This window comes from Portibacter marinus (genome assembly GCF_021533195.1).
Taxonomy (GTDB): Bacteria; Bacteroidota; Bacteroidia; order Chitinophagales; family Saprospiraceae; genus Portibacter; species Portibacter marinus.
In genome coordinates this window covers 288,358-519,043 of the sequence record NZ_JAJNKB010000001.1, presented here as the reverse complement: position 1 = coordinate 519,043, position 230,686 = coordinate 288,358, and the positions used below count along the sequence as shown (strand labels likewise).

The window sequence follows — 230,686 nt, the reverse complement described above, 5'->3', positions numbered from 1 at the left end:
CTTGGCTACTTTATTCATTGAAATGTGTTTTTGTCTGCTTGATTTGTGTGGTCCTTCTTTGAAGTCTCGCTTATTCTGATGTTTTGTACTCCTGCCTTGAACACGCTTACGCCACATTCGGAAACTTGAGGGTTTCATTTCACGTCGCATGATAGTGATAACTTCTGATTCAGATAATCCAAATTGGATCTCTATGGCACCAAAGGGCGTTCGATCCTCCCATGCCATCTCAATGATTCTGTTCAGCGCTCTATCATCCAGTCCTTCGTAAAGTTCTTCTCTGTTCATAGAGTTTAAATGATCGAAGGTGGTATTGTGTTCAAATTGAGCACAAATTTTACATGGGCAATTGTTTTAACCTTTCAAATCTTCCAATTCTGTGGGTAATTCGCTAAAACCCATGTTGTAAAGTGTGAAACCAAAGATATCGGCGTATTGCTCAATGGTTTTACTTACTGGTGTTCCTGCACCATGACCTGCATCGGTTTCAATCCGGATCAAAGTCGGGTTTTTACCGGCTTGTTTCGATTGCAATTCTGCCGCAAATTTGAAACTGTGGGCTGGCACGACTCGATCATCATGATCACCGGTTGTAATTAAGGTGGCAGGATACTCGACACCTTCTTTTACATTATGAACGGGAGAATAAGCCCTCAGATATTCAAACATTTCCTTGCTATCTTCGGCTGTGCCATAATCATATGCCCATCCTGCACCTGCTGTGAAAGTGTGATATCTAAGCATGTCCAGTACACCCACTGCAGGAAGGGCCACTTTCATTAAATCAGGCCTTTGAGTCATGGTCGCTCCTACGAGTAGACCACCATTGGAACCACCCCGAATAGCCAGATAATCTGAGGAAGTATAGTTTTCGGATATAAGGTATTCGGCCGCAGCTATAAAATCATCGAAAACATTTTGCTTTTTCATTTGGGTGCCGGCATCATGCCATTTCTTTCCGTATTCTCCTCCACCACGTATATTAGGTACAGCGTAAACACCTCCTTGCTCCATCCACACAGCATTGACTATACTAAAAGAAGGTGTCAGGCTAATGTTAAAGCCTCCATACCCGTAGAGAATTGTTGGATTCTTGCCATCCAGCTCTATTCCTTTTTTATGGGTGATGATCATAGGGATCTTCGTACCATCTTTAGAGGTATAAAAAACTTGTTTGCTTTCGTAATCATCTGGATTAAAGGCTACATCAGGCTTCTTATATACAGTAGATTCACCACTTTTGGGGTTATAGGCATAGATCGTCCCGGGCGTTTTATAGTTAGAGAAAGAAAAGTAGATGATTTCATTCTCTTTCTTACCTCCGAATCCTCCAGCACTTCCCACACCTGGCAGCTCTACCTCTCGTACCAATTTTCCCTCATAATCGTATTGCTTCACTTGTGAAACCGCGTCTACCATGTATTCTGTGAAAAAATAACCACCGCCAGTTGATGGACTTAAAACATGATCTGTCTCAGGTATGAAATCGACCCAATTTTCTCTTTGGGGTTCAGCGGCATCTACTGTTACAATTTTTTGGTTTGGAGCTTCATGATTCGTGACTATAAAAAGTTGGGAACCTTCATTTTCGATCACATAGCTATCAGCATCGGTGTCACCTTGGAGCGTAACAATTTCAGCATTGGGAGCAGTCAGGTCTTTCATGAAAAGCTTATTACCTGAGGTGGAAATAGAGGCCGTTATAAACAAATATCTACCGTCATCTGTAACGCTTCCACCTACGTATCTGTGTTTTTCTTCAGGAGTTCCTCCGAAAACCAGTTCATCTGATGACTGAGGAGTGCCAAGTTTGTGATAATATAATTTATGTTGATCTGTTTTAGCTGACAGTTCACTACCTTTGGGTTTATCGTAGCTGGAATAGTAAAAACCATCATTTAGCTTCCAGGACAAACCGCTGAATTTAATATCCATTAAAGTATCTTCCAATATTTCTTTAGTAATGGCATCCATGACGATTACCTTCCTCCAGTCACTGCCTCCTTCAGAAATGGAATAAGCTGCCAGTTCACCATTTTTAGAAAAACTGAGGCCGCTAAGTGAGGTAGTGCCATCTTCACTAAATGTATTGGGGTCAAGAAAAACTTCCTCCTCGCCATCTTCCCCTTTTTTTCTCCAAACCACATATTGGTTTTGAAGACCGTCATTCTTGTAAAAATAAGTATAGTCTCCCTCCTTAAAAGGTGCAGATATCTTTTCGTAGTTCCATAGTTTTTCTAGTCTGTTCTTTAATTCATCTCGATAGGGAATCTTATCGAGAAAATCATAGGTTACTTCATTTTGAGCTTTGACCCATTCAGCTGTTTCTTCGCTCATATCATCTTCTAACCACCGATAAGCGTCTGTAATCTGCGTGCCAAAGTAATCGTCAATGGTATCTACTTTTGTTGTCTCAGGATAAGTCAATTGCTCAATATTTACCTCTTGCTCCTTTTCGGCACAAGAAATGATTAAGAAAAATAAGATTATAAATGTGAGTAGTGATTTCATTATTCCAGCTTTTAATTTCAAATGTATGAAAAGGTAAATGGTTATTTAATTCGTTTGTTGAAAATCCTTACTTTTGCGTGAAATAACGACAAAATTAATGGGAAGAGCATTTGAATATAGAAGAGCAGCAAAGGAGAAGAGATGGGCAAAAATGTCGAAGATTTTTCCAAAGTTGGGCAGAGCTATTACAGTTGCTGCAAAAGAAGGTGGTCCGGATCCGGATATGAATTCAGCACTGCGTTTGGCAATACAGAACGCAAAGGCTGCTAATATGCCAAAGGATAATATTGATGCTGCCATCAAAAGAGCTTCGGGTAAAGATGCAGAAAGTTATGAAGAGGTCAATTATGAAGGGAAAGGACCTCACGGGGTATTGGTTTTCGTAGAGTGTGCCACAGATAATACGACCAGAACTGTTGCCAATGTTAAATCTTATTTTAATAAGTCAGGTGGAAGTTTGGTGCCCAATGGAAGTCTGGAATTTCTATTTGACAGGAAGGCCGTCGTAGAGTTCGAAAAGACCGGGGACATGGATATGGAAGAGTTAGAATTAGAATTGATAGACTACGGATTAGAACGATTCGAATTGGATGGAAGTACAGTTTACGCTTATGCAGATTATACCAATTTTGGCAACCTTAATGAGGGATTTGAAAAATTAGGTATAGAAATTGCAGCTGCTAACTTACAAAGGATTCCGAATGCACCGACAGATTTTACGGACGAGCAGATGGAGGACATTGAAAAGCTAATTGACAAAATAGAAGAAGATGATGATGTTCAGGCCGTTTATACGAACCTTGCCTGACATTTTTAAAGATTAATGCAATTATCCTTGGAAGTTTGGGGTAATTTTGATTTAATTTACGGCATAAAATTAAAAGTAGGGGCCATCTCAGAAATCGATTTTGAGCTATATTAAAATGAGGTGTGCCCTTTTTTCTTTCTCCAATCTCGTTTTTACAATACTTTTTGATTAGATCTTTCTGCTTTACACACATCAGTGGAGTTCATTCAATATTAGCGGCACTTCAGTTTTACAAAAAAATCAATTTCATTCTGCCCTTGATTTCCAGTCTTTATTTCAATATATTTAAGTTGATATTTTTAAAGCTAGCGTAAGAATTATTTTATTCTTGATCAATAGCCAAAAAGTCTGACCCCAATATTATTCGATTTGCCCAGCAGATCGGCAATGGTGATATAATTGAAAAATCAAGAAAACACTAAAGAAACCACGCCTCTCAAAGCAAGTGCCCACATGCTAGAAGAGGAGAATGTCGTCTTTGCTACTGAATATAAGCAGCCACCTCCATTGGTATTTGTTGCCGATCCGGAGCATGTCAAAGAAAAGAAAGAAGAAAAGGAAAAAGTGGAAGAGCCCACCTTTGAGCCACAAAAAGATGTGGATCAGGATTTCAATGTGACTGAGGATTCAATCTCACAAAGTAGTCCTGAATTGCCAGTAACCATTGTACAACCTAAAAAGGAGGAGCCAGAAAAAGAAGAAGAGTTAAAGGAGTCAGAATCAAGTCAACTTTTATTTGCAGCTGCTGGTGCTGATCCTCCAGATGAATACAACGGTGAAAATATTGGAGGTGGGAATGATGGAGATGATGACCCAGACTCTGTATCCACTCCATCTCAAATGAAACCTGGTGTTCCCTTAAATGATGGCGAAGAGGCATCCGCTCATCATGACATACCGGATCAAGTAAAGGCGAAGATGGAAAGTACCATTGGTCATAATTTTTCCAACGTTAATATACATACCAATTCAAACAAAGCATCAGAAGTCGGTGCACTAGCTTATACTCAGGGAAAGGACATCCATTTTGCACCAGGACAATATAATCCGAACTCATCTACTGGGCAGGAGTTACTTGCACACGAATTGACCCATGTAAAGCAACAAGCTGAAGGCCGGGTACAACCTACCACTCAAGCCACTAACGGTATGTCAGTTAACGATGATCCGGCCCTGGAAGCAGAAGCAGATCAACTTGGTGCAAAAGCTGCACACTCAGCTCTACCGGCTCAAAGGAAGAAAGAATCAACCGAAATATTTGAGGGAAGTAATGGGTCAACAGTTAATCAGTTGAAGACCATACAATTACAAAATGCGCCTGCTCAAGCTCCGGCGCCTGTGCCCGATTCAGCAGTGATAAAGTCAGGTTCTACAACCATTGTGCATGAAGAGGAGTTTTACGAACTTTCGGGTAAATATAGAGAAGTTGTCAATGAGCTGGTAAAGGAGGGTGAAGACGGAAGTATTTCTACCAGTTTTGACGATATAGCGACCTCCAGTAAAGATGGAAAAAAAGCCCAGGTGGATTTGACAGTGAAGATTGTCAAAAAAATGCCTAATTGGACTGATTTACCGAAGGTGAAGGAACTTGCCAATGATGAAAATGAAGTAAACAGGCAATATTACCAAAATATCGTCAATGCCTGGAATAATTTCTACAGTGCGTTGGATGCACATGAAGAGGGCCATAAGGCCATTGATATAGCACATTTTACCAATTGTCACAGAAGACTGATTGCCAAGACGATAGGACAAATGGATGCGGAATTGACATCCATAGAGGATGATGCTGAAAAATTACATGAAGAATTTCACGAAGACCATGGAACACAAGAAGTAATCAGAGATGTGCAAAGACCTTACGAAGTCACTGTCGATGAAAGTGATGACGACGAAGATTCAGTACAATATAAATTGGAATCTGGAAAAACACTTGTTGACAATCCTATTCAGGCCAAGTTTGTTGACGAAACTTCTAATCTTTCCGTAGAGAACAGTATTTCAGCCCAATCCATTAATCAACAGGTAATACAGCGTGACGGGGATGGTTCAGAAGACAGCGGGGAATTAAAACTGGTGTTTCCTTTTGATATTGCTGATGCAACCACTAATGGCAGAGCAGCATTGAGCTTTCTTCAGCTTCAAAGTTTGATTGACTCACTTAAAAGAGAAATAGATGAAAATGATGATTATAATGTTAACACAGATAGATTAACAGATGCCTCTTCAGATATAACAGGAGCCATACGGACATTGACCAGAAGAGAAACCGGGGATGATTTGCAGAGAGGTGAAATCTTAATTCTACAGCCCTTCATCAATCAATATAGAGAAGATTATGACGACGCTTTCAGGTCTCTAAGATCGCAAATCATTTCCAAGACAAACTCTGCAAGGAATTGCCGTGAGATGGAACCTATGACTGCTGAGATGGCTGAAGCTAAAAGACAAGCCTATGAAAATGGAGACGATGATCTATTAGAGCGTATTAAAAGTCTGTCAGATTCTATAAAGGATTACAATGAGAAAGTTTCTAACTATGTCGGCTATGCCAGTCGTGTTAATTCGAGGATTAGAAACTCTAGTACTTTACAAAGGATAAGGTCAGCAACCGGCAGTATCGCTGATTTCGCAGACAAGGCCAGTCAAATTACGAATGCTATGCAAATTGTTGCTGATTTTGCAACAGACAGTTCCAATAGTGAGTTACATACTTCTATAAATAGAGTGCAGAGAGGACTTGATGCAATTAATTTGGGAATGTCTTTCGTAAAAGCAGTACCTGTTTTGGGTGCCCTCTGGGAGCACTATTATTATCCAGCAGCTACCGCATGTCTAACTGCGATAGGAAGGATTGCTTCCAGAAGAAATAGAGACCGAAGACTATTAACATGGATCAGCAGTAATTGGCGCTCGCCTGTACCACCACGAATTGACTCTAGCATGTCGGTTGCATTTCCTGGAGGCCAAGCAGTTTTTTCATTTCTATGGCACCTTTTCTTCGGAAACTATCATTACAGTTCGGCAGCTGAGGAGTATTTTATGGAAAATGAAACAGATACTAATGCCGGGGTAAATGAAAATATGGTTGTGACTGGCAAGTGGAATCCTTTTGTTGATAATCATATCTCGGGATTTCAAAATTGGGCATCTACTAATAAGATGGATTTATGGTTGATGTTCTATGGTGCTGATCTTCCTTTTCCCGGTACTGGTTCCATTGACGAATCTCTCGATGATTATAACGATGATGTGGCTCAACGAGCGGTTAATTTACCTTCACAAGACCATAGTCAGGTAGAGGGTAGTGATATTATCCAACGAATGGAAACAGCCTTCGGCACTTCGTTTTCTAATGTAAAGATTCATGAAAATTCCAGTTCCGCTTCGGAGAATCATGCACTTGCTTATACCCAGGGCAATGATATACATTTTGCACCTGGTCAATTTAAGCCTGATACAAAATCTGGTCAGGAGCTAATCGGCCACGAGTTGACGCATGTTGTTCAACAAAGACAAGGAAAAGTTAAGCCGACCACCCAGCTCAAAACAGGTATGCAAGTTAATGACGACCCTACACTGGAACGGGAGGCCGATGAAATGGGTGCTAAGGTTACCCAACACCTATCTGTCGCTACAAGTAAACTTACAAGCAGTTCGACTACGATGCCATCTACCTCTAGTGACATGGGTCATGATGTAACCCAGAAAAAGGACGATTCCATTCAACGAGATGAAGAAGATAGTGAAGGAGATGAAGAATTGAGGACCATTCCTGACTCCGCTATTGTTAGGACTGGAAGGACAAATATTACAGAATCTACTAATACTTACGACATAACAGGGAGCTATCGGGAAATTGGAAGTCAATTGCGGCAAGAGCAAACGGTAGATGGTGAACAGGGTGATGCGAGTATTACTAGCACTCCCTCCTACTACTATGATCCTATAAACGAAAATTCTGCTAGGGTTTTCATTGATATTGAAATGAACAAGCGGATGCCTAACTGGACTAATTTGTCACATTACAGACAACAGGCCGAAAGTCACTCTGATGAAGAACATCGAAGATATTATCGTCAAGCGGTTGCAGCATGGGAACGATTTTATACTGAGTTGGAAGAACATGAAGATGCTCACAATGCAATAGATAGAGAGCATTTTGCGAACATGCATGAGCAGCTTATCGGAAAAAATCTGACTCAAAGCGACGAGCAGATCATGAGTATTATTCAGGCAGCAGATGCGGCCAACCATGCATATCATACAACACATGGAGCTACTGAAACGATGGATTACGTGCAGGAACCGAATGAGGGTAGGGTACAGAATAATGATTCGACTTCCCAGCAGAAGTCTTCTTTAAAGGAACCACTGCAGTTACAAGAGAATTTGTCATCCCAACATCATGCAAATGCACCTATTCAAATGGTAGGAATGTATGATTCATTTACTCCTCCGAATACTACGCCAGCTGATCATGCCCGGGTCAATAGAAGAATCGCTGAAAGAGATGCCGAAAATATTAGTGAAGCAGCAAGAACCGGAAGCGTTTGGACAATCACTTCCATTACAAATTTTGGTGGAGCGACAGAATCTCAAAGACTGACATTTATTGATAAAATTTTGGAGCAAACCTGGGTGGGTCCTCTCGACGAAGGAACTCTAGAAAGAATTTGGAATTCATTTGGTGATGGTATTTCGGAAGTTGCAGGCAATAATATGACCAGATGGAACAATTGTCTTAATCGAGGAATGGATCCATCAAATATCAGGGCACTAAATACCTTAAGACGTAACTTTGAGCAGGATGTAAGAAACATTGCCAGGAATTACATCAGAGAAAATATTCGATTTGCCAGAGAAGAGCTTGAAAAGCTGGGACTTATTGATACCAGAAGTGAAGAAAACCCTTCGCAGGAATCATTAGAAGCAATAAGAAGAGAAGAATTGCAAGAATTAATGCAACAAGCTTCTGCTTTAATGGATGCAAAAGCAAGACTTCGAATGATACACGTTGGTTATGAAGAAGTGTATGAACCTCGAATGGGAGGTGAATTCGAAACACACCATATTTATTCCAGGCATTTTGATCCTTCTGGGCCACCTCCGTTGAGAACCCATCCGGATTCCCAAGCAGAACCTTCGAAAAGTTGGGAAGAAGTAAAAGAAAAATGGGACAGTACTGTAGCTGCACTTAATGCAGTAACCTCACAAAGCCCCTTGATCTATGCTGCAGTGACTGAGGGCAGCGCAACCATCAATGGTATGTCAGAGACAAATCAGGAAAGTTTTGAGGAGACTGCACGGAGGCTGCTGAACGAGCTTATTGTCAACGGAGAAGAAACGTTACCTAAGATTGATAACAATGATTTAGATTGGAAGGATTTGGTGCCCATCCATAATCAATTATATAATGGTGCGCAAACGGGATCAAGCGGAACAGACTGGAGTGACAATTTTAATAAATCTATTGCTCAGGATGTCATTGGCGATCATGAAACCACTGAATTTTGGATTTCTCTCGGTTTGGGTACGGCAGCAGCTGCTGCTTTCATTGTTTCTGAATTAGCCACTGGAGGGTTGGCCACAGGTTTCTGGATGGGTGTGGGTATCGGGCTTGGCGGTGTGCAGGCTGTTCGCTCATGGGAGCAATATGATGATTTATCTACTGCTCAAGATTCTGCTGGTAGTAATGAAAGAAGATTAGTGGAAGATGGCCAGGTAAACTCGGCATTGATATCGGCTATTATAGATACTGTTTTTGTATTTTTAGACATTGCTGTGCCTGCAGTAAAAGGAATTAGAGCGGCCAGACAAGCTGCTGCACTTGAAAGCGCACTTGTTAGTAGAAGTGCTTCAGCTTTACTTGAAAACTTCAGTGAACTTTCTGGAAGGGAAGCTGCAGAAGCAGTAAGAAGAGGAATATCCGAATTAGGAGTAGAAGAAACAGTCAGACGATCGGGAAAAACAGTTGAGGAGCTGACAACCCTTATCACATCAAATTTAGATGAAGCCGCACAAGCTCCACTTCTAAGTAGATTACGAACCTTTGAGGAAGCAGTAGTAGAAGCAGGAACCGAAACAAGTATCAGGGTCGTAGGAAATACTGCCGAGGAAGCTTGGAAGTCTGGTAAGTCGCTCCCACAAGCCTTAGCCGATATGCTTGGGGCAGTCGACGCAGGAACCATTTCAAGAGAATTTGCTGATAGACTAGCAGCTGAAGCAGTCGAGCGATTAGGGCCCGCGCAGGTATTAAGACAGTGCGGATGGGATAACCTGGTCAAAGCATTACCGGAATCCAGTATTGCAGGACAACGACTGATGCAATTTCGAGATGCAGTATATGCAGATTTAGAAGCATTTATCAGAGAAGAAGTTGGAGGTACGGTGCAGAGAACAGGCACCACCGGTAACTTTTCAAATGACATTGACATTTCATTTACTGGAGCAAAAGCAGCCGAGTCCAGGACCAGAGCGATGGAATATTTAGCAAGACGGCTGGGAGTAGAAAATAGTCCTCAAGCATTTGAACGAACACTACTCATGGGTCTATTCACAGATCCAAGAAGGATTCATGCTTATGACTTATTGCCTGCCGGAGTCAGAGAAAGATTAGCAGCCCTTCAGGCTACAAAACAGGAGCAAATCATATGGAATAGACGGGTTTGGGAGGCTTTAGAAGCGGGAGATCAAGAGTTGGTAGACCAAACCCGAACAATGATGAGAGAATTAGGAATTCCTGAATTTGCATATAGACCTCTTTCAGGAGGGGAAGTGACCAGACTTGCTCAAAGAGTAGATTCGTTGTGGGGACAGCTAGATGAGGCAGTAAGGTTGGGTGACGAGGCCGCCCAAACCAGACTAGTAGAGCAGATTGGTGATGCTCAGGCGTTGATTAATGCAGCTGAAGAGGGTGGATACTTTTCTGCTGGCGGCGTTCGTAGGTATGTTTCAGAACGTCCGGGTGAGGCAGGGTTTGGAAGACTGGGAGATGTAGCTGGAACAACGGTGCCTTCTGCCGAAAGATTAACAGCTATTATAGATCAACTTCCCAAGATGGATCACGCACTACTTCAGTTGTCGGGAGAAACCAGAGAAGTAATAGCTGGGGTCAGAGGTATTGGCAAGTATGGTTCTAGAATTGCTGAGGTGGTTGAAGAGGCAGGATTACATAATTCCGGATCATGGCAGGATCTATTAGCAAGATGTCAGGAATTGAAACGTGCAGCTGACAATGGTGGAATCGCAGCAAGGATTGACGCAGCTGGTGCAGAAGCTGTTGTGAGAGACGCCAGAAGTATGTTTAATGAAGTCATTTCAAATTCACAAAGTGTGATTAGTCAATTAAGAGCGGGCTCCACGGTGGAAGGTGTTGCAGATATTGGGAGACACATTCAAACCGTAACTCGAGGTCATGTATTTTTATTAAGAAGCGTAGATTGGACAGTGCAGAATTTGAACATTTGTGCTAGGGCAATTCGAACTGGCGTTGCATTAGGTGATATTGCTACTTATAATCCTACAGATGCCTATGAAGTTTATCAAGATAATTTTGACGATGAAGAAGTTGCGCAGCAGAAACAGGAATCTTCTACAGTCACTGGAAACATACTTTCTACCCCGGCACAATTTTCTTTAGATCAATTCCACATCCAAAAAAACTCATCTAAAGCTACTGAAATGGGAGCGCTTGCTTTTACTCAAGGCAGCAATATTCACTTTGCACCCGGACAATTCCAACCCAACACAAGGTCAGGCCAGGAGTTGATAGGTCATGAAGTTGCACATGTATACCAACAAAAAGAAGGGCGCGTTACTACAAACACAGAAGTAAATGGGACTCCTCTTAACAATGATAAGAAGCTGGAAAAAGAAGCTGATGATTTTGGAGTAACCTATGCTAATTCACTACAAGATAAGCAGGACACCCCGTCAATTGGTCTTAGGGAAGGATTCGAGCTTAATCATTCCACTACTCAAATGAAGTCTACTATTTCATCTGATAAAAATCAAGCGCCATTCTCAATAGAAAGCGAACACGAGATGAAAAACACGCATGAAACGAAATTAGACCCTTCGAGTATTCTTCCTTTTACAACTCATATTGTTCAGGCTAAAAACCCGGAAGGTAAAGAGGACCAGCCAGACCCCAATCAAATTGAAACGAGTACCGGTCATGAAGAAAGATCTCCAAATGACAATCCCTCAAGCTCGGATAACCAACCTGCTTCTTTGGAGTAATAAGTGGAACAGCAAGTAACGCTATTCTATAATCAAACGTTTGATTTCGGTCCGCCCACTTTCCTCTATTATTTTCAATAAGTAGATTCCCCCTACATCTGGAACATCTATACGTCCTAATCCACCTTGAATAGATTGACTAGATATCATTCGTCCGGATAAAGAAAACCATTGCAAAAAGACCTTACCATCATAACTGTCTTGCTGAATATACACATTAGAAGTGGCTGGATTCGGATACACTCGCCATAATTTTTGCGCGGAAAACTCATTGTCCGTCTTGACAAAACCATCGAGAGACACCTTAAATTGATCTACGGCTGCTTCAACAAGATGCCTCTGCTCTGCATCATCACTAGCTTCGAAAACAATCTGTATTCGATCATTCAATGCTATAAAGTCTGATAAATTGAGTCGAACCGCCTCTGCCCAACCATTGGTGCCCTCTGATATAGAATGCATTAAAACGGTGTCGATACCATCCGTGATCAGAATTTTAAAAGTGTCATTAGGATCAGCTCCGGAGCCGCCACCATTGAAAAACCAGGGATGGAAGCTTAGAGCAGCATCTGGAAAAGTACTCAAATCCATCGGTGGTGAGACCAACTGCGATGTTCCATCATCTACATCAAGATCACTGACTGCCCCTGATCCATTACCTGTCACGTAACAATATTCTCCAATATCCCCTTCCACATCTTCGGAAGGATTGGCAGCAACATCACCAAAATAGGTCCCGATAGGCATAGCTCGTACCCATTGACTGCGTTCATTTGGGAAAGACTTATTGTTCCAACCATAGTCAAAAATAAAGTCATCTTCATAACCTCTCTCCAGTTCCAATACATAGCTTCCATCTTCTTCAAAAGCTGTATTCAAAACCTCGTATTGATAACCCCATTGACCTGCGACAATGGTATAATCGCCAGCAGGAAATTCGCCGGCAATCGAACCCAATTGATTCGTAGTCATCTGAACATCACGACCTTTCTTGCGCAATAAGATTTCTGCTCCTGTGATTAAATCACCAGTGGTTTTGTCGACGGTTCTGATGATTTGTCGGTAAGTGGGTTGTTTTTTTAAGGTAATATTTACCTGATTGGTTTCACCATTAACCAGTGTAATGACTGTTGTATCCGTCATATAGTCTGGATGACTTGTTATCATTTCAAACTCCCCAGTAAGCAGATCTCCTATGAGGTATTCACCCTTGGGATCGGTGTGATCCAAAAGTGTTTGATCTGTTAAAACTTCAATCTCTGCGTCAAAGATTGCATCTCCCGAATCCGCATCTGAAACCACACCGGTAAGGTAGGAAGCCCTGACATAATTGGGTTGAAGAACAAATAAACCATTGGCAATATCCGAAGCCAAGATCAATCCCGAAGGTAAGAATGGATATGCACCCCAACAGTCCGGATTTTCACCCGTATTATAATGTCCCACTTCGATTATTTTTTCCGGATTCGATACATCCGATATGACAATCCCATAGTCGTACCAAGAAGTAATTAAAAAATCGTTGTGCCAGTGTGTATTGTGAGGTATGACCTCCTTATTCTGAATAGCTGATGGAACAAATACATCCACTTTTACCGGATTCTCAGGGTCACTGATATCAAATGCATCTACTGTACCATTGGGTCGTTCATCAGTTGTATAAACATATTGATTGTCCTCGCTAGACCATGCATTATGTGTAAAAAAAGTAGTGGTCTGGGCACTGCCGAGCTTGAAAGGTTCCATAATGTTCTCAATATCATAGATGGCAAATTCACCAGCAAAGATCTCAGAGGCAAATACTTTGTTATCTCTTACAAATACGTCATGGGCGTACGTTTCACTGACAATATTAATCAGTTGAGGATTCAATGGATCCGATGTGATGTCGAAGGCCAGAACTCCGCGATTGGTATTGCAACCTGCCAAAAACATGATTTGGCTGTTGGTGTCAATGTATAAGTTGTGACACTTTTGAATAGGTGTATCGTTCACAAGTGGTTGGACCATTATAGAAGTAATATTATCCGGTGCTTCTGTCATATTGATAATGGTGATCCCATCATCTCCATCATCCGCAGTAACATAAATGTATTTTCCCAAGGTTTTAATATCACGCCATATGGAAGAAGCGCCAACAGTGCTAAAAACGAGTTGTGGATCCGAAGGGTCAGCAAGACTGTATATCTCTGTGGAAGTTCTGGTCCCTATAATGGCATACTCTGTTCCATCTTCTGCAACATAACCCCAAACATCACTTAATGCTTGTTCGTTAGGCACTTGTGCCACTAATTCTAAATTAAAATCTACTTGTCCTCTTAAAACGGAAATGAATAAAATCAGGATTATACTCCAAAAAATTCTCATCAATTTTATCTTTTACTTATGATCATAGTTGTTAATCTGGAAACGCATATCAGCTCTTGCTGTTCATTTCTAATGTCAATATTCCAAACGTGCATTTTTCCTCCTAGTCTTACCGGCGAGACCTTACCAATGACCGTTCCTTTACTAACGCTCTTCAAGTGATTGGCGTTGACCTCAATACCCACGGGAAATTGCTCACTGTCCGGAGGCAAACAAAATTCGGACGCCATTGATCCCAGAGTTTCAGCTAAAACCACCGACGCACCACCATGTAAGATGCCGTACGGCTGCATGGTTCGCTCGTCCACTGGCATTTCTCCCAAAAGAAAGTCATCGCCGAATGAAATGAACATAATCCCTAAATGATTGATCATGCTTTTGTTCAGCTCGCTATTGAGGCGGTCGAGGTCAATTGCTCTTTTCCAAATACTCATGTGATCTGATTTATATTTTAATCTGCTCTTTGGGATGCTGCCAAACGGCACCTTCCAGTTTTCGAAACCATGTCAATTGCCTTTTGGCGTACCGCCTGGAATTTCTTTTGATCAGTCTCACTGCTTCCTCTAACGAAATCAAACCGTCAAAGTGCTGAAACAATTCCTGATAGCCCACAGTCTGTAATGATTTCAAATGCTTATGTGGGTATAATTCTCTGGCCTCCTGTAATAAGCCATGCTCTAGCATAAGGTCAACACGTTCATTAATTCTTTGATACAGAATTTCGCGCGGCCTGTTCAATACAATATACTTTATACTAAACGGGCGCTGTTCTAAGTTTTGTTGAACAAAAGAGGTAAATGATCGACCTGAGACCTTGATGATGCTCAAAGCTCTTACCAAGCGTCGATCGTTTTGGGTATCCACCCTGGAATAATAATCGGGATCTTTAACTACCAACATTTCCTGAAGCTCTTTCAGTGATTTACGTTCCAGTTCCTGTATAATGGATTTTGGTACTTCCGGAAATTTATTAAATCCCTGACAGATGGCAGTTATATACAAACCCGATCCTCCGGTCAATATCACTTGATCGTTTCTACGAAAACATTGACCTAAAACCCTCAAACCATCCTTTTCAAAGTCACCAGCAGAATAAGAATCATGAATGGATAGGGCGTTCACAAAATGATGTGGTACTCTTACCAGTTCAGTAGGACTTGGCTTGGCTGTTCCAATATTCATTTCTCTGTAGAACTGTCTGCTATCACAAGAAATGACTTCTAGTTTTTTTTCCTCGGCCAATTGTAAAACGACTTCTGTTTTTCCAACCGCAGTAGGCCCGGTAATCACAATAAGTTCCTTATTTTTCTGCTCCAATATTGAAATCTTTTACGTCTGTAATAGCATTGCCATGCACATAAAGATCATTTTATTATCATTGTGCAATAATAAGTTAAATGCTGTATTATATACTAAGACCACTGACACGAATTGCTTTAAAGGCGTACTTTAGAAGTATTACCATCAATGGCCTTGAGCATATGCCGAAAGATGATCCTGTGATCATTTGCAGCAACCACCCTACAGGATTCATTGAACCTTGTCTATTGGCTTGTTTTCTTCCCCGGACTTTGCATTTTCTAGTTCGTGGAGATCTTTTTGAAAGACCTTTGCTGAAAAAAATTCTGATAGCCACCAATCAAATCCCTATTTATCGGTTTCGAGATGGTTATGAGAAGTTGCGAGATAATAAAAGTGTAATGTCCATGACTTATGAAAAATTGTCGAAGGGTGGGGCAGTACTGATTTTTCCGGAAGCAAGTACCAAACAAGTAAAGTACCTCAGACCACTTAAAAAAGGTGCAGCGAGGATGTCTTTGGAGACCATGGAACTATACCCTGAATTGAATTTAAAAATTATACCGATCGGTATCAATTACTCTGCTCCGAATCGCTGGCGATCTTATGTCAACATCAATATAGGTGAGCCGATTACTCCGGTTCTGCCTTCTGACGATTATGATGTTAGAAAAGCAGTTACAGATCTCACCAGGAAGATCCAGCAAGAATTGTCCAGTTTGCTTTTGGTACTGAACAAAGGCGTAGAAGAGAAAACTTTGGACAAGGCATTGGCTTTAGGTCAATGGGAGAAGAAGGTTGGTTCCAGCATTAGAGTCACGCAAGATTCACCTGAAAAGTTTGCTCAGGAAAGACTGATCAGCAAAAGCCTCAACGTGGATAATCAACAGATCATTGAGGAAGCCCCGGTCATTGATAAGCCCATTCGAAAGCGGCTTAATGTCCTTGATTTCCTCATGGCAACTGTGATTTTTTTTCCTGTGATGCTCTTGCTAAGTATGAATGCTATTCCGGTTTTATTCGGCATTTATATGCGAAAAAAATATGTGAGAGAGCCGGAATTTCTAGCCTCCGTTTCCATTGCAGCTTCACTAGGATTATATATGATTTTATTTCCCGTTGTACTTGTGATCCTGATTTATTACTACCATTGGTATGGATTATTAGTTTTCTTTTTACCGATGTTGGGTTTGTTGGCACTCCTTGGTCGTGATTATTTGGTAAGCATCTGGGAAACGTTTAAATTGCATAGAGAAATGGGTGAACAAAAAGTTACGCTCCTTATCAAGCAGGGGGTTGATGCTATAGGTAAGATTCGCAATTCAAAATGATTCAAAAGCAAGTAAATATGAATAAGATATTGATTTTTTTTCTAGCAATGTTATGTTTTTTTTCATGCAATACTGAAGAACAGACTGCTGTAGCGTCCTCCAAAGCAGAAAGGCCTGAATATGCAATGGTCATTCACGGTGGTGCAGGTACCATTTTACGGAAAAACATGACTGAGGAAAAAGACAAAGAGTACAGAGATGCATTGACACAAGCATTGGAGATAGGTCAAAAGGTACTTGCAGAGGGTGGATCAAGTATAGACGCCGTACAAAAGACCATCAACTTTATGGAGGATTCGCCGCTTTTTAATGCAGGTAAAGGGGCAGTCTTTACCAACGCTGGTCTGAATGAATTGGATGCCAGTATCATGTATGGAAAGGATCAGAATGCAGGAGCCATTGGAGGTGTAACGAACGTCAGAAATCCGATCAATGCTGCTCGAGCAGTCATGGAAAAATCAGAGCATGTAATGCTGACAGGAAAAGGAGCTGAGGAATTTTCTAAGAAGCAAGGGCTTGAAATCGTTGATCCTTCCTATTTTAAGACGGAACGAAGATGGAAGTCACTGCAAAAGGCAAAAGAAAATGAGGAGGACATGGGCTATGAAATACAGGTTCTGAATGAAGATTATAAATATGGAACCGTGGGAGCAGTGGCATTGGATAAAGAAGGCAATATCTGTGCAGGGACATCCACCGGAGGAATGACCAATAAGAGGTACAACCGTATAGGAGATGCTCCTATAATTGGTGCTGGAACTTTTGCTGACAATACGAGTTGTGGTGTATCTGCGACGGGCCACGGTGAGTATTTTATCCGCTATACGGTAGCCAGAGACATAGCAGCGATGATGGAATACAAAGGTTCCACTTTAGAAGAAGCAGGAGAATATATTATCAATCAAAAATTAGTTGAAAAAGGCGGCAGTGGTGGCGTTGTGGCCCTTGATAAAGATGGCAATATAGCGATGCCTTTCAACTCTGAAGGAATGTACCGAGGATACGTTACTCCTACACAAAAAGTAGTCAAGATTTACAAAGATGAATAATGAAGTTGACGGCTTCATATCCCATTACAGCTCAATTGGCACTAACAGAAATTCGCGATTCTGACAAGGCTTCGATAGTCAAACATATTAATGACAAGGCCATTTATGAGAACACGCTGCAGGTACCCTATCCTTATTTTGACAAAGATGCAGATCAATTTCTGGAGTTGTGCCGGGGATTTGAAGATCGCTTCGGACATGTAGGCCAATATGCAATCAGATATAAAGGGGAGATGATAGGGGGTATTGGGTTTCTCTATGTCTATGGCGAAACTTCGCATATTGCTGAAATTGGATATTGGTTAGGCGCCACTCATCGAAGAAAAGGTATTTCAACTGCCGCGATTGAGAAGATTGCTGAAATTGGATTTGCTGAAAAGAATCTCTTCAGAATTGAGGCCAATGTTTTCGTTGACAATATCTATTCAATGAAAGCGCTGGAGAAAGCAGGTTTTGAGCGTGAGGGTCTCAGAAAAGCAAGATTTATTAAGCATGACGCCTTACTGGATGCCTACCTTTATGCAAAGATTCAGGAGGTTTAGTATAAATTGATAAATAAAGCGATGATAATGACTTTGTGTCAAGGCAAGTAGTGGAAAGAAAGCGAACAATGGCAGTATATTCTCTGTAGGAAAATAAAAAAATATATGCCATTTATTACAAACAAGAGAAACGCTAAAGAACCTGTAGATATTCATTATAAAGATTACGGAAGTGGAAAACCTGTTATTTTAATCCACGGTTGGCCTTTAAGCCACCGAGCATGGGAAGGGCAGGTGTCAGCGATCGTAGAGGCAGGATTCAGATGCATTGCTTATGACAGACGGGGATTTGGAATATCTTCCGCACCATGGGGTGGTTATGACTATTCAAGTTTAACTTCTGATTTAAGAGAGCTTATAACACAATTGGATCTGAATGATGTGACCATTGTTGGATTTTCAATGGGCGGAGGTGAAGTGGTGAGATACTTCACGGATTATGGTGATGACCGTATTTCCAAAGCAGCTTTAATCAGTTCGATCATTCCTATAGTGGCTAAGAAAAGCGACAATCCTGAGGGAGTTCCGGAGGAGGCATTGAACGATATCATGTCGGCATTGAAAAATGATAGAGTTGGGTTCCTTGAAGGATTTCATAAGAATTTCTATAACTATGAAGACAATAATGAAAAAGTAAGCAAACAAGCCTTACACTACGATTGGTCTATTGCATCATATGCCTCTCCCAGAGCGACCATTAAAAGTGCGGAAGCATGGGCAACTACTGACTTCAGAGATGAAATGACTAATGTCAATGTGCCTACTTTAATCGTTCACGGAGATACTGACCAGATTGTACCCATTGATACGGCCGGAAAGCAGGCTTCAGAAGGTATTCCTGATAATGAATACCATGTTTTTGATGATGGTCCACACGGCTTGAATTTGACACATAGAGATAAATTAAATGAAATATTGATCTCTTTTCTGAAGAAATAAGAAACATTAATTTTTCATATATTTAGAGTTAGTGTTAGCAATCTGTTGCTACGATACACTAACTCTAAATTTTTTGTACATGCTTCGAAAACCAGATCAGACCATTTCACGTACTGAGTTTTTGCAAGAGGCCAGCCTTATTGAAGATCACATTAAAAATAGGGTAGAAGAACCTTTGAAAAGTTATGTATTTGATGATCCCCACATTACGCGACCTAATCACTCTTTTTTCGACGTTCACGCCCATTCCTTTTCCATAGATCATATTCCCAAAGACTTTATTAAACTTTTAAATTGGGTTAGCAATCAAGATAAAGTCAATCTTACAGCATTGTTGAACCCCAATTTGGGAAGATTCTTAGGATTAAGAGATCCTGAAAAGGTGATCGAGAATCTAATTTCAGTCTATGATCGCTATTTTGATCAAAAGTCGATTGCACCCAAGCTGTTCATTGTCAATCTGGCTATGGATATGGAACGAGGCATTTCAGGGGCCCCGGTCTTCAATTACAAAACACAATTAGAACAATTTCTTCGAATACTGCCTTTACAGACTTCATTACTCAATACAGGTAAACGGTACCAATACCGTCAAACCATTCTTCCGTTCATTGCCATTGACCCAAACAATCCAAAAGCATACGAATATTTTATTTCAGCATTCAGAAAGGACTATAACCAGACCGGCATTCAAGAATTGAATGATCGTGCTCCGTTTATCGGCGTCAAATTATATCCCAGCCTGGGTTATTCACCTCTTGATCCGATCTTACTGGACATTTATGAAATCTGCGAAAAAAAATCCATTCCTGTTACTACGCATTGCGGTGGACTTCGGACACGTACGAACAGCAGAAAAGTTGAGATTGGTCAGCGCAAATTTCCCAATAACGTGTTGACAGATTCTAAAAAGGTAGTTAATGTACCTTCCAAAGAGGCCATGAAATCTATTTTTCTCGATCCATTGCACTGGGAGAAGATAGCCAGGCAGTTTCCTAAACTTAAGTTGAATTTGGCTCACTTTGGGGATAATGAAGAATGGGAAAAATTCAATAAAAACAGGAGGGATCCAACAAATTTTGTAGTAAAGACGCTCAAAATGATTAAGAATTTTGATCATGTTTATGCAGATATTTCCTATGCTTATTTTGATGAAAAGAACAGGGAGAAGATTCGGGGTATGATGAAACAAGAGGAGTATAAGAATAAGATTTTATTCGGCTCTGACTTTTACCTTACAGAAGTAGAGAAAGTGCGTACAAGAGAATTGATCAAAAAACTGGAGGAAAGTTTTGCCCATTATCCTGAGGGATACCATTTGCTGACCTCTGTAAATCCTTATCAATTTATATTTGGCTTATGAAAAACTTACCTGAAAATCCATTTGAATCTATTGCACTCTGTATGTCTGGAGGTGGATATCGAGCGGCCTCATTTCATTTGGGTGCTATGGCTTACCTGCATCGGGTAGGTCTCCTTGAAAATGTGAAAGCCATTTCTACTGTATCTGGCGGAACCATTACCGGTGTCATGTATGCTTATCAAAAAGAAGAGGGGAGGAATTTCGAATCCATTTACGACGGGCTGATCCATCTCTTGAAGACCAGGGACTTAATTAAGGAAGGCCTGTCCAAATTAAAAAGAGAGGGACAGTGGGATAATCCGTTCAAAAGAAGAAATCTGATCAATGCCTTTGCGGAGATATATGACAAGCATTTCACTGAAGGAAACACTTTTGACTTACTGGACGCAGATCACATGAATTCTCATCTAGAATTGGTCGTTTTCAATGCTACAGAGTTCAATCACGGCATCAATTTTCGCTTCCAGAATGACGGTGTAATGGGAAATAATTATGTAAAGGTTCCCAAAGTGGCCCATGAGGAAGTAAAGCTAAGTGATGTCATAGCTGCGTCCTCTTGTTTTCCAGGGGGCTTTGAGCCGATCGGATTTCCTGGAGATTTTATGCATGAGCGATCGAACGCCCTAGCTGAGTTGAAAGATGATAAATATCCTCAGGATGTAGGCATTATGGATGGTGGAATTTATGATAATCAGGGGATCGACGCTATCTTACTGAGTGAGAAAAGAAGGCGGAAGGTCTACGACCTGATCATTATTTCAGATGTATCATCAGCGGATATGTCGCCATTTTCATTTGAAACCCTTAAACCTTCCAGAGGCTTTCGCAATAAAAATCTGAGGATTTATCTGAAAAGCATACGCAGTATTACATTAGGTGCTATTTTACTGATCGTGGCAGTAGCTTGTCTGGCCGTCATTATTGCCTGGATTTCTGGTTTCGAAAACAATATTGGCACCGGAATCGGTATTGGTCTGGTCAGTGCGGCAACAGTCATTCTGACCATTTTTCTATGGATTCGCTATCAAATTAAAAAGAGACTAAACGATCTGGGAAGTCTGATCAAAGATAAAATTCCTTCGTTTTACTTTAATCATCTTACCAGACTCAATCTCACAGACTATAAGATAGGGGAGTATGAACCATTGGTCCTGGACCGGATCCAATCTCTTCTTAAACTTCTACAGGATGTTTTTCTTAAACAAATCAGAAGATTGAATTATGCCAAGATTTATGAGTCTGAAGTTTACGAATACAGGAGAATCTCTAACTTATCCAAAGAGTTGACAGATGAATATCTAAAGAAAAGTATTGCCAAACTCCAGGCTTTGCCTAATTGCCCGACCGATTTCAAAGCTTCCTACGATCAATTGCTAGGTGATTCCTTAGCTGAAATCATCAATGATGCGGCGTCATTTGGTACCAATCTTTGGTTTACTCAGGATGATGTACTTAATCAGATGTTAGATAAGTTGTTGGTTTCTGGCCAATTTAATATGTGCTTTAACCTTCTAGTGTATACCTTAGAACTAGAAAGCAGTTCTGATTTTTATCAGTATGAAGAAGAGAAAAGAACAAAAATAGCTGATTTGAGAGATCAACTGATTTCAGACTGGAATCAGTTTGTTAGCCAACCTTATTTTTTAATAGAATCCTCTGCCTTAAGGTCTCAATAAATTCGTTAGCAAATTTAAGTGATTTATACAATTGTGGCATAGTCCTTGCATCTACATAAACAGCAATTAGTTGTTATTTGATTATAACAAGTTAGGCACAAAAAGTTGTGGTCTATTTTAAGGTTTAAGCGTATGGCTTCCAGAGATGGAGGCCTTTTTTTATTGATAGTGGCTATGTTCCACCAAATTCTCTTTAGCCCAAAGCAATAGGCTATTGGTTTTTCCTGAAAGCATCAGTTTTTTACTGATGTTACTTCGGTGTTTCTCTACAGTCTTTGTAGAGATAAATAATTGATTGGCAATCTGAGGCGTTGTCCTATTCATACTAATAAGCAATATGATTTTAAGTTCAGAAGGGGTCAGACTCTCCGCACTATCGGGATTTTTGAAATCCAACTTGAAACTTTTGTGCAATTCATTGCTGACATAAATTTCACCTTCTTCAATTGCATGAAGACAAATCTGAAATTCTTTTCGACTATTGGCATCGTATATAAAACCCTTTACGCCCCATGTCATTCTATCTCTATAATAGGAGTGTACATTATAAGAAGAGATCAATACAATGGGTATTTGAGCATCCTCGACCTTGTTAAGTTTGACTATTTCGGAAAGCGCTGTATTAAAGTTTTGGTGGTCAAAAACAAGATAGTCAGGTAAATGCTAGCTTACGTTCTGGAGTAATCTTGAGTTATTTCTCAATTCTACGATCTCAAACTGATCTTCTAATCTTGACAATGAGGAAGTTAAATCTGAGTTTTGTACAGATAGTAAAATTTTGGACCTAAGGCTCATATCATTTGCACTGCAATAGCTTCTGAAGATCAATAAAAATCCTCAGGAGTATTTTTTACAAAGAAATTTTTATTCAGAAACCTTGGGTGTTGAGAAATGCACTGAATATTTATACTAATCAATAGCAAAAATACTATTCTTTTCATCTAATAGTAGTTTTTGGGTCACAATGTATGTAAGGGTAAGCACCTATTTTGGGGTTGATGTCCAATAATCCTCCATCACATCAATTATTGCTTATATATCGGTGGATACCCTTATATAGTGCTTGATGTTTATGAAGTATTTTTAGTATATATATCAAATACAAAGAGTTATAAAATTAGTATTACACTTTTTTCAGTCAAACCTGGTTGTACCGTTTATCGTGGAAGCGAACGAATTGCTGACCATTCGGTAAGGGTGGCAGACCAGCCATCAAGAAAAAGGTGTTTTAGGGTGTCGAAAGACCCCACAATGAGCGGGGGATTCTGAAGTGTTTTCTCCCGCTCTTTTATTTCATCAAGCTTATCAATTCCATTATCTTTTATTTTCTTTGCATTTCAATAACTTAGACATATGAAAATAATAGACGGCAAGCAGCTTGCGCAGACCATTAAGAATGAAATTAAAGAGGAGGTGGACCAAATTAGGGCTGAAGGTGGTAATATCCCTCACCTTGCAGCTGTTCTGGTAGGAGACAATCCTGCTAGTCGCTCTTATGTAAGAAACAAGGTAAGATCATGCGAGTTTGTAGGATTCGAATCGACACTGATTCAAAAGGATGCAGGAATCAGTGAGGAAGAACTCTTAGAAATTATTGATGAATTGAACGAAAATGAAGACATTGATGGATTCATTGTGCAGCTACCTTTACCAGACCATATCGACGAAACGAAGGTGACGCTTGCCATAGATCCGAAAAAAGATGTAGATGGCTTTCACCCTGTAAATTTCGGACGGATGGCACAGGGCCTCGATTGTTTTTTACCTGCTACGCCCTATGGTATTTTGCAAATGCTGGAAAGATATAAGATTGATACATCCGGTAAACATTGTGTCGTGATCGGCAGAAGTAATATAGTCGGAACTCCTATGAGCATTCTGCTTTCTCGTAAAGCGAATCCGGGAAATTGTACGGTGACCCTGACCCACAGTCGGACCAAGGATCTCGGAGCCGAAATTTTAAGAGCTGATATCATTGTAGCGGCTATTGGAATTCCGAATTTCGTAGGATCAGATATGGTTAAAGAAGGAGCAGTGGTGATCGATGTAGGAATTAATAGGGTTGAGGATGAAACGCGAAAGTCGGGTTATCGCCTGGTAGGTGATGTGGATTTTGATGCTGTTGCCGATAAAGCGTCCTACATTACACCTGTACCAGGAGGTGTAGGACCTATGACGGTTACTTCTCTGTTGATGAATACATTAAAAGCTTCAAGGTTGAAGCAATGATTGATTACGTTTCTGTAAAATTTGAGATTGCTGACCCTATTCAGCGAGAAGTTCTCAACTACAGGCTCAGCGAAGCGCAAGTAGAGAGCATAGAAGAACTTGACGATCATCTGCTTGCTTATTTCACTAAGGAGACGTGGCAAAGCGTATCAAAGCTTTCAGTTTTTCAGGCTTTAGACCCTCAGGTTTCTGATGTCAAGCATGAGAATTGGAATGCGAAGTGGGAAGCGGGGTTTAAGCCTGTATCGATAGATGATTTCTGCTATGTCAGAGCACCCTTTCATAGTAAGGGTCGTGAAGAGTTGATCGATATCATTTTAGAACCCAAAATGGCTTTTGGGACAGCACATCATGAAACCACCTACATGATGATGTCTGAAATGAAAGGGTTCATCGAAAAAGGACAAAATGTTTTGGACTATGGATGCGGAACGGCCATTCTGTCCATCCTTGCAGAAAAGCTCCACGCCAGGTCTATCTATGCCATTGACATAGAAGAGAATGCCATCGAGAATTCGAATTATAATGCTGCTATCAATGGATGTACTAAAATTACCTGTGAGCTAAAGGTTCTGGCCGAAATAGCTCCCAGAAAATTTGATCGAATACTGGCAAATATTAATCGCAATGTATTATTGGAATCAGCAGAAGCTTTAATAGAGCATACAGAAAAGGGTGGACAATTGTTGTTGAGTGGAATCCTTATCAATGACGAAAAACTGGTCAGCGATAAATTTGAAAGCGTGGGTTTTACATTATTAAGTTCCAGGTCAAAGGGAGAATGGAAATGTCTAAAATTCAGTCGTCCCAATTCTTGATGATCTGATAGACTCGATGAATAGGTAATCCCATGATGTTAAAATAACTACCCGAGATTTTGTCCACTGCGACCATACCAAGACCATCCTGAATGCCATATGAACCGGCCTTATCGTAAGGAGCTGAGGTACTGATGTAATTTTCAATTTCCTGATTGGTGAGTTCGTGAAAAAACACTTCCGAAACATCACTGAAATTCACTTGCTTTTTACGATCTTTTAGACATACACCGGTAATAACTACATGCTTCTCACCCGAAAGTTTGGATAACATCCTTCTTGCATCACTTTTATCAATAGGCTTTCCCAAGATTTCCTTTTTACAAATGACGATGGTATCAGAAGTAAGTAAGATACCATCATCCGGTATCTCTGTGACAGCTTCTGCCTTTTTCAATGCCAGGTACTCTGCAACTTCTTCACGATCAAGGCTTTCTGGAAACGTCTCTTCGACATCGACCTCAACTAATTCGTAGGGAAACCCAGCATTTTCAATTATTTCTCGCCTGCGAGGGGACTTAGAAGCCAGGTAAATCTTATGCATAAGTATACCTTAAGTGGATCAAAATATAAATTAATCCTAAAACCATAATACCCTTTATGAATCTACTGGCCATTGTATATTTTCTCTTATTTCTCTCCTTGGTGATCAAGTAGTAGGCTAGAATAACAAGCGGTAGCCAGATCAATAGAGGAAAGGTGATTTGTTCAATGGGATTGTGTCCTAATCGATTGACCCTGAAATAAATATAAGAAAGAATGAGTAAAATAATGTTCAATGCAATGCTAAAGTAATCTGCCTTTTTGAATCCCAAAACTGTGGCAATCGTGATCGTACCTGTTCGAAGATCTCCTTCAAAATCTTCACAATCCTTCACGATCTCTCTGATCAGATTGGCCATAAAGGCAAAGATGGCAAAACCAAATGTATCTATATATAGGGCTTGATGCACAGATGGTGCGCTCTGCTGTAATTGAGTCAAAGAATGCTGTTCTATAAAGATAAAGATAAATGGTACACCACCTATGAGAAGGGAGACGATCACATTACCCATCAGGACCGTAGATTTCAGTACTCTGGAATACAGCCACAAAACCAAAATACAACCTGCACAAATCGCCAGGACATTAAAGTTCCAGGTTCTGTAAAAGATATAAGTGGCACTGATGAATGCCAGTAGATTTAATACCAGATAGAGGTTTCTGGCCGTTTTCACAGAGATTTTCCTGCCTAACGATTTGGCTGGCCGATTCACAGCGTCAGCACGCATGTCAAATATATCATTGATGGCATAACCTGCGCCGGCAATCATCATGACCATGATCATTAGTAAGGTAAACAGGAAGGTATTTAGGGACGGATCAACCCCATTTTCGATTAATGCTGGTGATACCATAAAGAACCAAAAGATCATCATGGTGATACCGATGATCAATAAGTTCGCCGGTCTCAAAATGCTCACCATTTATTCTGGCTTCTCATCACTCTTTCAATAACGTCTCTGACACAGCCACGACCTCCCTCATAAGGAGACACATACTCACAAGTGTCGATAATTTCAGGAACAGCATCCTTAGGACAACAAGACAGATAGACCGCTTTGAGTACTTTACAGTCTGGTAAGTCATCACCCATATACAATGTGGTTTCCGGGTCTAATTTACCCGATTCTACCATTTCGCTAAACAACTGCATTTTGTCTCTGATACTGATATGAACTTCTTTCATGCCCAATTTGGTCAGTCGATCTTCCACTCCTTTTGAATGTCCCCCGGAAATAATGATCATATTGTAGCCCGCTAGAACAGCGCGCCTTCCCGCATAACCATCTTTAGAATTCATGGTTCTTAGGAGCTCTCCACTCTCCGTTACTTGTAGAGAACCGTCAGTCCAGACACCATCAACATCGAAGATGAGCGTTTCTATTTTGGAAAATTTATCAAAAACTATTGATTGTCGCGCCATTCATAAACCCATTTAGCTTGAATTTGCTCCAGATGCCCTTCACTGCAATCTTCGCGCTTTCCTTCAAACCCGGGCAAGGCAAGGACCCACTCAATCAATTCTGTAAATCTGATTCGGTAGATCTTACTTTCTGTAAAATCATCTCCAAATTGATCATAAAGCTTCATGGCTATATCCTCGTGGTCCGACCAGGAATAAGGCATGTCATCTAAATCTTCAAATCCCATATTGTTCTAATGTTCGTGTCCTATGATTTGTTTTTGATCTGGTATTTCAACTTCAATTTCAGCATTGTCATCAAGAATGATACATTGGCATGCCAAGCGAGACTCCAATCTGGGATTGATAGCTCGATCTATAAAATCCTCCTCTTTATCAGAAATCTCTTCTAAATCCTCCTCACCTTTTTCAACATAAATATGACATGTACTGCATGCGCAAACTCCCCCACAGTTATGATTGAGGTGTATATCATTATCTTCTGTGATTTCAAGAATTGAATATCCTTCTTCTGCATTCTCTACCACCTTAGTAGGAATGTCTTTATCTTCAAATGTAAATGTAATTCTAGCCATAATTCTTAAGCTGCAAAGCTATCATAAATTTTCGTTCTATACCTAGCAATGACTAAGTTAATAGAATTGTTTATTAACGTCAGTAGAACCGATATATGACAAAAAAATAGATACTTCCAACAGAAGAGGGATGATTTTTGTTATAATTAATTAAATTAACGTCTTATAGACCGATAATCAGAATAATATGTCAGAGACGAACGAGATAAAAGGAGCACCGAAATTTAAGTTCAGAGAGCTTATGGTCTATTCTTCGACAGAATGGCTGGCTGACAATAAAAAGAAATATAGACAGGTTTTCGATCGCTACGAGACTTCTTACATTTATGCTGAACTTTCCTTTCACAATAAAGAGTTTGATCGAGCAGTATGGGAAGTTAATATTGATTTAAAATGTTACGACTCACTTAATGCGAATAAGGAAGTCTGCGCTTTAAGTTTTAAGCGCAAGGTCAGCAAATACGATAATGTTGTATTCATCAGAGAAGGTTGGGGCAATAAGAAAGAAGGGGTATTCTGGAAGAAAGGTACCTATTACTGGGAAGCCTGGATCGATGGAGAAAAAGTTGCAACCAAGTACTTTTATGTCGAGGATGTTGGAGTCAAGAAGAATCCGCAGGAAAATCTGTATTTTGATCTGGAGTCATTAAAATTGTATGAAGGTAAATATGATGATGTAAATGAGCCTGATAGGACCTATTTAGTTGAATTTTCAGGAGAAGAAACGAGATATATTTACAATGAGATCATCCTCAAAAATAAGAACAGGAAGGAGGAGTGGCATTGTGAGATTTTTGCAAAGTTTTATAACGAAGCCAGAGAGTTAAAGGGACAGGTTACCAGATTGCAGACCGTAAAGCAGGATGAGGAGCAGATCAAAATTAGTGCAGGTTGGGGTTCCAATGTCAAAGGTTCATGGAGAGATGGCAGATATACAGTAGAACTGGTTTTTATGAATAAGCTAATTGCTGTGGTCCCTTTTATGGTAGGAGAAGTTTTTGAGGAAGGTATTCCAATGGTTCAACTCCCCAACAGTAAAGTTCCCGTCGTTCTGACTCCGGGTGAAGATGAAAATCAGACATTCGAGGAGTTGATGATGAGGCTAGACGGATTGATAGGATTATCTCACATTAAAAAACAAGTCAGGGAACACGCGCAATACATTAAATTTCTGCAGTTGCGTAAAGACAAAGGCTTTGAGGAAAAAGATGATATCAATGTGCATTCCGTATTTAAAGGTAATCCCGGAACAGGAAAGACTACGGTTGCCAGGCTCATGGGCCTGATTTATCGAAAAATGGGACTTCTTTCTAAAGGTCATGTACATGAGGTCGATCGAGTTGATCTTGTGGGAGAGTATATTGGACAGACCGCACCTAAGGTGAAAGAAGCCATCGAGAAGGCCAGGGGCGGAGTTTTATTTATTGATGAGGCCTATGCACTGGCAAGGGCCAATGATGATTCGAAGGATTTCGGACGGGAAGTGATCGAAATTTTAGTGAAAGAAATGTCTAATGGCCCTGGTGATATGGCGGTTATTGTAGCTGGTTATCCGAAGGAGATGGAACATTTTGTGGCATCTAATCCCGGGCTTAAATCGCGTTTCAAGCTTTTCTACGAATTTAAAGACTATCTACCCCAGGAATTATCTCTAATTGCGGAGTATGCTTGCGTTGAAAAGGAAGTGGTTCTTACGGAAAGCGCCAAAGCCGTTATTGATGAGTTGATCGTAGCTGAATACCGGGAAAGAGACAAAACTTTTGGCAATGCAAGATTCGTGTTTGATCTCATTGAGAAGGCCAAGGTAAATTTAGGATTAAGGGTGATGAAGGGCAAGCCTGCAGAGATGGATGCCAGAGCGCTTTCTGAAATTAACGTTTCTGATGTGGTAGCGATTAAGAATGAGGAGAGAATGGAAAGGCCTAATATTCCGGTTGATTATAAGTTGCTTGATCTAGCTCTTTCGGAACTGAATAGTCTCATTGGCATCGAAAATGTGAAGAAGCAGATACGCGAGTTGGTAGAAATCGTAAAATATCACAAGGAGAGCAGGAGAGATGTATTGAATAATTTTTATCTGCATACTGTATTTGTTGGTAACCCGGGGACCGGAAAAACTACTGTCGCCAGAATTTTGACCAAAATATATAAGGCATTAGGTATCTTGGAACGGGGCCATATGATCGAAACGGACCGCCAGGGTTTGGTAGCAGGCTTCGTAGGCCAGACAGCCACCAAGACAGCTGAAAAAATTGAGGAAGCGATGGGCGGCGTATTGTTTATTGATGAGGCTTACGCTTTGTCAAATTATAACGGTCTCCAGGGAGATTACGGTAATGAAGCCATTCAGACCATATTAAAGAGGATGGAAGACCATAGGGGTGAATTCTTCATCTTCGCAGCTGGATATCCGGACAACATGGAAGTTTTCTTAAAAGCTAATCCTGGTCTAAGCTCGCGCTTTGATAAGATTTTAAAATTTGACGACTACACACCCACTGAATTATCGATGATCGCCATGAAAATGATTAGCGATGAGAAATATCACATTACTCCTAAAGCTGTGAAGTTACTGTCTGAAAAGTTGCAATTCGCGCATAGGTTTAGGGATAAGTTTTTTGGTAACGCCAGGGACGTTCGCAATATCGTTTTGGAGATTATTAAAAACCAAAATTTGAGACTCTCTTCCCTAAAGCTTGAGGACAGACCTAAGAATGGTGGTGCCCAGATCGTTTATGATGATGTCTATGTGCTCAATTTAGAAGAAGATATGAAAGTCTTTAATAAGCCAAGCATTGGTTTTAACAAGTAAATTAGAACTTCACATTTATACCTGCTTTTGCGTTCAATCCAAAATTCGAATAATCATACCATTGCTGATATTCACTTGCAAGTAGATTATTGACTTCACCGAATACTGAAAATTGATTGGCTACCTGATAGCTAGCCCTGATATTCGCATCTAACATATAAGGCAATTCCACCACTTCCCGATCGTCACTAATGACTGTAATGCCATCTCGTATGAAGATAGCAGGACTGATCGTTAATTTGTTATTAAGTAAATGATAGCGAGCGCTCAGATCAAAATGATAGGAAGGCAATTGCCATACGATCTCATCGTAGTAGATGTATTGGAAATGGGTTAAAACTTCCAATTGATCAGAAAGTTTATACTCTAATCCCACGTTCACATCCAATATGTTAAAACTATCTTGTTCTATTAGAAATTGACGAAGGCCCTGATCATCTAAATGATTTCGAAACATAACCAGGTCATCTGTCGAGCCATAGGCCACATTGACATCATAATGAAATCCCTTTAACTTACCTCTTGCTCCTATACCGTAGCGGGTCACTATACTATTGCGTAAATTAGAAATAATTTCAGTGGATAGGAATGGATTATATGCGATCAATGGCACCAGGTTGTTCTTTTGCAATTCAGCTTTCAAAAATAAATAGGGTATTAAACCGTAATCTAAAGGTGAAAAACTCAATTCAACATCTGGAAGGAAGTAATTTCTTCCTTCAGGACCAAAAGCAAAATCCAATCCCGCGAAGATGCCGAAAGCTTCGGTATGATAAGCCATACCAGGCTTAATGTGGTAGTTGTTATAGGCAATTGTCGCTGTATCCAAAATACTGCTGATATCCGCAATACCATCCAATTTCAGATCAAATCTATTGCCTATGCTTTTATTGACACCTAACTTGATTAAGAAGTTATTTTCTACCGCGTTTTCATTTCTCAATGACAAATTTTTATAGTCTAATCCCAATTGATAGTCCACGCCATATTCGTTCTCCGAAGCATTGAAAAATTTGAAGCCAAAGCCATAATCAGTGATCGCTCTTGAGTAAATACTGGTATCCGCAATCGTGGATTCGTCAAAGGGAGATCCATAAAAGTTGACATTTCTCTGATGGTAACCACCTTGAACCTGGAAAGAAACCAGTTCGTTAAAGTGATGTCTGATCAATAAGTCTGTGTTCAGGTGACTGTATTTCTGAAACCTCTCTAGTTTATTCTCCTGGGTTAAATAATCAGCCTGCAAATCAAATTCGGTTTCATTTTCAGTCATGTAATGATAACCCAATGCTGCGTTTAGAGTATTCAAATTACCCGCAGAGGCGGTGATAAAGCCATTGTATTTTTTAGGAAGTTCTTCTTTAGGCATGCCTAATGGCCTGATGGATGGTTCAGGGTATTCCAGTTCCAAAGGTTTGATGCTCACTGCGTAGTTAAATTGCTCCAATACCCGCTGGGCAGGTGGCTCGGGTATGGTATTGATTTTACGAGCATCTTCCAGTCTGGCTTCAAACTGCTTAATGACCTCTACTTGCTCCGCTGGTAAGTCTTTGATGGTGTCTCTTACTTGGGAGTATATGGGTTGACACAAACAAACAAACGCTATGATTAAAATCTTATTCATTTTCTTTAATTGTATCCAGGTTAATCGTTTTATTGTCTTCTATTCTTGTCTCATCTGCTTCTCGCGCAAGAATCATTTCTAATTTTGAAGCGGCTTCAGATTGAAGTTCTTCCGATTCCGGAAAGTTTTCTATAACGGCCTCTACGGCTGCTTTGGCATTGAATAAATCTCCTAAACCAATTGTTATATCAGCGAGAAGCAATAAATTTTTAGCTACCCAAAAAGGATAAGCAGTGGAATTGCTGATAGATTCCATAGTGATGTCTTCAGCAGCTTCCAGATCTCCTTTTTTGAAAACAATCTCATTACGTAAATATTTGGCTTCAGCAGAATTTTCATTGTCAACCAACAACACGACCTGCTCGAAATTTTGACTTGCGGCGTCCAGGTTTTCCTTCAGATAGTGCATCTTCCCTGCATAAAAATGGGCAAGAGCTTTATCTTCTTTACTAACCAGCGGATTAAGTATCACTTTGCTGGTATAAGCAAGTGACGCTTCGGGATCACCAAATCGATAGGCAGATCTCATTGCTCCTAACTGTGCCTCGTATTTTTTCAGTTGATCGCTTGTGACTTCACTCAAAAGGCTATAGTAGTTGAATGATTCTTCAAAACGCTTCAAATCATTGTAGGTAATCAGTGCAGCCTTAAGAATCGCATCTTCGTAATATTCAGATGGGCCGGCTTTGATTACCACATCATAATCAGGAAGTGCTTCGGCATACTGCTTTAAGATCGTTTTACTTTCAGCTCTATTGTAGATTGCGTTCAACCTATTAATACCTGTTGGGAAATTGTCAATATATTTTGTATAACTTTCAATGGCTTCTATATACTCACCGTTTTCAAACTTACCCTGGGCTGCAATGTAAGTGAGGGAATCTCGCTCCAAACTAGACATTTTGTAACCTGTAGCTTTTTCTACAAGTTCTGCAAAATCATCTGCTCTGCCTAAATCTTGAATATAGATTTCTTGAAGAGCAATGAGCGCTTCCTGAGCTTCTGTTTTAGAAGGATTGTTATCAAATAGATTGGTATAGTAATCGATGGCCTTTTGGGTTTCTCCTTTGTTGTAGGCAATTAATCCAAGTTTTAAAAGTGCTCTGGTAATCAAAGGAGATTTCCGATCTAATTGAATGATCTTGCTATAAGCTATTTCTGCTGCTCTCGGTTGGTTTAGTGCCAATTGTGTTTCACCAATTTGAAAATAGGCGTCGTCTTTAAAAGAGGAATTCGGAGTTTTTTCCAGCAATTCTTCCATTAAAACTATTTTCTCATAAGGTTGACCTTGCAGGCCTTTAATCATCCCTAATTGAAAAAAGGCGTAGTCCTGTCCTGGAAAGTTAATCTGTGATGCCAATTTATAGTGTTCAGATGCCTTCGCATAATCATTAACCGTAAAATAAGCGTCTGCAATTCTATTTAGAGCGTCTGCATATATTCTTCTCAAACGAATCTCGGGACTGGCCCGAAAATTTTGCTGGTTCATCAGCATCTTACTCTTGGTGAATTGGTCCAGAGCATTGGTGTAATCTTTGGTTTTAAGATGATTATAGCCTTGCAGGTAATGAGCTAAAACAGGACTAGCGCTAGCAGGCAATGACCCAGTCATTTCTGCCAGTGTAAAATACTGATTCAGGTACTTGATGCTTTCGTCATAATTTAACTGTTGGTGGAGCAAGTCACCTAAATGAAAGAGTATAATAGCAGTGTAGTAATTATCAACAGGAGTTTGAGCGGCCTTTTTAAGTGTCTGAAGTGCCAATGAAATATTTCCATCATTGATCAACTGAATGCCTCTTTCCAAAATCACTTTTTGATAAGCCTTCAAGACTTCAGGTGCTTTTTGTTGCATATTTTCAATGGTCGCAATAACCATTGAATAGTCCTTAGATGATTCAAAAAGATTTCCCAGAACTTTCTGAGCTTCCGTATAGTGCTTGGCTGTGGGAGGAATATCAATGAGCGTGTTAATAGCTGCACGATCGTACCCTAATTCAGCAGAGAGTTTCCCGTAATTGAAAGTGGCTTCTTGTTTAAGATCAGGGAAATAAGAGAAATTCATTACATTTTTAAAGGAGATTCTAGCATCTTCCTTATTCCCTAGTTTGAGATAAGCATCAGCCAGATAGTTATTGCTGATCTGTCCCATTTCTGAATCCAGGTTGCTTAACTCAAGAAAGTTAACAGCAGCTTTTTCAAATTGACCCACCTGATATTGAGAAAAAGCCAGTTGATAGAAGTCTTCCTTCCTCATTTTTCTGGATTGAGACTCATAAAACTCTAAGTGAGGAAGTGCATTCGCATAATCACCCCTCAAAAATAGAGTCTGCCCGAGTATATGCCTTAATTCTTTTCTGTTTTCTACATCGGGATTGTCGAGTTGCTGGGGGATATAATTTAATAAATCATCATAGTTTTTTTGTTCAAAATAGATTTGAGCAATATAGTAGGGAATCCGGCTCTTGTATTCAGGATAGTTTTCAAGAAGGAAAAAATATTCGATTGCTTGATCATAATTCCCATAGAAGAATTGGATCATTGCCATGTAGTAATAAGCCTGAAAATAATATTTAGTATCCTTGCCTAGTATGGATTCGAAGTTACTTTCTGCCTCTTCAAACTCTTTTAGTATAAAATGACTGTATCCTTTCTTGAATAAAACTTCATTCTTGATTTCTTCTGGCAATTTGTCCAATTCAATCAAATCATAATACTCTACCACTTCGGAATGTCGCTTTTGGTCGTATTTTAAGTCTCCAATAATTCTTGCAGCCTCATAAGCGAGTGGTGCCGGTCGGTGCTCGAAAAAATAATCCATGATCTCTTTTTCCCCTTCAGGAAATCCTCCGTAAACAGATGCTTTAGCTGCCATCAACTTAGCCTCAGCTGCCAGTAACGCACTTTTTTCATCATACAATTCTAATGAGATTACTGCAGCTTGTTGAAATTCTTCTTTTGCCAAGCCATATAATTGATTGTCAAAGTGAGCCTTTCCTTTTTTGAAATGAATGTTGGCATCCGTATAGGAAGCAGTAATCTGACCTGAACTGAATGACCACAAAAAAAGAAGAAATACGATAGCAATACTTCGGTACATAAATAAATAGGTTTAGAAAAGCTGGTTAAAAACAGCTTCAATATATTACAACTTATTTTAATGTGTAAAGATTGCTATAAACGATTAATTTTTCGTCATCAAATATTACAAAAACGGAAGAAGACAGAATATTAAGGAGGGATAGTACAAACGGTCCTTACGGTGGTAATATTGTTTGTCAGAATACAACCTTTAGCCGAAAATGCAATGATGGTTGTCTTTAGCGAACGTTATTATCATCAAAATTTATAAGTCAGGCCATTACGTACTTGATAATTTAAACCAGGTACATTTTCAGGTGGTTCAGCATCATAAAGAAAGCTTACGCTAGTGGTGAATCTTAAGTTAGAGGTAATGGCAAAATCAAGATTGCTGTCATTGAACACCCTAAAGTCATTGAAGTCTTTGATTAAAGGTTGGATATAAGTGGTGTTTGAAAGACTAATGCCCTTTTCGGGAAGTAGGGTAAAAGTAAAGTAGGAACTGATTCTATGATCTCTATTTACGATTTCAGGATTGGTCAAATGTTCTATTTCATACATATAAGCAATCCCATAATAAAACTTTGCTTTTTCATACTGAGAAAGCTTTATACGTGGGCCTACACCATTTAGTATTCTACTTTCTATTTTAGTCAATGTATTGTTCTGGATTTGAAAAAAATATTCCATGCGAACCCACTCATTGAATTCCCGATTATACCTGAAATGAGCTTGAGCTCTGTTATCGAAATTTTCACCATCAGCATTGATGATGTTATAATTGGCTACAAAAAGGAAGAGATCTTTCAGGGTTTTATATTGAACATGTGAACCAGCATTTACTGAAAATACGGATTTTGTAAATTTGGAAGCGGAAATGCTTAGACTTAGATTGCCAGCCCATCCAATGGTATCTGTGACTAATCTGCGCTGCTCCACATTGTAGACTTGACCTACAGCCCATTGACCTAAAAAAAGAAAAAACAAAACGACTAAAAATCTACTCAAACTCGGACAAAGTTTTTTCTATGATATCACAGCATTCCATCAATTGATCTTCAGTCATGACGAGTGGTGGAGCAAATCTGATGATGTTTCCGTGCGTAGGCTTTGCCAACAAACCGTTTTTTGCCAGGGCAACACATATGTTCCAGGCCGTATCGCTATCTTCATCATCATTGATAACAATGGCATTCAGCAATCCTTTTCCCCTCACTAAATTTACCAAGTCGTGGCTTTCCACCAGTTTTTGCATTCTTTCTCGGAACTTAACTCCCAGTCGGTATGCGTTTACTTGTAGCTCTTCATCCTTGACCACCTCGAGTGCCGCCATAGCTACAGCACATGCTAGCGGATTGCCACCAAAAGTGGAGCCGTGTTCACCGGGTTTGATGCAATCCATGATCTCATCATCCGCCAGAACTGCAGAGACGGGAAAAACACCACCTGACAGCGCTTTACCTAGAATAAGGATATCAGGACGAACTTCAGGCCTGTTTTCACAATGTCCAGTGCAAGTACAATTACCACAGGTTGCCAATAATCTACCGGTTCGAGCAATTCCTGTTTGAACCTCATCGGCAATAAATAAGGCGTTGTGTTCTTTGCAAAGCCGGGCTGCACCTGCTAAATAATCATCATCTGGAACATAAACTCCTGCTTCACCCTGGATGGGTTCTACTAAAAATCCTGCAACATCCGGTTTTTGAAGTGCTAATTCAAGTGCATCAAGATCATTATAGGGAATGACTTCAATTCCAGGCAAATAAGGTCCGAAATTTTTTGTTGCGGTAGGGTCTGTGGAGGCAGAAATTACTCCCAGAGTGCGACCATGAAAATTGCCTTTTGCAAAGATGATCGTAGCTGTGTTGGATTCTAAGCCTTTCTTTTCATATGCCCACTTTCTGCAAACTTTGATTGCAGTTTCAACCGCTTCCACTCCCGTATTGATAGGTAAGACTTTATCATAAGCAAAATATTCTGTGATGTACTTTTCGTACTTACCCAGCATATCATTGTAGAAAGCTCTGGAAGTTAGCGTTAGTTCACTTGCCTGTGCTGTTAGGGCCTGAATTATTCTGGGGTGACAGTGCCCCTGATTGACGGCTGAGTAGGCAGACAAAAAGTCATAGTATTTTTTACCTTCTACATCCCACACGTATACACCTTCACCTTTACTTAGTACGACGGGGAGAGGGTGATAATTATGTGCACCATGCTGGTCTTCTAATGCGATCAGTTCTTTTGAATTCAGTTCAGTCTCTATCATTTGACGCTCTTTTTTGCAAAAATAGGGATTTATTTCACGAGCGCTTGATGAATTGATGAAATCTGTACAAAAAGATTTTCTGAAGCATCATTGAAAATAACATGGTCACTGACTTTCATTTTGCTTTCATCACTAGATTGATTTTGCATTCTTTCTACGACTTCTTCCTGATTCACGCCATCCCTTTTCATTACTCTTTCGATACGAACTTCTTCAGGAGCAACGACCGTTATCAAGTGGTCAAAATCTTTATGAGATCCGTTTTCTACAAATAGCGCAGCTTCATTAATTACGTATTGATGCTTTTTGTGCTTTTTTACAAAATTTTGAAAATCCTCCCGGACTGCGGGGTGGACCAGATTGTTGATTTTTTCCAGTTTTGATTTGTTCTTAAAAATCTTTTCAGCAATCAACTCCCTGTTCAGTTGGCCATCACTATGATAGGCCTTTTTTCCTAGCAATTTGATAATTCCATTTTTAAGTTGTTTGTTTTCAGACATTAATAGTTTAGCATTTATGTCACTATTATAAACCTGGATACCCAATATTTTGAAGATTTCGGCAATGAAAGATTTTCCTGAGCCGATACCACCAGTTAGTCCTATTGTTTTCGGTGCCATTCTTGATGAATTATTATAAATTTGTGATCAATAATACATAGGTGCCTATTGGCACGTTTTGTTTCATAGATATAACCTGAGCTCTTAAGTTATCGAATTAAAGCTTATACATACAAGTTTGTTTGTCGTAATTTTAAGTGTACTGCAAGTGAGTGCACAAATTACAGTTGATTTTTCGGTTGATAAATTCGAAGGATGTAACACAGTTCAATCCAAATTTCAAGATGAATCTTCGAGCACTGCAGGTGATATTGTCTCTTGGGAATGGCAGCTTGGTTCAGTGACCAGTACCCTTAAAGCCCCCGGCAGGGTATTTACAGATGTAGGTGAATACACCATATGCCTCAAGGTGACTGATGCAATGGGAAATGAGGATGAATTATGTAAAGAGGATTTTATAAAAGTGTATGGTAGCCCAATTGCTGATTTTGCCAATGATTTTTCCGTCGGGTGCGCACCGCTTGAAGTAGAATTTAATTCATTGTCCAGCAGCCCAAATGGATCAATAGTACAATGGAGCTGGGGCTTGGGAGGTGATGCAGGAACCATAAGCACGCAAGACCCCAATTTGCAAGCGTCAACAACCTACCTACAGGACGGTACCTACACGGTTACGCTACAAATTACTGATTCGAAAGGTTGTCAGAATACCGTTACGAAGTTGGATCTCATTGAAGTGAGTGAAAGTCCGGAAATTATTGTCACGACTAAGGAAGCGGTGGGTTGCCAGTTTCCCATGACCGTAGATTTTGACAATCTAGGATCATCAGTCGGGATTGAATATGAGTGGGATTTTGGAAATGGTCAGAGTCATATTGGATATGACCCTGGCCCGTTTGTCTATCAAAATGCTGGAAATTATGATGTCACCATTAAGGCTCGCTTTATATCTTCTGGGTGTGAGCATATAGTTGTATTAGAAGACCATATTTCAGAGGGAGGTTTGATTGATTTTGATTTCTCTCCCAAAGTTGGTTGTATCGGTGTAGAAGTACAATTTGAGGATCTATCAAGTATTACAGCGGAGTCGTGGGAATGGGATTTCGGTGATGGTAACACTTCGTCAGAGAGGGATCCAGTACACAGGTTTACGACACCTGGAACCTACGATATAATGCTTTTTAGAAATACTGGAGAGTGCTCTGGAACCAAGATATCTAGTCATCAGATTATCATTAGTGACAATCCGGAAATAAATGGTAGTTATGATAATCCGGCTGGATGTAAATTACCTGCATCTATTACTTTGAATGCCTCGGGCAACGATCAAAATCAATATTCTTGGTTTGTGGGAGAGCCCGGTAATTATGTTGCTACCGGATCAGGGAAAACTGCCGACATCTCAGTTGCCGAGTACGGCACATATAGACTTTCCTTGATTGCCAATAATGAGTTTGGTTGTAAATCTAGCAAACTGTTGGATTCAATTGTCGTTGAGCCACTGATGGTGGAAGTAATAGGCAATTTAGATGGTTGCGTTCCATTCATCGCAGAGCTTGATCTGACCTCCAACGTACCCAGTAATTTAAGTCCCGAAGTTGTGCGATTTACCGGCCCTATCAACGCTACTTTGTCTTCTACTTTTTATGATGTGGAGGTTTTAGAAGAAGGTTCTGCTGACTTTTATGGTATTTTTGAAAATGACCTAGGATGTAGAGATACTTTGGATATTCCTTCTTTAATCAGAGGTGGTCCGGCTCCTTCTGCTGATTTTGAGCTTAGTGATACGGAGGTATGCCCTCAGGACTTGGTTACATTTACTGATTTGTCTTCCGGTGTGGTAGACGAATGGTCATGGAAGATTGGCGACACACTTGTTTTTGACCAACAGAATTTTCAAGCAGATTTTGATTTGCCAGGAGTTTATGATGTAGAACTTACGATAGGAGCAAATGGTTGTTTTGTAAGCAAGATATTAGAGGATCATTTGACTGTTAGTCCGCCTGCTAATAAATTTGATCTGTTATATCATTGCGATGAACCTACAAAAGTCACTGCTATAAATTTAAGTACCCAGGCGGATAGCTGGGATTGGACGTACTCCATAGGTGGACAGACCATTTTGATTAGCAATGAAGATACTGTAGAAATTAACTTTGCAGCTCTAGGAACATATGCCATTTCACTTGAGGCGACTGATATTAGTTCAGGGTGTAGTAATTTGTTAAATCAAATCATAGATCTTAAGGACCCTAAAGCTGACTTTGATATCGACGTAAATAGCGGATGTGCGCCTCTGACGGTGAATTTTATGGATCAATCTACCGACGTAGTTAAATGGGAGTACTTTCCTTCTGGTGCCAACTTTTCTAATCCAAATGGGCCCAATACAGAATTGTTGCTGAGAGTTGCTCATGAATATGATAATATTGGAGTGGTAGTTTCAGATATACACGGATGTACAGACACCATGTATTCAGAAACAATTACCGTAAATGCAGCAAAGGCGCGATTTGCAGCTCCAGACCCGGTTTGTTTTAGTGATGTCTTGTCAGTTACGCCCTTCTCTACCAGTGCTTTTGGTAATATTATAGATTACAAATGGATTCTTGGTGATAACTTGTTAATTAGTAATGAAAAGACTGCAGAATTTACTGCTCCGTCCATTGGAAAATTTGATTTGAAGCTCGTGGTCGAAGATGACTGGGGATGCAAAGATTCCACCACACTTGGGTTAGGTGCTTTTTTTAGAGCGCCCAATTTTAATCTCTTAGCAGATTCATTGGCTTGTACAACTCAACCCTTAACATTTAGGAATGGATTACATTCACCAGGATATCAGTACATATGGGACTTTGGTGATGGCAATACCAGTACAGATGTAGCGCCCATGCATTTGTTTGTTGAAGAGGGAGCTTATCAAGTAAGCGTTACGATCGAGGATGAAGAAAAATGTATTAACTCTATGAATGTAGGAAAGTTAATTGAAGTCGCTGATCCTCACGCTGAATTTCAGGTAGATACCACATTTGCTCCTTGTCCACCATTGATCGTTAATTTTTCGAATTTGTCGCAAAATGCCGTAGAGTATGAGTGGAATTATGGGGATGATAATGGCTCAGGCACTGAATTCGAACCATCACATTTATATTCATATGGTGGTAATTTTGATGTAGAGCTTATCGCCATCAGATCTCAAGTTTGTAAAGACACATTTTCCATAAGTGAGCTCATTAAACTTGATGGTCCCAAAGGAAATATCTCGTTTGAAGTGGATTCTAGTTGTGTGCCATTGAGTGTAAAATTTTTAGCAGACCTTGAAGAAGAGTATAAAATTGTATGGGATTTTGGTGATGGTAATCTTTTAGATATTGAAGAGCCAAAGAGCATTGATAGTGTCATACATACCTACCAAGATCCAGGTAGCTTCGTTCCCAAGATCATATTGACAAATAACAAAGAATGCACCATCATTCGTGAAGGTGAGTCGATATTAACCAATGATTTGGAAGCCAATTTTATCTTATCTGATTCGTCATTTTGTGATTTTATCCCCAACTCTGTGCTGCTCACTGCTATATCCGAATCAACTTCACCGATACAATCTACAAATTGGAATATTTCCGGTGCTCAGCAAGAATCACTGGAAGGAAATCAGGATAGCTTTCAGCCAGCAGTTACAGGGTTCTATAATGTCGAGTTAATCGTAAGGAGCGAATATTGCAATGACACGATTGTCATGGACTCTATTCTTAAAGTAGGAGAGTCTCCAGAAATTACAGTCATTAGAGATACTGTTGTTTGTAAAGGACAGACTGTGGATATAAACTATGTAACAGATGCTTTATCCGAAGATGCACAATGGTTTGCCTGGGATTTACCCATAGATGTTAGTAGTTTCATTCCTTTAGACACTACAGCATATATTATACAAATTGCTAATGAATTTGATTGTCTCACAAGAGATACTGTAGAAGTAAACGTACTGGATGATCATACCAAGTTTGCTGGTGAAGACAGGACCATATGCCTGGGCGAGAGTACTGTAGTCAATATTGATTACGGAGATCAAATTAACTGGCCTACACTTGAAGATTGTCGGGATTGCTCCTCAGTTCAATTATCTCCTTTGATTCCCACCATTTATCCTGTTGAAGTCATCAATGATTACGGATGTGCTGTCAGAGATTCACTATTTATTAATGTTTTGACACAAGACGATATTGATGCCGGTATTGATCAAAAGATTTGCAATGGTCAGCAGGCATTATTAACCGGAAGCGCAATCGGGCAAATTGCCTGGACGCCTTCTACATCTATTCAAAGTGCAGGAGATTTGATAACTTCTGCAGATATCGACGAAACTACCATGTTTACACTAACTTCTATATCAGGTGAATGTATATTACGAGATTCAGTATTGATCGAAGTGGTAAACAAAGCGGAATTACTTGCCATAGGAGATACAATTTGCTATGGTGAAGAAGCGAATTTATTTGCTGGTGGACTGGTTGATGGCATTGAATGGGAAGAAGATGAAACCTTAATGAGTAGTGATGAATATTTTGCGAAAAGCAATACTACTGTAACCCGTGATTACAGAGTTATTGGAATTCTCGAAGGATGTGTTTCTGATACAGCCCAGGTCAATGTATTTGTACATCCTGAAATCAAAGCGGATCTACCTGATGAAAAAATTTATTTCAAGGGTGCCTCCGAAGTGCCCTTAGAAATTCGGAACCTGGGTGATGATGCATACAACTTACAATGGATGCCGGCTGAGATCATTGATTGTCCAAGCTGTGAAAAAGTGAAAGTACGTGTGGATGGTAGCACACTTAATGTATTGGCTAAGATTGAGAACGCTATAACTGGGTGTTTCATAGAAAAGTCAGTGGTGTTGCGAGAAATAGATCAATGTCAGGAAGCTATAAATACCATTGGTGTTCCTAATATATTTTCTCCTAATGAGGATGGCGTTAACGATTACTTAAATATCGACCCGACGATCTTTGTAGACATTCAATCGATCGACATATACGATCGATGGGGTCATAAAATGTTTCATAGCCAAAGTGTGTTAGATGCCTGGGATGGCAACTACAAAGGTAGTCCGGCTACTCCTGGAGTGTATACTTACAAACTGACGGCACAGTGTCCAAACAACGGAGGAAAGCTCATTAAGAGTGGTGACGTAACGCTTATTCGATAATTTCAAACTGTACGCCGGGCACTACTGTATCCTCATCAATGTCTTGCGGAGGCCGTTCTAATAGTTGAGCTTTCAACAGCTTGATCTTCGCTTCAACTTGAGACTTTCTCGTTTCACAGGTAAGTCTGGCTCTATCGGCAAATTTTGAATCAATTAATCTGATTCCTTCGGTGCTGGTAAAATGCATCAGTGGGCCGAAATATTCCATTTCTGCTGTAATCACAAATTGACCGGCAATGATCCTTTCGATAATTTGACCACTCTCTAGTGCCAATGCGGCAGCTTCTTTGTAAGCACTGATTAAGCCGGATACCCCCAATTTTGTTCCTCCAAAATATCTGACAACCACTACGGCGCAATTGGTTAAATTGCGCTTATCCAACTGACCTAAAATAGGTTTTCCAGCTGTTCCGGAAGGTTCTCCATCATCATTGGCCCTGTATTGTTGTCGATCAACACCAATATAATAGGCATAGCAAAAATGTCCTGCTTTGGGATGTTGTTTTTTTAATGCATCAATAAATGTCTCTAAATCCTCTGTTCCAAAAACCGGTACGGCATATGCAAAAAACTTACTGGACTTTTCTTTGAAAAGCGCTTCACTTCTATCCTTTATAGTTAAATAAGAATCCAGCATTTACATCGAAATTAATAAAATAGAGATGATGGATAATATGAGTCCGATCCATTTAAAAAGATTGAGTCTTTCTTGAAAAAAGAGGAAAGCTAGAAGTGCTGCTACCGATATGATTCCTACATTGTTAATCGGAAAAAGTACCGATGCCTCCCATCCTTCTACAAGTAAATAGAGTAAGAGATAGATCGAGTAAAAATTAGGAATTCCAAGACAGATTCCTGCCAGTACGTTTTTGAATTTAAATTCAGATTTACCTCTTGATATATTAAAAATCATGATGATAAACCCTGTCAACCCAGCAATTCCGAAAATAGCGCTTACTACAGAAATATCTGAACCTGTAGAGATGCCATTGACATTCATATAAAAAAGCAATACTTCAATGATGGCAGCAATACAGTAGACGCCAAGTATCAACCACGTATATTGCTTAAAAACCGAAGCCGTTACAGGCTTGTTCCTCGCTGGTAACTGAATGAGTATGATGGCTAAGATGGCGCCAATGATTCCTGCCACTTTCAGAGTAGTTACGGATTCATTGTAGAACAAAATGGCAATACTCGCAGGGACTATCAGAGATAATTTTTGAACCAAGGCCGTATACGAAATTCCTATTTTCTGAGTGGCAGTGGCATTAAAATTAAATCCAGCTATGAACAGTAAACCAAGGAAGCACACATAAGGGAACCATGGCATAGACATAAAGTCTTGGGGTATGGGAAATTTGCCGAGCTGAAAGGTCCCTACCAGGAGACAGGTCAAGTAATTAAAAACAATGGCTTGAAAGTTATTGATTCCAAACCTGGGGAAAAGCTTGAATATGATGGCAATCATCACATTCACTGTGATGCAAAGCAAGAGTATCGACATAGCGCGAATATCGTATTAAATATTTATTATGGACTCATTAACATCTGTATACATAATTTTTTAAGATATTTGCCTCGTTTTTAAGTAAGTAAATGAAAACCAGGTGGAAGAAACTTTAGCATCATATGATGATGTGTTAGGAAAATGTAAGGAGTTGTTTCTGAATAAAGCTAAAGATTACGGTGCTTCCTGGAGGATCTTAAGAACAAGTTCTGTGACGGATCAACTCTATATCAAGGCTTCAAGAATTAGAAGTCTGGAAGAAAATACAGTCCGTAAAGTAGAGGAAGGAGTAGAGTCCGAATATATCGGTCTGGTGAATTACAGCATTATGGCATTGATCCAATTGGAATTAGGGTCATCTGAAAAACCAGATCTAGATCAGGCAGCACTCGAACAACTTTACGATAAGTATGTGAGCAGCACTCGGGATCTAATGATTGCTAAGAATCACGATTACGGTGAGGCATGGAGGCAAATGAGGTTGAGTAGCATAACAGACTTGATTTTAGTAAAACTATTGAGAATCAGGCAAATAGAGGATAACGATGGAAAAACGATCGTATCTGAAGGCTTAGATGCAAATTATCAGGATATCATTAATTATGCATTGTTTGCTTTGATTAAATTAAAAGAAAGATGACATTAACGACAATATTGATTTATGTAGGAATTGCTGCGGTTTTTCTTACGATAGGTGTAGGTTTTTTAGTAAAGGAAAAGAAGGATTGGCTTTTGACTTTTCTTCAAAACTACTGTGGTGCCTTGTTTATTTTCTCAGGATGGGTTAAAGCAGTTGATCCGCTGGGAACGGCTTATAAGATGGAACAATACTTCGCGGAGTTTAATGCCGTTTTTGAGCCAACCTGGTTCTCTTTTCTGAGTCCGCTTTTTCCTTTTCTTGCTGAATATTCAGTAGGCTTTTCGGTGTTTATGATTATCCTGGAAATAGCATTGGGTATCATGTTAATTCTTGGAATTAGACGCGGATTTACATCCTGGGTATTTCTTGGGCTTGTTATGTTCTTCACCATCCTTACAGGCTTTACTTTTTTGACTGGCTTTGTGCCACAAGGTGTCAATTTTTTCGAGTTTGGAAGTTGGGCGGCCTATAACGAAACCAATATGAAAGTCACGGATTGTGGATGTTTTGGCGACTTTGTCAAGTTGAAGCCAAGAATTTCATTCTTTAAAGATCTGGCACTTCTGGTTCCAGCTTTCATTTTCGTTGCGAGGTATAATAAAATGCATCAACTGTTTACTAAAGAAATCAGAACAGGAGTTTTAGGTATAGCGATTATCAGCTTATTTATATACTGTCTCAGTAATTATAAGTGGGATATTCCACACTCCGATTTCCGTCCTTTTAAAGTAGGAAATGATATACAGGGAATCAAGGAAAAGGAGATGGAGGCTGCCGCTAATGTACAGGTAGTAGCATACAAGTTACAGAGCAATGAAGATCCATCAAAAATTGTAGAGTTGCCTTACGAAGTATATTTAAAGGAATACAGTAAGTATCCAAAGTCTGAATGGACGGTACTGGATCAAGTAAAGACAAAGCCTGCCATTGAACCTACCAAGATTAGTGATTTTGAGGTAACTTCCCTGGATGGTTATGATTCTGCTGATGAATTGCTGGCTTTAGAAGGATATAGTCTTTGGATCGTGTGCCACAAATTGAAAGGTGAGTCGCAATTGACCGAAATTAGCTATCAGGACACTACTTTTGTAACAGATACCTCCGGAGTAAAAACGGTTTCCGAAATACAAGAGAAAACCAGGGAGGGATATGAAATGGAATGGGATGCTGATTATGTAGAAAAGTTTCAGGAAACAGTCAATCCATTTGTTGCAGCTGCAAAAGAAAGTGGTATTCCAGCTCATGTATTTATAGGAAAGTTTGGAAAGGATGAGGTCATGGAATTTGCAGATAAAGTGGGACCAGATGCTACCTATTATACGGCTGATGATATCTTGTTAAAAACCATTATTAGATCTAATCCAGGCATTGTAATGGTAAAAGATGGCGTGATCGTAGATAAGTGGCATGTGAAAAAATTACCAAGTTTCGGCAATGTTAAGGCTAAATTGGGTATTTAAGTCTTGAAGAAAATACAAATGCTGTAAATTTTTGTTGAATACAACTAGTTTTCAAAAAAAATGACCTTTATTTGTATTAGGAATTTATATAATATAAGAGCCCTTTGAAATAATATGCTAAGTAGAAGATGTGTAAGGATAAAGGTGATGCAGTTGCTATATGCATTGTCTAGAGATGAAAATCTTAAACTTGATCAAGCAACCAAGAAGTATTTTGGGTCTATAGAGAATACATTTAACCTCTATCTTCTTAATCTATATACCATACATAGAATTTGCAGTATCGCTCTAGAAGATGAGGAGAAGAGAAAGGGTAAGCACCTGCCATCTGATTATGATAAGGCATTTACTCCAAAGATTTTTAAAAATCCGATCATTCAGTCCATTGATGAAAATGCTTTATTAAGAAAGAAATTTGATAAACTGCACTTTGAAAATAAGGCGGATAAAGACTTTTGCCGAAAAGTGTACAAGGAGTTTTCTAAGAAAGAAGAGTATAAGAAGTATATTATCAAAGACAGCGGTAAGAAAGAGCATCTGGATATACTTTTGGAGTTGTACAGACACTGTCGTAAGAGTGAATACTTTAATGAGGTAATGGAAGACAGTTACTCCGAATGGGTTGATGATAAATCTTTGATCATTGGTGCCATTAAAAAAAGTATCAAGAGACTTCCAGCTGAAGAACACTTTTTTCAGACCTTCTTTCCCGAAGACGAGACCATCAAGGAATTTGGACAGGAATTATTGGAAAAGTGCTTTGAATTGGACGAAGAATTACTCGAATTGATCAAGCCAACCCTTAAAAATTGGGACCATGAACGCCTGGCAGTTCTGGATATGATCTTACTGAAAATGGCGATCGTAGAGCTGATGCACTTTAAAACCATTCCAACTAAAGTGACACTAAATGAATATGTCGAGGTAGCCAAACTTTACAGCACTCCTAAAAGTAAAGATTTTATCAATGGCATCCTTGACAAGATTATGACCGACCTTAACGAAAAAGGCATGATCGTCAAAGAGGGTAGGGGGCTCATAGATTAAAAAGTGTCATAATTTCACATTTGTACAGACAATTTGGTTAGCTTCGTACGTTTAGAGTTGTTATCAAAGCAAAAAAATCGCAAATTGTATTCATAAACCAATGCATTTAATCCTATGTATATGAAAACGAAAGTTTCATCTGTGATTATTCTGGCTTTCATTTTTTTGAATGTGAGCGCGCAAGAATCTACAAAAGTCATTGAAGACGTTATATTGTATCAGAGTGAAGCACATCTGGTCAGAATGACTCAGAAAGGCAAAATTCTCGCATTTATAAAAGAAGTACCGAATAGTTATACAGCCCTTAACAATGTGACCCCACAAGCGATTGTTATGAGTGCTGTAGAAGTAGCACAACTACCAGATATGAGTATTTCCGAAAAATCACGAGTTAACTTTGACCTGGACAGCAAACCTCAAATGGCAGAAGATGATGGATCTAAGATGGATAAATCTAAAGAGGAAGAGATGGAAACAGATGAACAGGCGACTGGTGAATTAACCGCTGAAGAAGAGATGGATGAAATGATAGCAGAAGCAACGGTCCAATCAGAGGAAGAGATGCTGCCTAAAGGAGAAGACACCAGACCTACTAACTATGATTACGAATTTGCATTCGATCATAGAGATGCAACTTTATCTCCTTCTGTTGTTAACCAATTGAATCAAGTTGCAATTATCCTGAAAGAAAATGAGGAGTTAAGAGCTGAAATCAAAAGTTTCTATTCTGAGACGGTAGACATCAGTAAGGTTCTTTCGAAAAATAGAGCTAAGGGAATTCAGGATCAACTGGTGGCTTATGGTATAGATCGTTCGAAGATTACTATTTCTGAATCAAATAATGAAGATTGGGCGAATAATAGAGTCCAGTTACTCATATATTAAATTCTTTCATATACTTTCCTATCTTTGCTGCCATATTGAAATTTTTATATGACAGCTAAAATTATCATCCTGGACTTCGGTTCTCAATACACACAATTGATAGCTCGAAGACTCAGAGAGCTTAATGTTTATTGTGAAATTCAGCCCTTCTCCAATACCATTAAATTAGACCCGTCGATAAAAGGTATCATTCTATCTGGAAGCCCTTTTTCAGTAAAAGATGAGAATGCTTTGCAAATCGATTTGGACCAGTTTATTGGAAAAGTGCCTGTACTCGGAGTATGCTATGGAGCTCAGTACATTGCTCAAAATCTGGGAGGTGATGTCCTGAAATCTGACCACAGAGAATACGGCAAGGCTATGATGTCTATTGATCAGACAAATGACCCGCTGTTGAATGGTTTAAAGAGGGAAACACAAGTGTGGATGTCACACGGAGATACGATTAAAGCACTTCCGGAAAGCTTTGAAATTATTGCACACACTGCATCTATTCCTGTAGCTGCCTATAGATCCATCGAAGGTGTTTACGAACATCCGGTGTATTGTATACAATTTCATCCGGAAGTGACACACTCGCTTGAAGGAAAAGAACTTTTATTTAATTTTGTAAGAAACATATGCCAATGTCAAGGTGACTGGACTCCAGCATCTTACGTAGACCAAAGCATCAGTGAATTACGTGATAAGATTGGCGATGACGGCGTAGTATTGGGACTTTCAGGAGGGGTCGATTCATCCGTCGCAGCGATGTTGCTGCACAAAGCAATCGGTGATCAACTCAAGTGCATATTCATTGACAATGGATTGCTGAGGAAAAACGAGTTTGAGCAAGTGTTGTCATCATATGAGGGATTGGGCTTAAATGTTAAAGGTGTTAGAGCAAATGATGCTTTTTTAGATCAATTGGCAGGAGTCTCAGATCCTGAAACAAAGCGTAAGATAATAGGTAGAGTATTTATAGAAGTCTTTGAAAAGGAAGCTAAAGCATTAGATAATATTAAATGGTTAGGTCAGGGAACGATTTATCCTGATGTGATCGAATCAGTCAGTGTACATGGTCCTTCTGTCACCATAAAATCTCACCATAATGTAGGTGGTCTTCCTGAAAAATTGGATTTGAAGATTGTAGAGCCCCTGCGGATGCTGTTTAAGGACGAAGTACGTAGAGTCGGAGCAGAATTGTCTCTGCCTCAGTATATCCTTTCGAGACACCCATTTCCAGGACCGGGTTTAGCCATCAGAGTTCTTGGAGAAATCAGCAAGGAAAAAGTCAGATTATGCCAGGAGTCCGACGACATTTATATATCTATACTCAGAGAAACAGGATGGTATGATAAAGTTTGGCAAGCTGGAGCAATATTACTTCCGGTTCAATCCGTTGGTGTTATGGGGGATGAACGAACCTATGAATATACCATTGCGTTAAGATCTGTGAATTCCGTAGACGGCATGACTGCAGAATGGAGTAGATTGCCGCATGAAATATTGGCTAGAATTTCAAGTGAAATTATTAATAAAGTAAAAGGTATCAACAGAGTAGTTTATGATATTAGCACAAAGCCGCCTGCGACGATCGAATGGGAGTAAAATAGTAGTCTTATTTTTAATCACCTTACTCAGTTCAGGCTGTGGATTATTCAATAAGACCAGAGATAATAGCAATAAAGATAAGGTCGTGAAGGATCGCACGGATCAAACCATTGATACCTTGGACATTTCAAAGGTTCCCGAAACAGAGATTCCACCGATTAGAAAAGATGCTGAAGTTGAAGAGCCCGATGTAGATTATTCTAGTTATAAAAAGGAGACCTATAAAATTGGTCTTTTTCTACCATTTAATGCTCAGGATGCCACATTCGATGCAAATGACCTGAGCGATGAAAAATTTGTTAATTATTACGCCGGAGTCAGACTTGCATTGGAAGAATTTGATGATGAAGGATACAAGTTTATAGTCAATGTTGTTGACAGTGAAAGATCGGAAGAAACAGTAGCTGAGAAATTGCAAAGCAGTGCTTTTGAAGGCACAGATGTCATAGTAGGACCCTATGATCGGGATGCGTTGTCATTAGCAGCGGAATATGGTAAGAACAATATGATTGCTGTGGTTTCACCCTGGTTATCAAGTACAAGAATAACAGATGACAACCCTTTTTATATTCAGCTGAGAGCTTCATTGTCTTCCCATTACTTTAAATTGATCGAACACGCTCATCAAAACTTCAAATCAGATGAAATTGTCCTGATTGGCCGAAACAACGATGCCGCTAAAAATAGATTTAAGTATTTTCAGAAAACGTACGCTGCCTTGAATAATTTTAGCAGTTCAGATCCTTTGCAAGAATGTTTCTATGATGAGGGCCCGTTAGGTGAGGGTATGCGAGCTTTTGGTGATCTATTTGAAAATGGTGGCAAAAAGGCGATTATTTTGCCCAATTGGAATTATGATGATGAGTCCTTTATATACTCGGTTTTAAGAACTTTGAATATTGAAAAACGCAATACGGATGTCTACGTATATGGTATGCCTATTCTTTTTGATTCCGATAAAATAGAATTTGACTTTTATCAGAACTTGAATATGAGAATTTGCCTTTCAGAATTTGTGGATTGGGAAGATATGAGGGTCAAATCCTTTATGAGGAAGTTTTACGACAATTATGGTGCACTTCCGACCTCAGACGCTTTCGAAGGATACGACATGATGACTTTTATTGGTCGCAATTTGATTAAATATGGCATTAATTTTCAATTAAACCTGGAATTAGATCGAGACAGGTACCTGCAAACCGCCTACGATATACAGAAAGTTTTTGACGAGGGAGACGAGAAGTTTGAAAATGTAAAATATCTCGAAAATAAGCATTTGGACCTGGTCCAGTATATAGGTGATAAGTTTGTAAAAATTGACTGATTTTCAAATTCATCTAACGGAACAAAGAGCAAATAAAATTAAGGATCTCGCTTCCAGAAGGCAGCTTGACTTAGCAGTAGTTCTTGAAAATGTACATGATCCTCACAATATAGGAGCTGTTATGCGAACCTGTGATGCGGTGGGAATTCCCAGAATGTACATGATCGTAACAGACGCTAGAGTGTGGGAAAAAATAGAATTGGGAATCAATGCTTCTTCTGGTGCAAGGAAATGGGTAGATGTATTCGTTTATGATGATTGCCGGAGATGTTTTAATGACATACGTCAACACTGCAATAAAATTATTGGTACTCACCTTTCAACGTCCAGCACCTCTTTATACGATGTGGATTTTCTGGAGTCCACTGCCATAGTATTTGGTAATGAACACTCTGGCTTAAGTGAAGAGGTAATCAAGCAGCTTGATGGAAATTTTGTTATACCACAATTTGGTATGGTGCAAAGCTTAAATATATCTGTGGCATGTGCAGTCTCATGTTACGAGGCACTCCGCCAAAGGGTTGAGGCAGGTATTTACGAAAATCATGAAATGTCAGTAGAACAGAAGGCTTTGCATCAGGATTATAGATCTAGAAACTTGAACCAACATAAGGGACAATTTGCCAGGATTATCAGCAATAAAAAGTAATTCGCAGCAAGATTCTACTTTAATTTAGCAAGCGCCTCCTTTATTCTTCTCAGACATTCTTTCAATTCACTTTCAGATGCGGCATAGGAAATTCTAATACAATCATCTGCTCCAAAAGCACTGCCTCCCACTACCCCGACCAAAGCTTCCTGAAGTATATACTCAGCAAAATCTTCGGAATTTTCGATGGTATAATTACCATAACTTGTTCCAAAGTAAGCACTTACATCTGGGAAAAGATAGAATGCACCTTGTGGATCATTGATTTTGACGCCTGGAATATCCTGTAAAAGACTACGAACGAGTTGTTTTCTTTGCTCAAAGGCTTGTTTCATATCCTCTGTGGGCTTTTGATCTCCCTCAAGGGCATCGATAGCAGCCTTCTGGCCAAAAGAATTGGCACCTGATGTCACTTGTCCCTGAATTTTAGCGCATGCGGAAGTAATCCATTCAGGTCCACCCATGTATCCAAGCCTCCATCCAGTCATGGAGTAACCCTTTGAGAAACCATTAATGGTAACCGTTTGATCCTTCACAACCTCGAAAGAACCTATACTTGCATGAGGTCCACCAAAATTGATATGCTCATAAATTTCATCAGAAAAAATCAATACTTCTTTTCGTTCTCCAATTACTTCTGCAATGGCCTCCAATTCCTCAGCTGTGTATACCGTGCCTGTTGGATTACAAGGGGAAGAAAATAAAACGGCCTTAGTCTTTGCGCTCAATGCGTCTTTTACTTCTTGAGGACTGACTTTAAAATCATTTTCTATGGAGCTGTTAATAAATACCGGAACCCCTCCCGCTAACTTCACAATATCTGCATAGGATACCCAGTAAGGAGTAAAGATGATGACTTCATCACCTGGATCCAGTAAAGCCATGCAAAGATTATAGATACACTGCTTCGCGCCATTTGACACAACAATCTGGCCGGGCTTAAAATCCAGACCATTTTCTCTTTTGAATTTTTTAGCAATGGCTTCTCTTAATTCCATCAATCCAGGAACAGGCGTATATTTTGTGTAGCCATGATCCAGCGCAATTTTCGCAGCTTCTTTAATATGCGTCGGGGTATCAAAATCAGGCTCACCCAGACTTAAGCTGATGACATCTTTTCCTTTAGCTTTTAAGTCTCTCGCCAACTGAGCCATTTTGATAGTCGCCGACTCTGACATTTCTCTTACTCTTTCTGAAAGTTGCTTTTCCATATCTGTTTTAGCGCTTGCGTATTTTGTAACAATATGGAAGCAAATGTATCAATTTCTAAATTTCCTACGTCTTATTTTGCAATGATTAATTTTTCAAGCTTGATTCCTCGCTCATTTTCTATTCTTACGATATACAATCCTGCTTTTAGATGGCTTGACTCCAATTTACTTTCTTTTGCAAAAACCTTTTCAGTATATACCATTTCTCCTCTGGAATCATAGATTTGATAGCGATTAGCTTCGACAGGTGAAATCAAAGTTATTTCTTCATTCACAGGATTTTGAAGGAGGTATCGATGTTGCTCTTCTCGCTTTTCTTCACTTACCTTGGAGACTTCACTACCATCGGTTTGTAAACATTGTGGTGTATTAAATAAATGCGCCTGACAACAGAGTGTGCCCTGATCACATAGAAACAATAGATTGAAACCTATTCCGGCATTAGGGAACCCTTCAATTTTCACCGGCAAATCAGCATACTTAAATTTGCCTACTGAACCCAATAAGGAGTATACTTCAAAATATTCACTGGTTGTACCTGCATGATTGAAATCCAGAATCAAATTAAGACCATTATCACTACAGGATACTTCTTTGACTTCCACACTGTTAATGGTACATGAGGTAGGAGGAGGTAGACATTCTTTGACCTCTAATTCGTACTCTACACAACAGTCAGAATCGCAAATGGTCAAGATGACTGGCTCGTTAGGTTGCAATGCTATTTCCGTTGAAAATTCAAAAAAGATGTTGTTTTCCTCTATTACACCTAAACTGTCGCCGTTGACGAAGACTTCATATCTTTTTAATGGATCTGTATCTTCTTCAAGAAAGAATGCCACTTCAGTGAGTATTCCATCTTCGCATTTGGTTCTTCGATCACGAGCCCTAAAGGAACATTGATCATTACAACAATAATTACCGAATTCGACAACTGCTCGACATGGCTTTTCATTGTCTGTTACTACAAACTCATAAAATACATCACAGTCATCTTCCACTTCTAATAAGACCGGTAAATCTTCATACTTAAATGTTCCATAGTTCCGGCCATTCCCTTTAACTGTAAAGCCTTCGCTTCCCACATTCGCATACTCAAAGTCTAAAGCGAAAGCAGGTATTCCAGTATCAACACAAGCATATGGATCGATAAGCAGGTTACCAATACGACATTCATTATTGCTGCCACATTCACCTATATCGAAAGCAACGGCATAACAACATGCGCCGGATGCGTTGGTGAAAACACACAATTCTAGTTCATACTCTTTTTGATCACTTGTTATGGGGTACTCGATATAGACATAGGGGTATTCCAAAACATAAAACACACTGTCAGCACCATTCAGAGTCACTTTCAAGCCATTTCCTGGCAATGGATGAATCAATTCTAACTTCATTCTAAGCTCGGCATTACTACAGTCCAGATTTACAATTTCAAAAATAGGCTCGAGGCATCCCTGACCGCAACAAATATTCAGGTCTTCCAAAACAGAGAAACAGGCCTCCTGCTTGCTATCTCTTACTTCCAATTCATAAATGACGTCACAGGCAGCTTGAAAGGGTCCAACTTTTACAGGTAAATCTTTGTAGGCAAATGTTCCATAATGATTTCCATTACCATTTACATCGAAGGAATCACTTACATTACTATTATGTCTGAAATCAAGACCTATATAAGTCTCATCACCTTCTTCACAATCGTCTATCCAATATTCGATGCCACCAATCTGACATTGATCTGTTGATCCGCATCCATCCATTTCGAAAGTTTCGCTGTAACAGCAGACATCGGCAAAACCCATATTACAAACTGTGATGGTATTGGTTGAGGTAATGAAAGGGTAAAATGTTTCAAGATATAAGTAAGGGCCATCCAGCTTCCAGTCATTGACATAAGTATCATTGATTTGTACCGTCATATTGGTTCCAAAGCTTCCTTCTCGCATCCTCAGCTTCATAAATAATAGACTGTCTGTGCATTCCTGAGAGATAATTTCAAATTTTGGCTCTAGACATTGATCTGGACAACAAAGAACAACCTCTTCGATAAAGCTTTTGCAATTTTCGAATTGCTGATCTGCCACTACGAACTCATAAGGTTTATCACATTGAGCTTCTAGGGGACCAATTACAATAGGTAGGTTGTCATATCTAAACTCACCGTAGGTCTCGCCGTTTCCTCTCACTACAAAAGCCTCTGAGGTGTTTTGGTACTCAAAGTTTAATTCGATTAACGCTAAGCCTGATGAATCGCATTCAGAAACGGAATAGAAAATCTCACCGATCTTGCACTCGTCAGTTTGAGCACAGACGGGACCTACATTTGCCGATACACTGCAAAAGTCCAGTTCCTTGTGCTGCACTTTCAAACTGTAATTCGTTACACAGTCTGCTTTGAAAGGTGCAAATTCTACCCGGTCACTTTCATATTTTTCATCATTAATAATAACAGTGTAATTGTCTACCAGGACGTCAGGAGTAGGTTCGTGCAATATAAAATAGAATTCATCTCCATTGTGATGGATATTATAAGCGAAATTTTGCAGACCACATTGATCTTGGCTAAAAAGAGCATTGGACAATACTAGGAGAAACGAAAGGATGAATATCTGTTTCATAGAAATGTATTTTTTCTTTGTGTTTGGATTTGAAGTAAAGACACACGAAGGTTTAGTTACGCTGCTTTTATGATTTTAATTTTATATAAACCTCCGCAAAGGTCATTTAGAAGACGACGATATAGCACTACTCACAACCATCCAGTAACATATTAAAATTTTTCGGCATATGTTTTGCATTAAAGAAATCAATAATATGTTTAAAGTTGATTTATAGAACTTATCATCAATCGTGTATTTTACTGTCCATGCTATTGTTATCAGTAGTTTCGGCTGCTCAAGTCATGAATACTTGTAGCTCTACCTTCTATGATACCGGTGGTCCTGATGGTAATTATAGCAATAATGAAGACTATCTGGTCACTTACTGCGCCGATAATGGGGGTAAGATGAGGGCACTTTTTAAAGAGTTTTCGCTCAGTAGTCAATCTATTCCCGATACACTCTACGTTTATGACGGACCCTCCACTTTTTCAAATCTTATCGGAAAATACAGCGGGTCGTTGAATAATCCCGGTGAAGAATTTACCATTAATTCATTGATCAGAGGCAACGGAGCCTGCTTAACCTTTGAATTTAAATCTGGATCTGTAGGCACCAGCTCAGGATGGATGGCAGATATATACTGTCTTGCTCCTCCTCAGGGAGGTTTTGAACGGTGTAACGACGAAATTGATAATGACGCCGATGGATTGGTCGATCAGGCAGATCCAGATTGTCTCATTGAGCCGTCTGTGGAGAATTGTTTTGTTGGACATTATTATTATATCCCTCCCATTTGGCAGTTAAGTACAGTGAACAACAGTGACCTCAATGGTCCTGCAAGCCTTAAATTTTCGACTCGGTTTCCTCAAGCGACCATATCCGTTCGTACACAGGATAATTCTTATAATCAATCCTTTACCATAACCAATGGTAACCCTTTGATTCAAGACATACCATTAACCTATTTGCAAACATCTGCACCCAATCTCACTCAAAGAGATAAGGGATTTATTGTCAGTTCAGATGTACCCATAGAGATCAATTACTTTACAGATGGCAGATTAAATAAGAATCATATTTCTATTCGAGGTCGTGAAGGACTGGGAAGAGGATTTAGAGTTGGTTCTCAAACCAATACCAGAATTGCGACCACTCAAACGGTTTCGCAGAAAGAAGCACACTTTATTTCCGTCATGGCATCTGAAGATGATACTGACGTTACGTTTGAATTTGATATCCCCATGACAGGAATTTCAAGTCCACATACCGTCAGGTTGGACAGAGGAGAAAGTTACTTGATCAAGGACGATGATAATAATGTTTCAGTATCCGGAGCACTGGTGAGCGCCACTAAAAATATCGCAGTGATCAGTGGTTCACAGCATACTTCAGCATATGGATCTCTGGAAAAAGACGGAGGAATGGATCAAATTATACCCGCCTCTAATGCAGGTACTAATTATGTATTGACCAGATCAGGCAATGACGCAGATCAGGACTATGCCATAGTGGTACCGATAGAAAACGGAACCAATCTATTTATCGATGGCGCTTTCATTCAGACTTCTACCATCGATGCAGGCGATTACTATCAAATTCCCCTGGACGGAAATATTGGAGAACCACTCTATTTAAGAACTTCTCGTCCTGCAATGGTTTATCATATATCCGGACAGAATGGTGGAAACGTGGGAATGGCTGTAGTGCCACCTTTGGGAAGTTGTAGGGGTGACAACATTCTGGAATTTTCTAAATTGGGAAGCGCAAACGAACATTTGTTGACCATTGTCATACCGAATGGTGGAATCAATAGCCTGAGGCTAAATGGCTCTGCAGTATCCGGAATCCAGCGGCCTGTCCCGGGATTCCCCGGGTTTTCAACCATTCTACTACAAGAAACTGACTTACAAAATGATAATATTTTAACGGCGTCTACTAATTTTACAGCTGGATTTATTGCCGCTTCTGATGATGCAGCCGTCTATTCCTATCTAACCTCCTACAGAGCAAGTATTGATTTTCTGGATGTCGCCACCGGATTGCCAATAGAATACATTGAATTAGACACCATTTGCAATGGAAGCTCATTTGAGTATACCTTTCAAGTAGAAAGCTGTGGTGCCGGGCATCAGTTGATAAGCATTGAAGAAAGTGGAATGATGGGTGTCGCTGAGATTATAGATACTGCCGGACTGACTATCCGCTTCCAGTCAGAAGGTATCAATACAGGAAGAAATTTTATTTCAGTAGTTGTCGAAAATAATCTGGGCAACAGATCTTCTATTTGTCTTGGTTTTGTAGTAGACGACTTGCGGGTTGATTTGGGAGCAGATCTCAGTACCTGCTTTCCGGAAGATTTCACATTGACAGCAAATGCTAGTGGAGGCGAACCTCCTTATTCTTATGCCTGGAGTAATGGTGCTATCAGCCCTTCGATAGACGTAAGACCGGCTTCTACCACCAGATATTTTGTGACCATTACTGATCAGGACAACTGTGAATTTGTAGATGATGTCAATATTTCAGTTGGCGCTGGCCCACAAGTCGTATGCTTTGATCAGATAAATATTTCACTGAATGAGCTTTGCGAGTCTGAAATTACGCCAGACTTATTATTACAAAATGATCATGGGATTGAAGATTTATTTACAGTAGAATTGACAGATCAATGGGGCTTCATTATTCCTGATGCCGTTGTCAACGAATTTTACATTGGCAAAACCATCACCTATACGGTTCGAACAGCTTGTAATAATACATGTTGGGGTCAGCTTCTAATAGAAGACAAATACATACCGCTTATTGAATGTGATAATTACACCATTTCGTGCGCAGAAGATGCAAGTCCCGATAGCGTTGGTTATCCGGTACCTTTTGAGGATCCGATCATTGTGGACGATAGAACTTTTATTTTATCAGGTGTAGATGCCTGTTCGGACGTAACTTTGTCTTATACCGACAACATTGTAGAGCAGGACTGTAATACGGGATTGGAACGGATCATTTACAGATATTGGAAGGTAGTCGACGAGTCAGGCAATCAAAATGCTTGTACTGATACCATCAATGTATTGCGTGAGGATATTGATGACCTTATTTTTCCTCTGAACAGAGATGATATTGAATTACCATCGCTGGCCTGCGATAGCAATTATCCGTCGTTGCCTAATGGACATCCATCTACAGATCCATCTGCTGGAGGCGGACTAGGCTTGGAAGGTTGCGACAAAATTCAGGTGAGTTTTGAAGATACTTATGTAGAAGGATGTGGGACAACATTTAAGATTTTGCGGCATTGGAGAATATTCGATTGGTGTACCAGTGAAACCAGGGAGGATTTTCAAGTCATAAAGATTACCGATAAACAGCCTCCGACCTTCGTATGTCCGGCTCCTTTGACGGTCTATACGTCGCCGTATGAGTGTAACACGGGTCTGATTATCTTACCACCTCCAACGATGCAGGATAATTGTAACGAAACCGATTTTTCAGCTAAAATTATCACAGACGATCATGATCCCTGGGGTCACCCTGTTGATGAGAACAATGTAACCAATGGTTTGCCGCTGGGCGAAAGTACAGTAGAGTACTATATTTTTGACGCTTGTGGCAACAGAGATACATGTTATACCACGATCACTGTGGAAGATGATAAAGCTCCATTCGCCATCGCAGATTTACACACGGTAGCCAGTATTGGTTCGGACGGAACCACTAGAATCTATGCTGAAAACTTTGACGATGGCAGTTTCGACAATTGTGGTATTAAATTGATGAAGGTACGCAAGAAGACCGATTCATGTGGAAGTGAACCGGGAGACTACCTTTACAACGACTTGTTGTTTAACGATTATGTGGACTTTTGTTGTGCTGAAGTGGGAGATACCATGAATGTGCAATTCTTGGTGGAAGATGTACATGGTAATGTAAATGTCGTCTGGGTCGAAGTAACCTTGAATGATAAATTGTTCCCTGTAGTTGCTGCACCACCAGACTTAACGATCAGTTGTAATCATGGCTTTTATTACGATGATCTATCTATCTTTGGTGAAGTGGTGATCAATGATGAACCGCGTAAGCCCATTATTATCAATGATGCTTTTAACAGCGGTACCGTAGGACTTGATGGCTACGCGGTAGATAATTGCTACATTGAAGTGAGTGAGGAAGTCGAATTGGATTTAGATTGTGGTAAAGGTACCATTACAAGAATATTTACGGCTATTGATAACAATGGTATGACTGATCAGGATGTACAAATCATAACAGTGGCCGATGCGAAACCTTTTACGGAAGAGCAGATTATATGGCCAGAAAAAATCACTATAGAAGGTTGTGTAAATGTAGATATTGACACCTCTGTAACTGGCAGACCCATGTACATAGATAAGAATTGTGCCAAGCTTGCTGCAGAATATGAAGATAAAATCTTTGAGTATGGCGATGGTGCGTGTCTGGCCATTCATAGACAGTGGGAGGTTTTGGATTGGTGTCAATATGACCCGTCTACAGGAATTGGATTATGGCACTATGTTCAGGTCATTTATGTAGAGAATAATGTTAAACCTGTTTTTGAACAAGATTATCAGGACACCACAGTCTGTATTTACAATAGTTGTGAAGGGCCGGTGGAAATAGAAGTGAATGCGACTGATGACTGTACCGAAGAATTGTTTTACAAATGGAGAGTAGATCTAGATCTGGATGGCATTTATGACATTCAGGGGCTGGGAAATAAAATTAATGTGATTTGGGAACCAGGCACTTATCAGGTTTACTGGACAGTGGAAGATTATTGTGGTAACGTTGCTATTGAAAAATACCTGGTGACTGTAGAAGATTGTAAACCACCTACTCCTTATTGCTATTCAGGAATTGCGACCGCTATCATGCCACAAGGCGGAGAAATTGCTTTATGGGCTGTGGATTATGACAACGGCAGTTTCGACAATTGTACACCGCAGGAAAATTTAGTTTTTTCCTTTTCTAAAGACACGACCGATACTAGTTTTACGGTGAGCTGTGATCAAATGGGCAATGGCATACAGCAACTGATCCCGCTCAAAGTATGGGTAACAGACGAAGCTGGTAATCAGGACTTTTGTGCAGTGGAGGTGAAGGTCAATGACAACTTTGACATATGCCCTGATACTGAGATTGGATACACAGACGTACGTGGAGAAATCGTCAGTTTTCAGAATGACATCAAAATGGAGAATGTGGAAATGAGGATGGAGTCGGATTCCGATTTCCAGGGATTAGAATTTACAGATGAAAATGGTTCTTATGCATTTAATAATATACCAGAAGGGCTAAACTTTAAGATACGACCAGTTCATGATGACGCTTATAGACCTGGGGTATCAACTCTGGATATTATTTTGATTCAAAAACACATCCTGGGTTTGCAGCGTATTACTGATCCATATAAGCTGATAGCGGCTGATGTCAGTAACTCTCAAACTGTTTCGGGGCTAGATCTGATACAGATTCGAAAATTGATTCTGGGTCTGAATAAGACTTTTCCTAAGAACACCAGCTGGCGTTTTGTTGATAAAGCGTATGATTTTCCTAATCCTTTGGAGCCCTGGGGATTTCCAGAATATATCGAAATGAAGGATCACTATGGATTTGTCTATGACGCAGATTTAATAGGTATAAAAATAGGGGATGTCAATGATTCTTATCAAGGTTCGTCGAATACCGGGACTGTCAGTCGATCGGCACCAATAACCATGTTTACCTCAGATAAAATGGTATCGGCAGGGGAGCGATTCGAGCTGAATTTTAGCCTGGATCACGAGGCAGTTTTAGAAGGCTTTCAGTTGGCCTTAACTTATGATCCTTCGATGATAAAGTTTCGCGGCATTACTAACGGTCTTGCTCTTCTCAGAGATGAACACTTGAGGGTAGATGAACAGGCAGGACGGATCTATATTAGTTTTGATGATATCGAAGGTTTTGAGTTGGATGCGGGTCAATGGATTTATGGCTTTAAAATGGAAGCTCTAGATGATGGCCTGATTAGTGAATTCATAGGTATAGACAACTCAGAGCTTATACCAGAGGTATACATGCGTTCGGGTGAAGTACGCAGTATTGACTTGCAATTTAGAACAGAAGGTATAGAATCAAATCAATTACCGGGCTTGGTAGTATACCAAAATAAACCTAATCCATTCAGAACTCTCACCAGACTAGATTTCTCGCTCGGTGTTGAGGAAATGATTAATATTCAGATTTTTGATATTTCGGGAAGGATTATTTTGATTCATCAAGAGAGCTATTCATCAGGAAGACAACAATTCGTGATTCGTAATTCAGACTTACCCCAACCAGGAGTTTATTACTATAAGATTATTGGAAATGGAGCCGAGGAAACGGGTAAGATGATTTATGTGAAATAAATATTAATTAATCTTTTACTGCGAAGTAATCACCCGATTCATCTTACTTACAGCCATTTACACATTACATTTGATGATAAAGTAACTTCACATTAATGAAATGTTTAATATGAATACGAAGTTGGAACAGTCCTTGACTTATAAGATGATATAACACGAATTTACACAGCTTAATAACATCACTAAATGGATGTTAGTTTTGAGCATACTCGATTTACAATTTATAACCAAAACTGTTAGAAATCTGGTCAGTGTCCTCACTGATCAGATTTCATATCTAATTGCACCATGAGGAAATTTCACACTTAGACTAAGAATAACTGGAGCAATTGATGATTTTGGATGATGATTTACATCTTTAAACCATACGCTTTATATTCCAACCAAGCTCATTCAAGAAAATTTTTGCTCCAGTTTCTTTTATTTTCCCCATTCTGTATGAAAACTCCCTTCTTTGTCTTTTCTTTCATAAGTATGAGAACCAAAATAGTCCCTCTGTGCCTGGATCAGGTTCAAAGGCAATTCACTTGCTGTAAATGCATCGAAATAAGTAAGAGAATTGGCTAACCCCGGAACCGGAATCGCACATTCCATCGCATAGAGCACCAATTTTCTTGCTGATCCCACCGTGCCATTGACCTTATTGATAAAGTCCGGTGCCATCAGAAGGTTAACGATTTGTTCATTTTCATTAAATGCTTTCATGATGTCTTCCAACAATTCTGCTCGAATGATACAGCCCGCTCTCCAGATCTTTGCAATCAATGCTAAATCCAAATGGTACTCATACTCTTTCGATGCCTCGGCTAACTGATGAAGCCCCTGGCAATAAGCGCAAATGAACCCGAAATAAAGCGACTGCTCAGCCCAATCTACCAATTCATCTTTATCCATTTTTCGAACATCAGGTCGATCATAAAGCTCATCTGCTTTAACCCTTTCCTCTCTCAGCGCACTGATTGCCCGCATGGTTACCGCGATATCAATAGTAGGAACAGGAATGCCAATGTCCATCGCATTTTGAGAAGTCCACTTGCCAGTACCCTTTTGCTTGGCTTTGTCGAGAATCTTGTCAATCAACCTGCCATCCCCCTCCTCGTCTTTCTGGCTGAATATTTCGGAAGTAATTTCTACAAGAAACGATTTCAATCTTCCTTCATTCCATTCACTAAAAATCTTGTGCAATTCATCATTGCTCAATCCGCCTGCTTTTCGCAATACATCGTAGATTTCTCCTGTTAGCTGCATCATGCCGTATTCGATGCCATTGTGCACCATCTTTACGTAGTTGCCTGCACTCTTGGGTCCCAGGTAAGCCACACAAGGTTCTCCGTCCCAGGCATCAGCTGCAACAGCTTCAAAAATAGGTTTGATATACTGGTAAGCGGATGCAGATCCTCCTGGCATGATGCTGGGACCTTTTCTGGCACCTTCCGCACCACCTGAAACACCTACGCCCAGAAAGTGAATGCCCCTTTTGCTTAACGCTTCCTCCCGTCGGTCTGTATCTTTGTAGAAAGAGTTGCCACCATCTATCAGCAAGTCACCCTTATCGAGGTGGGGTAGCAGGCTATTGATCACTGAGTCGACAGCTTTACCTGCGGGGACCAACATCATGATTTTTCGTGGAGAGCTCAGAGACGCCACAAACTCCTCTGTTTTCGTAGTTGCATTTACCTTGTTCGTGTCGCCACCCTCACTAATCAATGCTTCCACTGATTCTTTATTCAGGTCCATGCCCATGGATGTGAATCCACTTTCGGCTACATTAAGAATAAAATTTCTGCCCATGACACCGAGGCCCACCATTCCAAAATCGTACTTCATTTTTTTGTTTTATTGTTAGTCAGTTGTTCTATATCTTTCAAAAATAGTAATTCTCTATTCTTATCCTTCTACTTTTCTATTTTCGTAAACAAAAGAAAATCCAACACGTTCAAAGCTTATGAATAAGATAGACGATCAGATACTTGTCATTTTCGGTGCTTCTGGAGATCTCACTGCGAGAAAGTTGATCCCAGCATTGTACAATTTATGCAAGGGCAACTATTTACCAAAGAACTTCATAGTCTTAGGTGCCAGTAGAACCGACATGACTGACGAAGATTTTAGAGACAAAGTTCTGAATGAAAGCGAGTTTTTTGCTAAGGAGCGCGGAGCGAAGAATGCTTGTATCAAGGATTTCAGTAAGCAACTTTACTATCAGGATCTTGGTGGTGATTACAGTTCCAGTTATCAACCATTAAAGGAAAGAATTGAGCAATTGGCACAGGAAAATGACATTCCTCCTAATTATATATTTTATCTATCTACCCCTCCCAGCATCTATATTAAAATAGCTGAGAATCTCAGTGAAGCGGGCCTGACCGACGAAAAAGAGGGCTGGAAGCGACTCGTAGTAGAGAAGCCATTTGGTTATGATTTAAAATCAGCTCACAAATTGAATGAAGGACTACTAAAATGTTTTTCAGAGCGTCAAATTTACAGAATAGACCACTATCTCGGAAAGGAGACGGTTCAAAACCTTTTGGTTACCAGATTTTCAAACAGCATTTTTGAGCCATTGTGGAACAGAAATTACATTTCAAGGGTTGAAATCACCAATGCTGAGAGTGATGGGGTAGGGAGCCGAGGTGGTTATTACGATGGATCGGGGGCTTTTAGAGATATGTTTCAAAATCATTTGATGCAAATTGTTTCATTGGTAGCTATGGAACCTCCACATGCCATAGAAGCAGATGCGATCAGAGAAGAAAAGTTGAAAGTTTTAAAATGCCTGAGGGGTTGGACTCCGTCCAGGATAAGACGGAACACCGTGCGTGGGCAATATGCTGCCTCAGGAACCATGAAAGGTTATAAAGCGGAGGAGGGTGTACCCAAGGATTCCAAAACAGAGACTTTTGCTGCGATAAAGTTCTATTTTGACAATTGGCGGTGGGAGAAAGTACCTTTTTTCGTGAGAACCGGAAAGAGAATGCCTACCAAAGTGACAGAGGTAGTCATTCACTTTAAACCATCTCCTAAAAATCTATTTGATGGTAAGCAAGAGAACAATCGTCTGGTCATCAGAATTCAGCCCAATGAAGGCATCGTTTTGAATTTTGGGATGAAACTTCCCGGGCAGGGTTTTCAGGTTGAAAACGTGGACATGGATTTTAACTATTCCGATCTTTCAGAGGCTGAGGTGCCGGAAGCATACGAACGTCTATTGCTGGATGTAATGCAAGGTGACCCCACACTATATGCCTTAGGCGCTGAAGTAGAGGAGGCCTGGGCGTTTGTCGATCCAATATTAGATGCCTGGGAAAATGAAAATGACATTGAATTACATGAATACCCGGCTGGATCATGGGGCCCAGAGGCAGCTGACAAGCTGTTAGGGAAGTATGAATGGACCAGTCCACAAAAATATGATGATGACACCAACCATTAAAATTTATGAGGATAAACACGAGCTTGCGAAAGCATTTTCAGCTGAACTTAAGAAAATCATTAATGTCGAGCATAAGGTGTACATAGCGCTTTCTGGGGGCAGTACACCTAAAGCTATTTTCGACTACATCGCTGAAAACCATCGCGAGGATATCGACTGGGAAAATGTCCACTTTTATTGGGGGGACGAACGTTGTGTGGGACCTCAGGATAGTGAGTCTAACTATAAAATGACTGTGGATCATTTATTTTCAAATATTAATATTCCCCCGGAGAACATACACCGTATCAAAGGTGAAAATGACCCTGCTGAAGAGGCAGAGCGGTATAGCAAAGAAATGTATCAACATATGATCACTAAGGATGGGGTACCCATTTTTGATTTGCTAATCCTGGGTATGGGTGATGACGGACATACAGCTTCCATTTTTCCTCATGAAATCAACTTATGGACTTCTGCGAATACCACGGAAGTGGCTACTCATCCTGAAAGTGGCCAGAAAAGGATAACGCTAACTGGAAAAGTCATCAACGCGGCCCGAAAGGTTGCATTTTTGGTAACGGGTTCGAGCAAGGCAGAAAAAGTTGATGAGATATTAAACAAGAAAAATGGCTATAAAGCCTATCCCGCTGCACATGTAAATCCTGTTTCTGGTACATTAACGTGGTGCCTAGATGAAGATTCTGGACATTTGTCTTGATTTTGTGGACAAATATCCCTATTTTGTATAAAATTATTGATCATGGCACCTAGTACGAAGTTTCTGAAGAAGTATAAAAGCAGTATCGAGGATGACTATAGTATTGTTAATGAAGCGAATCACGGTGTAGATTCTGACATTTTTTTTGAAATCGCTGAATTGTCCGGTATCAGCAAGAACTATCTTGCTGAAGAGATTTTTGACATGTCATTGAAGACCATGTTGAGGTACAGGAAGGAGAATAAAAAACTGAACGCCAGGGACAGTGAGGTAGCGCTAAAGATTGTCAGTGTGATGGAGAAAGGACTTGAGGTATTTGGCTCCATGGCTTCATTTAGAGTTTGGATGGAAAAGCCCGCTTTTGGTTTGGGGAATAAGAGACCACTCGCCTTTATGAATACCATCACAGGCATGGATCTCATAGAAGAAGAATTATTGAGAATTGAATATGGCGCACTAGCTTAGTATTCATAGATGGAAGTTTTCAGAATCGTTTTAAAGAAGTGGTCGGACGTAATGACTGGTTCTGGATATCCCGGAAGATGGAATTCCAAAGGAAAGTTTGTGGTATACACATCCTCATCCAGAGCATTAGCAAGCCTTGAAAATATAGTACATCGTTCAGGAGAGGGCTTAAATCAGAACTTTAGAACAATGGTCATTCATGTGCCGGACAGTCTGCAGGTATTAAATTTAGATACGTCTAAACTGAGGGCCAATTGGCATGAATTTCAACATTTTCGGCATTGCCAGGCGATGGGTGATCAATGGTTAGAAGAATGTGAAACGGCAGTCCTTAGGGTACCTTCATCCATTGTTAAGCACGAATACAACTATCTTCTGAATCCTCAACATTCTGATTTTAAAAAAATATGCATTATTGATGTTGAACCTTTCGATTTCGACCCCAGAATTAAAAAGTAGCACAATCCACTGTACCTTTGGGTGTCAAGACTTTTTCTCTCAAAATTAATTATATTTAGAACCGTGAAGTAGGCATGGTTGAAAAGTGAATGCTGATCAGAAATTTTGTAGCCAAGATATTTGTACTTAGCGGCTGGAGTCAGGTTATTCACGTTTGAAAAGAGAGTTCACACTCAGAGGTATTGATTTAGCAACTTCATCAAATCTAAGACCTATGGAAGAATCTGAAATAAACAGGCAATTAATCATTCAATTCTATGAAGCTTTTAGCAATCACGATGCAGAGGCGATGGTGAATTGCTATCACGAGGACATTGTTTTCGAAGATCCTGCATTTGGAAAGCTGGTAGGCGAAGAAGCTAAATCAATGTGGAAAATGTTGATCAAAAGGGCCAAAGGGAATTTGCAGATTAATCATAAAAATGTAAAAGCAGACCATGAGAGGGGTTCTGCCGAATGGACTGCCCGATACCACTATGGTCCCAAAAAAAGGAAGGTGGAAAATCATATCAAAGCACACTTCACCTTCAAGGATCATAAAATATGGAGACACACGGACTACTTTGACATTTCAAAATGGTCAAGAATGGCTTTAGGATTACCAGGAGTCATCCTAGGATGGACACCTTTTTTACAGAAGAAAATCAGAAGCGGAGCTAGAAAGGGCCTTGAACAATTTATGAAGCGAGACTAATGGGTTATGCTTAGAATTAATTTACAACAACGCATATCTTTTGTACAATTTTCGGTCATATGCTTTTCAGCAATTTATCTGGCTACCATATTACAGAACTATTTGTCATCGGTTTTGAAAAATACAGGTTTCTATATTTCTGAATCAGCCATTTATAACACCATTTGGTTGATGTACGTCCCTTTACTTTTATTTATTAAATCACTTACTCAAAAGCACCAGTTTAACGTCATGATGAGAGTTGTATTGGCATTGTCAGCTAGTATGGTTCATTTGATACTCTTTAGCTTACTCTTTTACTTTTTTAGCTACCTGGCCTTTCAACCCCATCATTTACTTTCCACCTTGATCAAATCAGCCACTGCTAACTATTTCATAATCAGTACTTCCATCTACTTTTTTCTGCCATTAGTGTTCAAAAAGAAGCCCTTGGCACAAAACCTCTATAAAACCACCATTACCATTAGAAAAAATGAGGTAAGCCACATTATTGATGTCAGTGAGATCACTCATATTTCTACTGAGAGACCGTACATTGCTATTTATAGGGGAGGTGAAAAATTTCTTTATGACAGTTCAATGAAGGCTTTTAATCAAATCCTGGATCCTAAAATTTTCAGAAGAGTGCATAGGGCCAGTTTAATCAACAAGAACTACGTCATAAAATTGCAGTCAAGGAAAAATGGGGACTATGATGCTACGCTTAAGGATGGTACATTGGTACGACTGAGTCGACACTATAAAGAAAATTGGAATGACTTACTATCCACTTAGCTTATTGATGCCTCCGCTCAGCTCAAAAGCTTAAAATCTAAAAATTAAGTAAGCTAAATTGAAACCATGAAATATTACACTTTCTTTTTTACGCTAATCGTTATGTCTTGTCAAGCTCAACAGCGAGAACAGGAAAAAGTCATAATCGGTGGTCCATTTGAAAATCGCGAATTATGCACCTACCTCATGCCCGAAACAATCGCTTCAGTGGATACAAGTATCGCCTGGGAAAATGGCCAGGAACAATTGATCATACAGGGCAGAATATTGAAAACGGATGGTGTTACTCCTGTCCCTGATATCGTTTTATACTATTATCACACAGACAATAACGGTGAGTACTCGGGTGAAACCAGGCACGGTAATATTAGAGGCTGGGTGAAGTCTGACGAGCAGGGCAGATACGCGATCTATACTGCCAAACCAGGTAAGTATCCTAATCGACGTACTCCCATGCACATTCATCCTGCGATCATCGAGCCTGAAATTGGCTATCCATATTACATCGATGAATGGGTTTTCGATAATGACCCTCACCTTACCTCAGATGTCCGAAAGTCCATGCAAAACCGGGGAGGAAGTGGTGTGCTCAGGACCAGAAAGGATAATGGGGTCGAAATGGCCAACCATAATATTATTTTGGGACTCAATGTTCCCGGACATCCCGAGCGAGCGCAAGAGGATACCTCCGGGCCGAAAATCGGTGAAGATATTCAGTCATTCATCCCGCTACACCTCTGGGGAAATGATAAGGGGAGCAAAGCTTGCCCCATTTGTAAGTATGGTAAAGAGCAGGGTATTTTGTACTTTGTGGGTTCTCGTACATCCAATCGGGATATTTTGAGTTGGTTGGCATTTTTCGATGATTTATGTGAAAGTGAAAAAGGCGATATCCACGTTTTCTTTATAGCTCCAGCATCCCATTTTACCGAAATGGAAATTAAAGAAATGGCCAATGTATTACGTCCGAATTGTGTCGCACTAACACTTGGAACTAATGAGGATTTCGACCGGAACGGAATCGATCATAAGAATGACAATACAATCCTGCTTTATAGACGAAGTAATACCATTGCAAAATACATTGACATTAAAGCCACACCTGAGAACAAATTGAAAATAAGGAAACGTTTATCTGCTGATTACTAGCTTTTGGCAACACCTACACGGGAGGAATCTATATCACGTAATTTAGCAATGTAAATTCCTGAGGTTAACGTACTAATGTCGATGTTTTTGTTGCTATAGCGAAGTAGTTGTTGACCTCTAATATATATGGCATTCTTCAGCGATTGCATGGTAATATATCTTCACCCTTAATGTTTGCAGTGATTTGAAATTCAGGATGTTGATGAAAGATGGTATAATACTTATCACCTTCATCTACCTGGACGTGTAGCGCGTGATTTTCAGACTTGGTAATTTTAAATTTTAATGGCTTCGTCGCCTGCATTTTAAAAAATATTGAGAATAAAAGTAAGTTATTTGATTAAATCATTTCATTGTATAGTTAATTCTTTTGGCGATGACAAGTTATAAAAGCGTATGGATCTGATTGTCAATACTGTAAGACTGAAACAGGCTGTGTTTAAAAGCCTTGGTCAACACAATATACAGACAGGTTAAGTTTAATTAAAATTTACATTGAGTACCTATGCGAGTAAATAAAATACATGCCATATCATTAACAAAGCATAAAACCTTAACGTTTCTATAAGGAATAAAAACTCACTTTACAAATGAAAAAATTGTTTACAACATTATTGTTGTTTGCAGGGATTATAACCTATGCCCAGCAAACAATCAGGGGTAACGTCGTTGATGAAGACGGTGTTGCATTAATTGGAGCCACCGTTCAGGTGGTAGGTACGACTAATGGTACCATTACAGATCTGGATGGAAATTTTTCTTTAGAAGTTTCCGCTGATGCTGAAGCCATACAAATCAGCTACACGGGATACGAAACTCAGGAAGTTTCTTTGATCGGGGCAGAATCTTATGACATTGTCTTATCCTCAGCTTCTGAGCTTTTGGATGAGGTCATTGTGATCGGTTATGGATCAACTAGTAAGAGAAACTTGACCGACAATGTAGCCAAGCTTTCTTCTAAGGACATTGACAAAGTACCTATTTCTAATTTTCAATCTACGATGTCAGGTAAAGCCGCCGGAGTCCGAGTAACACAGGTCAATGGAAAAGTAGATGCTGGCATTGTCGTTCGAGTACGAGGAGCTGCAAGCATCAGTGCAGGTAGCGAGCCACTATATGTATTGGACGGAGTTCCTTTAATTAATCAGAACGAGTCCAATAACGGGGCGCCCATGAATCCCTTACTTTCTTTAAGTCCTACGGAAATAGAATCGATTGACATTTTGAAAGACGCCAGTTCTGCCGCTATTTATGGTGCAAGGGGTGCCAATGGGGTGGTATTAATCACCACCAAAAGAGGTAAAATCGGAAAGGCAAAAATGTCACTCAACATGTCGACCGGTATGAGTACACCGACAAATTTGGTAGAATGGCTTAATGCGGAGCAGTATGTGGAATTATTAACAGAGGCCGCAGAGAATGGAAGAGCATTCGGGGGTTGGCCGGATGAAGGTTTTGTGGAAGGACGATTCGATCGATACTCTAATAATACAGATTGGCAAAATGGAGTGATTGATACAGATTGGAACGATGTGGCTTTCCGAACAGGAAGACAATCCAATGTTGACTTTTCAGTTTCCGGAGGTGATGAAAAGACCATTTACTATTTGGGTGGGGCCTATAATGATACAGAAGGGATCATTTTGGGAAATGATCTCGATAGATTTTCAGCTAGAACTAATCTAAGACACAATTTCAACAGCAGATTTACAGCCGGGTTGAATTTGGGATATTCTAAGACAACGATTGACAGAGTAGCGAATGACAATGCATTTGTTACACCTTTACAGGCCATTGCGCAGGCACCTATTTCCCCGGCCAGGCTGGAAGATGGGACTCCATTTGCGGGAACTGTTTATCCCAATTTCCTACTTGAGCAGGATTTTGCGAGTTACATCACGCAGCTGAGAAGGCTGACAGGAAAAGGATATGCAGAATACACCATCTTGCCTTCCCTTAAGTTCAATTCAGATTTTGGATATGATATGAGCTATCAGACCGAAGATCAATTCAGAGGTAGCCGAACACCATTTCAATCCACCAATGGTTTTGCTTACAATTCCAATGCCATTCAGGAGTCGTATGTTTTCACCAATTATTTGAGCTTTGATAAGGATGTAGCGCCTCTCCACAATGTCAATTTCACTTTGGGAACAGAATTTACACAGGCAGATAGGTCATTTGCCAGTGTGTCAGGAACACAGTTTCCAAGTGATGATTTCCAGACGATAGCCAGTGCAGCGGAGATTACGGCTGGAAACGGAACAGAAACAGCTTACAACTTTCTTTCCTATTTTGCCCGTGCGCAGTATGTGTTTGATGGCAAGTATTTTATCAAAGGAAGCATTAGGAGAGATGGTTCTTCCAGGTTCGGAAGCAATAGAAGATTTGGTACTTTCCCTGCGGGTTCTGTGGGATGGATCATATCGCAAGAAGATTTCCTAAACAATAACAATACTCTTTCTTTTTTGAAATTGAGAGCCAGTTATGGCCAGCTGGGAAATTCTGAGATTGGTAATTTCCCTTCCAGGTTCTTATTCCAGGGAGTATCTTATAATCAGAGACCGGGAATTCAACCTACCCAGCCTGGAAATAACGATTTGACCTGGGAGACCTCTACCCAACTAGACATTGGATTAGAGTTTGGATTGTTCCGCGACAGAATCTCGGGGGAAGTAGATTATTACACTAAGAATACTGAAGGCTTATTGTTTTCAGTACCCCTCCCGGGAAGCTCAGGAGCCACTTCGATCAATAGAAATATTGGAATACTAGAAAATAGAGGAATTGAGCTATTACTAAATACAGACAACATCAACTCAGGTGGTTTTTCATGGACGTCCAGTTTTAACATGGCCAATAATGTCAATGAAATTCTGGCTTTGCCGAACGATGATGCGGATATTATCTTTAGCCAAAATATCAATAGAGTGGGGCAGCCGGTATCAGCTCACTACCTGCCGGAATACGCAGGTGTAGATCCAGAAAATGGAGATGCCTTGTACTATATCAACAGTGAAGAAGGAGACCCTGAAGCCACCACCAATGATATTGGTGAAGCGAATAGGATAGTTGCGGGAAATCCATTTCCTGAATGGACGGCGGGTTTGACCAATACATTTGCGTACAAAGGGGTAACGCTTTCTTTCACCTTTATGGGAGAGTGGGGAGCCTCTATTTACAATGCAGGAGGCCGTTTCCAGTCAGCGAACGGAGATTGGTTTGACAATCAAACGCTTGATCAGCTGGACAGATGGCAGCAGCCAGGTGACGAAACCATGGTTCCGCAAGCACGTTTAGGTTGGGGTAATGGAACAGGACATTCTACCAGATGGTTAGAGGAAGCGGATTTTATTAGGTTAAGAAACTTAACCTTGAGCTACGATCTTCCTTCAAGCCTCATGCAAAGAGTTGGAATGAATTCTACTCAGTTCTATTTAAGTGGTATTAATTTGCTGACCTTTACCGATTATCCGGGATATGATCCGGAATCGAGAGCGGACAGTGGAAACTTAACCACAGGTCAGGCTTTTTATTCTGCCCCTGCAGCCAGAACGATCTCTTTTGGTGTTAATATTAATTTCTAAACAAGAACGACAATGAATAATTTAAAATATATATTTTATTTCACATTGGCATTGCTCGTAATGAGTGCGTGTGAAAAAAGATTAGAACTGGAGCCGGCTCAATCTATTTCAGGAGAGTTGGCTACCGAATCTGAAGCCAATATTCAAAACATCCTGATCGGAACTTATTCTGAGGCAGGTGAAGATGATACCTACGGTGGACAATTGCAAATGATGGCAGACCTACTAGGTGGGGGCGCTTACATTGATTGGGTCGGAACTTTTCTGGACCCAAGACAAGTCATCAATAAGGCCATGCTTTCGGACAACAACTTTGTTGGAAACTTTTGGAACAATAGTTACGCTGCCATTAATCAAGCTAATCTTGTATTGGATAACCTCGGGGTGGTGACAAGTGACGTTTCAGAAAAAGACCGGATCGAAGGTGAGGCTAGATTTTTACGGGCATTGTTATACTTTGATTTGATCAGACATTTTGGATCTGGTGATCTTGGAGTGCCACTAAGGACGACTGGAATTTCAGATTATTCGATTGACCTGGGCATAGAGCGCGCAATGACAAGTGCAATTTATGATCTGATTATAGATGATTTGGAAAGCGCCGTAGATTTATTACCTGAAGAGAATTCATTCTTTGCGGATAAGTATTCAGCCGAGGCGCTTCTAGCGAGAGTTCATCTTCAACTTGGTAATTTTTCGGCTGCAGGAATGGCTGCCAACAATGTCATAGAAAATAGCGGGCATGTGCTAACACCAACATTTGCAGGTGCATTTAACAACGATGAGAACAGTACAGAAGATGTTTTTGCATTTCAGGTGACCAGTCAGGACGGCGCAAATGACTTGAATAACCACTACGCAGATGAAGGCAATGGTGGCCGAGGTGGAGATATTATTGTCACAGATGCTTATGCGGCATTATTTGATGAAGGTGATGAGCGTGGAAGTTTCTTTTATGCCAGTGGTCAAAGTGGTGATCGTCTCACTTCGAAATATATTTATCAATTTGGCAACATTCCATTAATCCGATTGGCGGAAATGTATCTGATCAGAGCTGAGGCCTCCTTGGAAACTGGAAATGATGTTGGAGCTTTGCCCATCGAAGACATCAATACCATCAGAAGAAGATCTGGAGCGGCTGAAGTCTCAGGTGAGGTGACCAAGGAAATGATATTAATGGAAAGGGTGAAAGAGCTTGGATATGAAGGCTTTTTTATCCATGATGTGGTTAGAACCGGTGGATCGGTGGATGGCTTTAATGCTGATGCACCTGAATTAACCATGCCGATTCCTCAATCTGAGATGGATACCAATAATAAAATTCAACAAAACCCTGGATACTAATGTGAAGGTTTTTGTACTCATATTGGCCAGTTTCGTGAGCGCCTCGGCACAACAATTTGTTGAGCACGCTAGAAAATTAAATATTGGACACATTACATACAGCCCTAATATGATGGCTGGTGGTGTGTCCATTTTTGATTTCAATAATGATCACTTACAAGATATATACTTTATAGGAGGTGCATACCCTGATCACCTGTATCTCAATTTGGGCGATGGGTTTTTTAAAGACATCAGTCAGGAAGCCGGGATTTCGCAGATTTCAGATCGCTACACCATGGGCGTGACAGCAGGCGACCTTGACAATGATGGATTCACCGATCTATACATCACAACTTTCAATGGCGATAGGGATATCTGTTTGAGAAATTTAGGTGGAATTGAGTTTGCAGATGTCGCTGATCAGGCTGGTTTTTTCGGAGAAAATTGGTCAATGGGAGCGACCTTTGCAGATATAGATGAAGATGGAGATTTAGATATATATGTGTCTAATTTCCTAAATTTTGAGGGCGAACCGTTTTTCAATTCTATCCAGGGAGGTCAGCGAAACTTCTTTTATGAAAATTTGGGGAACTGGAAGTTTGTTGGGAACATGCAACGCTTTAGTAGCGACAGCAAGAGCTGTTCATTGGTTTCCTGCTTCACAGACATCAACAATGACCGCGAACCGGATTTGTTCGTCATTAACGACTTTGGATACAAACATGGTCCCAATGAATTATTTCTGAATGAAGGTGGTCAATTTCGGGATATCGGTGAAGAAATGAGGGCGAATGCTGCAATGGATGGAATGGGTATTGCCATAGGTGATTTCGACGAAGATGGGTTTTTCGATTACTACTTGTCAAATGTAGGAGATAATATTTTCTATCAAAATAATGGAGGCTTGCATTTCACCGATATCAGCAACCAATTTAACGTCAATGATGGCAAAGGATACGGCTGGGGAAGTTTCTTTGCAGACCTCAATAATGACAGCTATTTAGATCTTTTTGTTGGTAAGGGGTCCATTAGTGAGTCTTACGATCCACAAGAGAACAAGCTGTATGAGTACTATCCGTATTTTTCTGATTTTGCTGATGTCAGTCACCTTAAAGGACTAAGTGACGCAGGAAAAGCCAGAGGAGTAGCATACGGTGACTTAAACAATGACGGCCAACTGGATATCGTCCTGAATTGTGTCAGGACCACAGAGGATAATGAGGATCTGCCATTGATCTATTTAAATGATAATAAGTCTGGATCCTTTGTCAATCTATTACTGGAAGGCGTCGAATCTACACGGCAAGCATCCGGTGCTAGAGTTGAGCTCTTTACAGGCGACAGAAAACTGATCAGAGAAGTGACCACAGGCAGCAGTTATCTGTCTAGTCATGATCAGCGAATTCACTTTGGGCTTGCCGATCATCCATTGGATAGTCTAAAGGTCCATTGGCCCCGGGGTAGTGTTCAGACATTTCATAACCTTGAAATCAACAAGTTCTACCATGTTGTGGAAGGAAATGCGCCCGTAGTTCTTTTCGAGGAAACGATAAGTTCTGCTACAGCGCTAGATCCTAATGCTTCACAAATTAAAGTTTCGCCGAATCCGGCTTTCGATCATACAACCATATCATTTGATGAATTAGCCTCTGCTCAGATTACATTGTACAATAGCATTGGAGAAAAGCAGCCATTGACATACCAATTAAAAGATCAAAATACAGCCGGTATTCGAACGGATCACCTGGGAGCAGGAGCCTATTTTATAGAAATTAAAACCAAGGATGTGGCGCAGATCATTAAATTGGTCGTAAATTCAAGAATATAAATGCAACCCATTGTTCATTTTCCCGTATTAAAAATATGCATCAATCATTCTTCTATTTATTGGTAATTATTCCATCTTTCCTTTATTCTCAATCCTCAAAGGTTGTGGCACTAAATGGAATAGATGATGTCATTCATGGTCAATCTACTGACTTTCAGATATATGCGTCATTGGATTCAACCATTTCTTACGCTGTATTAATTCACGAGGGCACTTCATCTAAGTATGCCTCCATACAGATTCGAGAGGAAAATGAGGTTGTTCTTGAATGGTATGAAAAAGCGACCTTTCCACTCGTAGATTTGAATAAAATAGAAGAGAGAAGGCAAGCATGGATGGACCTGTGTAATGCACATGATGCCGCTAAGTTGGTGAGGACTCTGTATTCTAAAGATGCTGTATACTTTAATCATCGACCATTGATTATTGGGCATGAAGCCATTGCTGTAGAATATGATTACATGAATCGCCAGCAATATGAACTTGATCTCACTCCTATCTATATCAAAGCGGTTAATGATCAATGTATTTTTGAGATAGGCCAATGTTCAGGAAGTTATAATGGGAAGTATGTTCTGATCTGGGAAAAAGAACAGAATGGTATCTGGAATATAAAAATGGACTCTAATAAATAGGCATGTAGAATAATTCAGCTATTTTAGAATTTGATTCATTAATATAAATACGCTCGAATGAGGTCTTTATTAGCTTTAGGTATTTCACTTCTATTCATTCCCCTTTACGGCCAAATGGTGAATCCTCAAATTACAGGGAAATTAAAAAAATGGCACAAGATAGAGCTGATATTCAATGGTCCCGAAGTGGATGAAATGGATGAATATAATCCCTTTCTAAATTATCGTTTAGACGTCACCTTTCTGAATGGTGATGAAAGATTTACAGTTCCTGGTTTCTTTGCCGCCGATGGTCGTGCTGAAGAAAGCAGTGCGACGGGAGGTAATATCTGGAAGGTGAGGTTTACTCCTAATAAAGAAGGAGAATGGAAATATTCCGTTTCATTCAAAAAAGGAGAAAGGGCTGCGGTTTCTAAAAATCTCCAGGAGTTGACATCAGTCAGGAATTTAGATGGATTGAGTGGGGTTTTCGAAGTAGGTGCAAATGACAAGACGGGACTGGATAATCGCGCTAAAGGCAGGTTACAATACGTGGGAAAGCCGTATTTACAGTATGCTGAAAGTGGTGAATATTTTATAAAGGTGGGTGTCGATGCTCCCGAGAATCTATTGGGTTACGAAGATTTTGATGCACCTACTAATGTCAAAGGATTTCTCAAATCCTGGCAACCACATGCTGATGATTTTCCTGTTGATGCTAATGCGTATACCTGGAAAAATGGAAAAGGAAAGAATTTGATGGGTGCAATTCACTATCTCGCCTCAGAAGGCTTGAATGTCTTTTCATTCTTAACGTTCAATGTAGATGGAGATGACAGAAACGTATATCCCTACCTCTTAAAAGTATCAACTGAAGAATATGAGAAGTATGCAAATGTGAAAGATAATCTACATTCCTGGGATTCACTTTTCTATCAGACACGGTTAGATGTTTCTAAGTTAGAGCAATGGGAGCGAATCTTTGCATTTGCGGAGACGCGTGGAATGTTCCTTCACTTTAAGACACATGAGACAGAAACAGATCACTTAATGGATAACGGTAGTTTTGGAGATCAAACGAAACTCTATTATCGGGAATTAATCGCCAGGTTTTCTCATCATCTGGCATTAAACTGGAATTTGGGCGAGGAGAATAATCAACCCATAGAAGAAGTGCTTAAGGTGGCTGAATACATTCAGTCTATCGATCCCTATCATCACCATATGGTTATTCATACCTTTCCCAATAAAGATGATCGGTATGCATCATTGATTGGTGATCAATCACCACTAACCGGGGCATCCTTGCAACTGAGCCATCCCGACTTCATAGATGTTCACGATCGCGTATTAAAATGGCGCAAGGCTTCTTTGGATTCAGGAAAACCATGGGCATTAGCTGTAGATGAGCCTGGGAAGGCAAATATTGCATTGCTTCCTGATGACGAGGATCCGGAACATCATCTTGCCCGGTCTAATGCTTTATGGGGAACACTAATGGCAGGAGGTTATGGTGTGGAATGGTACTTTGGCTATGCAAGTCCAAATTCTGATCTTACTTGTGAAGATTTTAGAAGTAGAGATAAATTTTGGGATCAAAATAAACATGCACTCACTTTTTTTAAAAAACACATTCCGTTCTATGAAATGGAACCTCTGGATGAAAGGACCATGGATAAGAAGTCTTATTGTTTTGGCAAATTGGGTGAGATCTATGTCGTCTATTTAATGCAGGATCAGAAGACCACCAGTATAGACCTGGGAGATGAAGGAGATAAGTATGCGGTTCAATGGTACGATCCAAGAAAAGGTGGAGGGCTTCTGAACGGAAATCTTACAACCATAAATTCTAATGGTTTCACAAACCTGGGTAAAGCACCTTATGACGAACTTATGGATTGGGTTGTGCTGATCAAAAAAGTAAAGTAAAAAACAAAAAACGATGAAGGTTAGAGCTCAGGTGATTAAGGAAGAAGGAGAATACCCCTCACTCATAGATTACCAGATGAATGTTTCGGATCAAAACATTGTAGCTGAAGTGATCTGTTCGGCACTAAACCACAGGGATCTGTGGATCGTTAAAGGTCAATATGGTCGCATAAAGTACCCAGTCATATTGGGCTCCGATGGATTGGTCAAATACGAGGGTAAAAAATACATCATTAACCCTGGGTTAGAGTGGGGAGATCATCAAGCATATCAAGGGCCAGAATTTGATATATTAGGAATGCCATCAGAGGGATGTTTCGCTGAGAAAGTACAGATTAATGAAGGCTATCTTTATCAAAAACCTGAGCATTTATCTGATGAGCAAGCAGCAGCCCTGCCGCTTGCTGGGTTAACCGCATACCGAGCTTTATTTTCCAGGGCTCAATTGAAGAATAATGAGCAGGTTTTTATAAGTGGGATAGGAGGGGGAGTCGCTCTCTTTGCAATGCAATTCGCCATTGCTTACGGATGTGAAGTTTATGTCAGTTCATCTTCACAAGATAAAATTGACAGGGCCATTGCGTTGGGAGCTGCTGGCGGTTTCTTATACACCGATGACGATATGGATAAGCAAATCCTCAAATCCGTTGGGCCCATGGATGTCATCATTGATTCTGCAGGTGGACCAGGTTTTTCTAAGTTGGTCAACATTACTTCAAAAGGTGCAAGGATAAGTATTTATGGCGGGACGCAGGGAAAAGCTTCTTTCAGTCCACAGCGACTTTTTTGGAATCAGGCGTCGATTTTGGGTTCTACTATGGGTTCACCTGATGACTTTGAAAAAATGATTCAATTTGTGAATGCACACAAAATAAAACCGGTGATCGATAGTGTATTTCATTTGCAAGAATTAAATCAGGCGCTCGAGAAAATGAAGGTGGGTGGGCAGTTTGGAAAAATAGTGATCAAAAATAAGGCTTGAGAAGAATAGGATTACTGTCAGATACACATTCTTACATTGACAAAAATATATTGTCTTACTTTTCTGAATGCGATGAAATATGGCACGCCGGGGATATTGGTGATCTCAAAGTAGCGGATGAAATCGAGGCTTTCAAACCCATGCGTGCAGTTTATGGTAACATAGATGGCGCTGATGCAAGGAGGAGGTATCCTTTGGATCAAAGATTTCAAGTAGAAGGAATGGATGTCTGGATGACGCATATAGGAGGTTATCCGGGACGGTATAATAAAAGAGTAGCTGAAGTATTTCGAATAAACCCTCCAGATCTTTTCATATGCGGACACTCGCACATCATGAAGGTAATGCCAGACAAACGATTTGGATTTTTACATATCAATCCAGGCGCATGCGGACATCATGGCTTTCACAAAATCAGAACCATGGCACGATTTACGATAGATAATGGCAAGGTCACAAACCTTCAGGCCATTGAATTAGGTGGGAGAGGAAAAGTAGTCCAATAATGTCTGTGCAGCAACCTCTCCTGAATACATCGCTGCGTTCAAAGAACCATAGTACAAATGGTCACCAGCATGTGTGACAGGAACATCACCGATTATTTTCAGGTCAGCTCGATTGCCCTCGCCTATATTTTTAAGGACTGGCAAAGACTGTGGTATATCGTACCTTTTAATCAGTTTGTCCACTTCAATCCCACAGTATTTATGAAGCTCAGATCGTATCTCCTGGTCGGTAATATTCCGATCAGAATCGTTGCCAAGTGTGGTTACAGATAAAATATGATCAGAAAGATAATGAAAGCTATTGGTGATGGTATTGCTTTCTGCAAGCAGACCAATGACCTGATTTTCTAAAATCCGGTTCTTGACCTCAAAGTAAAAGGTAGAGCAACCTTTCCTATTTAAAGATTGATTTGCATAAGCTATGATAATTCCATCCGCCTTGATCGTCCGCCCATTGCCAAGTTTGACCAGACCATCTTTCTGAACTTCTGCATCCATTCCAGTCACAAATTTGGTTTTTCTCAGTTGAGATTTCAATTGAAGAGGAATAGCCTCCATGCCTTTCCTGGGTATTGCAGCATAACCATTGGCAAACATTTTAAAGACAAACTCAAACATTCTGGAGGACGTTTCCAGTTTCGATTCCAGAAATATTCCTCCGAAAAAAGGCTGAAAGAAATTGGAGATTATTTGATCGCTGAATCCATAGTCTTTCAGATATTGCATGGTGGTCTTTTCTGACGATTCGAATATGTTTTTGACCGTTTTGATCTTAAGGGCGGTGGAGAGTCTATATACTTTCAATTTGTCTGAAAAATTGCCTACCCAGGAGAAAATAGTGGGGAAGAGATGAGAGAGATTTCTCAGTGGATCACCAAATTGGCTCTTTTTTCCATTTTTAAAAATGACGGCTCCAGAATCAAATTTTTGTAGATCCAGTTCTTGGTAATTCAAATACTTTTTGGCTTCCGGATAGTCTGTAAGTAGGACCTGAAATCCATGATCAAATGGGATGTTTTCAAAGTGATCAGTCGCTACTCTTCCACCCACCATACTGGATTTCTCTACGATCAGACACTCCTTACCCGCGCTTTCGAAATTAATGGCAGCGACAAGACCCGAGATTCCTCCACCTATAATTACAATCATTTGAAATATTTTTGATATTGAGCTCTTCTCGGATAAAACGCCATGTACATGGCTGGTCTGATTAGTGCATCAAGAACTATTGAAAAGGTTTTATAAGTAATCCGATCTTCAATCTGACTCTTCTTTTCACCTATTTTTGCTACTACATGTTCATGTTTCCAATATTTCAAAGGCCAGGGAAGCTTGGTTCCCTGATCAATAAAATAAGCACGTTCATCGTCCACGCCGTCTTCGACAATTTTGCTGATCCACTCTGCTTTTATGGGACTGGTGAACCTTATATGTACGATGTCACCCTCTTTTGATCCTGTGAATTTTACAATTTCCATACTTGCTCCGACAGGCTTCAGATGCTCGAAAAGCTTTTTATCAAAGGCATTCATAACGACCTTATAATTTCCTGGTACAGGAGTTTTAATGGTAAATTTCATTTTTAGTCTAAAGCGTTACCTAAATCAGATTTCAAGTCCTCGATATCTTCGATGCCCACTGAAACCCTGATCAATCCATCTGTGATACCATTCTCTAACCGTACTTCTCTGGGGATGTTCAGATGAGACATTGATGCCGGATGCAATATCAATGTGTCTACATCTCCCAGGGTAGGAGCCAGCGTGCACATCTTTATTTTATTCATGACTTGTTTTCCTGCCTCCACTCCTCCATGAACTTCAAAGCTCATCATACCACCGTGTAGTCTCATCTGCTTTTTGGCCAGATCATGGTCAGCATGTTCTTTCAGACCGGTGTAGTTGACATGCTTAACCTTGGGGTTCTGATCCAGAAATTCAGCCAGGGCCATGGCATTGGCACTGTGTTTTTCCATTCTCACAACCAGTGTTTTCAGACCATTACTGGTTAACCAGGCATCCCAGGGATTACAGTTTGTACCCAGCAATTTCATGGCCGTCCATACTTTTTCTTTCATAGCGTGGTGATCCAGAGAGATCACAGCACCCGCAATGGAATTCCCATGACCATTCAGATATTTGGTGGTAGAATGCACTACAAAGTCGATCCCAAATTTTAAGGGTTGCTGAAGGTAGGGAGTACAAAAAGTATTGTCGATAGCAGTGTACGCACCGTATTTTTTTCCGAGTTGTGCAAGTATCTCTAAGTCGACACACGCCAGTGTAGGGTTAGCAGGACTCTCAAGAAACATCATTTTAATGCTTTTGTCACTCTTTAATGCAGCTTCCACTCTATCGTAATCTTTGAAGTCGACGAATATGGCCTCAATGCCAAAACGAGAAAATATTTTCTTTATTAACTCAGTGGTGCCACCATATAAATTACCCTGAGTAAGAATTTTATCACCTGATTGCAGGCAGCCAGAAATCAGTGTGCTTATGGCTGACATGCCTGAGGAAGTCATCATAGCATAAGCTTCGGACGCCATTCCATATGATTCCAAAGCTGCTAGTTTCTGAGCAACACTTTCGACCGTAGGATTCGCGTATCTCGAATACACAAAACCTTCTTTTTTATTGGTGAATATGTCTATACCTTCATTGATGTTTTCAAACTCAAAAGAGGATGTAGCATATATAGGCAGAATGTGAGGTTTATTCCTTTTTGTATCTTGTGGTTCCTTAACACAGATAGATTCGAATGATAGACTCATGAACGGCAACTTTTATAAATCGTTGAATAATTCGGCTAACATAACAAAGATTTGTCTGATTATGCTAGCGGTGCTCCTCAATAATTTCCTGATGGGACAGGATTTAGAAGAGGAAGAGACTTATTATTATGAAGTAAAAAACAGTACGGTAGTCGAGGGTGGATTTAATTACTTCATCCCACTGGGTGATTTCAAAAGAAATAGTCCTGATAATCATTTGGGTTTAGATGTGACGATTTTGAGGCAGATTAATTACTCCAGATTTTTTCTTGGGTTCAATTATTCGAGCAGAAGACTTGACATGGAGACGGTAAAAAATTTTGAACCTCAAATTGATATACAAGCAAGAACTCGAAATTTTAATTACTCCGCGATTGCCAGGTTTTATCCACAAATCTACCTTTCCATATTTGAATTCTTCGCTGAAGGTGGAGCGGGATTAAATGTCATCAGGACCATTTCCAGAGATTATGACAAAGTGGCGGCAGAATATTTCAATCAGATTACACTTCTAAGCGACTTCAAGGTCCATCTGTATGGGGGAGGTGGATTTCATGTTGCCCTGGATGAGTCCTGGTTTCTGACCTCAAAAGTTCAGTCATACATCGGACCATCCATGGATTTTTATGCCAGAAGAAAGGAGCCGGTCAATATTGTTTTTCCAATAGATGCTTTTGAGCTTACCTCAGCGGCTTATCGTGCCACCACAATTAGTTTATCTTTGACCTATATTTTTTAGCAATATGGACGAAGATATGGATGATGAGCTCTATGAGCACTATAACATTATAACGGACCCCGGACAACGACCCATCCGGATTGATAAGTTTTTGATGGACAGGATTGAAAAAACTTCCAGAAATCAAATCCAGAATGCCATAAAGTCAGGACAAATATTGGTCAATGGTGATGTGGTGAAATCCAATTACAAGATCCGACCCCATGAGCATATTCAGGTTTATTTAGATAAGCCATTAGAAGCATTCGAAATTATACCTGAAGAGATTCCATTGGATATACGGTATGAAGATGAATATTTAATGGTCATTTATAAGGAACCGGGAATGGTGGTACATCCTGGAGTAGGAAACAAATCCGGTACATTGGTCAACGCTCTGGCTCATCACTTTCAGCAAAAGCTTCCCGTCATGGAAGGCAATTTGCCGGACAGACCAGGATTGGTTCACAGAATAGATAAAGACACTTCAGGATTATTGGTTATTGCCAAGACTGCCCGGGCGATGACGGGATTGGCCAAACAGTTTTTTGATCATTCTATTGAGAGAAAGTATCAGGCCATAGTCTGGGGCAATTTTGATCACAAGAAAGGAACGATAGAAGGTCACATAGGAAGACATCCCAGGGATCGCAAATTGATGACGGTTTTTCCGGATGGTGATTTTGGAAAGGATGCCATTACCCACTACAAAGTGCTGGAAGATCTCTATTACGTGAGTTTGGTTGAATGTCAATTGGAGACCGGAAGAACGCATCAGATCAGAGCGCATATGAAATATATGCATCATCCGCTTTTTGGTGATGCCAGGTATGGCGGTGATAAAGTAGTCAAAGGTACCGTTTTCTCTAAGTACAAGGCTTTTGTCAATAATTGCCTGGAGGTATGCCCAAGACAAGCACTTCATGCGAGGTCACTGGGATTCATCCATCCCATATCGAATGAGGAGATGAAATTTGAAGCACCATTGCCAGATGATATGAAGGAATTACTGGAGAGATGGAGAAACTATGTGGCGCACCGAAAGGAGATTGATCATGGAAAGTGAGATCATCAACCGATGTATGGCTTGGGCCAGAAACTATGTGGTGGGTTTAAAACTTTGCCCTTTTGCATCTCAGGCACTTGAACAAAATGCCATAAAATGGATAGTCGAGTCGGATGCTCTTAAAGTAGGAGATCACATTAGCACTTTTTTATCTTCCGAATACCAAACGCTTTTCGTCATTATCCCTTTTGCATCTTCGTTCGATGACTACCTGGATCTCATCGCTATGTATGCGGAGGTTATTGACAAAGTGGGCTATTCTGATCAGATGAAAATCGTTACTTTCCACCCTCAGCATCAATTTGCAGCAACAGAAATTGATGCTCCCGTTAATTTTGCAAACAGATCACCTTTTCCAATGTTTCAGTTGCTAAGACAGGCTGATTTGAAAGCCATAGGCATGACTGAAAAATGGAAACAAGAGATATTACAACGCAATGAAAACACCTTGGAAGATTTAGGTAAGAAGCGGTTAAATGAAATGCTAAATGAGTATTGAGAAACGAATTTCTGAATTGGTCAGACTGGGAGACTATCTGAGATCTGGCAGTGAAGAACTTGATGAAGTTAAACTGAAAGCGAAAGCAAATAATGCCTGGTTCACCATGGAAAATATCAATTTTGCATTGGATTCCATCGCAAATACAATGCTAAGACGAGATATTTTAGAGCAATGGGTACAACGATATGAGTTTGGACAAATATCAAAAAAAATAGGTCTTATACTTGCAGGAAACATTCCTTTGGTCGGTTTTCACGATCTGATGTGTTGTTATGTCTCGGGTCACCAGGCTCTTGTCAAAACATCAAGTAAAGATTCGATTCTTACCACACATTTGATTGATAGACTCAATCAGAAGAACGAATTTCAGATTCTTGAGAGGCTGGAAGGGATGGAAGCAATCATTGCCACCGGAAGTAATCAGAGTGCAAAGCAGTTTGAGCGTTATTTTGCCAAATACCCGAAAATCATCAGGAGAAACAGAAATGCCATTGCCATCCTGGATGGGCCGCTGCGAAAAGAGGAAATGCAGGCATTGGGCAGGGATGTGTTCACTTACTTCGGATTAGGATGTAGAAACGTTTCAAAACTGTATTTATCCTCCTCAGTCAATAAGGTGGACTTGATGGAACAGTTGCATGAAGATTATAATTATTTGATTCATCACAATAAGTACAAGAATAACTTTGACTACAACCACGCCATTTATTTGTTAAATGGAGATGACTTTATGTCAAGCGGTGCTATTATCATGCGAAGACATGAAGACATTGTTTCAAGAATTGCTTGCATTCATTATGAAGAATTCGACGACCTTGCATCATTAGAGAAGGATATAATGACCAGACTTGGAGAGATCCAATGTATCTCAGGAAATGTGAACATGGAGAATATTAAAATACTTCCATTAGGTGCATGTCAGCAACCCGCCATCGATGACTATGCGGACGGTGTAGATACCTTGCATTTTTTAGCAGAATTAAGTAGATCATGAGTAAGAAAGAAATAGCAGCTGATATTGCCAAGATTTTGGAAGAAATATATCCCGAAGTGCCTGTACCTTTGGATCACCAGGATCCATACACTTTACTCATCGCAGTTCTTCTTTCGGCGCAGTGTACAGATGTTCGGGTGAACAAAACCACTCCAGCTTTGTGGCAACTGGCTGATAATCCCTACGATATGGCGAGGGTTCCTGTGGAAGAGATCAAAGCCATCATCAGGCCATGTGGACTTTCACCTATGAAATCTAAGGCCATCAGCAACCTATCGAAGATCATCTTAGAGAAGCACGGTGGTAAGGTGCCGTCCACTTTCGAGGATTTAGAAGCCTTACCTGGCGTGGGTCATAAAACAGCTTCGGTCGTTATGTCACAAGCCTTTGGTCACCCCGCTTTTCCGGTTGATACGCATATTCACAGATTGGCTTATCGATGGAAACTGAGTACGGGTAAATCTGTGACCAAGACGGAAAAAGATCTTAAGAGATTGTTCCCGGAGGAGACCTGGAATAAATTACATCTTCAAATCATATTTTTTGGTCGTGAATATTGTCCGGCAAGGGGTCACGATCCTCATGCCTGTCCCATTTGTTCTAAATATGGTAGAGCGACTCTTTTTAAGTAGATCGCGGGAGATTTAAAATGGTAAATTTACTCCGAAGCTCAAATTGGCGTCATTGATATTGCCCCACCCAAAGGAACTGTAATTCCAATAAGAACCTCTTTCATTCGGAAACGGATTTCGGATTTTATACCCAAAATCAAACCGCAATAGGAAATAGGAAAAATCCATCCTCACTCCAATCCCTGATGCGATAGCAATCTGCTTGTAAAAATCCATGGAAAGTTGGGAGTCTGTCCTTTCATCTGCGTCACTTAAAGTCCATACATTGCCCGCATCAACAAACAAAGCTCCATTTAGGAAGCCAGAAACCGGGAATCTGTATTCCAGCGAACTTTCTAAGATGAAGTCTCCGGTCTGGTAGGGTAGGGTGTTTGGCTTTGCATTAGGATCTTTCGAAATATCGTAACCTCCGGGACCTAAGTTTCTGATTTGCCATCCTCTGATGCTGTTTTGACCTCCGACGGCAAATTGGCGAACAAAAGGTACGGCCTCTGAACCACCAAATGGTAGGGCGATGCCAGCTCTGATTCTGCCAGCAAAGGAATGTGCTCCAATGATCTTTTGATTGAAATGATGGTCCAGATCAATCTTTATAAACTTTGAAAACTCTATCGAATCCGTCGTTCCAATCGGTAAATTCCATTCCTGATTTGATCCATTCAGTAGGTTGTATCCTGCATTGATGGCGGATAATTCCAGTCCAGAAACTTCTCCGAAATAGGTCAATCCCCAACTGAATCCATCTGAGGTGGGAGGTTTGGTGTATACCCAGGAAATGTCCTTAAACAATATTCCGGTCAGTAATCTTTTGTTGAATGCATTGGCCAGATATGGATTATCATCAAGGATGTCCTGAAAAGTTTCCAGTGGATTCAACAACAGATAATTGATGCCAATCTGATTAAATAGGGTAGATGACTGGATAGAAGGACGATAATCATATCCGAAATTGGCGTTTAATGAGGCAAGGCTATAGATCGTCGAGGTAAAAGAATAGGAATAGGAGAAGCCCAGATCTGTGTTTGTATGATCATTCAAGGACGTAAATACACGTTGTGGCAATAAATTTATTTTCTCCGCAAAAGTGAGGAGCTTCATCACGTCGTATAATCTGGGTTGACTCAATCCTGTCTGGAATGTGGCGCCAATGGCGTTTAGCGATCTCAGATTAAATTCTACAAATCCATCCAGTCCTACACTAAAATTCTCGGCATTTTGAAGCAAATTACGGCTGGATAAATTAGTGCTCAGACTTAACCCCAGGAAATATCGGTTATCCGTTCTTTGCACATTGGCCAGATAAACACTGCCTATTTGCTCGCTAACCCATTTATTCTGAATGGGATAAAGTTGAAAATTATAATTGATAATAGAATCCAATTGTTCATCTACCGTAGGATTAAGGCTCACGAAACGGTAAGTATTGAGACTCGTTAGATTTTGTGCCGTTCTCAATTCCTTATTCCTTGAATAAAGGGTACCTTCTTCAATAAAAACCCGTTTTCTGAGTGTTCTGGGAGTCACAAAAAACTCGTCGGATTGACTATAAAAATCAACATCATCCAGCTGTTTCTCGAGAGCGAAAGTGCTATCCTGACCAGGGACATAATCAGTATACACGCGAATCTCCCCTATGGTAAATTTGGGGTGTGAAATTCCGGGTGCAGGTGCAAGTACATTCACCCGGACATCAAAACCAAAGTCAGATGTGTCACCCTGAAAGGTTACAAAGCTGGAATTAAACTGAGCATAGCCCATGTTTTGTAAAGCGGTGACTAAGCGAGCTTCTTCCCTGTTAAAATTTTGGCGTGTTACTCCTGTTCCCGGAGATATTAAAGTCATTTCCGAAAGAGAATCTATCACTTCTACCAGAGAAGAATCTTCCGTGATGTACTCGATGGTTCGAACTTCAAACTGACGTCCGGTTTCTACCAGATAAGTGACAAAAGCTTCTTTATCTTTGATCTTTGTCCGATGCTCCACCTCTGCATGATAGTAACCTTTATCCTTTCTCAGAAATTTTTGCATCGCCAGGGCGGTCTCTTGCACCTGACTACTGTCATGAACGGTAGGGTATTCTGCCACATTTTTCTTAATCCAGGAAATTAAGAAGATGCTATCTGATGAATTTTCAAATCGGTAATAATACCACTCTCTTGGTATAAACAGGAATTCTTTATTTGGTCTTTGCTTGTAATTCAGCGCCAATTGATCTCTGAGCAAACTCCTGGATTCTGAGGCTTTTCTATCTTCAAACTTGATTTTGTTTTCGGTCAGAAGCGCTTCATCCTCTGCGAGGTAGACCGTGGGATTACAAGCACCCAGAAAAAGAGTCAGAAAGCAAAATGCGGCTGCACATATGGCAAAAGATTTATATTCTTTATTTTGCATTTTACATTTAATAATCCAGGCAATTGATGATTTCAAAGGCAACCATTTCCTTTATACAGTCTCTTAAACAAAAAAAGTACCGTCAAAAGTATAATAAATTTCTTCTAGAGGGTGATAAAATCATTACCGAAGGCCTCAAAGAAGGTAACATCAGCTTCGACAGCATTTACTGCACGCCTGAGAAAGCATCTCTATTTGATGATATTAAAATTAAATATAATATAATAGATGGAAAATCAATCCGTAAAATCAGCAATCTGAAGACGCCTCCTGGTATACTGGCGGTTGCAAATATTCCTGCACAACCCGAGATTGACTATATAAAGTTGGCGGGTAGGGTATTGTATCTTGACGATCTTCGAGACCCCGGAAATATGGGGACCATCATCAGGAGCGCCGACTGGTTCGGAGTAGCAACCATAGTCGCTTCCCATGAAAGTGTGGAATTCTACAATCCTAAAGTGATACAAGCCAGTATGGGAAGTTTTGCGAGGGTAAATTTGATCAATGCCCATATCTCAGAACTGAAATGCGACTTGCCCATTTACGGTACCAGCATGATAGGCGAGTCGATTTACGAGTTTAAAGCCCCTAAAGAGATGATACTAGTCATTGGAAGTGAATCACATGGAGTGTCAGAAGAGGTGAAGAATCATTCTAAAGGAGTGTTAACGATTCCAAGAAGTCCGAAAAGTGGCGCAGAATCGTTAAATGCAGGTGTCGCAACGGCAATTTTATTGTCGCACATTATGAAATAGAATTAAAAAACTTCTCTTTAAAATACTGAGTACGCCGTACTCGCATTCATCGATGATGAGAAAACCAAAATGTTGTTTAAAGATCATGCATCTGGACTTAATATGCCCATTGACCTACGACAAACACATGAGCCTTCAGATTAATGAGCAACAGATGCTCTGCTAAACAAACTTTCTAGCTTTCGTTCAAAACCCTTTGCAACTCCTGCTCCAGATTGTATCTGGGATTTACAGCAGCAATCTTTCCATCCCTGTCAATCAAAAAAGTCTGAGGAATAGAAGAAACCCCATAAAGTTTGGTTACCGCTGAATTCCAATGCTTCAATTCACTTACATGATTGTCCCACGTTAACTGATCTTTTTCGATGGCGCCAATCCATCTTTGCTTCTGGACCTCAAGCTGTTTATCGATATCTGCCTGTGTTTTGTAAGATTGTAATCTCCTTGGATGAATGCCATCGAGAGAAACGCTGAAGATGTTAAATCCTTTATCCTTATACTTATTGTAAGTCTTGACTACCTTAGGATTTTCTTTGCGACAAGGTCCGCACCAGGAAGCCCAGAAATCAAGTAAAACCACCTCACCTCTTAGATCTGAAAGCTTTCGCACTTTTCCATCAGGACCTGGCAATTCAATATCCGGTGCTTCATCTCCTACATTAAACTTTCCACCTTTTCTTCTGGATGCGGCAATTGCATTTTGCATAAGCGTTACCATTTCACTATGTCTTCTGGTGAAATCTGCATCCGGGTAGGATTGCTTCAACTTCGCATTCACATTGGCCTGTTCGTCGTAGAAAGCAGGATTGTTCTTAAAGAGGTGGTTAGCGACTTGCATCGCTATTAGAGGATGCATATCTCCTTTGACCTCTTCTCTGACTTCATTGATGGATTTCGACTTCTCTAAATAAGAAGCCATCAAGTCCCGATATTGTTGTGTCAAGGGACTTCCTTCTACCTCGTATTTATAATTGTTAAAGTTTTGGAGATCGCCACTAATCATCACTTCCTGCTCAGATCCGTCGTGGACGATATAGGCACTTTTAGTACCAATTCTTATTCGATATACGCCTGGTTCAATAGGCTCTTCAATGTCAATACTGAAATTGCCGGAGCCATCAGCAGAAACTTGTGTCATTGAATTATTGACGCCGTCAGGATTGACCTTGTCAAAATAGACAGACAGATTTTCTGCACCCCTAATTTGTCCACTTACATCATCGGTTGAAGCGGATCCACAAGAAGTCAAAACGAGTACTAAAGCAAAGAAATATAACAGGTTACGAATCATTATCTTTTATTTATCATCAAAAATACGGCTTCTGGAAAAAAAATAATCCTCCCACCACATTTTAAGAAAGCATTAACAACTTTTTTTATTGTATCCAATAGTTAATCAGAAAAAATAATACCAAATAAATCCATAATATATCGATGTAATGCCAATAGGTGGTCAGTAGTTGAAGGTCTCGCTTTTTATCCGGATCTGAGAAATAAATCAGTACACTTACCGGTGATCTCATCTTCCGTACCGCATTGACATAAAAAACGATAAGAAATGGCAGGCCACCAATTACGTGTAAGAAGTGGGTTGCAGAAATCAAATACATGTAAGAGCCAGTATTCGCTGCATCGACAAAGATGTTCATGGTCCGCATTTGCTGCCAGGCCAATATTTGCAATCCTAAAAAGACTGTGCTGATAATAATCGTAGCGAGTACCAGATTTTTATATTTCGAAGTCTCGTCTTCCAGATAAGCTCTTTTGGCTAGTATAAGCGTGTAACTAGAGGCGAGCAAGACGATCGAATTAAAATAAAAAAGCAAAGGTAGCTGTACCGGAGGGATGCCTGTCTGTACCCGATTATAGAGATACGAAGCACTGAAAGCGATAAATAGTACCGTGACAGCAGCAATGACTAGTGTGATTACGATTTGTTTGGGATGTATTAAATACGCTCTTTCTTCCGCCATACATCCATAACATCTGATTTATCCGCTATGTTTACGAATTACAATTTTTACGGCATCAGTCTCTTCGGAGGCGATTTTAAATCGCTCATCAGCCCTCAACCCTATCAGCCATACGATGTTACCATGAGCATCTTCTAGTATTCGTAAAGCCTGTTTTTCAAACTTGTTTAATTTCTGATCAATTAGAAATTTTTTGACCTTTTTAGTTTTCATATTCATACCCAGGGGATAAAATACATCTCCTTCACGTCTAGCCCTGATTTTGAGTGGCAAATGGAGCTTGGAAGGAGAAACATATATCTCATCACTCGAGTTGAACTGCCCTTCGTTCTGTACTTTAGTCATCTTCAGAATCTTCATTTGACCAATGTGGTACTCTGTCTCAAATAAATTCACGGGGATGGAAACAGCTTGAACAGGAACCCTCTTTTTGATGACGATTTCTGACCTGTTTTTAAGAAAAATAAGTTGGTCACTCTGTATTATTGCGCCAGTGCCGGCCTCATATAGATTGTCAGATTGCGTTCTGTTTAAGCCATATTTATTTAAAATGTAGAAGAGAATCAAGCGAGCCGATGGGAAGGTTTTTAAGTTGTCCAATGAAATGAAGATATGGTCACTTTCCTTGAAGGTAATGTCCTCTTCGATTCCTACAATGAGATGATTGAGCAACACATTGGCTTCATTGATTTTTTCTATGGTGGAGTGGATATTGTATTTATAGCCAGGAATCCTTTTTTCAATTTTGGGAATGATCTTGTTTCGAAAGAAGTTTCGCCTGTATTTCGATTTTTTATTCGATTCATCTTCGCGAAAAGGTATTTCTTTAGATTGGGCATAAAGTAAAATATCTTCTTTGGATGCAAACAATAGAGGTCTGATGATTTTGCCGTTCTTGGGCTTAATTCCGCTAAGTCCCTTTAATCCTGAATTCCGATGTATTCGAATAAAAAAATTCTCAATATCATCATCCTTATGATGTGCGGTTGCAATGACATCATAGTCATGTTTTCTGAGGATATTGAAAAGCCATTCATATCGAACTTGTCGTGCTTCTGCCTGAAAATTACTTTGGATATGAGAAAGATCCATTTTTTCATGATGAATTTCCAGATGGTGTCTTCGGGCATAGTCTTCACATAATTTTTCATCTTTATCGGATTCAACACCCCTCAAACCATGGTTCAAGTGGGCCAATCCAATATCATATCCACCTCGTCTGAAAAGCTCCGTCATACACATGGAATCAACCCCGCCACTACAGGCGATTAGAATCTTCTGACTTTTATGGACTAATTCTTGATTAGAAATAAAGTGGTTGAATTTATCAAGCATCTTCTTTAATTTTGTAGTGCCAATGAATTCCCAAGATAACAAGTGATTTTACGAAGCAGGTATGATCACACCATCAACTAAATTTAGTAGCATTTTCAGGAAAAGTGAAATGAAGTATTGTATTTTTTCAGTTTTAATCATTTGTCTGGCGTGTAAAGATAACGGTACGGAGATCAATCAGGCACCCGAAGTGATTGATACTGAAGACACCAGAAGTATCGATCCATATTCAACGGCTCTACAGAATAGTGATCTTACTGCCAACCCCTGGGCAGTAGAAATGGTGTTGGATAATGGCCGGATTGAGGATAAAAGCCCCTGGAAGGGTAGTGTGATCGTGTTTAAGGCAGATGGAAAGTACAGTTGGGAGGGAGAACAAGTAAACGACCAGGGACAATTTACACTGGATCCCCAGAAGAACATTTTGTTACTCGACAGTGAAGATCCTTCGATTAATTCAGAATGGTCTGTAAAATATCGCAGATCGACAATGGTTTGGCTGGGTACCCCTAAATTTGGTCAACACTCCCTACAAATGAAATTAATTAAAAATTAGAAAATCGCTATCTGATTCCTCGTGCATTTAGCCATCGGTGATAGCGAGCAGCGTTTCTATTGTGTTCAGACAGTGAGGCGGCAAAGAGATGCCCGCCGGGCTGATCAGGGTTTGCACAGAAATATAAGTAATCGTGACCATTGTAGTTAAGCACCCCGTCAATGCTTGAAATCGAAGGCATATAGATAGGACCTGGCGGTAGACCGGCATAAAGATAAGTATTGTAAGGCGAGTCATACGCTAGATGCTTGTTCAGCACTCTCCTCAGATCAAATTCACCTGTAGCAAAAACCACTGTAGGATCGGCTTGTAAAGGAATTCCTTGCTTCAGTCGATTTAAGTAAACGCCTGCAATGGTCGTTTTTTCATCATTTCTCAACGATTCCTTTTCGACGATAGATGCCAATGTATAAACCTCTTCAGGTGTCAAATTTAGTTTTTCCGCTTTTTTAAGCCTGTTTTCCTTGCTCCAAAATTTGTCATGTTCTGTTATCATTCGATCCAGAATATCTTCTTTTGATACATTCCAATACATTTGATAGGTATTGGGGATAAAAAGTGAGAGAAAGGTTTCAGGGGTAAGACCGGCTTTTTCAAGAGCAGATGGATGTTCAAAATACTCTTTCAGGGTCAAAGAATCTATTTCAAGGTAAGAACTGATCTTTCCCGCTACATCCTCCGGTTTTCTAAGATTGTTAAAGGTGACATTTACGGGTGTCTGACGACCACTCCTGAGCAAGCCGACCAATTCTTTATTGGACCAATTATTTTTAATCTCATATTGACCTGACCTGATACTTGATGACTTGTAATCCATGAGGGAAGCAACTTGATCAAAGGTCCGGCTATTGTCAATGATTTCTTTATCTTCCAGCATTAGAAGCACATCTTCGTAAGTAAAGCCGGTGGGTATTCGGATCAACTGTTCATCTTGTGCCAATGTGACATTGGGCGCAAAAATAGCATTATAACCATAGTACCCTATGCCTGCTGCGACGATCAGCAAAATCAGAAATATCCATAAAAATTTTCTCATAAAATCTTAATACTGCTCTTTTTCATTAGGAAAATCAGAACTTTTAACGTCCTTAATATATTGTCCGACGGCTCCTTTTATGTCGTCGTAGAGATTAAGATATCGTCTCAGGAATCTGGGGTGAAAATCTTTGGTGATACCCAGTAGGTCGTGCGTGACCAGCACCTGACCTGAGGTATGTGGCCCCGCACCTATTCCGATGGTAGGTATGCTCAAAGAATCTGTCACCTCCTTCCCCAACGAAGCCGGTATTTTTTCAAGGACAATGCCAAAACACCCCAACTCATCCAACAGCTTTGCATCTGATTTCAATTTGGCTGCTTCTTCTACTTCCTTAGCTCTAACTACATAGGTTCCAAACTTGTAAATGGATTGGGGAGTGAGACCTAGGTGGCCCATGACAGGAATTCCTGCTGACAAAATACGGCTAATGGATTCCTTTACTTCTTCACCGCCTTCCAATTTCACACCATGTGCTCCGCTTTCTTTCATTATACGGATGGCAGATTGTAAGGCTTCACGAGAATTTCCCTGATAGGAACCAAATGGTAGATCGACGACTACAAAGGCCCTGCTCACGCCTCTAATCACCGATGCGGCATGGTAAATCATCTGATCAAGGGTGATCGGTAAAGTGGTTTCATGTCCTGCCATCACATTGGATGCAGAGTCCCCGACCAGCACGACTTCTATACCTGCATCATCCAGAATTCTGGCCATTGAATAGTCATAGGCGGTGAGCATGCTTATTTTCTGGCCATTGTCTTTCATGTCCTGTAGAATGCTGGTAGTGACCCTTTTGACGGAATTTTTAGCTGTTGACATTTTCGTTAATTTTGATCGCATGCCAAATGTACTAAAATAACCAACCAAGTCTTCTGTTCCGATTTTCTTTTCTATTTTCACTCCTGAATCTATCACCAATCCAAAAGACCTGATCGTTGATTGGCAAATTGCGATAAAACACTTCGAACACCACATGTAATATTCTAGTCTTTGATTATGTTTATAGTGAATTAGATTTTTATGAGGCTTTTCTTAGTTCTATCAAGTATAATCATCTTCACAACTTGTGATAATACTCTGGATCTCAATGCAGAATTTAAAGACATTCCGATCGTATATGGATTACTATCGGCATCTCAGGAAAACCAATTTATAAGGGTCGAAAGGGCTTTTTTGGATCCTGAACTTCCGGCAGATCAACTTGCTGTTATGGCCGAGCAGATTTATTATCCGTCCCTCAATGTAGAATTGGTCAAAACTAGCACTAGCGAAAGTTTTCTGCTTCGTAAAGTGGATGGCAATGAAATTGGGTTACCCAGAGCGGAAGGCGCCTTTGCGTTGGATCCCAATACGCTATATACCATAGGTACTGCAGAAATGAATCTACAACCTGGGCAGCAATATGAATTGAGAATTGATAGGGGTGAGAATTCTGAACCGGTGACAGCGATAACTACTATTATTGATACACTTATCATTACTCAGCCGACGGGCAGATTAAATTTCGATTTCAATACCAATTTTAGGGTGCGCTGGTTTCCAAGAGCACAGGATGAAGAGACCACACCATCGGTTTATGACGTTTCGATGGTGATTCATTTCGAAGAAGTGGATAAGAATGATCCTGATGTAGAAAAGATTGCAAAGTCACTAGAATGGTCTTTGGCACAAAATATTACTGACGAAAATGAAGTGATGAGGTTAGGTGATGAGTTTTTTAATTTTTTACAAAATGAGTTGGAAGTAAAGCCGGGAATCAGGCGTGATTTTAAAGGAATAGATGTGGTGGTGGATGCTGGTGGTGAGGAGATATTGGATTATGTTCGGGTGGGGCAGGCCAATCTTGGGATTACAGCTTCACAAGAGATACCTTTTTATTCGAATCTGTCAGAAGGTCGCGGTATTTTTTCATCCAGAAATCGCAACGTAAGGTCAAGATTGCTTTTATCCGCTCCTACGCAGGATAGAATACAGAATAGTGAGTTGACCAGAGACCTTAATTTTAATTTTTAGGGGGGTATGATCCTGTAGTAGTCGAAATCACTCAAGAGTTAAAATAAAAAGTGCTGCACTCAGTGAAGAGCGCAGCACTTTGATAATGTCTTTTTTCTAATATTAGTAGTAGATCGTATCTGTAAATGTTTCTCCTTTTTCTAGGTAGATACTGTCAATTAATGAATTCCACTCTCCGTTTCGTTTATATTCTATTTTATAACGATAGTAGTCATTACCGATGATTAAGGCGTTTCCATTAGGCATAAGAGCTTCTCCATTTGGATTTGAGTATGTATTCCATGGGTGTGCGATCAGATCGGGCATCAATCTATATACAATAACTGAATCTCTCTGATTTTGAGAATCTTTGAATCTACCTTCTGTAAAAGCCTTTGCTTTTAGACGTAACACCTCATTAGAGGTGTCTGATCCTTTCGCATAACCGTTAGCCTTATTTGTAATACCTGTAACTCCTAAATCATATGGCCAGTATTCATCACTTTTCGAAGGGAAGAGAAATACATCATATGCAGCATCGATACTTGCATTAAATTCACCATTAGCATCTGTCAGTGTGACAGTTTCGTTATCGGTGTGCATTTCGGAATCAATTATCGGGTTTGATCCTCTCCATCCGTCAATTAGACGAATAGTAGCGTTTTCTATTGGTTCTGCAGATCCATAATCAATTACCTGCCCACTTACAGTTGTAAATTTGGGTGCCTTTTGACAACTTACGGTAGCGATTACAATAATTAAAATAATATTCTTCATAGCCTTATTTAAAATTTAATAAACTTCTTTAGTTCTTGCGTACCATCAGGCTTGGTTATTGAAAGAAAATAAGTTCCGGGGGCATAATCACTAACATTAAGCATGATGTTATCATTCATTTTTATTACAAAAGACTCGATAATTCCACCATTGGTATTAAAGATTTTTCCATTATAATACCCAAACCCGTCTAGCTTTACATTTATGAATTCAAGAGCAGGGTTAGGGTATAGATTTATTTCCTTTATCTCACTTACCTCGCTATTTTCAAACACTTTACCGTAGTTGTGCCATTCGTACAAGAAATTATTAGGCTTAGTAGGATCGACAGCATGTGTTGTGAAATCATCAGATCTGAATACAGAAGTATTATTCACAGGTTCTGTAATGAATAGTGCTTGTGCTCCAGTTTCAATTCTAACATTACTTTCAAGTTTTATATAGTCAGTAGCCCGAGCTATGATGTGTGCGTCGTCTTCGAATATTACTTCATGATTACCTTTTCCAAAAGTGACATTATCTTTATAGTTAAAGGATACTGGACCATCATAAGAAAAAGAGGTGAATGTTGAAGAAGTCCATTCATCATGATTCCGGTCTATTCCTTCATCTACTATTGCAAGCGTAACATTGCTTGAGCCTGTTGTAATATTCCATGCATCACAAGCATTTATATCAACTCCACTATCATCGATAGCCCATTGACTCCCAAATTGTGAATCAGTTCTACACGCTGGTGAGAAGTTTATCATAAAACCAGGATCAACCTTGTCAAATAATTTAGATTCAGCGAAGATATTGGAAACATCAATACAGTCAGAAATTGAGTATTTATCTACTTCTAAAACGTGCCATTTTTTTCTTGATTTTATTTGCCTTATTATCTTAGAGCCTGTACTATTAGCAAGCTCTACTAATTTAGTTGAGTCGCTCAGATTATGTAATTTAACATAAAACGTGTTCGATACTGGTGTGGAGTCACCGATTATTTTTTCAACACAAATGACATTGTCACTCAATTCTAATGCTTCTAATTCATCTTGATAATTCATTGAGGGAAGCAACTCAATTATTTTTGCCTTTCTATTCTCGTTTGAAACGTCATTTTTTAGATTAACTTCTTTATCAATATTATACTGTGCAAGTAACTCAATGATATTTTCACTTTCTTCAACATAATATATTAAAAGTTTATTTTGATTTACTGACAGTGGAATCTTCTCATCATAGTAGTAATAGAATTTATCAATTTCAGAGGTAATCTGTGCGAAAGTAAAAAAGTGAAGAAACATGAACGTAATTATTGATATATATCTAAATGTTATTATTTTCATTTTTTAATTTTTTGGTAATGAATATCCTTTTCACTTGCAGTAGAGGCTCTATCAAGGAAATGATAAATGATCATTTCAGTAGGACTTATGATCTCAAAGAAATACTTTCGAATATTTTCATCTTGGAAGATGATGATTGTATCTGTCCTTTCTTCGTAGTTAAACCCGTCGAAAAAAAAGTGTTCTTTGACTATGTTATCTTCAGTGAAAACAAGCGTGTCAGCTATGCCATCATGTAATTCAGGAAATTTTTCTTCCCATTCACCGACTAGTTGAAATTGTTCGTTGGGTTCTATTCCCACCTGTTTTTTTTCACAGTTGGTAAAGAAAATTACCATGGCAATTATCGTGATCTGTATAAAATTTTTCATTTTCTAATTTTTATTTGGTGATGACCATTTGTTTAGAATCTATGAGAGTGCCATCTGCAGAAAGTGTGTATACATAAATACCAGGCTTGAGATCTCTTGCTCGCATGATGACTGAACCTTTCTTATTACTATTAATTGCAATGGTTTTCACCATTTTTCCTCTAACATTATAAACGTTGATCGATGCAGTTTTAATGTTTTTAGGTAAATCATAGTTTATTGTAGTTGCTTGATTAGTTGGATTAGGAATGTTCTGAAAAAGTTTAGCTCCTTTTATTTGAATGGCATCTTCTCTGATGTCGGTTTCATTAGTGTTGTCAATATTATTGAGCGCGATGTCAGTAAGGGCATTTTTCAAATTAGTGATTTCTTGACTAAGGCTGTCAATAACTATTTGCTGTTCTTGCACGCCCTTGATTAAATAAGGAATAAACCCTTGATAATTGACCCCATATAAACCTGAAGAATTATCAAAATGCACGAGTTTAAGGAAAAATTTCTTGTACCTCTTGAGCTATAACTCCAGGAATAGCCTTTGAGTCATTAACTAATTGATTGAGTAGCTCTTCACTACTATTTCCAAAATAAGAAGATTTTAAGTCGTATGTAACTGTATTAACTTGCAAGATTTTAGTGATAGCATTACTTATGGGTAAAACATTTTCTTTTATATTTTGATCAGAATTTGTAATGTAAGTATTGGCATTTACCTTATCCGAATACAAATTACTTATTCTATTTCCTGAATTTCCAATTTGTCCTGAATTATTTTCAGCGTCAAAAACTAACATAGTTTGCCAAGTTGGAGGACTTCCTAACGGTGTGATCTCAATATCAAGCCCTTCAGCAGTTCCATTGCTATTCGAGGGAGTTATCCGTGTATCGCCATAAACATTAAGGGAAAAACCACTAAGTGGCGAAGTGCCCACTCCGGCCTCACCACTAGAATTCATTTCAATTTGGGCATTGGCCATAAACGAGAATAACAATAGTGTTAAAAAAATGCTTAACGTTTTCATGTGATATGAATTTAAAAAGTTAATGCACGAGCGATAGGTAGATTGTGGTAGACTTCCTAAGTGTGCTAAAATTTGGAAGTGATTATCGCTAATAGGTTGGGTAGACCTTTTCTCCTGGGTGTTAAAATACAATCTTAAAATAAGCTAGACTCAATACTTATTAAAAGCAATGTAATAATAAGAAGAAATAAAAATAATCTATTTATATATAAGACCGAATAATATGTTTTTGTCGGGGTGGTGTGATTCAAAAAAAATAGAATCAAAGATGTAGGTTCTAAGAGGCATATGCTCTTCTAGTTTTAGCATCTCTGATATAGGTATCAATCAAATTAATGAGTGTATTTTTTTTATCTTCATCAAGAAGTTTTAAGTCTTCTAATCGCTGCAAATCTTTCTTTTCAAAAGAGGCATGCCACTTGTATTTTGAATTGCTGTAGTATAATACACAAAGTCCTGAGGTAGAATAAAGCGGTGTAACATTAATCAGCAAAAGTAACACCTCGAGGTGAAAATAGTAGGTGGAGAGCTGGCGCATAAGATCCAGGCGGATAAGCGATGTCCGGCAGCTGCCGGATGACTTCTTATCCAGTCTTATGCGCTGGTTCTCTTATTGCGAGAGCTTCACTAAGGGGCGTTACTTTAAGATCTATAGCCAAGAGCAAAACGGTTCAGCCTGGCGGGCATAGTAGCTAGGAGGTAAATTAACAAATCGGATGAATCAAAATAAGGGTCAGATCTTGTGAGCAAAACATAAATATGTTAAATATCATAATCACATCGATCGCATCCATTATAGTGGGAATAATCCTATATGAATACAAAAGAAAAAGAGACAAGAAAAAATAGGAGAGACCTTAAAACGGCTGAGCCTGGCTCGCATAGTAAATGAGAGCTCTTAATCATCCTGAGTTCTATCATCAGCTGCGCCGCTGCTCTTAAGATCGCGAACATAAAATTTAACCTTCAAATCTTCGCTCCTGACCTATTTTTTCTTAACTGAAAGAGAAAAATAGGGTAGGCTTACGCACGTGGGAAGCGGCGAAAAAGGTTCTGTAACAAACTGATGAGACACAAAATTCAGGGTTGGAAAGACTTGAATTTTAATTTTTAGGGGGGTGGGAAAAAAGCGTCAAATTCTGCAAGGAACCTAACGCTTTTTGATTTTATATGTGCGGGGATATTTAAAATCATAATATACACCTAGATCACCACCGATCTGTTCTACAAATAAATCTATAAAAGGATCAGACGAAACAGCTCCAACTTGCGTTCTACCACTTAACATAGGAAAAATTGTGATAGGTGATGTTAACACAATTGATACCTTTTGATTAAGAGGAATTCTTACTCCAAGATCAATATTTGTAAATATTCCATTTTGCAATGAGAACTCATTGTCTATTTTATGTAAGAGTATATAGTTAGAAACAGATCCTTGTAAATAAATTTTATCCTTATAGATGTTTCTTTCATATCGTAAAATGATATTTGCATAAGATCTTGAAAGTGAATTATTTCTATCATTTACGAATAACAGATTTTCATCCAGAAACTTAAAAATGGTATACCCGGCACCAATACGTAGTTGGTTGTTTTCTTTGCTGACTAAATTTCTCAATATTGTTACTTCCGATTTTAATCCCCATCCATCAAAAGATTTAGTGAAATTTTCAGGTGATTTAATCAGATTTGCAAAAAATACTCCACCTTTAACTTCCATCGAATATTGACCACTTACATAAAAAGTGGTTAGCATTGAGAGAAAAATTAAATTCAACAGTTTCATTTGCAAACGTTTTAATCAAGGTTTAGCCAATCACCAGCCATGCCTCAATTTAGACCTCCCTTAAGAATTTCCATAGTAAAAATAGAATAATTTAGAATTGGAGTGTAGTGGAGATGTCTTCAGAATCGTGCCTGTGAAGGACGAAAAAGAGGTCTGTAACGACTTTTTCAGACACAAAATTTAAGGTTGAATGACCTAAATTTTAATTCTTAGGAAGCAACGAATTAATAGCTCCGGTTATATTGCGAGCAAGGCTTTTCTGAAGCTCGTTAAATAGGAAATTATGCCAATAAAATTCAAGAAATTCCAGTAAAAATCACTGATCAATATCCGCATCTTTTATGATGTAATGGGATGGCAGTGTTTAAAAATAATTTCACGAAAAATACTAGTAAGTATAAAATTGATTGCAGAAATGTTATGAAATTCAGCTTCACAGTAAATAATATGCGAAGTTTAGACCGAATGTAGAAAGAATAATATCGCCATTCATTATTGAGCCTTGGAGACCTATTCGAAAATCATCCTTGATTTTGTAGTTTAAACTTAGATTGATAACGCTCATAAAGGTATCAAAGTTGATGATATTAGGAACCAAAATGGTGACAAGTCTTTGTTCATTGATAAGATCTTCTAGTATAGGTCGTGTTGCAGTAACGTAAGAGTTTTTAACGTTCATTCTTGCAATTCCAATTTCTGGGCTCACTGAAAATCCTTTGTATACATTGAATTTTTTGACGAGGGTTAGACTAATGAATCTATATTTTTGGAACTCAAGATGTGGCGTTTTATGTGCAAATCCTCTATCGAATAAAAAATCAGGATACCCCCCTGGAAAGTTTTCGGTCCATTCATCAGCCACGAATAAGTTAGGTCTCTCTTGAAGTTCTTTTTGACTAAAAAACTCTTGGCTAGCACCACCACCTCCTATGCTTGATTTGATGAAAAAATTCTTATAAAGGTTGTAGCTCGCTGAAAAATCCACAACTTCTCCCCACATATCGCCGAAGCCAGAGAAAGACTTACTTACGGAAGTTTCGAGGACTAATTTCTGAGATTGCAATGATGAAATTCCAAGGATTATTAGGATTAGGCAAATAATTGTTTTATTCATTTTTCTTATTTTAAAAAACTGGAATAAAAATTTCATTCCAATTTATTTTTGATATTGAAGTATTAGAAGTTATTTATCTCACATTAACATAGAATTTAGCAACACTTCCGTCAAAATACTGAGTATTACATGTAGTTTCGCCTAGTGGTATATAGATACTATCTAGAATACTTGTCCATATACCATCTCGTTTGTTACTGAAGTCGTAGGTGTAATGACTGTTTCCATATGCAAACTTTTCTTTCCTATTGAAGGTTTTACCTTTGCTGAGACTTCGAGTTGAAGGACTTGGAGATTGTAAATATACAAGAAACTTTATACTATCAGCTTGTCCGTTGGTGCTTTCAGCTCTGAAATCTAAGTGAGCTTTGCCCCTCAGTACAATCTTAATATCGTTGTTGTTTTCACCTCGAGTATAGATTTCTCCGGATTGCACTAACCCCCATCGTTGTAATTCCAATACTCATTTGTTTTAGAAGGATATAATACAGGATTATTCTCAGCCTTGATTTCTACAGAGAATTCTCCATTTTCATCAGAATAGGTTAGTGCTTCTTTTTCACCTATGTCATCGTGATTTAGTATGGGGCCTGAACCTGTGAAGCCATCCTGCACGTAAATTCGTACGTTTTCGATAGGTTCTCTAGTTCCGAAATCTATTACTCGACCGCTCATCGAGGTGGTTTGTTTTATTTTTCCACAAAATGCCATAAGTGCCAGTGCGGGAATGATTAATATTATATATTTCATTTTTAATAATAGATTGTATCACCTCTGGTTTCGCCAAGTGGTATGTAGATACTATCCAGAATACTAGTCCATACCCCATCTCGTTTATATCTGAAGTCGTAGGTGTAGTAGCTGTTTGCATAAGCAAAACCTTCTATTATATCATAGTTTTTTCCCTTACTCTGATATCTAGATGACAAGCTTGGATATTCTAAATATCCAAGAAACTTTATACTGTCAGCTTGTTCGTTGTCGCTTTCAGCTCTAAAATTTAAATATGCTTTACCTCTCAATATAATTTCAATATCCTTATGATCCTCACCTCTAGTAAATATTTCACCAGACTGTACTAAACCACCTTCATTATAGTTCCAGTATTCACGAGATTTAGAAGGAAATAGTACTGGATTATTTTCAGCTTTAATTTCTACAAAAAACTCCCCATTTTCATCTGTGTAAGTCAGTGCTTCATTTTCACCGATATCATCATGATTGAGTATGGGGCCTGAACCTGTGAAGCCATCCTGCACGTAAATTCGTACGTTTTCGATAGGTTCTCTAGTTCCGAAATCTATTACTCGACCGCTCATCGAGGTGGTTTGTTTTATTTTTCCACAAGATGCCATTAACATTATTGCGGAGATAATACAACTTAATTTTTTCATCCTAATAATAGATTGTGTCTCCTCTTGTTTCACCTAGCGGTATATATATACTATCTAGAATACTAGTCCACTTGTCACCTCTTTTATAGCTAAACTCGTAAGTAAAATAGTTATTACCATAGGCAAAGTAATCTTCCCGATTAAATGTTTTTCCTTTACTTAATTGTCTTGAAAATAGACTCGGATACTCTAAATAAGCTAACCATCTAATGCTATCAGCTTGATTTTCTAGTGCTTCAGCTCGGAAATTTAAGTAAGCTTTGCCTCTTAATACAATCTCTATATCTCGGTTGTCTTCACCTCTAGTGAATATTTCACCAGATTGCACTAATCCCCCTTCATTATAGTTCCAATATTCACTAGATTTAGAAGGATACAGCACCGGATTATTCTCTGCTTTGATTTCTACGAAAAACTTTCCATTTTCATCAGTATAAGTTAGTGCTTCACTTTCACCTATGTCATCGTGATTTAGTATGGGACCTGAACCTGTGATTCCATCCTGCACGTAGATTTGAACATTTTCTATAGGCTCACCAGTTCCATAATCGACTACTTGCCCGCTCATGGTGGTTGTTTGCTTTACTTTCCCACATGACACCATAAGTGTCAGTGCGGGAATGATTAATATTATATATTTCATCTTTCTAATAATAGATGGTATCACCTCTGGTTTCGCCAAGTGGTATGTAGATACTATCCAGAATACTAGTCCATACCCCATCTCGTTTATAGCTAAAATCGTAGACAAAGTATTTGTTACCTATAGCAAACGTCTCTTTTCGATTGAAGGTTTGACCTTTTTCTAACTCTCTTTCATGCACATTAGGATAATCTACAAATCCAAGATATTGAATACTATCAGCTTGCCCATTTATAGTTTCAGCTCTGAAGTTAAGGTAAGCTTTTCCTTTTAACACAATTTCAATATTATTATGACCTCCGCCTTTTGTGAATATTTCACCAGACTGCACTAATCCCCCTTCATTATAGTTCCAATATTCACTAGATTTAGAAGGATATAGTACTGGATTATTCTCAGCCTTGATTTCTACAGAGAATTCTCCATTTTCATCAGAATAGGTTAGTGCTTCTTTTTCACCTATGTCATCGTGATTTAGTATGGGACCTGAACCTGTGAATCCATCTTGAACGTAAATTCGTACATTTTCGATAGGTTCTCCAGTTCCGAAATCTTTTACTCGACCACTCATCGTGGTGGTTTGTTTTATTTTTCCACAAGATGCCATTAACATTATTGCGGAGATAATACAACTTAATTTTTTCATCCTAATAATAGATTGTGTCTCCTCTTGTTTCACCTAGCGGTATATATATACTATCTAGAATACTAGTCCAGACACCTTCTCTTTTGTAACTGAAGTCGTAGGTATAGTAACTGTTTCCGTAGGCAAACTTTTCTTGTCTATTAAAAGATTTTCCCTCACTTATACTACGAGTTGACAGACTAGGATAATCGAGATAACCTAGAAACTTTATACTATCAGCTTGTCCATTTATACTTTCAGCTCTGAAGTTGAGGTAAGCTTTGCCTCGTAAGATAATTTCAATATTATCATGATTTTGACCTTTTGTAAAAATTTCACCAGACTGTACTAAACCACCTTCATTATAGTTCCAGTATTCACGAGATTTAGAAGGAAATAGTACTGGATTATTTTCAGCTTTAATTTCTACAAAAAACTCCCCATTTTCATCAGTGTGAGTCAGTGCTTCATTTTCACCGATATCATCGTGATTAATTATAGGACCCGAACCTGTGAAGCCATCCTGCACGTAGATTCGTACATTTTCTATAGGTTCACCAGTTCCGAAATCTATTACTCGACCACTCATCGAGGTATTTTGCTTTATTTTTAGACAAGATGCCATAAGCATCATTGCGGAAGCGATTAATATTATATATTTCATCTTTCTAATAATAGATTGTATCACCTCTCGTTTCGCCAAGTGGAATGTAGATACTATCTAGAATACTAGTCCAGATCCCATCTCGTTTATATCTGAAGTCGTAGGTGTAGTGATGATTGCCAATAGCCAGTTTACCCTCATAATTAAATGAAGTACCTACCCTGTGATTTCTTGTATCTAAATTAGGGTAGTCTCTATAACTTTTGACTATGAAGCTATCTTCCAAAGTAGTTTGACTTTCGAATCTCAGATTAAGATAGGCGAGTCCACGGAGAATTACCTCAATATTTTTGTGATTTTCGCCTTTTGTAAAAATTTCACCAGACTGCACTAACCCACCTTCATTATAGTTCCAGTATTCACTTGGCTTGGAAGGATACAGGACAGGATTATTTTCAGCTTTAATTTCTACAAAAAACTCCCCATTTTCATCAGTGTAAGTCAGTGCTTCATTTTCACCGATATCATCGTGATTAAGTATGGGGCCGGAACCTGTGAAGCCATCCTGCACATAGATTTGTACATTTTCTATAGGCTCACCAGTTCCGAAATCTATTACTCGACCACTCATCGAGGTGGTTTGTTTTATTTTTCCACAAGATGCTACAAGCATCATTGCGGAAGCGATCAATATTAAATGTTTCATGTTTATAGTTTTATGAATTTGCCTAACCGTGCAGCATTTGAATCTATTATGATATAATTACCGTCGAGTAAATCAGTTATGTCTATACGTGTATTCGTATTAGGAGAAATAATCACGGCCTTCACTTCCTCGCCTTTCGTGTTCATGATTCTAAATCTACTTTGAGTTTCAGTCTTATTTGTTACTTGAATGAAGTTCTGAGCAGGATTAGGTGTTACAGTTATTAGATTAACGTTTTTAAGTCCATCTGCTGTTTCATAATTATACACTTTTCCTCTAGAATCGGATTTAGCGAATGGATCGAGACCTGGTCTAGCTTTAGATGATCTAAAGACTGTAGAGTAGTTTATGGGTGCAGTGTTAATGTTAATCTTAGCGCCAGACTTAATATAAACTTCAGATTCGAATCTAACCCAGTCACCAGCTTTAATATTTACATCCGTCCCATCTTGGAATTCTACGGTATTCCCATTTCCTCCGAAGCTCGCAGTATTCCTATGTGTAAAAGCTACTGGCTTGTCAAAAACAATGTCGCTGTTTCCATTTCTATCGAAAGGAATTTGTCCATTATCAAAATCAGGTCTAAAAAAATCTTCAATAACATCATCAGCAGTAGATTGACTGATATTCACATGTTCCTCATTCGTATTCATTCCGAAGAATTCATCGAACGGACTACTATTAACACTAAAATCTTCCCAGCTATCGAAAACATTACTGGGGGTTACTTCGAAGCCTAAAGCTGAGGCAACAGGAATGAAAGTTGCTTTCATATATCTTTCATTAGCAGGATTATTTGGATCTTTCTCCCAACCATTGTATGCATTGTCTCCATTTACAGCATAAAGAGCAGTATTGTAACCACCTACCGCACCGTCATAGGCTATATTATAGTCAACATATTTATCAGTCGTGCCCCAATTACCTTCGCCTCTAAACAGTCTGTATGAAGTGGAGGAATTTGTATTATGCATGCTATTGCCATACATTCTAGGACCAAGAGTATTTACTAGACGAAACAAGATATTTTCGTAGTTTCCAGTACCAGTAGAACCAATCAATCTACTTTTACCTCCATTAGTAATCGCGTAACGTTTAAGGAGTTCAGGATAATCAAGGTCATCCATTATACTGTAAAATTGGTTGTGAATAACTTCTCCAAAATTGTCATAATGCTTGATCAGAAGTTGTAAAGCTGCATATGAATCTAATTTATCCTTAGCACTTGATATAGCCGGTGATATACCGAAATTCCATGTATGCATAAAGTCTACAGCATATTGTAATGATATTGGAATGTAAGCTCCGTTCATAGGAGAATCAAAAGCAATCCAAGATTTTGTAAAATGTGCAATATTATCCTCCTCAAGAGAAGCTAAAGCATACCTTGTTATTAATCCACCCATACTAGGACCGACAATAATGTTCATCTCTGTTTTACTATCACGAAATGTAGGGCCATTAATTACATCATTAAGAAACTCTTTGAAAGCAATTCCATTCGTTGTTATATCTCCAGCTCCTTGAATAAAATTAACGAATACAATGTCGTATCCGTCTGAATGTAATTTATCAACAAAGTTAGCGCTCGGTTCCGTTTCCCAGGGAGAGTCGTCTCCATTCACAAATTCGAATAAACCTCTATGATCTACACGATCCTGATTACTACTGGAATTATTACCTTCATAGGTTCTTAAATTTCCTGGATCAAACCCATCAGTCACGATGAAAGGTCGTCTAAGTTTTCTTTGTCCATCGATATTGTCTGAATATAAAATCGTAACTGTGAATGAGTGCCCATTAGAGGCATTGAATTGAAATTCATGATTTTCGGGAGGAACACTTCTCATTGTTGAAAAATTCCCCATATTCCTGACAGTAGGTACAATCTTTGAAGATTTTCTTCTAATAGTAAAATGACTGTACAAGGTTTGTTCATCATCTACAGTACGTAACTTGATTTCTAAGAATTCTTTTCTCTGCCCTCGATAATCAATGGTGATACCTTCATTTAAAAATACGTCCTGATAGCCTTCACCATTATCAAAATCAACTTCGATATTATAAGTATTTGAATTATTGCTGAACAACATATCTTTGTTGATAGTGTATGTAATCTGATCTCCAACCACACTATTATGTAAAATGGTGGAAGCAAACGTTTTATCCAAAGATTGCTTACCATCAGTACCTTCATAAATAAAATCATAATTCATGAGCATGATGGGGTATACTTTTTCAAAGTCCATCATCTCCTTAGCATGCGAGAATAGATCATCGTAGACTACGAAGTTTTCTTTCTCAGGCACATTGCGCCCAATTAAACTGTAGATTTTTCTCCAATCATGATTGTTAAGCACAGTGACTTCAGAAATACCATTAGTGGCTAGTATAGCTGAGTTGAGTGCATCTTCAGAATGTATAACTGGAAGGTCTTGTCCTTCAGCAGAAATCTGCTTTTTTACCACGCGATCATACTGTATGATATTTTGGGAATTTAATAATAGTGGAATTAGGAGTGCTATTAATATTTTATATTTTTTCATTTTTAATATTTTAGAAATTAGAAAATGGAAACTTGTGAGTGTTATTTTCCAATCTCTAAAAGATTAACTTTAGACTTAAGCTCATCAATCACCACTTGCTGTTCTTGAATGGCTTTGATCAGGTAAGGAATCATATCTACATAATTGACCATATGAATTCCAGCCTCTTCATTGAATTTGACTAAATTAGGTAAGATGTCATCTAGTTCTTGGGCGATTACTCCCACTTTGTTTTTTCCACTAGAGATTAGTTCATCAATTAACTCTGGGTCTGAGTTTTCATAATATGATGCTTTAAGATCATACTTTACAGCATTAATGGCTAAAATTTTAACTAATGCGGATTCTAGAGGAACGATATTTTCCTTTATTGAAATGTCTGAACCTTGATATAAGTTATCATAGTGAATACTTTCTCCATAGATATCTCCCCATCTTTCATTGTACTTACCAAGGAATCCTTCGTTGTTAAAGCCACCTGTAAAAATGACATCTCCTATGTAATCTTGAATGTACACTCCTTTCCCGACACCTCCATTCATATAAACCTCACCACTTACTTCTAGGGCAAGACCTAAAGGAACTGTAAATTTTGTGGAACCATAAGAGCCACCTATTCCGACATCTCCGCCATCATCGACGATCATCTGGGCATGAGAAAATATTGTAAATAGTAGAAGAGTAAAAGTTATAGTAAAAACTTTCATGATAAAAAATTATGTAGTTATGCACGAGCGACATGAAGATTGTGGGAGTCCCTTGCTGCATGGTGTGCTAATCGCAGAAGAGAAATTGTCGCTTATAGATCATTCCTTATAGAAAGGAAGAACTTTTCTCCCGGGTGTTAATCAGGCAATCTCGATAAAAACAATGCTTTTAACGATTTGAAAAATAATATAAGTAAAATTAATTGCAAATCGAAATAAAATTTATTCTTAGGTCATCATTCCTTGAAAAATGTCGCTCCAACCGCATAATTAACAACTAAATTCAAAGAGCTTATTAAGAGTACTTGAGAAGATGAATAGGAAGATCTGTTCTGGTAAAGTGATCCGCTCTACACTGATTATTCACTGGCTTAAGCATCATGATATCCGGAAGGTTCAGTATATGACAGGACATAATTTTGTCAGCATAGCGGAAAGGTATTGGACTTATAATTGTGAGGAGCTGGAGGATGAGTTGAAGAGTTTTCATTCACTGAAATGAATCAATATGAAAATAGAATCGTTAACTTTAAAACCAGAAAGAATGCAAGTGGAAGGAATATACTACGTCACGGACGATGAAAATAAAAAGCGGTTTGTACAAATCGACTTAGAAAAGCATGGTGATATCGTAGAAGATATCTTAGATAGTCTAATTATAGCTTCCAGAAAAGGAGAAGAATCATATCCAATAGAAGAAGTAATGCAAGAATTTAAGGCAAGAGGAAATCTGGATAAATATGTATGAGGTTAGGATTATTAAATCAGCCTTAAAAGAACTAGCCACGCTTGCCAAGAAAGAAATCTAAAGACTCGCTGAAAGAATCAATAAGCCCAAGGAAGAACCACGACTTGAAGGCTGTGTGACGTTATCTGGAAAACTAAATGAATATCGAATAAGATCAGGAAACTATAGAATTCTTTATACCATCGAAGATGATGCTTTAGTGGTTCAAATGATTAAGATAGGAAACCGAAAAGGAGTTTATAAAAAGAGTTTATAAAAAGAGATAGGTCTGACTCGTACCTCACCAGCTGCATATAGTTAAAGGTCTCTCTGCTGGCGCCCTGAGACTTGCGCAGTAAATCGGTGTTCGTCGAGTTCCCTCGGCACATATCATGGCTAGAGCGCACCGATAACTATCGATGTTGTCTCACGGCAGTAAGCTCTCCACTGCGTTCCGTTCTTACCGCCTTGTCATGATATATGATATCTCACCTCAGCTCCTCACAGACTGCTACTCTACTTCGTTCGCACTTACGCTTACCAGCCATGCCAACCCTTCGTTCGAAATAATTGAAAGTACAGCTTATTCTATTCATTTGTGAGAAAGCTATTGACCTAAAAACACGTACGCTAAGGTCACCATATTGCTTGGTTCTAGCACAACAGGAGTTCCAGATCCCCCACTATTTACCAGCACTGAATGATCATGGCTTTCGTTTTCTGCCGTTCCGGAAATGGTGTGCTCATGCGAACCCTCTTCGTGTATTCGTGCAAGTTCATCCCGTACTATACCAACTTGATCTCCCTCTGGTGTAGCAAAATCTGGATCAAAGCCAGTATCACGGTAATATTTATCATTGTACCAATGTCTATGTCCACCAGCACGGTGTGCTACTCCACTTACATTATGAGAATGGGTATTCTGACTAGTGGTTGCCAGTGGAAGGTTATAAGATGGTAAATTCTCAACTGTCAAATTTATTTCGTTACTACCACTTAATTGTCCTAAAAATTCACCTTGTTCCTGGTGCTTCAACATCCTTCCAGACATATCAGGAAGATTCGCAACAAAACCTAAATCAATCGCGGCTTGCTTTGCTGGGGCGGGAAGTGTATTAATATCTCTCCCGTCCAGTGCATACCATCCATCATGATCTGATGGAAATAGGCTTTGCTTCAAATCACCTATGTGATGCAATGAATTGATCAAGGAGGACAACTCTTTCCATCCAAGCTTGCCACCACCATCAGTCACCACCAAACTATCGGATCCATTGTTTTTTGAAATCACAGTAATATGAGCTTCCCCTTCGAGTTTGATATTTTGAGCCAGTACAAAAGACGGTAAAATGAATAGTAAGTAAATTAATTGCTTCATATATACTTGAAAAATTTTAGAAAATTATTTTAATCGAATCAATTTCCCCATACGCTTCATCACATTTTTGTAGTCCCATTGAATTAGACGAGCTTTCTGGAACCAGGAGATTATTTCTTCCTTTTCAATTTCTCCTACAGAACTGTAGATGATAGATGCATCCATAAATTTACCCGTACCTGCTTTGAGTTTAGTTTCATTAAAACTAGCTCCGCTCCAAAACATCAATCGGATGCCGGCCTTTATGCTGCTAAACCCAGTAAATGGATTTTGGTCCAAAAACCATACAGGTTGTCGATGCCAGATCTTATATTCAGCTTCTGGCAAATTTTTTAATAAGTAGCCTGCCAATGTGTGACCAATCTCCTGCTCATCTCCTGGTAAATTTTTGATATAGTTCTGCACCTCTACATTCAAAATAATTGCTTTATGAATTGAAAGATATTAGATAAATATGATGTTACAAAACAAGGATTACACTAATAATACTTTTTTCCGTTGTGCTTACGTAATGATGAAATGCCTTAAAGCATCTCAATAAGTTGTATATTATTCCCACATGTATCATCGAAAACCGCAATTTTAACCGTCCCGGCATCGTTTGGCTTAACGCTGAATTATACACCAAGTTTTGACAACCTTTCATATTACTCATCAACGCTATCCACATCAAACTGCGTCCATGGATTTCCAGCACATTTCAATACCTCTTGATATACTACGGCAGGTTCAAAATGCAATGGTATTGGTTCCAGGAGGATTTCAGGACCATCTTGCGCCTCTTTTGAAACCAGTGTAATCCATCTATTTCCCCCTCCCCCTAAGGGTATATCATTCTTCTAATTTTCAATCTGGAGGAGATAGTAAGTCATTTGTGGATTACTTTTTAATTGAATTAAGAATACATCTGCTTTAGACTCAATACTTAACGATCTTTCGAATCGTTATTTCATTACCCTTTTTAAAGCGCAGATAGTATACTCCAGGAAGCAACAGTGAGTTTCCGATTTCAAAGACTTCAGTTCCTTGCGGTATTTGAGATGCTTGCACTAATGTTCCAGATGACGTAAAAATTTGCACATTCATATTTTTTATATTTTCTGGCAATCGGATAAAAAAGGACCCATCTGTAGGATTTGGGTAAACTTTTAACGAAGTTTTATCAAAAGTCTCCTCACCAGTACTTGACGCGATGACAACATCGATGTTGGTCAAAGCAAAATTTGAAATACGATCGGGCCAGGAGCCACCTGTAGGTACCAATAGTGTTTGATACTGGTATGCATCTTGTGCAATTGGCACATCTGAAGGAATTTCCAACTCAATTTCCAACTCATTCTGGCCTATTAATGCTTCTTGTCTAAATTCCTGATACGTTGTAAAGGGTGATTGATCTAGTTGAAACCAAACCACAATCTCCTGATCCTCAACTGCGCTATAAGAAACATTGAACCTAACCGTCTCACCTGGTGTTACTTGCTCCGGACCATTACTGGATATGATTAGTTGACTACCTTCCCCTAAAACACTGACCCTATTTTGAATAATTTGCGTCAAACTCTCTCCGGGATCGGCTCCGTCAGGAGTAACGAAAGCCAGATATCGATATGCATTAGTAGCTACGCTGACGTCGGATGGAATCTCAAGTATTATATTGACTGAAGATTCCCCTTCTTCCAAATCGATAGTTTGCTGACTATACACCGTAAAGGGATTTTCGTCCAATTGAAACCACACCACTAGGTCTTGATTCATGCCTGCCACATATTCAATGGATAACTCAACTATATCGCCAGGATTCACTGCTCTAGGCCCTTGTATAGATAAAAGTGCGGGTTCCAAAACTCCTATTCCTCCGCATGCCGCCGTAGATCCATCACCTTCATTAAGAGGACTGAAGCCAAAATCATCACTTTCCGGCAAAGTATTTAAAGCATTCTCGACTCCCATGTACGCTGCTTTCTTATCATAGGAATCACCTTCAGCAATGACTGCATCCTGGCATCCCATGAAAAACCCATCGTTTCTTAAGGTTATCCAATTATCCTCATCGCGAAGCCCCCAAATAAGCACCTCGTGGCAATTCGGCTGAGACCAAGCCATTTCACAATAGGCTAAATGCAACCTCTTGAAGCGCTTCTTCCCGATCCTCATTACAAATTCTAATATCCAATTCGGTAACAGCTACTTCGAGATCAGCCTCTGCCAAATCTTGCATAGTGGCTGCAACCGCATCAATAAAACCCTGATTTAGTTCGCCGCTGGCATCGACCATTGCCGATAAAACAAAATGGGATTGAAACCCAACTCCATCTATAGGTGCTCCACAGTCCTTTAAAGCTTTTACCTTTTCTCTCATAAAGAAATTCTTAGAGCTGGGGTTAGAATTAAAAAGCTCAATGCCATAGTCATTGAGGTGTAACCTGGCATTAGGTTGGGCTTCTCTAGCCCATGAGAAAAGCATTTTAATATAATTTTCATAAGTCGCTTCCCCCCATTCAGTCATACTTCCATCATTTGCTCTTCTATACCAGGTACCTTTTCTCCATTGGCCTTTTCCATTGGAAGGTGAATCAGCGATCGACTCGTTTATAACATCCCACTCTTCTACTCGATCTCCACAAATCTGTCCTAAGGCCAATATATATTTCCTTGAAAAGTCAAATACTTGTTGACCTGTCCAGGTTGGTCCTGCAAGATTCAACCATTCCGGGGCTTGGTTGTACCATATCATTGCATGACCTCGCTTTCGTAAGCCTTGCCACTTCTCATTCCCAAGAAATTCTTCTATCTTATCAGCTGTCAAAATTGCTTTAAATTCTTCTACAGACAACTCGTGAATGTTATTCGGTAGCGCGCTTGGAAGAACGAAACTCATTTTCATGTAATTCTCAAGAACGGTCAGATTATATTCCTCAAGAAGATGTTCAGTAGCCTTGCCACCTCTGAAATTATCCGGGTTATCAAGGTGCGCGTTACTGATTATATTTCCAATAAAAACCTTTTTATCATCAGCTAAATGATGAAGACCTGCCTGTCCATTTAGCGTATCTACAGAGCAAAAACAGACTAAAAACATAGCGGTACTAAAATTTGCTAGATTGAAGTGGAAAGTGGATGGTAAATGCATATTCAGGATTATTAAGAAATTTAGTAGAGTTCAATAAGGGTAAATACAGTTTGATAGAGTATCATGATAGAAATCCTTGGCAGTGATTGATTTCTAATTTACATTTTTCTTCTAAAATCTAAAAAATAGGGCAAAATTAGCTCTTCACGAATATACTGATTCCATTTTATCAAATATTTTGATTTGTATATGATCCAATGATCTAAAGTGATCAATCAACACCAAGAGAGAACCTTTCTTTCCATACTAAAGATTTTCAATTTCCAGGTCAGCAACGACCTTTAGAATAGTATTGTTCGGAGGATTATAATGACCGTAATTCAATGATAAGCTATTCTTAATGTATTTTCAGATTGCAATTTTACACCTTTTGCTCAGTGGTCCTCAAGTTTAAGCAGCTCATGCAAATTGAATTTATGAGTTCCGAGGCAACCAAGCTCCGAAATAAACTTTACCAGTCCCGAGGCAGCAAGCTGGCCAGTGATTTTTGCCAGGCCCAGAAATCATAATCGCCGCCATTCTGACACCCTTTTTACCTTTTTGTCATGTCTAAATGAGAGATCTTAACGGTATGATGTACAAAATGTCAGATCGAACCCCTTGGCATATGGATTGATTATATAAATAGTGTAACGTAAATTAAAATCACAAAAAATAATATAAAATGGGTAAGATCATTGGAATAGATTTAGGAACAACAAACTCGTGTGTAGCCGTCATGGAAGGAAACGAGCCAGTTGTAATCCCTAATGACGAAGGAAGGAGAACCACACCTTCTATCGTTGCATTCTTAGACAATGGAGAGCGAAAGATTGGAGACCCGGCGAAAAGACAAGCGATCACCAATCCTACTAAAACAGTTTCTTCCATTAAAAGATTTATGGGAAGCAGGTTCTCTGAAGTTTCAGATGAAGCTAAAAGAACTTCTTACAAAGTGGTGAAAGGAGACAATAACACCGTAAGAGTTGAAATCGGTGACAGAAAATATACTCCACAGGAAATATCTGCTATGGTTCTTCAGAAAATGAAAAAAACAGCAGAAGATTTTCTGGGTAGCGAAGTAACAGAAGCAGTAATTACTGTTCCTGCATACTTTAACGATTCTCAAAGACAAGCCACTAAGGAAGCCGGAGAAATTGCCGGTTTAGAGGTGAAGAGGATTATTAACGAGCCAACTGCTGCAGCACTTTCTTATGGTTTTGATAAGCAAGGCAAAGATCAGACCATTGCAGTATATGACTTAGGTGGTGGTACTTTCGATATATCTATCCTGGAATTAGGAGATGGTGTATTTGAAGTAAAATCTACCAATGGAGATACACACTTAGGTGGTGACGATTTTGACCAGGTCATAATCGAGCACCTTGCTGAGACTTTCAAGCAGCAAGAAAACATTGACCTAAGGAAAGACCCTATGGCTCTTCAAAGACTAAAAGAGGCTGCTGAAAAGGCGAAAATTGAACTTTCTTCTTCTACAGAGACAGAAATCAACCTGCCTTACATCACTGCTGTGGATGGTGTGCCAAAGCACCTGGTCGTCAAACTTTCAAGAGCAAAATTCGAGCAATTGGCAGATGCGCTAGTGGAAAGAACATTGAAGCCATGTCAGGAAGCCCTGAAAGATGCCGGAATTTCAAAGAATGAAATTGATGAAGTAATCCTTGTCGGTGGTTCAACCAGAATTCCTAGAATTCAGGAAGAAGTAGAAAAGTTTTTCGGTAAGAAACCGAATAAGAGTGTCAACCCTGATGAGGTGGTGGCAATCGGTGCAGCAATTCAAGGTGGTGTATTAAGTGGTGATGTACAGGATGTTTTATTACTGGATGTAACGCCGCTATCTTTCGGTATAGAGACAATGGGTGGCGTATACGATGTGGTGATTGAAGCCAATTCGACCATTCCTACCAAGAAGTCTAAAATATATTCGACTGCTGCAGACAATCAACCTTCTGTAGAGGTTCACATTCTTCAGGGAGAAAGACCGATGGCAAGAGATAACAGAAGTGTAGGTCGATTCATTCTGGATGGAATTCCACCGGCCAGAAGAGGTACACCTCAGATTGAAGTTTCATTTGATATTGATGCCAATGGTATTTTGAATGTTTCTGCCAAGGATAAAGGAACAAATAAAGAGCAAAACATTAGAATCGAGGCTTCTACAGGTCTTTCTAAGGAAGAGATTGAAAAAATGAAAGCTGAAGCTGAAGCAAATGCGGAAGCTGATAAAGCAGCACGAGAAAAAGTCGATGCCTTGAATGCAGCTGATAATTTGATCTTCCAGACTGAAAAGCAGCTTGAGGAGCATGGTGAGAAATTACCTGCAGACAAGAAAGAGGCTATTGACTCAGCATTGACAGATTTGAAAGAAGCGCACAAGATTCAGGATCTGGATAAAGTGAATTCAGCCACTGAAAGGTTAAACGCAGCATGGCAGGCAGCTAGCCAGGACATGTATGCCAATACTCAAGGAGGAGCTGAAGGAGCAACTGCAGATGATCCCGGAGCTGAGGGCAATGGTTCTGCAGGAGGTGGTGATAGTGAAGAGGTGACAGATGTTGAATTTGAGGAAGTGGATGATAAAAACTAAATAGTATCCATCATAAATATAAAAGGGCGCCGATTACGATCCGCGCCCTTTTTTTTATTGACGTTTAATTTGGACTCTTATAAACTTACTGGCTGGAGTTTCACTTACTTTATCATGCGCGTCGATGTGCACCAATGAATTAGCCTCAGGAAAATAGGTAGCAACATTGCCCATCGGAAGATCAAACCCTACGACCTTAAACGATTTTGCAACCCTTTCTTCGCCATTGAAATAGCTGAAAAGGTCGACTCGGTCCATTTGCCGGAGTCCCATTCTTTTAATGTCTTCTGGATTCATCATGATAATTCTTCTCATTCCCTTAATGCCTCTGTAACGGTCATCCTCTCCGTATATCGTGGTATTAAATTGATCATGACTTCTGATGGTCATCATTGCAAACTCATCCTTATCCAACAAACAGTCAGGCAACGGATTGACCGTAAAATGTGCTTTACCATTGTCTGTATCAAAGTCTTGCTGACGCGTTCCGTTTGGCAAATAAAAACCTGCTGGTTGTCTCACCTTTTCATTAAAGTTTTCAAAACCCGGGATAATTTCAGCAATGGCATCCCGAATGCGATCATAATCTTCTGAAAATCCTTTCCAATTGATCCCTGCCTCAGGAAATAGTTTCAAACCCAACTCACAAATAATACGCACTTCCGACTTAATAATATCATTGAACGGTGGGATGACGCCCTTGCTTTGATGTACAATTCCAGCTGAATTTTCTACCGTGACAAACTGACCATCGTCTTTTTCTGTTCTACCGCGACATGGCAGAATGATGGACTCGTGATTCGAAACCAAGTGTGTCCGATTGAGTTTTGTGGATACACTCACGATCATTTCAGTATCCCGGAAGGCTTCTGCGGCGTAAGTAGTATCAGGTGCTGCAGTCAGAAGATTGCCGCCCATGGAGAAAAGAAACCTGGCCTTGCCGCTGTGAAGTGCCTTAACAGCATCTACCACGCCAACGCCATGTTCTTTCGGCGGGTCGAAATGAAATGCCTGTCCAAGTTTTTGTAAAAAATCCTCACCCGGTTTATGCCAAATGCCCATGGTTCTATCTCCCTGGACATTGGAGTGACCTCTGACAGGACAGGTGCCAGCCCCTCTCTTTCCCAATGCTCCTTTCATCAAAAGCAAATTCACAACTTCCTGAATATTGTAAGCCCCATTTAAATGTTGAGTCAAGCCCATCGCCCAACAAATGATTATCTTTTCCTTTCGGGCAATCATCTCTGCAGCCTGGGCAATCTCCTCCGCACTTAAACCGGTCGCTACATAACAGTCTTCTAAGTTGACTTCAGCGAGATGGGCTTTCAGTTCTTCCCAGCCATCTGTTTTAGATTTTATAAAGGTGAGATCAAGGATTCCTCCTTCCGTCTCTTCCATTTCAATCAGAAGTTTCATGATGGCTTTTAAAAGATAAACATCACTATTGATATTGAGTTGGAGATACAAGTCTGTAAGTTTGGTACCACCGAACATCATATCAGCAGGCTTTTGCGGATGTTTAAAAGTCATCAATCCTGTTTCTTTCAATGGATTTACTGAAATGATTTGTCCACCATTCTTTTTACATTTTTCCAATGCCGAAAGCATTCTGGGATGGTTGGTGCCGGGATTTTGGCCCATGATGATGATCAATTCGGATTCATGAAGGTCTTCGAGTTTGACAGAACCTTTACCATTTCCCAAAGTTGCGGTTAATCCAACGCCACTGGATTCATGGCACATATTCGAACAGTCAGGGAGATTATTTGTGCCGTAATATCTTACCAATAGCTGATACAGAAATGCGGCTTCGTTGCCTGTCTTACCAGAGGTGTAAAAGATGGCTTCATGGGGGTTTTCAAGACTTTTAAGCTTTTCTGCAATGCGTTCAAAAGCATCATCCCACGAAAGCTCCGTGAAATGGGTATCACCATGACCTTTGTAGTAGGGGCGGTCGATTCTCCCAAGCTTACCCAGTTGAAAGGCAGACATAGACCAAAGCTCTTCAATCGAATGTTCCTGGAAAAATTCCGGGGAAAGGGATTTCCTGGTCGCTTCTTCGGCAACCGCCTTGACGCCATTTTCACAATATTCACCGATGGAGGATCTGTCATCGTCAGGATCTGGCCAGGCACAACCCGGGCAATCAAACCCCCCTTTCTGATTTAGTTTTCTCATGGTAGCAAATGCCTCACCAGGTTTCATGTATTTCGCTACCTGATTAAGAGATGAAGTTAACGCCTTCACACCTGCAGCAACTCTATGGGGTGTAGTGATGGTTCCCTCTTTTTCTTCAATGGGAATGATGGGTTCATTATTTTTCTTCATAGCTTATTCGATCTGGATGACTGTAAATATTAAATTGATTGGACCTCGCAAATCCTATTAAGGTAACACCAGTCTCTTGCGCTAGTTCAATCGCTTTAGAAGTGGGAGCACCAAGTGCAACAATGACAGGTATGCCACTTAACCATGCTTTTTGACACATTTCATAACTGCATCGACCGCTCAATATAACCAGATGAGTGTGTAATGGCAATTGGTTTTGTAATAAACATTGACCTACTACTTTATCAAAAGCGTTGTGTCTACCCACATCTTCGGCTTTGCTAATGGTCTCGCCATACCTATTGATCAAAACTACTTTATGGCTGCCTCCGGTAATATTGAAATCGGAGCTGGAATCTTTCAGTAAAGACGGACAGCTTAGGATCAGTTGAGAATGAAAGCTTTCTTGTTTTGGAAATACGGGATAGATAGAATGTGCAGCAATGTCTTCCCACGAGGGACGGTTGCAAAGTCCGCAACTTGAGTTTTGAAAAGTAGCCTGGATTTGATTTTCTTTCAGATCAGCGTTAAGCACGCGAATCTGATTTAAAGATGAAGTCTTAAACTGCAAATCAGTATGGGGCCCGATCAATCCCAACGAAAACAAAAGTCCGGCAACCAATAGCTCATCCTGACCAGGAGTACGCATGGTTACCAATACAGGTGTTTTAGATTGGTTAATATAAATTTCCAGAGGTTCTTCGACGGCAATATAATCATCAAGGCAAACTTTCGATTTACCGTCGAATCTGACAATTTCATTTTTTATAATTGACCCCAATCTCTGCTTTTATCAAGATCAATTTAGCGAAAATTAGAACATCTTACAGTTCTAGTTGTAATTAAAGTTCTTATCGTCTATGGCTGAATCTCCTGTAACTCCCAGTGTACGGATTTTCGGCGTGACGGTATTCTTCTTTAAAGTAATATGCATATTGTTGCTGGCATTATTGCCCATTTCCGAATGGTAAATGGTATTATCGCTATTGAGCCACTTTTCAAATTCATTAAATGGCAAAAACACGATGAGCTCATTGCTGTCAAACATAGTGCATAATTTATCACTACCCTCCATGCGAAGACTGACTCTCAAAGATTCATCATCTAAGATTGAAAATTTGAAGTTGTCTTTGATGAGGTACTTTTGAGAGAGGGAAATAAGATCCTTCTCATCGAGCTCTATGAAGAGCTCATTACTAGCTATTTGGATTCTCATGCGATTAAGTTGGTATTTACAATGACGAAAGTAAAACAAATTTTCCGATTAAACCTCACTTACTTTCACCGAATTCACACATGTAAATTTTATCTAAAGTTTGATGAGAGTCATATTAAAAAATTGTCTAAGGCAAGTATAGATAGGCGTTTTCACATATATAAATTTATCTTACTTTACTACAGGCTGATATTCAATGTCCGGTAAAATGAAAAAATTATGATAAGATTAAAAAGTTATAAAATCTCTAATCATAGCAAGCTATGTCAGTAAGCTTGCATTATCGAAAAAAAAATGTGTTAATTTTTCCCAGAATCTTTCCATGAGGTGTAGCCACCTTCTAAATTATGTACATTCTTAAAGCCATTATTGATCATTAACCGACAAGTCTTGGCACTTCGTCCTCCCCCCTTACAATAGATATAGTATTCCTGGTCCTTATCCAACGTTAAAAGTTGATCTGCAAATGTGGTATCGTAGTAGTTCAGCTCCATCGCATCATCAATTTTGCCACCGGCAATTTCTTCAGGTGTTCTTACGTCGATGACCACTACATCCCCTTCGGCAATGGCCTCTGCAAAGTGATCTGCATCTAAGTTTTCGTAACTGACCACCGTTGCCTTTTCTAGTGTGGGTGTGGAAGCTTCGTTAGAATCAGTGGATTTGCAATTGAATAAAAGCAAGGTCAAAAGTAATGTGATATATCTCATGCTGCAAAGATATAAAGCCCTTATCGATTTTCCCAATGTTAAATTAATGTAAACTTAATGTGAAATAATTTGGACTAGAACGTAAATTAAATGTAAATTTACCGTTAAATATATGTAATGTCCTAATGAGGGGATTAGATAAGCTATGAGAATCTTTGTAAACATATGGATCCTGGTTTTTTTTCTGAATGGTCAAGCGGGCTTTGCTTCAGACATTGGCTATACCATTCATCCGGTGCTGTCAGAGTCCAATGCATATTTACAAGTTGATCTAAAATTGAAAGCTGATTCAGATGGAAACACAGCCTTAATATATTTTAATGAGGCTTGGGGAGAGGTCAATTTATATGACTGCCTTGAATCCATTCAAGTCTTAAATACCAGTGCACGGTTAAAGATTGTTCCTGAGCAAAATAAAATCTATATTAAATCGGAGCCATCTGAATTGCTTCATATTCAGTATGTCATAAAACAAGACTTTAAGGGTAATCCTGAAAAAGCACATTACTTTCGCCCCATTGTCAATGCATCGTATTTTCACTTATTTGGCCATCGGTTGTTCATCATTCCGGAATACCTATATACTTCTGAAGCTGTTCATGAAATAGATATTGACTGGGAGGATGCTCCTACTACGGTACATCATACTTTTGAAAGTAAATTAAAAGGCACCTATCGCGTGACCAGAAATGAATTATTGGAGTCCATTTTGGTTGGCGGCGATTTTAGACGGACTACCCTTGCCATGAACGGAATCAAACTCAATGTCTTAACCAGGGGTGATTGGGCCCATTTTGAAGATGAAGAACTTGCGGAAAAGCTGGAATCGATCGTTCAGATACAACAAAATTTCTGGGAGGACTATTCAGATAGCATTTATACAGTAACCTTATTGCCACTTTATTCTTCAGGTAGTAATTACATAGGTGGAACGGGTCTTAGCAGGGGCTTTGCTTCTTATTGTTCCAATACCGATGCCTCCCGACTTGAAAACCTGACTGCGCTTTACTACCATGAAATTATGCATCACTGGATAGGAGGGAAGATGAGAAATAAGAGCCTGACTGAAGAGTTGTGGTTTAGTGAGGGTTTCACAGAATACTTTTCGCACCTATTAATGGTGGAAAACAACGAAATGACCGAAAAGGATTTTCGGAAGTTGACCAAAAACATTTATAAGGATCTTAAAAAATCAGCATATTCCGAAGTACCGAACTCAGAAATCGGACTACAGCGTCTTTCGCAGGAGAGTGCCATTGAAAAAGTGCCTTACCATAGAGGCTTTCTCTACGCCATGTATTTAGAAAAGAGATTCCGGAAAGGTTTTCAAGGTTCAGTAACACTCAAGTCCGTTTTGCACAAAATGCTTTTGGAGTCTGATCGTCAATTATTCTCTAATGATTATTTTAAGGAGGTTTTAGGTCAATATTTCAGTGAAGATGAAATCCGTCAGTTTGAAAACTACATCATTGATGGACAGATGATCGAAAAGGAATTAATTTTCTAATCCTTTCTACACTTTGATATATTTTTTTCGCACTTAGAGGTATTTCATTATTTTAAAGTTTTGAACTCGGAAAATTATAGTTGAAATATGTCTAAGAAATATATCATTGCATTGGACCAGGGCACCACTTCTTCAAGAGCGATTCTATTCGACCACGACGGATCCATTCAATCCATAGAGCAGCAGGAATTCACCCAACATTTCCCCAAACCAGGCTGGGTAGAGCACGATGCTAATGAAATTTGGAGGACACAGGAAAAGGTTCTTAAAGATCTGCTGAAGAATAATCAGATCGGTACTGACGAAGTGGCTGCCATAGGTATCACGAATCAAAGGGAAACTACCGTGGTGTGGGATAAAACTACCGGGCAACCCATTCACCATGCGATTGTTTGGCAGGACAGGAGGACTTCAAAGTACTGCGACCAGTTAAAAGAAGGAGGTCATGGAGAAATGGTGAGGGATAAAACGGGCCTGGTTCTGGATGCCTACTTTTCAGGAACTAAAGTGAAGTGGCTTTTGGATAATGTAGTGGGGGCTCGAGATAAAGCTGAAAAAGGAGAGCTGCTGTTTGGAACAATCGATAGTTGGTTAGTCTGGAAACTCACAGGTGGTCAAACCCACATTACCGATGTCACAAATGCCAGTAGAACCATGTTGTTTAATATAGAAAACATGACTTGGGATGAAGAGCTGGCTGATCTTCTGGATGTTCCGATATCAATGTTGGCAGAAGTTAAACAAAGTAGTGAGGTTTATGGCAAGACTGAGGATGGTATACCTATAGCAGGGATTGCTGGTGATCAACAAGCTGCACTTTTCGGACAGATGTGTGTACAGCCGGGAATGGCAAAGAATACTTATGGTACAGGTTGCTTTTTGGTCTTGAATACCGGAAAAGAAATCATCAAATCGAAAAATAATCTTTTAAGTACAGTTGCCTGGCAGATCAATGGAGAAGTGAATTATGCCCTGGAGGGGTCAGTTTTTGTTGCAGGTGCAGTTATCCAATGGTTAAGGGATGGCCTGGAATTGCTAGACTCTGCTGATAAGAGCGAGGAAATGGCTGCTTCTGTCGAGGACAACGGTGGTGTTTATTTTGTTCCGGCATTAACGGGGTTGGGTGCGCCCTATTGGGACCAATACGCCAGGGGAACCATCGTGGGGATTACGCGTGGTACTACAAAGGAACATTTTGTACGAGCGGCATTGGAGAGTATAGCCTTTCAGGTTGCGGATGTTGTGAGTGCGATGGAGGCAGACACAGGAGATAAATTAGAGATGCTTAAGGTAGATGGAGGCGCAGTAGCCAATAATATCTTATTGCAAGGACAGGCCGATTTACTGGATTGCACAGTTGTTCGACCGAAAATTTTGGAAACTACGGCCTTAGGAGCAGCATATCTAGCGGGACTTGCAGTAGACTTCTGGGATAGCGTCGATGAAATTCAGAAGCAGTGGAAAGTGGATCGTGAGTTTGAACCCGAAATGAAGAAGGACAAGAAAGAAGAGATGCTTAGGCAGTGGCATAGAGCTGTGGAAAGAAGCAGAGGTTGGGAGGAGAATTGAATAGAGAATTACGAATTATGAATTAGGAATTACGAATAGTGAATTAGGAATTACGAATAGCGAAAAAAACAAAACCTAACTATGTCTCCATTTATAGCCGAAATCATTGGAACCATGCTACTTATCCTTCTTGGAAACGGAGTGGTGGCAAATGCATTATTAAACAAGACAAAGGGTGGCGATGCCGGAATAGTCGGAATTGCCATTGCCTGGGGTCTGGCGGTATATGTTGGCGTACTGGTTGCCGGTCCGTATTCCGGAGCACATCTCAATCCAGCGGTCAGTATAGGTCTGGCATTTGCCGGTAAATTTGAATGGTCTGAAGTGCCCATGTATATTCTAGGTCAATGTATCGGTGCCGCTTTGGGGAGCATTCTTAAAGTTGCATCATACTATGATCATTACAAAGCAACGGATGATCTGGATTTGAAGTTGTTCACATTCGCCAATATGCCGGCTATTTCTAACCCTATACCAAACCTTATCACTGAGTTAGTGGGGACTTTTGTTCTGGTATTCTCTGTATTATATATAGTAGGTCCTGAACTGGAAATAGATGGCCAAACTACTGCTATTGGATTGGGATCGCTAGGGGCTTTGCCTGTGGCTTTAATCGTTATTGTGATCGGCTTTTCTCTGGGAGGTCCGACTGGTTATGCTATTAATCCGGCACGGGACTTTATTCCGCGTATCATGCATTCGATCTTACCCATAGGAGAAAAAAGAGATGGTCTTTGGTCTTATTCGTGGATCCCAGTAGTAGGGCCAATCTTGGGCGGAATCATAGCTGCCGGTATCTTCCTGTTGTTACAATAATATTATCTTTGAGGCATGAAATATTTATTGAAGTGCCTATTCTTATTATTGCTTTTATCCTGTGGTAGCGAAACCGTAAAGAAAGAGTCGAAAAGGAGTGATTTTAAAGTAAAGTTCGAAAACTTTGAACTTGATAATGGACTGCAAGTTATACTGCATGTCGATAAATCAGATCCTGTTGTGGCGCTCGCCTTGACTGCCCATGTGGGTTCTGCCAGAGAAAAAAAAGGCAGAACTGGTTTCGCACACCTCTTTGAACACTTACTCTTTTTGGAATCTGAAAACCTGGGAAAGGGAGGATTGGATCAAATGAGCGCAAGAATTGGAGGTTCTGGTGCCAATGGTTCGACCAGCAGAGATCGCACCAATTACTTTCAGACCGTACCTAAAGACGCTCTTGAAAAAATGATTTGGGCTGAAGCTGATAAGTTGGGATTTTTTATCAATACCGTTACAGAACCTGTATTGGCAAAAGAAAAACAGGTCGTAAAAAATGAAAAGAGACAAGGGGTTGATAACAGACCTTATGGTCACGTTTCCTATGTTATTGGGAAGAACCTATATCCGGAGAATCATCCATACAATTGGCAGGTGATAGGCTCTCTGGAAGATCTTCAGAACGCAACCCTTCAGGATGTTAAGGATTTTTTCAATAGGTGGTATACACCCAATAATGTGACGCTTACCATTGCTGGCGACATTGACATAGAACAAACTAAGGAGTGGGTTCATCAATACTTTGACGAAATTAAGAGCGGTGAAGAAATCCCTAGAATGGAAAAGCAGCCTGTAGAGTTAACAGAAAAGAAAAAGCTGTTCTACGAAGATAATTTTGCGAGACTGCCGCAATTGACCATGACCTGGCCTACCGTCTATCAGTACCACCCAGATGTTTATCCCCTGGAAATTTTGATAGACTACTTGTCAGAAGGAAAGGAAGCCCCTTTGAATAAAGTATTGATAGATGAACTTCAATTGACCTCTGATGTCACCATGTATAATTACAATTCAGAAATTGCCGGCGAGGCCCATTTGCAGGTACGGGCCTTCCAGGACAAAAAGCTTGATGAGGTGATGGCTGGTATAAAAACTGCCTTTGCCCAATTTGAAAAGAATGGAATTTCTGATCAAGATCTCAGAAGAATTAAGATGAAACAGGAAACAGCCTTTTATAATAGTCTGTCTAGTGTATTAGGTAAAGGTTTTCAACTTGCTCAATATGAGATTTTTGCGGGTGATCCTGGTTACATTAATGAAGATGTAAGTAAGATATTGGAAGTAAATAAAGATGATGTCATGCGTGTTTTTCTAAAATATATGAAAGATCAGCATTTCGTGGCAACCAGCTTTGTTCCTAAAGGTAATGTCGAATTGGCTTTAAGTGATTCTGAGCCAGCGGAAGTGGTAGAGGAAGCCATTGTAGAGGGTGCGGAAGAGGAATTTGATGCAAGCGTATCTGCTGAATATCTGCGTACTCCATCCACTTTTGATCGAAGTGTTGAACCTCCATATGGAGAGGCACCTCTGGTCCAGGCACCACAAATATGGAAGCACAAATTTTCTAATGGTATGGAGTTATTGGGTATAACGAACCGAGAAGTGCCCATGGTTCAATTTTTAATGACGATAAAGGGTGGTTTGCTCCTGGAGAATAAAAATGAAGTGGGAATTTCTAATATACTTGGTGAAATGCTCATTAGAGGAACAGCAAACAAAACGACGTCTGAGCTGGAAGAAGCACTGGAAATGCTAGGAGCTTCCATCAGCATTCGATCTGACGATGAACGAATGATTATTCAAGGTAGTACTTTGTCCAGAAATTTTGATGAAACGATCAGCTTACTGGCTGAAATGCTTCTGGAACCAAGATGGGATGAAGCAGAATTAGCCCTGGTTAAACAAGATGTGATCAGCAATATTCAGCAGCAGTCTGTAAATCCTAATAGTATAGCTTCCAATGAATTTGCAAAATTAATATATGGTGAAGGCAGTATTTTGGCCAATAGTACCTTGGGTACTGAAACGAGTGTGAAAGGCATAGAAATGGAAGATTTAAAGACCTATTATTATAATTACTTTGCACCTAATATTTCCTCAGTGCAATTGACCGGGGATGTCGATAAGTCCATGACCATCCGAGCTTTTCAGTATTTAGCAGAGCAATGGCAACCCAAAGAAGTTAAATTTCCAAACGTTGTTGTACCGGATGCTCCGGCACAATCCAAGGTTTATTTCTATAATATTCCGGGAGCCAAGCAATCCGTTCTTCGATTTGGATATCCGGCACTTGCAGCGACAGATGAAGACTTTTATCCAGCTGAAATCATGAACTATCGACTGGGAGGCGGAGGATTTGCATCAGAACTAACCCAAGAGTTGAGAGAAACAAAAGGATACACTTATGGGATTCGGTCTTCTTTTACAGGCTCAAAGTTTAAGGGACCCTTTACGATATCTAGCGGAGTCCGGTCCAATGTGACCTACGAATCCAGTGCACTGATTCAGGAGATTTTAAGTAATTATGCTTCGACTTACAACGAAGAGGATCTGGAAATTACGAAAAGCTCTCTAATCAAAGGAAACGCAAGAGCTTTCGAAACGCCTATGGCAAAGCTAAGAATGCTTACCAATATTAGTCAATATGGATATCCTGACGATTATGTAAAGCAAAGGGAAACAACGGTTGAAGAGATTACCTTAGAAGGAGTTAAGGAATTGGCCAGGAAGTATGTAAATCCTGACAAAATGTATTATCTGGTGGTAGGCGATCAGGAAACGCAAATGAGCAAATTAACCAATCTTGGATACGGAAATCCGATCATTATAAATGAGATAAAGAATTAGCGCGTCGAAATAACCACGGCACTGTTTCAATTATTTTGTAATTTGTTTGAAGTTCCAATTTTAATTTAATTGACTTAAGGTCAATTAAACGATAATATTGATATATTGCGCCTAAGAAATTAACTGTATGGTAAGATATTTGATAGCGATTCTTCTGTATTCTGCTGGATTGGTTTCTGTGACCGGGCAAGTGGTAGTATCCGGAATTGTGGTAGACAAATTTACCAAAGAACCTCTTATTGGTGCCAATGTGGTCGTTTCAGGCACTTCTTCTGGAACGGTAACAGATTGGGATGGAACCTTCACTTTTACAACTGAGGAAAGGTTACCTTTCGTTGTCGAAGCCTCCTACCTGGGCTATGAACTTTCCTCGCAGGAAGTATCTAATCAGGAGGACCGATTGACATTTGAATTGGGAGAAGCGAGCGTCATTGTGGAAGGCATTGAAGTAAAGGGTCAGCGCATTTCGGACAAGCAGAAGGCCGCTCCACTTACTGTAGAATCGCTGGATATCATCGGGATAAAACAGACGGCATCGTCGAACTTCTACGATGGTTTGGGAGCTTTAAAAGATGTAGACCTAACGACCGCCAGTCTGGGTTTCACGATCATCAACACCAGAGGGTTTAACAGCACGAGTCCGGTGAGATCATTACAGATAATTGATGGTGTCGACAATCAGTCTCCTGGCTTAAACTTTTCTTTGGGTAATTTTCTGGGCGCATCGGAATTGGACATTAACAAAGTCGATTTAATTGTAGGTGCCAGTTCTGCATTTTACGGTCCAAATGCGTTTAATGGAGTGATTTCCATGACGACAAAAGATCCTTTCATTAATCGAGGTTTGGCAGCTAAGGTGAAAGTAGGGGAGCGTAGTATGATTAATCCTTCCTTTCGCTTCGCGGATGCCATTAGAAATAAAGAGGGAGATTTCAGCTTTGCTTATAAGTTGAATTTCTTTTACTTACAGGCCAATGATTGGCAGGCAGACAACTACGATCCTGTTTTTGATACGAGGACGGGTGTGGATAATCCGGGCAGATTCGATGCGGTTAATATCTACGGAGATGAATATCAGTCAACCTATGACTTAAGCAAGTCACTGGCTAATCCGGGCCTGGGTATTTTTCACAGGACGGGATATAGAGAAGTGGATCTGGTCGATTACGGCACTAAGAATCTAAAAGCGAATGCCTCTTTACACTTTAGATTGAAACCCAAGCAAGATTTTGAATCTCCGGAACTGGTTATAGCTTCTAATTATGGAGGTGGTACAACTGTTTATCAGGGGGACAATAGATTCAGTCTAAAGAATATTAGGTTTTACCAGCATAAGGCTGAACTTAAAAAACGAGACAAGTATTTTCTTCGATTTTACGCAACTCACGAAGATTCCGGAGATTCTTATGATCCCTATTTTACAGCTTTGAAATTGCAACAAAGGGCGGCAAGCAATAGAGACTGGGGCAGCTCGTACGTCAGTTATTGGAACACTACTGCTAATCCTATTATTAAAAGCCAAGAAGGTTTTCCCAAAGTTTCTTCTTTCGTAGGAAATCCAGAGGGTTACAGAGCGGCGCTCGCTGAGTTCTTCAGCAATAACCCTGGCTTACTTGAGGGGCTTCATCAGCAAGCCGAGGCGAGTGCTAATGTGGGCGTTGATTTCAAAGAAACCAATGATTTTTTGATACCAGGAAGTTCCGAGTTTGAAAACGCTTTTAATGACATCACGGGGAGAATTGCTAACTCTGAAGGAGGTACTAAATTTTTCGATAAGTCAGCGTTAACACATCTTCATGGAGAATACAAATTTAATGATGTATACCAGGGAGGAGGCATTCTTTCAGGCATTGACCTACTGATAGGGGGAAATGGCAGATATTACTTGCCTAATTCAAGAGGTTCTATATTGCTGGATACCATGGGGCGAAATATAGACACCTATGAGTATGGCGTATATGGTGGAGGAACAGTTTCATTCAATGAAAGTAAGTTGAAGCTCAATATTTCAACAAGGCTGGATAAACACCAAAATTTTGACTTCCTTTTTTCACCCGCTGCTTCACTGGTTTATAACCCAAGACCAAATACGTTTTTAAGATTATCATTTTCATCTGCGGTCAGAAATCCGACGCTAACCGACCAATATCTATTCTATAATGTGGGAAGGGCGATTTTATTGGGCAACATCACAGGTGTTCAGGGATTGATAGATGTGGAGTCTTTTCGTGACTACTTGAATGCTCAGGATATCAATCGTCTCCAGTATTTCGATGTAGATCCGATCAGACCTGAAAGAGTGCGCACACTAGAAGGTGGATTAAGAACTACACTCTTCGAAAAAGTATATGTTGATGCCACCTATTATTTTTCCAGATACCGGGATTTCATTGGATATCAGATTGGATTAGATGCTGAGTTCGACAATTTTTTGAATAATCCGACAAGGGTGCAAGCCTTTCGAGTAAGTGCAAATGCGCAGGATATAGTAACTACCCAGGGTTTTTCAGTCGCTTTAAGCTACTACTTTGCCAAGTACTTTTTAATCTCTGGAAACTATTCGTGGAATAAGTTAAATACGGCGTCCGATGATCCTATTATTCCAGCGTTTAACACACCTGAGAATAAGTATAATATCAGTTTGTCAGGAAGAGATATGATTGTGGATGTAGGTGGATTGAGGATTAAAAATGTTGGGTTCAATGTTCAGTATAAGTGGATAGAAGGATTTTTATTTGAAGGATCTCCGCAGTTTACAGGTTTCATTCCGACTTATTCTTTACTTGATGGTCAGATTAATTGGAACTGGAAGAATAGAAATCTTACCTTTAAACTTGGAGCTTCAAACATTCTAAATACAATGAATTTTCAGACATACGGAGGGCCCAGGATAGGGCGGATGGCATATTTTTCTGTATTATATGATTGGAATAACAAAAATTAGAATTATTAAAAACTTTATGAATATGAAAAAGAATTACAATTTGCTTTTTTGTGCTGTGATGATGCTGAGCTTTATCAGCGTAAATGGGCAGCAAAGATACATAGATGATGTATTTGAATCTACGAGTGTAGAGTCCAATATTGTTTATGGGTCGAATATCTCCATACTTCTCGCGCCTCAGGGCATCATAGAACCTATTGATCTGGTCATGGATATCTATACACCAGATGGTGATGATGTCACCGATCGACCGGTTATGATCGTGATCGGAACGGGCAACTTTTTGCCACAATACTTTAATGGTGGTATAACGGGGGGACTTCAAGATTCAATAAATGTGAATACTTGTAAGCGACTTGCTGCTAAAGGTTATGTTGCTGCAAACATTACCTATAGACAAGGATGGGCTCCATTGGCCGAAGATCAGGATACAAGGACTGCTACATTGTTGCAGGCAGCTTACAGAGGAATCCAGGATGCAAGAACGGCAGTACGTTTTTTAAGAAAAACATTTGCTGAAGACGGAAATCCTTACGGAATCGATCCAAATAAAGTAGGAATGTGGGGAATTGGAACGGGCGGATACGTATCGCTTGGTGCATCAGTCCTGGACAGATACGAGGAAGTGGTTCTAGATAAATTTCTGAACTCGCAGACATTGGAACCTTTAATCGATACTACTATTATCGGTAATCCTTACGCTACTACTCAGGCTGCAGCCAGTTTGCCCAATCATGTGGGTTATAGCAGTGATTTCTCAATATGTGTAAACGTCGGAGGAGCTATGGGAGATATTTCTTGGTTAGAAGGCAAAGAAAACGAACCAGCTTTTGTGGGTTTTCATGCAACAGGTGATATTTTTGCGCCATTCCCCGATGGTCCTGTAATTGTTCCTACCACCAATGAATTTGTAGTCAACGTATCTGGTACTCGCACTGTAATCGACTCCGCGAATATGAAAGGAAACAATGACGTTTTCGATGCTATCCTGGATGAATTTGATCCTCTCAGTGCAAATGTCGAAGCACAATCAGCAGCCACCATTCAATGGTCTGAAAATTATTCAACTAGTGCTGGAGTAGAAAATATGTACGCTTTTCAAACGCCCATTCCGATAGGTTCGCCCTGGAACTGGTGGAATAAAAATACCCTCGATTTACAGATCGCGTTTATCAATGCGTCCATTGGTACTACATTTAATGCAGACACTCTACATCAGAATGGGTTATTGACCAATCCGAATATGAGTGCTGCTCAAGGCATGGCATATTTAGACACTATGATGTTATATTTTGCTCCCCGAGGCTGTGTAGCATTGGATCTTGGATGTTTGATCACCGGTGTAAATGAACTAAAACCATTGGACGTGGGATTAAAAGTTTATCCTAATCCTGTAAGAAATATGACAACTATACAAGTTAATTTGGACGAATCAATAGATAAAGTATATCTTTACAGTATAGAAGGAAGATTAGTGAAGAGCGAAAGAGGAATAAACTCAAATGTTTATCAATTAGACCGAAACAATCTGCCTTCCGGTAGCTACATCGCAAAGATCCATACTGAGAGTGGGGTTGTAGCACAGAAAATACAATTTGAATAAAGACTGAGACAATAGAATAATGGGTCGAACTGGGGAGTTCGGCCCTCTTTTGTTTATGCAGAAAAGCTTAGGAAGAAAAGCGAATGATCAACTATTCAGTTGAGTTCGTGCTTTTCATCAGACTAATTCCTGCGGGAAAGAATATGATTCCTAAAATAATTGCCACCCAGGTGAAAGTCCCCATTGACATAACTCCGAATGCTCCCAGAACGCCAATGATGATCATGACAACACCTAAAATAGAAAGTGCACCAGCCAATCCCTTTTTCATATTTGTTTTTTAACCGAAAGATCATTTGAAATCTATTTGTTCGAACGTACAAAGAAATCTAAAATTTCATTTTCGAACCACATGTGCTGTCCATTCTGATAAAATCCAACGTGACCGCCATAGGTAGTATAATTCAAATGAACGAGAATGTTTTTGACTTCATCAATTGCAGGAAAACACTTTTTACCCAGGAAAGGATCATCTTTCGAATTAATTACCAGTGTGGGTACTTTGATGGAAGATAAGAACTGGTCAGAACTACATTTTTCATAGTAGTCTTCCGCATCTTCAAATCCATTCAGCGGGCCGGTGTAGTAGTTGTCAAAATCCCTGACTGACTTAATGCGACTAATATATTTAGTGTCAATTAACGCTGGGAACTGATTGCTTTTTTGTTTTATTTTTTCGTTCAAGGTCTTCAGAAACCTCCAGGTATAAAGTCTGTTTTGAAATTGCTCCATTTGCTCGGAAGAAGAGCTTAAATTCAGAGGTACAGATATGGCACATGCGGCTTTGATTTTGGCGGATCTTTTAAACAAATGCTCGCCAAGATATTTAAGTACCAAATTACCTCCTAGACTGAAGCCTGCCAGGTAAATTTCATCGTAATCTTTGGCGCAGTACTCTACCACCGTATGAAGATCGGGAGTCCAACCACTATGGTACATTTGAGGTTTCAAGTTGATCTCTCCGGAACAGAATCGATAATTCATGGCACACACATCAAATTGATTTTTACTCAGCAATGCACCAGTTCCGATCATATATTTTGATTCACTGGATCCCTCGAGGCCATGGCACAAAATAACCACTCTGGCATGGCCATTCTTAACAAAATCTAAGTCTAAAAAATCCTCGTCATGGGTGTAAATGCGCTCTCTATTGTAGGACAGCTGAGGAACTGCACGAAACAGAGAAGTATAAATGGAATTGAAATGACCGCTTCGAAAAAGAAAAAATGGCTCGTAACTCAAGATGTTTTCCGTTTTTCACTACGCCTGGCATTTGGATTGAATGCCAAAGCTTTTTGTAGGACGAATTCCAGATCTTTCTCTGCATCAATGGCCTCAGGACCCACATATAGGAATCCTTTCATAGGCCTTCCTGTGAAGTCCATATCTCTAACACCTGGTAATTTTCTGAGTTCTGCTTCATCTTTTGGATCTATCCGAGCCATAATCATATCATCTCTAATTCCGACGCACATCTTATCATTTACCATAAAGCAAAGTCCTCCGAACATTTTCCTGGAATAAAAACTAACGCCATTTCTTTCCAGATAAGAATTGACCCGGTCTGCCAGATGCTGATCGTATGCCATTTAAAATTAAAATTTCCTCCAAAATAATTATTTCGGAGGAAATTTTTCAATGGCTACTTATTTTCCATTAACAGAAACCGGGTGACCATATGACCTTTTGACTTTATCCTCCCTTTTCTGCCTACTTGACTTCCCTGTTTACGGCCTCTCTGATCAGCCTTTTTCATTTTGCGTTCTCTTTGCTCTTTTTTTTCAGATATGCTTTCATCTATTCCTTTCTCTTTTAAAAAATTCAGTACTTCATCCTCGTATTTAAGGGATAGTGATTTCATCATCTTCTTGTCTGATTTCATTTTAACCTTATCTGCCTCAGACATTTGAGTGCGATCTGTGTTTTTATGCGCTTTGAGCTTTTGTCGTAAGTCACTTAGTGTCTCCTGATCTGCGGCACTGATTTTTTGATCGAATTCTGCTCTGTAGACTTTTAGCTTCTCCATAGACTCCATTCGATCTTGCCGATTTAGCATTCTTTCAGCGCTTCGCTCCGCCTTTAAGGCTTTCATTTTTTGCTGTTGTTCTTTCGTAAGAATGGATTCTTCATTGGAACGCATTTGAACAATCTTTGCTTTTTTTTCTTCCCGACTCATGGATTGATCTGATAGAACTTCTTCGTAGGCGGATTTTCGTTCTTCCATTTTTACCTTTTGAACCTCAGAGAGCTCGATTTCAGATTTAGCCTTGTGCATGCGATTCTTACGATGTCTGGTTTCATCCTGTGCATTTGTAGTCAGACCAAAACTGGCCAATATTAAAACGATTAATAAATTTTTCATAATTTCTATAATTTCAAAGTTTGACAACCAACAGTCAGATTGGTTTAATCTGTCGCAGTTGCAAACTTGATCAACAACACATATGAGTCGTATAAGATGTATGTCTACATGGTAAAATTGAAAGTTTTATGATATCGTAAAAACGATTTAGGGCAGCTGGCTGTTCTTGTATGCGTAATTTATATCTTTGTATTCACAAATAGTTAGATGAAAAAGCAGTCAGAAGCCATGATTCCTACTCCTTACGGTAATTTCAGGATGATTGCTTATGCGGATAGTGATGAAAATAAAATGCCTCATGTTGTTATGGTGAGCGAAAAGCTGAACAATCATGAGCGTGTTGTGCTGAGGATACATTCTGAATGTCTGACAGGGGACTTGTTTGGTTCCAAAAGATGTGATTGCGGTGAACAACTGGAACGCTCGCTGCAGATCATTGGAAGAGAAAAAGGCATTCTCATTTATCTAAGGCAGGAGGGTAGGGGCATAGGGTTGATTAATAAACTGAAGGCTTATCAGCTGCAAGATCAAGGTATGAATACCATTGATGCCAATATCCACCTCGGATTTGAGCCGGATGAAAGGGACTACGAAGAGGCGGGTAGAATTCTAAAAGACCTGGATATAAAAGCAGTAAGACTGTTGACCAATAATCCAGAGAAAGTGGACGGTTTGAATGATTACGGTATCGAAGTGACAGAGCGTATTCCCATCATCATTGATCCTTCGGTTGAAAATGAGGCTTATCTTAAAATTAAGAGTGATTTAATGGGCCACATTTTAGAGGAATAATGGATATCGTCAGTTTCAGGGATTATTGTTTGTCGAAAAAAGGCGTCACGGAAGAAACCCCGTTTGGTCCTGATACATTAGTATTTAAGGTCTTAGGCAAAATGTATGCGCTGTGTGGAATGACTGATGAAGAATTCAGGTGTAACCTCAAGTGTGATCCTGAGTATGCATTGGAACTTAGAGATCAATACCCAGAAATAATTCCTGGTTGGCATATGAATAAAAAACATTGGAACACGGTTTTCTGCGAAAAGGAGCTGGATGATCGAATGATTGCAGACCTGGTAGATCACAGCTACGATTTGGTGGTTGCAAGCTTAAGCAAAGCACAGAAAGAAATCTTAAATCGATTGTAATGTTGGATGTTCTTGTAGTCGGACAGGGAATTGCCGGTTCTTTGATAGCGCTGCAATGTATTAAGCGAAATCTTTCCTTTTATGTAATTGATGCACCGGAGAAAAGTCGGGCTTCAAAGGTGGCTGCCGGAATCATTAATCCCATCACTGGACGGAAATATGTGAAGACATGGATGTATGAAGAACTACAAAAAGAATTCGTTTCCATGTACAGATGGACAGAAGATTTACTGTCCGGTGAATACCTGAATGAGAGAGAAATTTACAGAACCATACCCACTGTTAAGGATCAAAATCAGTGGGACGCGCGGCTATTGGAAAAAGGAGCTTCGCCATTTATGCAAACAGCTGAGGATGCTGGAGATTTTGAAGGAAAGTTGTTTGACCGCCAGGGATTTGGATTGGTCAATGGCTATCAGTTGAGAATGGATCAACTGATTAAGGACTTGCGGAAATATCTTGAAGAGCGGAAATACTATTCCTCCGAAATTTTCGATCATGCTTCACTAGAAATCAATGAAAAAGCTGTTAGGTATAAAAAGTGGATCACTGCCCATGTTATTTTTTGTGAAGGTCATGCCGTATCTCAGAATCCATTTTTCAATGAACTGCCGTTTGCACCTGCAAAGGGTGAATTGCTCTTAGTTCGGATTCCTAATTTTCAGACGGATCATATTTTAAAGGATCAACTCTTCTTTGTTCCACTTGAAAGGGATATTTTCTGGGTCGGTGCTTCTTATGCCTGGGACGAATTCTCGGATCAGCCAACTGGTGAGAAGGAAAAGTGGCTCATAGAAGGCATAGAAAAAGTCCTCAATGTGCCATATGAGATTATTGATCATAAGGCCGGGATTAGACCTGCCACAAAATATAGAAAGCCTTTCATAGGTTCTCATTCTGCATATCCATCTTTACACTTGTTTAATGGTTTAGGTACCAAGGGGGCTTCCCTGGGTCCATACTTTGCCAAAGCACTGATGGCCTCTGTTTTTGATCAAAAAACCCTCCATCCGGAGGTCGATATTCAAAGATTTGATAACGTATTATAAAATTTTATAATATCTTCACATATTATTAAAAGTATTTGCGAAAACCATTCTGCTTTTTTCTAACAAATCTGATGGCAGGTCTGATTACTTTTAAACTTATAATAACTATTAAATATAAAACTCATGAATAATCTATTAAAGTATATGACAGGCATTGTCATTGTGGTGCTTATGCTTGCCAATTCGTCGGATCCGCCCAATGGTAGAACCGGTGCTCCTGGAGATGGTGTGTGTAGTTCATGTCATCAGGGAAATAACTTTGAAGGCAATATTCTCATTGATAATTTGCCCGACGTTGTCACAAGTGGTGAAACATATACTTTGGGAATTACAGTAAATAATACAGACGGAAATGCGGTGCGAGCTGGTTTTCAAATGGTTGCCTTATTCAATGATAATTTCAATAATGCCGGAGATTTTATGACCAATTCGGACGATGAGGGCACCTCTGTCTTAGGAGACCGGAAGTATATTGAACATCGTGGCGCTAAGAACTTCCAGGACAATGTAGCACAATGGATATTTGAGTGGGAGGCTCCTGTGGTGGATACCGAGCAAGAAATCCTGATGTTTGCAGCCGGGAACATAGCGAATGGATCGGGCTCTGGTGGAGATGCGATTAAATTTAATGAAGCATTAACGACGATAAGGCCAGCCGCAGCGGATACGATAAAAGTAGAAATTCAGGTGGTAGATATCATCTGCAATGGTGACAATGGAGACTTGACGGCAGTGGCTTCAGGCGGGGAAGGTGAATATAGATATAGTTGGTCTAATGGAATTAATGCTGCAGAAAACAATGATGTCCCAGCAGGTTTTTATTCGGTAACCGTGACAGATAGCAATGACAGCATGGCAGTGGCAGAAATTATATTGGAACAACCTGAGATTTTAACTTTTGACCTTGTCGTAAGCAATGAAACTTCTGTAGATGCCAATGATGGTTCTATCCAGGCCTCTATTACAGGTGGTACCTCACCTTATCAATATCTATGGTCAAATGGGGAAACAACTTCCTCGATTGACAGCTTATCGCCAGGAGAGTATTCCCTTACAGCAACCGATGCCAATGGATGCATGGATACCATTTCTGCGATTGTGGAATCGGCAGCGTGTGCGTTTACCCTTAATCTATCCTTTAATGATATTACCTGTCCTGGAGCGAATGATGGAGAGGCTATTATAGATCCCGTTGGTTTTGAACAGCCTTTTAGTTTTGAATGGTCCAATGGTGACAATGCCTTTATCGCCATTGCGGGACTAGAACCTGGAGACTATGATATTACAGTTACGGATGGAAGTGGTTGCACGATTGTAGAAGGTTTTACCCTTACCGACCCTGAACCGCTGGTTCTGGAATCGGAAGTTTCTGTAGAAGATTGTGAAAACTTTAGTCAGAATACTTTGTCCATCACTGCCACAGGAGGAACCGGAACATATACGTATCTGTGGTCAAATGGTGACAATACTTCAGAAATTATCAATGTTCCGGAAGGAATATATGCTGTTACAGTTACTGACGAAAATGGATGTGAGGCTGTTTCTGAAGAAAACTTGGTAGTTTTCGAAGATACTGAAGCACCTGTTGTGATCTTCACTGACAGTGTGGATCTTTATGTCGATGCTGATGGCATGCTGGATTTTAGTCCACTTAATCTGGAGGAAGCAGATAACTGTGGCATTGAGAGTGTGGTCCTGGCCGGTGATACTTCTTGTGATGCTTTGGGACCCAGAACATTGACATATGAAGTAGTGGATGTCAATGGAAATGTTACCATCGCTGAAATTTTTATAAAGTCAATAATTGACACTATACCTCCTACTGCGGACTGTATTGGTGATATTTTTCAAGAAGGATGTGATACCATTTTTTATGACATTCCGAATTTTCAAGATAACTGTGCAATAGCGAGTATAGAACTTGCAGAAGGATTACCATCAGGATCAATCTTTCCAAAAGATAGTACGAAAGTGACCTATAATGTATTTGACGAGGCCGGAAACTTTTTCTGTTGTAGCTTTTGGGTGATCACCAACAATGATCTGGTACTCACCGTAGACGAAGTTCAGAATGCATCTGCTGGAAATGGAGGAACTATAGACATCAGTATTGAAGGTGGAACTGGTAATTACGAATACGAATGGACGCTCAATGATACACTAACGGTCTCTAATTTTGAAGATGTCAGTAATCTGGAGCCGGGAGCTTACCGCGTTGCTGTGAGAGATGAAAGTGGTTGTTTGATCATTTCTGAAACCATTCTTATTGAAATGGAAAGTTCAACGGAATCGTTCGATAATAAAGAAATTAAAGTTTTTCCGAACCCGGTAATGGAAGAGTTATTAATTACTTCTTCATCTGAGGTAATGGGATTTCAAATTTTTAGTTTGGATGGAAGACAAATGAACTCAACCTCTAATCGACATACACAAAACATGAATTCAGTAGATGTGAGGTATTTTACACCTGGCTTATATGTTTTAAAGGTGGAGCTTGCCGAAGGTATTAAAACGATTAAATTCATTAAAAATTAAACGTAATTATATCGGTATGCTATGGTCTATTAGCATACCGATATACTCTACCCATCCTTAAAGCGGTAAATCTGGTCTGAGATGGGAATAATGGACGTAACAAGCCTTCATTTCCGAATCTCGAACGTGATACCAAGATCCTGTAGCCCCCAGAACCGTAAATACTTCCGAATCATAGGCATTTCGAAAAGATTTAGATCGCGCTGAGGGAGAAATTCTCAAAGGAACTTTCGTTCTATTGGCCACCATCTTCTGATGATAGATCATTTGATTGTTCTTCAGAACAACTGTTTCTTTAGACGTCTTTTGAATAAAATGAATAGGGTCAATGGCACCTTCATAAGGTATGTAAATGGCAAAATGTAAATGAGATGGTGTATATCTTGCATTTCCTGTATTTCCTACGGTACCGATGGTATCTCCCCTTTTCACAGACTGCCCTTGACTAACATATTGACTATCCAGGTGTGCGTAATAGACACTAAGATTTCTATCATTATCGTATAGCCATACCTGCTTGCCACCCAGACCACGATTTCTGACAGAACGTACCCTGGACTTGGTTACGGCAAGTAGTGGAGTTCCTTTCTTCGCAAATATATCTACGCCTTTGTGTTTTCTTTTACCTCCATCTCTTGGATCGCCCCAAAAGCTTCCAATATCTCTGTTTTCTCCTCCTTCTACAGGAAACAAGAATGAAGGCTCACTATGAATTTGAAGTTCGATCGTATCTGATACATGCAGTCTACTTTGTGCTCGTAAGAAGTATGCACCATCATTCTTGACTTCAAACGTATAGCTTTCTGAAAGAAATTCTGGTTGAAGGATTGGTTCAAATCTTTCAATGGAGTCTGCCGTCACTTCGAAAAGATCAATCAGCAAATTGGTCGAACTGACATTTATTTTTATGACTTCTCCTTTGTTCCCATCTATTCTATAACCAAATGCCAGATGCTCTGAAGAATCAATACTAAGTGTTTCACTATAAGGATATTGAACATGAACAGAGTCATTAAAAGCTTGCTTTCCCTTCGCTTTCCAGAGCAATTTGTCTACATCACTAATGTGTTTTTCATAACTTTCTCTTGCCGTGGGCTTGGTGAATATCTCATTGATCTGACATGAGTATAAGAATATAACAACGAAGGTAAGACTAACATACTTCACCCTTCTTTAACGTATCTAATTAGATTCTATTTCTTCATCAATATGTTTTTCTAACCAGGTAGTGCATTGCTCAAAAGTTTCAAATGATAACTTTTCTGGAACCAATCCCGGAACAAGTTTAAAGCGTTCAAACATCAGCTTGGGTTGGCCATGCAAACCCGTAAATACAACGGTAATACCCTGCCTTTGCAAATCCTCCACGGCGTCGTCCATGGCATAAAGACCAGACTGATCGACGTAGGGCACTTTATCCATTCTCATCACCACTGTTTCAATATCAGGAAGCGCCTTCATCATATATTGAAACCTGGAAGCAAAACCAAAAAATAACGGACCATCCAAGTGTTTAATGTACACCTTGTCTCCGTATTTTTTAAAGAACTTCTCCTCTTCCATCCATGGAATTTCTCTGGAAAATTCCCTCAATGGCGAAGCTTTAGTACGATTTTCTATAACGTCCGATATTTTTTTCATAAAAAGAACTGAAGATAAAATCATACCTACAATCACTGCTTCTATTAGTCCAACAAAAACTGTTAATATTAGAACAATGAGCATAACAACGACTTCACTTCTCGGCAAAGAACCAATATGCTTTAGACCTTTGTAATCCATCACCCCTATTCCCACGGTAACCAATATCCCAGCAAGAACCGCAGCGGGAATTTGCGATGCAATTGGCCCTAAAAGTAACAGCGTTAATAGAAGCAATACTCCAGCAACCATGCCTGACAGTCGAGTCTTTCCTCCACTGTTGATATTGACTACAGTTCTGATGGTTGCGCCTGCGCCTGGAATACCTCCGAAGAGGGCAGCGATAGAATTTCCCACTCCTTGACCTACGAGCTCTTTATTGGGTTGGTGTTTGGTTTTCGTTAGATTGTCAGCTACTATGGAGGTCAACAATGAATCAATTGCCCCTAAAGTAGCTAGAGAAATAGCAGAGATAATGAATGGGGTGACCTGCCCAAGATTAAAGTTGGTAAAAACTCGCCATTGAAGCTGTGGAAAACCACTGGGAATTTCTGGGATTTTTCTGTAGCTAGGTATAAAGTAATACGCAATGAGAGTTATAACAATCAAAGCTATCAGGGAGCTGGGAACAGCGGAAGTAATTCTTTTAAAGCCATATATGATAAAAATAGTAAGTAATCCAAGAATGAATTCGATCCAATTGATATTTTGGACCGCTCTGGTCAGAACTCGCAATGAGCCCACAACCCCCGACGCATTGTTTTTTGCCAGAGCAACGGCCTCCATATTAATTTCCTCCTTTGTAATGGCATTCGCCCTTCTTACCGTTTCTGCGAAATCCTCCAATACCAATATTTCCTCATTGGCTTCCTCCTTGAGTATTCTTTCTAACAACACCTCTTCAGCTGCAGGCTTAAAGGAGTTAACATATGTGTTATCATTTGAAGGATAGTAACCCAGCATGGGTAAAAATTGGGTGATGATGATGATGACGCCGATGCCGGTCATGAATCCTGAAACAACTGGATAAGGGATGTATTCTATATATTGGCCTAGTTTAAGGACGCCCATCAGAATTTGAATCAGACCGGCAAGTACAAAGACAGCGAGTATGGCGGGAATGGCTTTCTCCAAGTTACCTCCATTGGCAGTCACTATACCAGCAATGACGACCATTGATACCGCGGTCATCGGAGCTGTGGGGCCGGATATTTGAGTATTAGTACCACCTAACATGGCGGCGAAGAAACTGATAAATATAGCTCCGTAAAGTCCTGCAGCTGGTCCCAGACCTGATTGTAGTCCGAAGGCAAGTGCTAATGGTAAGGCAACAATACCAGCAGTAATACCACCGAAAAGATCACCTCTAAAGTGCTTGAAGTTAAATCCTAAAAAAGTAGACATAGGAAAATTAGGTTGAAGTTGAAGAAAAGTTTTTAGATTGCTTCTAAGTAGAAGGCAGGTAAAATACAAAGAAAAGGGTGTGCGGAACCCATGGTTTAGAATATTTTTTTAAAATTTTTAATGAATAAAAAATTAAATTTTACATTACAAATAAAGATAGTGATTATATATGCCAAAACTGATAATACACAGAATTAAACATTAGTGTAACTATTAAAATGTGTGTGCGAAATGAAAATTAATATCAACCCAGAAATACGATCACATAAAGCTATACATGAAAGGATCAAAGCAATGTCCTTGAGTCATGAGGTGAGTCATACACATGAGAAAGTACCAACCTTACAGGAAGGCAAGGTTGAGGTCTGTGGGGTTGAAAATATAAATGAATATTTGAATGATTTACAACAAGAGTTGCACTTCTGGTATTATGGAAATTGCTAAATCTGTTGCCTTTCCTGCGCGCTTAATTGTGCTTTGTCATTGAGCTTATCTTTCCCTGGTTTCAAGCTATAAAAGTAGACCAGTAAAATAAGCGCCATGATAAGGTACATTGAATTCCCATTGATAAAATAGATCATGAGCGCAAGTAAGGTTACTCCTTCTATTAAAGCTAGTCTTATGATCACAGCAGATCGATAGGTGATCAATTTTTGATCTAATGACTCACTGGGAATAATGCTTTTAATTCTACTTTGATAAATGTAATTACCGAGGAAGTATACGCTCAAAATCAAGGCAGGCAAGATTAGCAGAAAAATATCCTCCTGAAAATCTGTTTTTAATTCAAAATCTTGCTTGAGGTATAGCAAAATGGCAAAGAGCATCAATTGACCAATAAATAATGAAGTGTGTATAATTGAAATTGATCTGTAAAATCCTTTAGATTTCATTACTTAGATTTTTTATTTGAATGCCATAACATACCTGTCGAAGTACGATTTAAAAACCCTTCCCATGTTTTTTTATTTGAGTCGGTAGGAAGATCAAGATATTTGCTGTAATCTTCGTTTTTTAAATGAGTACCCAGAAAAGCCGTTATAAAGTGTTGATTAATGTTATTGATTCTTCGCTCATCCCAGGATGGTTCTGCATATCGATAATATTCATCAAAGTGTAGGCCTTTCTGCATAGTAATTGGCGCAGGTGGATTAGGAGCCACATTGTGTCTGGCGTTCATGTAAGTTAACATATACCTATCCGTATTGACAGCACCTTCATAGATGGCCTTAACACCATTCTCATAACCAGAAATATCATCTTCGCTACCGGCAATAAATAAAGTTGGAAAGCGCAAGCCACTCAATCCTTCTTCATCCCACATCCCAGCATTCATTCCCCAGGGGGCGAAGGCTACGATGCATTTTATCTTCGGATCCATCATAGCTTGATGGTCAGGATGACCGGCTATCAGGGACGCAATTGCATTATTGCCATTGCTCCTGCCTTTTACAAACTGGGCTAGTGCATCACTGTAGCCTGCGCCGCCCACGTTGAGCACACCATAACCACCCATAGAGTAACCAATCAGCCCTATTTGTTCCTGGTCGATCATTTCTGAAGCAAAATGCGCCTTATCAATCATGCTATTCAAAATAAAAAGAATATCCTTTGGTCGGTTGAGGAGCGTCGAAATAAAACCCTTGGCATCCTGAAAAGTAGATTCTTTATGATCAATTGCGGCAACGATGTAGCCTTTTGAAGCAAGATTTTCAGTAAGATACGTCATCAGTACTCTTGAGCCTAAGTAGCCATGGGATACGATAATGAGAGGAAACTTTCCGTCTTGAGGAGCAGCGTCCCTTGCAGCTCTCCCCTTAAATGTAAATGGTACAATAGGCCTGTCTTCAGCATTGGAAGAGCCCATTACTTGTTCGTACTCTACTATTTCTTTTTGACCGGTGCGCAATGTTGCGGGATACCAAACCTCTACCTTGAAATCACGATCGTACATCGCGGCATTGCCATCTTTATCTGTATTTAAGATGTCAATTTGATTTTTATTTATAAAGTCAAGAGTGCGAACACCTACCTGGAATTCCCCTCTTTCCGCAAGGGTGGGGGCATCCGGCAATGCGTCTCCAAAAATGAATTCATGGTTTACCTGAGCATTTGCCAGGAATGGAATCAGAAATAGAGCCAACCGTAATACTTTCATCTTAACTTCAATTTTGTATAAATAAAAGCAATATACTATGAACATGGTAGAAATGATAATTGACATAAAATCTCAATGAAATTATCTGACATTTAAGTTATATTACTGTGCAATACACCGCCGTTGCAATAAAAATTTAAGAGATGAAGAAGGCTGACGTAATTGATATGATATGTGAGTATAAATCCATAGTCATCATTCGATCCTCGCTATCAGATCATGTGGCCCATACATGTCATGCTGTCTACGAAGGTGGACTTCCGATCATAGAGGTGACTTCAAATACACCTGATTACCTGGAAATCATCAAAGAGGTAAAAAGGGGTCATTCTGGAATCTTAATGGGGGCAGGCACCATTCTCACGGCTACACAAGCCGGGGAGGCTATTGCAGCTGGAGCCCAATTTTTAGTAACACCCATTTTATCAAGAGATGTTCTGGTGTATGCAAACTCGAGGGACGTCCCGGTGGTCATGGGGGCATTCAGTCCATCAGAAATATACAGAGCCTGGTATTGGGGAGCTGATTTTATCAAGGTCTTTCCGGCAAGCCATTTGTCTCCAAAGTATTTGAGCGATGTAGCTGCCCCGCTTGGAGCAATGAATTTCGTACCTACTGGTGGTATAAATGAAACGAATATTCAGGAATGGCAAGATTCAGGTGCAGTGGCTTTTGGTTTAGGCAGTTCTATTGTCCATCCAGACTTGATTAGTGATCAGAAATACGATGAAATTTCTAGGAAGGCATCTGTCTTTAGAAACTTGCTTACATAAAATTATTATTTGGTATAACTATTATACAGGCATACTTATGTCTGCATAAATATATCTTATGCAAATTTATGAATATATTATATCAAATAGCGAACTATAGTTTGGTCTGATTTGTTGTAGTGTTATACTAAACTTCTTCACTATGAAACACATTCCTATAGATTTTGACACTAAGAGGATTACTAAAATTGATTTACTGGATAATGAAAAATGTGAAGTGTTTTTAAGTAATTTGAAAACACCTTTAATTATTGATAAGTATGATCTGGAAGCCCTGTTATCTCCGAAAGAAATTTACTACTTTTTTTGATCTGCCTTCTTGTTCTCTGCAAGACAAATGAATTCGACAAATCAACAAAATGAAATTCTGTGACAATATTGCTTGGCAATGTTTAGTTTTTCCATAGTAACTTTTAAAGAAAGTATTATGAAAAATTCCAGCGAAATTAACTCTTCACAGATTCTTAAAATTATACCACTTCAAACTGGTGAGTATAAAGTTTTCTTTACTTTCTCCAAAGTACCGGTGATTATGAATCGATCCTACCTCGAAACTGTTTTGCCTTTAAAATACGCCTATTACTATCTCTAATATATAGGCTCACTTTAAAATGGCGCTTTCTTATAAAAGGTAATACGTTGACCATTAAAAGGATGCATAAAGGCTAATTCTTCAGCATGTAAATGCAATCTGTCGGCCTTGTGTCCATATAAGTCATCGCCTTTAATGGGTGCATTCAGACCAAGATGATGAGCTGCATGAACTCGAAGCTGATGGGTTCGCCCCGTCTTTGGGAAAAAATGAACCCTGGTGTTGCCGTCGGATTGTGACACTTTGAGCCAACTTGTCAGTGCATGTCGTCCGTGTTCATAACATACCAATTGCCGCGGACGGTCGTCAAGATCAACCCGTAGTGGTAATTCAATCACTCCTTCATTGTGATCCAGATGCCCATCTAATATTGCTACATATCTCTTATATACGGTTCTTTCGGCGAACTGCCGCTGGATTTTCCTATATGCTTCCAAATTTTTAGTAACCACCATTAGACCCGATGTTGACATGTCTAGACGATGAACTACCATAGGACCAGAGGCATCGGGATACAGATCTTTCATTCTGGTAAGCACTGAATCTTTGATGTTTTTTCCCGGAACAGAAAGCAAATCAGCCGGCTTATTAATGATGATGATGGCATTATCCTCGAAAACCGTTTCAATATGAATATTTTCTTCAGTACTAAATAACAATGGATTAGGGTCAGTTTTAGTAGCACTCAACATATGGCTGAGTATGGGTTTGCATTTGCTTTGACACGCAGGGTAATAATTCCCACTTTTCCTAATCTCTGAATCAGGTGACGCACCCCACCAAAATTCAGCAAGAGCAATTGGTTGATAGTTATAGAGAAATGCATATTGGAGTAATTTCGGCGCTGCACATTCACCTGCACCGGCTGGAGGATTAGAATGTTTGAATATTTCACTGATGGATTTCTCTTGCCCCTTTTGATTAAGAAAAGTATAGCTACTAAAAAGGCGATTTTGTAAACCGGAAGATCGCTGTTTCCTTTCTTTTTTTAAGTTTTGAATCGGCGTAGTAAGTTCCTGAACCAGCTTTTGGGCTTCAAACACTCTATTTTTCCAATACTTTATTGCATCTCTAAGTCTGTAGTTGCTTTGGACACTCTCTTTACTTAGTGTTTCGAGGTAATCATGGTAATCTGCATCGTTGGCTTCATATTCCAGTGCAGCTTTTTCTCTTAAAATTTTCCGCTCTTTTTTACCTTGCTTTAAACGCTTTCTTTCTTCTTTAATACTGATCTCGGCCTTCTGTTTTAATGCTTCTAAATGATCTATCGCCTCTAAGTATTCAGAATCATTTTCTAGTTTCTTTATGTCAATGTTAAGCTGATTTAATGTTGATTCTTCTCGCTTGTAAAATCCATCTTCCTCCAGCATGTCAAATACCGGTGGTACAAAACCATAGTGGTGATTACTGTCTGCTAATTTTCCGCTGAAAGCTCTCAAATAACCCAAATCACCTGCCAGATCCCGAACAACCAGCACACCAAACATCTTTCCAATGACCAATCCTTTATGAGATGGATCTAACCCAAAGTTATGATCAAAATCGCTTTGTTGCTTTAGGTAATCCTGTAATTCTTTGGCAGCTAATTCCGCAATCGGATGCGGAGAATAGTAAAATGGAAAAGTAAATCGATCGGGTAGTGGTATTGCCGATACATCAGTCTCAAATTTAAAAAACATGCTCTAGTCTAAATATTTTGGCGACTTTCGGTGATTTGTTCTTTGCTCGAAATCATACGCAATTTCTATCAATTTACCCTCCGTCCAGGGTCGACCAAATATTGACATTCCTACTGGCAATTCGTCAATAAAACCCATAGGTACGGTGATATTGGGATAACCTGAAATTGCTGCCGGCGAACTGCTGTAAATATCGTAAGCGTCCCCGTTTTCGTGATCCGTTTTCCATGCTGGTCCACCGGTGGGTGCAACGATGGCATCTAAATTGAATTGATCCATGACCCTGTCGATGCCCTCTTTTCTACTGGTAAGCACAATAGAATCTAATGCGCTTCGATACTCCTTACTCGACAAATCTCCTCTTTCATTTGAACGTTTGAGGAGTTGGTGATCAAATTGCATTTCTACAGAATCCTTAAAGGTTTGATCGATGATCTCTCCTAGATTGGCCACCGGAGATTTTTCTGCCAATCCCCTCAAATATTGATTTACCCCATCTTTAAATTCATATTGCATGACTGTAAATGATAAATATTCAGTTCTTGGATGCAAGATTTCTTCAATTTCTATTATCTCAGCTCCTGCTTCTTTTAATTCCTGAATGGCTTGATTCATGATTAGCGTAAGTTCTGAACTATCTTCAGCCAATGGCTTAAGGTAAAAGCCTATCCTTTTACCCGAAATGCCATCAGTCCTCAAAAACTGGGTGTAATCCTCTTCAATACTCCTTTCATCCTGCTGCGTTGCTTTATCAGCTTCGTCTAACCCTGTCATACTTGATAAAGTGAGCACCGCATCTCTTACTGTACGGGCCATCGGACCGGCAGTATCATGATGATCAGAAATAGGAATGATACCAGTTCTACTAATTAGACCAACTGTCGGTTTTATCCCTACGATGCCATTATTGTTAGAGGGACAAACTATGGATCCGTTGGTTTCTGTTCCAATGGCCACGACACATAAGTTGGCGGCAACTGCTACACCCGAACCGGCTGAAGATCCACATGGATTGTGATTCAGTCTATATGGGTTTTTAGTTTGACCTCCTAATCCACTCCATCCACTAGATGATACATTGGAATGAAAATTAGCCCATTCACTTAAGTTGGTTTTTCCCAGGATGATTGCTCCAGCTTCCTTCAGTTGTTGTACTAACGGAGCATCCGCATTAGGATAAGCGTCTTTCATAACGATTGAGCCAGCTGTGTTAGGCATACTATCACCGGTATCAATGTTGTCTTTAAGTAATATAGGAATTCCGTATAATGGTCCTGAAAACTCCATTTTATCTAAAGATTGAGCCTGTTCCCTTACCCTTGGATTAATGGTAATTACAGCATTAAGATTTACACCATTTTGATCTATACTGTCTATTCTTCTTAAGTAAAAATCAACTACATCACGTACGGAAAAGTCACCGTTGCGATAACCGTTGTGTAAATCATCGATCGTTACTTCGGGATCTAGATACAAAGGACTCTCTTTTGAATTTGAAACCGATTCACACGACCCTAAGACAATGAGGATCAAAAGCAAATAAAAAATGGATATTCTCATATCGCAAAGATAATAAGAGTTTTTAACCGAATACTTCCTAAATTAGCAAACACAAAATTGGATATGAATAAGGTATACAAGAATGCCGCTGAGGCTTTAGAGGGAGTGAATTCGGATATGACATTTATGCTAGGTGGATTTGGATTATGTGGTATTCCGGAGAATGCCATTTCAGAATTGGTCAGACGAGGAATCAAAGGTTTGACCTGTATTTCTAACAACGCCGGGGTGGATGATTTTGGTCTGGGCTTGCTTTTGCAGAAGAGGCAAATAAAAAAAATGATTTCATCATATGTTGGTGAAAATGATGAATTTGAAAGACAAATGCTGTCTGGTGAACTGGAAGTTGATTTAATTCCTCAAGGGTCACTTGCTGAAAGATGTCGGGCTGGTGGTGCAGGTATACCTGCATTTTTCACGCCCGCAGGTTATGGAACGGAGGTCTCTGAAGGGAAGGAAATGCGCTATTTTAATGGAAAACCACATATTCTGGAAACTGCATTGACAGCCGATTTCGCTTTTGTAAAAGCCTGGAAAGGTGATAAGTACGGGAACCTCATCTACAAAGGAACAGCCAGAAATTTTAATCCGGTAATGGCCATGGCAGGTAAGATAACGGTTGCTGAAGTGGAAGAATTAGTAGAGCCCGGAGTTTTAGATCCTTATTTTATTCATACCCCTGGCGTTTTCGTCCAAAGGATTTTTCAAGGAACCAACTACGAGAAAAGAATTGAACAAAGAACAGTTAGACCAAAAAAAGATGCTAAATAAAAATCAAATTGCCCAAAGAATTGCTCAGGAGTTACGAGATGGATGGTATGTGAACCTTGGAATTGGTATTCCTACTTTAGTAGCCAATTATGTGCCTGATGATATCAATGTTGAATTTCAATCTGAAAATGGAATACTGGGCATGGGCCCATTTCCATATGAAGGGGAAGAGGATGCGGACATGATCAATGCTGGGAAACAAACCGTAACCTTAAAGCCTGGTGCATCAGTATTCGATTCATCTACAAGCTTTGCCATGATTCGAGGTCAACATATCCAACTGACAGTTTTAGGGGCCATGGAAGTTTCCCAGGATGGTGATATTGCCAACTGGAAAATTCCTGGTAAAATGGTGAAAGGCATGGGCGGCGCAATGGACCTCGTAGCATCTGCTGAAAATATCATTGTAGCTATGATGCATACGAACCGGAGTGGTGCCTCTAAATTATTAAAAGCGTGTACACTACCCATTACCGGAGTGAAGTGCGTCAGCAAAGTGGTGACCAATCTTGCTGTCCTGGAAATTAAGGATGGAGCTTTTCATCTGCTGGAAAGGGCCCCTGGAGTAAGCGTCGAAGAGATTAAAGGATCAACAGAGGGAGCACTTATAGTAGGTGGAGAAATTCCAGAAATGCAATTATAAATGAAAGATCACTTTATCTGGTCGAACTTTAAAGCTTGTTTTTGAAGCATTAGAAAAAGGTCGAAAGAATATTATTCCGCAGAAGAACAGATCAATACTGAAAGTCACCTCTGGTCTTTTTGTAATTTCAATCCATGCACTATTCATGTCGTCTGACCAGTAAATATCATCTATGATGATAACAGATTGCTCATGTGTTTTCTCTTTAATTTGGTGATAATATTCTGAAGTGGCCAGACCATCATGATGTCCATCTATAAATGCCAGATCTATTTTTGGTAGGTCACTTATAACTTGTGGAACTGTTTTAGAAAATTGACCTAATATAGGGCGTATGTTATCCATTTCCATTTGACTGAAGATATGATTGGCCATTTGAAATGACGCAGGATCACCTTCCAGGGTGTAAACCACGGCATCCTTTCTGGCGCCTCCAAGATAAAGACTGCTTACGCCTAATGAAGTTCCCAGTTCCAAAATATGCTGACATTCCAGAAAATGAACCAACCTGAACATTAATCGGCATTGGTATGGATAAGAAAGTGCATTTTGAGCTATCTTTGAAATGGTACGTTCACCTGCGTTGTGCGATGCACTTCCTGCTCCAAATTCTTGAAAATGGATGACATGCTTATTCCTTTTAAGACTTGCTCTGATACCTTCATAGTCGCGAAATGCATAAAACCATTTATCGTCTTTAATTACATTTTGATGGAGATCAGCCATAAATTCTGATTCCAGCGAAGGCCCACTTTGTGCCAGCAGTAAAAATTTTAAATATTTTGCGATGTGAGAAATGAAAGTAGGTTTTTATTCAAAGCGAAGATAAAATTATATCTTTATTTGTTTAAATATATTACAGTTTGAACATTAGACTTTTACTGTGCCTATTCCTACCCATACTCACATTAGCTCAAAGTGAATTTGAAGGCTCTCGCATGCCTTTTGGACAAGATCTCGTGAATTCAATTACACCGATTGCAGTAGCAGATATTAATGGTGATTTCTTAGATGATATAGTACTGTTAGATCAGGGAAATCGATTAAAGATGTTCTACCAAACACTCAACAGAGATCAATTTTCATTTCACAACTTTGGCAGAGTAGCAAATGGATCTCAATATGGGATCAATGTTGCAGATTTAGATAACGATGGGATAGGGGAGGTACTGTTGGGAGGATACTACGATGGTCTTAAGATTTACAAGAAATTTTTTGGCACTGAAAACTATTTGCAAGCTTTCAAAAGTTCTTCTGATTTCTATACACAGAATATTGCTTTGAATGATATTAATCAGGATGGATTAGTCGATATTCTTGTCAATGACGATGAAGGTGCTCCCAAGCTTTGGGAAAGTAAGAACGGAATGCAGTTTCAGACTTTTTTTCCTATTGATTTTAAAGCGATAGGTGAAGAAGCGTCTGGAAACTATGGTGCCATTTGGACTGATTTTGATCTGGATGGAGATCGAGACCTGTATATTTCCAAATGTAGATTGGGCGTAGAGGATGCACTCGACCCCAGGAGGGTAAATCAACTGTGGGAAAATGTCGAGGGTGTATTTGTAGAAAATGCAGCTAATTATCAGTTAAATGTAGGTGAACAAACCTGGGTGACGGAATTTGCTGACTTGGACAACGACCTCGATTTGGATGTGATCATGCTTAATCACACCGGTGGAAATTTCATTTATGAAAACATGGGAGACGGTCAGTATACAAAGAAGGCAATAGGGGACTACTGGAATGAAATACTAGAAGGGATCCAACTGATCGTTAGGGATTTCGATAACAATGGTTATAAAGATATACTGATAGGAGGATATGGGTCAAAGATTTTTTGGAATCAAGGAGACTTTAGCTTTACTGAGGATCAGACTTTTTTAGATGAAAAAGAAGCCAGATCATTAGCCGTAGGAGATCTTAATAATGATGGCTTTCTGGACATTTACGCCAGCTTTAATGAAACCCTTATTAACATCAATGAATATGAACCAGATGAAATTTTCTTTAACCAGGGCAATCAAAATCAATATTTAAAACTAAGTCTCATTGGCACTGCAGTCAATAGAGATGCCATAGGCACAAAAGTGGTGATCAAGTATAAAAATGGCCAACAGATATATGAATTGAAATCTGGGGTGAGTTATGGAACAGGAAATTCCAGGCATATTATTTTCGGGCTACCGGGCATAGGAATCATTGACTCCGTAATTGTAGAATGGCCGGATGGTACAACTGATATATTTCATGACTTAGTCACTAATCACCATCATCTCATAGTGCAAAACTCAGGACCAATCAATTTCCCTGAAATCATATGGACAGACAAGCAAGTATTATGTCCAGAAGAGACGTTTTCAATATCCGCTTATGGATACGAACAGTACTTTTGGCCGGACTTCAGTACTTCTTGTGAATTTGTTACTGATGTCCCGGGATGCTATAGTGGCTTTCTTTTTTTGGAAAATATAGAGCTCAGGACTGGATTAATTTGCATTGAATCTGAGGAAAACTATGCTGTACCTACAGTAGATTTGGACACACCACAGAGAATATACTGCAAAGATGCTACAGTGACAGCAATAAAGCATGATCTGGACAGTTGGTGGCCCAATGGATCAAATGAATTAAGCCAAGTATTTCAAGTCACCGACAGCATTTATCTGAATTATGAAAGCTGTTCGCAAGAATACGTTACACCTCTATTAGAGTTACCCATTATGGAAGTGGATACGCCGGGGTGGGTCATAGGTACCATCGAAGCTGGTGAAAATCTTGAACTCGTGGCATCGGGTAAACAAATCCTATGGTACACAGATCCCTCTTCAGACGAAGTGATTGCTGAAGGAAACCATTTCACTGTTCATAAAGTGCTTAATGACACTTTTTTTTATGCGGTAAATAGAGTAGATTCCATCCTACTGGATTCATTTGAAATCGATATACCCGAAATAGAAATGGGATTTCCTCCGGATCAGATCAATGGAGGCTTAATTTTTTCCATAGATAGTTTTCACACTAAACTCATTTCAGTAAAGTGCTACACAGATAGATCTGCAGTCAGAAGATTTCAGGTGGTGGACTATTGGGGAAGGGTGATAGCCGAAAAGGAAGTATTGGTCGGTCCCGGTGAATCTCTGGTTTATTTAGACTTTGCCCTGGCGCCTTCTAATTACTATCAGTTAAAAACTGATTCTAAATTGAATATCGAAAACTTTGGTCACAAGTCGCCCAGATTTGAACGGAGCTCTTATGACGAGGGAATATATCCTCTTTTTTCCAATACTAAAAACGTAATATTACGTGGTTCTACAGGCGGCCAGGATGTCTACTATTCCTTTTTTGAACCCATCTTCCAGGAATTCGCGCTATCGTGTACCTCTGATAGGGTAGAGGTAAAGGCATTTGTGGATAGAAGTAGTCGTATACAGAATGATCAGAGTTCATTACTAGAAATCTCACCCAACCCGGCCAATGAATATCTAAAGGTAAATGTCACAAAAGACCATCTTTCTTATTTCATCTTTAATTATCAAGGTCAGATCATACAGAAAGGACACATAAACGAAGACACTATTGATATTTATAATCTTTTGCCTGGATTATATGTGATTCAGTTAGGAAACTATGTAAAGAAGTTTGTAAAAAATTAAAAGACATCTCCAGTATGGAGATGTCTTTTTTTAAAGGGTGGAAGATGGGATTTGAACCCACGACTTCCTGAACCACAATCAGGCGCTCTAACCAACTGAGCTACAACCACCATTTTGCACTTTTTGTCAAAAGCGACGGCAAAAATACAGTTTTTACTTTATTAAATTGAATTTGGCAGCCTTCAAATTTTAATTTTTTTTCGCAATGCGATTTTAGGTTCAAGTAAAGCCTGGTTTATAAAAAAAAAGCCTCCTTCTGATGAAGGAGGCTAATTGTTATTACACTTCTTATAGTTTTCCAGACCAGCTCATTTAATCTGCAGGTGCCGGATCCTCCATTAATTCAAATGTTCTGGTCACGGGATTAAGAGGGGTATCTACTCTATTGCCGTCTTTATCTACCAGTGTTAATCTGATGGAGTTGATACCCATGGGCAGACCTTCTACAAAGTAGGGCTGCCAAGTATCAAGCATGTGTTCCTCCCCATTGATTTCAGCTTTCACTTTGTAACCATCCGCTGACAAATTAGTATTGACCAGGTAGAAATCTAACATGATCTTTTCAGTGTCTTTTCCTACATAGCTTCCTTTAGGTCTGCTATAAAACAGCATGGGCTCTTCGATGTCGGACTCCTCTGTGATACTGTTACCATTCACCGTTATTTTCTTTGCTACATGAGCAGCATCAGTTTTGATGGATTCGTGATATGATCTACTAAGAAAAGCAAGCATGTGATGCTCACCGTCTTCAATTTCGTAGTCAAAATCTGCAGTGTATTTCGCAGCATAAGGTTCGTTGTCGACAATCAGATGGATGTGTTGACCTTTATCCGAATTAGCACACATCTTAGTTGATGCATCCGAGGTCTGCTCTCCCAATTGATAATCTGTTGCTTCGATGCCAAAGCTAAATTTACTATTTTGATAGTTGACAGAGGTAATCTCTGCATCCGGAAACGCAGGAGAGTCTGAGAAAGGGCTGATGGTAAATTTCTTTTCCTCCGAATTCATTTCCATATTTTCATCTGAAACATTCTCTGTTTCAGAAGTATTCTTACAAGACAAGGTTAGAAATGAGATCACAAAAAGAAAGGCTATAAATTTAGAATTCATTTTAAGTAGTTTAATTGCAATTAATTAAAAGTAGTGAAGAAATTCAGTTTCTTCTCTACTACAATAATGAAAATTGTGCTCAGATTGTTCGTGAATTTCGTCAACCAAATTTTATTTTATATTTTTAAGTGTAAGAATGCACTGATTAACTTCAATTTTTATATTATTTAATTTTGTAATATATTGATTTCATGTTAAATTGCATGATTGTTGCTTATTATAGGATTGAAGAATTTTTTTAGGTAAATAGTTTACATAAGTACATTTTTTACTTTCTGAATAATTAAATTTATAAACCTTTGACCAAGGTGGCTATATGAGCAACTACACAGACAAAGAGCTTGTTGCGTTTCTGAATGATTCGGATGATGGAGCGATAGAGAAGATTTTTAAACAGTATTATTCTTACATTTGTAGTGCTGTTTATAAGATAATTCCTGATCCAAATCTTACAGAAGATCTAGCTCAAGATGTGTTTTATGAGTTGTGGAGAAAGAGGGAAAAAATTCAGATTACCAGTTCTTTGAAAGCCTATCTGAAACGCGCCGCTATCAACAAAGCTTTGAACTACATACGTAGTAAAAAGATGAAGTTTGATAACGACGATGACGATGCAGTGGTTAATATTTCCGTTAGGAGCTCTGAAAAGAGTTTAGAAGCTATGGAGCTTCAAGAGATTATCAATGATGCGATTGACACTCTACCAGAGAAATGTCGAATCGTATTTATGATGAGTAGATTTGAAGAAATGAGCTATAAGGAAATAGCAGCCGCACTTGAAATTTCTATTAAAACCGTAGAGAATCAGATTTCAAAGGCTTTGAAGATATTAAAGATAGCAGTAAATCCTTATTTGGATAAAGAGATATAAAAATTTCTTAATTTGAGTAGGGGGACATTTGATAAGTAGTGTCTTACTGTTAATATACGCTTAAAATTATGCATGACAAATCAGTAATGACGTTGCTGCACAGGCAACTTACTGATCAGTTAGACGGTGCCGACAGGCAGCTTTTGATTGATTGGTTAGCCCATTCTTCACAAAATGTAGAAGAGCAGCAGAAAGTTTCCCAGGTGTGGGAATTATCTAAGGGTTATACTCCTACGTACGAACCTGACGTAGATAAGAGTTTTCAAAAATTTCAAAAAAGGCTACAGGCCGATCTTCCTTCACAACAACCGGCTAAAGTAATTCCATTAAATCCTATTAAGGATTGGATGAAATACGCTGCGATCGGTGTTATTCTCATAGGAGCGCTTATAGTCTGGCAAGTTTCTAACTCGCTTAATGTTGATCAGCTAATGGTTTCAACCATCACAAATGAAGTGAAGTCGATTGATTTGGTGGATGGAACTAAAGTTTGGGTAAATGAAAAATCTACTTTTACCTATCCTAGCAAATTTATAAATGGAAATAGGGAAGTGATTTTAGAAGGTGAAGCTTTCTTTGATGTCGAAGAAAATAAGAAAAAACCTTTTATCATCAGAACTGAAGCAGCTAATGTCCAGGTACTTGGTACTTCTTTTTCCGTGAATACAGCCAATAAAGATGGTTTGATGGAAGTGGAAGTGAAAGAAGGCACTGTAAGGGTAACCCCGGAAGGAAGTAGCATGTCAATGGATGTCACGATGAATGAGAAATTGTACTACGATACTTCAGAGAAAATGTTTCTCGCCAAAGAACAGTTGGCAGTTTCCAACGCTGATTTCTTTGTAACCAATAAGTATCGTTTTGAAGATTCTAAGTATACTTATGTATTTGGAATTTTAGAAAGAGTTTATGATGTGGATTTCGAATTCGAATCTGAGGGCCTTGAAAATTGCACGTTTACCAGTCCTATAGAATTTGATAAAGAAAATATTAATAACACTATTAAAGTCATTGAGGCTGCATACAAGAATAGAAATTTGACCATCACTAAGCAAGGTGATGCAAAGTACTCTATCAATGCGGACCCATGTAATTAAAAGTATAAGCAATACTATTTAAAGCTTCTGTTGATCAGAAGCTTTTTTTTTGCCCAGACTGAAGTATTCGAAACCTGATGACTTTGGCATGATTTTGCCCGCATTTAAGTTGAGGATTATGGCAAAAAAAATATTACTACTATTCTTGATACTTTTTCCCTGGATTCTGCAATCACAAATTGAGCTTGCGGAGAAAAAGGTGTCATATACCTGTTATGAGAAACCACTTAACAAGGTTTTAGTCGATATCAGTACCCTTACAAATATTAATATTGCTTTTGACCCCACTATTATTTCTCCAGACTACATTGTTTCTATTAATATACGGGAAGAGACCTTATCTGATGTACTGACGGTATTACTTGCAGATACCAATTTAGAATTTGAATACATAGCTGGTCAGGTCGTGATCACCAAAAACGAAAATAAAGACGAAGAGGGTAAGTTTATTTTCTCAGGTTATATTGAAGATGCCAACAGTAGAGAGCGCCTGGCGTATGCCAATGTATATAGCAGTAAAGCCAACATTGGTGTTTTTACTAACGAATATGGCTTTTTTAGTTTTTCTTCTAAGGACTCATTGGTCAGTCTTCGATTTACCTATCTGGGCTACGAGGCCAATACAGCCATTCTAGATTCAAAGGAAAAGAACCATGTCATTAAAATGACACCTAATATTCTTCTTAATGAAATCATTATCGAAGATACCAGATTGGTAAAGAAAAACAACATTCAGGACGTTAATACCTTTCCAATTCACATATTAAATAATATGACAGCATTAGGAGGAGATCCTGATATAATAAGATTGGCAGGAATGCAGCCAGGAGTTTCTACTGGTGCAGATGGTTTGGGTGGCATCAATGTTCGTGGAGGCTCGGTAGATCAAAACCTCATACTGCTTGATGGTGTACCGGTATACAATACCGGTCATACTCTGGGAATGTTTTCAATTTTTAATACATCCATGATCAAAAGTGCAAAACTCTATAAAGACGCTTTTCCTGCAAAATATGGTGGAAGATTATCTTCAGTAATGGATATAAGGACCAAAGAGGGTAATCTCCAAAAATATTCAGGTGACTTCTCGCTGGGAACCATTTCTGCGAAGTTTACATTGGAGGGCCCTATAGTCAAAGATAAAAGTTCATTTATCATATCAGGAAGAAGGTCCATCGTGGATGCATGGATAAGATCCGGTTCCAGAGCCTTTAAAAATGCACAAGGCAATAATGGCCAGGTAGACTATACTTTTTATGACATCAATGGTAAATTAAAATTTCAAGTGGGTAAGAGTTCTACTTTTTACCTCAGCTATTATGAAGGAAGCGATGGATTTAGTGACAATACCATCATTGAAGCCAGAAAAGATTCTCTAGACACTTTCGATAATTTTGAAACTTCTTGGAGCTGGGGTAATAGAATTGTTTCGGCGAGATTGAGTTCAAAAGCTGGGAAGAAACTCTTTCTTAATACCACTGCCTATTATTCGCAATTCGCATTCGATGCTTTCAAGAATGAACAGACCAAGTGGGAGATTGAAAGGAGGCCAATCGATTTGATTTACAATGGAAGTTTGTTTCAAAGTAAAATAACAGATGCTGGTTTTAGAATGGATTTTAACTACAATGCCACGAACCGACATCAACTGCAATTTGGTACTGATCTGGTCAGGCATCAATTCGATCCTGGATTAGCGGTCATTAGTGAGGCGGATTCTTTGATAGGAATAGACGAAATCCTGACTCGTGAAAATCTTGTAGATAATTTACAACCAATCAAGGAAGTCGGATTTGAAGCCAATGTATACGTCGAAGACCGAATAAAGGCTACTGAAGCTATTGATGTGACTTTAGGTCTTAGGTCATCATTAATAAGATCCAGGGGAACAAACTTTTATGCTTTGTTACCTTCTATCATTATCAATTCAGAATTGACCGAAGATCACTTGCTTAGATTTACATTTTCAAGATCCAACCAGTTTTTGCACTTACTGACCACCTCTGGACTCGGATTACCAACTGACATATGGTTGCCCACCACTGACAGACTAAGACCGGAATCAGCTTGGCAAGTTAGTGGTAGCTTTTTAAGCAGATTTACTGAATTTGGTTATCTGGAAATCGGTGGCTTTTTCAAAAGGTTAAATAGAATTTTAACCTTGCGTGAAGGACCAGTCCTGGATATCAACAGTGGGGTAGATTGGGAAACAGAAATTCCGGTAGGCACCGGGTTAAGTTATGGATTTGAATCTACTTTAGTTAAGAATGTTGGCAAATTTAAGAACACTGTCTCATATACCTGGTCGAAGGCATCCCGACAATTTGCGGAGATCAATAATGGTGAAGTGTATCCATTTAGATACGATCGAAGACATATGATTAATTCAAATTTTACATATAGAGTCAATAAAAATATTGAATTGGCTGCCAATGCAATCTATCTCACCGGAAATTGGGTGACTGTCCCATCTAATACCATAAAACCGAGCGAAGATGAACCACTCTTTGTCAATATTTTTCTGAAAAAGAACAATACACAGTTGCCAGATTACAAAAGAATCGATGTGTCTGTCAACATTTACAACAAATATAGCTGGGGAAGGCAAAAGCTTTCTATTGGTGTGTACAATGTTTTCGACTGGAGAAATCCATTATTCTTCTATGTAAGAAGAAGTGAAAACCCTGAAGAAACCCCACAGAAAAAACAAATATCAATTTTACCTATACTTCCCTCTGTTAGCTACAGTCTGACATTCTAAAACTTATGTATTAGGTATAAATTAAATAAGTAACGAGGCTTGCAGAAGTCTATTTTATCCACCCCATTGGACATAAGATTCGTATCTTTATATATATGATTATCAGACACTTATGAAGAATTTGTAATATGTTAAAAATAATGAGAATCCAAATGTAATTTGTACATTTACAATTGAGAAATTTGAAACCAACTAGGATTACAGTGAAGCGACTAACTTACTTTTTATTCGGCCTTCTGTTTTTTTATTCCTGTGAGCAAGATGCCTTCTTTAATGTAGAAGGAGGACATACGAAACTTTATGCATTTTCAGAGATTACTCCTGAGGACAAAATTAAAGTTAAAGTCAATGTTGCACCCGGACTGAATACAGAAGATGATTATTTTTATCCCAAGCAGGCAGATGCTAAAGTAGTGCTGCTAAAAGACGGAAAACCATTAGATGACCCTGGGTTCCGTTATTTATCAAGGGAAAAAGCGTTTGTTTCACAAGGATCATTTCGACCTGAACCGGGTGTTGAATACGGTTTGAAAATTTCTCTAAAAGATGACAATAGTATTTCACCTATTGTAGGAACAACTGTCATCCCAGATCCCAACTTTATAAGTAAGTACTTGTTAGAAAAGTATAGTACTGAGCAATTTAACCCAAAGCATAAAAATCTTGAAGTCCAAATAAGAGTCCCTCTTAAAGAGTCTGAGCATCGGTACTTTGTAGTCAAACCATTTTTTAGAAATGCAGATGGTGAAAGAGAAGATTTGTTAATCAAGGAAATAAGATCTGGTAAAAATGGTTGCTATTATTCTAAGTTCAATGAAGGTCTCCTCGTCGATACAGATAAAATATCAGATGACATTGCACTAACGCTCGTCAATGAAAAATTTATTCCAGTACAATTTGAACTAGAAGAGATCCATTTTGAATTGGTGACCATAACTGGTCATGCTTATCAATATTATAAATCTTACTCCAAGCAGGTGGCTTCACAAACGGTTTCTTTATCAGAACCAGTCATTTCGTATAGTAATTTTGAAAATGGATTAGGCTTATTTACAGGTTACTCGAGTACGATCAATACGATCGAATTATACTAATTCTAACTGTAAACAACGAATTTCACGGATATATACTTTGGTTTAGTAATTGCTGAGAACAGCTATTTTCTTCAGTGATTAGTCTTTTGCCGTTGATTAATTCCTGCTTAAATCTCTCCACTACTATCAGGGCCGTTTATTTTGTACGCTCATATCAATAATATATTAGCTTTCCTACATTCAGCTGGTGTTTTTGGCCAAAGTCCTACGCTTCATGGTGAGGAGATCCTGATAGTATTTTCAATATATATAAAATTTACATATTATAATTTTTAGTTTGTAAGAATTATAACAATTGTATATCAGTGAGTTATGTTGGGAGATTGTCAACTATCTTCCAATTTAAAAAGAACCAGTAGGGGAGTGCCACTGAGTGAGTGTCTTTAATTCAGACGCAATTATGAAGACCTTATCAATAAGTAATAAGTGTTTGAAACAAGAAAAAAAAGTGACGTGGAAATTCAGATCAAAGCAGATTTTTTGAGAAATTTTCCTCTTTTTGAGGACCTCCCCCATTCAGAGTTAGTTAAGCTGGCAAGTATAATAGATAAAAAAGAATCTCCTAAATATCATTTTATCTACCAGGCTGGTGATCTGACAGATAGTATATTTTTTCTGGAAAAGGGAACCGTGAAAATAGGAACACATTCCAGCGAAGGAAAGGAAGTGATTAAAGCCATATTGCATCCGAAAGCAATGTTTGGAGAATTGTCCTTGCTTGGAGAGGAAAAGAGAAGTGACTTTGCCAAAACAATGGACTCGGCTACTTTCTACTATGTCATGAAAGTTGACGATTTTAAGGAAGTGGTGAGAAACAATTCCAAATTGAGCATGAAGTTGATTTCGATGTTAGGCAGAAAGCTGAAAAATACTGAAAGGAGACTAGAATCGCTCATCATCAAGGATGCAAGAGCAAGAATTATTGATTTTCTCAAGGATAATGCAAGAAATCAAGGTCGAAAAGTAGGGTTTGAAATGTTGCTGAAGCACAGTTTAACACAACAGGATATTGCAAACTTTACTGGTACAAGCCGGCAAACGGTGACTTCAGTATTAAATGATTTGAAAAAATCTAATCTGATATATTTCAAGCGTAAGAGTATTCTTATCAGGGATATGGCAGCATTAGTATAAGATATAAAAAAGTAAGTAGTAATTAGTAATTAGGTTTAGTTAATGTTTTCATGTAGCTGCTCAGCTACTTTAAACGAGTTAAAAAGGCGCCCGAAAAAGATCGAGTGCCTTTTTCCTTTTTAAGGCCACAAAAAACTTTATAAATTATTTTTCCTTTCAGAAATGAAATGTACTTTTGTGTCCGCTTCAAGGAGGAGTGGCAGAGCTGGTTGAATGCACCGGTCTTGAAAACCGGCGTGCGTTAACGCGTACCGGGGGTTCGAATCCCTCCTCCTCCGCATAGCAATAAGAGCTGTCTTCATGGACGGCTCTTTTTATTTATGCGCTCCTTTCTACTTACGAATTTTTTATATTACATTCGGACATCGTGAACATAGATTACACCGCCATTATTAAGAAAGCCTGGGAAGGCTACGGAGATATCAGAAGCATTAAGAAGGTTACTAATATTAGTGTCGAGGTTTCTACTAATGCAGTTTATAAAATTGATCTGGATGATAGAAATATCTTGTTTGCTAAACTATCTTACTTCGGCATGCATGAAGCATTTTCTAACGATCATGTGATTATCAATGCCTTGAGCAATAATCTCGGATTACCTTTTGATGGATTTTTGGCCAGGTCACTAATGAAAGGTAGAAGTCTTTATATATATCGATATAAAGATGCGGATGTTGACGCCTCTTTGGTTTTTTATCTCCCTGTCAAAATTAATAAAAGGCCGCCCAGAAGATTAGATGAAACGCAAATTGTAAAATTAGCAAGAAGCATTGCCCATTTTCATCTTTGCTGCAACCAGATTCGTAAGACGCTTCCCGAGTCCAACAAGGATATATTTGATGACATCAGACATCTGAAAAGAGACTTAAGTGATGGTCATTCGCATTTTTCACATAACAGTAACTTAGTCAAAGAGCAAATCTCGATATTCTTGTCCAGATGCGATGATCTTCATTATAGAGCATTCAACAAAATTCCTGTTTTTCTTGATTGGAACATTGGTAATTTCAGTGTCTCTGAAAATTTCGCATTGTTTTCAAGATGGGACTATGATTGGTTCAGAGTAGATTCAAGAATCTTGGATTTCTATTTTCTGGCAAGAGTTGTGTCGAATATTGGTGATCAAACTGTGTTTCACTATAACTTTGATATATTGAAAGAAGACAGGTTTTTGCTTTTTCTGAAGAACTACCATGAAGTATTTCCGCTGGACCCTAATGAACTTCATTTTATTAAAGAGGGCTATCGATTTTTTATTCTAAATTATGTAGTTCGAGAAGGTCGAAGGTTTTTCCATGATGATTATAGTTATAAATTACAATCAGAATCTTATCAATTCTTGCCCCATTTGGACGATCAATTAGATACAAATATATATCTTAAAAAGTTGAATTTATGAGTGCGGGACATAGGATGAAATTGAGCAGTTTTGAAGCTGTACAAAGAAAGTATAAAGCTATTTTTTTAGACTCTTTTGGAGTAATAAAGAATGCTCATGGTATCATCGAAGGCGTCGTTGAAAGCGTTAAACACATGAGGTCACTGGATAAAGAAATCATCATTTTGACCAATGATTCTTCGAGAAGTCCTAAAGAACTAGCAGCTAATTTTCATAGGCTTGGTCTGGAATTGGTGGATGAAGAGGATATAATCAGTTCAGGTATGATGGCTCGCGCATTCCTCAGAAATAAGATCAAGAAAGGAACCATTGTCTATGTAGGAACGCCGGGTTCATCATTTTATGTCCAAGGCCTGGGCAGGCCGACAGTTCCTATTAATGATCTGGACATTGACCAAATAGAAGAAGTTTCTGCACTTGTTTTTCTCGATGATGAAGGTTTCGAGTGGCAAACTCATATCAACAAATGCGTTAATCTTTTGCGGCTTAAAAGTATTCCTGTTATTGTAGCCAACACAGATAATACTTATCCAGTTAGTACGAGAGAAGTTAATATTGCAACGGGAGCAATTGCAAGAATGGTAGAGAAAATCAGTAAGAAAAAATTTATTTACTTCGGTAAGCCCGATTCTCAGATGTTTATCTATGCCTATGAGCGTCTAAGCAAGAAGATAAGAGTAGAACGGAATGAAATTCTAATGGTCGGCGATACGCTCAGAACGGACATTATGGGAGGAAATAAATTTGGGATGTCCACTGCGCTGGTCCTTTCAGGGAATACTTCTGAAACTCAAATGCGTACGTATATCAAAAGTACCGGTATCATACCTAACTATATTTGTCCCAGTATAGCTATTGATTAGCAGCAGCTCTGATTTCTTCTACTTCCTTAATTTCCTTAGCCAGGGGTTCCCCCAAAAGTTGTAATCCACTTTCCGTTATGACATAATCATCTTCGATTCTGATTCCACCAAAATCACTCAGATGATTCAGGGCTTTATAATCTATGAAATCTGAGTATTTTCCTTCAGCTTCCCACATGTCGATCAATTGTGGAATAATATAAATGCCCGGCTCTATGGTAATGACAAATCCTTCTTCAAGAGAACGTCCTAATCTTAAAGATTTAAGTCCAAATTCTTTAGATTTCAGCATGCCGCCACCGTAGCCTACAAACTGTTCTCCCAGGTTTTCCATATCGTGCACATCCAATCCCATCAAATGACCTAAGCCGCATTGAAAGAACATGGTGTGAGCTCCCTGAGCGACAGCTTCTTCGGCATCGCCTTTCATGATTCCTAATTCTATCAATCCTGCTGCCAATGTTTTGGAGGATGCAAGATGTATATCCACAAATTTGGCTCCTGCTTTGCAGTTTCTGATAGCTGTTTTTTGTGCATTTAAAACGATTTGATAAAGATCAGCTTGCATCGCAGTAAATTTGCGATCGACTGGAAAGGTCCTGGTCATGTCTCCGGCGTACAGTTGATTAGATTCTAATCCACCGTCAAACAAAACCATATCGCCCGAATTCAGGGTGTTGTCATAAGAATGATTGTGCAGTATATGACCCTGGGTGGTGCAAATGGGTAGAAAGCTGAAGTCGGCATTCTGGCCCCTTGCATAGGCTTGCGCAATGGCGATCAATTCGTATTCTTTCATAGACCGTTTTGCATTAGCCATTACTTCAAAGTGCATTCTACTGGTTCTGGTACATGCTTCGTGAAGGGCTTCGATTTCCTCTGGCGATTTCTTGTTCCTTTGGTTGACGACCGCTTCAATTAATTCTTCGGAAGGCTCACCCAAACCTTGAAGTCGCATTTCATGTAAGGGTCTGTAGGGAGGGAGAAAATGCAAGTTACCGTCCAAATCTTTATTAAGGTTTGCCAATGGTTTTACCTTTTCAATTCCAACTCGCTCAGCAAGTTCTTCCAGATTGGGTAAAGGGCCGGTCCACACTATATCATCTATGCTCAAATCATTACCATATAAAGTTGTTTCGCCTGTATTGGCATCGATAATGACGTCTAGATTGGCAATATTCAATCCGCAATAATATAGAAATGTACTGTCTTGTCGAAAGGGGTACCAATTGTCTTTGAAATTAACAGAACTCTCTCTATTTCCCTGCAGAAATATTTTTCCTCCCGGAATTTTATGGGCCAGTTTCTTCCTTCTATCTACGTAGACCTCTTTCTTAAATTGACTTAGCTTCATAATTTTAGTTTCGTTTAGCTGATAAATGCAAGGATAAGTTTATAAATAAGGTATCCAAACAAGATACCAAGCCCCCAGTTCCTCAGATATGTTTTCTTTTTCAATTTTCAGAGCTTTTCATTCCCGGCTGTTCAATTTCAAATTCTTCTTCGCTTTTTGCCTTGTCTACAATAGATTTGACGTCATTGAGCAGTTGCTTCGCATCATAAACTATTCCATCCTTGATGGTGTATTTTACCCCACCGACCCTAACGACTTCATTATCATCCGTTAATTTTATAGCACCTGTTCCGTATAATACTTTAAAATTGGCCAGCGGATTTTCTTCTACTACTACCAAATCTGCATATTTACCAATTTCGACAGAACCAATAACATCGGCTGCCCCTAAAGCTTCTGCGCCATTGAGTGTCGCGCTCATCACAACTTCCAGGGGGTGAAAACCAGCTTCTCGCAACAATTCAAGTTCCCGGATATAGGCGAATCCATACAATTGGAATATAAATCCGGAATCTGAGCCCGTAGTTACCCGACCTCCTCTGTTTTTATATTCATTGACAAAAGTCATCCATAGATTATAATTCTCACGCCAATTCACCTCTTGTTCCGTGCCCCAGTTATGCCAATATGAACCATGACTGATTTTACTTGGAAGATAAAACCTCCAGAGTGAAGGTAACGTGTAGTCTTCATGCCATTCTGCTCTTCTTGCTCTGTGAAGGTCCCTGCTCGCTTCGTAAATGTTAAAAGTAGGATCCAGGGTAAAATCTAGTTCAAGAAGTTCTTCCATAACTTTATTCCAATGGTCAGAATAAGGTTTTGCAGCTTGCTTCCACAATCTGCCCGCTTCACCGAAACGATCTTGTTCGTTTTGATAATTATAATCAGCCGGGTAATCCTGAATGATTCGGTCTTCAAATAAAGCCTCAGGCAAGCCATACCAGTGTTCCATACTGGTTAGACCTGCTCTTGCCGAATTGAGAACGTTCCATCTGGTGACAGCTAGCTGCGCATGATGACAAGCAGATCTCAGTCCCAACTTTTTATTTTCCTGTAATGCTGCCTCCATGAGTTCCGGCGCTGCGCCGAAGAATTTGATGCCATCAGCACCTTTTACTTTATTACTTCTGACCCATTCTTTGGCCTGATCTGGTGTAGAAATAGGGGTTTCGGCACCTTGTCCAAAGGAAGTATAGGCGAAAATTCTCGGTGCAGTAATTTTGTTTTCTTTGGAAAGTTCTTTGTGCTTTAATACCCAGTCCAGTCCATTACCACAGGCTGGATCACGGACAGTAGTAATTCCGTGCGCCATCCATAACTTAAAGACGTATTCACCATCAGGTGCTTGCGTTTTTCCTCCTATATGGCCGTGCATGTCTATAAAACCAGGCAAGACATAGTGCCCTTCTAAATCGATAGACCTTCCCCCCTCTTTCAACTTCGGTCGATCACTGTCTTTAATGACTACTCCGGGATAACCCACATTATGTATTCCGGTTATGATATTATTTTCAATGACGATATCTATTGGACCGCGCATGGGTGCTCCAGTACCATCTATTAGATTAACACCTCTCAGAATCAACTGACTGTAAGGACCTTCACCCTCTTTCAACAAAGGAGATTCTTTCACCTGTGCAAATGAAAAAACGAGGTAAAGAGTAAAGAGATTGGTTAGAATGATCTTCATCTAAAGTAGTTTATTATAAATCATAAAAAATATTGGAAAGATAGTGTTCTGGAACTGAAGTGTACGTGTAATGAACAGGGAAGTACCACTTTAAACTACTCAATACATCTTGAAAATGTTTCTGATTAAGAAACATGGATGGTTCCAGGTTTAAAACCAGCTGATTCATGATTCCATCTTTGGTCATGACGTTAATATGAGAAATTTTTGGAAAGTGAAAGCCATTTTTCACCAGGTAAGCTAAAATTAATTTTCGTGTAAAGGGATGTAGGACAGATTCTGCCGGATCTCCACCCATAATGTTTAATTCTCCCGAAAACTGGTCAGGCGTTGGCTTAAGCCAATTCTGAATATGACTTCTGAACTCTTGCCTGTAGTAGTAATTGAGTAATTCACCATACGAAAATCTCCGATCCTCTTCCCGACTATATGAAAAAACTTTTACTCCATGTCCATCTCTCAATAAGTGGTCGGAGATTAAATTTTCAACAGTATAAGCTTGGAAAGGGGCACCGACATCTGGAATTTCTAATTCGAAATAGGTAAAACCATCTTCTCCTTTTGCGATCTGAGGCGTTCGACATGCCAATTTAGCTTTACCTAAATGCGCCATAAAAGACCTGTCCCATTCCAGATCTCTATGAGACAAAGGCACTTTTGACAATGCTTTCAACTGAATAGAATGTTCAATTCCCTCATCAGGTTTTTTAGAAAAAAGTCGCTTTAGAACCATTACTTTTTATTTAAGCTTGTTCAAGTTATGAAAAAAATGTAATTCATTCATATGATGATTAAATTTAATATATATTTACACTATGGATCAATTATTTGTTGTATTGGTAGTCTTAGTTATGATTGTTGTAGGAATGTTGATTTACAATCTGCTACAGATTCAAAATGTTAACAAATCTTTGCTAAGCAAAAACGCTGAATTAGAACTGGTATTGAATAAGCACATTCAAGAAAATTTCTTTAATTTTCAGAGTGTCATTTTGCGCCAATTAGATCAGCAGGAATCACAACGACAATTTATTTTCAATCAAATCAACAAAGACCAAAAAAACCTGCACGAAAATGTAAGTAAGAACCTGGGTGAAATGAGGGAAATAGTTGAAGAAAAATTGCACAAAACATTGGAGAACCGGCTATCACATTCCTTCAAGCTCGTTTCAGACTCACTGACAAAGGTCCAGAAAGGTTTAGGTGAAATGCAGGTGTTGGCCAATGGAGTAGGGGATTTGAAGCGTGTTTTATCCAATACGAAGTCTCGCGGTGTCCTGGGAGAAATTCAGTTGAGTAGTATTCTTGAGCAATTATTGACGCAGGAACAATATGCCTTAAATGTTTCTACCATTCCTAATACCCGAAACCACGTGGAGTTTGCCATAAAGTTTCCGGGGAACAATGAAAAGTTACCTTATATATGGCTGCCTATTGATTCTAAGTTCCCTTTAGATGTTTATGAGCAGTTATTGGATGCTTATGAGGACGGAGACAAGCAAGAAGTAATGGTCGCTAAAAAGAAACTTTCCAATGCTGTGAAAACCATGGCCGGTGATATTCAACGTAAGTATATATATCCGCCATACACGACGGAATTTGCGATTATGTTTTTACCCACAGAAAGTCTTTATGCTGAAGTTTTGAGAATTCCTGGCTTGATTATGGATATACAAAATGATAATAAGATAATGATGGTGGGGCCTAACAACCTGGGAGCATTCCTTACTTCATTACAGCAAGGCTTCAAAAGCCTGGCCATTGAAAAACGTACAGATGAGGTCTGGAAGCTGCTGAGCACAGTTAGAACAGAATTTGGAAGATTTGGGGATATTCTGGATAAGACACAAAAGAAAATATTAGAAGCGAATAAAATAATTGAAACAGCCAGTTCTAAAAGTAGGACCATTGAAAGAAAACTAAAAGGAATGGAAAAAATTAGTTTTCTGGATTAAGGACAAATTTTAAGGATATGATGTTACTGCGTTTAGCAGACAAATAAGAAAAAATTAAAATTATTTCGAATTCTACATCAACAAATAGTGCATTAAAATCGTTCTTATACAAATACCACAGATACCGAGATTCGCAGAACATTTTTAGGAGTTAAAAGTAATTTCACAAATGTATTTCGGTCTGTAACCATAGCACACTGCAGAAAACTATTTATTTAATAATTATAATCCTTTAGTAATGGAAAGACTTAAAAGAATGCTAAGAGCATTTTTCAGCTTTCTCTTCATAAGCTCGAGAAGAAGAAAAATCGCCATAAGCACAGAAGAAGATTATGAAAGATGGTTAGGAATTTAATTTTCCTAACCTTTTTTTTGTTAAAGACCAACCCTTTCCTCCTTTCCCTCCGTCTACATAAACAATGAAGTCATCATTAGATCGAATCATCGAGGGGTGCATTAAGAATAAAAGAAAATCCCAGCAGGAGTTATATAATCTATATTTTCCTAAGATGATTGCCATGTGTTTTCGATACACATCGGATGAAGATAAGGCCATGATGATACTTAACGATGGCTTTCTGAAAGTATTTAAGAACATTCACACCTTTGAGTTTAAAGGGTCCTTCGAAGGTTGGGTCAGAAGATTGATATTTAATTGTATCTCAGATCATTTTAGAAAAGAAAATAAGTATCTGAAACTAATGGTATTCGAAGAAAAAGAGAAGCGGTCAGATGAATTGGTTTTAGACTCCTTATTCTATGATGATTTGCTGCGGCTGGTCAATAAACTGCCCGGCAATACCCACAAGGTATTCAGTCTATATGCAATAGAAGGTTTCAATCATAAAGAAATCGCAGAAATGTTGGATATCAGTGAGGGTACTTCGAAATGGCATCTTTCAGAAGCGCGTAAAAAACTCAAGGCAATGATTCGCAACACAAAGACAACCATTAATCATGCAGGATAAAAATTACAAACGATTGGCGAAGCAAGGGTGGAAAGACATGGAGACTTTGCTGGACAGTGAGATGCCGGTTAAGAGAAGAAGATATATGGTCCCCCTCTTATTGCTATTGGGCATAATAGGCCTCGGTGGTTGGTGGCTTATGAATTTAGAGCATTCTGCCAAGCGATCGGAGGAGATTGCCATAGATCATTCACAGATAGAAAGTACAGAAAATAAATCAGATAGACTGGACCAAGGTATTAAAGAACCATTGAAAAAGGAGTTCAATGACACGGAGGCTTTCTTAGCAAAAAATAAAAATGAACATGTTCTAAAGCAGAAAGCTAGTGTTAAAAACAAAAATAAAGAATTGGTTTCTAACAATGTCAGTTCAGCACCAATAAACACCAAACTAAATGATCAACTCTTAGCAGAAAAACGAACTGATGAAAAAAAGATCAACAAGGAAGGAAGCTTAGGCAATATGGATGTTGTCGGAGACGAGACTTTATCAAATCTTGATCAAAATGAGAGCAACTCAAAAGAATTCAGTAAAACTGAAGTAGCAAAACATGTTTCTGCCATTGATGAAGAGAAAATTGGGTCTGAACGAGTTAGACTTCCCATTATGGTTACTTTACTTGATAAACCTGCTCTTTCTCGCGTTAATGATAGTAGAGAGAATGATGCCATTAACATACACCTCATTCCTGAAAAATACAAATACAAGCCAGACACCGATGTTATATTGGAGGCAGGCGCATTGTTTTCATCGTTCAATACCAATCGGGGGGTTTATGCCGGCATGGGAATAGAATACTACTTGGGCAGAAGGTGGTCCCTCCAGACTGGTGTAAAATATATCAGATTTAGTTCCAAAGGGATTCTTAGAAATATTGGACTAGCAAATAACTTTGAATTGTTTAATGAGCAAACAGATCCTGCGTCAGACCCGGGTGGGTTTGTGCCTGAAATTGAAAACGATATGGATACCAAAGTGTCTGGCGAGGTTTTTAAAGCGGTTAACCAAAGTATCAATCGCATCTCAATGTTAAGTGTTCCCTTAGTTGTCAATTATAAACTGACAAGGAAGCAATCATTGGGACTAGGTGCGTCCTATCATTACACCTTAGGTGCTCAATCTGATGAAGGCAGTCTGCGTGATGGAAATAGAGGATTAGAAAGTAGTCTTGGTAGCTTTCAATACAACGAAGCAGTAATCTTCACGATGAATCGGCATTTATTTAGCTTTCAAACCAAATATCGTTATGAATTGATGAAAAATTTAGGCTTGAATGCTGGTTTTAATCTTGGTTTAAATGAAATCATACATACCACTGAAAGTCAGGGAGTAAAAAATACGGCAACTTACTTGAGTTTGGGAATAGACTATAGACTTTAAAGGTGTAGTCTTGCCTTTCTGGCTAGCAATTCTTCCTCCGATTCTTCCCTTTCCGGGTCCGGCAAACAACAGTCTACGGGACACACTGCGGCACATTGAGGCTCATCATGAAAGCCCTTGCACTCCGTACATTTATCTGGTGCGATATAATAAAACTCATCGCTTACAGGTTCGTTATCATGTTCTGCATCTACGAACTCTCCTGTTTCTAACTCGTACTTGCCTGTAACTCCAGTGCCTTCAGCGATCTGCCAGTTGACCCCGCCTTCGTAAATGGCATTATTAGGGCACTCTGGTTCACATGCTCCACAATTAATACATTCATCAGTGATATAAATAGCCATAGGATTTCTATTCTCTTTTATAAAACGCAAATATAAGCATAATGCAATATAAGATGACACGGAAGAAAGAAAAATGGAAATTATTGATGGTCTATTGCGTACATTTGTGGTCCGCAAAAATTACCAATTGGGTTTAAGAAAGGTCATAAGAACCATAAAGAGCAGTATTCAGGTCAAGGATAGAGACTTTACTGAAGGGAGTATCAACACCGCTATTATCATGCTTGCCATTCCCATGATGCTTGAGCAAATCATGGAATCTATCTTTGCTGTAGTCGACATCTATTTTGTTTCAAAAATTTCCGTGAATGCGATTGCAACTGTAGGTTTGACGGAGACCTTTATGTTTATCATTTATTCTCTGGCTATAGGTCTAAGCGCCGGAACCACAGCTTTAATAGCTCGAAGAACAGGGGAAAAGAATAGAAAAGGTGCAAGTAATGTCGCCGTTCAGTCCATAATCCTGAGTTCTACCATAGCTATTGCTGTAGGACTCTTTGGCTACATTTATGCGGAAGAGGTTCTGAGATTGATGGGTGGAGATGAGGTTCTGATTGCAGAAGGAGTGGGATATACTAGAATTTTACTGAGTTTTAACATCATCATATTCCTGCTCTACCTTCTCAATGCCATTTTTCGAGGCGCCGGTGATGCCGCAATCGCTATGTATTCCTTAATCTTTGCGAATTCCATTAACATCATTCTTGATCCATTGCTCATCTTTGGCTACGGACCATTCCCGGAGATGGGGATCAATGGAGCAGCGACTGCTACCTGTATTGGTCGTGGATTCGGGGTGCTGATGCAATTATTTATTTTAATTAGAGGGAGCTCCGCAATCAAATTGATTTGGCATGATATCAAATTAGATATCAATGTAATCTGGGAATTGATCAAACTTTCTTTGGGTGGCATTGGACAGTATATTATAGCTACTTTTTCATGGATCTTTCTGGTCAGAATTGTAAGTGAATTCGGTAATACGGCGGTTGCAGGATATACGGTTGCCTTCAGAGTCATTGTTTTCACAATTCTGCCTTCATGGGGATTAGCGAATGCAGTCGCCACATTAGTTGGCCAAAATCTGGGAGCAGGGAAACCGGATCGAGCTGAAAAGTCTGCATGGACAGCATCTTTTTATAACGCTGTATTTCTAGTATTTGTAAGCATAATCTTTTGGATTTTTGCACCCGAAATCATCGCCTTCTTTACGCAAGAGGTTGAAGTGATTAGGGAAGGAGTGCGGGCATTGAGAATTATTACATTAGGTTATATTGTATTTTCATACGGAATGGTTTTGGGTAACGCATTTAATGGCGCCGGAGATACGGTGACACCAACAGTGACCAACTTTATTGCATTTTGGCTGATTGAGATACCACTGGCGTATGCCCTTGCTAAGACGTTGGGTTTTGGTTCTCAGGGTGTGTACGCTTCCATCGCTATCGCAGAAGCTTTCTTGGCGGTCATGCTTATTTTTTTATTTCGAAGAGGGAAATGGAAATTAAAGAAGATTTAAACGCTTTATCTTACCTTTCATAATTTCCAAATGATAATTATTATATTTCCAGAAATTAATCTAACATTTATGAAGTATTTATATGTATGTATAGCCCTTTGTATAGCTACTAATATGGGATTTGGACAAGGTAAGGACAGAGCGTCACTGGATCCGGAAGTGACAGAAGTTTGGGAACCTATTCCACCAAAAGTAAACATCGTGAATGGCGTTCCTTCAGATGCTCAAGTATTGTTTGATGGAAGTGACTTTTCAAACTGGATAGGGATAAACGGGGGTGACGTTCAATGGGACCTGGTAGGTGATGCCATGACGGTCAAGCTTGGAACAGGCGGAATTACAACAAGAGACAGTTTTGGTGATTTTCAATTACATATTGAATGGGCATCTCCGGAAGTCATTACGGGCGAAGGTCAGGGACGTGGGAACAGCGGTATTTTCTTACAAAATCGCTACGAAGTGCAGGTTCTAGACAGTTATGAAAGTCGGACTTATTCCAATGGGCAGGCAAGTGCTATTTACAAGCAGGCCATTCCGCTAGTGAACGCATGCAAACCACCAGGTGAATGGCAAACTTATGACATCATTTATACAGCACCACGTTTCAATGACAATGGCAGGAAAATCAGCAATGCGAAAGTCACCGTTCTTCACAATGGGGTCGTGACCTTAAATGATTTCGAAATTTGGGGAACCACTCAATACAAAGGCCTGCCAAGCAACGAACCACATGGTGATGCTCCTATTACACTACAAGATCATAGCAACTTGGTCAAGTACCGGAATATTTGGATCAGACGTATGTAAGCAACCAACTGCAAACTTTTTTTACCTTAACCCCGTTGAATAATAGAACCATTTAAACTTAGAGCGATGAATTTCAAATTGAACACACTTATATTATTACTACTTGTCTTCCTAATCAATTCCTGTTCCCCAAAGACTTCCCAAAAAATAGACAACACTGTCGAAGAGGTCGAAGAAGATCTTACACAGACTGCTGATGATGCAGAAGAGGCCTTGGATGAAGCTGGTGAAGCTATTTCAGAAGAAGCTGAAGAAGCCATGGAAGGAATGGATCAGGCTGCTAAGACTGTGGTCGTTGAGGTAGATGAAACTATGGAGATGGTTGAAGAAGGTATTGAGGATTTAAGCGAAGATCCCATACCAGCTGACGATGACGTCGTAATCGGAAGCTTAGCTAACGGTATGCGCTACTACATTCAGAGTAATCAAAAGCCAGATGATCGTGCAGAACTTCGTTTGATCGTAGATGCGGGATCGATGCAAGAAGATGATGACCAATTGGGCGTTGCTCATTTTGTTGAGCATATGGCCTTTAATGGCTCAAAGAATTTTGAAAAGAATGAATTGGTAGACTTTCTTGAAAGCATTGGAACAAAGTTTGGTCCTGATTTAAATGCTTATACAAGTTTTGACGAAACCGTTTACATGTTACAGGTCAGAACAGATAGTATGGAGCTCTTTGATAAGGGATTATTGGTACTTTCAGACTGGGCAAATGGAATATCTTTTGATGAAGAAGAGATAGATAAAGAAAGGGGTGTGGTGACATCAGAATGGAGGACCAGATTAAGTGGTGAGCAAAGAATGCAAAAGAATTACTTTCCCATCATGTACCATGGATCGCGATATGCTGAGAGATTGCCTATTGGGGATCCAGAAATTATTAATAATGCGGATTACGAGACCATCAGGAGATTTTACAGAGATTGGTATCGACCAGATTTGATGGCAGTTGCGGTGGTAGGGGACATAGATGTGAAGGAAACTGAGCAAAAAATAAAAGAACTCTTTGCACCAATCCCACCTGCTACAGTTAAGCGAGAAAAGAAAGATAATGTAGTGCCTAAACATGAAGAAACTTTTGTTTCTATCAATTCTGATAAAGAAGCAGCTTTCACCATATTGAGATTAATGTACAAACATGATCACATTGCCGTAAGAACAGACAGGGATTACAGAGAATCACTGGTGCGCCAACTGTACAATCGGATGTTGAACAATCGTCTGGATGAAATCACCAAGCAGGCAGAACCGCCATTTATCTTTGCTTATTCAGGATATGGTCGTGATGTTGGAGATTTAGATACCTATACTTCATTTGCGAATGTGCCGGAAGGTAAGGTGGAAAGTGCACTTGAGGTTTTATTAACTGAAAATGAAAGGGCGCTCAGGCATGGCTTTAATGAATCTGAATTAGAGCGCCAAAAGATAGCCATGATGGAAAATATTAAAAGGCAGGCTAAGGAGCAGGATAAGATAGATTCCCGAAGATTAGTAACCAGGTATGTTTATCATTACTTAAGAGATAATCCGATCCCTTCGATTGACCAACAACTAGAATACTACGAAGAATATCTACCAACCATAACAGTGGATGAAATTAATCGACTTGCAGAAAATTGGATTACACCTGAGAACAGAGTCATTGTTGTTACCGCTCCTAAAAAGGAGGATGTTCCTTTGCCTTCGGAAGAAGATTTATTGGCTATTGTTGAGAGTATAGAAGAAAAAGAAATTGAGCCTTATGAAGATAAAGTCATTGATGTTCCTCTTTTTGATGAGGAATTAGACCCTGTCGCCATTGAAGAGGTCGAACACTTTGAAGAGGTAGATGTCAAGGAATTTGAGCTGGCCAATGGTGTTAGAGTGGTCATGAAGCCGACTGATTTCAAAAATGACGAGATTTTGATGACGGCTTCCAGTGAAGGTGGTACCAGTCTATATGATGATGCAGACTATTTTAATGCCTCTAATGCTGCTAGAATTGTCAATGAATCCGGTCTTGGTGATTTTACTACGACTGATCTTGAAAAATTGTTGACAGGTAAAACAGTAGGCGTCTATCCATATATCGGTACCAATTTCGAAGGACTATCAGGGTCCAGTGCTCCTAAAGACTTAGAAACACTGATGCAGCTGATTTACATGTACTTCACGGATGTGAGAAGGGATGAGCAGGCTTTTAAGTCTTTTATCAATAAACAGTCTAACATTTATAAGAATTTGATGTCTAATCCACAATATTATTTTATGGATTATGCCATGAAGAAAAAAACGGACAATCATCCACGAGTTGGATTTCCGTCTGTTGATGACATTATGAGTATAGATCTTGATCGGGCTTTGGAAATATACAATGAAAGATTTGCAGATGCCAGTGGATTTACATTCATTTTTGTGGGAAATTTTGAAGAAGATCGATTAAAAGAATTGGCTCAGAAGTACCTTGGTAATTTACCATCAAAGGGCATGGAGGAAACCTGGAAGAATAGAAATATAGATTACGTAGAAGGTGAAATCAAAGATGAATTTAAGATGGGTGAAGCGCCTAAGACTCAGGTAGAATTATTTTTCCATGGCCCTTTCGAATGGACACCGGAGAATAGTTATCATTTCAATGCGATGCTTGACGTACTACGAATCAAAATGAGAGAGTCTATGAGGGAGGATAAAGGTGGTGTATACGGAGTCCGTGTGAGTGGAAATGCCAGCAAAATTCCAGAAGAGAGATATACCATCACTGTTTCTTTCAATTGTGATCCTGAGAATACAGAAGAATTAATTACTACAGCAATGCAGGACGTACAGAATGCAGTGCAGTCAGGTGCAGAAGAAAAAGATCTGACCAAGGTGAAAGAAACTCAACGACAGTCAATGATTAAGAATCTAAAGGAAAACAATTACTGGAGATCAAGATTGGAGTATGTCTATTCTAATGACTTGAGTCCTACTACCATCAGTTTGGATAAACTAGAGCAATCGATTCATGAACTAGATTCTGATGATATTAAAGATGCCGCCTCTAAATATTTTGGATCTGGCAATTATATGAGAATCGTAATGCAACCTGGTGATCAACCCAGTAATTAAGAATACTCTTCTATGTCTGGGCTGGAATGCCCAGATGTAGAATTCTACCCCCAGTTTGGTTCACAGGGCTGACGCTTTTACCAATGATGACACCGTCTTCAGGTGCATGATATTCTTGTTTGGTGTCTCCAAATATGTTGTGTTGCTTTGCAATGAGATCGTTCTTCATGACTCTGTCTACAAGTCTTGGATAGACGGTTAGCAAACCGCCGTGTTCCGTATAGATCCAATATGATGAATTGCAAATTATCGGTTCGACATCTTCTTCTATAATGTTGCCGCTGATCATTCCCAGGTCTATAGCAATATTCATGATACCTTCGCTGCCGTCTTTGATCATACCTCTTTGAAAAGTGTTGGGATTTCCTGCTTCGACGGTAATAGCCGGAATATTTCTTTCAGCCGCGACTCCTCTTAGTGTTCCATCAGATGGTGGGTTATGAACAATGATTTGTGGTCCTTGAAAAAGCGCCATTTTACGGGTGGTATCCTGTTTCATGTCTGCTCGCACATAATAAGAGTTGACTCGTCCGAAACTGGCAGTATGTAAATCCACCAGGTAATCAAAATGAGGCAAGATGAGTTCAGTGAACCTATAGGCATAAACCTGGCTGACATTTCCATTTTTCTTGCCTGGCATGATGTGATTCAAGTCAGTACCATCAATGAATCTTCGTTTTTTTCGCTGAAAAGAAGGGATATTTACTACTGGAATGGCAATGATGTTCCCTTTTAAAGCTTTGGGGTCAATGTTTTTCAGAACCTTATGAATAACAGGTATGCCATTGAGCTCATTACCGTGAATCGCTGCAGTTAATCCAAGGGTAGGTCCAGGCTCCACACCCTTAGCAATGATAAGTGGGAGTGATATATATTCGCCAAAGGGGCCAGAAACGAGGTCAAACCAAAAATGGTAAATTTTACCCTTACCTAATATGTCAAGATCAATCTTCTTTATGTGTGAGTGTATCATTGGCTACCCAATTCTTTTAACAAAGTTTACAAATAATTCTGCATATGTGTCTCCCAAGTTTTGACCTGACAATTCTGCTGATGGGGCTAGTCCGCCCACACTCAAAACATTGATTTCAGAAATGACTCGTTGCCCCTGGTCATTCTCTAGTGTGTCCAGACCATACATAAAGATACCTTCTTTAATCATAATGGGGTCCAAAAATGAAATCATGTCTTTTTCTTCTTCAGTAATTCCACTTAGTGCAGCAGATCCGCCTTGAGCAACATTGCAAAGCCACGAGTCTGCAGCCGGAAAACGCAAAGTAGCGGCAAGAATTCGACGGTTCGCTACTACAATTCTCTTATCACCATTTTTGACATTCCTGAGAAATTTCATTCCCAGGTATTGTTGAGGTTGGCTTCGATATAAATTCTTGAATTCGGGGAATGATAATTGCCGATCATTTCCAATGTAAACCAGATCATTTTCAATTTTGATGATTCCTTTGCCGCCATACTCTTCCAGAGGTTTCAGTACAACCGGAAACTTCCCGCGAAACTGTTCTATATCATTAATATCCCTTAATAACTTAACAGGAGCAGTAAACCTGGAGATTTCAGTTAAAAATGCTTTGTTCCCTATCTTTTTGATACCCGATGGTCTGTTTATGATCTTTTTTTCATCGAAGATCTTTACCAGGAAGTCAAAGAAAGAAGGGTGTATGGGTCTTGGTAATCGAAGTAAAATATAGTCAAAATAGGAAATGTCCTCCCTGACAGGGGGTTGATTTCGAATCCAGTTGTCAAAAGATGCGTAATCGATATTGGAGTCAAGCTGCTTACTTCGAAATAAGTGTTGTTCACCATCGAAAAAGCCCTCATTTTCTTTCTGACTACGACTGCATATGTGGACTTCTGAAATGGAATCGTTGTTGTAAAGACTATTGGCTATTAGATAAAAAGAGTTGGTGTCAGAATGAGTGAGATGATCAGTCAGAATAAGAATTTTCATTCCTTATAAATTTCAGAAATCAAATGCGGATCATCATTTAGAGAGGCAAAAAGTCGCTTTCTAAATTTTCCATTGGCGTTGATCAAGTTCTTGCTCATAGAATCTATAGCCAGCATGGACAATACGGTCTGAATGTATCCTTCGATCAAGTCATCTACACCTATTCCCAATTTATTGAAATCTCTTCTGTCCATGAGTACCAAACGATTGGTTTCACTGCCCCATTCATTTTCTCCCAACTTGACAGAAAGGTTCGTACCCAGCATGTCCCATGACGCACTACCTTCCTTCAGTTCATTTAAAAGTGGTTCCTTTGATCTTCGAGAATAAACACACAATGGTCTTATTCCTTCCGGGCTGGCACTAACCATCATTCGCACATCAGTTACGAAGGTTTGTCCTTTCAGATTGGGGATGGTACCTACATGGAAGAGTTTTCCCTTTGACCCTGATGAACTCCAGTTGTAATTTCCTATTAGGCTTTGAACGATAAATCGATCATATTCAAAATCCTGAGACATGAAGTGATCCAACTCGGACTGGTTGACAATGGTATACACTCCCTGTCCTGCATTGCTATATGGAACTTTAATCACGGCTTGTCCGCCCATTTTTCTGACCCAAAGCGGTATTTCATTTTTACTGACATCCCAAATGGTTTCTGGAGTCACGATTTTCAAGCCGGTTCCTCTCAATTCAGCATTGTAAATATCATATGCCTTAGCCGCCATCATTTTGTTTCTGCCACCTGATAGACATGCCAGAACCGGATTCAGGATTTTCGTTTTAGTCTCAATAGGGATCCGGTTCCAGGGCTTTTGAGTAACATATCTAAAGGCCGCTTTAATTGGAGTCCAATTTTCTTTTTCATCCAGAAAGTAGAGCACACCTTTTTTATATTTTAGGGTTTTACCCAGATCTGCAAATGTGAAGGGCAAATAGTAAACATTTTCGTCTAAAACATCAGCAATGGTGGCGGCATAGCCAGAAGCTTCCATTGGATTTTTGTCAAAGAGGACCGCCAGCTTCCCTTCTGTAATTAACCTCTGGCCTTTTAAGCTGGGTAAAAATGTTCTTTCGATCAGTTCTTTGTAACCTCCCTTTTCCTCATGATCTTGCAGTAAAGGCATGGATTTCTGACCGGAGGGACAGCTGTTGTTTTCTATAACCACCATGTTACGATTGCCACTTGCGCTGGTAACATTAATCAAGTCAGCTCCTGCCCATCGGAAATACTTTGGCCTTGCCTTTAACAAGTCTTCAAGCGCGGACTTTCTGACCCTTGGATTAAGATGGCAGTATCTTTCAACGATTCGATCATTGCCCAGATTCAGAAAAAAGCTAACCATCGGATGTAAAGTAGCGTTGAGGGCTTTGTCGTACCAATGGTTTTCCGGCTCAAAGGAACCTGGTGTGTAAATTTTAAGATCTCTCATGAACTAGTCGTCATCCTCTTCGCCCGACATTTCATCTTCATTGAATTCGAGAATTTCATCATCTATCAAATCATCGTCATCTTCATCGTCGTCGTCATCATCATCAAAATCGTGCTTTATAGAAAGCTCTTCCATGACTGCTTTACGAAGTTTTCCTTCCTTGTAGTCATCATCATCTGCGATGATGGCGATGGCTTCTTCACGAGTCATTCTCACTAAATAATACTTTTCTTCAGTTTCATAGGGAAGTGCACTCACAAAGGCATTCTTAATGTTTTTGAATGTGATGAGATGCTTGTCAAAGCCGTGGGGATAGGTCAGTTTGATTTGCTCCTGGATATCCTGGTCAAGCTTGTCGTAATCTTTTACTACTCTAGGTTTACTCATTTTTGTCTGCTTATCTGATTGCTTAATCAAATATTTCTTTTAAACGTTCGATGAGGCAATATTAAATAATAAATGAATATAACATCTCCTTTGAAAAAAAAATTTTTTAGATCTTTTTTTTACTCAAATGTGATACAATAGTCTGACCGGCAGCTCCACTTGTGATATCTGCCGGTCAGTAGGTGAAAATGATTGTTTTATTTGATCAGTATCCTATTTTTGAATATTATACCAGTCGATCTTTCTGGTTCCATACATCACAGCCGCTAAGATTCCTGTCATACTGATTCCTCCGATCAGTAAGGCGTAATCTGTCATTTGCAAAATAATGTAAAGGAATACAAAATTAAGGATGGATAGGGCAAGCAGGTATATGGAAAATTTCAGGGATTTAAATATGGATAGACTGTACAGATAAATCATGGATACGACTGCAGTTCCAGCTATGAGATAAGACCTATCAAATGACAGATGTTCACTTAGGGAAACCAGCAATACATAAAAAAGTATGATCGATAATCCTACCATGATATATTGAAAAGGATGGATTGGTGATTTTGTTATAACCTCAACTAAAAAAAAGATTAAAAAGGTCATAGCGATATTCATCAGTGCATACTTGATGGCTCTTATTGATTTTTGGTATGAGTCTGAAGGCAAAATAAAATTCACGCCAAATGCAGAACGGTGGAGTTGTGCTGTTGTATGATGACCTTCCCAGTTCTGCGGAAAATTCCTGTTAACCTGAAGTACTTGCCATTGTGCTTTGAATCCTGTGTTGGTTACATGACGCTCATCAGGTAAAAAAGCGCCACTAAAACTTGGGCTCGTCCATCCAGATTGTATAGAAGCTGTGGTCACTTTTCCGGTGGGAACAAAGGAAAGATTTTCACTTCCTTGAAGCTCTACAACCATATTAAATGAATGGCTTTCTTGTAAATCCGGGTTAAAATCTTCCAAAGGAAAGGTCAAACCTGCACTCAGATGAGTAATCTTCGTACCGGGAACTGAGGCAATCTCATCTTCGTTCCAGATTAAAGGATGGTCATTTTGAATTCCGCGTAGATCAGAAAATCCTACAGTTATAAATGCTTCTTCCCACAAAACATCCTTGATATGGGATAAATCCTTAGTTACTATATCCTTAAAGTTCCCTTTAATATTCAATTTAGCTTCATAGACGATTACTTCGAAAATCCCTCGACTTAAAGTTTTTGGTGATACAGAAGCTTGGATATGAAGGTCTTCAGGAAGGAAATGATAATATGATTTATAAACATGCTCCTTTTCATCAATGATTTCAGATATTGAGATAGGTACACTGAGGATGGGAGAAGTGACTACTTGATCGAGTGCCCATTTAGACCTGACATCCATATTTGCAGCGTGATTCATACCAGTCCTTTCGTGAATGATGGATTTTACCATAGAACCTGGAATTAGTAGGCATAGTGCCAATAATGAGATGGTCAAAAGTTTGAGTGAAACAGACTGCTTTATCCAGTTTCTAAATTGGGAAAGGTTTCTTTGATCTTCTTGCATGATTCATTGTTTTCATACAAATTATGGACTACAAGACCTTGTGTCGAATGTAGATTATTAAACGTAGTTGACCGATTACTATTCGTAGTTCATTTACTCTCTTGTCACCACCTGAAAATTGTGGGGTCTGATAATATGTAGTGGCTGCCTAGATCCTTCTCGAGCATACACTTTAAACATTCCAGGAATAATGACTCCGTCATAAACGGTTTGTTCACTTATAATAACTGTCCCTGTCAAAACTGCTCCTTGATTTCTAGAAGAAAATTGAAATTTATCGACCAGTCCGGTACTTTGATTAACCCAAAGGACGTATTGTTCCAGTTTTTGCTCTGATTCTTCCGTTTTCCAGGCCGTATAAACCTTATCATAATTGTAAAGCCCGTATTTCTCTTCACCCATATGATAAATCTGGTCTGCAGCGGTTGCGCGAAAGGGCATTTCTATGAAACGTTGGTAGAATGGAATCCAGGCTTTTATTTTCTTGCTATCAACATCCTTTATAGGACCATTTACAGATTCTTTGGTATAGGTGTTTCCTTCGTTGTAACCCCAAAGCATGCCTTTCTTTTTACCATTTAAAAAAAGAAGGGTCCCGGAATTTTCTTTCGCATAAAAGTCCAGAATAAATTGATTTATTCTTTGTCCGTAGGGTTGTTTCATTCTACCTCTCCATCCAAAGAAAACATCACTAATATAAATCCTGTAAGACTGAATGTCCGACCATTGTTCTTGACCGGAGACTTGTGCATATTTCTCTAAAATGGCTTTACCTTTTTGATACTGAGCTTCACGGAATGCCGAATTATCTTTCCATGCTTGGGGTCTCAAATCTTTGAGGCATGAAGTAAGGAGTATTGACATGAGAATAAAGGCCACTAAAGCTCTCATTCTTCCATCATTTTTTTAAGTTCATTGAGTTTCATCATACAGTCGATCGGCGTCATCCGGTGAATATCCACCTCCATCAAAGCAGCTTTCAGTTTTCCGGCTGTAGGATCCACTGTTTCAAAAATCGATAATTGCATCGCCGAACTGACATTGTCTAATCTGGAACTGATGTCTCCTTGCGTTTTTGCAGCTTCGAAGGACTTTTGTTCCAGCTCCAAGAGAATTTCCTGCGCTCGGGCTATCACAGATCTCGGCATCCCGGCCATCTGAGCAACATGAATTCCAAAACTATGATTACTGCCTCCCGGTATTAATTTCCGAAGGAAAATGACTTTTTGCCCAATTTCTTTTGTGGAGACACTATAGTTTTTGATGCGGTCGTAGCGATCTGCTAATTTATTCAACTCGTGATAGTGCGTGGCGAAAAGGGTTTTCGGACAGCATTTTTGATTATTATAAAGGTATTCAGCAAGTGACCATGCTATAGAAATTCCATCATAAGTACTGGTGCCCCGGCCAATTTCATCTAAAAGTATCAGGCTTCGATCAGAAATATTATTCATGATGGAAGCAGTCTCATTCATTTCTACCATAAAGGTAGATTCACCGGAGCTAATATTATCAGAGGCGCCTACTCTTGTGAAGAGTTTGTCTAGAAATCCCAATCTTGCAGAGCTGGCAGGTACAAACGAACCCATTTGCGCCATAAGGCATATTAAGGCCGTTTGACGAAGAATGGCAGATTTACCAGACATATTCGGACCCGTGATCATCATGATCTGAGTTTCTTTTGTATCCAGGAAAACGTCATTGGGCACATATGATTCTCCTATCTCCATATGTTTTTCTATGACTGGATGTCGTCCATCTTTAATATCAATGCTAAATGATTCATCAACTATGGGCTTGCAATAGTTGTTCTCCTCCGCTACCAATGCCAGACTTTGCAGACAATCTAACTTTGCGATAACCTGCGCATTTTTCTGAATAGCTGGAATATAGTCGAATAGGGAAGCAATGAGATCAAGGTAAATTTGTTCTTCGATTACTAGAATCTTTTCTTCCGCGCCCAAAATTTTGGTTTCAAGCTTTTTCAGTTCGTCAGTGATATAGCGTTCTGAGCCGGTCAAGGTTTGTTTTCTAACCCAATTTTCAGGGACCAATCCTTGATTCTTATACTTGTTGGTGACTTCCAGATAGTAACCAAAAACATTGTTGAATCCGATTTTGAGATTGGTTATCCCTGTCTTTTCTGCTTCGGACTCTTGAATTTCAGCCAGTAAGCTTTTGCTGTTTTTTACGACGTGGCGTAAATCATCTAATTCTTCATGAACACCTTCACTAATGACTCCTCCTTTAGAGATCATAGAAGGAGGGTCAATAATAATTTGCTCCGCGATGGCGTCTCTGACCTGTTCACAGTAGCTCAGGGAGGACGCTATTTCACATAGTGTTTCTTGATCAGTCTGATTACAAAGTTCATTTATATGTGGAATCTGGTTTAGAGCTGATTCCAATTGCTTAAGTTCCCTAGGTGCTATCTTTCCTGTACTGATTTTTGCCACTAATCGTTCCAGATCACCTATCTGCTCCAGATAACTTCGTAACCTTTCACCTTTTTCTACCTGTTCTTTAAAAAAATCAACGATGGATAACCGTTGATGAATCGCCTGCACAGATAAAAGTGGAAGCAATACCCATTTTCGCATCATTCTGGAACCCATGGGACTCACAGTTTTGTCCAAAATCTGGATAAGGGGAATGCCAGTGGGATGGTTGCTATGAACCAATTCAAGATTCCTAATGGTAAACCTATCTAACCAAACGTATTCATCCAGTTGAATTCTACTAATGCTATTAATGTGGTCCAGCTTAGTGTTCTCCGTACTTTCAAGGTAGTGCAATATCGCTCCTGCGGCCACCTGACCTTCATGAACCTCTTCAATACCAAAACCTTTCAAGCTTTGGACCTTGAAATGATCCCGTAATTTTTCAGTTGCAAAGTCAGTGCTGAAAATCCATTCATCAAGGTGATATTTGTAAAAATCTGATCCCGTAAATGATTCGATTCGATCTTTGTGAGACTTTGCGAAAATGATTTCTGAAGGTTGGAAACTTTGAATTAATTTTTCAATCCTTAGTTGATTTCCCTGGCTAATGATAAACTCACCCGTAGAAAGGTCCAGGAATGCAATACCAAATTTCTCATTTATCCGATGGATGGCACAAAGAAAATTATTGTTCTTGTGGTCCAGCAGCTTTTCATCAACTGTCAACCCTGGAGTGATTACTTCAGTAACTCCACGCTTTACGATTTTTTTCTCTTTGCTCGGTTTTTCCAGCTGTTCACAGATGGCCACTCTGAACCCTGCTTTTATAAGTCTGGGTAGGTAGAGATCTAAAGAATGATAGGGGAAACCAGCCAGAGGAATATCTGAACCGCCGTTGTTTCTTTTGGTCAGAATAATGCCCAGAACATTCGCTACTTTTTCTGCGTCCTCTCCGAAGGTCTCGTAAAAATCACCGACCCGGAAAAGAAGTATGGCGTCGGGATACTTTGCTTTCATCGCAAAGTATTGCTTCATGAGTGGTGTCTGCTTGTGTTGTTTTTTTACTTTAGCTGTCTTGGTCATAACTTAAATAGCAAAATTACACATATATTAAATATTTTTATGTGAATGGATAAATTAATGTGCAATAATTCTCAGGATATTGAATAAAATTTAAATTTGCATCAAATTTCAAAGATGAATCCATATTTCAAAAATATATCTAAGGAAGAATACGAAATGCTTCAAGAAGCAGTATTCGATGTTACCATTTTAATTGCCGGAGCTGATGGTGAAATAGATCCGAATGAAAAGGAGTGGGCAGACAAAATTACGCACATCAGGACCTATACGGGACCGGAAGTATTGCGTCAATTTTATGCAGAAATTGATGGTTATTTTGAAAAACATTTAGATGATAAAATCAAAAAACTTCCACAGCATGTTGAAAAGCGAAATGTGAAACTAGCCACCAGTTTGAGAAACATTAACCCAATCTTAGCAAAACTTCCTCAAGACGTTGCAGCTACTTACTATGAGAGTCTAAGAACCCTTGCAACTCATGTGGCCAGAGCCTCGGGCGGAATATTGAGAGTCTGGGCGATTAGCTCTGAAGAAGCAGCCTGGGTAGAGCTGCCTATGATCACTCCTATCGAGTTCCCAGAAACTGAGGAATAATGTTTAGCTTTGATTCGTGAGAATCATAATTTTATTATTTCTTTGGACCAATGGAATATTCGCTCAGGTTCGCAGCGTAGAAGGTAAAGTAATTGCTGCATCTGATCAGTCAGCTTTGATTGGTGCTACGATTATTTCATCGGTGGACACTGTGATTACAAATATAGAAGGCAGATTTACAATAGCGTGTGAAAATTCACCAACTCGTATTTCAGTTCAATATGTTGGGTTTGCCAGTGAGGACATTGAAATCAATAAAACAGATACCTTTATTACTGTAGTGCTGAAAACCTCCAATAATATTTTGGAAACGGCGGTTATTTCAGCGTCAATGGTGGAACAAAACATTGCTGAAAGTACGGTTTCTCTAGAGGTGTTAAAGCCTTCGATCATAGAAAATAGCAATAGCCAAAGCCTTGATCAGGCGCTGAATTTACTACCTGGTGTCGAAATTATTGATGGGCAAGCCTCAATCCGTGGCGGTTCCGGATATTCTTATGGTGCAGGAAGTCGAGTCTTATTGCTGATCGATAATATTCCGGCTCTTCAACCTGACGCAGGCTTTCCCAATTGGAATGATATCGCCCTGGAAAACGTAGCACAAGTGGAAGTGGTTAAAGGGGCTGCATCGGCGTTGTATGGTTCTAGTGCATTAAACGGAGTGATTAATGTAAGGTATGCCATGCCTGGATCGGAACCAGAGACCAACTTTTCCATCAATACTACTTATTATGCAAATCCTAGTGATCTCAGAACAAAATGGTGGGATTCCGCCCCATATGCCATTGGAACACACTTTTTGCATAAAAGAAAAATGGGCAAGTTTGATCTTGTGGCAGGTGTACAGTACTACCAATTAGAAAGCTTCCGTGCAGAAACCTACCAACGTAGAGGGCGAATTACCGTTAGCAATCGATATCGTATCAATGAGAGAAGTACCCTCGGACTAAATGTAGTAGGCAATCTTTCAGATAACGCGTCATTTATTTTTTGGGAAAATGGGGTAAGAGGGGCGTATCAACCTTTTGCGGGAACTGAAGTAGTTTCTTTCAACAATCGTTGGATATTCGATCCACACTATACCTACTTCGATCAAAAAGGAAACAAACACAGACTGCAAGGCAGGCTGTATTATACAGATAACGGTGCGAGTAATGGTCTGGATAATTTTAGTCTTCTGAACTACGGCGAATATCAATTTCAGACGGCTTTTCCTTCTTTAAAATTAAAGTTGACAACAGGAATCAGTGGAACGGTGACCAATATTATTGCCGGCTTATATGGAGGGGCAAGATATCGATCGAATAATGCAGGCACCTATCTTCAAATAGACAAGGAAATCGGTGAACGGTGGCGACTTTCTCTTGGTGGCAGGTATGAATACAATAGTTTGAGAAATTCTGAAATTCTAATTGAGGATGGAGATTTTAGAGAACAGGTGGATGCAGCACAAACTCAGGAAGGTAAACCTGTTTTCAGATTTGGAGCCAATTACCAGATGGCTAAAGCTACATATATACGAAGTTCGATTGGTCAAGGCTACCGATTTCCCACGATAGCTGAAAAATTCACCACGGTAGGATTGGCTAATTTCAGGATTTTCACCAATGAAGATTTACAATCGGAGACAGGATGGTCGGCGGAGATCGGATTAAAACAGGGTGTACGAATGGGAGGAAATGGTGCCTTTTTTGATTTGGCCATTTTTTGGTCAGAGTATCTTAATATGATGGAATTTTTACTCACTGCTAAAAGCGGTGTATTTGGGTTTCAGTCCAGCAATATCGGGGACACGAGGATCAGAGGAGTGGATCTTAATTTTGCGGGTGTATTGGGAAGTCAGCGGTTTCCGGTCAATTTTTTAATGGGGTACACTTTTTTAGATCCACGGTATAAGGAATTTGATGACCGAACGCGAGCATCCTCTTCTGTAGACTACAATATCTTAAAATACCGGTCTCAACATACAGCGAAGGCCGATATTCAGGTTTCGGGGTATGGTGCTTTTGTAGGCGGGAATTTTCGTTTTGTAAGTCACATGGTTGCCATTGATGAAGAATTTAACTTATTTATTCCAGGACTAAAGAACTTCCGAGAAGCCAATGACAGCGGTTATTATTTGTTGAACTTTAGGACGGGATATCAATGGAAGAATTACAAATTGAGCTTTATAATTGGTAATGTTTTGAATGCATCCTATGCAGTTCGTCCTGCGCTATTGGAAGCGCCCCGAAATTTTTCGCTGAGAATGGATGGTAGTTTCTAGACGAGGTATTAGCACTAGCTCAAATGTCCTTTGCCGAACTTTTGGTGATGAAAAGCCTTTGATAGCAAAACATATCCACTAATTCGTAGATTAAGACTAAACAGTAAAATGATAAGAATGACAATACTCATAACCATTATGCTTACAATGATCAATGCTTCATGTGATCAGAGGCAAGAGCAAAATCAAAGTGCTGAATTCATGGAACAGACTGCCGATAAGCCTGCTGAAGTTGTAAATGAAACCCTTGACTTAAATGAGGAAGTAGAAGTTGCAAAAGAGGAGCGAAGTCAATTCGAAGATAGCTCTACACCTCCGATCGACGATGAGGACCAACCTAAATCAGAGGATAAAGAAATCATAGAGGCAGAGGCTAAGGCTAAGACAGACTTGAAAACCGAAGATGTCGAAAAAGATCGGGAGTGGCCTATCGAAAAGAAAATGGATACCGAAACGAGAAAAGAAGTCTCGCAGGAAGAAACATCAGAAGAAGAGGTGCTAAAAGGTGATTTGAATTCAGATGATGAAAAATCTTCTAATTCCGCAAAGCCCGATCATCAGTTATTTGATCAGCTGCTTTCCAAGCATGTTTCTGCAACTGGAGTTGTTAATTACAAGGGATTTCAAGCTGATGAAGCCAAGTTGGATCAATATCTTGATGATTTGTCCAGTCACCCTGTTCAAGGCAGTTGGTCTCGCAATGAACAGTTGGCTTACTGGATCAATGCCTACAACGCTTTTACCGTCAAATTAATATTAGATCATTATCCCGTACAATCTATACGTGACATTTCAAATGGAGAGCCCTGGGATAAAAAGTGGATTGAGTTAGGTGGTCAGACTTATAGTTTGAATCAAATAGAAAATGAAATCATCAGACCTCAGTTCAATGAACCCAGAATTCACTTTGCGGTTAATTGTGCGGCTCAATCGTGTCCGCCTTTGGCCAATAAAGCTTTCACTGCAGATAATATGAATAGTCTTTTGGAAAAGCAGACCAAATCCTTTATCAATAATGATAAATACAACAAAATTCAGAAAAAGAAAATCGAAGTTTCTAAAATATTTGATTGGTATGGAAAAGACTTTGATGATAAAATTGCTTTCCTGAACAAGTACAGCGATACTAAAATCGACGCCGACGCCGCGATAAGTTATACCGAATATGATTGGTCACTCAATAATTAGAAAGACCACGGGATTTGTTATTTTCACTATATGAAAATAGTAGTACTCGATGGTGCGCAGCTGAATCCCGGAGATCTAAGTTGGGAAAATTTAAAGAAATTAGGAACGGTGGAGATCTATGCAGAATCTTCAGAAGAAGAGGTGATGGATCGCTGCCAGGGAGCAGAGGTCTTGATAACGAATAAGGTTCCTTTTGATCAAAAGCGCATACAAGCTTTACCGAATCTCAAATGTATTGTGGTATCGGCGACGGGTTACAACATTATCGATACCAAAGCTGCAGCAGAGCATCATGTCATTGTTTGTAATGCGCCCAGCTACAGTAATGAATCTGTTGCCCAACATGTATTTGCACTCATTTTTGCGATTTTTAATCAAGTTGAACAATATGCGGACGAAGTGAGAAATGGTAAATGGAGCTCAGCAGGGGACTGGTCCTACACGAATGAACCCATTCAGAATATCAAAGGCAAAACATTAGGAATTCTAGGATTCGGTCAGATCGGTCAGCGCGTTGCAGAAATAGGAATGGCCTTCGGGATGAAGGTTATTTCACATCACAAGCACCCTAAGCGAGATGCCAAACCACATGTTGGTTTTGTAGATATAGAAACATTATTTGAAACTTCAGATATCTTAAGTCTACATGTGCCATTAACAGAGGCCACCAAACATATTGTGAATCAGGATAGATTAAGCGTCATGAAAAAGTCTGCAGTATTAATTAACACAGGTAGAGGTCCTCTGGTCGATGAGTTTGCTCTGGCAAATACATTGAAACGTAATCTTATTCGAGCGGCTGGATTGGACGTTTTAAGTAATGAGCCTCCGGAAGTTCATCATCCTTTATACGAATGCAAAAATTGCTTTATTACACCGCATATTGCCTGGGCAGGAGTTGGCGCCAGACAAAACCTGATGGATATTGTCGTCAAAAATGTCAGAAAGTTTAAAGATGGAGAACCGATTCATGTTGTTCAGTAGGTTATACTTCTTGATCTTTGAATGAGATATTGATCTTTTGTTCAATTTTTAGCGCTATAAGCAGATACTGCTCCAAAGCTTGAATAGTTTCAATTAAGAGATGATGTGTGTTGGAATTTAATTGAAGTTGATGGGGAAGCGGTGCTTTAGATAGCTCTTGATCTAAATTTTGTTTCAAACCCTCTATTTGCTCAGTCAATGGGGACTCCAATATTTTTTCAATTCTGGACTTAATCATTCCTTTTGCCAGTTTGATGATGCCTTTAAAGATCAAATTAGTTGCATCCAACTTCAATTTAATATCTTGTAGCTCCAACTTGTTTTCTGAATTTAGAAACATTGGCGTAGCCTGAAAATCAAAATAAGCATCCCATTTTGAGACGATCTGACCGGTGATGCGTAATCTGCCATCTTCGCTATTGATCACCAGTTTATCAATCTTTAAATCATATCCTTTGACATTGATTTCTTGTTTATTGGCTTCAGATTGAATTAACCTTGAAAGTTGAGGATATGATAATTGCAGAAAAACTTCGGTCATTACTGATTTTATAAATGAGAAAAAAAAAGCGCACAAAAGTGCGCTTTCAATTTATTATTGGTCTAGAGGAGGTATTCTGAGTACCTGCCCGGGATAAATTTCATTAGGATCTTTCAGGAGAGGCTGATTGGCCTCAAAAATTTCCATATACTTCATGGCATCACCATAATGTGCTTTAGCAATTTTAGAAAGGGAATCTCCGCTTTTAACTTCATAGAAAACAGCTGCAGGCGTATTGTCTTCTACCTCTATGCGATCATCTACGGCTGATATGCCTTCGACGTTACCTAATGCAAGCACCACTTTTTCTTTATCGGCTTGAGATCCAGCTGTTCCTTTCACCGTAACGACATCATCATTTAAGCTCACATCAAGGTCTTCTATATCTATGTCAAGGCTTCCTACGATGTCTTCTAATAATTTGGCTTTATATGCTTCTGCATCCGCTTCAGCTTTGGCCTTGGCTTCTTCCTCTTTAAGTTTCTTGGATCCGGCTTTTTTAAAAAATGAAAATAAACCCATTTGATTAAATTTAATTTTGGTTATGCAAATTTGTTTCGCATCTAATATAGAAACTTTTTAATACGAATGTTCGGTTATCGATGGTTTATTATCGTCTGTATAAATATCTAATATATAAGGATTTGAATATGCTGAACTTAGCCGAAAAACTGGTAGATTTAAAGATTAATAAATTAAATGCCAATAAGTTTAGTAAAAGGCGTATATTTGCGCAGTTTTTTCAAACGTATTATAAATTAAAGAAAAGTTAGATGCAAGGGAAGGGCTTAATCAAGTTTTTTTTGATATTAATGATCATAGTGAGTGCTTTTCAGTACTTATTTGTCATTCCTACCAATAAAATTGAAAATCAGGCAGAAGAGTACGCAGAGCGAGTTGCTTCGCAATATAATGATGAAGTAAGGCAGATTTCGGCCAAAAAAGCAGCCAGAATTCAGTATTTAGATTCAGTATCAAGTGAGGTGGTATTTAAGATCCCAATGATCAAAGAATACACTTATGACGACTTGAAAAAACAGCAATTGGGACTGGGATTGGATTTGAAAGGAGGAATGAGTGCGGTGCTTCAAGTGGATTTGAACGAATTGTTGCTGACACTTTCCAACAATTCCAATGATCCTGACTTCAGGAGGGCTATGGAAAATGCCAATGAAGCGTTGAAGAGTTCTCAGAGTGATTTCATTACCTTATTTGCCAATGAATATCAACAAATAGAGGGCGCAAAGCCCCTTTCCAGGATATTTCTTAGAAATGAGAGTATGAGGGAAGACATCAATACGGAGTCTTCGAATGGAGAGGTGGTACAGGTGTTAAGACGATTGGCCAACGAAACGGTACAATTGACTTTTGACAGGTTAAAAGAACGTATTGATAAGCTGGGAGTTACTCAGCCCAATGTGTTCCTGGATGCTGGGAGAGACTTGATCATTGTGGAAATTCCGGGAATAGAAAACCCTCAGCGAGCAAGAAACTTCTTACAGGCGAGCGCAAAATTGGAGTTCTGGGATACTTACTGGATCAGTGATCCAGGTGTTCAGGCTGCTTTCATTCAGGCGAACGAGCGACTTAAACAGCTTCAGGGAGATACTACTACAAATGAAGTTCAATTTGACACCTCCTATACCTATCAATACGATAGTGTAGGTAATGTTGTTGATTCGAACCTGGTGACGACAGAAATAGCAGATCCATTGAATGTGGACAACGGGCCGCTCTTTAATATCTTTAATTTGAATGGTGGAGCTGGTCAGCAAATCGCTTATGGTCCAAGCACTATGGGTACTGCAGAAAGAAACAAAAGAGACGCCGTTTTAAGCATGCTTCGCCAGCCGGAAATCAAATCTATATTCCCTAAAGACATGGAATTCCGTTGGTCTCAGGACCCGGCTGTGGATATTGATGGCAATCCGACTAAAGAATATGAACTTTATGCCATTAAGGTTCGAGGGAATGGAAATGCACCATTAGAAGGAGATGTGGTTACCAATGCTTCTCAAAGTCCGGATCCTTCAACTGGTGAACCAACGGTGTCACTGCAGATGAATTCCAAAGGAAGAAAAATATGGGCTGACTTGACTACAAAGGCTGCACAAAATGGGAATCGACAGATTGCCATTGTTTTAGACTCTACAGTAGTTTCTGCCCCAAGAGTAAACCAACCGATTACAGGAGGAAGTTCTTCGATTTCAGGAGGATTTTCTGTGCAGGAGGCTGTAGATTTAGCCAATATTCTTCAGATTGGTAAATTACCCGCAAAAACCAGAATTATTCAGGAATCGACGGTAGGACCTTCATTAGGTAAGGAAAATATCAGGAAGAGTTTGATGTCACTGGTTATCGGTGTACTACTGATCCTTTTATTTATGGTTTTTTACTACGGAGGTGGAGGTATCGTATCTATCATTGCTCTGTTACTTAACTTAGTATTTATCTTTGGAGTGTTGGCTTCGATTAATACCGTTTTGACCCTTCCTGGGATGGCGGGTATTGTCTTGACCATTGGTATGGCGGTGGATGCCAACGTGATTATATTTGAGCGGATCCGTGAAGAATTAAGAGCAGGAAAGACTTCTCTTGCAGCTATTTCTGACGGATTTAAAAACTCATATTCAGCAATCATAGATGCCAACGTCACAACAATTCTTGTAGCACTTGTTCTTAATTTTTACGGACTTGGTCCGATAAAGGGATTTGCCATTGTTTTGATTATTGGTGTAATTTCTTCTGTGTTCACCGCTGTATTGGTTGGTAAACTAATCATCGATTGGTGGATGGGCAGGAATGGAAAATTGAGTTTCTGGACACCTCCTTCTAAGAATGCATTTGCAAATTTGAACGTAGATTGGGTAGGTAAGCGAAAGATTGCTTATGTGGTTTCTGGAGCTCTTATCATTGCGGGATTAGCGTCCTTATTTACCCGTGGTTTAGACCTGGGAGTGGATTTTAAAGGAGGATATTCCTACAATATTCAATTCGAGCAGGGAATTGACATTGATGCACAGACCCTAAAGACAGGATTAACTGACATACTAGAAAGTCAGCCGGTGGTCAAATCAGTAGATACCGACAATACTTTTAACATTGTCACTCAATATCAGATTGATAATACTGATGATGATGCGATTAATCAGGTGACCAATACATTGGGAAGAGGCCTTAATGAAATTGTGGGAGGAAGGATAGACATGGAAAAATTTGTGGAACAAGATGCAGTAAATACGACTCACATCATCAGTTCTTCGAAAGTGGGTCCTACCATTGCAGATGACATCAAGAAGAGTTCCTTCTACGCTGGAATTATAGCATTGGTATTGATTTTTGCCTATATTTTTATCAGATTTAATAAGTGGCAATTTTCACTGGGTGCGGTTACAGCACTCTTCCACGATTCTTTGATCTTGTTGGGTGTATTCTCACTGCTTTGGGGAAGGCTGCCGTTCAGTCTTGAGATTGACCAGGCTTTTATAGCTGCATTATTAACAGTGATTGGTTATTCCATCAATGATACAGTGGTAGTTTTCGACAGGATTCGTGAATATCTGGGGATCTACACAGGTAAATCTACTGATGAGGTATTGAATTTAGCGATCAATAGTACCTTCTCCAGAACCATCATCACTTCTTTAACTACCTTATTGATCGTAACGATACTCCTGGTTTTTGGTGGAAGTGCGATTAAGGGATTTGCGTTTGCTTTATTTATTGGAATATTGATAGGTACTTACTCATCGATATTTGTAGCGACGCCAGTTGTAAGAGATTTGACCAAAGATTTGAGTATGAAAGCTAAGGCTAAGAGTGAAAAGAAAGGATTTTCAAAAGCTGCAGCTAATGCACGATAATGTAAAAATCCTATCATGATATAAAAGGCCTCGAATGTTTGATTCGAGGCCTTTTTAGTTTTTAGGTTATCATACAGCACTTGTAAGATAATTTTTACCTTGATGATAACTAAATTTATATAAATGCGTTTAATTAGTAAGACTAGATCTTTTTCATGCGAATTATAATTTTAATTGTAACCATCATTTTTGCTTCTTGTACATACACACAGAAGATCAAAGATGGTGAAATGGCTTATGACCGAAAGCAATTTTCTGTTGCCATACATATGTTGACAGATGAATTTGACCGTACGGAATATCCTGAGCTCAAAGCTCGGAAAGCCTACCTTCTAGCCGAATCATACAATGAAATTAATGATATTCCCAATGCCATCGAATGGTATAAACAAGCCTTTGATTTAAAATATGGCGATAAGGCACTGGAAAAATTAGCTTATGCTTTAAAGAAGAATGAACAGTATGTAGAGGCAGTTAGAGTTTTTCAAGCTGTGCAGGAAAGGGTAGGAAACAGTCCTCAGATCGCCAGGGAAATTACGGAGTGCACCAATGCATCCCAATGGCTTGCGGAAAAGGAGAATTCGCCATATGAAGTTAGTAAATTGGCACAGAATTCTGAGTATTCAGATTATGCCCCTCAGATTTTTGAAGGTTCGCAGTTGGTATTCACCTCTGATCGGAAGAGCAACGAGAATGAAGATATCTATAATTGGACTGGATTGTGGTTTTCCGATTTGTATATCGTGAATCAATTCAGTAAAGAAGTCATTCCTTTCGATTCCAGGATCAATAGTGAGCATAATGATGGAACCGCCACTTTTAACTCAGACTATACGGAGATCATCTTTACCCGGTGTGAAAGTCAATTAGATGATGATTATTGCAAATTGATGTCTGCCACGCGTTCAGGTTCGAGTTGGACAGACCCGGAGCCGTTGGATTTTATTGAAGACAGAATCAATTATGGACATCCGACACTTCACGAAAATGATAGTATATTGTTTTACTCTGCACAGATCGAGGAGGGCTTTGGCGGCTACGATATTTATTATGTTCAAAGGTTGGAGAATGGTTGGACAGTGCCACAAATACTGGGTGCTGGCGTAAATACCATTGGTCACGAAAAATTCCCTTTTATCGATAGGGATACACTTTATTTTAGCTCGGATGGATGGCCAGGAATGGGAGGTCTTGATATTTTTAGAACTTATGTTCAAGCAGATGGTTCGTGGAGTAGGGTAGAGAATATGAGGCCGCCAATAAATTCCGGTGCCGATGATTTTGGATTTGTCATTGATGTTGAACGCCGAGCGAATACTGGTGAGTTAACCGGATACTTCACTTCCTCCAGAAAGGAAAGTGCTAGAGATGATATTTATGCTTTTGCATCGCGGATAGTAAGTGATCCGGTATCGACTGAAGAGGTAGCTGATGAGGTAGATACTAAGAACCTTCAATTGTATTTGGCCATTAAGACCAATCAGAATAAATACCTTGTTCAAAGTGATCCGCTGAGTGGTGTAACCGGAAGAGAGGATTTACAAAACGTGTCTGTTCAGGTCAATGGTCGGCAGCTGAATTCCGGTGAAAAAGGTTTGCTGGTTATTGACATCCTACCGAGTGATGATCTTGAAATTGTGGCCAGTAAAGAAGGATATTTGAGTAAATCTATCGATTTTAAACCGACTAAAATTCCAGAAGAAGGTGAGAAGACCTATACTGTGAGTTTGCTGCTTGAGCCTATTGTCACCGGAGTGGAGTTCGAGTTGGAGAACATCTACTACGATCTGGATGAATATTTTATTAGGGAAGACGCTAAGCCCTCCTTGAATGAATTGGCTGAGCTTTTGGAGAATAATCCCGATATAGAAATTGAATTGAATTCTCACACGGATTGCAGAGGAAAGGATGATTACAATATAACCCTATCGCAAAACAGGGCACAGGCTGCTGTAAATTATTTGGTTTCTCAAGGTATTGATCAGGAGAGATTAAGTGCAAGAGGTTTTGGAGACACACGTCCTGCCATCAACTGTTATTGCGAGACTTGTACCGAAGAAGAGCATCAGGAGAATAGACGGACTACATTTAAAATAGTTTCCTACTAAGGCTGTTGCTACCTCTCTTCAAAGAAAGCTGATTGAGTCATCTTAAAATGTATCTCTCTTTATTGGTGTCTATCAAAACTGACCCAAAATGGTAAAATGTTTCGACCATCAATTCTGAGGGAAGGAATAATATCTCCGGAACCTTCAGCGAGATAAACATTCTCTAATGTGATCATATCTTCGTTGTCCACTACAAACTCCTTTCTTAGAATTTGACCATTGAACTCCAAAAGTACAGTCACACTTCCTGTTAGAGGATTGATAAGTTTAAGATCGATATCATAAGTTCCGGGATGAATTTTGGCATACCATTTACCGAATATTTCCTCTTGTGCCCATATTCCACGTTGTCCTCCGGCATCATTGCGATTCAGAAAGGTCGGGTTTTCATAGTTGGTACCAATTTCTATGAGTGGTGGTTTCATTAAATTTTTTGAATGAATCAGGTTAGACAAAATGCTATCCAACTCTTCCTTGAGTGACCTGGCAGAGACAAGTTCTTCTAAAAGAATGTTTTTCGATTCGCTAGGATCTTGTTCGATATTGAAAAGCTCAAATTGACTCACATCAGCATCGAATGATGTGTGGCCTATCAATTTTAAGGAGTCTTTCAATAGGGCCATATTTTGATATCGCTCCGGATACTTCCTGGTCCAGTAAAAGAATAAGGAGCGTTTATTCCACTCAGGATCTCTCGCTACTATTAGGGGTACAAAACTCTTACCATCTAATACATTTGATTTAGCTGGTTCAATTTCGCATAGTTCTGCCAATGAAGGCAAAACATCTATATGAGCAACATTTTCATATACAGCTCTGGTATTGCTGATTTGGGGATATCTTAAATAGAATGGTACTCTCGTGCCGCCTCTGTAAACGCTACCTTTTAATCCCCTCATTTCACCATTGTATCTAAACTGCTGCGGCCCATTGTCCGTCATGAAAATCACAATGGTATTGTTCTCAATTGCCAGGCTTTTAAGCAATGCCATCACTTTTCCCACGTTATCATCAATGTTTTCAACCATAGCATATACCTTTCTAGCATCTTCCTTATTGCGTTCTGAAAGTTGTGATGTCTTTTCAAGATCTCCAGGAAATTTAGGCTCTAAATCCTTATACTTTCGGTAGTATTTTTCTGGAACCTGCAATGGTGTATGAGGAGCATTAAAGGACAAATAGCAAAAAAATGGAGCTTGTGCATTTGCTTCTATAAACTTTATGGCTTCATTTGTGAAAATGTCAGAACAATATCCCTGATATTTTTTTTGACTTCCATTATGCCATAAAACCGGATCTAAATAGCTGCTGTCCTTTTGAAAATAGGTGGTAAAGTCACCCACTTGTCCAATACCTCCTGATAGATGTATAACTGATTCATCAAATCCCTGGTCTATCGGTCTGGACGGATAGTTATCTCCTAAATGCCATTTGCCAAATATTCCGGTTTGATACCCACCATCGCGAAATAATTCAGCCAATGTATATTCTTCTGTAGACATGATGGATCCACCGTTGTAAGTATCGCGGACTCCTGTCCTTAGGGCGTACCTTCCTGTCATCAGACTGGCGCGTGTGGGAGCACAAACAGGAGAAACATAGAAGTTATAAAATTGGACACTTTGTTTTGTAAAAGCGTCAAGATGGGGTGTTGATATATAAGGATTTCCGTGTGATCCAAGATCTCCATAGCCCTGATCATCGGTTATGATCAGAAGAACATTTGGCCTGTCCTTCGTTTGTCCGTTACCATGGAGAGATATCAAACTTAGCAGAACCGATAGAAGGATTGACTTTATCATGATTTTATCCGACTACAATATTGATCATTCTACCTGGAACCACGATAATTTTTCTTACTGTTTTACCTTCGGTATACTTGTCAAACACTGTCAACTCTTTAACCGCAGCCATAATCTCATCATTTGTGGCATCCGCCGGAAAATTTTCCTCACTTCTTTTTTTCCCATTGAAGCATATCGGGTAAGTGACACTAGATTCTATCAGATACTCTTCATTGTGTTCAGGATATGTAAGTGTATGTATGGATTCCGTTCCACCCAGAAACTCATGAACTTCTTCCGTTAAGAAGGGAGCAAATGGAGCCAGAAGGTGATTTAAAGAATTCAGAATTTCACGTTTATGGCATTTTAACTTTCTCAGTTCGTTAACCGCTGTCATGAATGCTGAGATAGCGGTATTAAATGAAAATCTTTCTACATCTTCATTGACTTTCTTAATCACCGTATGCAACACTTTTAACTCTTTATCATCGGGCTTGGAATCAGAAATAATGGCTTTTCCTTCTTCATCGAAAAACAAAGACCAGTATTTGCGAATAAACTTTGAAATACCGTCGATTCCATTGGTGTCCCAGGGTTTTGATTGCTCAATAGGCCCAAGAAACATTTCATACATTCTAAAGCAGTCCGCGCCATAATCAGCAACCACATCATCTGGATTCACAACATTGAAATACCTTTTGGACATTTTACCAATTTCTGAACTGGTCACCAAATGACTATTTACACTTTCGTTTTTACCTTTCTGGTATTTTCCCTGACCACATTGAAAAATAGCATCCTCATATTCTGGTCTCCACTCTACAAATCGATGAATGGACTCAACGTTCAAGTAAGAATTTGGCGATCCATAGCCTTGAACAAAATCAACATACACGGGTATTTTTGCATAGTCTTCCTCATTCCCTTGCTCTTCTACAATTCTTGCGCAAACAAACTTTGAATGGCCATCTTCTTTCTCTTTACTCAGATAGACATATTCAATCACACCTTGAATCATGCCTTGATTGATTAGCTTTTTAAACGGTTCTTCAGTAGGTACCAATCCCAAATCATACAAGAATTTATGCCAAAATCTGGAATACATCAGGTGACCTACAGCGTGTTCAGTGCCTCCAATATATAAGTCTACATCCTGCCAATAGTTTACGGCCTCCTGACTTGCAAATGCCTCCTCATTATTTGGATCCATATATCTTAAAAAGTACCATGAAGATCCCGCATATCCAGGCATGGTGTCTGTTTCTCTGGTCATACCATCCTCTGTCTTCACCCAGTTTTCTAATCTGGCTAAAGGAGATTTACCAGAACTGGTCGGTTTGTAATCTTCCAGATCCGGCAATTCCAACGGTAGTTCATCGTAGTCTAGCGGATGTGCAATGCCATCCTCATCATATTTAATCGGAAAGGGTTCGCCCCAGTACCTTTGTCTGCTGAAATTAGCATCGCGCAATTTATAATTCACTTTCTTTTTGCCTAGGCCTCTGCTTTCTATTTCCTTGAACATGTGTTGAATGGCTTCGGGAACTTCCATTCCATTGAGAAAGTCTGAATTAATAATTTTTCCCAGTTTATCATGCAATGTGGCCCCTGGATAATCCGATTTGTCGACTACATCGACAATCTTGAGATTGAACTTGATGGCAAATGCTTTATCTCTTTCATCATCACTAGGAACCGCCATGATGGCTCCAGTTCCATAGTCTTTCAAGACATATTCACCGATCCAGATCGGAATCTTTTCCTCTGTAAAAGGGTTGATGGCGTAAGACCCGGTGAATGCTCCCGTAACGGTTTTACTTTCTGACATTCTGTCCAGATCCGACCTTGATTTCACATAGTCTAAATATTGATTTATTTCAGCACTTTGTTCAGCAGTTGTGAGGTCCTGAACCAAATCCAATTCAGGTGCAAGGACCATATAAGTCGCACCGAAAATGGTATCAGGACGAGTGGTGAATACCTCGATTTGTCCTTCATGGCCGACGATATCGAAAAACACCTGCGCTCCTTCTGACTTTCCGATCCAATTATTCTGCATTGCTACCAGTGCAGTTGACCATTCCACCTGATCCAATCCATCAAGCAACCGCTCAGCATATGCCGTAATTCTTAGCGACCATTGCATCATGGCTCGTTGTTCTACAGGATGGCCCCCTCTTTCCGAAACGCCGTCTTTTACTTCATCATTCGCTAAGACGGTACCCAGAGCTTCGCACCAATTCACATAGCCTGTTTTCCGATAGGCAAGTCTATAATTCATCAATAGATCTTCCTGTTCTTTCTTGCTCATGGCCTGCCATTCCTGCGCAGTAAAAGAAGATTCATCATCTGAATTGCCCTCTTGAGCAAATCGGGCTTTCAGCTCTTCTATTGGTTTGGCCTTGTCAGCTTCGACATCGTAGTAGTGCTCGAAGAGCTGAAGAAAGATCCACTGAGTCCACTTGTAGTAGGATGGATCCGAAGTCTTCACTTGTCTCTCCCAGTCAAAACTGAATCCAATATTATCTAATTGGGCTCGATAGCGCTCAATATTTTCATCTGTAGATTGAGCTGGATGAACTCCTGTCTGTATGGCATATTGTTCTGCAGGAAGACCAAAAGCATCATAGCCCATAGGATGCAATACGTTAAAGCCATTCATCCTTTTATATCTGGTGTAGATGTCTGATGCGATATAGCCAAGGGGATGACCTACATGCAGTCCTGATCCAGATGGATATGGAAACATATCTAACACATAATATTTCGGCTTGTTCTTGTCTATTTCAACCTGGTAAATGTTATTTTCTTTCCAGTAATCTTTCCACTTACGCTCTATCTTTGATGCGTTGTATTGCATATTTCTATATTTCCATTTAAAGAAGGGGCAAAAATAATGAAATATTGTCAGATAGGGAGGTGACCATTGGTAGATCAAAAAATAATCTCTGTCGAAAATCAGTTCTAAATGGGAATGGTTAAAGGACGAGGTGCATTAAAGTATATAATGTAGCGACTCACGTGCATTGTAACCATTTAAACAAAACTAAACTTATTTATTTCTTATGAGGACGTTAATCAAATATGCATTTCTGGTGCTCCTAATCATTTTAGGTTATAATTATTTTTTTGGAAGTGAAAATGAGCAAGAACAAGCTGAGCGGATAGTGGAAAAGGTTAAGGATCTGGGTAGTGATATTAAATCATTGGTTGTAGCCGAAAAAGAAAGATATGATGAAGGCAAATACGATGAGACAATCGATAAGTTTACAGAGCTAATTAATTCCTTAAAGGATCGTCTATCCAATATTGATCTGGAAAAATTACAGGATCAAAAGAAAGAACTGGAAAAGTCCATGGAGCAACTAAAGGAACAGAAAGGCTCAGATAACGAAGCGGAAAAACGAAAGATTGAAAATGAAATGCAAGACCTGTTAGAGGAGCTCAAAAAATCACTGGAAGGGCTCTCGGACCAACAGTAAGAAACGATTTAATTAGTCGAATAGATCAATTCTCTGGTTCGAAAAGTGACTGGGCGTTCACCTTGCCAACCCCAGTTCTCTAACCACTGGTTTTCATTGTCTCTTTTGGTAATTTTATAAATTTCACGTACCCTCTCAATGCCTTCACCATTGTAGGATGCCATGTCCGTTTTGTTTCCAAATTCATCGTATTTAAAAACATAGGATGCTAAAAGCTGATCTTCATGTGTACGGATTTCTTTCCTGATCATATTTCCTTTATCATCGTAAGAGAATCTTTCGATTCTCAGTAATTCATCTGTGGCTGCATCAAACCCCTTTCTTGTTATTTTTTCACCTTTTTCATTATAGGTCAGATGGTAATAGCTCAACAATGAATCTTGGGGAGTATAATACCTGGTTCCAATAGGTCGAGTATGATTATCATCAAATACTGACAGCTCTTTGCCATTTAATTCTCCATCTGTATTGTAGATGAGATGGCCGATTTCGTTTCCATCGCTATCGTATTCGTAAGTTTCGAGATAGGTCAACTGATCCTTAGAAAATTCACCATCCACCTCTTTTACTGACCAAACCTGATTTTTTTCTTTGATCAGATACGATTTAGGGTCCTCCTCATTTTTACAGGACATAAGAAATACGAGGGCGCATGACAGTAAGATAAATTGAATTATACTTTTGAGCATGGAATCAAGGGTGTAATGTTATCAATAAGAATGTTTCCAGTACGGTTTATTTCACCTTCTGTGTAAAAAGCTTCAATCAATATATACTTTGCCCTAAAATCAGGAGTAAAGTTGATGTCATAAGTTTTCCAGTTAGAATGTTCTATGAATTTAGACTCAAAAACCAATTGCTCTTTCGCACATTTACGATTGCTGACCCAGATACGAATTTTTAGAGGCTCATTATAACCTGCATAACTCAGGGATTGGGCCAGGTCTATTTTAAAAGAATAGCATGTTTCTTCATCCAGCCTTTCACTAAAACGCTGTCCAATACTTTCATAGGATCCATCGAAACGTGTGATTAGTCCAACGAATGTTTGACCTTCGCTTGCTTCTGAATAGACTCCCCAGAAACCTGGCAGAATGTCTGGCGTCGTACCCTTGGCACAAGGAAACCAGCCCATTGGTACGGTGGCATCGGCAGGTTCATCTTCGAATGACGGGTTGTTTAGTGTGATCTGTGCCTTTAGAGCAATGGCGTTAAAGACGACGATCAGTAAAATTAGAAGTGCATTAATGTTCATATATCGCATTTTGCTAATATCTTCGCAAGATAATTGAGTCATGATTGATGGTCAAAGTTATAAAGTATTTATTTTCTTCCAGGTCCATACCCATAATTATATGCACAAGTTTGATGCTGTTTTTTATAGGGGTGTATTTTATGATTGCTTTTAAGAGCAATTCACTTGTGAAAACGCTTAGGAACGAAACAAGTGTGTTAATCGAAGTGAAACCAAATGTTAAAAATGATTTAACGCCTCAACTTGCTGCAATCCCCGGTGCCGTACAATCAACAATCCGTTATACCTCCAGAGAGGATGCGAAAAGGCTCATGGAACGAGAATTAGGAGCTGCTTTTCTTGATATCGAAGGAGAAAACCCGTTCTACGACACCTACCAGCTAAATATTTCTAAGGACCAATTGAATCTTGAGCTAATCAAGCGCATGCCTGAAGTGAAGGAGGCCTATGCTCAAACCTCCTATGTAGATCAAATTCAAACCAATGTCAGAAAATTTTCTAGATTGGCATTGGTAATTGGAGTTTTCTTTTCTATTCTGGCTTTCACTTTGATTTTTAATGCCATCAAACTTAGCCTGGCGGAATCCAAAACTTCGTTCTATACTCTCAAGCTTTTGGGTTCAGATTGGAATTTTATTAAACGACCATTTTTACAAAGGGCATTTTACTCTGGTCTTTTATCTGGAGGAATAGCGGTGTTACTTTTCATCATTGCCATCATTTATCTGATGTATTCTAATCAAACGATACAGCAAATAGTGAGTGTCTGGAATATTGTGCTGGTAGCAATAATCATGTTGTTGGTAGGTTTTTTAGTCAATTTATTAAGTACCAATGCAATTTTAAACAGATTTTTGGCGATGAGAGAAGAGGATTTGTACTCATGAAGTAAAATTATTTATACATTTGCGAAAACTTAATATAAATGGCTAAGAAGAAGAAAGTAGTGGTGACTACGTCAAAACCGGCGAAGTCTTCTAATACACTTAAACCGACAAAATCTACGCTGGGTAAGGGAGCACAGACGCCATCGGCAAATGCATTAAGTTTTGGAAAGGATAATTATATATACATGCTAGTCGGCGCTGGATTGATATTTATAGGCATGCTTTTGATGTCCGGAGGTCAAATGCCCTCTCCTGATGTCTGGGATGACAGCATTATCTATAGCACCAGGAGGACGCTTATTGCACCCATTTTTATCTTGGCTGGTTTAGTCGTTGAGATTTTTGCCATCTTCAAATAGCTTTTAATGGAATTGATCAAGGCTGCCATACTTGGTATTGTGCAGGGTCTGACCGAGTTTCTTCCAGTGAGTAGTAGTGGACATCTCGAACTCTTTAAATACTTTCTGAATGATGATGCGGTGGGGGAGGAGTCATTACTGATGACTGTTGTACTTCATTTTGCAACTGCTTTGTCAACCATTGTGGTGTTTCGTCAAACGGTTTGGGAATTGATTAAAGGTTTGCTTAAATTTAAATGGAATAAAGAAACCCAATTCACTTGTTTTGTGATTTTATCGATGGTACCAGCAGTAGTGGTGGGTTTGTTTTTTGAAGACCAACTTGAATCGCTTTTTAACAAGAACATCATATTAGTAGCGTTAATGCTGATGATCACGGGTCTTTTACTATTTGTTGCAGATCGTGCAAAACAAACTGATAGATCTCTGAATTTTACCAATGCTCTTGTAGTAGGTATTGCCCAGGCCATTGCCATTCTACCTGGTATTTCCAGGTCTGGAGCAACCATTTCTACATCCGTACTGCTGGGACTGGATCGAGAAACTGCTGCCAGATTTTCTTTTCTAATGGTACTTCCACTAATATTTGGAAAAATAGCTAAAGATCTATTGGATGGTAGCTTTTCAGCTAATGCTGCCAACATGGCTGAACTAGGTATTGGATTTCTATCCGCTTTTGTTACAGGTTTATTTGCCTGCACCCTGATGATTAAAATTGTCCGAAAAAGTCAGTTAAAGTATTTTTCATATTATTGCTTTGCAGTTGCCATCATCAGTCTTTTGATATATTTATTATGATCTCCCACGCAGAAAATATTGCAGAAACAGATTTTCTGGAAGGTAGTCTTCTTTTGGTGGACAAACCATTGACATGGACCTCTTTCGATGTGGTCAATAAAATAAGGTATACCTTAAAGCATGCTCTGGGCGTAAAGAAAATTAAAGTGGGTCACGCAGGAACTTTGGATCCATTAGCAACCGGGTTACTTTTGATTTGTACAGGTCGTTATACAAAGAAAATCAATGAGTTAACGGACTTGGATAAAACCTATACCGGAACCTTAAAACTGGGTGCTACTACCTTATCCTATGATGGAGAAATGGATGAGGAGGAGCATTTCGAGACCCACCATATCAATCAGGAAATGATTCAGCAAACAGCTGAGCAATTCATTGGAGAGATTGAGCAATATCCTCCTGTTTATTCAGCAATTAAAATTGATGGTGTGCCCAGTCATAGGCGGGTCAGAAGTGGTGAGGAAGTCAAGATGAAATCCAGACCAGTAATAATACATGACTTTGTTATAAATGATGTTAGAATGCCTTTTGTTGATTTTGAGGTAAAATGCTCTAAAGGGACTTATATTCGTACTTTAGCCCATGATTTTGGACTAAAACTCGAAAATGGTGCTTATCTAACTGCTTTGAGACGGACTAAAACGGCAGGCTACAACGTTAAATTTGCCTGGAACCTGGATCATTTAATCAAAGAAATCAAGGATGTCCATCGAAATTAGGAATGTGACTAAAGTATATGGCGATCAGAAGGCTATAAAAAACATTAGCTTCTCTGTGAATAAAGGTGAAATCGTAGGATTTCTAGGACCGAACGGCGCGGGTAAAACCACAACCATGAAAATTCTTACGTCCTATATACCTGCTACCAGTGGAGAGGCCAGAGTCTGTAATTTGGATGTCTCTGAGGATGCCGCACAAGTTCGTGAAAAAATAGGCTACCTGCCAGAACACAATCCACTCTACAAGGACATGTTTGTCAGGGAATACCTAATGTTTATTGCTGGCCTTCATAAAATCGGAGACAGAAAAAACAGAGTAGAGGAGCTGATTCATCTTACAGGCCTTAGCCGAGAATCACACAAGAAAATTGGAGCTTTATCTAAAGGTTACCGTCAGAGAGTGGGATTGGCCCAGGCCTTGATACATGATCCTGAAGTGCTTATCCTCGATGAACCCACGACCGGTCTGGATCCTAATCAGTTGTTAGAAATCCGATCGCTCATCAGAAATTTGGGTCAGGAAAAAACAGTCCTTTTCTCTTCTCACATTATGCAAGAAGTACAGGCCCTTTGTGATCGTGTCATCATTATCAATAAAGGTCAAATCGTAGCCAATGATTCCATCGATGTCCTCACACAATTTCAGCAACAAGAAAAGGTCATCTACCTTGAATTAGACAAAGCTATAGAGGAACGTAAGTTGTTAAATATCAATGGAGTAAAAAGGATAAAGTCAAGTCAAGGTTCAAGATATACTTTGATCTGTGAAAAGGATGTTAAAGTCAGGGAATCATTATTCAAGTTTGCGGTAGAAGAAGGATTAATTTTATTAGGTATGAGAATGGATGACTATACCATGGAAGAAGTGTTTACAAAATTAACGGCAAACTAATGTTAACGATAATATCCCGAGAATTAAGTGCCTATTTTAGTTCTTTGATTGCCTATATCATCATTGGTGTATTCCTCCTTTTTTTAGGACTTTTCATGTGGGTATTTCAAGAGACCAGTGTATTAAATTATAATTATGCCACTTTAGACCAATTGTTCACGATCGCTCCCATGGTATTTATTTTTTTAATTCCAGCCATTTCCATGAGGAGCTTTGCGGAAGAACACCAAAATGGAACTCTTGAGCTTTTGCTGACCAAGCCGATATCTAGCTTAAAATTGATTTTAGGTAAGTACTTTTCAGTGCTGTTATTGGTGATTTTTGCTTTGATTCCTACGCTGCTGTATTTTTATTCTGTACATCAATTGGGATCGCCGGTGGGGAATATTGATTCTGGAGCAGTGTTAGGCTCGTACATTGGCTTGCTACTATTGTCAGCGGTTTTTACATCCATTGGTATCTTTTCATCATCGATCAGCCGCAATCAAATCGTATCTTTCGTTATAGGGGCTTTTCTTTGTTTCCTTTTTCATTGGGGTTTTCAATACTTGAGCTCTCTTCCTATTTTTTTCGGAAGATTTGATGACTTGGTTCAGAAGTTAGGCATCGAATATCACTATAATTCCATTAGTCGGGGTGTTCTGGATACCAGAGATATTCTTTACTTTTTTTCAGTGATAGTGATATTTATTTTAGCCACTAAGCTGTCCATTGATAAAAAGAATTGGTGATGATGAAGAGAGATTTTATGAATTTTGGACTGTTTTTGTGCGTCATCATCGCACTAAATGTTGTAGGCAATTATGTGTATGAAATTTGGGACTTTACCGAAGAAAAGAGATATACCTTAACGGATGCCACACAGGAATTTCTGGAAGAAGTAGATGAAGTGGTTTATGTCAGAATCCTTTTGGATGGAAATCTTGAATCCGGATTCAAAAGACTTCGTCAATCCACACTTGAAACTATAAAAGACTTCAGAAGCATTAATCCATTGATTGAGTTTGACTTTGAAGACCCAACCAAAGGCAGCACTGAAGAGGTCAATGCCCGAAAAGAAGAGTTGGCTGAGATTGGATTACTCCCTACGAATCTGAGGGTGGCTAATGATAATGAGACCACCGAAAAATTAATTTATCCATATGCTTTATTAAATATGGGTGAACGATCCATTGCTGTAAATCTGCTTGAACCACAGGGGCAGGGCATCAATGCGGAAATGGCTTTGAACAACTCGGTCAGTTTGCTTGAATTCAAGTTTGCGGATGCCATTCAAAAATTAGCCAATCCTGACAAGCCCAATATTCTATTGACCGAAGGTCAGGGAGAGCTGGCAGCTCAACAAACTGTTGCTCTTGAAGGTCTTTTGCGAGCTAATTATGATGTGGGCAGGATAAATCTCGACAGTATCCCTGTCCTTGGAAAGTCTTTGGATTTATTGATCATTGCCGGACCTACTGAAGAATTTTCACTTCAGGATCAATTCAAAATAGACCAATACATTATGAACGGTGGTAAAGTCTTGTGGATGATAGATTACCTGGATGTATCTCTTGATTCGATCAGCAAATATGGAAATTATCTACCCAATATCTATCCACTGGACCTTGAGGATATGCTGTTCAAATACGGAATCAGAATTCAGCCAAATCTGGTCCTCGATATAGAGAGTACCAGGATTCCACAAGTCATTGGCACACAAGGTGGAAAACCTCAACAAGAACTCATTCCCTATGTTTATCATCCACTTGTGGCATCGAAATCACAGCACCCAATCGTTAAAAGCATCGATCGGGTCAATTTCTTCTTTCCAAGTACCATCGATACCATACAGACCAGAGCCAATATCGATAAGGAAATTTTATTAAGCAGCTCCAATTTCTCAAGATTTCAGGTAGCACCGATGCGTATGAACTTTGACTTCCTACGATATGAAATGGATGAAAGCAAGTTTGATAAAGGTCCGCAACCAATCGCTGTTTTATTGGAAGGGCAGTTTGAATCCTTTTTTCAAAACAGGGTTTCTCAGCGAATGGATGATATGCTTGAACAGATAGGAGCGGAATTTCAAGCGGAATCTTCACCCACAAAAATGATTGTTATTTCTGATTCTGACTTTGCTAAAAACCTGTACGATCCCAGAAGTAACAGGACCTCTGCACTTGGATACAATCGTTGGGAGCAGATACAATTCAAAGGAAATCAACAATTTGTATTCAATTCTATTGAGTATTTATTAGATGAAAAAGGTTTGATAGAAGCAAGAGGAAAAGATGTCAAGTTGCGTTTATTGAATCGAGTGAAGATCCAAAATGAGAGGGGTTTTTGGCAGTTTCTCAATCTAGGGTTGCCCATTTTATTTCTGGTTCTCATGGGTATGAGCTATTATTTTTATCGTAGAAGAAAGTACAGTCGAAAATATGAAGAATAGTAGGACGACCTTTATCCTGGCTTGTATTCTTGCTATTTTAGCGATACTGGGCTATTTTCTGGTAAAAAACAATAATACGTCATCGTCCTCTATTGATATCAGAGATCGACAATTTGCGATTAAAGAAAGAGAGGACATTTCCAAGATATTATTGGCACAGCGCAATGGCAGGAAAATGATTTTAGAGAAAAAGGGCGATATCTGGGTGGCCAATGGCAAGCATGAAGTTCATTCTAATGTGATGGGAAACTTGTTAGATGTATTGACAGGTCTGCAATTAAAATATATACCACCCAAAGCTGCTTATGACAATATGATGAAGGCCATAGGCAGGTTGGGCATTAAGGTTGAAGTGTACAATGAAAAAGGGGTATTGCTTAAAGGGTATCAGGTGGGAGGTACAACGGGAGGAGAATTGGGCACAGTATTTTTAATGGATGGCTACACGCAGCCTTATGTTTTAGAATTACCCAATTTCGAAGGAAGCTTAAGAGGACGATTTTTGGTGGATAATGTGGATCATATTAGAGATAGAACAGTTTTTTCCTATGATAGGGAAGAGATCAAACAAATATCTGTTCGCTATCCAAAAGAAGAGAAGCAGTCTTTCATGGTTGTTCGTGAAAGCAATGATAAGTTTGAAGTAAAGCCTTACAATAAGGATGGCTATTCGATCTCAGGAGAAGCTAAAGCGGGAGCAATCCAGGCTTTTGTAAGAGCCTTTCAGGATGTTGATGCTGAAGCATATGAAAATAATCATCCACTCAAAGACTCTATTCAATCTTTGGTACCCATCGCTGTAGTGTCTGTAACTGACATTCAGGATCAGACTAAAAGTGTAAGATTATTTCCTCAAATCGATGTTTATAATCCCGATATCAATACGCGAGGTGTAGACCAGGATCGTCGAATTGAGCGCTATTTTGCAGATTGCAGTTGGGGTGAATTCATGATTGTTCAGGACCTGCTTTTCAGAAAAATACTATGGCGCTATGAGGAATTCTATTAAGTTTCTTTTGATCTTATTTGTTTTCTCAGGTTTCACTTCTACCTGGGGGTTCTATGGGCATCGCCTTATCAATAGAACAGCGGTTTATTGTTTGCCCGGGGACATGATCAATTTATTTAAAAGTAACATCGACTATCTCTCAGAACATGCAGTTGATCCTGATAAAAGGAGGTATGCAACACCTTTTGAGGCGGTAAGACATTATATCGATATAGACCACTGGGGTGATCGTCCTTTTGAAAGTGTGCCCAGAAATTACGTAGATGCAGTGACTAAGTTTGGAGCGTTTTTATTGGTAAATGACAGAGACACGACCATCATCACTTTTAGTGATAGCGAGCATAGTAAGGAATTTCAAAATGCGAGGAAATTTATTAAGAACAATTGGATGTCTCAGCGTTATGAGGACGAGCAAACCTATGTGTGCGACAGCTTGATGAAGTATTTTGACTTGAAGGCGACTACTTGTTCACAATTTAGGTTTGTAGATGTTTTTTCAACTTACGGCATACTGCCTTACGAGCTAGGTGTTCAACAGTATAGATTGACAGAAGCTTTCCAAACAAGGGATGTCAATAGAATCTTAAGAATTGCTGCAGATATGGGTCATTATATCGCGGATGCACATGTTCCTCTCCATACCACAGAGAATTATAATGGACAAATGTCTGGACAGGAGGGAATTCATGCATTTTGGGAAAGTCGCCTACCTGAACTATTTGCAGAAGAACAATATGATTTTATTGTGGGCCAAGCAGACTACATTGATGATAAGGAATCTTTTTTCTGGGGTATTGTTGAGGATTCTCATGGATATCTTAATAAGGTGCTTGAGGTAGAATTGGAATTACGCTCTGAGTATGATGAGGATAAGCAGTATTGTTATGAAAAAAGATTAGGGTCTACGGTCAGGCTGGAATGTGAGGGATACGCCGAAGCTTATCATCGGCGATTAGATGGAATGGTTGAAAACAGAATGCGGTCGAGCATTAAAGCTGTTGCTGATTGCTGGTATACAGCCTGGGTAGATGCTGGTCAACCGGACTTTGACCGTGTAGGCATCATTTCGGAAATCGATGACCGTCTGGATAAAGCTTTTGGGTTGAAGAGGATTTTTGGTAGAAAACACTAATATGAGATTAGGACTGATTGTAAAGGGATTGGCTATGGGGATAGCAGAGGTTATTCCGGGTGTAAGTGGAGGCACTATAGCTTTTATTACGGGTATTTATGAAGAATTGATCAACACCATCAAAGCTTTTAATTTCTCCTTAATCGGGGTAATTAAGAAACAGGGAATTGGTGGTTTTTGGAAAGCGATTAATGGCAATTTCTTGTTATTGTTAGGTTTAGGAATGGCTGTTGGTGTGGTTTCCGGAATTTTTCTGATAGGATATTTGCTTACTAATTTTCAGGCACCACTCTGGGCCTTTTTCTTTGGATTAATCATTGCATCTGCCATTTATATTGCGAGAAAAATTGATCATTGGAATGCAGTAGGTATTGTCTTTGTTTTAATAGGGTTTGCAGTAGCTTTCGGGGTAACACTGCTTAGCCCGGCTGAAGGAACTACTAATTTCTTGCTGGTTATGATATCAGGAATGATTGCCATAAGTGCCTTATTGCTGCCTGGCGTTTCCGGAAGTTTCATTTTACTCTTGCTGGGAATGTATACCATCATACGGGGAGAAGCTGAACAGGCCTTGAGTACTTTTGCTTCCAGCAGTATATTTGTCATCTTTTTCTTTGCTTTGGGTTGCTTGATAGGTTTGGTGCTTTTCAGTCGTATTCTTTCTTACACTTTCAAACATTATAAAAATCAGACACTTGCCATCCTCACTGGTTTCATGTTAGGCTCACTCAATAAAATTTGGCCTTGGCGGAATCCCGCTTCATGGATAATCAAGGACACCAATGAGATGATCACCGATGTGACAGTAATGAATAAGGACCTTCTGCTCAGTGACCAAATTCAGTTGATTAAGGAAGTCAAAGTTTTACCGGGAGACTATTTGTTTTTTGACCCTCAAATTATGCTTTGTGGTATATCTTTTTTACTAGGACTGGGAATTGTTTTTATTTTAGTAAAATTTGAACAAGACTAAGACTAATGTTATTTCTAGGGTAGCAATTCTTCTTCCATGAATGCGGATATAATCATTCTGTTATCAATATTGGCAGTCTCTATCGTCATTTTCGCTTTAGAACTCCTTCCTGTTGATAAAACGGCTTTCGGTATCATGGTTTTACTGACTGCCTTCGGATTGGTTACTCCTGAAGAAGCCATCTCAGGATTTTCAAACCCTGCAGTCATTACCATTTTAAATTTAATGATCATTGCATGGGCTCTGGAACGGAATGGTGTGATCAAACTACTTTCTAATGCTCTTTCACCAGTAGTCAAGTGGCCTTTTATCTTCGCAATCCCCGTTTTGATGGTTGCTGTCGGTACGATATCTGCCTTTATTTCCACAACTGCAGTGGTCATCGTCTTCATCAAGATGATTTCAGAGTTACATGCTCAGGGTAAATTAGATAATGCGATGTATTTGTTGCCCATCTCTTTTGCTGGAATAGTGGGAGGAAGCGCTACTTTAATGGGAACATCCACGAATCTGATCGTCAATGAAATTGCAGAGCGTAGAGGAGTGACCAAGCTAGGCTTCTTCGAATTCACAGGATTTGGACTGGTTTTTATGGCCATTGCCATAGTTGTAGTAGCAATATTGGTACCGTTCGTCATTCGAAAAAGAAAACGAGGTCCGCTTATCGATGCATACCAGATCGATGATTACATTACCAACATCCAACTTTCTTCTACAAGTGCATATGCTGGACAAACCATCAAAGAGATACCTTCACTAAATGAGGATGACATTAATATACTCTCTGTTGAAAGAAGAAATACCGGAGTATTTTCGCCTTCGAAATTTTATAGAATTGATCAAAATGATAAAATTCTTATTCGAGCTACTGTCGAAAAGTTGGCTGAACTTAAAGACAATGATGAATATGTCATATTGAATGCTAAGGATAACATTGCTACGGATGAACATGATCGGGATGATTTTGAAATCGGAGAAGTCATCGTCATGCCGGGGTCAAACGTAATTGGTAGCTCTCTGAAGCAACTGACAAATATGTTCGGTAATTCTGCAATCCCATTGGCCATCAAGAAACACAAAACCATTCTGAATCAAAAAAGCAGGATTGTAAAGGACTTGGATAGTACGATCACTATCGAGGCTGGTGATAGAATACTCCTTTCTACCAATAAAGATTTTTTAAGCGAGTTAGAGAGAGAGAGAAATTTTCTGTTGTTTGAAGAGTATGAAGATGTCACGGCAGTCAGGCCCTGGAGGCGAAACTTCGCCATACTGACACTACTAATTGTTGTGGGCCTTGCTGCTTCAGGTACTACTAATATCTTGTTAGCTACGTTGATAGGTAGTTTTTTGTTAATATTCACCGGAGCCACTTCGTTGTCAAACGCTTATAAGGCCATCAATTGGCCTGTTATCTTCCTTTTGGCTGGAATGATTCCCATCGGCATTGCCATGCAAAACACAGGTGCAGATGATTTTTTGATCAATCAACTGACCATTTTATTTTCATCTCTTGCTCCTACGATAGTTATGGCTTTACTTTTCTTGTTCACGATGGTGATGAGTGGAGTTATATCCAATAACGCGACGGCTATTATCATGACTCCTATTGCGATCGCCCTTGCTCTAAAGCTCGATATTGATCCAAAGGCTTTTATTTTGGCGGTTATGTTTAGTGCCAATTTCAGCTTTTTTACGCCGATAGGGTACCAGACCAATACCATCATCTATGGCATGGGAATTTACAGGTTCAAACACTTCCTGGTCATAGGTGGTATCCTTTCCTTTCTGCTGTGGATTGCAGCCATATATCTTCTCCAAATGAGGTACTTGTGACTTACCTTCCGAGCTTAATTACTTTTTGACTGGTATGATATTGCTTGGCCTGTATTCTAATTAGGTATACTCCAGCCATCCAGGAAGAAGAATCATTAAAACGATAGACATTGTGTCCACTGCTTAATCTCGTTTCGCTTCTATGAATTTTTTGACCACTGATATTATAAACTTGAATCACGACATCATCAGTAACCTGGCTCTGAATGTTCAAACTTAATTCTGAAATGAATGGATTAGGTGCAGCTTTCACATCAAACAATTCAATCGCGAAATCCTCAACATTGACCATACAATTCTCGTCTCCTAAAGTAAAGAATGTGTCAGATACAGCTTCAAATCCAGAAGTGTCTACCAGGCAGACTGCTCTTAGCTGAAGTACATACGCAGTACACTCTGTCAAGTCAGAGATCATCGCCATGGTATCCAAAACGCTTATGGTATTCCAGTCGTCATCACCTTGATCCACCTCCTTGTACCTTAAGTTGTAAGCAATTGAGGTATCTACCATGGAGTAAGTAACATTTGCATCTGTCATTCCAGGGTCGATAGAAATGAGATCCAAGCCATAATCACAAGGACCAATTAGATTGACACAGTAATCTTCATATTCACCAAAAGCTAAAAACACATCTGGATCTTCACATGGTATAGGTTCATCAAGATAAACCATTCCAACTCTCATTCTGGTCAACCCTGGAGAAACATCGCCCTGGACTATTATGGTGGTATCTATATTATTCTCAGTAGCTTCTCCTTCGTCGAAAACCAATTCATCATCACTGAACATGCCGTCCACATTGATGTCAATCCAAACTTTCACCCATTCTTCAAAAGAGATATCGGTAAAACCTTTATTTACCTTTAGTTCAATCTCTGTTCCGACCCTCAGGTCAAGATCGAAGAAACCAGCATAGTTGCCATAACCAAAATCCTCGCCTGTTTCAGCTAACTGCCCATCCAGTGTTACCGATTCAATCCACTCCCCAAAATTTTCTAACGGCGGAGGAAGGCAATACGGTAAGTTAGAACATCGTCCACATGCTGTAGTTGCGCTAAATACCTCTGAATAGGGTGTTAATTCTCCGGTAATACAGTTGGCTACCACTCTGAATTCATATGCCTCACAAAACGCAAGATCCTCTAGAAGGATAAAATTATTTACACTTGTGACGGTGTCGATGGCGTTGCTTCCCACCACATTATATTCTATAGAATAGCTATCGTGATCAAGATCAGGGTTCCAACTTAACAATATTGCATTTTCGTCTACTAAAATGGCGTCATTTTCACCCAGCAAACCTTCTGGAGCTCGACAACATCCCAGTGACTCAAAATTGAACGAAAAGCTATAATCACTGGTGGTATCGGTCGAACAAACAGATCTGACCTGTACCTCGTATATTTCGCAATCGTCTAATTGACTAATAGTAAATGGAGATGCTACTCCGATTACCTCGGTCCACAAAGTATCGCTTTGCTTTTTGTATCTCAAATCATAACTATCTGCGGATTCCATGTCAGACCAGCTGACCGTGGTTGAGTCCAAATCAAAGCGATCGACATTGATGGTGAGTGGAAATGAACATTCACTAAATATATTGCCCATCAGTTCAACAGCATTTTTAAGGTTCAGCACACCACCTGATTTGAAAAGGTCATTAAATTTATCATCTTTTCTCACGCTTCCCAGAATGATATTTTTAATGAGCCGTGCAGCACTGGCTGGATTTTCTTTAGCCAGATTGCTGAGCTCTGGATAGGGAAGGGCATACAGAAGTGCCACTGCACCTGTTACATGTGGTGTGGCTGCTGAAGTACCATCAAAAAATCCGTATCCATTGCCACTTCTCGTGGTATAGGTCCCGGTTCCGAAAGCACCCAGATCGATGCTTTCTACTCCAAAGCCTGAGGCTTCCTCTTTCTCAAAAGATCTGTTGACATTACTTACCGATATTAAGAAATCACTGGTGCAAGAAGTAGGCAAATCGCCCTCTACATCCACATCTACCTCTGCATTGATCGTCGCCCCACAATTCAGGATACCTACCATTCCCAATGAATCGTAGAAGTTGCACCACAGCGGAGCATCTTCTACCTGTCCGAAATCTATTCCCCAAGAAGAATTAGTGGCTACAACGAAAGCACCCTCCGAACCATTCGATTCATTGTATCTTTGTCGCATGATATATGGATAAGCATAAGCGGAAAGTGCAGATGCTTCATCCACACCGCCACCTCTGACGATCATCAACTGGACGTCCCAGTTAACACCCGTGACGCCTATTCCATTATTACCTTGAGCCCCTATGATTCCAGTGACAGGAGTGCCATGTCCACCTCCCTGATAAACCTCTCCGTTATTGTTATAGGTGTCCCATCCGAAGTAGTCATCGATGTATCCGTTGTTATCATCGTCTATGTTATTGTCGGGAATTTCATTATAATTGATCCACACATTGTCACCAAAATCTTCATGTTCAGGATCAAGACCGTCATCTATGACGCAAACCACAATGGTATCTCCTGAAGAGGTTATGCCACCAGTCGTCGCATTCCAAGCTTCATCAATGTCCAGATCTGCATTTTCTATTCCTCCGTTATCACCTACGTTGATATATTGCCACTGCTCTGTAAAATCGGGATCATCAGGAATCACTCTCTGACTAATGAAATGATTATTTTGAGCATGTATAAAATAGGGTACCTCTTTAGCGGCCTGTAAAAGTCTGATTTGATTTATTTGCGCATGGTCAAACTTTATTTTCCAAACATTCATGGGTTGTTCAATAAGCATTTCGGCCTGAAGTGCTGTATTGATACCAAGTTTATTTTGAAGAAACTCCAGACCTTCATCTGCAGATTGACCTTTTTTAAGTTCAACTAAAACCTGACCCTGACGGTGCGTAAGTTGCTGAGCATGAAAGGTATAAATGAAGCTAAATATGATAGGTATAACTAAGACTAATTTCATTTTCATATTGAGTCGTGATTCAGCCTACAATATAATTATTATCTATTGATAGCAGAATAATAAAGTCTTTATTATCGCAGGGCCCCTCTTGACTAAGGCACATCGATGTTTATCTAAACAAGACTTTCCAACAAAATCAATAAAAAATGCGGAGTTCACCTTATCTCAACACGTCATATAATGAAAAAATGTTATTTGTTATATACTGTCAATGAACTATTTTTATATATTTGTTTCTATTAATATAAATTCTAAGCTCAAAATTATGAACAAAAGACTACTATATTTTCTGGTGGGCGTAGCTTTTGCTTTTCATTCCTCTACCTTAAGCAGCCAGGATCTTCTGGCCATTGCAGATAAACAATACGAATTAGAGGCTTATGATTTAGCAATCGAGAACTACAAGAAAATTTTAACGAATCATCCCGGTAACACAGAGGCCATGTATAATCTTGCTGAAAGTTATAGGATGCAGAATAATGTAACGGAAGCTCTCAACTGGTACGACCAGTTGACTACTAAAGAAAACATTAATCCGTTGGCTTACCTACATTATGGCCATTTACTTAAGTCTACAGGAGACATCGCCAATGCAAAATTGACCTACATTAAGTACATGGAGTTTGATATGGAGATCGGGCAGCACTTTGCCGAATCGTGTGATGCTGCTATGCAATTGATGGAAGAAGATGATAAATATGATGTGAAGCCATTTGCTCATAACTCTAACACATCTGATTTTGCGGTCTCTTTTAAGGATGATATGCTGGTTTTCAATTCATTCAGAACAGATTTAGAAGGGCTTAATAGCAGAAAAAACAGATCTATTCTTACGGCCAATGCGAATCAAATGTTTGCAGTCAAAGGAGATCAGATTGCCATGCTTAGAGATGATTTAAAGTCTTCTTATCATCTAGGCCCAATCACATATGGTTCAGGATCGGATATAATAGCTTATACGAAAAATAACTTCAAAGACGGTGTGAAATTTGTCAGGCATGATGACTCAAACATGTCATTATTTGTCGCTGAAAAAACAAAAGAAGGCGACTTTGATCAAGAGAGGCCATTCCCATATAATGAAACAGGATTTTCTACCGGATTTGCGTCCCTGGCAAATGGAGGTAAGCTTTTATATTTTGCATCTAACAGACCAGGAGGTTTTGGAGGTTACGACATATATATGTCTCAGTACAAGGAAGGTGGCTGGTCGCTTCCTGTAAATCTTGGACCCAACGTAAACACACCAGGAAATGAAATATCTCCATTTTATAGCGAGGATGATAATTTTCTATTCTTTGCGTCAGACTTTAGAGCTGGTTTTGGAGGTTATGACAATTTCATTTCAGAAAGGGTAGGAGCTTTAGAGTTTGAAGAAGCCATCAATATGGGGAAGGGTGTGAATTCACTTATGGATGATTATTTCTTTGTGATTTCGCCTGTTGATGGAAAGTTTTACTTCACTTCTAATCGAATGGGTGGAGCAGGTAAAGATGACATTTATTATGCTACTCCAATGGAAGGAATGATGATGGCTGATGCAGATATACCAGGAGCTGTGAATCTAGAGGATATGGAAGTTGAAGGAACCGTAGAAAGCTCTGAAAATACTTCATTAGCGAGCATGAGTGATCCGAAATTTTACCTGGCGGATAACAATTTTTCCCTTGAAGATGCGAGATTGCTGGCTAAACATAATCTGATCTTATCAGCTCCACCTTCAAAAGTATATTATATTCAAGTGGCATCTCTTTCTAAAAGTCAAGCAAATGTAGGAACCTTTAAAAAGCTTACGAATCTGGGTAATCTTTACAAGGTACATAAGAATAGCGCAACAAAGATTAGGTTAGGGTATTATTATGATAGAAATGAGGCTGCGAAGATTCTAAGTTCTGTAAAAGGAATGGGATATAATGATGCCTTTATCGTTCATGAACCTTTATTGACATCTGAATTAGAGTTGGTAGGAGATTCTAAAAATGGTAATAGTCAGGGAAATTTCTCAAGTACTTTCACACCAGCTTCCCAAACCAGTAACTACAAAGTCAGATTAGCATCCTATACCGATCCTCTTTGGTTCGATATTTCCAGGGTCAATGATTTAGGTGAAATTGAGCAATGGACCAAAGGTCAATACACTATATTTATATTGAGCGGATACGGAAGCTTAGACAACGCTCAGAAAGCGATGTTGAAAGCTAAGAATAGAGGATTTACGGAGGCTCATATAGTGATTGACAACAATGGTTATCTTGAGAAACTAAAACAAAATTAGGTAAAACGTAATGGTTTAAAGTGGGCTGTTGATGAAATTCAATGGCCCTTTTTTAATGCATTCTATCACCACGAAGCTCCATGGACTGCAAAAGCTGAGCTTCATATTCCAGGTACTCCGACCATCTTTTTAATGCTTTTTCTTCTCCCGCATATTTCTTAGCCAGGTCAATGAACAAGCGATAATGCCCTGCTTCAGAAACCATGAATTTATGATAGAAATCTTTAAGGGCTTCCTCTGATATGTGCAATGAAAGTAAGCGAAACCTTTCACAACTTCTGGCCTCAATGAGAGCGCAAGTCAGCAATTTCTCTAACAATCTATCATCAAAAGATCCACCCTTCTTCTGAAATTTTAATAAGCCATTGACGTATTCATCTTTTCTTTGATGTCCCAATTTCAGGTTTCGATCTTTTAATTCCTTCAAAACCATTCTGAAATGGCCCCATTCTTCAGTTACTATGGGTGCCAATTCTTCGACCATTTCAAATTTATCAGGATACTGACTGATGAGTGAAATACAAAAGGTGGCTGCTTTTTGTTCGCAATATGCATGGTCTGTCAAGATATCCTGGATCGACATTTCAGCCATATCTACCCATCTTGGATCTGTTGGTAACTTAAGTCCTAACATTTAAAGTTGATTTAAGCATTCTATTTGATTCATGACAACATCAACATTGTATATTTCATATTGCTCATATCCTGAGCTCCACATGATGCCAATTTTATCGATTTCACCCCTTTCCAATTGCTTAGACATCGACCGATCTAGAGGAAGAACAACTTCGTAGTTCGTGTTGCCAGTAATGGTCTCCAATCGACCTTGTGCATTTTGAGCAGTGGCAACATACAATATTTCGCCATTCAATAGTTCAAATTTCATGGGATTGTTGCGGGCTATATAACCATAGTTCTTGATAGCATCTTTAGATGATATGGTGATATACATCCACAGATATTTTTTACCATCAAGTTCAAGCAGCTTCACTTCACATTTTAAAAAGTCATTTTCTTTGAAAAAGTTTTTCAATTTAGGGTGGGTATATCCGAACAGAAATTCCTTTCCGGTTTCTTTTCTAGGCTTATCGGTTTGAGCGTCTATGCCATTAAAGACGATATTGCAGGTTGGCTTGGGAGGATTGAGGTATACCTCTCGTTCATCTATTTGCACTTTACTTAAGATGATTTCAGACTTTGCAGCTTCTGAACTTGTTCTAATTGCTATAATTTCTTGTTCTATTTTACCAATCTCTTTTAGTACTTCCAGCTTATCTGAAGTGGTGCTTGATCTATTTTCCTGCAACAACCGAAGCCCCTTCTTGAGCAGTTTTATCTCTTCTGTCAATTGATTTTCTGAAAGTCCTAGTGTTCTGATGTTTTCTCTGAACAATTCTTTCTGAGATTGACCTTCTACCTCTTTTGAACGATCTTTGACCGCCTCTATCCTATACTGCAAAGAGGCTAACTCTTCATTCTTGACTTCGAGTTGGTCGGACATTTCTGTAAATTTTCTTAGATAATCTTCTATGGTCAGACTTCTATATGCTGTTTTATCAAAACCATGACCATCATCTGACTGGATAGCACTACTGTTGGTATCAGAATTCGTTATTTGACCATTGGCTGTGCCCGGTGCAATCATGCCAATCAAAAGACCAATAGATAAAATTTTATAAAACTTCGTAAGAATATCCAAGAAATGAATGTTAGTGTTATAGTGCAAAGATGCAATAAATAACAGTAGAATTAAAACATATTATAAAAAGTGTGATATAATAGTAGCATATATGTCTCTGAATAAACTTCAATTGTGATACACTTCGTTATATTTGCGCCACAAAACAATAAAATCGGAAAGATGGATGCAATTCAGAATTACATTGACCACAATAAGAAGAGATTTCTGGAAGAATTACTAGAATTGCTTAGAATACCTTCCGTGAGTGCCAGGCCTGAGCATAAAGAAGATATGCACGAGGCAGCTAAATGGATTCAAAGAAACATGATTATTGCTGGGGTAGATAAGGCTGAGATCTACGAAACCGATGGTCACCCTGTGGTATATGGTGAAAAAATTATTGACGATAGTAAACCTACGATCCTGGTATATGGGCATTATGATGTTCAACCGGCTGAACCATTGGAACTATGGGACTCTCCTCCGTTTGAGCCGGTGATTAAAGAGACCAGACTTCATCCAGAGGGAGCAATATTTGCCAGAGGATCAGCTGATGATAAAGGTCAGTTTTTCATGCATGTTAAGGCATTCGAAGCCATGAATGCGACGAATCAATTGCCTTGTAATGTTAAATTTATGATAGAAGGTGAGGAAGAAGTCGGTTCAGATCATTTGGAATTATTTTGCCGTGAAAATGCCGAGATGCTCAGTTGCGATGTCATTTTGATTTCAGATACCAGTGTTATTGCTAATGATGTTCCTTCGATTACCACCGGACTGAGGGGTTTAAGTTATGTTGAAGTTGAAGTCACCGGACCTAATAAAGATTTGCATTCTGGAGTTTACGGGGGTGGTGTGGCCAATCCCATAAATGTCTTGTGTCAGATGATAGCCAGCTTAAAAGACGATGATAATCGCATTACTGTAGATGGTTTCTACGATAAAGTAGTGGAGCTGGATAAAAAAGAACGAGAAGCTGTCAACTCCGCCCCATTTGACCTCGGTGAATATATGGACGAATTACAAGTAGATGAAGTCAGAGGCGAGACCGGATATACTACGATAGAACGAACAAGTACGAGACCGACCCTGGATGTCAATGGCATGTGGGGTGGTTATACTGGAGAGGGTGCGAAAACTGTTTTGCCTTCGAAGGCTTATGCGAAAATAAGCATGCGACTTGTACCCAATCAGGATCCCGATGAAATTACAGAATTATTTACTAAGCATTTCTTGAAAATTGCACCAAAAAGTGTCAAGGTGGAAGTGAAACCACATCATGGTGGACACCCAGTGGTAACGCCTATAGATACCCCGGAATATAAAGCTGCACACGAGGCCATGAAACGTGCCTATGGTAGAGAGCCTATTCCAGTCAGAGGTGGCGGCAGTATCCCCATTGTTGCCCTTTTTGAGGAAGTTCTAAACGTGAAGACCGTTCTCATGGGTTTTGGCTTAGATTCTGATGATATTCACTCTCCCAATGAACATTATGGTCTATTTAATTTTTACAAAGGAATAGAAACCATCCCTGAATACTTTAAAAATTACGCAGAATTAAAACAAGGTTGATGAAAATATTAATGAAGGTGGTTATGACCATCGTTTTACTAAATAGCCTCACACTGGAGGCACAAAATACAATGAATAAAATGGACTCACTAAGTTATAGCATTGGAATTCTGATGGGTCAAAATCTGAAACAACAAGGTTTTGACAATATCAATGCGGATTCTATGGCTGATGCGATCAATGATGTTTTACAAGGGAATGATTTAAAGGTTCCTAATGATGAGGCCCAGGCTTTGGTTAATAAGTATGCGCAGGAAAAAGCTGCTGAAAAGTCTGCAGCAGCAAGAGGTGCAGGAGAAGCCTTTCTTGCCGAGAATGCTAAAAGAGAAGAAATCAAAACGACAGATACAGGTCTGCAATATGAAGTATTGAAAGAAGGAGAGGGTGCTACACCAGGACCAACGGACAAGGTTAAGGTGCATTACGAAGGAATGTTGATCGACGGAACGGTTTTCGATAGTTCTATTAAAAGAGGCGAGCCGATTTCTTTTCCTGTCAATGGTGTAATTGCAGGATGGACTGAAGCGTTGCAACTGATGAAGGAGGGTAGTAAATGGAAAATTTATATTCCTTATGACTTAGCATACGGCGAACGTGGTGCTGGAGGCCAAATTCCTCCTTATGCTGCTTTGATCTTTGAAGTAGAATTACTGGAAGTTCAATAAATGAAAATTGACATTATTTCGGCAGTTCCGGAATTGTTAGAAAGCCCGTTTGAGCATTCTATTATGAAAAGAGCTGCCGAAAAGTCATTATTGCACGTTGCAGTGCATGATCTAAGGAAATATGGCATTGGCAAACACCACAAAATAGATGATTATCAGTACGGTGGTGGTGCGGGAATGGTCATGTGTATTGAACCCATTCTGAAGTGCATTGACTTTATAGTTTCTGATGGCCAACCCGATGAAATCATTTATTTGACTCCTGATGGTGAAATGTATAATCAGCATATGGCCAATCAACTTTCTTTAAAAAACCACATTGTGCTGATTTGCGGACACTATAAAGGGATCGATGAAAGGCTGCGGGAGCATCTGGTGACTAAGGAAATATCGATAGGCAGTTATGTATTATCCGGAGGAGAATTGGCAGCAGCAGTTTTAGTAGATTCAATTGGTAGATTATTGCCCGGTGTGCTCAATGACGAAACTTCCGCACTATTTGATTCCTTTCAGGATGGAATGCTAGCGCCACCTGTGTATACTAGACCGGCTAATTACAACGGTTGGAAAGTTCCTGAGGTTTTGCTTTCAGGAAATGATGCGAAGATCGAAGCCTGGAGAGAAGAACAGGCATTACAAAGAACAAGGGAAAGACGACCTGATCTACTTTCAGACTAGAAAAGTAATCTCCTTCGATCTAAACCTGCGCCAGGTTTCTTAGAAACGGAGAAGACAATTATTGTGAATACCCTGCTTTCCATCCCCAAGGATAGTAGGATCCTAATCTAAATATTGCGATGTATGTTAAGCATTTTCGCGATTTGGCAATCATATTCGATGATCGCAAAACGCTTGTTCATTTAGATTCTTTAGCCTGCCTTTATAAAATGAGCATGATCAACAATTGATCACGAGGGTCTAAAACTTGCTTGTTAAAACAAGTTTATCGAATTAATCGTCAAGAAGAGGAAGATAATCATGGCAAAACCGCTATTGATTTATCTAAGGTTCAAGGTTTTGCAAAGCGTCATAGTAAAACCTGAAGAATCCCGCTTAAAACAATGCCTATCAGCGCTACTAGGGCGATGGTTCCATCTAAAAGACCCGAAAAAAAATAATCGTCTGATTTCCCTTTTGTCCATTTGGTGCAGGCAATTGTTATCAAATAGCCCGCGATTAAGCCTAGACCTACTAAACCAGAATATAACCCTTGATAACTGAGACAAGCAACCATCAGAATAGCAAGCATTATAAGTATGTAAGAGAGATGGTAGGATTTTCTTACGCCTATTTTTCTGGGAATTGTACTCACTCCATTGTGTTCATCTACTTTAATGTCCCTGATGTCAAAAGGTACCGTGATGGCGAAAATGAAGCAAGCCTTTTCAACGGTATACAACACTCCGTTTCCATCGAGAAATCCCACTACCTCCACATAAGGAATTAATCCGATAATGAGTGCCCAATTCACAACAATCAGGTAAATTTTAATGAAGTCAAAGTCCCGAAGCCGCTTCTGACCTGTGAAAAGAGGCAACACATATAGCATCGCGATTCCTCCAGGAATGATCAGAAGCAATTGTATTTGGGTGGGAAGCGAGGAGAAAAAGTAGATGGAAGCAATTCCACCAAAGAGCGCATATAAAATCAAATGAACTCTAAACTTTTTGATGACTGCAAAACGTCCTTCTTTGTCAAATTTTTCAACTTTCTTTATCCCCACAATTCTATGAATGCCGTACAAGAACATCGTTGAAGAAAAAACAAAAAGGGGGTAATCACTATCTGGAATATGAGTTAAAACTGCGTAACAAAGTAAAACACTAAGAGTGGCTCCCAGCGCAATGTGGATGCTGCTATAAATGTAGAAGTCAACTAGTTTTCGCAGCGCTTTCAAAAGTATTTATACGACTGACCGTCTTTGATCGTTAGCAATGTTTCATAGATCAATTTGCTGACATTACTGATATCATCTTTGTGTGCCATTTCTACAGTAGTATGCATGTATCGCAATGGTAGGGATATCAATACTGAAGGCACCCCTTTGTTTGAGTATGCGAAAGCATCAGTATCTGTTCCTGTACTTCGGGATGAAGCTTGTCGTTGAAACGGTATTTTTTTCTTTTCAGCAATGTCAATGACCTGTTGAAGTAATTTGTTGTGAACGGCTGGTGCATAAGTTAATGCAGGTCCTTTCCCCGCCTTGATATCTCCTTGTTCTTTCGTTTTGATCATGGGCGTATTGGTATCGTGACAAACATCAGTGATGATTGCTACATCAGGCTGAATGGTATTAGCAATCATCTGTGCACCCCTGAGCCCAATTTCTTCCTGAACGGCATTGACGACATATAAGCTAAAAGGTAGTTTTTTCTTTTTCTCCTTCAGCATTCTCGCAACTTCTGCAATGCAAAAGCCTCCCATCTTGTTGTCGAGAGCTCGACCGACGTAGAAATCTTTCATTTGAAACAGATCATCGGGATAGGTGATGACGCAACCCACATGAATGCCCATTTCCAACACTTCATCTTTATTTTTTGCGCCAACGTCAATAAAAATATTGCTGAGTGAAGGATTGTTATTGGTATCCTTTGCTTTTCTGGTATGGATAGCTGGCCAGCCAAAAACACCTTGCACAATGCCATCTTTAGTATGAATATTTACCCTTTTAGAAGGAGCAATGACGTGGTCGGAACCTCCATTTCTAATGACTGAAATAAAACCATTGTCAGATATATAGTTGACAAACCATGAAATCTCATCTGCATGAGCTTCTATCACAACTTTATATTTTTTCCCGGGATTGATGATTCCATAGCTTGTACCGTAATTATCCAGATGAACTTCATCCACGAAAGGCTTAAGGTATTCTAACCATATTTTCTGTCCGGGAGATTCAAAACCCGTAGGTGAGGCATTAGATAAATATTCAAATAAAAACTTTTTTGCCTTCCCAGTAATACTGCTCATACTCGATTTCCGTTTTTGTCTTCGTTCAATTAATGTGTTGTTTTTGGAAATTTTTCGCAATTTGCGCTGTCTTAAAAAGACAGGCAAAAGAAAAACAACAGTGCGCAAATGTACAAAATCTATATCAACGAAACGCCATTGATCCTTATTTCATCCAAGGATTTTAAGAAGCAGATATATCCACGCGATCACGTTTTGGCCTTCGTCTACTTAGGCAAGAAAAAGGCCTTGCTAAATTACATTGACAACCTGGAGAAATCGAATAATTACAAAGCCATCGTTGTTCATTATGAAGATGTAGAAAAGCTTTTCAATGATTTTATGTCCTTGTTCAAAATCGTGAAGGCAGCAGGTGGATTGGTGACCAACAAGAAGGAGCAAATACTTTTTATATACCGCAGAGGCT

The 230,686-nt window shown here is 39.4% G+C and carries 186 protein-coding genes and 2 tRNA genes (2 of these 188 running past the window's edge); 98 read left to right on the top strand and 90 right to left on the bottom strand.

The features are described from left to right. Positions 1-288, bottom strand: the 5' portion of a protein-coding gene (locus L2567_RS02190; RefSeq protein WP_235296050.1) for a TIGR03643 family protein. 12 nt of this gene lie to the left of the window's left edge; only the first 288 of its 300 coding nucleotides appear in the window; it begins with the start codon at positions 286-288; its stop codon lies beyond the left edge, outside the window. A 66-nt stretch (positions 289-354) separates the two neighbouring features. Beyond that, positions 355-2,511, bottom strand: coding sequence for a prolyl oligopeptidase family serine peptidase (locus tag L2567_RS02185; protein WP_235296049.1), 2,157 nt, complete (start codon positions 2,509-2,511; stop codon positions 355-357). A gap of 97 nt (positions 2,512-2,608) precedes the next feature. On the opposite strand from L2567_RS02185, the gene L2567_RS02180 reads away from it, so the two are divergent. Continuing rightward, positions 2,609-3,319, top strand: a complete 711-nt coding sequence (locus L2567_RS02180; protein ID WP_406626647.1) for a YebC/PmpR family DNA-binding transcriptional regulator — start codon at positions 2,609-2,611, stop codon at positions 3,317-3,319. A gap of 399 nt (positions 3,320-3,718) precedes the next feature. Then, positions 3,719-11,563, top strand: a complete 7,845-nt coding sequence (locus L2567_RS02175) for an eCIS core domain-containing protein (RefSeq protein WP_235296047.1) — start codon at positions 3,719-3,721, stop codon at positions 11,561-11,563. Between the two features lie 21 nt (positions 11,564-11,584). Here L2567_RS02175 and L2567_RS02170 read toward each other — a convergent pair whose 3' ends face one another. Genes L2567_RS02170 through miaA form a run of 3 tightly spaced genes read right to left on the bottom strand, consistent with a single transcriptional unit; the run spans position 11,585 to position 15,247 of the window. Beyond that, positions 11,585-13,930 carry a choice-of-anchor B family protein gene (locus L2567_RS02170; protein ID WP_235296046.1) on the bottom strand — a complete coding sequence of 782 codons (2,346 nt, stop codon included), beginning with the start codon at positions 13,928-13,930 and terminating at the stop codon, positions 11,585-11,587. A gap of 5 nt (positions 13,931-13,935) precedes the next feature. After that, on the bottom strand, positions 13,936-14,364 hold the full coding sequence (locus tag L2567_RS02165) for a hotdog fold thioesterase (protein ID WP_235296045.1): 429 nt from the start codon (positions 14,362-14,364) through the stop codon (positions 13,936-13,938). A gap of 10 nt (positions 14,365-14,374) precedes the next feature. Then, on the bottom strand, positions 14,375-15,247 hold the full coding sequence (gene miaA / locus L2567_RS02160; RefSeq protein ID WP_235296044.1) for a tRNA (adenosine(37)-N6)-dimethylallyltransferase MiaA: 873 nt from the start codon (positions 15,245-15,247) through the stop codon (positions 14,375-14,377). Between the two features lie 80 nt (positions 15,248-15,327). On the opposite strand from miaA, the gene L2567_RS02155 reads away from it, so the two are divergent. The 6 genes from L2567_RS02155 (at position 15,328) to L2567_RS02130 (ending at position 22,129) form a co-directional block, all read left to right on the top strand. Continuing rightward, positions 15,328-16,560 carry a lysophospholipid acyltransferase family protein gene (locus tag L2567_RS02155; RefSeq protein WP_235296043.1) on the top strand — a complete coding sequence of 411 codons (1,233 nt, stop codon included), beginning with the start codon at positions 15,328-15,330 and terminating at the stop codon, positions 16,558-16,560. A 17-nt stretch (positions 16,561-16,577) separates the two neighbouring features. Further along, positions 16,578-17,609 (top strand): isoaspartyl peptidase/L-asparaginase family protein, encoded by a 1,032-nt coding sequence (locus L2567_RS02150; protein WP_235296042.1) that lies wholly within the window; start codon positions 16,578-16,580, stop codon positions 17,607-17,609. Further along, positions 17,609-18,151 carry a GNAT family N-acetyltransferase gene (locus tag L2567_RS02145; protein ID WP_235296041.1) on the top strand — a complete coding sequence of 181 codons (543 nt, stop codon included), beginning with the start codon at positions 17,609-17,611 and terminating at the stop codon, positions 18,149-18,151. Before L2567_RS02150 ends, L2567_RS02145 begins: the two co-directional genes overlap by 1 nt. A gap of 105 nt (positions 18,152-18,256) precedes the next feature. Further along, a complete protein-coding gene (locus L2567_RS02140; protein ID WP_235296040.1) occupies positions 18,257-19,090 on the top strand; it encodes an alpha/beta fold hydrolase in 834 nt (277 codons plus the stop codon). A 79-nt stretch (positions 19,091-19,169) separates the two neighbouring features. Next, positions 19,170-20,453, top strand: a complete 1,284-nt coding sequence (locus L2567_RS02135) for an amidohydrolase family protein (RefSeq protein ID WP_235296039.1) — start codon at positions 19,170-19,172, stop codon at positions 20,451-20,453. Then, positions 20,450-22,129: a patatin-like phospholipase family protein gene (locus L2567_RS02130; RefSeq protein WP_235296038.1), complete on the top strand. Its 1,680-nt coding sequence runs from the start codon at positions 20,450-20,452 to the stop codon at positions 22,127-22,129. The genes L2567_RS02135 and L2567_RS02130 overlap by 4 nt, the downstream gene beginning before the upstream one ends. A gap of 159 nt (positions 22,130-22,288) precedes the next feature. On the opposite strand, the gene L2567_RS02125 is transcribed toward L2567_RS02130, so the two are convergent. Next, positions 22,289-22,690: a response regulator transcription factor gene (locus tag L2567_RS02125; RefSeq protein WP_235296037.1), complete on the bottom strand. Its 402-nt coding sequence runs from the start codon at positions 22,688-22,690 to the stop codon at positions 22,289-22,291. A gap of 792 nt (positions 22,691-23,482) precedes the next feature. Between L2567_RS02125 and folD the strand changes: the two genes are divergently transcribed. Together folD and prmA are read left to right on the top strand one after the other, a co-directional pair. Continuing rightward, positions 23,483-24,358, top strand: coding sequence for a bifunctional methylenetetrahydrofolate dehydrogenase/methenyltetrahydrofolate cyclohydrolase FolD (folD, locus tag L2567_RS02120; protein WP_235296036.1), 876 nt, complete (start codon positions 23,483-23,485; stop codon positions 24,356-24,358). Then, positions 24,355-25,176: a 50S ribosomal protein L11 methyltransferase gene (gene prmA / locus L2567_RS02115; protein ID WP_235296035.1), complete on the top strand. Its 822-nt coding sequence runs from the start codon at positions 24,355-24,357 to the stop codon at positions 25,174-25,176. The genes folD and prmA overlap by 4 nt, the downstream gene beginning before the upstream one ends. On the opposite strand, the gene L2567_RS02110 is transcribed toward prmA, so the two are convergent. Genes L2567_RS02110 through L2567_RS02090 form a run of 5 tightly spaced genes read right to left on the bottom strand, consistent with a single transcriptional unit; the run spans position 25,157 to position 27,717 of the window. Continuing rightward, the gene (locus tag L2567_RS02110; protein WP_235296034.1) at positions 25,157-25,720 is read right to left on the bottom strand and encodes a Maf family protein; all 564 of its coding nucleotides are present in this window, start codon (positions 25,718-25,720) and stop codon (positions 25,157-25,159) included. The genes prmA and L2567_RS02110 overlap by 20 nt on opposite strands. Further along, positions 25,713-26,639 carry a geranylgeranylglycerol-phosphate geranylgeranyltransferase gene (locus L2567_RS02105; RefSeq protein ID WP_235296033.1) on the bottom strand — a complete coding sequence of 309 codons (927 nt, stop codon included), beginning with the start codon at positions 26,637-26,639 and terminating at the stop codon, positions 25,713-25,715. Before L2567_RS02105 ends, L2567_RS02110 begins: the two co-directional genes overlap by 8 nt. Continuing rightward, positions 26,636-27,142, bottom strand: a complete 507-nt coding sequence (locus L2567_RS02100; RefSeq protein ID WP_235296032.1) for a KdsC family phosphatase — start codon at positions 27,140-27,142, stop codon at positions 26,636-26,638. The genes L2567_RS02105 and L2567_RS02100 overlap by 4 nt, the downstream gene beginning before the upstream one ends. Beyond that, positions 27,124-27,369 carry a Fe-S cluster assembly protein IscX gene (gene iscX, locus L2567_RS02095; RefSeq protein ID WP_235296031.1) on the bottom strand — a complete coding sequence of 82 codons (246 nt, stop codon included), beginning with the start codon at positions 27,367-27,369 and terminating at the stop codon, positions 27,124-27,126. The genes L2567_RS02100 and iscX overlap by 19 nt, the downstream gene beginning before the upstream one ends. A gap of 6 nt (positions 27,370-27,375) precedes the next feature. After that, the gene (locus tag L2567_RS02090) at positions 27,376-27,717 is read right to left on the bottom strand and encodes a 2Fe-2S iron-sulfur cluster-binding protein (RefSeq protein WP_235296030.1); all 342 of its coding nucleotides are present in this window, start codon (positions 27,715-27,717) and stop codon (positions 27,376-27,378) included. Positions 27,718-27,904: 187 nt separating this feature from the next. Between L2567_RS02090 and L2567_RS02085 the strand changes: the two genes are divergently transcribed. Beyond that, the gene (locus tag L2567_RS02085; protein ID WP_235296029.1) at positions 27,905-30,529 is read left to right on the top strand and encodes an AAA family ATPase; all 2,625 of its coding nucleotides are present in this window, start codon (positions 27,905-27,907) and stop codon (positions 30,527-30,529) included. Position 30,530: 1 nt separating this feature from the next. Here L2567_RS02085 and L2567_RS02080 read toward each other — a convergent pair whose 3' ends face one another. The 5 genes from L2567_RS02080 to coaE all read right to left on the bottom strand — a co-directional run bounded on the left by L2567_RS02080 (position 30,531) and on the right by coaE (position 38,123). Further along, positions 30,531-32,153, bottom strand: a complete 1,623-nt coding sequence (locus tag L2567_RS02080) for a TonB-dependent receptor (protein ID WP_235296028.1) — start codon at positions 32,151-32,153, stop codon at positions 30,531-30,533. Beyond that, a complete protein-coding gene (locus tag L2567_RS02075; protein WP_235296027.1) occupies positions 32,146-35,253 on the bottom strand; it encodes a tetratricopeptide repeat protein in 3,108 nt (1,035 codons plus the stop codon). The genes L2567_RS02080 and L2567_RS02075 overlap by 8 nt, the downstream gene beginning before the upstream one ends. Before the next feature lie 239 nt (positions 35,254-35,492). Then, positions 35,493-36,242, bottom strand: a complete 750-nt coding sequence (locus L2567_RS02070) for a DUF481 domain-containing protein (RefSeq protein ID WP_235296026.1) — start codon at positions 36,240-36,242, stop codon at positions 35,493-35,495. Beyond that, complete coding sequence (gene rocD, locus L2567_RS02065) at positions 36,235-37,503, bottom strand: ornithine--oxo-acid transaminase (RefSeq protein WP_235296025.1); 1,269 nt, start codon at positions 37,501-37,503, stop codon at positions 36,235-36,237. Before rocD ends, L2567_RS02070 begins: the two co-directional genes overlap by 8 nt. A 29-nt stretch (positions 37,504-37,532) precedes the next feature. Continuing rightward, on the bottom strand, positions 37,533-38,123 hold the full coding sequence (gene coaE / locus L2567_RS02060) for a dephospho-CoA kinase (RefSeq protein WP_235296024.1): 591 nt from the start codon (positions 38,121-38,123) through the stop codon (positions 37,533-37,535). 148 nt (positions 38,124-38,271) lie between these two features. Here coaE and L2567_RS02055 point away from each other — a divergent pair, with 148 nt between their 5' ends. Next, positions 38,272-43,275 carry a PKD domain-containing protein gene (locus L2567_RS02055; protein ID WP_235296023.1) on the top strand — a complete coding sequence of 1,668 codons (5,004 nt, stop codon included), beginning with the start codon at positions 38,272-38,274 and terminating at the stop codon, positions 43,273-43,275. On the opposite strand, the gene L2567_RS02050 is transcribed toward L2567_RS02055, so the two are convergent. After that, entirely contained in the window at positions 43,265-43,912 is a 648-nt protein-coding gene (locus L2567_RS02050; protein WP_235296022.1) for an IMPACT family protein, read from the bottom strand. The two genes, L2567_RS02055 and L2567_RS02050, sit on opposite strands and share 11 nt — an antisense overlap. After that, the gene (locus L2567_RS02045; protein WP_235296021.1) at positions 43,913-44,782 is read right to left on the bottom strand and encodes an EamA family transporter; all 870 of its coding nucleotides are present in this window, start codon (positions 44,780-44,782) and stop codon (positions 43,913-43,915) included. It lies immediately after the preceding gene. A gap of 103 nt (positions 44,783-44,885) precedes the next feature. On the opposite strand from L2567_RS02045, the gene L2567_RS02040 reads away from it, so the two are divergent. The 7 genes from L2567_RS02040 to L2567_RS02010 all read left to right on the top strand — a co-directional run bounded on the left by L2567_RS02040 (position 44,886) and on the right by L2567_RS02010 (position 52,383). Beyond that, on the top strand, positions 44,886-45,425 hold the full coding sequence (locus L2567_RS02040) for a DUF1599 domain-containing protein (RefSeq protein ID WP_235296020.1): 540 nt from the start codon (positions 44,886-44,888) through the stop codon (positions 45,423-45,425). Next, complete coding sequence (locus L2567_RS02035; protein ID WP_235296019.1) at positions 45,422-46,885, top strand: DoxX family protein; 1,464 nt, start codon at positions 45,422-45,424, stop codon at positions 46,883-46,885. The genes L2567_RS02040 and L2567_RS02035 overlap by 4 nt, the downstream gene beginning before the upstream one ends. Positions 46,886-46,999: 114 nt before the next feature. After that, positions 47,000-47,932 (top strand): transcription antitermination factor NusB, encoded by a 933-nt coding sequence (nusB, locus tag L2567_RS02030; RefSeq protein ID WP_235296018.1) that lies wholly within the window; start codon positions 47,000-47,002, stop codon positions 47,930-47,932. Between the two features lie 120 nt (positions 47,933-48,052). After that, a complete protein-coding gene (locus L2567_RS02025) occupies positions 48,053-48,817 on the top strand; it encodes an OmpA family protein (RefSeq protein ID WP_235296017.1) in 765 nt (254 codons plus the stop codon). 48 nt (positions 48,818-48,865) lie between these two features. Then, complete coding sequence (gene guaA, locus L2567_RS02020; protein ID WP_235296016.1) at positions 48,866-50,407, top strand: glutamine-hydrolyzing GMP synthase; 1,542 nt, start codon at positions 48,866-48,868, stop codon at positions 50,405-50,407. Beyond that, complete coding sequence (locus L2567_RS02015; RefSeq protein WP_235296015.1) at positions 50,364-51,734, top strand: ABC transporter substrate-binding protein; 1,371 nt, start codon at positions 50,364-50,366, stop codon at positions 51,732-51,734. The genes guaA and L2567_RS02015 overlap by 44 nt, the downstream gene beginning before the upstream one ends. After that, a complete protein-coding gene (locus tag L2567_RS02010; protein ID WP_235296014.1) occupies positions 51,727-52,383 on the top strand; it encodes a TrmH family RNA methyltransferase in 657 nt (218 codons plus the stop codon). The genes L2567_RS02015 and L2567_RS02010 overlap by 8 nt, the downstream gene beginning before the upstream one ends. A 14-nt stretch (positions 52,384-52,397) precedes the next feature. Here the strand turns inward: L2567_RS02010 and L2567_RS02005 are convergent, their stop codons facing one another. Together L2567_RS02005 and L2567_RS02000 are read right to left on the bottom strand one after the other, a co-directional pair. Further along, complete coding sequence (locus L2567_RS02005; RefSeq protein WP_235296013.1) at positions 52,398-53,594, bottom strand: pyridoxal phosphate-dependent aminotransferase; 1,197 nt, start codon at positions 53,592-53,594, stop codon at positions 52,398-52,400. Between the two features lie 71 nt (positions 53,595-53,665). Further along, positions 53,666-56,215 carry a T9SS type A sorting domain-containing protein gene (locus L2567_RS02000; RefSeq protein ID WP_235296012.1) on the bottom strand — a complete coding sequence of 850 codons (2,550 nt, stop codon included), beginning with the start codon at positions 56,213-56,215 and terminating at the stop codon, positions 53,666-53,668. A gap of 206 nt (positions 56,216-56,421) precedes the next feature. On the opposite strand from L2567_RS02000, the gene L2567_RS01995 reads away from it, so the two are divergent. After that, on the top strand, positions 56,422-62,607 hold the full coding sequence (locus L2567_RS01995) for a T9SS type A sorting domain-containing protein (RefSeq protein ID WP_235296011.1): 6,186 nt from the start codon (positions 56,422-56,424) through the stop codon (positions 62,605-62,607). 420 nt (positions 62,608-63,027) lie between these two features. Here L2567_RS01995 and gndA read toward each other — a convergent pair whose 3' ends face one another. Continuing rightward, positions 63,028-64,434 carry an NADP-dependent phosphogluconate dehydrogenase gene (gene gndA / locus L2567_RS01990; RefSeq protein ID WP_235296010.1) on the bottom strand — a complete coding sequence of 469 codons (1,407 nt, stop codon included), beginning with the start codon at positions 64,432-64,434 and terminating at the stop codon, positions 63,028-63,030. Between the two features lie 118 nt (positions 64,435-64,552). Here gndA and zwf point away from each other — a divergent pair, with 118 nt between their 5' ends. The 14 genes from zwf to L2567_RS01920 all read left to right on the top strand — a co-directional run bounded on the left by zwf (position 64,553) and on the right by L2567_RS01920 (position 81,053). Further along, positions 64,553-66,040 (top strand): glucose-6-phosphate dehydrogenase, encoded by a 1,488-nt coding sequence (gene zwf, locus L2567_RS01985; protein WP_235296009.1) that lies wholly within the window; start codon positions 64,553-64,555, stop codon positions 66,038-66,040. Then, on the top strand, positions 66,024-66,740 hold the full coding sequence (pgl, locus tag L2567_RS01980; RefSeq protein ID WP_235296008.1) for a 6-phosphogluconolactonase: 717 nt from the start codon (positions 66,024-66,026) through the stop codon (positions 66,738-66,740). Before zwf ends, pgl begins: the two co-directional genes overlap by 17 nt. A 42-nt stretch (positions 66,741-66,782) precedes the next feature. Continuing rightward, complete coding sequence (gene parS / locus L2567_RS01975; protein ID WP_235296007.1) at positions 66,783-67,205, top strand: type II RES/Xre toxin-antitoxin system antitoxin; 423 nt, start codon at positions 66,783-66,785, stop codon at positions 67,203-67,205. 9 nt (positions 67,206-67,214) lie between these two features. Continuing rightward, on the top strand, positions 67,215-67,664 hold the full coding sequence (locus L2567_RS01970) for an RES family NAD+ phosphorylase (protein WP_235296006.1): 450 nt from the start codon (positions 67,215-67,217) through the stop codon (positions 67,662-67,664). Between the two features lie 214 nt (positions 67,665-67,878). Further along, positions 67,879-68,358 carry a nuclear transport factor 2 family protein gene (locus tag L2567_RS01965; protein ID WP_235296005.1) on the top strand — a complete coding sequence of 160 codons (480 nt, stop codon included), beginning with the start codon at positions 67,879-67,881 and terminating at the stop codon, positions 68,356-68,358. A 6-nt stretch (positions 68,359-68,364) separates the two neighbouring features. Then, positions 68,365-69,132, top strand: coding sequence for a LytR/AlgR family response regulator transcription factor (locus L2567_RS01960; protein WP_235296004.1), 768 nt, complete (start codon positions 68,365-68,367; stop codon positions 69,130-69,132). Positions 69,133-69,198: 66 nt separating this feature from the next. After that, positions 69,199-70,281 carry a dioxygenase family protein gene (locus L2567_RS01955; RefSeq protein ID WP_235296003.1) on the top strand — a complete coding sequence of 361 codons (1,083 nt, stop codon included), beginning with the start codon at positions 69,199-69,201 and terminating at the stop codon, positions 70,279-70,281. A gap of 590 nt (positions 70,282-70,871) precedes the next feature. Next, positions 70,872-73,868, top strand: coding sequence for a SusC/RagA family TonB-linked outer membrane protein (locus L2567_RS01950; protein WP_235296002.1), 2,997 nt, complete (start codon positions 70,872-70,874; stop codon positions 73,866-73,868). Between the two features lie 12 nt (positions 73,869-73,880). Continuing rightward, positions 73,881-75,212, top strand: a complete 1,332-nt coding sequence (locus L2567_RS01945; protein ID WP_235296001.1) for a RagB/SusD family nutrient uptake outer membrane protein — start codon at positions 73,881-73,883, stop codon at positions 75,210-75,212. 1 nt (position 75,213) lies between these two features. Next, entirely contained in the window at positions 75,214-77,022 is a 1,809-nt protein-coding gene (locus L2567_RS01940; RefSeq protein WP_235296000.1) for an FG-GAP-like repeat-containing protein, read from the top strand. Positions 77,023-77,057: 35 nt separating this feature from the next. Next, positions 77,058-77,657, top strand: a complete 600-nt coding sequence (locus L2567_RS01935) for a YybH family protein (RefSeq protein WP_235295999.1) — start codon at positions 77,058-77,060, stop codon at positions 77,655-77,657. A gap of 57 nt (positions 77,658-77,714) precedes the next feature. Beyond that, positions 77,715-79,565: a DUF5060 domain-containing protein gene (locus L2567_RS01930; RefSeq protein ID WP_235295998.1), complete on the top strand. Its 1,851-nt coding sequence runs from the start codon at positions 77,715-77,717 to the stop codon at positions 79,563-79,565. A 13-nt stretch (positions 79,566-79,578) separates the two neighbouring features. Further along, positions 79,579-80,547, top strand: coding sequence for a zinc-binding dehydrogenase (locus tag L2567_RS01925; RefSeq protein ID WP_235295997.1), 969 nt, complete (start codon positions 79,579-79,581; stop codon positions 80,545-80,547). Further along, a complete protein-coding gene (locus L2567_RS01920; RefSeq protein WP_235295996.1) occupies positions 80,544-81,053 on the top strand; it encodes a metallophosphoesterase family protein in 510 nt (169 codons plus the stop codon). Before L2567_RS01925 ends, L2567_RS01920 begins: the two co-directional genes overlap by 4 nt. Here the strand turns inward: L2567_RS01920 and L2567_RS01915 are convergent. Genes L2567_RS01915 through L2567_RS01905 form a run of 3 tightly spaced genes read right to left on the bottom strand, consistent with a single transcriptional unit; the run spans position 81,024 to position 83,826 of the window. Continuing rightward, positions 81,024-82,202 (bottom strand): FAD-dependent oxidoreductase, encoded by a 1,179-nt coding sequence (locus L2567_RS01915; RefSeq protein WP_235295995.1) that lies wholly within the window; start codon positions 82,200-82,202, stop codon positions 81,024-81,026. The two genes, L2567_RS01920 and L2567_RS01915, sit on opposite strands and share 30 nt — an antisense overlap. Next, a complete protein-coding gene (locus L2567_RS01910) occupies positions 82,199-82,633 on the bottom strand; it encodes an SRPBCC family protein (RefSeq protein WP_235295994.1) in 435 nt (144 codons plus the stop codon). The genes L2567_RS01915 and L2567_RS01910 overlap by 4 nt, the downstream gene beginning before the upstream one ends. A 2-nt stretch (positions 82,634-82,635) precedes the next feature. Then, positions 82,636-83,826: a trans-sulfuration enzyme family protein gene (locus L2567_RS01905; protein ID WP_235295993.1), complete on the bottom strand. Its 1,191-nt coding sequence runs from the start codon at positions 83,824-83,826 to the stop codon at positions 82,636-82,638. Between the two features lie 61 nt (positions 83,827-83,887). On the opposite strand from L2567_RS01905, the gene L2567_RS01900 reads away from it, so the two are divergent. Genes L2567_RS01900 through nth form a run of 5 tightly spaced genes read left to right on the top strand, consistent with a single transcriptional unit; the run spans position 83,888 to position 87,738 of the window. Next, on the top strand, positions 83,888-84,565 hold the full coding sequence (locus L2567_RS01900) for a hypothetical protein (RefSeq protein WP_235295992.1): 678 nt from the start codon (positions 83,888-83,890) through the stop codon (positions 84,563-84,565). Positions 84,566-84,569: 4 nt separating this feature from the next. After that, complete coding sequence (locus tag L2567_RS01895) at positions 84,570-85,610, top strand: RluA family pseudouridine synthase (RefSeq protein ID WP_235295991.1); 1,041 nt, start codon at positions 84,570-84,572, stop codon at positions 85,608-85,610. Beyond that, positions 85,600-86,109 (top strand): DUF1415 family protein, encoded by a 510-nt coding sequence (locus tag L2567_RS01890; RefSeq protein ID WP_235295990.1) that lies wholly within the window; start codon positions 85,600-85,602, stop codon positions 86,107-86,109. Before L2567_RS01895 ends, L2567_RS01890 begins: the two co-directional genes overlap by 11 nt. Further along, entirely contained in the window at positions 86,099-87,106 is a 1,008-nt protein-coding gene (locus L2567_RS01885) for an acyl-CoA reductase (protein WP_235295989.1), read from the top strand. The genes L2567_RS01890 and L2567_RS01885 overlap by 11 nt, the downstream gene beginning before the upstream one ends. After that, a complete protein-coding gene (gene nth, locus L2567_RS01880; protein WP_235295988.1) occupies positions 87,103-87,738 on the top strand; it encodes an endonuclease III in 636 nt (211 codons plus the stop codon). Before L2567_RS01885 ends, nth begins: the two co-directional genes overlap by 4 nt. A gap of 12 nt (positions 87,739-87,750) precedes the next feature. Here nth and tamL read toward each other — a convergent pair whose 3' ends face one another. Further along, positions 87,751-90,129: a translocation and assembly module lipoprotein TamL gene (tamL, locus tag L2567_RS01875; RefSeq protein ID WP_235295987.1), complete on the bottom strand. Its 2,379-nt coding sequence runs from the start codon at positions 90,127-90,129 to the stop codon at positions 87,751-87,753. A gap of 26 nt (positions 90,130-90,155) precedes the next feature. Here tamL and L2567_RS01870 point away from each other — a divergent pair, with 26 nt between their 5' ends. Then, a complete protein-coding gene (locus L2567_RS01870) occupies positions 90,156-90,887 on the top strand; it encodes a TrmH family RNA methyltransferase (protein ID WP_235295986.1) in 732 nt (243 codons plus the stop codon). 175 nt (positions 90,888-91,062) lie between these two features. On the opposite strand, the gene L2567_RS01865 is transcribed toward L2567_RS01870, so the two are convergent. The 3 genes from L2567_RS01865 to tilS all read right to left on the bottom strand — a co-directional run bounded on the left by L2567_RS01865 (position 91,063) and on the right by tilS (position 94,195). Next, entirely contained in the window at positions 91,063-92,178 is a 1,116-nt protein-coding gene (locus L2567_RS01865; RefSeq protein WP_235295985.1) for a peroxiredoxin family protein, read from the bottom strand. Between the two features lie 85 nt (positions 92,179-92,263). Further along, a complete protein-coding gene (locus L2567_RS01860) occupies positions 92,264-92,860 on the bottom strand; it encodes a cytochrome c oxidase subunit 3 (protein WP_235295984.1) in 597 nt (198 codons plus the stop codon). Between the two features lie 18 nt (positions 92,861-92,878). Continuing rightward, positions 92,879-94,195 carry a tRNA lysidine(34) synthetase TilS gene (tilS, locus tag L2567_RS01855; protein ID WP_235295983.1) on the bottom strand — a complete coding sequence of 439 codons (1,317 nt, stop codon included), beginning with the start codon at positions 94,193-94,195 and terminating at the stop codon, positions 92,879-92,881. 109 nt (positions 94,196-94,304) lie between these two features. On the opposite strand from tilS, the gene L2567_RS01850 reads away from it, so the two are divergent. Further along, positions 94,305-94,751 carry a hypothetical protein gene (locus L2567_RS01850; protein WP_235295982.1) on the top strand — a complete coding sequence of 149 codons (447 nt, stop codon included), beginning with the start codon at positions 94,305-94,307 and terminating at the stop codon, positions 94,749-94,751. Between the two features lie 7 nt (positions 94,752-94,758). Here L2567_RS01850 and mltG read toward each other — a convergent pair whose 3' ends face one another. Both mltG and panB read right to left on the bottom strand, forming a co-directional pair. Continuing rightward, a complete protein-coding gene (gene mltG, locus L2567_RS01845; protein ID WP_235295981.1) occupies positions 94,759-95,787 on the bottom strand; it encodes an endolytic transglycosylase MltG in 1,029 nt (342 codons plus the stop codon). A 6-nt stretch (positions 95,788-95,793) separates the two neighbouring features. Further along, positions 95,794-96,612 carry a 3-methyl-2-oxobutanoate hydroxymethyltransferase gene (gene panB / locus L2567_RS01840; protein ID WP_235295980.1) on the bottom strand — a complete coding sequence of 273 codons (819 nt, stop codon included), beginning with the start codon at positions 96,610-96,612 and terminating at the stop codon, positions 95,794-95,796. A gap of 201 nt (positions 96,613-96,813) precedes the next feature. On the opposite strand from panB, the gene L2567_RS01835 reads away from it, so the two are divergent. Beyond that, entirely contained in the window at positions 96,814-97,806 is a 993-nt protein-coding gene (locus tag L2567_RS01835) for a hypothetical protein (protein WP_235295979.1), read from the top strand. A gap of 102 nt (positions 97,807-97,908) precedes the next feature. Here the strand turns inward: L2567_RS01835 and L2567_RS01830 are convergent, their stop codons facing one another. The 17 genes from L2567_RS01830 to L2567_RS01750 form a co-directional block, all read right to left on the bottom strand. Continuing rightward, complete coding sequence (locus L2567_RS01830; protein ID WP_235295978.1) at positions 97,909-98,562, bottom strand: carboxypeptidase-like regulatory domain-containing protein; 654 nt, start codon at positions 98,560-98,562, stop codon at positions 97,909-97,911. 8 nt (positions 98,563-98,570) lie between these two features. Further along, positions 98,571-99,896, bottom strand: a complete 1,326-nt coding sequence (locus L2567_RS01825) for a T9SS type A sorting domain-containing protein (RefSeq protein WP_235295977.1) — start codon at positions 99,894-99,896, stop codon at positions 98,571-98,573. Next, positions 99,893-100,267, bottom strand: a complete 375-nt coding sequence (locus L2567_RS01820) for a hypothetical protein (protein WP_235295976.1) — start codon at positions 100,265-100,267, stop codon at positions 99,893-99,895. Before L2567_RS01820 ends, L2567_RS01825 begins: the two co-directional genes overlap by 4 nt. Positions 100,268-100,277: 10 nt before the next feature. Then, positions 100,278-100,748, bottom strand: a complete 471-nt coding sequence (locus L2567_RS01815; RefSeq protein ID WP_235295975.1) for a T9SS type A sorting domain-containing protein — start codon at positions 100,746-100,748, stop codon at positions 100,278-100,280. A gap of 4 nt (positions 100,749-100,752) precedes the next feature. Further along, on the bottom strand, positions 100,753-101,286 hold the full coding sequence (locus L2567_RS01810; RefSeq protein ID WP_235295974.1) for a tail fiber domain-containing protein: 534 nt from the start codon (positions 101,284-101,286) through the stop codon (positions 100,753-100,755). A 277-nt stretch (positions 101,287-101,563) separates the two neighbouring features. After that, positions 101,564-101,824: a hypothetical protein gene (locus L2567_RS01805; RefSeq protein WP_235295973.1), complete on the bottom strand. Its 261-nt coding sequence runs from the start codon at positions 101,822-101,824 to the stop codon at positions 101,564-101,566. Between the two features lie 612 nt (positions 101,825-102,436). Continuing rightward, complete coding sequence (locus L2567_RS01800; RefSeq protein WP_235295972.1) at positions 102,437-103,075, bottom strand: hypothetical protein; 639 nt, start codon at positions 103,073-103,075, stop codon at positions 102,437-102,439. Positions 103,076-103,508: 433 nt separating this feature from the next. Next, positions 103,509-104,189 carry a hypothetical protein gene (locus L2567_RS01795; RefSeq protein ID WP_235295971.1) on the bottom strand — a complete coding sequence of 227 codons (681 nt, stop codon included), beginning with the start codon at positions 104,187-104,189 and terminating at the stop codon, positions 103,509-103,511. Between the two features lie 73 nt (positions 104,190-104,262). Next, positions 104,263-104,649, bottom strand: a complete 387-nt coding sequence (locus tag L2567_RS01790) for a hypothetical protein (protein WP_235295970.1) — start codon at positions 104,647-104,649, stop codon at positions 104,263-104,265. Further along, entirely contained in the window at positions 104,625-104,939 is a 315-nt protein-coding gene (locus tag L2567_RS01785) for a carboxypeptidase-like regulatory domain-containing protein (RefSeq protein WP_235295969.1), read from the bottom strand. The genes L2567_RS01790 and L2567_RS01785 overlap by 25 nt, the downstream gene beginning before the upstream one ends. A 2-nt stretch (positions 104,940-104,941) precedes the next feature. Next, a complete protein-coding gene (locus tag L2567_RS01780; protein WP_235295968.1) occupies positions 104,942-105,508 on the bottom strand; it encodes a carboxypeptidase-like regulatory domain-containing protein in 567 nt (188 codons plus the stop codon). Positions 105,509-105,584: 76 nt separating this feature from the next. Next, positions 105,585-106,226, bottom strand: a complete 642-nt coding sequence (locus L2567_RS01775) for a carboxypeptidase-like regulatory domain-containing protein (protein ID WP_235295967.1) — start codon at positions 106,224-106,226, stop codon at positions 105,585-105,587. 4 nt (positions 106,227-106,230) lie between these two features. Further along, positions 106,231-106,797 carry a carboxypeptidase-like regulatory domain-containing protein gene (locus L2567_RS01770; protein ID WP_235295966.1) on the bottom strand — a complete coding sequence of 189 codons (567 nt, stop codon included), beginning with the start codon at positions 106,795-106,797 and terminating at the stop codon, positions 106,231-106,233. A gap of 76 nt (positions 106,798-106,873) precedes the next feature. After that, the gene (locus tag L2567_RS01765) at positions 106,874-107,440 is read right to left on the bottom strand and encodes a carboxypeptidase-like regulatory domain-containing protein (protein WP_235295965.1); all 567 of its coding nucleotides are present in this window, start codon (positions 107,438-107,440) and stop codon (positions 106,874-106,876) included. Positions 107,441-107,519: 79 nt separating this feature from the next. After that, positions 107,520-108,161: a carboxypeptidase-like regulatory domain-containing protein gene (locus L2567_RS01760; protein ID WP_235295964.1), complete on the bottom strand. Its 642-nt coding sequence runs from the start codon at positions 108,159-108,161 to the stop codon at positions 107,520-107,522. 2 nt (positions 108,162-108,163) lie between these two features. Then, complete coding sequence (locus L2567_RS01755; protein WP_235295963.1) at positions 108,164-110,707, bottom strand: T9SS type A sorting domain-containing protein; 2,544 nt, start codon at positions 110,705-110,707, stop codon at positions 108,164-108,166. A gap of 41 nt (positions 110,708-110,748) precedes the next feature. Continuing rightward, positions 110,749-111,414: a tail fiber domain-containing protein gene (locus L2567_RS01750; RefSeq protein ID WP_235295962.1), complete on the bottom strand. Its 666-nt coding sequence runs from the start codon at positions 111,412-111,414 to the stop codon at positions 110,749-110,751. Positions 111,415-111,727: 313 nt separating this feature from the next. On the opposite strand from L2567_RS01750, the gene L2567_RS01745 reads away from it, so the two are divergent. From L2567_RS01745 to L2567_RS21245, 3 genes are all read left to right on the top strand, one after another. Next, positions 111,728-111,916: a hypothetical protein gene (locus tag L2567_RS01745; protein ID WP_235295961.1), complete on the top strand. Its 189-nt coding sequence runs from the start codon at positions 111,728-111,730 to the stop codon at positions 111,914-111,916. Positions 111,917-111,922: 6 nt separating this feature from the next. Continuing rightward, positions 111,923-112,162 carry a hypothetical protein gene (locus L2567_RS01740; RefSeq protein WP_235295960.1) on the top strand — a complete coding sequence of 80 codons (240 nt, stop codon included), beginning with the start codon at positions 111,923-111,925 and terminating at the stop codon, positions 112,160-112,162. A gap of 76 nt (positions 112,163-112,238) precedes the next feature. Beyond that, positions 112,239-112,418, top strand: a complete 180-nt coding sequence (locus tag L2567_RS21245; protein WP_406626646.1) for a type II toxin-antitoxin system RelE family toxin — start codon at positions 112,239-112,241, stop codon at positions 112,416-112,418. Positions 112,419-112,748: 330 nt separating this feature from the next. On the opposite strand, the gene L2567_RS01735 is transcribed toward L2567_RS21245, so the two are convergent. The 4 genes from L2567_RS01735 to L2567_RS01720 all read right to left on the bottom strand — a co-directional run bounded on the left by L2567_RS01735 (position 112,749) and on the right by L2567_RS01720 (position 116,598). Continuing rightward, positions 112,749-113,519 carry a hypothetical protein gene (locus L2567_RS01735; RefSeq protein ID WP_235295959.1) on the bottom strand — a complete coding sequence of 257 codons (771 nt, stop codon included), beginning with the start codon at positions 113,517-113,519 and terminating at the stop codon, positions 112,749-112,751. A 24-nt stretch (positions 113,520-113,543) separates the two neighbouring features. After that, positions 113,544-113,936, bottom strand: a complete 393-nt coding sequence (locus tag L2567_RS01730) for a DUF1801 domain-containing protein (RefSeq protein WP_235295958.1) — start codon at positions 113,934-113,936, stop codon at positions 113,544-113,546. A 501-nt stretch (positions 113,937-114,437) separates the two neighbouring features. Beyond that, positions 114,438-115,673, bottom strand: a complete 1,236-nt coding sequence (locus L2567_RS01725) for a T9SS type A sorting domain-containing protein (protein WP_235295957.1) — start codon at positions 115,671-115,673, stop codon at positions 114,438-114,440. Then, positions 115,624-116,598, bottom strand: a complete 975-nt coding sequence (locus L2567_RS01720) for an endo-1,4-beta-xylanase (RefSeq protein ID WP_235295956.1) — start codon at positions 116,596-116,598, stop codon at positions 115,624-115,626. The genes L2567_RS01725 and L2567_RS01720 overlap by 50 nt, the downstream gene beginning before the upstream one ends. Before the next feature lie 715 nt (positions 116,599-117,313). On the opposite strand from L2567_RS01720, the gene dnaK reads away from it, so the two are divergent. Then, a complete protein-coding gene (gene dnaK / locus L2567_RS01715) occupies positions 117,314-119,236 on the top strand; it encodes a molecular chaperone DnaK (RefSeq protein WP_235295955.1) in 1,923 nt (640 codons plus the stop codon). Between the two features lie 54 nt (positions 119,237-119,290). On the opposite strand, the gene L2567_RS01710 is transcribed toward dnaK, so the two are convergent. The 4 genes from L2567_RS01710 to L2567_RS01695 all read right to left on the bottom strand — a co-directional run bounded on the left by L2567_RS01710 (position 119,291) and on the right by L2567_RS01695 (position 123,490). Further along, positions 119,291-121,564, bottom strand: a complete 2,274-nt coding sequence (locus L2567_RS01710; protein ID WP_235295954.1) for an FdhF/YdeP family oxidoreductase — start codon at positions 121,562-121,564, stop codon at positions 119,291-119,293. Continuing rightward, complete coding sequence (gene fdhD / locus L2567_RS01705; protein WP_235295953.1) at positions 121,551-122,345, bottom strand: formate dehydrogenase accessory sulfurtransferase FdhD; 795 nt, start codon at positions 122,343-122,345, stop codon at positions 121,551-121,553. Before fdhD ends, L2567_RS01710 begins: the two co-directional genes overlap by 14 nt. Positions 122,346-122,396: 51 nt before the next feature. After that, positions 122,397-122,780, bottom strand: a complete 384-nt coding sequence (locus tag L2567_RS01700) for a DUF7009 family protein (RefSeq protein ID WP_235295952.1) — start codon at positions 122,778-122,780, stop codon at positions 122,397-122,399. A 299-nt stretch (positions 122,781-123,079) separates the two neighbouring features. Beyond that, positions 123,080-123,490, bottom strand: coding sequence for a rhodanese-like domain-containing protein (locus L2567_RS01695; RefSeq protein ID WP_235295951.1), 411 nt, complete (start codon positions 123,488-123,490; stop codon positions 123,080-123,082). A gap of 145 nt (positions 123,491-123,635) precedes the next feature. On the opposite strand from L2567_RS01695, the gene L2567_RS01690 reads away from it, so the two are divergent. The 6 genes from L2567_RS01690 to L2567_RS01665 all read left to right on the top strand — a co-directional run bounded on the left by L2567_RS01690 (position 123,636) and on the right by L2567_RS01665 (position 134,773). After that, positions 123,636-124,997, top strand: a complete 1,362-nt coding sequence (locus L2567_RS01690; protein WP_235295950.1) for a M1 family aminopeptidase — start codon at positions 123,636-123,638, stop codon at positions 124,995-124,997. An 87-nt stretch (positions 124,998-125,084) separates the two neighbouring features. Continuing rightward, complete coding sequence (glpK, locus tag L2567_RS01685) at positions 125,085-126,566, top strand: glycerol kinase GlpK (protein ID WP_235295949.1); 1,482 nt, start codon at positions 125,085-125,087, stop codon at positions 126,564-126,566. An 81-nt stretch (positions 126,567-126,647) separates the two neighbouring features. Next, entirely contained in the window at positions 126,648-127,382 is a 735-nt protein-coding gene (locus L2567_RS01680; protein WP_235295948.1) for an MIP/aquaporin family protein, read from the top strand. A gap of 15 nt (positions 127,383-127,397) precedes the next feature. Beyond that, on the top strand, positions 127,398-130,226 hold the full coding sequence (locus L2567_RS01675) for a M16 family metallopeptidase (RefSeq protein WP_235295947.1): 2,829 nt from the start codon (positions 127,398-127,400) through the stop codon (positions 130,224-130,226). 127 nt (positions 130,227-130,353) lie between these two features. Further along, positions 130,354-133,170, top strand: coding sequence for a TonB-dependent receptor (locus tag L2567_RS01670; protein ID WP_235295946.1), 2,817 nt, complete (start codon positions 130,354-130,356; stop codon positions 133,168-133,170). 22 nt (positions 133,171-133,192) lie between these two features. Continuing rightward, the gene (locus L2567_RS01665) at positions 133,193-134,773 is read left to right on the top strand and encodes a T9SS type A sorting domain-containing protein (protein ID WP_235295945.1); all 1,581 of its coding nucleotides are present in this window, start codon (positions 133,193-133,195) and stop codon (positions 134,771-134,773) included. A 91-nt stretch (positions 134,774-134,864) separates the two neighbouring features. Here L2567_RS01665 and L2567_RS01660 read toward each other — a convergent pair whose 3' ends face one another. Genes L2567_RS01660 through L2567_RS01645 form a run of 4 tightly spaced genes read right to left on the bottom strand, consistent with a single transcriptional unit; the run spans position 134,865 to position 137,138 of the window. Further along, a complete protein-coding gene (locus tag L2567_RS01660) occupies positions 134,865-135,044 on the bottom strand; it encodes a hypothetical protein (protein ID WP_235295944.1) in 180 nt (59 codons plus the stop codon). A 32-nt stretch (positions 135,045-135,076) separates the two neighbouring features. Next, on the bottom strand, positions 135,077-136,018 hold the full coding sequence (locus L2567_RS01655) for a YheT family hydrolase (protein ID WP_235295943.1): 942 nt from the start codon (positions 136,016-136,018) through the stop codon (positions 135,077-135,079). Then, positions 136,015-136,365: a TfoX/Sxy family protein gene (locus L2567_RS01650; protein ID WP_235295942.1), complete on the bottom strand. Its 351-nt coding sequence runs from the start codon at positions 136,363-136,365 to the stop codon at positions 136,015-136,017. Before L2567_RS01650 ends, L2567_RS01655 begins: the two co-directional genes overlap by 4 nt. 53 nt (positions 136,366-136,418) lie before the next feature. Further along, positions 136,419-137,138, bottom strand: a complete 720-nt coding sequence (locus tag L2567_RS01645) for a hypothetical protein (protein WP_235295941.1) — start codon at positions 137,136-137,138, stop codon at positions 136,419-136,421. A gap of 207 nt (positions 137,139-137,345) precedes the next feature. On the opposite strand from L2567_RS01645, the gene ribA reads away from it, so the two are divergent. From ribA to L2567_RS01625, 4 genes are all read left to right on the top strand, one after another. Beyond that, positions 137,346-137,930 carry a GTP cyclohydrolase II gene (gene ribA, locus L2567_RS01640; protein ID WP_235295940.1) on the top strand — a complete coding sequence of 195 codons (585 nt, stop codon included), beginning with the start codon at positions 137,346-137,348 and terminating at the stop codon, positions 137,928-137,930. Further along, entirely contained in the window at positions 137,930-138,286 is a 357-nt protein-coding gene (locus L2567_RS01635; RefSeq protein WP_235295939.1) for an MmcQ/YjbR family DNA-binding protein, read from the top strand. Before ribA ends, L2567_RS01635 begins: the two co-directional genes overlap by 1 nt. After that, positions 138,286-139,335: an NAD(P)/FAD-dependent oxidoreductase gene (locus L2567_RS01630; protein ID WP_235295938.1), complete on the top strand. Its 1,050-nt coding sequence runs from the start codon at positions 138,286-138,288 to the stop codon at positions 139,333-139,335. The genes L2567_RS01635 and L2567_RS01630 overlap by 1 nt, the downstream gene beginning before the upstream one ends. A 123-nt stretch (positions 139,336-139,458) precedes the next feature. Beyond that, positions 139,459-141,870 (top strand): choice-of-anchor V domain-containing protein, encoded by a 2,412-nt coding sequence (locus tag L2567_RS01625; protein ID WP_235295937.1) that lies wholly within the window; start codon positions 139,459-139,461, stop codon positions 141,868-141,870. A gap of 57 nt (positions 141,871-141,927) precedes the next feature. On the opposite strand, the gene L2567_RS21110 is transcribed toward L2567_RS01625, so the two are convergent. From L2567_RS21110 to L2567_RS01605, 4 genes are all read right to left on the bottom strand, one after another. Further along, complete coding sequence (locus L2567_RS21110; protein ID WP_235295936.1) at positions 141,928-143,037, bottom strand: peptidoglycan DD-metalloendopeptidase family protein; 1,110 nt, start codon at positions 143,035-143,037, stop codon at positions 141,928-141,930. 15 nt (positions 143,038-143,052) lie between these two features. Continuing rightward, the gene (locus L2567_RS01615) at positions 143,053-144,915 is read right to left on the bottom strand and encodes a SulP family inorganic anion transporter (protein WP_235295935.1); all 1,863 of its coding nucleotides are present in this window, start codon (positions 144,913-144,915) and stop codon (positions 143,053-143,055) included. Between the two features lie 440 nt (positions 144,916-145,355). Then, positions 145,356-145,808 carry a hypothetical protein gene (locus L2567_RS01610; protein WP_235295934.1) on the bottom strand — a complete coding sequence of 151 codons (453 nt, stop codon included), beginning with the start codon at positions 145,806-145,808 and terminating at the stop codon, positions 145,356-145,358. Continuing rightward, the gene (locus L2567_RS01605) at positions 145,808-147,073 is read right to left on the bottom strand and encodes an alpha/beta hydrolase family protein (protein WP_235295933.1); all 1,266 of its coding nucleotides are present in this window, start codon (positions 147,071-147,073) and stop codon (positions 145,808-145,810) included. Before L2567_RS01605 ends, L2567_RS01610 begins: the two co-directional genes overlap by 1 nt. 143 nt (positions 147,074-147,216) lie before the next feature. Between L2567_RS01605 and L2567_RS01600 the strand changes: the two genes are divergently transcribed. Together L2567_RS01600 and L2567_RS01595 are read left to right on the top strand one after the other, a co-directional pair. Beyond that, on the top strand, positions 147,217-147,846 hold the full coding sequence (locus L2567_RS01600) for a bifunctional 4-hydroxy-2-oxoglutarate aldolase/2-dehydro-3-deoxy-phosphogluconate aldolase (RefSeq protein WP_235295932.1): 630 nt from the start codon (positions 147,217-147,219) through the stop codon (positions 147,844-147,846). 142 nt (positions 147,847-147,988) lie between these two features. After that, positions 147,989-148,156, top strand: a complete 168-nt coding sequence (locus L2567_RS01595) for a hypothetical protein (RefSeq protein WP_235295931.1) — start codon at positions 147,989-147,991, stop codon at positions 148,154-148,156. Positions 148,157-148,452: 296 nt separating this feature from the next. Here L2567_RS01595 and L2567_RS01590 read toward each other — a convergent pair whose 3' ends face one another. Both L2567_RS01590 and L2567_RS01585 read right to left on the bottom strand, forming a co-directional pair. Then, the gene (locus tag L2567_RS01590; RefSeq protein WP_235295930.1) at positions 148,453-150,117 is read right to left on the bottom strand and encodes an RluA family pseudouridine synthase; all 1,665 of its coding nucleotides are present in this window, start codon (positions 150,115-150,117) and stop codon (positions 148,453-148,455) included. Positions 150,118-150,120: 3 nt separating this feature from the next. Further along, entirely contained in the window at positions 150,121-151,677 is a 1,557-nt protein-coding gene (locus tag L2567_RS01585; RefSeq protein ID WP_235295929.1) for an amidase, read from the bottom strand. A 63-nt stretch (positions 151,678-151,740) separates the two neighbouring features. On the opposite strand from L2567_RS01585, the gene L2567_RS01580 reads away from it, so the two are divergent. Beyond that, positions 151,741-152,448 (top strand): CoA transferase subunit A, encoded by a 708-nt coding sequence (locus L2567_RS01580; RefSeq protein WP_235295928.1) that lies wholly within the window; start codon positions 151,741-151,743, stop codon positions 152,446-152,448. Continuing rightward, positions 152,438-153,091 (top strand): CoA transferase subunit B, encoded by a 654-nt coding sequence (locus L2567_RS01575; RefSeq protein WP_235295927.1) that lies wholly within the window; start codon positions 152,438-152,440, stop codon positions 153,089-153,091. Before L2567_RS01580 ends, L2567_RS01575 begins: the two co-directional genes overlap by 11 nt. Here the strand turns inward: L2567_RS01575 and L2567_RS01570 are convergent. Continuing rightward, a complete protein-coding gene (locus tag L2567_RS01570; protein ID WP_235295926.1) occupies positions 153,086-153,817 on the bottom strand; it encodes an O-methyltransferase in 732 nt (243 codons plus the stop codon). The genes L2567_RS01575 and L2567_RS01570 overlap by 6 nt on opposite strands. Before the next feature lie 137 nt (positions 153,818-153,954). On the opposite strand from L2567_RS01570, the gene L2567_RS01565 reads away from it, so the two are divergent. Then, complete coding sequence (locus tag L2567_RS01565; RefSeq protein WP_235295925.1) at positions 153,955-156,747, top strand: FG-GAP-like repeat-containing protein; 2,793 nt, start codon at positions 153,955-153,957, stop codon at positions 156,745-156,747. A gap of 35 nt (positions 156,748-156,782) precedes the next feature. Here L2567_RS01565 and L2567_RS01560 read toward each other — a convergent pair. Both L2567_RS01560 and L2567_RS01555 read right to left on the bottom strand, forming a co-directional pair. Then, a tRNA-His gene (locus L2567_RS01560) sits at positions 156,783-156,858 on the bottom strand. Between the two features lie 201 nt (positions 156,859-157,059). Further along, positions 157,060-157,860, bottom strand: coding sequence for a hypothetical protein (locus L2567_RS01555; RefSeq protein WP_235295924.1), 801 nt, complete (start codon positions 157,858-157,860; stop codon positions 157,060-157,062). A 316-nt stretch (positions 157,861-158,176) separates the two neighbouring features. On the opposite strand from L2567_RS01555, the gene L2567_RS01550 reads away from it, so the two are divergent. From L2567_RS01550 to L2567_RS01515, 8 genes are all read left to right on the top strand, one after another. Beyond that, entirely contained in the window at positions 158,177-158,731 is a 555-nt protein-coding gene (locus tag L2567_RS01550) for an RNA polymerase sigma-70 factor (RefSeq protein WP_235295923.1), read from the top strand. A 68-nt stretch (positions 158,732-158,799) separates the two neighbouring features. Continuing rightward, on the top strand, positions 158,800-159,828 hold the full coding sequence (locus L2567_RS01545; protein ID WP_235295922.1) for a FecR family protein: 1,029 nt from the start codon (positions 158,800-158,802) through the stop codon (positions 159,826-159,828). 118 nt (positions 159,829-159,946) lie between these two features. Next, positions 159,947-162,589, top strand: a complete 2,643-nt coding sequence (locus tag L2567_RS01540; RefSeq protein WP_235295921.1) for a TonB-dependent receptor — start codon at positions 159,947-159,949, stop codon at positions 162,587-162,589. Between the two features lie 203 nt (positions 162,590-162,792). After that, positions 162,793-163,683 (top strand): DUF4249 family protein, encoded by an 891-nt coding sequence (locus L2567_RS01535; protein ID WP_235295920.1) that lies wholly within the window; start codon positions 162,793-162,795, stop codon positions 163,681-163,683. 426 nt (positions 163,684-164,109) lie between these two features. Beyond that, entirely contained in the window at positions 164,110-164,817 is a 708-nt protein-coding gene (locus L2567_RS01530; RefSeq protein WP_235295919.1) for a Crp/Fnr family transcriptional regulator, read from the top strand. Positions 164,818-165,007: 190 nt separating this feature from the next. Next, positions 165,008-165,095, top strand: a tRNA-Ser gene (locus L2567_RS01525). An 89-nt stretch (positions 165,096-165,184) separates the two neighbouring features. Then, positions 165,185-166,216, top strand: coding sequence for a hypothetical protein (locus L2567_RS01520; RefSeq protein WP_235295918.1), 1,032 nt, complete (start codon positions 165,185-165,187; stop codon positions 166,214-166,216). Beyond that, positions 166,213-167,079 (top strand): HAD-IIA family hydrolase, encoded by an 867-nt coding sequence (locus L2567_RS01515; RefSeq protein ID WP_235295917.1) that lies wholly within the window; start codon positions 166,213-166,215, stop codon positions 167,077-167,079. Before L2567_RS01520 ends, L2567_RS01515 begins: the two co-directional genes overlap by 4 nt. Here L2567_RS01515 and L2567_RS01510 read toward each other — a convergent pair. The 3 genes from L2567_RS01510 to L2567_RS01500 all read right to left on the bottom strand — a co-directional run bounded on the left by L2567_RS01510 (position 167,069) and on the right by L2567_RS01500 (position 170,856). Beyond that, a complete protein-coding gene (locus tag L2567_RS01510; protein WP_235295916.1) occupies positions 167,069-168,433 on the bottom strand; it encodes an aminopeptidase P family protein in 1,365 nt (454 codons plus the stop codon). The genes L2567_RS01515 and L2567_RS01510 overlap by 11 nt on opposite strands. 100 nt (positions 168,434-168,533) lie before the next feature. Continuing rightward, entirely contained in the window at positions 168,534-170,123 is a 1,590-nt protein-coding gene (locus tag L2567_RS01505) for an amidohydrolase family protein (RefSeq protein ID WP_235295915.1), read from the bottom strand. A 13-nt stretch (positions 170,124-170,136) separates the two neighbouring features. Further along, positions 170,137-170,856 carry a hypothetical protein gene (locus L2567_RS01500; protein ID WP_235295914.1) on the bottom strand — a complete coding sequence of 240 codons (720 nt, stop codon included), beginning with the start codon at positions 170,854-170,856 and terminating at the stop codon, positions 170,137-170,139. Between the two features lie 82 nt (positions 170,857-170,938). On the opposite strand from L2567_RS01500, the gene L2567_RS01495 reads away from it, so the two are divergent. From L2567_RS01495 to L2567_RS01485, 3 genes are all read left to right on the top strand, one after another. Beyond that, positions 170,939-172,078, top strand: coding sequence for a DNA recombination protein RmuC (locus L2567_RS01495; protein WP_235295913.1), 1,140 nt, complete (start codon positions 170,939-170,941; stop codon positions 172,076-172,078). Positions 172,079-172,497: 419 nt separating this feature from the next. After that, positions 172,498-173,046, top strand: coding sequence for an RNA polymerase sigma factor (locus tag L2567_RS01490; RefSeq protein ID WP_235295912.1), 549 nt, complete (start codon positions 172,498-172,500; stop codon positions 173,044-173,046). Further along, positions 173,036-174,427 (top strand): outer membrane beta-barrel protein, encoded by a 1,392-nt coding sequence (locus L2567_RS01485; RefSeq protein ID WP_235295911.1) that lies wholly within the window; start codon positions 173,036-173,038, stop codon positions 174,425-174,427. The genes L2567_RS01490 and L2567_RS01485 overlap by 11 nt, the downstream gene beginning before the upstream one ends. Here the strand turns inward: L2567_RS01485 and L2567_RS01480 are convergent. After that, positions 174,424-174,771: a 4Fe-4S dicluster domain-containing protein gene (locus L2567_RS01480; RefSeq protein ID WP_235295910.1), complete on the bottom strand. Its 348-nt coding sequence runs from the start codon at positions 174,769-174,771 to the stop codon at positions 174,424-174,426. The genes L2567_RS01485 and L2567_RS01480 overlap by 4 nt on opposite strands. A gap of 73 nt (positions 174,772-174,844) precedes the next feature. Between L2567_RS01480 and L2567_RS01475 the strand changes: the two genes are divergently transcribed. From L2567_RS01475 to L2567_RS01465, 3 genes are all read left to right on the top strand, one after another. After that, on the top strand, positions 174,845-176,290 hold the full coding sequence (locus L2567_RS01475; RefSeq protein ID WP_235295909.1) for an MATE family efflux transporter: 1,446 nt from the start codon (positions 174,845-174,847) through the stop codon (positions 176,288-176,290). Positions 176,291-176,359: 69 nt separating this feature from the next. Beyond that, positions 176,360-177,097, top strand: a complete 738-nt coding sequence (locus tag L2567_RS01470; protein ID WP_235295908.1) for a 3-keto-disaccharide hydrolase — start codon at positions 176,360-176,362, stop codon at positions 177,095-177,097. 66 nt (positions 177,098-177,163) lie between these two features. After that, entirely contained in the window at positions 177,164-180,187 is a 3,024-nt protein-coding gene (locus L2567_RS01465) for a M16 family metallopeptidase (protein WP_235295907.1), read from the top strand. A gap of 10 nt (positions 180,188-180,197) precedes the next feature. Here the strand turns inward: L2567_RS01465 and L2567_RS01460 are convergent, their stop codons facing one another. The 7 genes from L2567_RS01460 to mutS all read right to left on the bottom strand — a co-directional run bounded on the left by L2567_RS01460 (position 180,198) and on the right by mutS (position 189,042). Beyond that, positions 180,198-181,160 carry a succinylglutamate desuccinylase/aspartoacylase family protein gene (locus tag L2567_RS01460; protein ID WP_235295906.1) on the bottom strand — a complete coding sequence of 321 codons (963 nt, stop codon included), beginning with the start codon at positions 181,158-181,160 and terminating at the stop codon, positions 180,198-180,200. Between the two features lie 3 nt (positions 181,161-181,163). Continuing rightward, positions 181,164-182,153, bottom strand: a complete 990-nt coding sequence (locus L2567_RS01455) for an ATP-grasp domain-containing protein (protein ID WP_235295905.1) — start codon at positions 182,151-182,153, stop codon at positions 181,164-181,166. After that, entirely contained in the window at positions 182,150-183,589 is a 1,440-nt protein-coding gene (locus L2567_RS01450; protein ID WP_235295904.1) for a hypothetical protein, read from the bottom strand. Before L2567_RS01450 ends, L2567_RS01455 begins: the two co-directional genes overlap by 4 nt. A 3-nt stretch (positions 183,590-183,592) precedes the next feature. Next, entirely contained in the window at positions 183,593-183,976 is a 384-nt protein-coding gene (locus L2567_RS01445; protein WP_235295903.1) for a hypothetical protein, read from the bottom strand. A 213-nt stretch (positions 183,977-184,189) separates the two neighbouring features. Then, complete coding sequence (creD, locus tag L2567_RS01440; RefSeq protein WP_235295902.1) at positions 184,190-185,518, bottom strand: cell envelope integrity protein CreD; 1,329 nt, start codon at positions 185,516-185,518, stop codon at positions 184,190-184,192. A gap of 93 nt (positions 185,519-185,611) precedes the next feature. Continuing rightward, positions 185,612-186,409, bottom strand: a complete 798-nt coding sequence (locus tag L2567_RS01435) for a hypothetical protein (RefSeq protein WP_235295901.1) — start codon at positions 186,407-186,409, stop codon at positions 185,612-185,614. Beyond that, entirely contained in the window at positions 186,406-189,042 is a 2,637-nt protein-coding gene (mutS, locus tag L2567_RS01430; RefSeq protein ID WP_235295900.1) for a DNA mismatch repair protein MutS, read from the bottom strand. The genes L2567_RS01435 and mutS overlap by 4 nt, the downstream gene beginning before the upstream one ends. Positions 189,043-189,156: 114 nt before the next feature. Here mutS and L2567_RS01425 point away from each other — a divergent pair, with 114 nt between their 5' ends. From L2567_RS01425 to L2567_RS01410, 4 genes are all read left to right on the top strand, one after another. Next, complete coding sequence (locus L2567_RS01425) at positions 189,157-189,636, top strand: tellurite resistance TerB family protein (RefSeq protein WP_235295899.1); 480 nt, start codon at positions 189,157-189,159, stop codon at positions 189,634-189,636. A gap of 16 nt (positions 189,637-189,652) precedes the next feature. Beyond that, the gene (locus tag L2567_RS01420) at positions 189,653-191,902 is read left to right on the top strand and encodes a TonB-dependent receptor (protein ID WP_235295898.1); all 2,250 of its coding nucleotides are present in this window, start codon (positions 189,653-189,655) and stop codon (positions 191,900-191,902) included. A gap of 117 nt (positions 191,903-192,019) precedes the next feature. Continuing rightward, positions 192,020-193,090: a DUF547 domain-containing protein gene (locus L2567_RS01415; RefSeq protein ID WP_235295897.1), complete on the top strand. Its 1,071-nt coding sequence runs from the start codon at positions 192,020-192,022 to the stop codon at positions 193,088-193,090. Positions 193,091-193,120: 30 nt separating this feature from the next. Continuing rightward, entirely contained in the window at positions 193,121-194,074 is a 954-nt protein-coding gene (locus L2567_RS01410; RefSeq protein WP_235295896.1) for a D-2-hydroxyacid dehydrogenase, read from the top strand. Between the two features lies 1 nt (position 194,075). Here L2567_RS01410 and L2567_RS01405 read toward each other — a convergent pair whose 3' ends face one another. Continuing rightward, positions 194,076-194,615, bottom strand: a complete 540-nt coding sequence (locus L2567_RS01405) for a DUF4403 family protein (protein ID WP_235295895.1) — start codon at positions 194,613-194,615, stop codon at positions 194,076-194,078. Between the two features lie 54 nt (positions 194,616-194,669). Then, the gene (gene lysM / locus L2567_RS01400; RefSeq protein WP_235295894.1) at positions 194,670-195,137 is read right to left on the bottom strand and encodes a peptidoglycan-binding protein LysM; all 468 of its coding nucleotides are present in this window, start codon (positions 195,135-195,137) and stop codon (positions 194,670-194,672) included. 251 nt (positions 195,138-195,388) lie between these two features. Here lysM and secDF point away from each other — a divergent pair, with 251 nt between their 5' ends. Together secDF and L2567_RS01390 are read left to right on the top strand one after the other, a co-directional pair. Next, the gene (gene secDF, locus L2567_RS01395; protein WP_262913079.1) at positions 195,389-198,478 is read left to right on the top strand and encodes a protein translocase subunit SecDF; all 3,090 of its coding nucleotides are present in this window, start codon (positions 195,389-195,391) and stop codon (positions 198,476-198,478) included. A 155-nt stretch (positions 198,479-198,633) separates the two neighbouring features. Continuing rightward, positions 198,634-200,586 (top strand): OmpA family protein, encoded by a 1,953-nt coding sequence (locus tag L2567_RS01390; RefSeq protein WP_235295892.1) that lies wholly within the window; start codon positions 198,634-198,636, stop codon positions 200,584-200,586. A gap of 59 nt (positions 200,587-200,645) precedes the next feature. Here the strand turns inward: L2567_RS01390 and L2567_RS01385 are convergent, their stop codons facing one another. Beyond that, positions 200,646-202,388: an arylsulfatase gene (locus L2567_RS01385; protein WP_235295891.1), complete on the bottom strand. Its 1,743-nt coding sequence runs from the start codon at positions 202,386-202,388 to the stop codon at positions 200,646-200,648. Positions 202,389-202,392: 4 nt separating this feature from the next. Beyond that, positions 202,393-205,230, bottom strand: coding sequence for a leucine--tRNA ligase (gene leuS / locus L2567_RS01380; RefSeq protein WP_235295890.1), 2,838 nt, complete (start codon positions 205,228-205,230; stop codon positions 202,393-202,395). A gap of 205 nt (positions 205,231-205,435) precedes the next feature. On the opposite strand from leuS, the gene L2567_RS01375 reads away from it, so the two are divergent. Beyond that, complete coding sequence (locus L2567_RS01375) at positions 205,436-205,852, top strand: hypothetical protein (protein WP_235295889.1); 417 nt, start codon at positions 205,436-205,438, stop codon at positions 205,850-205,852. 8 nt (positions 205,853-205,860) lie between these two features. Here L2567_RS01375 and L2567_RS01370 read toward each other — a convergent pair whose 3' ends face one another. Both L2567_RS01370 and L2567_RS01365 read right to left on the bottom strand, forming a co-directional pair. Beyond that, positions 205,861-206,487 (bottom strand): hypothetical protein, encoded by a 627-nt coding sequence (locus L2567_RS01370; RefSeq protein WP_235295888.1) that lies wholly within the window; start codon positions 206,485-206,487, stop codon positions 205,861-205,863. 38 nt (positions 206,488-206,525) lie between these two features. Then, positions 206,526-207,107 carry a hypothetical protein gene (locus L2567_RS01365; RefSeq protein WP_235295887.1) on the bottom strand — a complete coding sequence of 194 codons (582 nt, stop codon included), beginning with the start codon at positions 207,105-207,107 and terminating at the stop codon, positions 206,526-206,528. 47 nt (positions 207,108-207,154) lie between these two features. Here L2567_RS01365 and L2567_RS01360 point away from each other — a divergent pair, with 47 nt between their 5' ends. Genes L2567_RS01360 through L2567_RS01310 form a run of 11 tightly spaced genes read left to right on the top strand, consistent with a single transcriptional unit; the run spans position 207,155 to position 218,143 of the window. Further along, a complete protein-coding gene (locus L2567_RS01360) occupies positions 207,155-207,994 on the top strand; it encodes a cell division protein FtsX (RefSeq protein ID WP_235295886.1) in 840 nt (279 codons plus the stop codon). A gap of 38 nt (positions 207,995-208,032) precedes the next feature. Beyond that, positions 208,033-208,353, top strand: coding sequence for a DUF3098 domain-containing protein (locus L2567_RS01355; protein WP_235295885.1), 321 nt, complete (start codon positions 208,033-208,035; stop codon positions 208,351-208,353). Positions 208,354-208,359: 6 nt separating this feature from the next. Beyond that, positions 208,360-209,151, top strand: coding sequence for an undecaprenyl-diphosphate phosphatase (locus tag L2567_RS01350; RefSeq protein WP_235295884.1), 792 nt, complete (start codon positions 208,360-208,362; stop codon positions 209,149-209,151). Then, complete coding sequence (truB, locus tag L2567_RS01345) at positions 209,148-209,870, top strand: tRNA pseudouridine(55) synthase TruB (protein WP_235295883.1); 723 nt, start codon at positions 209,148-209,150, stop codon at positions 209,868-209,870. The genes L2567_RS01350 and truB overlap by 4 nt, the downstream gene beginning before the upstream one ends. Next, positions 209,854-210,762, top strand: a complete 909-nt coding sequence (gene gldA / locus L2567_RS01340) for a gliding motility-associated ABC transporter ATP-binding subunit GldA (protein WP_235295882.1) — start codon at positions 209,854-209,856, stop codon at positions 210,760-210,762. Before truB ends, gldA begins: the two co-directional genes overlap by 17 nt. After that, entirely contained in the window at positions 210,762-211,493 is a 732-nt protein-coding gene (gene gldF, locus L2567_RS01335) for a gliding motility-associated ABC transporter permease subunit GldF (RefSeq protein WP_235295881.1), read from the top strand. The genes gldA and gldF overlap by 1 nt, the downstream gene beginning before the upstream one ends. After that, positions 211,493-213,193 carry a gliding motility-associated ABC transporter substrate-binding protein GldG gene (gene gldG / locus L2567_RS01330; protein WP_235295880.1) on the top strand — a complete coding sequence of 567 codons (1,701 nt, stop codon included), beginning with the start codon at positions 211,493-211,495 and terminating at the stop codon, positions 213,191-213,193. The genes gldF and gldG overlap by 1 nt, the downstream gene beginning before the upstream one ends. Then, positions 213,183-214,202 (top strand): hypothetical protein, encoded by a 1,020-nt coding sequence (locus L2567_RS01325; protein WP_235295879.1) that lies wholly within the window; start codon positions 213,183-213,185, stop codon positions 214,200-214,202. The genes gldG and L2567_RS01325 overlap by 11 nt, the downstream gene beginning before the upstream one ends. Further along, positions 214,186-215,334 (top strand): zinc dependent phospholipase C family protein, encoded by a 1,149-nt coding sequence (locus L2567_RS01320; protein ID WP_235295878.1) that lies wholly within the window; start codon positions 214,186-214,188, stop codon positions 215,332-215,334. The genes L2567_RS01325 and L2567_RS01320 overlap by 17 nt, the downstream gene beginning before the upstream one ends. A 1-nt stretch (position 215,335) precedes the next feature. Continuing rightward, positions 215,336-216,307, top strand: a complete 972-nt coding sequence (locus L2567_RS01315; protein ID WP_235295877.1) for a DUF368 domain-containing protein — start codon at positions 215,336-215,338, stop codon at positions 216,305-216,307. 36 nt (positions 216,308-216,343) lie between these two features. Continuing rightward, a complete protein-coding gene (locus L2567_RS01310) occupies positions 216,344-218,143 on the top strand; it encodes an SLC13 family permease (RefSeq protein WP_235295876.1) in 1,800 nt (599 codons plus the stop codon). 1 nt (position 218,144) lies between these two features. Here the strand turns inward: L2567_RS01310 and L2567_RS01305 are convergent, their stop codons facing one another. Beyond that, positions 218,145-221,117, bottom strand: coding sequence for a S8 family serine peptidase (locus tag L2567_RS01305; RefSeq protein ID WP_235295875.1), 2,973 nt, complete (start codon positions 221,115-221,117; stop codon positions 218,145-218,147). Between the two features lie 265 nt (positions 221,118-221,382). Here L2567_RS01305 and L2567_RS01300 point away from each other — a divergent pair, with 265 nt between their 5' ends. Then, positions 221,383-223,392 (top strand): SPOR domain-containing protein, encoded by a 2,010-nt coding sequence (locus tag L2567_RS01300; RefSeq protein ID WP_235295874.1) that lies wholly within the window; start codon positions 221,383-221,385, stop codon positions 223,390-223,392. 52 nt (positions 223,393-223,444) lie between these two features. On the opposite strand, the gene miaE is transcribed toward L2567_RS01300, so the two are convergent. Together miaE and L2567_RS01290 are read right to left on the bottom strand one after the other, a co-directional pair. Then, positions 223,445-224,026, bottom strand: a complete 582-nt coding sequence (gene miaE / locus L2567_RS01295; protein ID WP_235295873.1) for a tRNA-(ms[2]io[6]A)-hydroxylase — start codon at positions 224,024-224,026, stop codon at positions 223,445-223,447. Then, a complete protein-coding gene (locus L2567_RS01290; protein WP_235295872.1) occupies positions 224,027-225,091 on the bottom strand; it encodes a hypothetical protein in 1,065 nt (354 codons plus the stop codon). Positions 225,092-225,253: 162 nt separating this feature from the next. Here L2567_RS01290 and L2567_RS01285 point away from each other — a divergent pair, with 162 nt between their 5' ends. From L2567_RS01285 to trmD, 3 genes are all read left to right on the top strand, one after another. Beyond that, on the top strand, positions 225,254-226,645 hold the full coding sequence (locus L2567_RS01285; protein WP_235295871.1) for a dipeptidase: 1,392 nt from the start codon (positions 225,254-225,256) through the stop codon (positions 226,643-226,645). Between the two features lie 80 nt (positions 226,646-226,725). After that, positions 226,726-227,310 carry an FKBP-type peptidyl-prolyl cis-trans isomerase gene (locus tag L2567_RS01280; protein WP_262913105.1) on the top strand — a complete coding sequence of 195 codons (585 nt, stop codon included), beginning with the start codon at positions 226,726-226,728 and terminating at the stop codon, positions 227,308-227,310. Further along, on the top strand, positions 227,311-227,988 hold the full coding sequence (trmD, locus tag L2567_RS01275; protein WP_235295870.1) for a tRNA (guanosine(37)-N1)-methyltransferase TrmD: 678 nt from the start codon (positions 227,311-227,313) through the stop codon (positions 227,986-227,988). Positions 227,989-228,337: 349 nt separating this feature from the next. Here trmD and L2567_RS01270 read toward each other — a convergent pair whose 3' ends face one another. Then, positions 228,338-229,207 carry a UbiA prenyltransferase family protein gene (locus L2567_RS01270; protein WP_235295869.1) on the bottom strand — a complete coding sequence of 290 codons (870 nt, stop codon included), beginning with the start codon at positions 229,205-229,207 and terminating at the stop codon, positions 228,338-228,340. Beyond that, a complete protein-coding gene (locus L2567_RS01265) occupies positions 229,204-230,280 on the bottom strand; it encodes a M42 family metallopeptidase (RefSeq protein WP_235295868.1) in 1,077 nt (358 codons plus the stop codon). The genes L2567_RS01270 and L2567_RS01265 overlap by 4 nt, the downstream gene beginning before the upstream one ends. A 108-nt stretch (positions 230,281-230,388) precedes the next feature. Between L2567_RS01265 and L2567_RS01260 the strand changes: the two genes are divergently transcribed. Beyond that, positions 230,389-230,686, top strand: the beginning of a protein-coding gene (locus L2567_RS01260) for an NUDIX hydrolase (RefSeq protein ID WP_235295867.1). It continues 332 nt past the right edge of the window; the window shows 298 of its 630 coding nt (coding positions 1-298); the start codon lies at positions 230,389-230,391; its stop codon lies off the right edge, out of view.

Coding starts and splice junctions, on each gene's coding strand:
- L2567_RS01325 (WP_235295879.1), top strand. CDS start 213,183: ATGAAGAATAGTAGGACGACCTTTATCCTGGCTTGTATTCTTGCTATT.
- tamL (WP_235295987.1), bottom strand. CDS start 90,129: ATGCAAAATAAAGAATATAAATCTTTTGCCATATGTGCAGCCGCATTT.
- ribA (WP_235295940.1), top strand. CDS start 137,346: ATGAAAAAGCAGTCAGAAGCCATGATTCCTACTCCTTACGGTAATTTC.
- panB (WP_235295980.1), bottom strand. CDS start 96,612: ATGTCAACAGCTAAAAATTCCGTCAAAAGGGTCACTACCAGCATTCTA.
- L2567_RS01320 (WP_235295878.1), top strand. CDS start 214,186: ATGAGGAATTCTATTAAGTTTCTTTTGATCTTATTTGTTTTCTCAGGT.
- leuS (WP_235295890.1), bottom strand. CDS start 205,230: ATGCAATACAACGCATCAAAGATAGAGCGTAAGTGGAAAGATTACTGG.
- L2567_RS01505 (WP_235295915.1), bottom strand. CDS start 170,123: ATGAAGATCATTCTAACCAATCTCTTTACTCTTTACCTCGTTTTTTCA.
- L2567_RS01350 (WP_235295884.1), top strand. CDS start 208,360: ATGGAATTGATCAAGGCTGCCATACTTGGTATTGTGCAGGGTCTGACC.
- creD (WP_235295902.1), bottom strand. CDS start 185,518: ATGCAAGAAGATCAAAGAAACCTTTCCCAATTTAGAAACTGGATAAAG.
- L2567_RS01445 (WP_235295903.1), bottom strand. CDS start 183,976: ATGAGTAAACCTAGAGTAGTAAAAGATTACGACAAGCTTGACCAGGAT.
- L2567_RS01935 (WP_235295999.1), top strand. CDS start 77,058: ATGCATCAATCATTCTTCTATTTATTGGTAATTATTCCATCTTTCCTT.
- gldA (WP_235295882.1), top strand. CDS start 209,854: ATGTCCATCGAAATTAGGAATGTGACTAAAGTATATGGCGATCAGAAG.
- L2567_RS02090 (WP_235296030.1), bottom strand. CDS start 27,717: ATGGCTAGAATTACATTTACATTTGAAGATAAAGACATTCCTACTAAG.
- iscX (WP_235296031.1), bottom strand. CDS start 27,369: ATGGGATTTGAAGATTTAGATGACATGCCTTATTCCTGGTCGGACCAC.
- L2567_RS01905 (WP_235295993.1), bottom strand. CDS start 83,826: ATGAGTCTATCATTCGAATCTATCTGTGTTAAGGAACCACAAGATACA.
- zwf (WP_235296009.1), top strand. CDS start 64,553: ATGAATAAGATAGACGATCAGATACTTGTCATTTTCGGTGCTTCTGGA.
- rocD (WP_235296025.1), bottom strand. CDS start 37,503: ATGATAGAGACTGAACTGAATTCAAAAGAACTGATCGCATTAGAAGAC.
- parS (WP_235296007.1), top strand. CDS start 66,783: ATGGCACCTAGTACGAAGTTTCTGAAGAAGTATAAAAGCAGTATCGAG.
- L2567_RS01900 (WP_235295992.1), top strand. CDS start 83,888: ATGCTAGCGGTGCTCCTCAATAATTTCCTGATGGGACAGGATTTAGAA.
- folD (WP_235296036.1), top strand. CDS start 23,483: ATGAAAATAATAGACGGCAAGCAGCTTGCGCAGACCATTAAGAATGAA.
- L2567_RS02145 (WP_235296041.1), top strand. CDS start 17,609: ATGAAGTTGACGGCTTCATATCCCATTACAGCTCAATTGGCACTAACA.
- L2567_RS01415 (WP_235295897.1), top strand. CDS start 192,020: ATGACAATACTCATAACCATTATGCTTACAATGATCAATGCTTCATGT.
- L2567_RS01465 (WP_235295907.1), top strand. CDS start 177,164: ATGAATTTCAAATTGAACACACTTATATTATTACTACTTGTCTTCCTA.
- L2567_RS01800 (WP_235295972.1), bottom strand. CDS start 103,075: ATGAAACTGTTGAATTTAATTTTTCTCTCAATGCTAACCACTTTTTAT.
- gldF (WP_235295881.1), top strand. CDS start 210,762: ATGTTAACGATAATATCCCGAGAATTAAGTGCCTATTTTAGTTCTTTG.
- L2567_RS01605 (WP_235295933.1), bottom strand. CDS start 147,073: ATGAAAGTATTACGGTTGGCTCTATTTCTGATTCCATTCCTGGCAAAT.
- secDF (WP_262913079.1), top strand. CDS start 195,389: ATGCAAGGGAAGGGCTTAATCAAGTTTTTTTTGATATTAATGATCATA.
- L2567_RS01470 (WP_235295908.1), top strand. CDS start 176,360: ATGAAGTATTTATATGTATGTATAGCCCTTTGTATAGCTACTAATATG.
- L2567_RS01540 (WP_235295921.1), top strand. CDS start 159,947: ATGGCAAAAAAAATATTACTACTATTCTTGATACTTTTTCCCTGGATT.
- L2567_RS02075 (WP_235296027.1), bottom strand. CDS start 35,253: ATGTACCGAAGTATTGCTATCGTATTTCTTCTTTTTTTGTGGTCATTC.
- L2567_RS01410 (WP_235295896.1), top strand. CDS start 193,121: ATGAAAATAGTAGTACTCGATGGTGCGCAGCTGAATCCCGGAGATCTA.
- L2567_RS01740 (WP_235295960.1), top strand. CDS start 111,923: ATGAAAATAGAATCGTTAACTTTAAAACCAGAAAGAATGCAAGTGGAA.
- L2567_RS01720 (WP_235295956.1), bottom strand. CDS start 116,598: ATGTTTTTAGTCTGTTTTTGCTCTGTAGATACGCTAAATGGACAGGCA.
- L2567_RS01665 (WP_235295945.1), top strand. CDS start 133,193: ATGAAAAAGAATTACAATTTGCTTTTTTGTGCTGTGATGATGCTGAGC.
- L2567_RS01700 (WP_235295952.1), bottom strand. CDS start 122,780: ATGAGAATCCAAATAGCTAGTAATGAGCTCTTCATAGAGCTCGATGAG.
- L2567_RS01425 (WP_235295899.1), top strand. CDS start 189,157: ATGAATCCATATTTCAAAAATATATCTAAGGAAGAATACGAAATGCTT.
- tilS (WP_235295983.1), bottom strand. CDS start 94,195: ATGCTTGATAAATTCAACCACTTTATTTCTAATCAAGAATTAGTCCAT.
- L2567_RS01455 (WP_235295905.1), bottom strand. CDS start 182,153: ATGAAAATTCTTATTCTGACTGATCATCTCACTCATTCTGACACCAAC.
- L2567_RS01590 (WP_235295930.1), bottom strand. CDS start 150,117: ATGTTTTTTAAATTTGAGACTGATGTATCGGCAATACCACTACCCGAT.
- L2567_RS01780 (WP_235295968.1), bottom strand. CDS start 105,508: ATGAGCGGTCGAGTAATAGATTTCGGAACTAGAGAACCTATCGAAAAC.
- L2567_RS02035 (WP_235296019.1), top strand. CDS start 45,422: ATGACATTAACGACAATATTGATTTATGTAGGAATTGCTGCGGTTTTT.
- L2567_RS01585 (WP_235295929.1), bottom strand. CDS start 151,677: ATGAGAATATCCATTTTTTATTTGCTTTTGATCCTCATTGTCTTAGGG.
- L2567_RS02000 (WP_235296012.1), bottom strand. CDS start 56,215: ATGAAACAGATATTCATCCTTTCGTTTCTCCTAGTATTGTCCAATGCT.
- L2567_RS01835 (WP_235295979.1), top strand. CDS start 96,814: ATGAGGCTTTTCTTAGTTCTATCAAGTATAATCATCTTCACAACTTGT.
- L2567_RS01405 (WP_235295895.1), bottom strand. CDS start 194,615: ATGACCGAAGTTTTTCTGCAATTATCATATCCTCAACTTTCAAGGTTA.
- L2567_RS01695 (WP_235295951.1), bottom strand. CDS start 123,490: ATGAGATATATCACATTACTTTTGACCTTGCTTTTATTCAATTGCAAA.
- L2567_RS02005 (WP_235296013.1), bottom strand. CDS start 53,594: ATGGAAAAGCAACTTTCAGAAAGAGTAAGAGAAATGTCAGAGTCGGCG.
- L2567_RS01570 (WP_235295926.1), bottom strand. CDS start 153,817: ATGGCTGATCTCCATCAAAATGTAATTAAAGACGATAAATGGTTTTAT.
- L2567_RS01860 (WP_235295984.1), bottom strand. CDS start 92,860: ATGGCGGAAGAAAGAGCGTATTTAATACATCCCAAACAAATCGTAATC.
- L2567_RS01435 (WP_235295901.1), bottom strand. CDS start 186,409: ATGAGAGCTTTAGTGGCCTTTATTCTCATGTCAATACTCCTTACTTCA.
- L2567_RS01915 (WP_235295995.1), bottom strand. CDS start 82,202: ATGATTGTAATTATAGGTGGAGGAATCTCGGGTCTTGTCGCTGCCATT.
- L2567_RS01750 (WP_235295962.1), bottom strand. CDS start 111,414: ATGAAAGTTTTTACTATAACTTTTACTCTTCTACTATTTACAATATTT.
- L2567_RS01660 (WP_235295944.1), bottom strand. CDS start 135,044: ATGAAAAAGGGATTGGCTGGTGCACTTTCTATTTTAGGTGTTGTCATG.
- L2567_RS01645 (WP_235295941.1), bottom strand. CDS start 137,138: ATGAAAAATTTATTAATCGTTTTAATATTGGCCAGTTTTGGTCTGACT.
- L2567_RS01490 (WP_235295912.1), top strand. CDS start 172,498: ATGAAGTCATCATTAGATCGAATCATCGAGGGGTGCATTAAGAATAAA.
- L2567_RS01510 (WP_235295916.1), bottom strand. CDS start 168,433: ATGAAGCTAAGTCAATTTAAGAAAGAGGTCTACGTAGATAGAAGGAAG.
- pgl (WP_235296008.1), top strand. CDS start 66,024: ATGACACCAACCATTAAAATTTATGAGGATAAACACGAGCTTGCGAAA.
- mutS (WP_235295900.1), bottom strand. CDS start 189,042: ATGACCAAGACAGCTAAAGTAAAAAAACAACACAAGCAGACACCACTC.
- L2567_RS01545 (WP_235295922.1), top strand. CDS start 158,800: ATGCATGACAAATCAGTAATGACGTTGCTGCACAGGCAACTTACTGAT.
- L2567_RS01870 (WP_235295986.1), top strand. CDS start 90,156: ATGATTTCAAAGGCAACCATTTCCTTTATACAGTCTCTTAAACAAAAA.
- L2567_RS01820 (WP_235295976.1), bottom strand. CDS start 100,267: ATGAAAAATTTTATACAGATCACGATAATTGCCATGGTAATTTTCTTT.
- L2567_RS01375 (WP_235295889.1), top strand. CDS start 205,436: ATGAGGACGTTAATCAAATATGCATTTCTGGTGCTCCTAATCATTTTA.
- L2567_RS01300 (WP_235295874.1), top strand. CDS start 221,383: ATGAACAAAAGACTACTATATTTTCTGGTGGGCGTAGCTTTTGCTTTT.
- L2567_RS01810 (WP_235295974.1), bottom strand. CDS start 101,286: ATGAAAACGTTAAGCATTTTTTTAACACTATTGTTATTCTCGTTTATG.
- L2567_RS01760 (WP_235295964.1), bottom strand. CDS start 108,161: ATGAAACATTTAATATTGATCGCTTCCGCAATGATGCTTGTAGCATCT.
- L2567_RS01650 (WP_235295942.1), bottom strand. CDS start 136,365: ATGGCATACGATCAGCATCTGGCAGACCGGGTCAATTCTTATCTGGAA.
- L2567_RS01865 (WP_235295985.1), bottom strand. CDS start 92,178: ATGATTCGTAACCTGTTATATTTCTTTGCTTTAGTACTCGTTTTGACT.
- L2567_RS02180 (WP_406626647.1), top strand. CDS start 2,609: ATGGGAAGAGCATTTGAATATAGAAGAGCAGCAAAGGAGAAGAGATGG.
- L2567_RS01945 (WP_235296001.1), top strand. CDS start 73,881: ATGAATAATTTAAAATATATATTTTATTTCACATTGGCATTGCTCGTA.
- L2567_RS01630 (WP_235295938.1), top strand. CDS start 138,286: ATGTTGGATGTTCTTGTAGTCGGACAGGGAATTGCCGGTTCTTTGATA.
- L2567_RS01315 (WP_235295877.1), top strand. CDS start 215,336: ATGAGATTAGGACTGATTGTAAAGGGATTGGCTATGGGGATAGCAGAG.
- L2567_RS01575 (WP_235295927.1), top strand. CDS start 152,438: ATGCTAAATAAAAATCAAATTGCCCAAAGAATTGCTCAGGAGTTACGA.
- L2567_RS01765 (WP_235295965.1), bottom strand. CDS start 107,440: ATGAGTGGTCGAGTAATAGATTTCGGAACTGGTGAACCTATAGAAAAT.
- L2567_RS02150 (WP_235296042.1), top strand. CDS start 16,578: ATGAATAAGATATTGATTTTTTTTCTAGCAATGTTATGTTTTTTTTCA.
- trmD (WP_235295870.1), top strand. CDS start 227,311: ATGAAAATTGACATTATTTCGGCAGTTCCGGAATTGTTAGAAAGCCCG.
- L2567_RS01825 (WP_235295977.1), bottom strand. CDS start 99,896: ATGAAAATAATAACATTTAGATATATATCAATAATTACGTTCATGTTT.
- L2567_RS02085 (WP_235296029.1), top strand. CDS start 27,905: ATGTCAGAGACGAACGAGATAAAAGGAGCACCGAAATTTAAGTTCAGA.
- L2567_RS01360 (WP_235295886.1), top strand. CDS start 207,155: ATGGTCAAAGTTATAAAGTATTTATTTTCTTCCAGGTCCATACCCATA.
- dnaK (WP_235295955.1), top strand. CDS start 117,314: ATGGGTAAGATCATTGGAATAGATTTAGGAACAACAAACTCGTGTGTA.
- L2567_RS01965 (WP_235296005.1), top strand. CDS start 67,879: ATGGAAGAATCTGAAATAAACAGGCAATTAATCATTCAATTCTATGAA.
- L2567_RS02080 (WP_235296028.1), bottom strand. CDS start 32,153: ATGAATAAGATTTTAATCATAGCGTTTGTTTGTTTGTGTCAACCCATA.
- truB (WP_235295883.1), top strand. CDS start 209,148: ATGATCTCCCACGCAGAAAATATTGCAGAAACAGATTTTCTGGAAGGT.
- L2567_RS02025 (WP_235296017.1), top strand. CDS start 48,053: ATGAAAACGAAAGTTTCATCTGTGATTATTCTGGCTTTCATTTTTTTG.
- L2567_RS01555 (WP_235295924.1), bottom strand. CDS start 157,860: ATGAATTCTAAATTTATAGCCTTTCTTTTTGTGATCTCATTTCTAACC.
- L2567_RS01515 (WP_235295917.1), top strand. CDS start 166,213: ATGAGTGCGGGACATAGGATGAAATTGAGCAGTTTTGAAGCTGTACAA.
- L2567_RS01925 (WP_235295997.1), top strand. CDS start 79,579: ATGAAGGTTAGAGCTCAGGTGATTAAGGAAGAAGGAGAATACCCCTCA.
- L2567_RS01385 (WP_235295891.1), bottom strand. CDS start 202,388: ATGATAAAGTCAATCCTTCTATCGGTTCTGCTAAGTTTGATATCTCTC.
- L2567_RS01755 (WP_235295963.1), bottom strand. CDS start 110,707: ATGAAAAAATATAAAATATTAATAGCACTCCTAATTCCACTATTATTA.
- L2567_RS01595 (WP_235295931.1), top strand. CDS start 147,989: ATGAAACACATTCCTATAGATTTTGACACTAAGAGGATTACTAAAATT.
- L2567_RS01670 (WP_235295946.1), top strand. CDS start 130,354: ATGGTAAGATATTTGATAGCGATTCTTCTGTATTCTGCTGGATTGGTT.
- L2567_RS01960 (WP_235296004.1), top strand. CDS start 68,365: ATGCTTAGAATTAATTTACAACAACGCATATCTTTTGTACAATTTTCG.
- L2567_RS02130 (WP_235296038.1), top strand. CDS start 20,450: ATGAAAAACTTACCTGAAAATCCATTTGAATCTATTGCACTCTGTATG.
- gndA (WP_235296010.1), bottom strand. CDS start 64,434: ATGAAGTACGATTTTGGAATGGTGGGCCTCGGTGTCATGGGCAGAAAT.
- L2567_RS01795 (WP_235295971.1), bottom strand. CDS start 104,189: ATGAATAAAACAATTATTTGCCTAATCCTAATAATCCTTGGAATTTCA.
- L2567_RS02170 (WP_235296046.1), bottom strand. CDS start 13,930: ATGAGAATTTTTTGGAGTATAATCCTGATTTTATTCATTTCCGTTTTA.
- L2567_RS01770 (WP_235295966.1), bottom strand. CDS start 106,797: ATGAGTGGTCGAGTAAAAGATTTCGGAACTGGAGAACCTATCGAAAAT.
- L2567_RS01970 (WP_235296006.1), top strand. CDS start 67,215: ATGGAAGTTTTCAGAATCGTTTTAAAGAAGTGGTCGGACGTAATGACT.
- L2567_RS01390 (WP_235295892.1), top strand. CDS start 198,634: ATGCGAATTATAATTTTAATTGTAACCATCATTTTTGCTTCTTGTACA.
- L2567_RS01895 (WP_235295991.1), top strand. CDS start 84,570: ATGGACGAAGATATGGATGATGAGCTCTATGAGCACTATAACATTATA.
- L2567_RS01550 (WP_235295923.1), top strand. CDS start 158,177: ATGAGCAACTACACAGACAAAGAGCTTGTTGCGTTTCTGAATGATTCG.
- L2567_RS02155 (WP_235296043.1), top strand. CDS start 15,328: ATGCTGTATTATATACTAAGACCACTGACACGAATTGCTTTAAAGGCG.
- L2567_RS02165 (WP_235296045.1), bottom strand. CDS start 14,364: ATGAGTATTTGGAAAAGAGCAATTGACCTCGACCGCCTCAATAGCGAG.
- L2567_RS01950 (WP_235296002.1), top strand. CDS start 70,872: ATGAAAAAATTGTTTACAACATTATTGTTGTTTGCAGGGATTATAACC.
- L2567_RS02140 (WP_235296040.1), top strand. CDS start 18,257: ATGCCATTTATTACAAACAAGAGAAACGCTAAAGAACCTGTAGATATT.
- nth (WP_235295988.1), top strand. CDS start 87,103: ATGAGTAAGAAAGAAATAGCAGCTGATATTGCCAAGATTTTGGAAGAA.
- L2567_RS02135 (WP_235296039.1), top strand. CDS start 19,170: ATGCTTCGAAAACCAGATCAGACCATTTCACGTACTGAGTTTTTGCAA.
- L2567_RS02015 (WP_235296015.1), top strand. CDS start 50,364: ATGATATTAGCACAAAGCCGCCTGCGACGATCGAATGGGAGTAAAATA.
- L2567_RS01745 (WP_235295961.1), top strand. CDS start 111,728: ATGAATAGGAAGATCTGTTCTGGTAAAGTGATCCGCTCTACACTGATT.
- L2567_RS01930 (WP_235295998.1), top strand. CDS start 77,715: ATGAGGTCTTTATTAGCTTTAGGTATTTCACTTCTATTCATTCCCCTT.
- L2567_RS01785 (WP_235295969.1), bottom strand. CDS start 104,939: ATGAAATATATAATATTAATCATTCCCGCACTGGCACTTATGGCATTT.
- L2567_RS01600 (WP_235295932.1), top strand. CDS start 147,217: ATGAAGAAGGCTGACGTAATTGATATGATATGTGAGTATAAATCCATA.
- L2567_RS01610 (WP_235295934.1), bottom strand. CDS start 145,808: ATGAAATCTAAAGGATTTTACAGATCAATTTCAATTATACACACTTCA.
- L2567_RS01675 (WP_235295947.1), top strand. CDS start 127,398: ATGAAATATTTATTGAAGTGCCTATTCTTATTATTGCTTTTATCCTGT.
- prmA (WP_235296035.1), top strand. CDS start 24,355: ATGATTGATTACGTTTCTGTAAAATTTGAGATTGCTGACCCTATTCAG.
- L2567_RS01280 (WP_262913105.1), top strand. CDS start 226,726: ATGGACTCACTAAGTTATAGCATTGGAATTCTGATGGGTCAAAATCTG.
- L2567_RS01355 (WP_235295885.1), top strand. CDS start 208,033: ATGGCTAAGAAGAAGAAAGTAGTGGTGACTACGTCAAAACCGGCGAAG.
- L2567_RS01460 (WP_235295906.1), bottom strand. CDS start 181,160: ATGATACACTCACACATAAAGAAGATTGATCTTGACATATTAGGTAAG.
- L2567_RS02050 (WP_235296022.1), bottom strand. CDS start 43,912: ATGCTGGATTCTTATTTAACTATAAAGGATAGAAGTGAAGCGCTTTTC.
- L2567_RS01475 (WP_235295909.1), top strand. CDS start 174,845: ATGGAAATTATTGATGGTCTATTGCGTACATTTGTGGTCCGCAAAAAT.
- L2567_RS01910 (WP_235295994.1), bottom strand. CDS start 82,633: ATGAAATTTACCATTAAAACTCCTGTACCAGGAAATTATAAGGTCGTT.
- L2567_RS01500 (WP_235295914.1), bottom strand. CDS start 170,856: ATGGTTCTAAAGCGACTTTTTTCTAAAAAACCTGATGAGGGAATTGAA.
- coaE (WP_235296024.1), bottom strand. CDS start 38,123: ATGGCACCGAAAACAATAGGACTAACTGGTGGTATCGGCTCAGGAAAA.
- L2567_RS01305 (WP_235295875.1), bottom strand. CDS start 221,117: ATGAAATTAGTCTTAGTTATACCTATCATATTTAGCTTCATTTATACC.
- L2567_RS01450 (WP_235295904.1), bottom strand. CDS start 183,589: ATGAGAGATCTTAAAATTTACACACCAGGTTCCTTTGAGCCGGAAAAC.
- L2567_RS01890 (WP_235295990.1), top strand. CDS start 85,600: ATGGAAAGTGAGATCATCAACCGATGTATGGCTTGGGCCAGAAACTAT.
- mltG (WP_235295981.1), bottom strand. CDS start 95,787: ATGAGAAAATTTTTATGGATATTTCTGATTTTGCTGATCGTCGCAGCA.
- L2567_RS01480 (WP_235295910.1), bottom strand. CDS start 174,771: ATGGCTATTTATATCACTGATGAATGTATTAATTGTGGAGCATGTGAA.
- L2567_RS01775 (WP_235295967.1), bottom strand. CDS start 106,226: ATGAAATATATAATATTAATCATTCCCGCACTGACACTTATGGTGTCA.
- L2567_RS01885 (WP_235295989.1), top strand. CDS start 86,099: ATGAGTATTGAGAAACGAATTTCTGAATTGGTCAGACTGGGAGACTAT.
- L2567_RS01850 (WP_235295982.1), top strand. CDS start 94,305: ATGAAGTATTGTATTTTTTCAGTTTTAATCATTTGTCTGGCGTGTAAA.
- L2567_RS01370 (WP_235295888.1), bottom strand. CDS start 206,487: ATGTCCTGTAAAAATGAGGAGGACCCTAAATCGTATCTGATCAAAGAA.
- L2567_RS01310 (WP_235295876.1), top strand. CDS start 216,344: ATGAATGCGGATATAATCATTCTGTTATCAATATTGGCAGTCTCTATC.
- L2567_RS01485 (WP_235295911.1), top strand. CDS start 173,036: ATGCAGGATAAAAATTACAAACGATTGGCGAAGCAAGGGTGGAAAGAC.
- L2567_RS01735 (WP_235295959.1), bottom strand. CDS start 113,519: ATGAAGCAATTAATTTACTTACTATTCATTTTACCGTCTTTTGTACTG.
- nusB (WP_235296018.1), top strand. CDS start 47,000: ATGCTAAGTAGAAGATGTGTAAGGATAAAGGTGATGCAGTTGCTATAT.
- glpK (WP_235295949.1), top strand. CDS start 125,085: ATGTCTAAGAAATATATCATTGCATTGGACCAGGGCACCACTTCTTCA.
- L2567_RS02110 (WP_235296034.1), bottom strand. CDS start 25,720: ATGCATAAGATTTACCTGGCTTCTAAGTCCCCTCGCAGGCGAGAAATA.
- miaE (WP_235295873.1), bottom strand. CDS start 224,026: ATGTTAGGACTTAAGTTACCAACAGATCCAAGATGGGTAGATATGGCT.
- lysM (WP_235295894.1), bottom strand. CDS start 195,137: ATGGGTTTATTTTCATTTTTTAAAAAAGCCGGATCCAAGAAACTTAAA.
- L2567_RS01285 (WP_235295871.1), top strand. CDS start 225,254: ATGGATGCAATTCAGAATTACATTGACCACAATAAGAAGAGATTTCTG.
- gldG (WP_235295880.1), top strand. CDS start 211,493: ATGATGAAGAGAGATTTTATGAATTTTGGACTGTTTTTGTGCGTCATC.
- L2567_RS01805 (WP_235295973.1), bottom strand. CDS start 101,824: ATGCGCCAGCTCTCCACCTACTATTTTCACCTCGAGGTGTTACTTTTG.
- L2567_RS01615 (WP_235295935.1), bottom strand. CDS start 144,915: ATGTCTACTTTTTTAGGATTTAACTTCAAGCACTTTAGAGGTGATCTT.
- L2567_RS02100 (WP_235296032.1), bottom strand. CDS start 27,142: ATGGCGCGACAATCAATAGTTTTTGATAAATTTTCCAAAATAGAAACG.
- L2567_RS01635 (WP_235295939.1), top strand. CDS start 137,930: ATGGATATCGTCAGTTTCAGGGATTATTGTTTGTCGAAAAAAGGCGTC.
- L2567_RS01625 (WP_235295937.1), top strand. CDS start 139,459: ATGAATAATCTATTAAAGTATATGACAGGCATTGTCATTGTGGTGCTT.
- L2567_RS01830 (WP_235295978.1), bottom strand. CDS start 98,562: ATGAAGAATATTATTTTAATTATTGTAATCGCTACCGTAAGTTGTCAA.
- L2567_RS01725 (WP_235295957.1), bottom strand. CDS start 115,673: ATGAGGATCGGGAAGAAGCGCTTCAAGAGGTTGCATTTAGCCTATTGT.
- L2567_RS01265 (WP_235295868.1), bottom strand. CDS start 230,280: ATGAGCAGTATTACTGGGAAGGCAAAAAAGTTTTTATTTGAATATTTA.
- L2567_RS01680 (WP_235295948.1), top strand. CDS start 126,648: ATGTCTCCATTTATAGCCGAAATCATTGGAACCATGCTACTTATCCTT.
- L2567_RS01365 (WP_235295887.1), bottom strand. CDS start 207,107: ATGAACATTAATGCACTTCTAATTTTACTGATCGTCGTCTTTAACGCC.
- L2567_RS01580 (WP_235295928.1), top strand. CDS start 151,741: ATGAATAAGGTATACAAGAATGCCGCTGAGGCTTTAGAGGGAGTGAAT.
- guaA (WP_235296016.1), top strand. CDS start 48,866: ATGACAGCTAAAATTATCATCCTGGACTTCGGTTCTCAATACACACAA.
- L2567_RS01955 (WP_235296003.1), top strand. CDS start 69,199: ATGAAATATTACACTTTCTTTTTTACGCTAATCGTTATGTCTTGTCAA.
- L2567_RS02045 (WP_235296021.1), bottom strand. CDS start 44,782: ATGTCGATACTCTTGCTTTGCATCACAGTGAATGTGATGATTGCCATC.
- L2567_RS01495 (WP_235295913.1), top strand. CDS start 170,939: ATGGATCAATTATTTGTTGTATTGGTAGTCTTAGTTATGATTGTTGTA.
- L2567_RS02185 (WP_235296049.1), bottom strand. CDS start 2,511: ATGAAATCACTACTCACATTTATAATCTTATTTTTCTTAATCATTTCT.
- L2567_RS01710 (WP_235295954.1), bottom strand. CDS start 121,564: ATGAAGAAAAATAATGAACCCATCATTCCCATTGAAGAAAAAGAGGGA.
- L2567_RS01690 (WP_235295950.1), top strand. CDS start 123,636: ATGAGAATCTTTGTAAACATATGGATCCTGGTTTTTTTTCTGAATGGT.